At 41.8% G+C, this 230,686-nt stretch carries 207 protein-coding genes, 6 tRNA genes and 7 pseudogenes (1 of these 220 cut by a window edge); 43 read left to right on the top strand and 177 right to left on the bottom strand.

The window, feature by feature from the left end; genetic code table 11:
• A protein-coding gene (locus MFF31_RS14290) for an alpha/beta hydrolase (protein WP_238188790.1) crosses the window boundary here: on the top strand, nt 1-886 show its 3' portion. 53 nt of this gene lie to the left of the window's left edge; only the last 886 of its 939 coding nucleotides appear in the window; its start codon lies off the left edge, out of view; its stop codon occupies nt 884-886.
• A 22-nt stretch (nt 887-908) separates the two neighbouring features.
• Here MFF31_RS14290 and MFF31_RS14285 read toward each other — a convergent pair whose 3' ends face one another.
• The 8 genes from MFF31_RS14285 to MFF31_RS14250 form a co-directional block, all read right to left on the bottom strand.
• A complete protein-coding gene (locus MFF31_RS14285) occupies nt 909-1,499 on the bottom strand; it encodes an AAA family ATPase (RefSeq protein ID WP_238188789.1) in 591 nt (196 codons plus the stop codon).
• A 160-nt stretch (nt 1,500-1,659) separates the two neighbouring features.
• Complete coding sequence (locus MFF31_RS14280; RefSeq protein WP_238188788.1) at nt 1,660-2,634, bottom strand: S66 family peptidase; 975 nt, start codon at nt 2,632-2,634, stop codon at nt 1,660-1,662.
• 185 nt (nt 2,635-2,819) lie between these two features.
• The gene (locus tag MFF31_RS14275; protein WP_238188787.1) at nt 2,820-3,293 is read right to left on the bottom strand and encodes an SRPBCC family protein; all 474 of its coding nucleotides are present in this window, start codon (nt 3,291-3,293) and stop codon (nt 2,820-2,822) included.
• Nucleotides 3,294-3,328: 35 nt separating this feature from the next.
• Nucleotides 3,329-4,033, bottom strand: a complete 705-nt coding sequence (locus MFF31_RS14270; RefSeq protein WP_238188786.1) for a metallophosphoesterase family protein — start codon at nt 4,031-4,033, stop codon at nt 3,329-3,331.
• A gap of 31 nt (nt 4,034-4,064) precedes the next feature.
• Complete coding sequence (locus tag MFF31_RS14265; RefSeq protein ID WP_238188785.1) at nt 4,065-4,493, bottom strand: hypothetical protein; 429 nt, start codon at nt 4,491-4,493, stop codon at nt 4,065-4,067.
• Nucleotides 4,494-4,545: 52 nt separating this feature from the next.
• Nucleotides 4,546-5,091 carry an SDR family NAD(P)-dependent oxidoreductase gene (locus tag MFF31_RS14260; protein WP_238188784.1) on the bottom strand — a complete coding sequence of 182 codons (546 nt, stop codon included), beginning with the start codon at nt 5,089-5,091 and terminating at the stop codon, nt 4,546-4,548.
• Nucleotides 5,092-5,473: 382 nt separating this feature from the next.
• On the bottom strand, nt 5,474-7,555 hold the full coding sequence (locus MFF31_RS14255) for a TerD family protein (RefSeq protein ID WP_238188783.1): 2,082 nt from the start codon (nt 7,553-7,555) through the stop codon (nt 5,474-5,476).
• A 126-nt stretch (nt 7,556-7,681) separates the two neighbouring features.
• Entirely contained in the window at nt 7,682-7,939 is a 258-nt protein-coding gene (locus MFF31_RS14250; protein ID WP_238192036.1) for a phage holin family protein, read from the bottom strand.
• Nucleotides 7,940-8,420: 481 nt separating this feature from the next.
• On the opposite strand from MFF31_RS14250, the gene MFF31_RS14245 reads away from it, so the two are divergent.
• Nucleotides 8,421-9,374, top strand: coding sequence for an S-layer homology domain-containing protein (locus tag MFF31_RS14245; protein ID WP_238188782.1), 954 nt, complete (start codon nt 8,421-8,423; stop codon nt 9,372-9,374).
• Nucleotides 9,375-9,565: 191 nt separating this feature from the next.
• Nucleotides 9,566-10,519, top strand: coding sequence for an S-layer homology domain-containing protein (locus MFF31_RS14240; RefSeq protein ID WP_238188781.1), 954 nt, complete (start codon nt 9,566-9,568; stop codon nt 10,517-10,519).
• 57 nt (nt 10,520-10,576) lie between these two features.
• Here MFF31_RS14240 and MFF31_RS14235 read toward each other — a convergent pair whose 3' ends face one another.
• From MFF31_RS14235 to MFF31_RS14205, 7 genes are all read right to left on the bottom strand, one after another.
• Nucleotides 10,577-11,251 carry a uracil-DNA glycosylase gene (locus MFF31_RS14235; protein ID WP_238188780.1) on the bottom strand — a complete coding sequence of 225 codons (675 nt, stop codon included), beginning with the start codon at nt 11,249-11,251 and terminating at the stop codon, nt 10,577-10,579.
• Nucleotides 11,252-11,385: 134 nt separating this feature from the next.
• Complete coding sequence (locus tag MFF31_RS14230; protein ID WP_248565493.1) at nt 11,386-11,685, bottom strand: hypothetical protein; 300 nt, start codon at nt 11,683-11,685, stop codon at nt 11,386-11,388.
• A 62-nt stretch (nt 11,686-11,747) separates the two neighbouring features.
• Nucleotides 11,748-11,820 (bottom strand) — tRNA-Val (locus tag MFF31_RS14225).
• 344 nt (nt 11,821-12,164) lie between these two features.
• Nucleotides 12,165-12,250 (bottom strand) — tRNA-Leu (locus MFF31_RS14220).
• A gap of 23 nt (nt 12,251-12,273) precedes the next feature.
• Nucleotides 12,274-12,350: transfer RNA gene (locus MFF31_RS14215), tRNA-Ile, on the bottom strand.
• 36 nt (nt 12,351-12,386) lie between these two features.
• A tRNA-Met gene (locus MFF31_RS14210) sits at nt 12,387-12,463 on the bottom strand.
• Nucleotides 12,464-12,558: 95 nt separating this feature from the next.
• Nucleotides 12,559-12,723, bottom strand: a complete 165-nt coding sequence (locus MFF31_RS14205) for a hypothetical protein (RefSeq protein ID WP_238188778.1) — start codon at nt 12,721-12,723, stop codon at nt 12,559-12,561.
• A gap of 137 nt (nt 12,724-12,860) precedes the next feature.
• Between MFF31_RS14205 and MFF31_RS14200 the strand changes: the two genes are divergently transcribed.
• On the top strand, nt 12,861-13,373 hold the full coding sequence (locus MFF31_RS14200; RefSeq protein WP_238192034.1) for a 2'-5' RNA ligase family protein: 513 nt from the start codon (nt 12,861-12,863) through the stop codon (nt 13,371-13,373).
• 60 nt (nt 13,374-13,433) lie between these two features.
• Here MFF31_RS14200 and MFF31_RS14195 read toward each other — a convergent pair whose 3' ends face one another.
• From MFF31_RS14195 to lspA, 16 genes are all read right to left on the bottom strand, one after another.
• Nucleotides 13,434-14,927, bottom strand: coding sequence for an ABC transporter substrate-binding protein (locus tag MFF31_RS14195; protein ID WP_238188777.1), 1,494 nt, complete (start codon nt 14,925-14,927; stop codon nt 13,434-13,436).
• Nucleotides 14,920-15,816, bottom strand: a complete 897-nt coding sequence (locus MFF31_RS14190; protein WP_238188776.1) for an ABC transporter ATP-binding protein — start codon at nt 15,814-15,816, stop codon at nt 14,920-14,922. Before MFF31_RS14190 ends, MFF31_RS14195 begins: the two co-directional genes overlap by 8 nt.
• A gap of 6 nt (nt 15,817-15,822) precedes the next feature.
• Complete coding sequence (locus MFF31_RS14185) at nt 15,823-18,708, bottom strand: ABC transporter permease (RefSeq protein WP_238188775.1); 2,886 nt, start codon at nt 18,706-18,708, stop codon at nt 15,823-15,825.
• Nucleotides 18,709-18,711: 3 nt separating this feature from the next.
• Nucleotides 18,712-19,791, bottom strand: coding sequence for an efflux RND transporter periplasmic adaptor subunit (locus tag MFF31_RS14180; protein WP_238188774.1), 1,080 nt, complete (start codon nt 19,789-19,791; stop codon nt 18,712-18,714).
• Nucleotides 19,757-20,539, bottom strand: coding sequence for an ABC transporter ATP-binding protein (locus MFF31_RS14175; RefSeq protein ID WP_238188773.1), 783 nt, complete (start codon nt 20,537-20,539; stop codon nt 19,757-19,759). Before MFF31_RS14175 ends, MFF31_RS14180 begins: the two co-directional genes overlap by 35 nt.
• A 170-nt stretch (nt 20,540-20,709) precedes the next feature.
• Nucleotides 20,710-22,440, bottom strand: a complete 1,731-nt coding sequence (locus MFF31_RS14170) for a methyl-accepting chemotaxis protein (protein WP_238188772.1) — start codon at nt 22,438-22,440, stop codon at nt 20,710-20,712.
• 254 nt (nt 22,441-22,694) lie between these two features.
• Nucleotides 22,695-23,342: an orotate phosphoribosyltransferase gene (gene pyrE / locus MFF31_RS14165; RefSeq protein WP_238188771.1), complete on the bottom strand. Its 648-nt coding sequence runs from the start codon at nt 23,340-23,342 to the stop codon at nt 22,695-22,697.
• Nucleotides 23,339-24,070, bottom strand: coding sequence for an orotidine-5'-phosphate decarboxylase (gene pyrF, locus MFF31_RS14160; protein WP_238188770.1), 732 nt, complete (start codon nt 24,068-24,070; stop codon nt 23,339-23,341). Before pyrF ends, pyrE begins: the two co-directional genes overlap by 4 nt.
• 61 nt (nt 24,071-24,131) lie before the next feature.
• Nucleotides 24,132-27,350, bottom strand: a complete 3,219-nt coding sequence (gene carB, locus MFF31_RS14155; protein WP_238188769.1) for a carbamoyl-phosphate synthase large subunit — start codon at nt 27,348-27,350, stop codon at nt 24,132-24,134.
• On the bottom strand, nt 27,337-28,482 hold the full coding sequence (gene carA, locus MFF31_RS14150; RefSeq protein WP_238188768.1) for a glutamine-hydrolyzing carbamoyl-phosphate synthase small subunit: 1,146 nt from the start codon (nt 28,480-28,482) through the stop codon (nt 27,337-27,339). Before carA ends, carB begins: the two co-directional genes overlap by 14 nt.
• Before the next feature lie 30 nt (nt 28,483-28,512).
• Nucleotides 28,513-29,799, bottom strand: a complete 1,287-nt coding sequence (locus tag MFF31_RS14145) for a dihydroorotase (RefSeq protein ID WP_238188767.1) — start codon at nt 29,797-29,799, stop codon at nt 28,513-28,515.
• A 47-nt stretch (nt 29,800-29,846) separates the two neighbouring features.
• Nucleotides 29,847-30,746, bottom strand: coding sequence for an aspartate carbamoyltransferase catalytic subunit (locus tag MFF31_RS14140; protein ID WP_238188766.1), 900 nt, complete (start codon nt 30,744-30,746; stop codon nt 29,847-29,849).
• Nucleotides 30,743-31,318, bottom strand: a complete 576-nt coding sequence (pyrR, locus tag MFF31_RS14135; RefSeq protein WP_238188765.1) for a bifunctional pyr operon transcriptional regulator/uracil phosphoribosyltransferase PyrR — start codon at nt 31,316-31,318, stop codon at nt 30,743-30,745. The genes MFF31_RS14140 and pyrR overlap by 4 nt, the downstream gene beginning before the upstream one ends.
• 357 nt (nt 31,319-31,675) lie before the next feature.
• Nucleotides 31,676-32,911: an LL-diaminopimelate aminotransferase gene (locus MFF31_RS14130; protein ID WP_238192032.1), complete on the bottom strand. Its 1,236-nt coding sequence runs from the start codon at nt 32,909-32,911 to the stop codon at nt 31,676-31,678.
• Between the two features lie 155 nt (nt 32,912-33,066).
• Entirely contained in the window at nt 33,067-34,008 is a 942-nt protein-coding gene (locus MFF31_RS14125; RefSeq protein WP_238188764.1) for an RluA family pseudouridine synthase, read from the bottom strand.
• Nucleotides 33,986-34,510: a signal peptidase II gene (gene lspA / locus MFF31_RS14120; RefSeq protein WP_238188763.1), complete on the bottom strand. Its 525-nt coding sequence runs from the start codon at nt 34,508-34,510 to the stop codon at nt 33,986-33,988. Before lspA ends, MFF31_RS14125 begins: the two co-directional genes overlap by 23 nt.
• A gap of 294 nt (nt 34,511-34,804) precedes the next feature.
• Between lspA and MFF31_RS14115 the strand changes: the two genes are divergently transcribed.
• Entirely contained in the window at nt 34,805-35,521 is a 717-nt protein-coding gene (locus MFF31_RS14115) for a TraR/DksA C4-type zinc finger protein (protein WP_238192030.1), read from the top strand.
• Between the two features lies 1 nt (nt 35,522).
• Here the strand turns inward: MFF31_RS14115 and MFF31_RS14110 are convergent, their stop codons facing one another.
• The 36 genes and pseudogenes from MFF31_RS14110 to MFF31_RS13935 all read right to left on the bottom strand — a co-directional run bounded on the left by MFF31_RS14110 (nt 35,523) and on the right by MFF31_RS13935 (nt 74,760).
• Complete coding sequence (locus MFF31_RS14110) at nt 35,523-35,885, bottom strand: DUF5665 domain-containing protein (protein WP_248565572.1); 363 nt, start codon at nt 35,883-35,885, stop codon at nt 35,523-35,525.
• A gap of 79 nt (nt 35,886-35,964) precedes the next feature.
• A complete protein-coding gene (gene ileS, locus MFF31_RS14105; RefSeq protein ID WP_238188762.1) occupies nt 35,965-39,057 on the bottom strand; it encodes an isoleucine--tRNA ligase in 3,093 nt (1,030 codons plus the stop codon).
• A gap of 419 nt (nt 39,058-39,476) precedes the next feature.
• Nucleotides 39,477-39,974, bottom strand: coding sequence for a DivIVA domain-containing protein (locus MFF31_RS14100; protein ID WP_238188761.1), 498 nt, complete (start codon nt 39,972-39,974; stop codon nt 39,477-39,479).
• 120 nt (nt 39,975-40,094) lie between these two features.
• Nucleotides 40,095-40,877 (bottom strand): YlmH family RNA-binding protein, encoded by a 783-nt coding sequence (locus tag MFF31_RS14095; RefSeq protein ID WP_238188760.1) that lies wholly within the window; start codon nt 40,875-40,877, stop codon nt 40,095-40,097.
• Nucleotides 40,878-40,881: 4 nt separating this feature from the next.
• On the bottom strand, nt 40,882-41,166 hold the full coding sequence (locus tag MFF31_RS14090; RefSeq protein ID WP_238188759.1) for a YggT family protein: 285 nt from the start codon (nt 41,164-41,166) through the stop codon (nt 40,882-40,884).
• Between the two features lie 7 nt (nt 41,167-41,173).
• Nucleotides 41,174-41,644 carry a cell division protein SepF gene (locus MFF31_RS14085; RefSeq protein ID WP_238188758.1) on the bottom strand — a complete coding sequence of 157 codons (471 nt, stop codon included), beginning with the start codon at nt 41,642-41,644 and terminating at the stop codon, nt 41,174-41,176.
• Between the two features lie 3 nt (nt 41,645-41,647).
• Entirely contained in the window at nt 41,648-42,361 is a 714-nt protein-coding gene (locus MFF31_RS14080) for a YggS family pyridoxal phosphate-dependent enzyme (RefSeq protein ID WP_238188757.1), read from the bottom strand.
• An 8-nt stretch (nt 42,362-42,369) separates the two neighbouring features.
• Entirely contained in the window at nt 42,370-43,227 is an 858-nt protein-coding gene (gene pgeF / locus MFF31_RS14075) for a peptidoglycan editing factor PgeF (RefSeq protein ID WP_238188756.1), read from the bottom strand.
• Nucleotides 43,228-43,299: 72 nt separating this feature from the next.
• Nucleotides 43,300-43,581 (bottom strand): YlmC/YmxH family sporulation protein, encoded by a 282-nt coding sequence (locus tag MFF31_RS14070; RefSeq protein ID WP_238188755.1) that lies wholly within the window; start codon nt 43,579-43,581, stop codon nt 43,300-43,302.
• Nucleotides 43,582-43,772: 191 nt separating this feature from the next.
• Nucleotides 43,773-44,555, bottom strand: a complete 783-nt coding sequence (gene sigG, locus MFF31_RS14065) for an RNA polymerase sporulation sigma factor SigG (protein ID WP_238188754.1) — start codon at nt 44,553-44,555, stop codon at nt 43,773-43,775.
• 114 nt (nt 44,556-44,669) lie between these two features.
• Nucleotides 44,670-45,392: an RNA polymerase sporulation sigma factor SigE gene (gene sigE / locus MFF31_RS14060; protein WP_238188753.1), complete on the bottom strand. Its 723-nt coding sequence runs from the start codon at nt 45,390-45,392 to the stop codon at nt 44,670-44,672.
• 29 nt (nt 45,393-45,421) lie between these two features.
• The gene (spoIIGA, locus tag MFF31_RS14055) at nt 45,422-46,348 is read right to left on the bottom strand and encodes a sigma-E processing peptidase SpoIIGA (RefSeq protein WP_238188752.1); all 927 of its coding nucleotides are present in this window, start codon (nt 46,346-46,348) and stop codon (nt 45,422-45,424) included.
• 426 nt (nt 46,349-46,774) lie between these two features.
• Nucleotides 46,775-47,893, bottom strand: coding sequence for a cell division protein FtsZ (gene ftsZ, locus MFF31_RS14050; protein WP_238188751.1), 1,119 nt, complete (start codon nt 47,891-47,893; stop codon nt 46,775-46,777).
• 17 nt (nt 47,894-47,910) lie between these two features.
• Entirely contained in the window at nt 47,911-49,152 is a 1,242-nt protein-coding gene (gene ftsA, locus MFF31_RS14045) for a cell division protein FtsA (RefSeq protein ID WP_238188750.1), read from the bottom strand.
• A 293-nt stretch (nt 49,153-49,445) separates the two neighbouring features.
• On the bottom strand, nt 49,446-50,198 hold the full coding sequence (locus tag MFF31_RS14040) for a cell division protein FtsQ/DivIB (protein ID WP_238188749.1): 753 nt from the start codon (nt 50,196-50,198) through the stop codon (nt 49,446-49,448).
• 134 nt (nt 50,199-50,332) lie between these two features.
• A complete protein-coding gene (gene murA / locus MFF31_RS14035; protein ID WP_238188748.1) occupies nt 50,333-51,601 on the bottom strand; it encodes a UDP-N-acetylglucosamine 1-carboxyvinyltransferase in 1,269 nt (422 codons plus the stop codon).
• Nucleotides 51,602-51,616: 15 nt separating this feature from the next.
• The gene (gene murB, locus MFF31_RS14030; RefSeq protein ID WP_238188747.1) at nt 51,617-52,522 is read right to left on the bottom strand and encodes a UDP-N-acetylmuramate dehydrogenase; all 906 of its coding nucleotides are present in this window, start codon (nt 52,520-52,522) and stop codon (nt 51,617-51,619) included.
• 157 nt (nt 52,523-52,679) lie between these two features.
• Nucleotides 52,680-53,789 (bottom strand): undecaprenyldiphospho-muramoylpentapeptide beta-N-acetylglucosaminyltransferase, encoded by a 1,110-nt coding sequence (murG, locus tag MFF31_RS14025; protein ID WP_238188746.1) that lies wholly within the window; start codon nt 53,787-53,789, stop codon nt 52,680-52,682.
• A gap of 7 nt (nt 53,790-53,796) precedes the next feature.
• A complete protein-coding gene (spoVE, locus tag MFF31_RS14020; protein WP_238188745.1) occupies nt 53,797-54,894 on the bottom strand; it encodes a stage V sporulation protein E in 1,098 nt (365 codons plus the stop codon).
• A 46-nt stretch (nt 54,895-54,940) separates the two neighbouring features.
• Complete coding sequence (gene murD / locus MFF31_RS14015; RefSeq protein WP_238188744.1) at nt 54,941-56,386, bottom strand: UDP-N-acetylmuramoyl-L-alanine--D-glutamate ligase; 1,446 nt, start codon at nt 56,384-56,386, stop codon at nt 54,941-54,943.
• Nucleotides 56,387-56,456: 70 nt separating this feature from the next.
• Nucleotides 56,457-57,413 carry a phospho-N-acetylmuramoyl-pentapeptide-transferase gene (gene mraY / locus MFF31_RS14010; RefSeq protein WP_238188743.1) on the bottom strand — a complete coding sequence of 319 codons (957 nt, stop codon included), beginning with the start codon at nt 57,411-57,413 and terminating at the stop codon, nt 56,457-56,459.
• A 4-nt stretch (nt 57,414-57,417) separates the two neighbouring features.
• Complete coding sequence (locus MFF31_RS14005; RefSeq protein ID WP_238188742.1) at nt 57,418-58,833, bottom strand: UDP-N-acetylmuramoyl-tripeptide--D-alanyl-D-alanine ligase; 1,416 nt, start codon at nt 58,831-58,833, stop codon at nt 57,418-57,420.
• Complete coding sequence (locus MFF31_RS14000; protein WP_238188741.1) at nt 58,830-60,317, bottom strand: UDP-N-acetylmuramoyl-L-alanyl-D-glutamate--2,6-diaminopimelate ligase; 1,488 nt, start codon at nt 60,315-60,317, stop codon at nt 58,830-58,832. The genes MFF31_RS14005 and MFF31_RS14000 overlap by 4 nt, the downstream gene beginning before the upstream one ends.
• A gap of 76 nt (nt 60,318-60,393) precedes the next feature.
• On the bottom strand, nt 60,394-62,334 hold the full coding sequence (locus MFF31_RS13995) for a stage V sporulation protein D (RefSeq protein ID WP_238188740.1): 1,941 nt from the start codon (nt 62,332-62,334) through the stop codon (nt 60,394-60,396).
• 106 nt (nt 62,335-62,440) lie between these two features.
• Nucleotides 62,441-64,747, bottom strand: a complete 2,307-nt coding sequence (locus tag MFF31_RS13990) for a penicillin-binding protein (RefSeq protein WP_248565492.1) — start codon at nt 64,745-64,747, stop codon at nt 62,441-62,443.
• 56 nt (nt 64,748-64,803) lie between these two features.
• A complete protein-coding gene (ftsL, locus tag MFF31_RS13985; RefSeq protein ID WP_238188738.1) occupies nt 64,804-65,205 on the bottom strand; it encodes a cell division protein FtsL in 402 nt (133 codons plus the stop codon).
• Nucleotides 65,206-65,219: 14 nt separating this feature from the next.
• Nucleotides 65,220-66,170 (bottom strand): 16S rRNA (cytosine(1402)-N(4))-methyltransferase RsmH, encoded by a 951-nt coding sequence (rsmH, locus tag MFF31_RS13980; protein WP_238188737.1) that lies wholly within the window; start codon nt 66,168-66,170, stop codon nt 65,220-65,222.
• A gap of 30 nt (nt 66,171-66,200) precedes the next feature.
• Nucleotides 66,201-66,638: a division/cell wall cluster transcriptional repressor MraZ gene (gene mraZ, locus MFF31_RS13975; RefSeq protein WP_238188736.1), complete on the bottom strand. Its 438-nt coding sequence runs from the start codon at nt 66,636-66,638 to the stop codon at nt 66,201-66,203.
• Between the two features lie 128 nt (nt 66,639-66,766).
• Nucleotides 66,767-67,819 carry a DUF4349 domain-containing protein gene (locus tag MFF31_RS13970; RefSeq protein ID WP_238188735.1) on the bottom strand — a complete coding sequence of 351 codons (1,053 nt, stop codon included), beginning with the start codon at nt 67,817-67,819 and terminating at the stop codon, nt 66,767-66,769.
• A 212-nt stretch (nt 67,820-68,031) separates the two neighbouring features.
• Nucleotides 68,032-68,226, bottom strand: a pseudogene (locus MFF31_RS13965) (adenosylhomocysteinase); the annotation flags it as partial.
• A gap of 26 nt (nt 68,227-68,252) precedes the next feature.
• Nucleotides 68,253-69,305, bottom strand: a complete 1,053-nt coding sequence (locus MFF31_RS13960) for a serine hydrolase domain-containing protein (RefSeq protein WP_238188734.1) — start codon at nt 69,303-69,305, stop codon at nt 68,253-68,255.
• Between the two features lie 194 nt (nt 69,306-69,499).
• Nucleotides 69,500-70,765, bottom strand: a complete 1,266-nt coding sequence (locus tag MFF31_RS13955; RefSeq protein WP_238188733.1) for an adenosylhomocysteinase — start codon at nt 70,763-70,765, stop codon at nt 69,500-69,502.
• A 44-nt stretch (nt 70,766-70,809) separates the two neighbouring features.
• Entirely contained in the window at nt 70,810-72,450 is a 1,641-nt protein-coding gene (gene bshC, locus MFF31_RS13950; RefSeq protein ID WP_238188732.1) for a bacillithiol biosynthesis cysteine-adding enzyme BshC, read from the bottom strand.
• A 157-nt stretch (nt 72,451-72,607) separates the two neighbouring features.
• Nucleotides 72,608-73,006 (bottom strand): DUF3397 domain-containing protein, encoded by a 399-nt coding sequence (locus MFF31_RS13945; RefSeq protein WP_238188731.1) that lies wholly within the window; start codon nt 73,004-73,006, stop codon nt 72,608-72,610.
• Between the two features lie 6 nt (nt 73,007-73,012).
• Nucleotides 73,013-74,026, bottom strand: coding sequence for a ketopantoate reductase family protein (locus MFF31_RS13940; RefSeq protein WP_248565491.1), 1,014 nt, complete (start codon nt 74,024-74,026; stop codon nt 73,013-73,015).
• An 83-nt stretch (nt 74,027-74,109) separates the two neighbouring features.
• Nucleotides 74,110-74,760, bottom strand: coding sequence for an RsfA family transcriptional regulator (locus MFF31_RS13935; RefSeq protein WP_238188729.1), 651 nt, complete (start codon nt 74,758-74,760; stop codon nt 74,110-74,112).
• Nucleotides 74,761-75,026: 266 nt separating this feature from the next.
• Between MFF31_RS13935 and MFF31_RS13930 the strand changes: the two genes are divergently transcribed.
• Nucleotides 75,027-75,263, top strand: coding sequence for a DUF2626 family protein (locus tag MFF31_RS13930; RefSeq protein WP_238188728.1), 237 nt, complete (start codon nt 75,027-75,029; stop codon nt 75,261-75,263).
• A gap of 163 nt (nt 75,264-75,426) precedes the next feature.
• On the opposite strand, the gene MFF31_RS13925 is transcribed toward MFF31_RS13930, so the two are convergent.
• Nucleotides 75,427-76,608, bottom strand: a complete 1,182-nt coding sequence (locus MFF31_RS13925; RefSeq protein WP_248565490.1) for a class I SAM-dependent methyltransferase — start codon at nt 76,606-76,608, stop codon at nt 75,427-75,429.
• Nucleotides 76,609-76,668: 60 nt separating this feature from the next.
• Here MFF31_RS13925 and MFF31_RS13920 point away from each other — a divergent pair, with 60 nt between their 5' ends.
• Nucleotides 76,669-77,772 (top strand): coiled-coil domain-containing protein, encoded by a 1,104-nt coding sequence (locus MFF31_RS13920; RefSeq protein ID WP_238188726.1) that lies wholly within the window; start codon nt 76,669-76,671, stop codon nt 77,770-77,772.
• A gap of 75 nt (nt 77,773-77,847) precedes the next feature.
• Here the strand turns inward: MFF31_RS13920 and MFF31_RS13915 are convergent, their stop codons facing one another.
• On the bottom strand, nt 77,848-79,158 hold the full coding sequence (locus tag MFF31_RS13915) for an extracellular solute-binding protein (RefSeq protein WP_248565489.1): 1,311 nt from the start codon (nt 79,156-79,158) through the stop codon (nt 77,848-77,850).
• A 166-nt stretch (nt 79,159-79,324) separates the two neighbouring features.
• Nucleotides 79,325-80,656 (bottom strand): PhoH family protein, encoded by a 1,332-nt coding sequence (locus MFF31_RS13910; RefSeq protein WP_238188724.1) that lies wholly within the window; start codon nt 80,654-80,656, stop codon nt 79,325-79,327.
• A 68-nt stretch (nt 80,657-80,724) separates the two neighbouring features.
• Between MFF31_RS13910 and MFF31_RS13905 the strand changes: the two genes are divergently transcribed.
• Complete coding sequence (locus tag MFF31_RS13905) at nt 80,725-81,345, top strand: YhcN/YlaJ family sporulation lipoprotein (RefSeq protein WP_248565488.1); 621 nt, start codon at nt 80,725-80,727, stop codon at nt 81,343-81,345.
• 38 nt (nt 81,346-81,383) lie between these two features.
• Here MFF31_RS13905 and MFF31_RS13900 read toward each other — a convergent pair whose 3' ends face one another.
• From MFF31_RS13900 to MFF31_RS13870, 7 genes are all read right to left on the bottom strand, one after another.
• Complete coding sequence (locus tag MFF31_RS13900) at nt 81,384-81,527, bottom strand: hypothetical protein (RefSeq protein WP_238188722.1); 144 nt, start codon at nt 81,525-81,527, stop codon at nt 81,384-81,386.
• A gap of 81 nt (nt 81,528-81,608) precedes the next feature.
• On the bottom strand, nt 81,609-82,667 hold the full coding sequence (locus MFF31_RS13895) for an LCP family protein (RefSeq protein ID WP_238188721.1): 1,059 nt from the start codon (nt 82,665-82,667) through the stop codon (nt 81,609-81,611).
• A gap of 16 nt (nt 82,668-82,683) precedes the next feature.
• A complete protein-coding gene (locus MFF31_RS13890; protein WP_238188720.1) occupies nt 82,684-82,956 on the bottom strand; it encodes a hypothetical protein in 273 nt (90 codons plus the stop codon).
• The gene (locus MFF31_RS13885) at nt 82,953-83,264 is read right to left on the bottom strand and encodes a YlaH-like family protein (RefSeq protein ID WP_238188719.1); all 312 of its coding nucleotides are present in this window, start codon (nt 83,262-83,264) and stop codon (nt 82,953-82,955) included. The genes MFF31_RS13890 and MFF31_RS13885 overlap by 4 nt, the downstream gene beginning before the upstream one ends.
• 60 nt (nt 83,265-83,324) lie before the next feature.
• Entirely contained in the window at nt 83,325-85,169 is a 1,845-nt protein-coding gene (gene typA, locus MFF31_RS13880) for a translational GTPase TypA (RefSeq protein WP_238188718.1), read from the bottom strand.
• A 38-nt stretch (nt 85,170-85,207) separates the two neighbouring features.
• The gene (locus MFF31_RS13875) at nt 85,208-85,690 is read right to left on the bottom strand and encodes a hypothetical protein (protein ID WP_238188717.1); all 483 of its coding nucleotides are present in this window, start codon (nt 85,688-85,690) and stop codon (nt 85,208-85,210) included.
• A 168-nt stretch (nt 85,691-85,858) separates the two neighbouring features.
• Nucleotides 85,859-86,518, bottom strand: a complete 660-nt coding sequence (locus MFF31_RS13870; RefSeq protein WP_238188716.1) for a TerC family protein — start codon at nt 86,516-86,518, stop codon at nt 85,859-85,861.
• A 139-nt stretch (nt 86,519-86,657) separates the two neighbouring features.
• Between MFF31_RS13870 and MFF31_RS13865 the strand changes: the two genes are divergently transcribed.
• Nucleotides 86,658-87,368, top strand: a complete 711-nt coding sequence (locus MFF31_RS13865; RefSeq protein ID WP_238188715.1) for a TerC family protein — start codon at nt 86,658-86,660, stop codon at nt 87,366-87,368.
• A gap of 114 nt (nt 87,369-87,482) precedes the next feature.
• Here the strand turns inward: MFF31_RS13865 and thiI are convergent, their stop codons facing one another.
• The 10 genes from thiI to MFF31_RS13815 all read right to left on the bottom strand — a co-directional run bounded on the left by thiI (nt 87,483) and on the right by MFF31_RS13815 (nt 97,099).
• Nucleotides 87,483-88,703: a tRNA uracil 4-sulfurtransferase ThiI gene (gene thiI, locus MFF31_RS13860; protein WP_238188714.1), complete on the bottom strand. Its 1,221-nt coding sequence runs from the start codon at nt 88,701-88,703 to the stop codon at nt 87,483-87,485.
• On the bottom strand, nt 88,700-89,851 hold the full coding sequence (locus tag MFF31_RS13855) for a cysteine desulfurase family protein (protein WP_238188713.1): 1,152 nt from the start codon (nt 89,849-89,851) through the stop codon (nt 88,700-88,702). Before MFF31_RS13855 ends, thiI begins: the two co-directional genes overlap by 4 nt.
• A 96-nt stretch (nt 89,852-89,947) precedes the next feature.
• A complete protein-coding gene (locus MFF31_RS25235; RefSeq protein WP_282570482.1) occupies nt 89,948-90,652 on the bottom strand; it encodes a lytic transglycosylase domain-containing protein in 705 nt (234 codons plus the stop codon).
• A 223-nt stretch (nt 90,653-90,875) separates the two neighbouring features.
• A complete protein-coding gene (locus MFF31_RS13845; protein ID WP_238188712.1) occupies nt 90,876-91,649 on the bottom strand; it encodes a carbonic anhydrase family protein in 774 nt (257 codons plus the stop codon).
• Between the two features lie 125 nt (nt 91,650-91,774).
• Nucleotides 91,775-92,464 carry a YwaF family protein gene (locus tag MFF31_RS13840; protein ID WP_238188711.1) on the bottom strand — a complete coding sequence of 230 codons (690 nt, stop codon included), beginning with the start codon at nt 92,462-92,464 and terminating at the stop codon, nt 91,775-91,777.
• A 102-nt stretch (nt 92,465-92,566) separates the two neighbouring features.
• Nucleotides 92,567-93,247: a response regulator transcription factor gene (locus tag MFF31_RS13835; protein ID WP_238188710.1), complete on the bottom strand. Its 681-nt coding sequence runs from the start codon at nt 93,245-93,247 to the stop codon at nt 92,567-92,569.
• The gene (locus MFF31_RS13830) at nt 93,240-94,640 is read right to left on the bottom strand and encodes a sensor histidine kinase (protein WP_238188709.1); all 1,401 of its coding nucleotides are present in this window, start codon (nt 94,638-94,640) and stop codon (nt 93,240-93,242) included. Before MFF31_RS13830 ends, MFF31_RS13835 begins: the two co-directional genes overlap by 8 nt.
• Before the next feature lie 22 nt (nt 94,641-94,662).
• Nucleotides 94,663-95,394 carry a DUF6081 family protein gene (locus MFF31_RS13825; RefSeq protein WP_238188708.1) on the bottom strand — a complete coding sequence of 244 codons (732 nt, stop codon included), beginning with the start codon at nt 95,392-95,394 and terminating at the stop codon, nt 94,663-94,665.
• A 35-nt stretch (nt 95,395-95,429) separates the two neighbouring features.
• Nucleotides 95,430-96,341 (bottom strand): prenyltransferase, encoded by a 912-nt coding sequence (locus tag MFF31_RS13820; RefSeq protein WP_238188707.1) that lies wholly within the window; start codon nt 96,339-96,341, stop codon nt 95,430-95,432.
• Between the two features lie 56 nt (nt 96,342-96,397).
• Nucleotides 96,398-97,099: a DUF1836 domain-containing protein gene (locus tag MFF31_RS13815; protein WP_238188706.1), complete on the bottom strand. Its 702-nt coding sequence runs from the start codon at nt 97,097-97,099 to the stop codon at nt 96,398-96,400.
• 239 nt (nt 97,100-97,338) lie between these two features.
• On the opposite strand from MFF31_RS13815, the gene MFF31_RS13810 reads away from it, so the two are divergent.
• Nucleotides 97,339-98,652: a hemolysin family protein gene (locus MFF31_RS13810; protein ID WP_238188705.1), complete on the top strand. Its 1,314-nt coding sequence runs from the start codon at nt 97,339-97,341 to the stop codon at nt 98,650-98,652.
• A 93-nt stretch (nt 98,653-98,745) separates the two neighbouring features.
• Here the strand turns inward: MFF31_RS13810 and MFF31_RS13805 are convergent, their stop codons facing one another.
• Nucleotides 98,746-99,249, bottom strand: a complete 504-nt coding sequence (locus tag MFF31_RS13805; protein ID WP_309296680.1) for a pyridoxamine 5'-phosphate oxidase family protein — start codon at nt 99,247-99,249, stop codon at nt 98,746-98,748.
• Between the two features lie 102 nt (nt 99,250-99,351).
• On the opposite strand from MFF31_RS13805, the gene pdxR reads away from it, so the two are divergent.
• The 3 genes from pdxR to MFF31_RS13790 all read left to right on the top strand — a co-directional run bounded on the left by pdxR (nt 99,352) and on the right by MFF31_RS13790 (nt 101,021).
• Nucleotides 99,352-100,767 (top strand): MocR-like pyridoxine biosynthesis transcription factor PdxR, encoded by a 1,416-nt coding sequence (gene pdxR / locus MFF31_RS13800; protein ID WP_238188703.1) that lies wholly within the window; start codon nt 99,352-99,354, stop codon nt 100,765-100,767.
• Nucleotides 100,768-100,860: 93 nt separating this feature from the next.
• Nucleotides 100,861-100,936, top strand: a tRNA-Thr gene (locus MFF31_RS13795).
• An 8-nt stretch (nt 100,937-100,944) separates the two neighbouring features.
• A tRNA-Pro gene (locus tag MFF31_RS13790) sits at nt 100,945-101,021 on the top strand.
• A gap of 159 nt (nt 101,022-101,180) precedes the next feature.
• Here MFF31_RS13790 and MFF31_RS25230 read toward each other — a convergent pair.
• Complete coding sequence (locus MFF31_RS25230; protein ID WP_282570481.1) at nt 101,181-101,303, bottom strand: hypothetical protein; 123 nt, start codon at nt 101,301-101,303, stop codon at nt 101,181-101,183.
• 92 nt (nt 101,304-101,395) lie between these two features.
• The gene (locus MFF31_RS13785) at nt 101,396-101,575 is read right to left on the bottom strand and encodes a hypothetical protein (RefSeq protein ID WP_248565487.1); all 180 of its coding nucleotides are present in this window, start codon (nt 101,573-101,575) and stop codon (nt 101,396-101,398) included.
• Nucleotides 101,576-101,807: 232 nt separating this feature from the next.
• Here MFF31_RS13785 and MFF31_RS13780 point away from each other — a divergent pair, with 232 nt between their 5' ends.
• Nucleotides 101,808-102,017, top strand: a complete 210-nt coding sequence (locus tag MFF31_RS13780) for a DUF2536 family protein (protein ID WP_238188701.1) — start codon at nt 101,808-101,810, stop codon at nt 102,015-102,017.
• A gap of 97 nt (nt 102,018-102,114) precedes the next feature.
• On the opposite strand, the gene MFF31_RS13775 is transcribed toward MFF31_RS13780, so the two are convergent.
• The 3 genes from MFF31_RS13775 to MFF31_RS13765 form a co-directional block, all read right to left on the bottom strand.
• Nucleotides 102,115-104,661 carry a fibronectin type III domain-containing protein gene (locus MFF31_RS13775; RefSeq protein ID WP_238188700.1) on the bottom strand — a complete coding sequence of 849 codons (2,547 nt, stop codon included), beginning with the start codon at nt 104,659-104,661 and terminating at the stop codon, nt 102,115-102,117.
• Nucleotides 104,662-104,680: 19 nt separating this feature from the next.
• A complete protein-coding gene (locus MFF31_RS13770) occupies nt 104,681-107,212 on the bottom strand; it encodes a fibronectin type III domain-containing protein (RefSeq protein WP_238188699.1) in 2,532 nt (843 codons plus the stop codon).
• A gap of 508 nt (nt 107,213-107,720) precedes the next feature.
• Nucleotides 107,721-108,053, bottom strand: coding sequence for a hypothetical protein (locus MFF31_RS13765; protein ID WP_248565486.1), 333 nt, complete (start codon nt 108,051-108,053; stop codon nt 107,721-107,723).
• Between the two features lie 347 nt (nt 108,054-108,400).
• On the opposite strand from MFF31_RS13765, the gene MFF31_RS13760 reads away from it, so the two are divergent.
• On the top strand, nt 108,401-109,750 hold the full coding sequence (locus MFF31_RS13760) for a lytic polysaccharide monooxygenase (RefSeq protein WP_238188697.1): 1,350 nt from the start codon (nt 108,401-108,403) through the stop codon (nt 109,748-109,750).
• 148 nt (nt 109,751-109,898) lie between these two features.
• On the opposite strand, the gene MFF31_RS13755 is transcribed toward MFF31_RS13760, so the two are convergent.
• Entirely contained in the window at nt 109,899-110,207 is a 309-nt protein-coding gene (locus MFF31_RS13755; RefSeq protein ID WP_238188696.1) for a hypothetical protein, read from the bottom strand.
• A gap of 322 nt (nt 110,208-110,529) precedes the next feature.
• Here MFF31_RS13755 and MFF31_RS13750 point away from each other — a divergent pair.
• A pseudogene (locus MFF31_RS13750) lies at nt 110,530-110,646 on the top strand (VOC family protein); the annotation flags it as partial.
• A gap of 112 nt (nt 110,647-110,758) precedes the next feature.
• On the opposite strand, the gene ahpF reads toward MFF31_RS13750, so the two are convergent.
• From ahpF to MFF31_RS13735, 3 genes are all read right to left on the bottom strand, one after another.
• Nucleotides 110,759-112,288: an alkyl hydroperoxide reductase subunit F gene (gene ahpF / locus MFF31_RS13745; RefSeq protein ID WP_238188695.1), complete on the bottom strand. Its 1,530-nt coding sequence runs from the start codon at nt 112,286-112,288 to the stop codon at nt 110,759-110,761.
• Nucleotides 112,289-112,298: 10 nt separating this feature from the next.
• Nucleotides 112,299-112,862 (bottom strand): alkyl hydroperoxide reductase subunit C, encoded by a 564-nt coding sequence (gene ahpC / locus MFF31_RS13740; RefSeq protein ID WP_238188694.1) that lies wholly within the window; start codon nt 112,860-112,862, stop codon nt 112,299-112,301.
• A 266-nt stretch (nt 112,863-113,128) separates the two neighbouring features.
• Nucleotides 113,129-115,876, bottom strand: a complete 2,748-nt coding sequence (locus MFF31_RS13735) for an adenosylcobalamin-dependent ribonucleoside-diphosphate reductase (RefSeq protein ID WP_238188693.1) — start codon at nt 115,874-115,876, stop codon at nt 113,129-113,131.
• A 188-nt stretch (nt 115,877-116,064) separates the two neighbouring features.
• Between MFF31_RS13735 and MFF31_RS13730 the strand changes: the two genes are divergently transcribed.
• From MFF31_RS13730 to MFF31_RS13720, 3 genes are all read left to right on the top strand, one after another.
• On the top strand, nt 116,065-117,885 hold the full coding sequence (locus tag MFF31_RS13730) for a DEAD/DEAH box helicase (protein ID WP_238188692.1): 1,821 nt from the start codon (nt 116,065-116,067) through the stop codon (nt 117,883-117,885).
• Nucleotides 117,882-118,823, top strand: coding sequence for a YqhG family protein (locus MFF31_RS13725; RefSeq protein WP_238188691.1), 942 nt, complete (start codon nt 117,882-117,884; stop codon nt 118,821-118,823). The genes MFF31_RS13730 and MFF31_RS13725 overlap by 4 nt, the downstream gene beginning before the upstream one ends.
• Nucleotides 118,824-118,947: 124 nt before the next feature.
• Nucleotides 118,948-119,847, top strand: a complete 900-nt coding sequence (locus MFF31_RS13720; protein ID WP_238188690.1) for a hypothetical protein — start codon at nt 118,948-118,950, stop codon at nt 119,845-119,847.
• Here MFF31_RS13720 and MFF31_RS13715 read toward each other — a convergent pair.
• Complete coding sequence (locus MFF31_RS13715) at nt 119,838-120,032, bottom strand: YqzE family protein (protein WP_238188689.1); 195 nt, start codon at nt 120,030-120,032, stop codon at nt 119,838-119,840. The genes MFF31_RS13720 and MFF31_RS13715 overlap by 10 nt on opposite strands.
• Before the next feature lie 150 nt (nt 120,033-120,182).
• On the opposite strand from MFF31_RS13715, the gene MFF31_RS13710 reads away from it, so the two are divergent.
• Nucleotides 120,183-120,899, top strand: a complete 717-nt coding sequence (locus MFF31_RS13710; RefSeq protein WP_238188688.1) for an N-acetylmuramoyl-L-alanine amidase family protein — start codon at nt 120,183-120,185, stop codon at nt 120,897-120,899.
• Here the strand turns inward: MFF31_RS13710 and MFF31_RS13705 are convergent.
• Nucleotides 120,864-121,622, bottom strand: coding sequence for a divergent polysaccharide deacetylase family protein (locus MFF31_RS13705; RefSeq protein WP_238192026.1), 759 nt, complete (start codon nt 121,620-121,622; stop codon nt 120,864-120,866). The two genes, MFF31_RS13710 and MFF31_RS13705, sit on opposite strands and share 36 nt — an antisense overlap.
• A gap of 261 nt (nt 121,623-121,883) precedes the next feature.
• Here MFF31_RS13705 and MFF31_RS13700 point away from each other — a divergent pair.
• Nucleotides 121,884-121,976: pseudogene (locus tag MFF31_RS13700) on the top strand (IS3 family transposase); the annotation flags it as partial.
• Between the two features lie 488 nt (nt 121,977-122,464).
• On the opposite strand, the gene MFF31_RS13695 reads toward MFF31_RS13700, so the two are convergent.
• A complete protein-coding gene (locus MFF31_RS13695; RefSeq protein ID WP_238188687.1) occupies nt 122,465-123,067 on the bottom strand; it encodes a TetR/AcrR family transcriptional regulator in 603 nt (200 codons plus the stop codon).
• 43 nt (nt 123,068-123,110) lie between these two features.
• On the bottom strand, nt 123,111-124,568 hold the full coding sequence (locus tag MFF31_RS13690; protein ID WP_238188686.1) for an NAD(P)/FAD-dependent oxidoreductase: 1,458 nt from the start codon (nt 124,566-124,568) through the stop codon (nt 123,111-123,113).
• Nucleotides 124,569-124,811: 243 nt separating this feature from the next.
• On the opposite strand from MFF31_RS13690, the gene MFF31_RS13685 reads away from it, so the two are divergent.
• The gene (locus tag MFF31_RS13685) at nt 124,812-126,074 is read left to right on the top strand and encodes an outer membrane protein assembly factor BamB family protein (RefSeq protein ID WP_238188685.1); all 1,263 of its coding nucleotides are present in this window, start codon (nt 124,812-124,814) and stop codon (nt 126,072-126,074) included.
• A 222-nt stretch (nt 126,075-126,296) separates the two neighbouring features.
• On the opposite strand, the gene MFF31_RS13680 is transcribed toward MFF31_RS13685, so the two are convergent.
• The 10 genes from MFF31_RS13680 to MFF31_RS13635 all read right to left on the bottom strand — a co-directional run bounded on the left by MFF31_RS13680 (nt 126,297) and on the right by MFF31_RS13635 (nt 138,818).
• Nucleotides 126,297-127,454: an acyltransferase family protein gene (locus tag MFF31_RS13680; protein ID WP_238188684.1), complete on the bottom strand. Its 1,158-nt coding sequence runs from the start codon at nt 127,452-127,454 to the stop codon at nt 126,297-126,299.
• Nucleotides 127,444-128,295 (bottom strand): D-alanyl-D-alanine carboxypeptidase family protein, encoded by an 852-nt coding sequence (locus tag MFF31_RS13675; RefSeq protein ID WP_238188683.1) that lies wholly within the window; start codon nt 128,293-128,295, stop codon nt 127,444-127,446. The genes MFF31_RS13680 and MFF31_RS13675 overlap by 11 nt, the downstream gene beginning before the upstream one ends.
• Entirely contained in the window at nt 128,247-129,419 is a 1,173-nt protein-coding gene (gene alr, locus MFF31_RS13670) for an alanine racemase (RefSeq protein WP_238188682.1), read from the bottom strand. Before alr ends, MFF31_RS13675 begins: the two co-directional genes overlap by 49 nt.
• Nucleotides 129,420-129,424: 5 nt before the next feature.
• Nucleotides 129,425-130,501, bottom strand: a complete 1,077-nt coding sequence (locus tag MFF31_RS13665; protein ID WP_238188681.1) for a D-alanine--D-alanine ligase family protein — start codon at nt 130,499-130,501, stop codon at nt 129,425-129,427.
• A gap of 127 nt (nt 130,502-130,628) precedes the next feature.
• Entirely contained in the window at nt 130,629-131,837 is a 1,209-nt protein-coding gene (locus MFF31_RS13660) for a VWA domain-containing protein (RefSeq protein ID WP_238188680.1), read from the bottom strand.
• A gap of 1 nt (nt 131,838) precedes the next feature.
• Nucleotides 131,839-134,166 (bottom strand): DUF5682 family protein, encoded by a 2,328-nt coding sequence (locus MFF31_RS13655; RefSeq protein ID WP_238188679.1) that lies wholly within the window; start codon nt 134,164-134,166, stop codon nt 131,839-131,841.
• Nucleotides 134,163-135,254: an AAA family ATPase gene (locus MFF31_RS13650; protein WP_238188678.1), complete on the bottom strand. Its 1,092-nt coding sequence runs from the start codon at nt 135,252-135,254 to the stop codon at nt 134,163-134,165. The genes MFF31_RS13655 and MFF31_RS13650 overlap by 4 nt, the downstream gene beginning before the upstream one ends.
• On the bottom strand, nt 135,230-137,041 hold the full coding sequence (locus MFF31_RS13645) for a hypothetical protein (protein WP_238188677.1): 1,812 nt from the start codon (nt 137,039-137,041) through the stop codon (nt 135,230-135,232). The genes MFF31_RS13650 and MFF31_RS13645 overlap by 25 nt, the downstream gene beginning before the upstream one ends.
• 21 nt (nt 137,042-137,062) lie before the next feature.
• Nucleotides 137,063-138,496 (bottom strand): SWIM zinc finger family protein, encoded by a 1,434-nt coding sequence (locus MFF31_RS13640; protein WP_238188676.1) that lies wholly within the window; start codon nt 138,494-138,496, stop codon nt 137,063-137,065.
• A 169-nt stretch (nt 138,497-138,665) separates the two neighbouring features.
• Nucleotides 138,666-138,818 carry a hypothetical protein gene (locus MFF31_RS13635; RefSeq protein WP_238188675.1) on the bottom strand — a complete coding sequence of 51 codons (153 nt, stop codon included), beginning with the start codon at nt 138,816-138,818 and terminating at the stop codon, nt 138,666-138,668.
• A gap of 272 nt (nt 138,819-139,090) precedes the next feature.
• Between MFF31_RS13635 and MFF31_RS13630 the strand changes: the two genes are divergently transcribed.
• From MFF31_RS13630 to MFF31_RS13610, 5 genes are read left to right on the top strand one after another with little or no spacing between them, the layout of a single operon-like run.
• Complete coding sequence (locus tag MFF31_RS13630; protein WP_238188674.1) at nt 139,091-140,107, top strand: ABC transporter ATP-binding protein; 1,017 nt, start codon at nt 139,091-139,093, stop codon at nt 140,105-140,107.
• The gene (locus tag MFF31_RS13625) at nt 140,094-141,029 is read left to right on the top strand and encodes an ABC transporter ATP-binding protein (RefSeq protein ID WP_238188673.1); all 936 of its coding nucleotides are present in this window, start codon (nt 140,094-140,096) and stop codon (nt 141,027-141,029) included. The genes MFF31_RS13630 and MFF31_RS13625 overlap by 14 nt, the downstream gene beginning before the upstream one ends.
• Nucleotides 141,030-141,034: 5 nt before the next feature.
• Nucleotides 141,035-141,997, top strand: coding sequence for an oligopeptide ABC transporter permease (opp4B, locus tag MFF31_RS13620; protein WP_238188672.1), 963 nt, complete (start codon nt 141,035-141,037; stop codon nt 141,995-141,997).
• 27 nt (nt 141,998-142,024) lie between these two features.
• Nucleotides 142,025-142,915: an ABC transporter permease gene (locus MFF31_RS13615; RefSeq protein ID WP_238188671.1), complete on the top strand. Its 891-nt coding sequence runs from the start codon at nt 142,025-142,027 to the stop codon at nt 142,913-142,915.
• Between the two features lie 15 nt (nt 142,916-142,930).
• Nucleotides 142,931-144,772: an oligopeptide ABC transporter substrate-binding protein gene (locus MFF31_RS13610; protein WP_238188670.1), complete on the top strand. Its 1,842-nt coding sequence runs from the start codon at nt 142,931-142,933 to the stop codon at nt 144,770-144,772.
• Nucleotides 144,773-144,829: 57 nt separating this feature from the next.
• Here MFF31_RS13610 and MFF31_RS13605 read toward each other — a convergent pair whose 3' ends face one another.
• The 13 genes and pseudogenes from MFF31_RS13605 to MFF31_RS13545 all read right to left on the bottom strand — a co-directional run bounded on the left by MFF31_RS13605 (nt 144,830) and on the right by MFF31_RS13545 (nt 155,936).
• The gene (locus MFF31_RS13605; RefSeq protein ID WP_238188669.1) at nt 144,830-146,164 is read right to left on the bottom strand and encodes an opine metallophore biosynthesis dehydrogenase; all 1,335 of its coding nucleotides are present in this window, start codon (nt 146,162-146,164) and stop codon (nt 144,830-144,832) included.
• 26 nt (nt 146,165-146,190) lie between these two features.
• Nucleotides 146,191-146,979, bottom strand: coding sequence for an SAM-dependent methyltransferase (locus MFF31_RS13600; protein WP_238188668.1), 789 nt, complete (start codon nt 146,977-146,979; stop codon nt 146,191-146,193).
• Nucleotides 146,980-148,188 carry a staphylopine family metallophore export MFS transporter CntE gene (gene cntE, locus MFF31_RS13595; protein WP_238188667.1) on the bottom strand — a complete coding sequence of 403 codons (1,209 nt, stop codon included), beginning with the start codon at nt 148,186-148,188 and terminating at the stop codon, nt 146,980-146,982. It abuts the gene before it with no gap.
• A gap of 15 nt (nt 148,189-148,203) precedes the next feature.
• Nucleotides 148,204-148,983, bottom strand: a complete 780-nt coding sequence (locus tag MFF31_RS13590) for an ABC transporter ATP-binding protein (protein WP_238188666.1) — start codon at nt 148,981-148,983, stop codon at nt 148,204-148,206.
• A gap of 16 nt (nt 148,984-148,999) precedes the next feature.
• A complete protein-coding gene (locus tag MFF31_RS13585) occupies nt 149,000-149,881 on the bottom strand; it encodes an ABC transporter ATP-binding protein (RefSeq protein ID WP_238188665.1) in 882 nt (293 codons plus the stop codon).
• Nucleotides 149,881-150,711: a nickel transporter permease gene (gene nikC, locus MFF31_RS13580; RefSeq protein ID WP_238188664.1), complete on the bottom strand. Its 831-nt coding sequence runs from the start codon at nt 150,709-150,711 to the stop codon at nt 149,881-149,883. Before nikC ends, MFF31_RS13585 begins: the two co-directional genes overlap by 1 nt.
• A complete protein-coding gene (gene nikB, locus MFF31_RS13575; protein WP_282570479.1) occupies nt 150,711-151,655 on the bottom strand; it encodes a nickel ABC transporter permease in 945 nt (314 codons plus the stop codon). The genes nikC and nikB overlap by 1 nt, the downstream gene beginning before the upstream one ends.
• Before the next feature lie 3 nt (nt 151,656-151,658).
• Nucleotides 151,659-153,257: a nickel ABC transporter substrate-binding protein gene (gene nikA / locus MFF31_RS13570; protein WP_238188662.1), complete on the bottom strand. Its 1,599-nt coding sequence runs from the start codon at nt 153,255-153,257 to the stop codon at nt 151,659-151,661.
• A 216-nt stretch (nt 153,258-153,473) separates the two neighbouring features.
• Nucleotides 153,474-153,896, bottom strand: a complete 423-nt coding sequence (locus MFF31_RS13565) for a VOC family protein (protein WP_238188661.1) — start codon at nt 153,894-153,896, stop codon at nt 153,474-153,476.
• Nucleotides 153,897-154,405: 509 nt separating this feature from the next.
• Nucleotides 154,406-154,549 (bottom strand): annotated as a pseudogene (locus tag MFF31_RS13560) (TFIIB-type zinc ribbon-containing protein); the annotation flags it as partial.
• Nucleotides 154,550-154,605: 56 nt separating this feature from the next.
• Complete coding sequence (locus tag MFF31_RS13555) at nt 154,606-154,824, bottom strand: hypothetical protein (protein WP_238188660.1); 219 nt, start codon at nt 154,822-154,824, stop codon at nt 154,606-154,608.
• Between the two features lie 139 nt (nt 154,825-154,963).
• Nucleotides 154,964-155,284, bottom strand: a complete 321-nt coding sequence (locus tag MFF31_RS13550; RefSeq protein WP_375541357.1) for a hypothetical protein — start codon at nt 155,282-155,284, stop codon at nt 154,964-154,966.
• 82 nt (nt 155,285-155,366) lie between these two features.
• On the bottom strand, nt 155,367-155,936 hold the full coding sequence (locus tag MFF31_RS13545) for a xanthine phosphoribosyltransferase (RefSeq protein WP_238188658.1): 570 nt from the start codon (nt 155,934-155,936) through the stop codon (nt 155,367-155,369).
• Between the two features lie 203 nt (nt 155,937-156,139).
• On the opposite strand from MFF31_RS13545, the gene MFF31_RS13540 reads away from it, so the two are divergent.
• Nucleotides 156,140-156,847 (top strand): hypothetical protein, encoded by a 708-nt coding sequence (locus MFF31_RS13540; protein WP_238188657.1) that lies wholly within the window; start codon nt 156,140-156,142, stop codon nt 156,845-156,847.
• Nucleotides 156,848-157,016: 169 nt separating this feature from the next.
• Nucleotides 157,017-158,063 carry a YkvI family membrane protein gene (locus MFF31_RS13535; RefSeq protein ID WP_238188656.1) on the top strand — a complete coding sequence of 349 codons (1,047 nt, stop codon included), beginning with the start codon at nt 157,017-157,019 and terminating at the stop codon, nt 158,061-158,063.
• 13 nt (nt 158,064-158,076) lie between these two features.
• Here MFF31_RS13535 and MFF31_RS13530 read toward each other — a convergent pair whose 3' ends face one another.
• The 3 genes from MFF31_RS13530 to MFF31_RS13520 form a co-directional block, all read right to left on the bottom strand.
• Nucleotides 158,077-161,325, bottom strand: a complete 3,249-nt coding sequence (locus MFF31_RS13530; RefSeq protein WP_238188655.1) for an AAA family ATPase — start codon at nt 161,323-161,325, stop codon at nt 158,077-158,079.
• 61 nt (nt 161,326-161,386) lie between these two features.
• The gene (locus tag MFF31_RS13525; protein ID WP_238188654.1) at nt 161,387-162,670 is read right to left on the bottom strand and encodes a metallophosphoesterase family protein; all 1,284 of its coding nucleotides are present in this window, start codon (nt 162,668-162,670) and stop codon (nt 161,387-161,389) included.
• A gap of 21 nt (nt 162,671-162,691) precedes the next feature.
• A complete protein-coding gene (locus MFF31_RS13520; RefSeq protein WP_238188653.1) occupies nt 162,692-163,849 on the bottom strand; it encodes a glycosyltransferase family 4 protein in 1,158 nt (385 codons plus the stop codon).
• A 239-nt stretch (nt 163,850-164,088) separates the two neighbouring features.
• Between MFF31_RS13520 and MFF31_RS13515 the strand changes: the two genes are divergently transcribed.
• The gene (locus MFF31_RS13515; protein ID WP_238188652.1) at nt 164,089-165,264 is read left to right on the top strand and encodes a GGDEF domain-containing protein; all 1,176 of its coding nucleotides are present in this window, start codon (nt 164,089-164,091) and stop codon (nt 165,262-165,264) included.
• A 310-nt stretch (nt 165,265-165,574) separates the two neighbouring features.
• Nucleotides 165,575-166,744 carry an alpha/beta hydrolase gene (locus MFF31_RS13510; RefSeq protein WP_238188651.1) on the top strand — a complete coding sequence of 390 codons (1,170 nt, stop codon included), beginning with the start codon at nt 165,575-165,577 and terminating at the stop codon, nt 166,742-166,744.
• 61 nt (nt 166,745-166,805) lie between these two features.
• Here MFF31_RS13510 and MFF31_RS13505 read toward each other — a convergent pair whose 3' ends face one another.
• The 7 genes from MFF31_RS13505 to nrdI form a co-directional block, all read right to left on the bottom strand.
• A complete protein-coding gene (locus tag MFF31_RS13505; RefSeq protein ID WP_238188650.1) occupies nt 166,806-167,777 on the bottom strand; it encodes an ABC transporter substrate-binding protein in 972 nt (323 codons plus the stop codon).
• Between the two features lie 297 nt (nt 167,778-168,074).
• On the bottom strand, nt 168,075-168,893 hold the full coding sequence (locus MFF31_RS13500) for a PhzF family phenazine biosynthesis protein (protein WP_309296679.1): 819 nt from the start codon (nt 168,891-168,893) through the stop codon (nt 168,075-168,077).
• A 111-nt stretch (nt 168,894-169,004) separates the two neighbouring features.
• Nucleotides 169,005-169,457, bottom strand: coding sequence for a GyrI-like domain-containing protein (locus tag MFF31_RS13495; RefSeq protein ID WP_238188649.1), 453 nt, complete (start codon nt 169,455-169,457; stop codon nt 169,005-169,007).
• 143 nt (nt 169,458-169,600) lie between these two features.
• Nucleotides 169,601-170,509: an HPr(Ser) kinase/phosphatase gene (gene hprK / locus MFF31_RS13490; protein ID WP_238188648.1), complete on the bottom strand. Its 909-nt coding sequence runs from the start codon at nt 170,507-170,509 to the stop codon at nt 169,601-169,603.
• 220 nt (nt 170,510-170,729) lie between these two features.
• Nucleotides 170,730-171,686, bottom strand: a complete 957-nt coding sequence (gene nrdF, locus MFF31_RS13485; protein WP_238188647.1) for a class 1b ribonucleoside-diphosphate reductase subunit beta — start codon at nt 171,684-171,686, stop codon at nt 170,730-170,732.
• 51 nt (nt 171,687-171,737) lie between these two features.
• On the bottom strand, nt 171,738-173,822 hold the full coding sequence (gene nrdE / locus MFF31_RS13480; RefSeq protein ID WP_238188646.1) for a class 1b ribonucleoside-diphosphate reductase subunit alpha: 2,085 nt from the start codon (nt 173,820-173,822) through the stop codon (nt 171,738-171,740).
• Nucleotides 173,809-174,168: a class Ib ribonucleoside-diphosphate reductase assembly flavoprotein NrdI gene (gene nrdI, locus MFF31_RS13475; RefSeq protein ID WP_238188645.1), complete on the bottom strand. Its 360-nt coding sequence runs from the start codon at nt 174,166-174,168 to the stop codon at nt 173,809-173,811. Before nrdI ends, nrdE begins: the two co-directional genes overlap by 14 nt.
• A gap of 278 nt (nt 174,169-174,446) precedes the next feature.
• Here nrdI and MFF31_RS13470 point away from each other — a divergent pair, with 278 nt between their 5' ends.
• Complete coding sequence (locus tag MFF31_RS13470) at nt 174,447-174,668, top strand: hypothetical protein (protein WP_238188644.1); 222 nt, start codon at nt 174,447-174,449, stop codon at nt 174,666-174,668.
• 273 nt (nt 174,669-174,941) lie between these two features.
• On the opposite strand, the gene MFF31_RS13465 is transcribed toward MFF31_RS13470, so the two are convergent.
• From MFF31_RS13465 to MFF31_RS13385, 17 genes are all read right to left on the bottom strand, one after another.
• Entirely contained in the window at nt 174,942-175,664 is a 723-nt protein-coding gene (locus MFF31_RS13465) for a class I SAM-dependent DNA methyltransferase (protein WP_238192022.1), read from the bottom strand.
• A gap of 41 nt (nt 175,665-175,705) precedes the next feature.
• Nucleotides 175,706-176,626 carry a CvfB family protein gene (locus MFF31_RS13460; RefSeq protein WP_238188643.1) on the bottom strand — a complete coding sequence of 307 codons (921 nt, stop codon included), beginning with the start codon at nt 176,624-176,626 and terminating at the stop codon, nt 175,706-175,708.
• Entirely contained in the window at nt 176,623-176,970 is a 348-nt protein-coding gene (gene rsfS / locus MFF31_RS13455) for a ribosome silencing factor (protein ID WP_238188642.1), read from the bottom strand. The genes MFF31_RS13460 and rsfS overlap by 4 nt, the downstream gene beginning before the upstream one ends.
• A gap of 3 nt (nt 176,971-176,973) precedes the next feature.
• Nucleotides 176,974-177,543, bottom strand: coding sequence for a bis(5'-nucleosyl)-tetraphosphatase (symmetrical) YqeK (yqeK, locus tag MFF31_RS13450; protein WP_238188641.1), 570 nt, complete (start codon nt 177,541-177,543; stop codon nt 176,974-176,976).
• Nucleotides 177,530-178,123, bottom strand: coding sequence for a nicotinate-nucleotide adenylyltransferase (gene nadD, locus MFF31_RS13445; protein ID WP_238188640.1), 594 nt, complete (start codon nt 178,121-178,123; stop codon nt 177,530-177,532). The genes yqeK and nadD overlap by 14 nt, the downstream gene beginning before the upstream one ends.
• Before the next feature lie 14 nt (nt 178,124-178,137).
• Nucleotides 178,138-178,437 carry a ribosome assembly RNA-binding protein YhbY gene (gene yhbY / locus MFF31_RS13440; protein WP_238188639.1) on the bottom strand — a complete coding sequence of 100 codons (300 nt, stop codon included), beginning with the start codon at nt 178,435-178,437 and terminating at the stop codon, nt 178,138-178,140.
• Nucleotides 178,438-178,501: 64 nt separating this feature from the next.
• Nucleotides 178,502-179,362, bottom strand: coding sequence for a shikimate dehydrogenase (gene aroE / locus MFF31_RS13435; RefSeq protein WP_238192020.1), 861 nt, complete (start codon nt 179,360-179,362; stop codon nt 178,502-178,504).
• A 50-nt stretch (nt 179,363-179,412) separates the two neighbouring features.
• Nucleotides 179,413-180,540, bottom strand: a complete 1,128-nt coding sequence (gene yqeH, locus MFF31_RS13430; RefSeq protein ID WP_238188638.1) for a ribosome biogenesis GTPase YqeH — start codon at nt 180,538-180,540, stop codon at nt 179,413-179,415.
• Nucleotides 180,537-181,061 carry a YqeG family HAD IIIA-type phosphatase gene (locus MFF31_RS13425; RefSeq protein WP_238188637.1) on the bottom strand — a complete coding sequence of 175 codons (525 nt, stop codon included), beginning with the start codon at nt 181,059-181,061 and terminating at the stop codon, nt 180,537-180,539. The genes yqeH and MFF31_RS13425 overlap by 4 nt, the downstream gene beginning before the upstream one ends.
• Before the next feature lie 135 nt (nt 181,062-181,196).
• Entirely contained in the window at nt 181,197-183,434 is a 2,238-nt protein-coding gene (locus MFF31_RS13420; RefSeq protein WP_238188636.1) for a transglutaminase TgpA family protein, read from the bottom strand.
• Nucleotides 183,431-184,675 (bottom strand): DUF58 domain-containing protein, encoded by a 1,245-nt coding sequence (locus tag MFF31_RS13415; protein ID WP_238188635.1) that lies wholly within the window; start codon nt 184,673-184,675, stop codon nt 183,431-183,433. The genes MFF31_RS13420 and MFF31_RS13415 overlap by 4 nt, the downstream gene beginning before the upstream one ends.
• A 4-nt stretch (nt 184,676-184,679) precedes the next feature.
• Nucleotides 184,680-185,636 (bottom strand): AAA family ATPase, encoded by a 957-nt coding sequence (locus tag MFF31_RS13410; RefSeq protein ID WP_238188634.1) that lies wholly within the window; start codon nt 185,634-185,636, stop codon nt 184,680-184,682.
• A 136-nt stretch (nt 185,637-185,772) separates the two neighbouring features.
• On the bottom strand, nt 185,773-186,123 hold the full coding sequence (gene spoVAE, locus MFF31_RS13405) for a stage V sporulation protein AE (RefSeq protein WP_238188633.1): 351 nt from the start codon (nt 186,121-186,123) through the stop codon (nt 185,773-185,775).
• Nucleotides 186,124-186,125: 2 nt separating this feature from the next.
• Complete coding sequence (spoVAD, locus tag MFF31_RS13400; RefSeq protein ID WP_238188632.1) at nt 186,126-187,142, bottom strand: stage V sporulation protein AD; 1,017 nt, start codon at nt 187,140-187,142, stop codon at nt 186,126-186,128.
• A gap of 1 nt (nt 187,143) precedes the next feature.
• Nucleotides 187,144-187,635, bottom strand: a complete 492-nt coding sequence (spoVAC, locus tag MFF31_RS13395) for a stage V sporulation protein AC (RefSeq protein ID WP_238188631.1) — start codon at nt 187,633-187,635, stop codon at nt 187,144-187,146.
• Between the two features lie 161 nt (nt 187,636-187,796).
• Complete coding sequence (locus tag MFF31_RS13390; protein ID WP_238188630.1) at nt 187,797-188,633, bottom strand: sugar phosphate isomerase/epimerase family protein; 837 nt, start codon at nt 188,631-188,633, stop codon at nt 187,797-187,799.
• Between the two features lie 26 nt (nt 188,634-188,659).
• Nucleotides 188,660-189,742, bottom strand: a complete 1,083-nt coding sequence (locus MFF31_RS13385) for a Gfo/Idh/MocA family protein (protein WP_238188629.1) — start codon at nt 189,740-189,742, stop codon at nt 188,660-188,662.
• A gap of 140 nt (nt 189,743-189,882) precedes the next feature.
• Here MFF31_RS13385 and MFF31_RS13380 point away from each other — a divergent pair, with 140 nt between their 5' ends.
• Nucleotides 189,883-190,767 (top strand): helix-turn-helix domain-containing protein, encoded by an 885-nt coding sequence (locus MFF31_RS13380; RefSeq protein WP_238188628.1) that lies wholly within the window; start codon nt 189,883-189,885, stop codon nt 190,765-190,767.
• Between the two features lie 248 nt (nt 190,768-191,015).
• Here the strand turns inward: MFF31_RS13380 and MFF31_RS13375 are convergent, their stop codons facing one another.
• Genes MFF31_RS13375 through MFF31_RS13355 form a run of 5 tightly spaced genes read right to left on the bottom strand, consistent with a single transcriptional unit; the run spans nt 191,016 to nt 194,612 of the window.
• The gene (locus MFF31_RS13375; RefSeq protein WP_238188627.1) at nt 191,016-191,783 is read right to left on the bottom strand and encodes a hypothetical protein; all 768 of its coding nucleotides are present in this window, start codon (nt 191,781-191,783) and stop codon (nt 191,016-191,018) included.
• Nucleotides 191,780-192,478 (bottom strand): ABC transporter ATP-binding protein, encoded by a 699-nt coding sequence (locus MFF31_RS13370; RefSeq protein ID WP_238188626.1) that lies wholly within the window; start codon nt 192,476-192,478, stop codon nt 191,780-191,782. Before MFF31_RS13370 ends, MFF31_RS13375 begins: the two co-directional genes overlap by 4 nt.
• A gap of 1 nt (nt 192,479) precedes the next feature.
• Nucleotides 192,480-192,866, bottom strand: coding sequence for a GntR family transcriptional regulator (locus MFF31_RS13365; protein WP_238188625.1), 387 nt, complete (start codon nt 192,864-192,866; stop codon nt 192,480-192,482).
• A 41-nt stretch (nt 192,867-192,907) separates the two neighbouring features.
• Nucleotides 192,908-193,666 (bottom strand): ABC transporter permease, encoded by a 759-nt coding sequence (locus tag MFF31_RS13360; RefSeq protein ID WP_238188624.1) that lies wholly within the window; start codon nt 193,664-193,666, stop codon nt 192,908-192,910.
• On the bottom strand, nt 193,659-194,612 hold the full coding sequence (locus MFF31_RS13355) for an ABC transporter ATP-binding protein (protein WP_238188623.1): 954 nt from the start codon (nt 194,610-194,612) through the stop codon (nt 193,659-193,661). Before MFF31_RS13355 ends, MFF31_RS13360 begins: the two co-directional genes overlap by 8 nt.
• A 188-nt stretch (nt 194,613-194,800) precedes the next feature.
• Between MFF31_RS13355 and MFF31_RS13350 the strand changes: the two genes are divergently transcribed.
• The gene (locus tag MFF31_RS13350) at nt 194,801-194,962 is read left to right on the top strand and encodes a hypothetical protein (protein ID WP_238188622.1); all 162 of its coding nucleotides are present in this window, start codon (nt 194,801-194,803) and stop codon (nt 194,960-194,962) included.
• 178 nt (nt 194,963-195,140) lie between these two features.
• On the opposite strand, the gene MFF31_RS13345 is transcribed toward MFF31_RS13350, so the two are convergent.
• Nucleotides 195,141-195,359 carry a hypothetical protein gene (locus MFF31_RS13345; protein WP_238188621.1) on the bottom strand — a complete coding sequence of 73 codons (219 nt, stop codon included), beginning with the start codon at nt 195,357-195,359 and terminating at the stop codon, nt 195,141-195,143.
• A gap of 443 nt (nt 195,360-195,802) precedes the next feature.
• Between MFF31_RS13345 and MFF31_RS13340 the strand changes: the two genes are divergently transcribed.
• Nucleotides 195,803-197,095, top strand: a complete 1,293-nt coding sequence (locus MFF31_RS13340) for an ABC transporter substrate-binding protein (RefSeq protein WP_238188620.1) — start codon at nt 195,803-195,805, stop codon at nt 197,093-197,095.
• A gap of 98 nt (nt 197,096-197,193) precedes the next feature.
• The gene (locus MFF31_RS13335; RefSeq protein WP_238188619.1) at nt 197,194-198,495 is read left to right on the top strand and encodes an ABC transporter substrate-binding protein; all 1,302 of its coding nucleotides are present in this window, start codon (nt 197,194-197,196) and stop codon (nt 198,493-198,495) included.
• A gap of 107 nt (nt 198,496-198,602) precedes the next feature.
• Here MFF31_RS13335 and MFF31_RS13330 read toward each other — a convergent pair whose 3' ends face one another.
• The gene (locus tag MFF31_RS13330) at nt 198,603-199,505 is read right to left on the bottom strand and encodes a hypothetical protein (RefSeq protein ID WP_238188618.1); all 903 of its coding nucleotides are present in this window, start codon (nt 199,503-199,505) and stop codon (nt 198,603-198,605) included.
• A 112-nt stretch (nt 199,506-199,617) separates the two neighbouring features.
• Here MFF31_RS13330 and MFF31_RS13325 point away from each other — a divergent pair, with 112 nt between their 5' ends.
• A complete protein-coding gene (locus MFF31_RS13325) occupies nt 199,618-200,931 on the top strand; it encodes an ABC transporter substrate-binding protein (protein WP_238188617.1) in 1,314 nt (437 codons plus the stop codon).
• A gap of 18 nt (nt 200,932-200,949) precedes the next feature.
• On the opposite strand, the pseudogene MFF31_RS13320 reads toward MFF31_RS13325, so the two are convergent.
• The 3 genes and pseudogenes from MFF31_RS13320 to MFF31_RS13310 form a co-directional block, all read right to left on the bottom strand.
• Nucleotides 200,950-201,048: pseudogene (locus tag MFF31_RS13320) on the bottom strand (recombinase family protein); the annotation flags it as partial.
• A gap of 110 nt (nt 201,049-201,158) precedes the next feature.
• Nucleotides 201,159-201,422: a hypothetical protein gene (locus tag MFF31_RS13315; protein ID WP_238188616.1), complete on the bottom strand. Its 264-nt coding sequence runs from the start codon at nt 201,420-201,422 to the stop codon at nt 201,159-201,161.
• Between the two features lie 27 nt (nt 201,423-201,449).
• On the bottom strand, nt 201,450-201,785 hold the full coding sequence (locus MFF31_RS13310; protein ID WP_248565485.1) for a hypothetical protein: 336 nt from the start codon (nt 201,783-201,785) through the stop codon (nt 201,450-201,452).
• A gap of 304 nt (nt 201,786-202,089) precedes the next feature.
• On the opposite strand from MFF31_RS13310, the gene MFF31_RS13305 reads away from it, so the two are divergent.
• Nucleotides 202,090-203,292, top strand: a complete 1,203-nt coding sequence (locus tag MFF31_RS13305; protein WP_238188615.1) for an MFS transporter — start codon at nt 202,090-202,092, stop codon at nt 203,290-203,292.
• 89 nt (nt 203,293-203,381) lie between these two features.
• Here MFF31_RS13305 and MFF31_RS13300 read toward each other — a convergent pair whose 3' ends face one another.
• On the bottom strand, nt 203,382-203,975 hold the full coding sequence (locus MFF31_RS13300) for a TetR/AcrR family transcriptional regulator (protein ID WP_238188614.1): 594 nt from the start codon (nt 203,973-203,975) through the stop codon (nt 203,382-203,384).
• Between the two features lie 180 nt (nt 203,976-204,155).
• Here MFF31_RS13300 and MFF31_RS13295 point away from each other — a divergent pair, with 180 nt between their 5' ends.
• Nucleotides 204,156-205,376, top strand: a complete 1,221-nt coding sequence (locus tag MFF31_RS13295) for an MFS transporter (protein ID WP_238188613.1) — start codon at nt 204,156-204,158, stop codon at nt 205,374-205,376.
• Between the two features lie 153 nt (nt 205,377-205,529).
• A pseudogene (locus MFF31_RS25540) lies at nt 205,530-205,754 on the top strand (DDE-type integrase/transposase/recombinase); the annotation flags it as partial.
• 131 nt (nt 205,755-205,885) lie between these two features.
• Here the strand turns inward: MFF31_RS25540 and MFF31_RS13285 are convergent.
• Complete coding sequence (locus tag MFF31_RS13285) at nt 205,886-207,247, bottom strand: sodium-dependent transporter (protein ID WP_238188612.1); 1,362 nt, start codon at nt 207,245-207,247, stop codon at nt 205,886-205,888.
• 610 nt (nt 207,248-207,857) lie between these two features.
• Between MFF31_RS13285 and MFF31_RS13280 the strand changes: the two genes are divergently transcribed.
• Nucleotides 207,858-208,208 carry an AMP-dependent synthetase and ligase gene (locus MFF31_RS13280; protein ID WP_238188611.1) on the top strand — a complete coding sequence of 117 codons (351 nt, stop codon included), beginning with the start codon at nt 207,858-207,860 and terminating at the stop codon, nt 208,206-208,208.
• Nucleotides 208,209-208,400: 192 nt separating this feature from the next.
• Nucleotides 208,401-210,083, top strand: a complete 1,683-nt coding sequence (locus MFF31_RS13275) for a ribonuclease J (protein WP_238188610.1) — start codon at nt 208,401-208,403, stop codon at nt 210,081-210,083.
• Between the two features lie 133 nt (nt 210,084-210,216).
• On the opposite strand, the pseudogene MFF31_RS13270 reads toward MFF31_RS13275, so the two are convergent.
• From MFF31_RS13270 to MFF31_RS13235, 8 genes and pseudogenes are all read right to left on the bottom strand, one after another.
• A pseudogene (locus MFF31_RS13270) lies at nt 210,217-210,762 on the bottom strand (histidine phosphatase family protein).
• A gap of 156 nt (nt 210,763-210,918) precedes the next feature.
• Entirely contained in the window at nt 210,919-211,503 is a 585-nt protein-coding gene (locus MFF31_RS13265) for a hypothetical protein (RefSeq protein WP_238188609.1), read from the bottom strand.
• Nucleotides 211,504-211,851: 348 nt separating this feature from the next.
• A complete protein-coding gene (sigK, locus tag MFF31_RS13260) occupies nt 211,852-212,550 on the bottom strand; it encodes an RNA polymerase sporulation sigma factor SigK (protein ID WP_238188608.1) in 699 nt (232 codons plus the stop codon).
• A gap of 297 nt (nt 212,551-212,847) precedes the next feature.
• Complete coding sequence (locus tag MFF31_RS25225; RefSeq protein WP_282570478.1) at nt 212,848-214,086, bottom strand: YecA family protein; 1,239 nt, start codon at nt 214,084-214,086, stop codon at nt 212,848-212,850.
• Between the two features lie 268 nt (nt 214,087-214,354).
• Nucleotides 214,355-214,885: a phage tail protein gene (locus tag MFF31_RS13250; RefSeq protein WP_238188607.1), complete on the bottom strand. Its 531-nt coding sequence runs from the start codon at nt 214,883-214,885 to the stop codon at nt 214,355-214,357.
• 14 nt (nt 214,886-214,899) lie between these two features.
• Complete coding sequence (locus tag MFF31_RS13245) at nt 214,900-215,394, bottom strand: phage tail protein (RefSeq protein WP_238188606.1); 495 nt, start codon at nt 215,392-215,394, stop codon at nt 214,900-214,902.
• A 25-nt stretch (nt 215,395-215,419) separates the two neighbouring features.
• Nucleotides 215,420-215,920 carry a phage tail protein gene (locus MFF31_RS13240; protein ID WP_238188605.1) on the bottom strand — a complete coding sequence of 167 codons (501 nt, stop codon included), beginning with the start codon at nt 215,918-215,920 and terminating at the stop codon, nt 215,420-215,422.
• Nucleotides 215,921-215,929: 9 nt separating this feature from the next.
• Nucleotides 215,930-216,424 carry a GNAT family N-acetyltransferase gene (locus MFF31_RS13235; protein WP_238188604.1) on the bottom strand — a complete coding sequence of 165 codons (495 nt, stop codon included), beginning with the start codon at nt 216,422-216,424 and terminating at the stop codon, nt 215,930-215,932.
• A gap of 181 nt (nt 216,425-216,605) precedes the next feature.
• On the opposite strand from MFF31_RS13235, the gene MFF31_RS13230 reads away from it, so the two are divergent.
• Nucleotides 216,606-223,595, top strand: a complete 6,990-nt coding sequence (locus MFF31_RS13230) for an S-layer homology domain-containing protein (protein ID WP_248565484.1) — start codon at nt 216,606-216,608, stop codon at nt 223,593-223,595.
• A 74-nt stretch (nt 223,596-223,669) separates the two neighbouring features.
• Here the strand turns inward: MFF31_RS13230 and MFF31_RS13225 are convergent, their stop codons facing one another.
• The 6 genes from MFF31_RS13225 to MFF31_RS13200 all read right to left on the bottom strand — a co-directional run.
• Nucleotides 223,670-224,599, bottom strand: a complete 930-nt coding sequence (locus tag MFF31_RS13225; protein ID WP_238188602.1) for a VanW family protein — start codon at nt 224,597-224,599, stop codon at nt 223,670-223,672.
• A 78-nt stretch (nt 224,600-224,677) separates the two neighbouring features.
• The gene (locus tag MFF31_RS13220) at nt 224,678-225,025 is read right to left on the bottom strand and encodes a hypothetical protein (protein ID WP_238188601.1); all 348 of its coding nucleotides are present in this window, start codon (nt 225,023-225,025) and stop codon (nt 224,678-224,680) included.
• An 82-nt stretch (nt 225,026-225,107) separates the two neighbouring features.
• Complete coding sequence (locus MFF31_RS13215) at nt 225,108-227,342, bottom strand: right-handed parallel beta-helix repeat-containing protein (protein ID WP_238188600.1); 2,235 nt, start codon at nt 227,340-227,342, stop codon at nt 225,108-225,110.
• Nucleotides 227,343-227,517: 175 nt separating this feature from the next.
• Nucleotides 227,518-228,855, bottom strand: coding sequence for a DUF445 domain-containing protein (locus tag MFF31_RS13210; RefSeq protein WP_238188599.1), 1,338 nt, complete (start codon nt 228,853-228,855; stop codon nt 227,518-227,520).
• A 3-nt stretch (nt 228,856-228,858) separates the two neighbouring features.
• Entirely contained in the window at nt 228,859-230,109 is a 1,251-nt protein-coding gene (locus MFF31_RS13205) for a DUF445 domain-containing protein (RefSeq protein ID WP_238188598.1), read from the bottom strand.
• A gap of 146 nt (nt 230,110-230,255) precedes the next feature.
• On the bottom strand, nt 230,256-230,686 hold a 431-nt coding region (locus tag MFF31_RS13200), incomplete at its 5' end, for a hypothetical protein (protein WP_238188597.1).

Genomic DNA, 230,686 nt, shown 5'->3' with positions numbered 1-230,686 from the left:
CAAACAAGTTTCTCCAGAGGAAATGACAATTGCTCATCTTCGGCAGTATTTCACAATGACTTGGGCTACGGACCATATTGAGGAGGTTTATAAAGTTCAGGATCTTAAATGTCCTGGACCTGAAGGTCATATACCACTACGTATCTACATACCTGAAGGTGAGGCACCATTTCCTGCACTAATCTACTATCATGGTGGCGGATTTGTATTAGGGGGTCTTGAATCACATGATTCAATTTGTCGTTCAATTGCAAATAAAGCCTCCTGTATTGTCGTCGCTGTAGACTATCGACTAGCGCCAGAGCATAAATTTCCTGCGGCAGTAGAAGATGCATACGCAGCACTAACCTGGGTATTTCAACATACCGAAGAACTTAATATAAACCCTCAAAAAATTGCTGTAGGAGGCGATAGCGCTGGCGGGAATCTTGCAGCAGTAATGTCCATTAAAGCGGCTGAACGAGGGGGTACTCCTATCGTTTATCAATTGTTAATTTATCCTGCCGTAACAACAGATACGAGTTTTCAGTACCCCTCCATGATTGAAAATGCTACTGGATATTTATTAACGAGAGAGTCTATTCTATGGTTCTATAGTCAATACTTATCCAAACTTGAGGATATTTCAGATTCCTTTGCTTCCCCATTGTTACATGGAGATTTAAGCAATCTGCCTCCAGCTATGATCATTACAGCACAATTTGATCCACTAAGAGATGAAGGGGCGGCTTACGCAGAACGACTGCAATCAGCCGGGGTTCCTGTTAATTATAAATGTTATGAAGGCATGATCCATCAATTTTTTCATCTGGCGCATGAGATAGATACTGCTAATCAAGCACTTGAAGATGCCACTCTTGCATTAAAAGCTACATTCAACAGCTAATGATTAATCTAACTACCTTCTTTTAAAATCGTATATGCTTCATTTGGGTTATTATTCGATCATACGACTTTCGAAATTTGCTTCTCTTGTCTGGTAACAATTCTAACTCGGCTCTTGATGCTAAATAAGATATAACCTCTTGAGTAGTCATCGAATTAGTATCGATATGATGCTGGAAAACTTCTAACGATAATCCTGCAATACATCGATCAATCTGCTCCGCTGCCCATGATTTTTTTCCTTCGCCCCTGCTTTGGAGCCGTTTTAACAAAGTCTCTTTTGTCGCACATAAAGCAAAGTGTTTAACTTCAATCCCTTCATTCTCAAGTTTCCCAACAATTTCAGCAAATTTTATAGGATCTACAATAGTCATTGGGACGATGATCGTTCCATTGTATACATGAGCGATGTGACTTAGCACTGTATAATTAATTTCTCGCCATATCGGATAGTCTTGGAAATCACTCTTCTTTATTTCTTTCGGAATGTTTTTCTGAATAAAATATCCGATGTTCTCAGGATCATAAATAAATGATTGAGGTAATCTTCTATGCAGCTCATATGCTGTTTGTGTTTTTCCAGACCCGAATGCTCCATTTATCCAAATAATCATGTAATGGACCTCACAATCTTTAATATTTGACGAAGCTACTTAAATGCCTTATAGCATCTTCTCCAATACTTTTGTCATTTGTATCCATGACCTCAGTCGCAAGCTCCTTAGGGCCCTATTGTCGTAGGGCCTCTCCATAAACCATTTTTCTATGACGTTATTATTCTGATATATTCACTTCTATCGTATTATCAAAAGCATGCAACGAAACTTTTCCACCTACAGGGAAAGTAATTAACGGAGACGTATGACCAAAGTCCATATCTGCAATAACAGGGATATGATCTAGCTCCACTTTTGATTTTATAATTTTTTGTAGAAGTTCTTTCGTCATATTTGAAGATTTTTGGAATCTGCCTATTACAATTCCTTTAACTCCTTCGAATGATGGCTGATGAATGAGAGACTGCAAATCTCTATCGAATGCATGAGGTTGAACCTCGTAGTCATCTTCCAGAAACAAAATAGCATTTTTTAAATTTGGCATATATTCTGTACCTTGCAACAAATTAAACGTACATTGATTACCTCCAATAATCGTTCCTTCTGCTGCTCCTGCATTAATGACATATGGACCCTCATTGTTTGTAAATGAACGAATTTCTTGATCCATATACCAAGCATCATCACTCCATTGGCCAGAAGGACTAATCTTAATCTCCGCATCCTGCATCATTATTTTCTTGAAGTAATCCATCGTATACTCATTCCCGTGCAACATTGCTAGTGTAGAGAAGTGTGGTCCTGAATAAGTGATTAAGCCTGTTTTTGCAAATATAGCATTGCTTAATGCAGTGATATCAGAATAGCCACATAGACGCTTTGGATTAGCCTTAATTAATTCATAATCAATATGTCTTAGTAACTGGTTACTATTAAAACCTCCTATCGTTGTAAGAATCCCTTTTACGTTTGGATCTGCAAATGCAGCATGAAGATCCTCAATTCGTGAACGGACGGACGACGAAACAAATTGGTCGGATTCCAATGAATGTTCCGAGAAAGACACTTTAAAACCCATTTCCTCAAGTCTTGCCTTTGCTATGTTCCGATGATCAACTGCTATCATTGACATACTTCGTGATGGTGAAATTATCCGAATTTCATCGCCTGCTATTAACTTTGCTGCTTTCATATGTACACATCCTTATGTTGTAGTAGAAGAAGCATTAAGCTCATTGCAATCTTTTCAGAATTATATACCAATTCTCCCATTTCAGCATATAGACGAGAAATTCTTTCAAAAAGTTGTGAAATACAAAAAAAACGAGCCCTGGAAATGCATAATAGCTCGTTTTGTATGTATACCATTCCATTACTTTAATTTTGTTTGCCATCGACTCTGCCTTCTGCTAATTCCTTTAATTGTTGATTTCGATGCTCTAAAAACTTTCTCATATATCTCTTTAATATTAATCTTTCGGTTAACCATCCAATAATGCCAAAAGGTGCTTCAAAAACCAATTTGTCTTTCATTAATGTCTTTCCGTTAAACTCTTCAAACATATGCTCGTGTCTAAGGTTTTTAAATGCTCCCTTCATCATTTCATCTACAAAAAAGAAGGGTCTGTTGTACTCCGTAATTTTAGAAGTTAATTTCTGCCTAATTAGAAAGTGTGTCGCTTGAAAGGTAACCGTCTCCCCTTCACCAATCATACCCTTCGTTACACCTGCAATTGCTCTTTCATTCGTATGCTTCCATACCGTCTCTGTGTGTACCTCGATATTGCTAGCTAGGTCAAAACAAATGTCAATTGGTGCATTGATATATACTTCAACATTTACGACTACCACCCTGTACACCTCATCCAGTATTCCATCTTCAAGTATTAACGCTTTATTGACTCCGTCTTGTACTTTCCATCTTCATAGATCAGACAATTCAATTGCAACCCATATGCACAGCCACCATCAATGCCGATCTTCCCTTGACCAAACCAGATATTTGGCGAGTTATGCAGCTCTACCGTTCTTGTATGTCCGAATACAACCGTTTTCTCTAATTGTAAATTTGCTTGATAGAATGCACCCTTAATATACATAAAATCATAATCAGGCTGTTCCTTCCAATTTGGATATGCTGGGTTGATTCCTGCATGAACGTAAATATGTTTTTCATCTTCATAATGAAGAGGTAATTGTGAAAGAAATGAAATATGTTTTGAATATTGCCCTCGAATATGGCAAATAAGGCTCTCTAGCGACTCAGCTGCATTAGTCATAATATCACTGCAATAGCTCTTAATTGTCTCCCGGCCACCATGATCCATAAATTTATGCTGAATTTCAGAGCTGTTTTGCCTAACCAAATCTACAAATCTTTGATCATGATTACCTCTAAGTGCGATAACACGATGATTTTCAACTAAATCAATCACTCGATCTACAACTTCCCGGCTGTTAGGTCCACGATCAACATAATCACCAATCAAAATTAATTGATCTCTACTTGAATCGTATTCTATTTTTTTCAGCAGGTCATTAAATGGATCAATACAACCGTGAATATCACTTATCATTAAAGTTCTTTTCATTATGTTGCCCCTTTTATATATCTCGTTGTAATCATTCCTTTATTATTTTCAAAACTAATTTTTCTGTTATGCCATCATGTGTAATGCTCAAATTATATTCTTCTTGTTTGTTCTTTACCAAATTCAAATAATCACTATTAAATTCACTAGAAACTTGAAAACTTCTAACCCCTTGTAATTTCTGTGGATAGGTACTTGCTGATTTTATCCCTTCACCTTCAAGCACATACTCAAAAGGTTTTAATTCCGCTTGCCTATTACCTATATGCTGGATGTATAGGGATTCAAATATAGTTCCTCTATCTTCAAAAAACGTAAGTGTGGACGCCCAAGTCTGTCCTTTGCCATAATAAACGAGTATTTTATCATCTGTCTGCTCTTTAGATTCAGATTTAGATTCACAGCCAGTAATCATTATCAAAGTAAATAGAACAATTATTAATAGTCTTTGCATATACATTCACTCTCTCTTCATTATTACTCGAATCGTTACATGATGCTACTAAAATAAATTAAGGTCTCATTTCCCATGGTTCCAAAACACCGACAATAGAAACTGCTTCTTCATTATCTAATGCATGGAGAACTCCACCAGATATCTCTTTGTTCGTTAACCATCTTGCACTATTATTCTGAACGATGAAGCCAAGTTTTACTTGGTGATACTTACAATTGCTTGGGATGTCCAATCCCATTTTCACCTCTAGCAAATTACTTCTGCTCCCTAACACATGGTAAACGTCGAATGTTTCCTTTGTTGCCATTTCATCAATGATGATACTTAAAGCTTCGGATTCATTAGAATGAATCCAAGCAACAACACAATCAATATCGCCAACATTATTTTCTTTAGTCCGCATTGCATGTTGAAGTTTTTCAAAGTCCTCGTAATCTAATGACAATCCATTAAAAAGCTCTGGATAATGGCATTGATTCTGAAGCTGATCTAATCGAGACTGATTTCTAGCAATTACCGTTACTTTATTTCCTTCGTTAACAAGCTTACAAACTACTTCCGAAAGCATACCTGTACCACCAACTACTAAGTAATGTTTCATTTCCAAACTCCTCACTTATTATTTGTTACACACATAGTTTCAGTTCTTTGTAGATCAACAATGACTATCCCTCAATTATGAGGATAATTATACTACAAACACCTTATTTAAACATTTCAAACATGCTTATTTCCGTTGTTTGATATATTACCTACAATAAAAAAAGAACCGTAAAAAATTACGGTTCTTCATATCTTTAATTCCATTAACAAAAATTCCTTGATAAATAACAATTATAAAGGAGATTGCAGCACCTAAAATTCAGCTATTAGAGTAGAAGGAAGGTGCTGCATAGCCTTTTAAAGATACAGGAGAGCAGTTTATCTAAATAATTTTCTTCGACAGGTTTAGAAGGAAGATAAACTATAGCCTGATATTATGGTTACAAGTATTGAGAAGTTATAATTTCAATATCAAATGGCGTAATGCCCGCTTCTAATGAAAATACAACGTCCGCTTCTTCTATTATATCACATTTAATCCCTCTTGCCTGCTGATGTAATTCAAATAAGTCAAAAAGATTAGGTTTCGCGAGGCTTGTTATTGCCCTCCCCATTAATACCATACCTTTTCTATTGTTTTCAACATTGATACTATGATGTGGCATTTCGCGTAATCCAATATCGGTCCAAATAACCTTCATTTCATATAAATCCAAGATGATCGGTATACAAATACTCGTATTTGCAGCTACATCCGTTTTATTTTGGACCGTTCTAGGCTCAAAGATTTCACCAGAACTAGGATTTTTTCTAGCCATCCATCCCACAAAACATTCAGGCAAATCAACAAATCCTTGTGCTGTAAATAGATTAAGTGAAAGAACGATGTACCTTCCGCCATATCCCTTTATCGAATTGATATCAAGGTCAATAAACTCACTTGCACCGCTCGGAGCAGATACAATATCACCACTGTGACATGCATTATACGTGTTCGAGATGAGATTTGTGTATGAAATATGTTCTACATACTCCCAATTATCGTCGTACATTACAGCTGACAAGTCAATGTCCGTTCTGTCGCCTTGAGGTTCTTTCCAATATACAAATGACCTTATTGTATGCGTATCTTTTGGAATGTCAATCTTAGATCCTCTTGTCAGCGTTTTAAGAGATTTATTTGCCGATCTTTGAGAAAAGGGAACGATATAATCCTTAAGTTTCTCATCAATATAAACTTTCCCGAGAGGTTCTTTATTTTTGAACATAATTAACATGCTCTCGTTGCAAATTTTCACAACACTTTCGCAAATATCAGGTTGAATAGGCGGCAACATATTTACTATACCGTATACTTTTGCTATATTTCCCTTTGGGAAAAAAGCTCTTAATTGATTGCCGGCATTCCTGCTTTTAAAATGTTCTTTAACTTGTAATAATACGGGTACAGATACTTCATTTGCTACCTCTTTGAATTCATTCAGAACAACATTAGAGTTGGTTGAGATTCGCAAAAGATGATCGAGTTTTCTAGCAAATTCACCTGGGCGTGTCTTCAATAATGCCAAAGCCGTTTTGTAATCTTCTGAATGTATCGCTTTAGTTACTTTACTATTAAATGTTTCAATCTTTTCATTGTTACGGATCTTTTGAAATGCCTGCTGTGCATTCAAAAAAGCAGTTTTGTACTCGGAAGGATGTAATCTCTCTCCAAGTCTTATCCACCTGTTTTTATACTTCACCATATCCTCATCTAAGCTCGAACAGTTTGATAATAGAGACAATAACAACCGTCGTTCTTTCCTTTTAAAACTTCTGAACTTAGTAGGTGCCGCTAAACTTACATCGCCATCAGACATAGCGACAGCAAGCCTCAATACATCCGTAGCTGTTTTAAAATAAGTAAATACTATTTTTTCATCAGTAGTGTAGGTCAATATTAAATTAGCAATAATAGCTATATTTTCTTTTAAGGGAATTTCATTCGGAACTAGGCCCAGTGCTACGTCCCTATATTGCTCAAATAACCAGCTGAGATCAGACTTATCCATATCAGAAATCGATGTTTTAGACTTCATCAAATTGGTAAAAATAGTTTTCAATTCGTCCATTGTTCCAATGTTGATTACTTTATGATTTGCTACGTCAGTCAGCGGCTCTCTGTTTTGCTTCTCATAATGTGGCAACAAAGTACCTGATGACCAGTAATGTATAATAGCATTAAAATAGAGCTCACTATCTTGCGCATTCATCACCTGCTCAGGGAAGTTTGGATACATCGGTTTGTAATCTCGGTGAGCACCAACCATCACTTTAAGAGAAGTTATTAACTCAAAGTAAAACTCCGCTAATTGTGCTTTTGAGTATGTTGCTAAAATATCGAGCAAATCTTTTGAAAATGTATATCCTAAATCCTCTACGTTTTTCAAAATAGTAGATATGTATACAGTATGCGGACTCTCTTCATTTCCTCTTTCTAAAACTAGCTTATTTTTTCTTCTAAGAAATATCGTGTTTAGCATATATTAGCTCCAATTCAGGTAGAAAAATGTAATAGGTTCGTCGACAAATAAACATACCTCTTACCTAACACTTTAATCGAGTTGGCATGAAAGCACAAATCTCTCACATAAAAAGAGAGCGTTAATTTATTTTCTATCTACCGATTGTTTGACCAGCTGATGAGTCAACACTGTTGCTCCAGTAACAAGCACTCCCTGTACAACCCCTTGAAATATGTCACCAACAGTTACCATTCCCCCCACTATTCCGAGTGCTAAGAGCACCCACGGAATTGTCCAATTGGCCACCCTAGGTGTATTTTTGAGCAGTAATCCAATAATGTAAAGTACCGGTATGAGCACCAGAGCTTCTTCTTTGATGTACTGAATAATTTCGTTGTCCATCACTAGCTCATCTCCTCACCTTTCAAAATGAGACTTTCATTTTATTAGCCATAAAGATACATTTTAATTGCTTTATAAGTTGAGCCCTCAATGATGAGCAGAGTTTTTTCTCATGTATGTAACATCTTCTATAAGTGACTGTGTCTCAACCGTCTATGCTGTATACCTATGTCCCATTTAACGGCAGTATACCTTATATCTATTATCGCTTTGAGCAATCAAGAGCTACTCTTTTACAATTTTATTGCCATGGTTTCAACTTGAAGAAGAGAGTTATACTACATAGAATTAATAAACCCCTACCCTGTCAAGACAGTGCTCATTCAACAGGACTAACAGATCACGCATATTCATCAAAATATTTGTATCTAGTTGAATGATGACTAAATTTTTCATTATTCAATCGAAACTTTCTGCAACTTATTGGATATTACTTCCGTCAGAGTGATTGCAGCTGCAAAAAAACTATAGAGGTGAGTTTATGAAAAAGAAACCGTTCATTCTGGTAGCAATAATGGTATTTATGTTATTCACATTGGGGCAATCTGCCATGGCATACTCTGATGTAACTGAAGATCCGAATGCTGAGCATATTAAATCTTTACAAGAGAAAGGCGTTATTAGCGGACATGGAAAAGAGGATTTTAAGCCTAATGGAAAGCTTACTTATGCTTCTGCTGTGACCATGTTAGTCAACGGTTTTGATCTTAACATCGACAATATTCATTTCATTAAACAGCCAAAAGCGACAGACAACTTCCCTAATCTCAAAGACAATGCGTGGTACTCACAAGCGTTTGTAATTGCACATCTTAACGGTCTAGATATCCCTACAACTGTAAAAGCTAATGACTACATTACTAAAGAACAATTAGCACATCATCTCTTCCAAGCCATTGCCAAAAAAGGCGACTATGCGTTCATCAAGATCTACATGGCGATGAATGATGAAAGTAAAGTTAATCCTCACTATATGAATAACATTCAAAAACTGCTCATAAGCAAAATCGCAACATTAGATAAAAAAAATAATTTTAATCCTAAACATGCTATAAAACGCGGCGAAGCTGCAAGCTGGATTTACGGCGGTATCAAATTTGTAGAGGACAATGAGCCTATTAAGCCACAACCAGAATTCCCCGGTTCCAATTTCAAACTGGAGACGGTTGCATTAACATCCGAAGTAAACAAAGTAACGATTACTGCACAGCTGCCATCGCCTGGTTATGGACTTCACATTTCATCGATCACATTTGATGGTGATAAGGCTGTCCTTCACGTTGCCACAACAACTCCTGATCCGAACAAAATGTATCCACAAGTTATATCAGAGGTGAAAATTTCTACTTTTGTAGATTCTAAATACAAAGTTGTGCTTACTGGAACGACTCCATCGTCTGACTCGTCCATAAAAAATGAAGCACTACTAAAATAGTAATGAAGAGGATTGCATCATTCGTTCCTGAAAGAACGAGATGCAGTCCTCTTATTTTTAATCAGTAACTCTAATGGTTATAAATTAATTGTTTGATTATTCAATCTTTAAGCAACTTGCTCTGCAACATATTGGATAATGCTTCCGTTAATATAAGTGTAGCTGCAAAAAAATACTATCGAGGTGAATTTATGAAAAAGAAACCATTTATTCTTATAGCCATAATGGCTTTCATGTTATTTACACTAGGGCAACCCGTTATGGCAAGCTCCAACACAGCCACACAATCTAATACAGATCATATTAAGTCGTTACAAGAGAGAGGCATAGTTAGTGGGAAAGGCATAGGAGAGTTTAAACCTAATGGGAAGCTTACTTATGCTTCTGCCGTAACTATGTTAGTCAAAGGATTTGATCTTAACATTAACAACATCCGCTTTATTAAAGCACCAAAAGCAACAGACAATTTCCCTAATCTCAAAGACAATGCTTGGTATTCGCAGGCATTTGTTATCGCCTATCATAACGGCTTAGAGATACCATCAGATGTAAAAGCGAATGACTATATCACTAAAGAACAATTCGCACACCACCTCTTTCAAGCCATTGCAAAAAAAGGCGACTATGCGTTTATCGAAATCTTTATGATGATAAATGATGATGATGATATTAATGATGATTATATGAATAACATACAAAAACTTCTTATTACTAAAATTGCCACACTAGATAAAAACAACAACTTCCATCCTGAAAAAGCGATTACACGCGGTGAAGCAGCAAGCTGGCTATACGGCGGTATCAAATTTGTAGAAGAAAATGAACCTATCAAGCCACAACCAGAATTCCCTGGCTCAGATTTGAAACTTACAACAGTTGCATTAACATCCGAAGTAAACAAAGTAACAATAACTGCGCAAATGCCATCACCGGGTTATGGACTTCGCATCGGATCGATTACATTCGAAGGTGGTAAAGCAGTCATTCATTTAGACGCAACGCCACCTGATCCAAACAAAATGTATCCACAGGTTGTAACAGAAGTGAAAATTTCTACTTTTGTGGATTCTAAATTCAAAGCTGTTCTTGCTGATAAAGAATCTTCATCTGATTCTTCAGTAAAAAGTGAAGCAATCGCAAAGTAACAATAAAGAGGGCTGCATCAATCGTTCATGCATGAACGAAGTGCCGCCCTCTTATTTTCATTCCGGTATGTCCCACTGAATCGGTTCCATGTTGTTTTTTTCAAGAAACGTATTTGCTTGCGAAAATGGCTTACTACCAAAAAATCCTTTTCTCGCTGCAAAAGGGCTCGGATGCGCTGTTTGAATAACTAGATGCCTCTCCGCATTAATACCTTCTGCTTTAGCCCCTGCGTGCTTGCCCCAAAGTAAAAATACAATTGGTGCTTCCCTCTCATTTAACAACTCAACAATACGATTTGTAAACAACTCCCAGCCAATACCTTGATGAGACCCCGGATTGCTTTGTTCCACACTAAGCACCGTATTTAATAGTAATACTCCTTGCTTTGCCCACGACTCCAGATTGCCATGTGAAGGAATTGCACAACCCAAATCTGACTCCAGCTCTTTAAAAATATTTTTAAGAGAAGGCGGCTGCCGTATTCCCTTCTGAACTGAAAAACTTAAGCCATGTGCTTGTCCCGCTCCATGATAAGGGTCCTGTCCTAATATGACAACTTTTGTATCCTTATAAGCTGTAAACTCCAATGCATTGAATAATTGATCCTTAGCAGGATATACAATACCATCTTCATAATAGTTTTCCAATTTCCTCGCAAGTTCTTGCATGACCGGCAGTTCCAGTTGATCCTTGAGCAATTCGTGCCAATCATTATTAGGTATAGCCAGCATGTTATCTTCCTCCACTCCACTCAACTTAACCGTCTAATCAATCTATCAAAAAAATAAGTAATATTGCAAGTCAATTTAGCTCTGTAACGCATAACTAGGCAACTGCATACAATATTAAAATCTAAAGGAGGTGCTCATATAGAAATTAAAGCACTAAATGCGGAATCGATTGCCATTATCGGTGCTACCATCGTTGCCATTGGATCAGCGATTGCTTTACGTTCATTTCTAAAAGAAAAACAAGAAAAGACAGGTGCGCCACCTTTCATACCCCCCCCTTTATAATACACACTCAAACTCCTTGAATTTTTAAAATTACCTATCAAAATAAGCCTAACGTATCCGATAACGTTAAACTTTGCAAGGTAAATATCAGGTTCGAATGGAGGATTCCATCCTCCTACATAATAGTCATCAACCTCATTTGATAACATTCAGTTCTTTTACATGAGTTAAAAAAAGCAAAAAGCCCTGATTTCTCAGGACTTTTCTAGTATGATCTGTAGTGGGCTCGAACCACTGACCCCTACCCTGTCAAGATAGTGCTCTCCCAGCTGAGCTAACAGATCAAGTTTACGATAGTACATAATATATCAAACATCTATGCGGGAGTCAATAGTTAAATCTCGCAAACTGGATAAATTTCTTGAAATAGAACTGTGGGCAACTTATTAGCATAACATTCCGCCAATAGGTAATACAGTAAGCATAGAGTAAGACGTGCACATGAAGAAAAAGTCGAGCAGCAGTAATGACAACCTGCTTGGCGCAGCCGTGGAAACTCGCAGTCTCCCAAGCCAAACTACAAAAGAAATCCTTTTCAACACTTGTTTATCACAAGAGTTAAAAAGGATTTCTTTTGTAACTTATGTACTACTTCGTTAGGATTCAATATCCTGGTTTTTCTTAGGTATGCCGAGAGCGGGAATCGAACCCGCACGGTGGTCACCCACCGCAGGATTTTAAGTCCTGTGCGTCTGCCAGTTCCGCCATCCCGGCACATGTGTGATACTTAAGACAAATGGTGGGCCCTGAGGGACTCGAACCCCCGACCAATCGGTTATGAGCCGACCGCTCTAACCAACTGAGCTAAGGGCCCTCGAAAACGTATATTTCAACGTATTGATCGAAGTATTGGTTGCGGGGGCAGGATTTGAACCTGCGGCCTTCGGGTTATGAGCCCGACGAGCTACCGGGCTGCTCCACCCCGCGACGTTATCCATTTGAGCGAAAGTAACTTTAATGGCGACATCAATTAATATACTATATAACACTATCTAGAGTCAAGCATTTTATTAAAATTAATTTTATGGTAGATAACGAACCCCATAACGCCCCTTTAAAGAACGGAAAACTTCGACCTCTCTCGGTGACTCATAACCGTAGATCCACCAATCATTTTCTATACGTCTGACTAAACAACCTGCTTGAAATTTCGTTTCATATAAGCGAAGCCAGTATACCCATTTCATGAATAGTTCCTCCTGTTAATGCCCTGATGTTTCCATTAGAATACCCTAATAATGCAAAATACAAGCATGAGAGGTTCTTAATTGTCCAAATTTTTGGGTATACTATATGATATAATAGGAAAAAGGAGTTGAATGTGATGCTATATGGAATCGTTCTATATCCAGATAAAGAAGTGCAAGATGCTGCCAACAGTTGGCGTGTTCGTCATGATTCTCATTACAGTATTATTCCTGCTCATATCACTTTAAGAGAAGCGGAAGAATGGGATGAGTCGACACTTCAAAATGCGATCTCGCATCTTCAGCACGTTGCTACAACCCTAAAACCGTTCAGTATTCATTTCAACCGTGTTTCCACCTTCTTCCCTGTAAGTAATACACTTTATCTATCCCTAGTAGATCCTCAGGCTGTAACGGATCTTAAACAAGCCATTTGCAGCGGTCCACTTGTCCCAGCGGCTTCCGATGTCGTGTACACACCGCATCTCACCATTGGACGAGACATGGAGGCAGATGAGTTACATGATCTATATGGCAATCTCCGAATGAGCTCTATAGCATTTACTACTGTTATCGATCGGTTCCACTTACTCTATAAGACCGAACAAGGAGGATGGACAGCACTTCAGTCTTTCCCACTTAAAGGATAGAACGTAAAAAATCCGCCGCATATGAACTATGCGAGCGGATTTTTTAATAAGAACTAACAATTAGCGCGCCATCGGTCTTGGCATTGTAGGATCACCTGGAACAATAGGCTTCTCAAGAATTGCGTTACCTTTAGTTTCCCATTCAGCAAGTGCTTCTCTTGTTTCCTTCGTTCCTGCTATTACAGCTTGGAACATCTCATAGCCTACATTTTGTGCTTCATAGGCATTTGGATTATCACGGAATATTTTGTCTGTCTTATTCGAAGTTTCTGGCAGAGGTTTTAGTTTTGTAAATGCATCAATATTGTAAGTCAAGCCACTCACTGGTTTCAAAAACTCTTTGCGAGCAACAAGTTCATAATTGCTTCTTGACTTCAACTTCGCCCATTCTTTGCTATTGGAAAATTTAATAAATTCCCATGCATCTTTTGGATTTTGCGCTTTTGAATTAATACCCATCAACTGACTTAAACGAATGTTTGCAGCAGCTCCTGGAGTAGCTGGATCCGTTGGAACTGTTACAACGTCCCAATCGACCATTTCAAAGTTTTTGATTTTGTCAGCATTGTCGCTTGCTCTTTTCAGATCATTAATATAGTAGGATTCACCAACTACCATTGCTAATTGGCCTTTAAGGAACAAGTCACCGTAGAATGGATCTTGCCCACCATCTGAGCTCATTTTTTCATACATTTTATTCATAAATTCTTGATTCGGTACAATTTTTTCCTTATGCAAATCTCTGACCGCGTTCCATACTTGTTCCCATTGATCACTATTTACAAGCATCTTTTTGCCGGTGTCATCAAAGGTTTTTAACTGCAGTGCGGCTCCATAGGTTTGAGCATCGTTAAATGCATCTGAGTTCCAACGATTAAATGAGAACCCGAATTTTCGATCAGCACCTTCGCCACTAGCAACTTGACGAGCTTTAGTTAATACATCAGCCCATTGCATATTGTCTGTAGGCGGTTCAACTCCCAAATCAGCGAATATCTTTTTGTTATAATAGAGCGCAGCTGAAGTGAACGTAGGTGTTAAGGCAAAGATATTGTTATCTCCTACTGATTTGATACCGTCGATTACAGTTGGTACGTAATCCGCAAGATCGAATTTATCTTGCTTAATCATCGGATCAAGTGGTTGAAGCATGTTGTCTTGAATGAATTGACGCAACATATCGAAATCTAATACTACGACGTCAACAGGATTTTGCCCTGTCATCAATTCTTTCATTTTCTCGTAGGGATCTGGTTGTTCTTTAGGCTTATCTGGATTTGACGTCTCATATCTTTGATCATCGTAATTCAAAGCACTTACGATTTCAAAAGTAATATTGGGATTTTGCATCTCAAACATATCCGTATATTGCTGACGGAAATACGGCTCATTGTCTGATCCACCATATAATACACCTATACGAAGTACTCTGTTCTCTGCATCCCCTGGTTCTGAACCACCAGAACAAGCAGACAAAAGGCCTACCAAAAGTGTCAATGTTAAACTAACCATCGTCCATTTTTTAAAACGTGATCCAATGCCATTTCTATTCATGGCTATTACCTCCTAATGATTTTGGAGAAGAAATAATAATTTTCTCACCATCAAATTCCATAGATGCTTTGTCTTTAATACCCAATGATGCTAAATATTCTTTTGGAATTTGCAGTCTCCCCACACGGTCAACAACAACGTAAGCTTCGTGAACATTATTTAAACCTTTGCCCGTTGAATGCTCTAGCTCTGTACCGTCTGTAATATTAGGGTTTCGTTTAATAAACTCTGTGCTTGTTAATCCGTCACGTATAGCAACAACACGATCTACCTTGCTAGCAAGTGTCATGTCATGCGTAACAATAACAATTGTAATGCCAATTTCTCGGTTTAATCGTCTGAAAATACCCATAATGAGATCTGATGTTGCTGTATCCACCGAACCTGTCGGCTCATCCGCTAATAGTAACTTTGGACGATTAGATAAAGAGATCGCAATCGCAACACGCTGCTGCTCACCTCCGGAGAGCTGATGCAGTTTGTTGTGCATTCTTTCTTTCAGCCCAACCCAATCTAGTAGTTGTTTCGCATAGTCTCGATCTGTTTTTCCCGATAACATCATCGGCATTTCAACATTTTCAAGTGCAGTTAAATACGGGAGTAAATTTCTTGCATTATTTTGCCAAATGAATCCTACAGTTTCCCGTTTATATTGTACAAGTTCTTCTTCCGATATCTTAAGAAGATCCCACGGTCCGACCTTGACTTGACCGGCCGATGGCCGATCAAGTCCTCCTAGTGTATTCAGAAGCGTCGATTTACCACTGCCGCTATTACCGATGATGGCCATTAGTTCGCCATCTTCTACTTTAAGATTAAGACCTTGGAGCGCAACAACTTCCAAGTCGTCCGTTTTGTAGATTTTTACTAATCCTTCGCAATCTATCATTAGCTATTAACGCTCCTCTCCCATTTTGACCGCTTGATGTACTTTTAATCTGCGGATATGCAGGAAGAGTAGCAGTGCTCCGACCAGCATCATGAATCCAACAACATAGAACAATTGATTAGTGTCTTTGGATTCAAAGATAACTCGGAATGGAGGTACAGTCTCTGCTACGTTTTCAGTCGTTTGCAAGAACGGTAGGAAGAGCTTACTTACTACCTTGCCGATCAATACTCCGAGTCCAATCGCAAGACCAGCGGTGAATAGCTGCTCTAGCATTAGCATACCTGTCAATTGCTTGCGAGATAAGCCCATTGCCCGTAATACACCGAATTGCACAACGCGGCCTGATAGATTAAAGAACCAATAAAGCACATAACCTGCTAACGTAATGACTACTGAAACAAGGAATCCAAGACTGAGAATACCGAATATACCGCCTCTTGTTGGATGCTTTGATTGTATCAGCAATTCATTCCGCACATCCTCAACCTTTGCAAGTTCAAAATCTGCTTTCTGCAACTGTGCAATAGCTGGACCAATTAGTGCATCAGGCTTCATCTTGAGCCATACCTCGTAAGGTATTGCTGGAAGCTGGTCAAATAGATAGTCCAGATTTGTAATAATAAATGGGGCTTTATCTGGATATTGACTAGGCCAATATGGCAATATGCCTACGACAGAAAACTCAATCATTCCATCAGTAAAACCAACGGAAACGACATCGCCAACCTTTAATTGATACTTCTTAGCTACACTTGTAGGAATAAGTGCCGCATGCTCTGCGAGCCCTAAATCGTACAGATAATGATTCTGATGGCGTGGATTCAAGTCTTCACCAAACCAACCTACATTTGCAAAATCATAGTTATCAATACCTAGCACATTACCCTGACCGATCGACTTTCCGGATACGACAATATTACCTTTTGTAGTCAAGACTCGGGCAGCTGCTTCAACGCCTTCCAGCGTTTTGAAAACTTCGAATGGTGGTTCCGTAAATAGCATACGTGTCGGTACTCCGCCACCGTTCCCGCCGTTTCCACCACCTCCTCCGTTTCCTCCGTTGCCGCCTCCACCATTATTCCCACCATTGCCGTTCCCATTTTTCGGTGGTTTCTTCATTTCAGGAGTTCCGTCCCATACGGTCTGAATGGTGACATCCGCTCCGTATTTATATAAGGTACGTTCCGTGGAGTTCAAATCGATAGTACGAGCTGCTGAAGCATTATAAACACCAAGTCCAAGTGTTAATACCAACAAAATCATAAGTGGATAATACCCTTTAGAAGATCTTGAAAGCTGCGTTAACGTTAAATAAATCGGTACTGGCAAAAACTTGCGACCAAGCCAATTGAACAGCTTAAGCAGCCATGGGAACAATCGCAAGAAAAACAACCCTAATGCAAAAATTGCAAGTGCAGGAACAAAGAATAAGAAGGGCTGTACGTTAAGCTGATCTGTTGTCATTCCCGTTTGGAACGTAAGCATTTGTCTTTCATTGAACATGTACCAGCCATAACCCGCTGCTGCGATTAGCAATACATCAAAAAACCAGCGCTGCCATAAAGGCTTGCGATCAGAACGTGCAAGGTCCTGCTTGTAGCTTACGATTGATGAGCGGGCATAGATCACTGCCGGTATAACCGTAGCCAATATTGCAAGCAATACAGCTGCACCACCAGCCACCATTGCTTCTGTAGAGAATCCTACTGGTATCGACTTGCGATTAACGAAGGATAAGAAACCATTCGCTGATCCAATACTTTTAGCCATAAACCAGCCCAAGAACGGGCCGATAGCAAGGGCAATACCACCGAGTAATAAGCCCTCAAGTAAATAGATCCAAATAATCTGCCTTGTTCCAGCACCCCGACTTCGCAAAACTGCAATGTCACTGCGCTGTTTATCTAATGATTGGCGAGCATTCATCGCAATAAAGAAAAATACCATTGCAATCATCGGTGCTGCTAGAGTAAATAGCAATGTCTGAAGTTGGATACTTTGTTTTTTAAATTCTGTAAGTGTCTCTGCAAATGAAATCTCTACCCGCGTATCTTTAAGACGCTGATAAAGTTCAATGTCAAGTCGGTTCAACGTTTTTCCTAGCGGACTAAGCTGACTCGTCTTCACCTCAGATAGATCAAATGCATAATACCAACCTGCATTGTGAAGCGGTACTTTCAATTTCTCAAGCAATACTTTCTGGAATGAAGCTTCACTGATTTGCAAAGTTCCGAGCAGCGATTCAAGCCCTTGATACCAATATTCATCGGCTGTATCCTTAGGGTTGATTGCTCCAACGATCTTAACTTTAAGAGTAAGATTAAGACCGCCGAATATCGGATAATCAAATACATCACCGATATGTACATCGTTGCGGTACATCGCTTCTTCAAGCATAACAGCTTCGATTATTTTGCCGTCTCCTTCAGTTTTGGAGAACCATTGACCCTGTGCGATATCTGAATGAGCTTCCAGATCGGACATCGTCATAATCGTCAGTTGTCTGTTACGACCAGCATCAACTTTAGTTGGATCTTCAGGTACGACATCGGCGCTGCGGATAGAATAGTTTTTCAAGTATGTGTCATATGTAAATCCGATGTCTTTTGGTACTGTCGTTGTAATGTATTTCTCAAGCTCCGAGAGAGCAGTAATATCTGTTTTTTCTCCCGGGGTGGATTGAAACCTCATTAACAATGAGCCTGCCGGCAGGCCGGTGCTCTTCTCCTGTAACGATTCGGCAACAACCCGTTTTAATGCTCCATCGGCGTACATTGGTATGCTTGTCGCAAAGGCAACTGCTAAAGTCAAACCCGCCAATGTACTTAACGTCAGCCATCGTGTATTCCACATTTTGCGGAATAAGAATCGAAACAGCGGAATACCCATCGGCTATCGACCTACGACTTTCTGACCTGGCTCTAGACCTTGTAATACTTCAATAGCAGTAGCCGTTTGTTGGCCAATTTCAATGTCCACTTCGCGTTTATTACCTTTATCATCAATAACTTGAACATAAGTGCGTGATCCGATGTTACGCAATGTGGACGGTGGGATTACAATTGCATCTTTCGTACGTTTTGTTATTACACTAACAGAGATTGGTGTTCCTCGTTTAAGATCCTTCGGAAGTTCTGACACTTCAAGAAGCATAAAGTCCTCTGGACGATCTGGCTTATTTTCGTTGCCGCCAGGGAAACCATTGCCGCCATTATTATTTTCTTCCTCAGCTACCTTAATAGGCATCTGATTAATTTTCCCCTTAAACTTGCCGACGCTGCTCACGTTGACTTCAACTTCCATACCGACCGCTACCTTCTCCAGTTCGGTTTTAGTAAGCTTAGAAGCAGCTGTAATTTTCTTAGTATCTGCTACAATCGCAATTGGATCATATGCCTTAGCAAGATCACCTTTTACAACATTCAAAGTAACAACTGTTCCATCAAATGGTGCAACAATTGTCGCCTTCTTAATTTCGGTTTCTTTGTCAACAAGCTTCTGTCTACTCGTCTCGAAAGTGATTTGCTTTTCCGCAAAATCATTTGGTTCCATCTCTGCTTGATTCCTAAGAGCATCCTTCATCGTATCTTCTAGTTTTTTGAACGCTATGCGGTCAAATCTAAGTTCTTGTTCCAATGTTTCAACGTCGAGCTCAGCAATGACATCACCAGCTTTAACAGCAGTTCCTACCTTCACATGGACTGCCTTTACACGTTTATCTTGGGTGAAGAATAACGTTTCTTCCTCCAGTGAAATCATCTTCCCAATTAGCGGAACCGTTGTTACCAAATCTTGAGTTGTAACATCATATTCCGGTTTCTTTGATATTTGCGGTTTAACGATTTCAGGTAATACTTCTTCTTCTTTTTCTTTAGGCAGCAATGCGCAGCCGCTTGTAAATACTAATGACAGGCTCATCGTAACAATCAATGATTGTTTAAATAAATTTCCCGTCAACCATTTCATAGACATGGTCGGCAACCTCCAAAATTGTAGGATCATGTGTAGTCATGCAAATAGAAACTTGTTCAGTGCGAATTATATTTTGAAAGACTGCCATAATTTGAGCTGACATCCCAGTGTCCAGCTCCGCCGTTGGCTCATCCGCAAGCAACAGAATAGGCTTATGCGCAATTGATTTTGCAATTGCAACACGTTGCTGCTCTCCGCCAGATAGCTCAAACGGACGATGATGCATTCGTTTCTCTAGTCCAACGAGCTCTAGACATTCTTCCACCCTACTCTTCCATTCTGAGCGAGGAGTCCCCGCCATACGAAGAGATAATTCAACATTTTCCCAGGCTGATAGAAGCGGCATCAATGCAAATGCTTGGAAAATAAAACCCATGCTTTTGCGACGTACTAATGTTCTTTCGTCATCGCTCATCTTGCTAAAAGGCAAACCGTTAAACAATATTTCACCTTTACTTGGGGTATCCAGTCCGCCCAAACAATTGAGCAATGTTGTTTTACCTGAACCTGATCTACCCTTAAGCATGACGAGTTGACTTGGTTTCACTTCCATCTGTATTCCCTTAAGCACATGAAGGGACGTACTCCCCACTTGAAAGAACCGTTCAACCTGATTGACGGCTAATAATACACCTTGTTTCTCAGACTGCTCTGGAGTGATTGAAGTCCCCTCATCTTGGTCTTTTATAAATAGCTCTTGTTCCTCTAACGATTCAGCCCTTTGAGTGATGGTCATAATTTCCTCCACTACCCCCTTTCTCCTCTATATCCATCTTAATTTTTCTAATCTTACAACATAGACGGTGTTTTGTATCAAAAAGTTACGCTTAATAACAACTCTATTAAACATTTTTTACCGCAAAAGAAAAAAGCCGCCTCAGCATATGTTGTCTTTTGCCGAAAACAGCCGAAACCCCTCTACTTTTTGACTTTAAAATGTGCAACTGTCCCGTTCAACTGATGAACGATATCATTCAAATTTCTAGATGCAGAAGTGATGTTTTCCATTAGTGCAAGCTGTTCTTCTGTCGCTGCTGCAACAGTTTCTGTATTTTGCAAATTCGCTGCAGCAGTCGCTGCGGTTTGCTCCATTGAAGCACTGACCTCTTCTGAGCTTGCTGACATTTGTTCGGTAATTGCTGAGTTCTCTTGCAGTTGTTGCGTCATTTGAGCAATAGAAGAACTAATAATATTCAGTTTATGACTTAAATCTTTTACTCTTTCTGTCCCGCGTCCAACCTCTTCCATCGTTTGATTCATAAACGCAGAAGCTCCAGCAATCTCACTTTTCGTAACCGCAACAAGTTCATTAATACTTTCGGCTGAGCCGAGAGAATTAGCAGCTAACTTCCTGATCTCAGATGCAACTACAGCAAATCCCTTTCCTTGCTCCCCGGCTCTTGCCGCTTCTATTGCAGCATTTAATGACAAAATATTTGTTTGATTGGAAACTGCAGTAATATTTTCTGCGATCGAGCCGATTTGAAGTGACCGTTTCTCTAGTGCAACTATTGTGGCAGAAAGTTTGTTTATTACAATTCCCACTTCATTCATTTGACCTTCCAATTGCTCAAGAGCAATCTGCCCCTGCTCTGCTTGCGAAGAAGTTACAATAGAATGATCTGCGATATCCGCTGTATTTTCAGCTATACGGCCAATGCCAACTGCCATCTCTTCAATCGCTCGAGAAGATTCTTCTGCTCCTCGTGCTTGAATCTCGGAGCCATTCGCCACCTCTTGAATATGTAAAGCAACTTGCTGGGATGCTGCAACAGACTCCTTTGATACATTAGATAAGTTTTCTGAAGACTGACTCACTTGACCCGTACTACTTAAAACGCCTGCAATAAGACCGTTCATTCCTTCAATCATGTCATCCATAGAACGTGCAATTTGACCTAGCTCATCCTTGTCATAACGAATATCTTTCGAGACAGTTAAATCACCTTCACTGACACGATGCGATTTGATTACGACCGTTTTAATCGTCTTCATCAGACGACTAATCATAAATGAAGCGATTGCAATTAAAGCGATTGCAATAACAATTATGCCCACTAACATCGTTATTTGAGACTTTTGCAAATGCTTCTCGATTTCTACCATCGTAAGCTGAGCATGTTTATCAATACTTTCACCAATCTCATCTATTCCTTCGCGACTAATCTGAAAATCGATATCAATTTTTAAATTTACAGGTTCGAACTTACCATCATCTACTGCTTTTACAACTAAATCGTACCAATTATTGTAATTTTTATTGTATAAATCAAAGATTTGAAGTGCAGTAAGACCTGACTGACCATAAGCCATCTCTAGCAAGTTAGCTGAATCCATAATTCCCCTTGCTTTAGTAATCCGCTCAATTGCTTGTTCATGGTTGAGTTTCAATTCTTTTTTTGCAGATATCATTTGATCTTTATTAAGCACACCAGATTCCAATTGCAAATAAGCCGCATATGACTGATACATATCTCTGTCTGCGTTTAAAACTAACGTACTTACTTGATTAGCTGTGTCGTAAATGTCTGAAGACATTTCATTGAAGATAGCTTTTTCTTCGCCTAATAAATACAAACCGGTAGCAGCATAACAAAGAAGAGGAAACGCAACCAACAAAGAGAGCTTAATTCTTAACGAAAATTTCAATTCCCATTGCACCCTTCCTAGTTAAAAATAGCTTACTTCATATTATCGGGATTCTCGTACTAAATTGAGAGAGCTTCGACACTTTATTTAGATCTTTGCCAAGCGTAAACTACAAACCGATTTCTGGTCGCTTAGCTCTCGTTTCGCGAAGAAATATAAGCCTCTTACAACATAACAAACTTATACATTCATATAGTTTAAAAAAGAGCGGTTTGAGTCATCGAAATTGACTCAAACCACTCTATATGTCCCTCTTACTTACCGAATGACTGTGGATCTTGACGCCATGCTTGGAGAGTAGCAACATCTGACTCTGCAACTTTGCCCAATTTAACAGCTGCTTCTATTAATGCAGTATAGTTAGACAAAGTATCTAGCTCAATATTTTCATCAGCGAATGCTTGCTTTGCAGAATCGAATTGATAAGTGAAGATCGCTAGCACGCCAGCTACCTCAGCGCCGGCCTCCCTAACTGCAAGAGCTGCCTTTAAAGAGCTACCACCTGTAGAAATCAGATCTTCAATAACTACAACCTTTTGTCCCGGCAAAACGCGTCCCTCGATCTGATTTTGTTTGCCATGGCCTTTTGCCTTATCTCGGATATATGCCATAGGCAAGTTCAGCTTCTGAGCTACCCAAGCTGCGTGAGGAATGCCAGCTGTAGATGTTCCAGCGATAACCTCTGCATCGGGATAACGCTCACGGATTACTGCTGCAAAACCTTCAGCAACAAGATCACGTATTTCTGGATATGTCATCGTTAGACGATTATCACAATAGATTGGTGACTTAATACCAGACGTCCAAGTGAAAGGATCATTCGGCTGAAGTGCAACTGCTCCAATCTCTAGCAAACTATTAGCAATTTCGTTAGGTAAATCTGTTAATGATCGTTTACTCATGCTTGGGTCAGCTCCTCGATAATAGATTCCAATGCGGCACGCGGATTAGGAGAAGCCGTAATCGGACGTCCTATAACCATAAAGTCAGTACCCTGCCTAAGCGCATCACTAGGTGTCATAATGCGTGATTGGTCATTCAATGCTGCACCTACAGGTCTAATGCCCGGAGTTACAGTTTGGAATGCAACGCCACAAGCTTCCTTGATCGCAACAACTTCGGATGGTGAAGCAACAACACCATTTAGCCCAGCTGCTTTTGCAAGTTCCGCATACCGTAATACTGCACTCTCGACAGATCCAGTAATTCCGATCTGCTCGTTCAGCACCTCTTGGCTTGTGCTTGTCAGCTGTGTAACAGCAATAACCGATGGTTTAGTGCCCCCTGCTATCATTGCTTGCTCAACACCTTCAAGAGCCGCTTCCATCATTGCAGTCCCGCCAGCAGCGTGGACATTAAACATGTCCACACCTAGCCGAGTTACGCTGTTCGCACCACCTTTGACGGTGTTAGGAATATCATGCATTTTGACATCTAGAAACACATAGTAGCCGCGTTTCTTCAAACTCTCCACGAAGGAGGGACCGGCAGCGTAGAATAGCTGCATTCCGACCTTCATATAACAGGGAATGCCCTTTAGCTCTTCTATGAGCCGTTCGGCGGCCTTGGCATCTGGATAATCCAGTGCTACCATAACTCGTCCTGCCGCCTGTTCTCTTGACAGCTTCATTGCCATTCCCTCCAAACTAGTTTTGTAGAACTAAGCTAATATTACTTTTCAACTTCATCATTTATTTTAAAACAACCGGCATAGCATTCGATGAGAAGTTAATCGTCTCCATCATTCTGAGCAATGCACGAACCGTATCAAGGGAAGTCATACAAACGACTCCGTTCTCAACTGCTTCACGTCTAATACGGAAGCCATCACGCTCAGGAGCCTTGCCTTTAGTCAACGTGTTGACAACAAAATGTGCTTTGCCTTCACGAACGAGGTCAAGAATGTTAGGAGCTCCTTCACTTAACTTGTTCACACGAGTTACATGCAGACCCGCATCCTCTAGTGCAGTCGCTGTACCCCCTGTTGCAAAAATTTTGTAACCTATATTGTAGAAGCCACGAAGCAACTCGACTGCTTCTTCTTTATCTTTGTCTGCTACAGTCGCTACGATTGCACCAGAAGTAGGAATTTTCATACCAGCTCCGATAAGTCCTTTGTACAATGCTTTAGCATATTGTACATCGCGGCCCATAACTTCACCCGTTGATTTCATCTCTGGAGTAAGGGTTGGATCGACGCGGCGAAGCTTCGCAAAGGAGAATACTGGGACCTTTACGGAAACGAATTCATCTTCTGGCCATAGTCCATCTGTGTAGCCAAGATCCGCAAGCTTCGTGCCCATGATCGCTTTTGTCGCTAGATTAGCCATCGGAATGTTAGTAACCTTGCTTAAGAACGGTACCGTACGCGAGGAACGCGGGTTAACCTCGATCACATATACTTGTTCCTTATGGATAACAAATTGAATGTTTACTAGACCAAGCACTTTAAATTCTTTTGCGATCTTGATCGTAATATCAACAATTTGTTTCTTAATATCGTCTGATAGTGATTGCGGAGGGTATACCGCAATCGAGTCACCGGAATGGACGCCTGCACGTTCAACATGCTCCATAATGCCCGGAATAAGAACTGTTTCTCCGTCGCAAATTGCATCAACTTCAGCTTCTTTACCAAGCATGTAGCGGTCAATTAGTACCGGATGTTCAGGATTAATCTTAACAGCAACTTCCATATAACCAAGAAGCTCTTCATCGGAGTATACAATCTCCATTGCACGTCCGCCTAGTACATACGAAGGTCGAACTAACACCGGATAACCAAGCTTCTGCGCAGTAACAACTGCTTCGTCAACCGAAGTAACTGTGTTTCCTTCTGGTTGTGCAATATCCAGCTTACGTAGCAATGCTTCGAATTTTTTGCGGTCTTCAGCTGCATCAATGCTCTCTAGGCTGGAGCCGAGAATACGTACGCCAGCTTTTACAAGCGGAGCTGCTAGATTAATTGCCGTTTGACCACCGAATTGTACGATAACACCAATTGGCTTCTCTTGCTCGATAACATTCATAACATCTTCGAAGAATAGAGGCTCGAAGTAAAGACGATCCGATGTACTAAAGTCCGTCGATACAGTCTCTGGATTGTTGTTAATAATAACCGCTTCATATCCTGCGTTCTGGATCGCCCATACCGCATGTACTGTAGAGTAGTCGAATTCAATACCTTGTCCGATACGAATTGGACCTGAACCAAGTACCAGTACCTTCTGCTTAGTCGTTTCAATAACTTCGTTCTCTACTTCATAAGTGGAGTAGTAGTAAGGAGTTGTTGCTTCGAACTCAGCCGCACATGTATCAACCATTTTGTAAACTGGTTTCAAGTTATTTTCTAACCGGAACGCGCGTACATCCGCTTCTGTTGTATGACTTCCGTTCGGGAAACCTTCCTTACGAATTTCGGCGATAGAACGATCAGAGAAACCTTTCCGTTTCGCTTCATAAAGAGATTGCAGATTCAATGTTGATTCTTTACGCAGACGATCCTCGAATTGTACGATGGATTGAATTTTGTCTAGGAACCACCAGTCGATATTCGTAATCGTTTGAATCTCTTGCAGGGAGTAACCGCGGCGGAATGCTTCCGCAACAAGGAACATACGCTCATCATCCGGTTTTTCCAAACGGCTGCGAAGTACAGACTCTTCAAGGGAAGAAGCTTCTTTTAGATGAATACGATGTGCACCAATCTCAAGTGAACGAACCGCTTTATGAATAGACTCTTCAAATGTACGGCCAATAGCCATAACTTCGCCTGTTGCCTTCATTTGCGTACCTAGCTTACGGTTAGCATTTACGAATTTATCAAAAGGCCAGCGAGGGATTTTCGATACGATATAGTCGAGTGTAGGCTCGAAGCAAGCGTAAGTTTGTCCTGTTACTGGGTTAACCAGCTCATCAAGTGTATAACCGACCGCAATTTTTGCTGCCATCTTAGCAATTGGATATCCCGTTGCTTTGGAAGCTAGCGCAGACGAACGGCTTACACGCGGGTTAACTTCAATAACATAATATTGGTAGCTGTGTGGATCAAGCGCGAACTGTACGTTACATCCGCCTTCGATGTTCAGCGCTCTAATTATTTTCAATGATGCAGAACGAAGCATCTGATATTCACGATCTGACAATGTTTGAGAAGGCGCTACAACAATACTGTCGCCTGTGTGTACGCCAACCGGATCAAAGTTTTCCATGTTGCACACGACGATACAGTTGTCGTTCGCATCGCGCATTACTTCATATTCAACTTCCTTCATGCCAGCAATCGATTTCTCGATTAGACATTGGTTGATCGGGCTATACCGAATACCGGAAGCAACGATTTCAAGCAACTCTTCTTCATTCGCACAAATACCGCCACCTGTACCGCCTAGTGTGTAAGCAGGACGAACGATAATTGGATATCCGATTCGGTTAGCGAATGTCACAGCATCTTCAACAGTAGTAACGATGTCGCTATCTGGTACTGGTTGTTCAAGCTCACGCATAAGATCACGGAACAAATCACGATCTTCCGCTTTCTCAATAGCGATTAGTTGTGTACCTAGCAGCTTCACATTCTCACGCTCTAGAACGCCAGCACGAGCAAGTTCAACTGCCATATTAAGACCCGTTTGTCCGCCAAGCGTTGGAAGCAAACCATCTGGACGCTCTTGACGAATGATTTGAGATACAAATTCTAATGTGATCGGCTCGATGTAGACTTTATCTGCCATGTTCGTATCCGTCATGATCGTAGCTGGATTACTGTTGATTAGGACAACTTCGTAGCCTTCCTCCTTAAGCGCTTGACAAGCTTGAGTTCCAGCATAATCAAATTCCGCCGCTTGACCGATAACAATCGGGCCTGACCCGATTACAAGAATTTTTTTGAGTTCATTATTTTTGGGCATACTGAAGCTCTCCTCTCAACGTCTCGGACAGGATAGCCTGGCGAGGTTTTGTTGGGTTATTTCTTTTATGTGTACGGATCATCTCTAGAAATTCATCGAATAAATAGCTGGAATCAAACGGTCCTGGAGCAGCTTCTGGATGGTACTGCACAGAGAACGCTGGATAAGTATTATGTTTAAGGCCCTCAATCGTCTTATCGTTATTATTAATGTGTGTAACTACAAGTGGAGTACCTTCCACAGAAGAATCTACTACCGTGTAGCCATGGTTTTGTGAAGTAATGTAGCAACGATTAGTTTCAAGCTCTTTCACCGGGTGATTGCCGCCGCGGTGACCGAATTTAAGTTTGCCGGTGTCTGCTCCGCAAGCAAGTGCGAACAGTTGATGTCCAAGGCAGATCCCGAAAATCGGAATTTCACCAAGCAATTCAGAAATCATTTTCACTGCATGAGGAACATCTTTTGGATCCCCAGGACCGTTAGACAATTGAATGCCATCAGGTGCATAACGACGGATTTCATCTGCCGTTGTGTCATGAGGAACAACGATTACATCACAGCCGCGCTGTGTCAACTCGCGCAAAATACCGCTTTTTGCACCAAAGTCAACAAGAACGATCCGTTCACGATTGCCTGGGCTTGAGAATACATGCTTTGTAGATGTGCGAGCTACTTGATCAGTCATCAAGGTGGACAAGCTTAGACGTTCTGCAAGTTCTTCCACACGCTCATTGCCAGTTGTAATTAGACCTTTCATCGTACCGAAGTGGCGCAGTTTGCGTGTAAGCATACGCGTATCGATATCGCTGATGCCTGGAATATCGTATTCTTTTAACAATTGACCAAGAGAATATTGTGCACGCCAGTTGCTAGGTACCGGCTCATGACGACGTACGACGAAGCCATGAATGTATGGACGCATTGATTCAAAATCATCGCGAGTGATGCCGTAGTTACCAATTAGCGGGTACGTCATCGTAACGATTTGACCACAATATGACGGGTCAGAAAGCACCTCTTGATAACCTGTAATACCTGTATTGAAAACAACCTCGCCCATCATTTGCGCTTCAGCGCCGAAGGATAAGCCGGTGAATAATGTTCCATCTTCCAACAATAGTCTTGCTTGCATCCGAATCACTCCTCTGGTGTTAATAAAAGTCTATTCCGTCCAAACAATCTTTCCATCAACAATAGTTACAACTGGCCATCCTTTTAATTTCCATCCACCGAATGGTGTATTGTTGCTCTTCGACAGGAACGTTGCAGGATCAACCTCTCGTTCGTTATCCAAATCAACAATCGTAAGATCCGCTGGTGCGCCTTGCACTAGGTTCCCCGTTTCCAATCGGAACACTCGAGCCGGGTCTGAAGTCATACGTTGTAGAAGGAAGCCCAGCGTCCACTTGCCTGTTTCAACAAACTTTGTATACAGGAGCGGAAAAGCTGTTTCGAACCCAACAATGCCGAATGGCGCTAAATCAACACCGCGACCTTTTTCTTCTGCGCTATGGGGCGCATGATCAGTTACGATCATGTCGAGTGTGCCATCTTCTAGTCCTTCAATTACGGCTTGAACATCTCGTGGCGTGCGCAGCGGAGGGTTCATTTTCCAATTGGCATCGTCTAGACCCGGAATGTCCTCATCCGAAAGAATAAGATGATGCGGGCAAACTTCAGCAGTTACTTTAATGCCAACGCTTTTAGCTAGTCTGATCAGACGAACGGACTGCTCTGTGCTAACATGACAGACATGATAATGAACGCCTGTTGCTTCTGCAAGAAGAACATCACGGCCAACATGAATCGCTTCGGATTCATTTGGAATCCCTTTAAGACCATGCTTGCGGGAGAATGCCCCTTCGCTTGCCCATGCGCCCTCAACTAACGTGTCATCTTCACAATGTGCGATAACTGGTATATCCAGCGACTTGGCAAGTGCCATTGCATTTTTCATCATCTGAGCATTTTGAACGCCTACGCCGTCATCTGTAAATCCGATTGCGCCAGCTTCTTTAAGTGCTGCGAAGTCTGTTAACTCTCTACCAAGCTCGTTTTTTGTAATCGCGGCGTATGGAAGAACCTTTACGATACCCGCTTCAGCTGCTTTATCCAATACGTACTTTACAGTCTCTGGCTTATCGATAACTGGACGCGTGTTAGGCATACAAGCGATTGTTGTAAAGCCGCCCTTTGCTGCTGAACGTGAACCTGTTATAATATCTTCTTTATGTTCAAATCCCGGATCTCTCAAATGTACATGCATATCGATAAAGCCAGCTGATACGAGCTTACCATCTGCATTAATAACTTCCGCACTTCCAGTATCGATACTTGCACTGCCATCCACTAGCTCTGCAATTTTACCTTCATTAACACGTAAATGTTTTTTCTCTGTGCGACCCGTTTCTTCATTCCAGACGTTTCCGTTAATGATCCATAACGACATTGTTCATTCACCCTCCGGTTATATTCGGTTATAACGTATAAGTTCTGCTAGCCTAATGCTCTTTCGATAACCGCCATCCGAATCGGTACGCCATTTTGCATTTGCGGGAAAATTTTCGATTGCGGATGTTCTACCAACTCACTATCGATTTCCACATTTCTATTAACTGGTGCAGGATGCATAATAATGGCATGTTTTGCTATTTTTTCAGCTCTTGCTACTGTAAGTCCATAGTTCTCACGATAGGATTCCGCAGAGTTCAGCATCCCGCTTGCATGACGCTCAAGTTGTACACGCAGCATCATAACTACATCCGCTTTGATTGCTTCATCTATTGAAACATATGGCGCATCCAGATCGGCAGCTTGCATATTTGATGGAGCACAGAAGTTTACATTCGCTCCAAACTTACGAAGTGCATATAGATTGGATCTCGCAACTCGGCTATGTAGAATGTCACCTACTATAGAAACATTCAAGCCTTTCAGTGATCCAAACTGCTTGCGCATCGTATAAAGATCAAGTAACGCTTGTGTCGGATGTTCATTGTTTCCATCACCCGCATTAATAAGTGGAACTTTGATGCTTGTTGCAAGCTCTGCAAGCACGCCTGACGGCTTCAGCCGAATAATACCAACATCAATGCCCATTGATTCAAGAGTACGAACCGTATCATAGATAGACTCGCCCTTCTCTACACTAGAAGCTGCTGCGGAGAAATTGATTACTTCTGCACCAAGTCTTTTCTCAGCAACTTCGAACGAAAATCTTGTCCGTGTACTATTTTCAAAAAACATATTCGCTGCAAATTTGCCTTGCGATACTTGATGTACTTTTGAAGAATGATTTTCCCAATAAGCAGCACGATCAAGAATGGATTCAATTTCTTCCTTGTCCAATTCCTTTAATCCGAGCAAACTCCGTTGTTTTAGTTCTGTAAGTGTCATCCGGTTTGCCCCCTTTGATTAATAAGTGTCACCTGATCTGTCAGGTCGACTTCATTTAGAAAAACTTCGATTTGTTCTTGTTTCGATGTTGGAACATTTTTGCCGATATAATCTGGTCTGATTGGCAGTTCACGATGTCCTCGATCTACCAATACAGCGAGTTGAATGCTTCTAGGTCGCCCATAGTCCATAAGTGCATCCATCGCTGCACGAATAGTGCGGCCCGTGTAAAGGACGTCGTCGACCAAAATGATAATCTTGTCCTTCGTTGTGAATGGTATGCCTTCTACATCTCCAGGTGTAGCTGCTGCTTCTATAGATATCGTCGCTCCATCTAATCTATCATCTCTATATAGAGTAATATCCAGCTCATGAACCGGCACTGGCTTTCCTTCAATCTCACCGATCCGCTCAGCGACACGGTTAGCCAAATATATACCTCTTGTCCGGATGCCTACAATTATGCAATCATCAATTCCTTTATTTCTCTCTACGATCTCATGGGCAATCCGTGTTAAAGCTCTTCGAATTGCTGTTTCGTCCATGATAACTACATGTTCTTCATCAGCCATTGTCCCACTCCTTCCATTAATCGCCTTCAAATCCATGAAGGTAACAAAAAAACTCCTTGCGAAGTTCGCAAGGAGTTTGTGATCAGTCAGTTAAAGAAGAGGGTACCCAAAGTCCTCTGGTCAACAGACCTCAGACGTATGTTCGGATATCCAAATCTAATCAATATTAGACCTATATTCACGTTACCTTGCCAGTCTCACAGGACTGAGTTAAAGGTACTGCTCTGTATCATAGGAATTATCCCACGATCGACAAAAGAAGTCAAGAGCATATATGCCTTTTGCTCGTCATTAGTGTGGGCTATTTCCACCCGACTATGCAGAGATAACGTTAATAACGTCTACTTGAAAAATTGTTTAAAGGCTCAGCTTACGAATACGTTCAACCGCTTTTTCCGTATTTTCGCGGCTTCCGAAAGCTGTAAGACGGAAGTAGCCTTGACCGCTCTGCCCAAACCCAACACCTGGTGTACCTACGATGTTTGCTTCATTCAGCAACTTATCGAAGAAGCTCCATGAATCCATTCCCTTTGGCGTCTTCAGCCAAATGTAAGGAGCATTGACCCCGCCGAACACTTCTAGACCAAGAGATGCCAGACCATCACGGATAATAGCTGCATTTGTCATATAATATTCGACCAAGGAAGCAATTTCTTGTTTGCCCTCTTCGGAATAGATAGCTGCGGCCCCGCGTTGTGTCACATAAGAAACGCCATTGAACTTCGTCGTGTGACGACGATTCCAAAGGTCATTGATTAGAACGGAGTTGCCTTCGATATCGAAGCCTTTGAGATCGCGCGGTACAACAGTATACGCGCAGCGAATGCCTGTAAATCCAGCCGTTTTCGAGAAACTGCGGAATTCAATTGCAACTTCTCTAGCTCCTTCAATTTCATAAATGCTATGTGGAACATCCTCTTCTTGGATGAACGCTTCATACGCGGAGTCAAATAAGATTAAGCATTTATTTTCTCTAGCGTAGTCAACCCAAACTTGCAACTCGGCTTTTGTCAGCGTCATGCCCGTTGGATTGTTCGGATAGCAGAGATAAATCAAATCAACTTTGCGGTCGGGCAAACTTGGCTTGAAATTATTTTCCGCAGTACATTCCAAGTAAACGATGTTTTCATAACGCTTCGTCTCTTGATTGTACTTTCCTGAACGTCCTGCCATAACGTTTGTATCGACGTAAACAGGGTATACAGGATCTTGTACAGCAATGATGCTGTCTGTGCTGAAAATTTCTTGAATGTTGCCGACATCACATTTCGAGCCGTCACTAACAAACACTTCATTAACAGCAATATCGATACCCCGCGCTTTGTAATCATTTTCGATAATCGCTTGAATGAGGAAATCATAACCTTGCTCTGGCCCATATCCACGGAAAGTACCCGGCTCAGCCAGCTCGTCCACAGCACCGTGCATCGCTTTCAATACGGATTGCGGCAAGCCGCGAGTAACGTCACCAATGCCAAGGCTAATAATTTCCGCATTCGGGTTTTCTTGAATGAATTTAGTCCGTCTTTTCGCAATTTCAGAAAATAAATAGCTGCCTTGCAGCTCCAAGTAATTTTGATTAATAGCTGTCATGAATGTCACCTATCCCTATCCCCAATAAATTCACCTATGATATGAATAGAATAACGTACTTTCAGAAGCAACATAATGCAGGATCTGCCGAAAAGTTTGCACTTATTTCAGCACTTACTGGCATGCTAATTATTTGAGCTGCAATCAAACTGACATTAACGTAGACGCAAACTGTTTAATACATGTTCCATATCATCGGGAATCGGTACTTCAAAGTTTAAACGCTCACCTGTACGAGGATGTGTGAATCCAAGTAATGCAGCGTGCAACGCTTGTCCTTTGAGGGCAACCGTTTTATTTACACCATATACAGGGTCACCAGCAAGTGGATGGCCAATATATTTCATATGCACTCTAATTTGATGCGTTCTACCCGTCTCAAGCTGAAGCTCCATAAGTGTAAAATCACCAAGTCGCTCCAGTACAACAAAATGGGTAACAGCTACTTTACTATTATGGCCAGTCACTGTGAACAACTTCCGATCATTCGTATCACGTCCAATTGGAGCGTCAATTGTTCCATGGTCATGAGGCACATTTCCATGCACTAATGCAATATATTTGCGAGTAACGGAGTGCTCTTTCAACTGCTCAGCAAGCGACACATGTGCAAGATCATTTTTCGCTGCCATTAGTAGTCCTGTCGTGTCCTTATCGATTCGATGCACGATGCCAGGGCGCAACATTCCGTTAATCCCAGATAGATCTTTACAATGATGCATAAGTGCATTAACAACTGTACCCGATGAGTGTCCAGGAGCTGGATGCACGACCATTCCACGCGATTTATTAATAACAATGACGTCAGAATCCTCGTACATAACCGTAAGAGGGATATCTTCTGCGACGATGTCCATACTTTCAGCTTCAGGGATTGTCAGTACAACAACATCGTCTTCGACTGTTTTGTAGTTAGCTTTTACTATACTGCCATTCACTTGTACAGCACCGGCTTTAATCCATTCTTGCACCTGCGTCCGTGATATACCCGCTTCGTCGATTTGCTCGACAACAAATTTATCAATTCTCTCACCCGTTTGCTCGGGTTCGACTTTCCATTCATGTGTCACTTCTTCAAGCGTTGGATTGCTGTTCATGCTCTTTTTGCTCCTTATCTACTTGCGCAAGCTGTTTCTTTTCTTCTCTCATACTAATAATCGTATCAAGCAGGATTAGCCCTACTCCACATACAATTGCCGAATCCGCAATGTTAAAAATGGGGAACGTATAGCTGCCAAAGTTAAATTTGAAGAAATCGACAACCTCTCCAAATCGAACACGATCTACAAAATTACCAATAGCGCCGCCAAGTACGAGTGCTAAACCTAATAATAGAGGTGTTTTTCCAACTTTCCTCATCATATGCAAATACCAAATCAATGCCGTTACAATTACAACTGTAACAATAATAAAGAAGGTGCGCTGATTTTGCAAAATACCGAATGCTGCACCCGTATTGCGATGAGATGTGATAAGGAAAAAGTTACCTATTACGCTAATTTCCTCATACAATTCCATTCTTGTAGCAACAATCTTTTTCGTTACAAAATCAACAATAAGAACAATGATTGAAATGAGGTAATAGTACCAATAACGCATTTAACCACTCCCAAAAAGTTTTGTAATGCAGAACTTCACTCCACAAGCGTGATATTGAGCCCGTTAAGGAAAGCTATACATCGCAATTACAAGTTGTTGCCCATCCAATTAAAGCATCACTCTTTTTGACAATTTTTCTTGTAATTTAATTAGTGTAGCACATGGCTCTGAACAGAACCAGTAATTGCGTTTCCATACAAGATCAAGCTTCCATGCATGCCCATACTGAAATCAATCTGAACAGCAAAAGCTATAGAGGCAATTATGTTAGCGGTAAAGGACGGTGCAATCTACATGACATCAATAACAAGTCCAAAGCTTGCCTTGCTGCACAATCGGTTGGTGAATGAGCAGGAAGAAATTGAATCCAGGCTGTATCATAATCAGCATTACGGTAAAGCACAATCACTTCGCGATCAAACCGGTGAATTGTCACCCATCGACAACCATCCAGGCGATCTTGCAACCGAGCTTTATGAACGAGAAAAGGATATTGCACTCCTTGAGCAAGAGGAGCTTCACCTTAAGCGAATAGAAGCTGCTCTTACTGCTATGGAAAATGGAACATATGGCACTTGTATCTCTTGTGGTGAAAAAATACCATATGAACGACTCGATGCAGCCCCAGACACTCTCTATTGCATCGAACATGCGCCAAGAAATCAATTGTCACATGATCGTCCAATCGAAGAAGCTTATTTGCAACCGCCATTCGGACGGTCTAGCATGGACGAACGTATTGATTACAATGGATTTGATGGTGAAGATGCTTGGCAAATTGTCGAGCAATGGGGCAATGCAGATTCTCCAGCCATGTCCGAAAATCGGAATGCCACCGACTATTCCCACATCGGTATTGAAGCAGAGGAAAATGATGGATATGTAGAATCCATTGAAAGCTTCCTTGCTACAGACATTACTGGCCGTCACGTTTCCGTTGTTCGCAATCGTGAATATGATCATTATATTCACAGCGATGAAGGTGATCATGGACTAGAGGCTGACGATTAAATCAATATCCCTTACCTTCAAGCTGAATCTGTACGATCCGTACAATATCAGCAATATAATCGCCAATTATAGGGAGGTTCAATGCCCCTAGAAATTGTAAGACATACAGAATCGTAGCTGCAAAAAAAGTAAATCCAATCGCAATACCAACACCTCTTGCCGTACCCGACAGTAAATTGCGCCATATCATTGAAAAAGGTCGGTTCAACAAATCAACGTATTCTGCAATGTGCGTTCGTTCCATTTCAGTTGCAATATGCTGCAATCTTTTATCTACAAGGGATAAAGATTCCTGTAAGGCAGGCAAATCCTTTGGTTCATCGTTTGCCTGCTTCTGATTTCGTTTCCGTTTCACGATTTCCATCACCTCCGGGTAGCAACAGAGGAAGCCCGCCCCGCCAGCGTGGCGGGCAAGCGGGCTCCTTTATTCCATTACTATGTCCCTATTCCTTGATGAAAATGCCAACTTCCTTATCTCCAAGTGTAACCCGCTCCATACCATCTACAGCTTCGAATGAAACCGACTGTAACAATACATTATCACTTAACACATCGGAGAACGCTTCAAGTGCTGCCTTCAAAACATTATCTACATCTAGAACAAGGTTAACACGTTTCTCAATCGGAAGATCTTGCTTCTTCCTCGTGTCTTGAACAGCCCGAATAACTTCACGAACCCAACCCTCTTGTTCAAGCTCAGGTGTAATATCCGTATTCAGTGCTGCTGTCATACCATTTCCAGATGCGGAAGCGAAGCCAGACTTTGCTTGTTTCTCAACTAGCAATTCATCTAGTCCAATCTGAAGTACTTCATTATCCGATGTTGTGAAGCTGAAGCTTCCCCCAGAAACAATCTCTTTTGTAGCATCAGAATTCAGTTCTTTCAAAGCTCCTTGGATAGGACCAACTTGCTTACCGTATTTCTTACCAGCTACCTTTAAATTCAATTTAAGTGTGAAGTCAACGAATCCACTATCGGATGTTTGCACCGTAATGGATTTTACATTGATTTCATCCTTAATGATCTCTTCGTATTCTGCAATCGGGAAATCCCCGTCTAGTGATACGATAAGCTCCGATAGTGGCTGGCGAGTTTTAATTGACGTTTCATTGCGGACATTACGCGCAAGTTCCACGATTCCTTTTGTACTCTCCATATCACGTTCTAGTGTCAAATCAATAAGTGACTCATCTGCTACTGGGAAGTCTGCTAGATGAACGCTTCCTTCACCACCAAGATTGCCATACACATCTTCTGCTAAGAATGGTGTATATGGAGCCATTAGACGTGATAATGTTAGAAGTACACTTCTCAACGTTTGATAGGCTGCAACTTTATCTTCTGTCAGACCACTGCCCCAGAACCGGTCGCGTGAACGACGGATATACCAGTTGCTCAGCTCATCTACGAATTGTTCTATCGACTTGGCAGGATTCAAGAAGTCATTAACTTCTAGACCTTTCTTAACCACTAAGATCAAGCTATTCAATCTAGATGTAATCCAACGATCCAGCTTATTATTAGTATTCGCTTCTGCATGATCCGCGTAATTGAAACCGTCGATTGATGCATATAACGCGTAGAACGCATGTGTATTTACAATCGTGTCGATCACTTTGGACTTCGCTTCGCCTACGATGCCACGCGAGAAACGTTTGCTGTTCCACGGCGCACTGTCTGCAAGGAGTGCCCAGCGGAATGCGTCTGTTCCGTATTCATTAATAATTTCCCAAGGATCAATAACGTTACCTTTTGACTTGGACATCTTTTGTCCATTCTCATCAAGAATATGTCCTGTAGAAAGTACCGCTTTATATGGCGCTTTTCCGTTGTATAGTGTTGATACAGCAAGTAAGCTAAAGAACCAACCGCGCGTTTGATCAATGCCTTCGCAAATGATATCAGCAGGATATTGTTCTTCAAATGGTTTTGCATCCGCAAATGGATAATGATGCTGAGCAAACGGCATGGAGCCACTGTCGAACCAAACATCGATTACTTCTGACGTACGTTTCATTACTGCACCTTCAGCAAACGGCGATTTAAGCAAAATGCCATCTACGTAAGGCTTATGCAGCTCAATGTCAGCAGGCACTTCGTCCACTGCACGTGCACGAAGATCAGCGATGCTGTCAGGCGAATATTCTTTACCTGTCTCTTCACAAACCCAAACGTTTAGCGGAGTACCCCAATAACGGTTACGGCTAATGTTCCAGTCCACTAGATCCTCAAGGAACTTACCAAAACGCCCTTCACGGATATGTCCAGGATACCAATCCACTTTGCTGTTATTTGCGATCAATTGATCTTTAACTGCCGTTGTTTCGATAAACCAGCTCTCCGTTGCATAATAGAGAAGCGGTGATTTACAACGCCAGCAGAACGGATAGCTATGCTCGTAACGCTCTTTGGAATAAAGAAGTCCCTTTTCGCTAAGCATCTTCACGATGTCGACATCGCAATCTTTTACAAAGCGGCCAGCAAGATCAGTAACTTCATCGATATAACGACCTGCATTGTTCACAACACTTAACATGCTGATCCCATTTTGACGTGATACTTTATAATCATCTTCCCCGTGTGCAGGTGAGATATGAACGATTCCGGTACCGCTAGTGTCACTGACGAAATCGCCAGCAATGACAATATGGCCTTTCTCAATTGCTACATAGCGGAATGGAGGCTCATAAGAAAGCCCAACTAGATCAGCACCTTTTACCGTTGAAAGCACTTCGAACTCTTCTTTCAATACTTTCTCTGCCAAGTTCTTAGCAACGATATAGACTTCTCCGTCTTTGGAAGCACGTACATAATCTAGTTCAGGATTAACTGCTAATGCAGCATTCGCTGGCAATGTCCAAGGAGTCGTCGTCCAAGCAAGCACGAACTCGCCGGAATCGATCAGCTTGAACTTCGCTGTTGCACTCAAATCCTTTACATCTTCGTAGCCTTGTGCAACTTCATGTGAACTTAGCGTCGTTTGGCAGCAAGGGCAATACGGGCTTACACGATGTCCACGGTACAATAGTCCTTTTTTGTGGATCGTGGACAAAATATGCCATACACTTTCGATATATTCATTTTTTAGCGTGATGTATGGATTATCAAGATCTGTCCAGTAACCAATCGCTTCAGTCAGCTCTCTCCATTGCTTCTCGTATTCAAATACGCTGGCTTTACATTTTTTTACGAACTCTTCAACACCATAATTTTCGATTTCTTGCTTGCCAGAGATGCCAAGTTGCTTCTCCACACCAAGCTCAACAGGCAAACCATGTGTATCCCAGCCTGCTTTACGAACAACACGATAGCCAGACATCGTTCTGTAGCGGCAAATAAAATCTTTAATAACCCTGCCAAGTACATGGCCGATATGGGGTGCACCATTTGCTGTTGGAGGACCTTCATAAAATACGAAATTAGGTTTACCTTCTCGGTTCTGAATCGATTGTTTAAATGTGTCTTCTGCTTTCCATTGCTCCAAAACTCGCAACTCGCGGTTGCGCGCGCGTTCTTTTACGTCTACACGTTGCATCTTCGTTGCCCCCTCTAAGTATACAAAAAAATAAAGCCCCGTCCCGATAAAGGGACGAGGCTTGCTCGCGATACCACCCTTGTTCCGCATTGTTCCCTCAAAAGAAAGAGAGACCTAGCAATCGTCATATATGACGATGCCTCTTGCGGCACCTTAGCTGCGAATCCAATCTTGATTCGCGTTCCCTGTAACGGGGGAAATTCGTCGACGCTTAATACCACAATACAGTGGGCTCGGCGCCTCTTCTCAGAGAGGATATTCGGTAAAGGTTCAAGCACCGGACTTTCAGCAATCGCCGGCTCTCTGCAGCATGAACTCAAAACGTACTCGTTCTCATCAATGAAGTTGTTTGTTTCGTTATTGTATTAGTTATAGCTCACATAACAGGTTCTTGTCAAACGGGTAATGACCCATTTTCTTTAACCTCTAAGGAGTTCTCTTTCCGATTCTCTTGCACTTTGTTCTAACGTTTCCCAGCCATCTTGTGATAAAAGCTCAAGTTGCGCTTCTACTAGGGTACGGAATCGTGCTCTATAAATAGAGGCCTGCTTCTTAAGCTCCTCTACCTCAAGAGCCACTTTGCGCGATTTGCTAAGTGATTCGTTAACGATGCGGTCAGCGTTTTTCTCCGCTTCCTTCACAATTAACTGAGCTTCTTTTTTCGCATTGTTACGAACTTCATCAGCAGCTTCCTGTGCGACGATTATCGTTTTGCTAAGAGTCTCTTCGATATTGGTGAAATGGTTCAGTTTCTCTTGTAGCGTAAGGGCTTGGTTTTGAATTTCTTTGTTCTCACGAATGATGGATTCATAATCTTTAATTACTTGATCCAGAAACTCATTCACTTCATCTTCATCGTATCCACGAAAACTTCGTGAAAACTCTTTGTTATGTATGTCCAATGGCGTAAGCGGCATCGGAACACCTCCCTATGAACTGTTTTGGCACTGCGCAAACGGTGGCAATAAGTACACGAACACCAACGTTGCTGTCTGTCAACAAAGATTCGACAGTCCTGACCTATTTCCTGCAACCATCTAAATAAATTTACCAATTTTGACCCGAATTCTGCCCCTTTTTGTCACGCCGTCGACTTCAAGCACCTTGAATCGACCTAATCCTTTGAAAGAGATGACGTCATCTTCCTTAAGTTGTTTGGATGGGTCCTCTTCGGCTTTCCAATTTACTCTGCAGCGACCAGCTCGTATTGGATCCATAATTTTGGATCGACTAACTCGATATACATCACTAGCAATACCGTCAAGACGCATTGATGCAACTGTAAGGCTCATTTCCTCAAGTTTAACTTGAACGGGCTTTAATTCTGACAATGGTAATATATCCGTCAATACACTAAGTCGATGCACCTGACGGAGATGTATATTTAAATAATCGGCAATTTCGTCCGTAACGATAATATGTGCAAACGATTCATGGACATGAATGTCTCCTATTCGATCTCTTTTGATGCCAAGACCAAGCAGGGCCCCAAGAAAATCGGAATGATCTAACTCAAGATGACTTCCGGCCGGTGCAATTGCAGCAAGCACAGAAATAGCCACATGCTCATCCTCTAAGCTGCGGTAATCTGGTGCAATTAATGCTCTTCTTCGCTCTGCTTCCACGTAACCGCCATCCAGCCTAATGTGGACATCTTGATTACGGCTAGCGAGCATAGAGAGAATTTGGGCTTGTCTCGGATCCAAAAAATCGGTCCGCTTCAGCTCATGCTGCTGTGCGGACCGCCCTACCCATTCCATTGCCCTATCGACGAAAGATTTTTCCTCGGGGTGGAAATGCTCATATATAGCTGATTTCATAAGATTAGCTTTGACCTAAGCTAAACAAGAATACAAGTACTGAATTCAATCCGATTGCAATAAATCTAAGTGCAAAGATAGCTACGATTGGCGAAAGATCCAATACACCGCCAATTGGCGGTATAAATTTTCGGAATATACCGATGTAAGGTTCTACGATTCGTCCAAGAAACTGTCCAATAGAACTTTCACGAGCATTCGGGAACCATGACAATAGCACATAACCAATAATTAAATAGCTGTAAATTTCAAGCGCAGTATTCACAAATTTTAAAATTAATATTTCCAACCCAAGGTCACCTCATTTTGTTGTAATCGTTCTCCTCTGCCAGCATTTCCGTTATGGCACCTTGAATTTCTACTGAATCAGGCGTGCATAGAAAAATATTAGGACCAAGCTTAGAGATGCTGCCACTTAAAGCGTACACTGTGCCGCTTAAGAAATCAACAATCCTAAGCGCAAGATCAGTTCTCACTCGCTGTAAATTTACGATAACAGCTCTGCGTGAGCGCAAATGATCGGCAATCTCCTGTGCTTCGTCATATGAGCGAGGTTCGCTTAACACGACTCGAACGTTCTTCTGCGAATGTATGCTAACAACATTGCTATTGCCAGCTACCGTATTGCTTCTTATGTTTCTACGTGTTTCGAAAAGAGAGGTTTCATTCTCTTGCTCTTCAGTCTGTGTAGTCACACGTTCACGCTCTACCACTTCTTCTTCTTCCTGCAAGCCAAACCAATTCATAAATCGGTTCATCACGCTCATCGCTCATTCCTCCTCTTTTCCAACTAAAATGCTTCCTAAACGAATCCATGTAGCGCCTTCCTCAATAGCAACATCAAAATCATTCGACATTCCCATCGACAAATGTTTAATACCGCTGCCATATGCCGAGTCTCTCTGAATAACGTCTCTAAGTTCACGAAGTGCTCTAAAGACTAATCGTGTTTCCTCAGGCTTCGACTCATAAGGTGCCATCGTCATGAGCCCAATAGGCTGCAGAGACGGAAAAGCTTGCAGTGCATCAATAAAACCTGACAACTCTTCCGGTTCCATGCCATGCTTGGACATTTCGCCAGATACGTTAACTTGAATAAAGCAAGGGACAATAATGCTAAGTTGGGACGCTTTTTTGTGAATAGCTTCCGCAAGTGACAGCCTGTCCAATGAATGTATGTATGAGAACTTCCCAACGACGTCTTTAGCCTTATTCGTTTGCAACGAACCGATGAAATGCCAAGTCGGCACATCTTCAGGCACACTGCGATCTTTCCCGCTCAGAGCCACCCATTTCTCCTCTGCATCTTGCCAGCGGTTCTCGCCAAGATGCAACAAGCCGCTCTTATACGCTGATACGGTTGTCTCTAACGATACATATTTCGTAACCGCTATGACATTTATGTCTTCTCTAAGTCTTCCAGATCGCTGGCATGCTGCTGCGATTCGCTGTTCGACCTGCTGTATTCGATCTTGTAATGGCATACTATTATTCACCTTTCCCGAATGCCTATCCAACTGGCCATCCGTCCCGTTCTGCCGCCTTCCATTCGATGAGAATAGAATAATTCAGTCTGGCAACCAGTGCACCACTTGGTTAATTCGATATGGATCGGCAAAATTCCTGCTTTTATCATAATCTGTCGGTTTATTTCTTTCAAGTTCAGAAACCTCTTGCCATTTTCCGACTGGACCATACAAGCTTGAGCAATCTCCTCTTTCAATTGTAGCTCGGATAAAACCCGCTCTACTTCCTGAATAACAACTCCATCAACTTCATAGCAACAACTTCCAATAGATGGACCTATTGCTGCTTTAATATTTTCAGGTTTTGCACCATAAGCAGATTCCATTGCGAGTATTGTCTCTCTTGCAATAGATTGCACCGTCCCGCGCCAACCTGCATGAGCTAAGGCAACAGCACCAACATCTTGCGCGTAAAAATATAACGGAACACAATCCGCATAAAATGAAGCTAAAAGTATACCCGGCACATTCGTTATTATCGCATCACTGCCTGCTATTGTGTCAGACATCGAAGTTCTACCTTTACCACGTTCCATTTCCGTTACAATTGATACATGGCTACCATGTACCTGCTCCGCACACGTCCAAGACTCAAATGGCCAGTCAATTGCTGAAGTCAACGTTTTACGATTTTCAATAACGTCGCTTTCATTGTCCCCCACATGTAATCCAATATTTAAGGATGCCCAAGGAGTGTTACTTACTCCTCCTTCTCTTCCAGTAAATCCAACCGATAACGAATCGTTATTTTCCATCCATTGTGACAACAAAAAAAGCGAAGGTTCCTTCGCTGTGCCTCTTATTTTCTGTACAAATGGTTCCATCTCATCACCTCATACATACACATTATGCGGGATAACTCTTTTACTATGTCCGCCAATACTAAGTTTACCCCCTTAAGAACGGGCATGCAAATCTTCTTCCTCAGCACGAATTGCTTTTGTTTCATCCATTCGAACAAGTACAACATCTGCACCTATCTTAACAATATTTCGCCAAGGTATAACGATTTCAGTCCCATTATTACCGAAGAGACCAAACATTTTGGTAAATTGCGGTACAACAATCGAATCAATTCTTCCTTGACGCAGATCAAGCTCCAGGTCACTTACATGCCCTAGCTTTTTGCCATCCACAATATTAATTACGTCTTTTGATTGGAAGTCGGATATTTTCAAGTTGATTCACCACATTTCCTGTAGATTGTTTTCCACAATCCTTTGTTTAAGTATATGAGTGAATTGCCCAAAATGTCCTACTGTCCAAAAATCAAGTAAAAAACCTACATTGACGTTATTAATGTGGCAAAGAAAAGTGGTGAAGCGCTTATGCACTCCACCACTTTCATGCCATTTCTTCCTCTAAGCGTTCATGTTTTCACATGTTTCTGCATCTGTTGTATCGCTGATTTCTCAAGCCTAGACACTTGTGCTTGTGAGATGCCGATTTCGTCAGCTACCTCCATTTGTGTCTTTCCTTCAAAAAAGCGCATAGACAGGATCATTTTTTCCCGCTCATTGAGCTTACGCATCGCTTCCCTTAGAGCAATCTCTTCTATCCATGACACGTCTTTGTTTCGATCATCACTAATTTGATCCATCACATAGATTGGATCTCCACCGTCATGATAGATCGGCTCGAACAACGACACAGGATCTTGGATGGCATCAAGTGCAAACACAACATCCTCTTTGGGCACATTCAACGCTTCTGATATTTCAATTATCGTTGGTTCACGTGAATTTTTGTTCGTGAGGCTGTCACGGACTTGCAGCGCCTTATAAGCGATATCTCTTAAGCTACGCGATACTCGGATGGGATTGTTATCCCTTAAGTAGCGACGAATTTCACCGATAATCATCGGTACGGCATAGGTGGAAAACTTAACATTTTGACCAAGGTCGAAATTATCTATCGCCTTCATAAGTCCGATGCAGCCGACTTGGAATAAATCGTCTACAAACTCTCCCCTATTGTTAAATCGCTGAATGACACTGAGCACTAGCCGCAAGTTGCCATTAACCAATTTCTCTCTTGCTGACCACTCGCCCTTGCTCTGTAATGCCGTAAATAGCTCTCGCATTTCGACATTAGTCAGTACAGGTAGTTTAGCGGTATCCACTCCACAGATCTCGACTTTATTTCGGGTCAACGTGATTACCTCCCAAGGAGAAACATTAATGTATATTATCTCCCTGAGACCTCTTTTTATTCCTATTCCGACATCGTTCGACAATCAGATTTGGGTCAAAAGCTTGCTAAACGCTTACACCATCTTGTTAAATTCTTTTCTCAATCGTTTAATAATTCTTTTCTCCAGACGAGAAATATAGGATTGGGATATACCTAACATGTCGGCAACATCCTTTTGCGTCTTTTCTTCGCCATCAGCAAGTCCGAAGCGAAGTTCCATTATAATTCTTTCTCTTTCAGATAGCTTATCAAGCGCTTTGTGAAGGAGCTTACGATCCACCTGTTCCTCGATGTTACGGTAAATTGTATCATTTTCAGTTCCAAGTACATCAGATAGCAGAAGTTCGTTTCCATCCCAATCGATATTAAGCGGCTCATCAAAGGAAACTTCAGTACGCGTCTTGCTATTGCGGCGAAGATACATCAAAATTTCATTTTCGATACAACGAGATGCATAAGTAGCTAACTTAATTTTTTTCTCTGGGTCAAATGTGTTAACTGCCTTAATTAGTCCAATTGCACCTATCGATACGAGATCCTCAATATGAATACCCGTGTTTTCAAACTTTCTGGCAATGTAAACGACAAGTCTTAAGTTGCGTTCGATCAGTAAAGCTCTGATTGCCGTGTCACCAGATGGAAGTTTCTCAAGTAAATATTCCTCTTCTTCACGCGTCAAGGGAGGCGGTAACGCTTCACTGCCGCCTATATAATATAATTCTTCACTTTTTAGTCCGAATAAAAATAATATTCTGTAATAATATAACTGCAGTATAAGTTTGTATTTGACGAGCATGTGGCCCATCCCTCCCCGGTAAAATATGCTTACACTTGTTTCGCTTGTACCATTGACGGATGGATAATCGCTTGATATGCCCCATCTGCTGCAAGCTTGCCGCCATCTAAACCAATCAAAACTCTGTTCGTTTCATACAGTTGACCGTCCCTTGTAATCTCAACGGCATCCGGCTTCAAAGCAAGCATAAATTGTGAACCTCTGTTGACTCCTCTGAAGGGAATTAAACGAAGACGATCTTGCCACTTGAATGGCTCAGTATCTAATCCTGCTACAAGACGATCTACTTGCGACTCTCGAATGCTTTTCATCCATGACTCTGGAATTTCACCCTCCCAATTGGATGCTTCCATAACCATCACTGGAGTACGAGTCAAAGGATCATAGAGCTGATTACCTGTATCAATTAGTCCAATACACGTAAAGATTTGCTCATCGATCCTCACCTTCACTTCAGCAAGATGGGTTCGTACGAGTTCTCGTTCCCGCTTTTGTGTTAATACAGCTCTGTAAATAAAAAGACCAACACAAAACGCAGCAACAAAATAAAAAAGTCCCATCTTTAGCTCTGCATTCACACTGCCGCTAGCAAACGTTAACGTTTTCCAAACTTCACCTGATCCCTGCATAAACAAATAATAGAGTCCTAGTACAGCGCCCGCAGCTACAAAATTAACCGTATAGAAAGCTGCAATGTTACGAATAAAATGTTGCAGCGAATGAAATCCGAACGTTATCCAAACCATGAATAACGAAAACAAGACTTTTACGGCCAACGTGAACAGGAATGATAACTGAGGCACTAGCATAAGTACAACATAGCAGGCTCCGAATGTAGCAGCGAAAAGCAATCGCCATGGCTTGGGCTTATAGTTACGGACCCATGCGGTCGTCATCAGCACAGCTCCGTCTACAAGCAATTCACGTAGAAATAGGATATCGATATAAACCGCCATTATCGTCCCCTTCCTCCCTTTCCGGTGAATCCGCTCGAGTCCGTTAGCTCGGGAGAACGATTGAGACTAGTATATTGTAATCCTATTTCAAAGTCTGTCTATTCATGACGACATTAGCCATCTTTTTTTGTCGACAAATCAAAAAAGAAACGACTCTATTGGTGAAATGATAAATCTATCCCTATATTAATAAGAGGATTGCCCTAAGATCATAATTGATCTCATAGACAATCCTCTTTCACTCTACTTTTCGTACATTCTTTTGTGGAAAGCGTAAATGGCTAAACTGTCCTTTGGAGGCTTAGCTATCGCTTCGCTGAGAACTATATGTCATTTATAAAATAACAAACTTATAAATTGTTGTATTTATAAAAAGAAGCTCTTACTAAGGTTCAATAACCTTAGTAAGAGCTTCTATAAAAATTACTATCTGTCATTACGAGGTTGCTTGCGCAAAAATGCTGGAATTTCCAGTTGATCGCTGGAAGTACCTGAACCAAATGGCTTCACGCTTGATGCAGCATTCGTTGCTCTAGTATCTGTTTGCTCCGATCCAAGCGTTGTCGTACGACGAGGCGCCTGTTGATTCGGTTTAGCTTCGAAACCTGTTGCGATGACAGTTACTTTAATATCATCGTTCAAGTTTTCATCAATGATTGCACCGAAAATCATATTTACGTCTGGATCAGATGCAGAAATGACGATTTCTGCAGCTTCGTTAACTTCATATAGTGAAAGGTTGCTTCCACCAGTAATATTCATAATTACACCACGAGCTCCGTCAATTGATGTTTCTAGCAATGGACTCATAATCGCTTTGCGAGCTGCTTCTGCTGCACGATTCTCACCATTAGCGACACCAATACCCATAAGGGCTGAGCCGCGCTCCGTCATAATTGTCTTCACATCTGCAAAGTCAAGGTTGATCAAACCTGGAACAGCGATTAGATCAGATATACCTTGTACAGCTTGTCTAAGAACATTATCTGCTGCTCGGAAAGCTTCAAGCATTGGTGTTTTTTTATCAACGATCTCTAATAGACGATCATTTGGAATAACGATAAGTGTATCTACTTTTTCCTTAAGTGCTTCAATACCAAGCTCAGCTTGTCCAGAACGTTTACGACCTTCAAATGTAAAAGGACGTGTTACGATACCAACTGTAAGCGCTCCACATTCACGAGCAATTTCAGCGATAACTGGAGCAGCGCCTGTACCTGTTCCGCCACCCATTCCCGCAGTAACAAATACCATATCAGAACCCTTCAACTGATTTACAATCAGTTCGCGTGATTCTTCTGCAGCTTTATTACCAACATCGGGATTTGCACCAGCACCAAGACCACGTGTCAGCTTATCTCCGATTTGCAGCTTATGCTCAGACTTCGCAAGATGAAGTGCTTGAGCATCTGTGTTGACTGTAATAAAATCAACACCCTGTACGCCATTTTCTATCATACGGTTGACTGCATTGCTGCCGCCGCCGCCTACACCTATTACTTTTATTTGAGCGAGCGCTTCAAGCTCCATATCGAATTCCAACATCTCTCATAATCCCCCAGTCAAATAAATTCATTAAACATATTTTTAATTCTTTCAAACATACCGGGTTTAGATGTGGCTGCAGGACCGGCTTTGCGACTTGCCGTTTTCTTCACGGTGCCGCCGCCTCGGATCCCCATATATTTTGACACATATTGGATCATACCAACTCCGCTGCTATAGGAGGAATCTTTAACACCAATATAGTCAGGCAACGCAATTCGCACGGATGATTCCAGCTCCGATTGAGCAAGTGCTATTGTTCCAGGAAGCGCAGCAGCACCACCCGTAAGCACGTACCCGTTCACTTTCTCACCATAACCAAGACGACGAACTTCCTGACGTATCAATTGGAATATTTCCTGCATACGCGGCTCGATAATACTAGCCAAATCCTTTTGGGAAAATTCTTTTTCCAAATTACTGCCCATACGCGTCACTTTGAATTTAACATCCTCAGCTGCATCCATCGTATTGGCACATCCATACTTAAGTTTAAACTTCTCTGCTTGATCGGTTTGCGTACGCAAACCATAGGCGATATCGTTAGTTACGAACTCTCCGCCAATCGGCAAAGTAGAGATCGCAGCCAAACCACCCTGATCATAAACAGCAATAGTGCAGGAACCTGCTCCAATATCAACTAAAACTGTTCCTATCATCTTCTCGTCTTTTGTCAGAGACATAACACCTGACGCCAAGGACAACAAAATAACACCATTGATTCGTAGTCCAGCTTTCTCAACACAGCGCATTAAATTATGTATGGCCGTTTTCGTTCCAGTAACAATAGTTGCTTCGACTTCGAGTCGAACACCAATCATCCCTCTAGGATCGGAAATGCCCTCTAAACCGTCCACTAAATATTGCTTAGGCACTAAGTTAATAATTTCACGCTCTGGAGGGAGTGCGACTACTTTAGCTGCTTGCAATACACGTTCAATATCTTCTTCACCAATTTCTCGATCCTCATTGGATACTGCAACAACGCCATGATTGGTTTGCAATGCAATATGATTGCCTTGAATACCTACATATACATCAGATATTTGAATGCCAACCATGCGCTCCGCGTGCTCAACTGCATTACGAATGGATTGTACGGTTTGGTCAATATCGACGATTGCTCCCTTGCGAATACCCTCTGAGTCGGCAGATCCAACTCCAATAATATTAATGGTTCCATTGCTCAATTCACCAATAATAGCACGAACTTTGGATGTACCGATGTCCAAACTGACGATGATGTCATTGCTGCTCAACTTGCGGCACCTCCGTTTCCAAATAATAATAAGTACATCTTTATATGATAATTCTCACTAAGTCTATCTACTTATTCAACGCTCTTAATATTTTCCCTCTTTTTTCAACAAATTTTTCATAACTTTAATGAATGTTATGTCGAAAAATGACTAAGAGGTGAAAAATTAATCGAATGAGTTGTTAAGCTGAAGATCTCGACGTACAATCAGGCAAAAGTGCTTTACACAGCGCTATTCTTCTAGCGTCATAATTAAAATTCTACCATTCTTTCAAGCTATTGAGTAGTCTAATTTTAATTAGATTGTATATTTTCTCCATCTTCTACGCCGAAAGGAACATATGTGTCTGCTAGCAACATTGTAATTTTACCAGGCTCTTGTGTTTCGATTACAGCATTAAGCGCTTCGATCTTTTCAGGAAGAACAGATACCGCAGTAACGACTTCGAATTTCGTCCTCGTATATATTCGAATACGATCAGGATAGGCCTTGGACGGTATTGGAGTAATTTCAGATAAGTCTGAAAGTTGTTTAATAGGAATTAGCGCCAATTGCTTCGTCAATTTAAGCTTAATAGGATCATCAGCACTCCAACCAGACAAGATTGGTTTATCAAGCAGTTGGTTCCCCCCATGAACAGCTTCCACACTTGTCCCATTTGAAAGCAATGCTGTCAACTTTCCTTGCTCAGTAAGCTCAAATGCAACAACAGGGTATTCTCTAACTGTAATTTTTATAATTCCAGGGAACACCTTTATGACATCTACCGATTCCACTTGAGGCTTTTTTTTCACCATTTCCGCTATAGTAGTGGAGGAAGTTTGAAAAAAGGCATCTCCCATTTTTATCCCAGAAGCAAGTATAATTTCCTCATTTGTAGTAAAATGTGTGCCTGTAATTTGGATGTCAGAAATTTTACTAATGGATGAATTAAAAAACAGTACGGTCAGTATAGCTACAAACAATAGAAATAGAACGGCAAGTAGCTTTTTATTGCCTTTGCGTTTGCGAGCAGGCTCCTTTAGCACAGGCATTTGCATACTCATAACTTGTCCCTCTTTTCCTAGAAACGTCAGCCTCCTCACAAAATGCGTTGCAACCCGTCACGTTGTATCACGTTATAAGTTTGCTAGCGATGAGGAAGCCTATCGTTTCTATCTTACTACTACCGCGCATATAGTTAATTATTAGGCACTGGTGAATACCGTGAAATGCGAGCCCCTAATCTAGAAAGCATCGTCTCAATTCTGTCGTAGCCGCGATCAATATGATGCACTTGCTCAACAACCGTTCTACCCTGGGCGGCTAAGCCAGCTATAACAAGTGCTGCGCCAGCACGTAAGTCAGTTGCTTCTACAGTAGCTCCATATAGACGCGGGACCCCTCTTATGAAAGCTGCATTAAGATCGACGCGAATATCAGCGCCCATTCTTGATAACTCATCCACATGCTTGAGTCGACCTTCGAATATCGTTTCCTTCAAAATACTAACTCCATCTGCAAGTGCTAATAGAACCATCACCTGCGATTGTAAGTCCGTTGGGAAGGCAGGATATGGTGAAGTAACGATGCGCTCTACTGCCTTTGGTCTAGTTGCACTACCAACTTTTATTATATCACCGTCGACGATAATTTGAACACCTGCGCGGCGTAGAACATGTATAAGAGAGGATAAGTGAGTAGGCTGCGCTTGCTGGAGCGTGACTACACCGCGTGTAGCAGCTGCCGCAACCATTATCGTTCCTGTAACAATTCGATCTGGAATGACCTTATATCTGCAAGGTGTTAATTTAGCAACGCCTTCAATCGTAATGGTATCCGTACCTGCTCCCATAATTTTGGCGCCCATTGCGTTTAAGAAACGTTGTAAATCTTGAATTTCAGGCTCGCGTGCAGCATTGCTAAGCGTCGTTCGCCCTTCAGCAAGAACTGCAGCCATCATTATATTTTCCGTTGCACCTACACTTGGGAAGCTGAGATGGATATCTGCACCTTGCAGCTTATCGGCACGGCAAATAATGCGATTACCAATCTCTTCAATATCAGCTCCAAGTGCTTGCAAGCCCTCTAGATGCAGATCAATTTTCCGTTCACCGATCGCACATCCACCAGGCAGGTAAACCTGAGTTTCGCCAAATCGCGAGAGAAGCGGACCCATCAAGAAGATGGAAGAACGCATCTGTTTCATCAAAGTTTCCGGCACATGGGATGTGTGTAGAGTTGTTGTATCAAGCACCACAGTATCTCCCGTATGTTCGGCACGGCATCCTAGTTCGCGCAAAATGTTCAGCATGACGTCGATATCAAGCAAATGAGGTACGGAATCAATCGTTATCGTACCTTCAGCCAGCAAACTGGCAGCCAATATCGGTAAGGCGGCATTTTTCGCTCCTTGGATAACTATGGTTCCTGAGAGGGGTTTCCCGCCTTCAATAACCAATTTGTCCAATGTATCACCTCCGAATTACCGCTCGCCTACCACTAATACCTCTGGCACTAGACTAACGCCGAAGCGTTGCTCCACAGTGCTCTGGATATGGGACATTAAGGCGAGAACGTCTCTAGCTGTCGCATTCCCGGTGTTTACAATAAAATTGGCGTGTAGTTCAGATACTTGCGCTCCTCCAATTTGGAACCCTTTCAGTTCTGCCTCTTGGATGAGTCTAGCAGCGAAATCGCCGGACGGATTACGAAAGACGCTTCCAGCGCAAGGCAATTGCAAGGGCTGAGTTCTTAGTCTCCGCTCTTTGTGAGAGGCAAGTGCAGATGCGATCTCTATCCGATCACCTTCTTCAAGCTCAAAGGCTGCTTCTAATACGAAACCCTTTAATTCATGTAGAACGGTGTGTCGGTATGAAAAGCGCATATTTTCCCGAACATATCGAACCAATTCCCCTGTCTCCAGTACAATGTCAGCATACTTAAAAACACGTGACACATCCGATCCATGCGCTCCAGCGTTCATATAGACGGCTCCGCCAACTGTCCCCGGAATTCCCCCCGCGAATTCCAAACCTGACAGCCCTTGTTTACCCGTCAATACTGATAGCTTTATAAATGAGTAGGACGCACCCGCAATTGCGGTCGTTCCTTCGAAACGCAAGTAATCGAAACCATTGGCCGGTTTAATCACAACACCGCGAACGCCTTTGTCGCTGACCAGCATATTCGACCCACGGCCCAAATTCGTCCAACCGAGCCCATGTTTATGCAGCAGCTTCACAATCGTTATTAGCTCTTCTTTTCCCTTTGGAAGGATTAATAGATCGGCAGGTCCGCCAATTTTCCATGTTGTGTGTTTAGACAGCGGTTCATTGTAAAAAAGCTCGCCCACATTTGCTTGCTCCAATTCCGCTATAAATGTATTCATTGCGACTACCTCCTTCAATCTGCGGTAAGTGCCATTCGCTGAGGCTCAAAGCCTATAAATTGTGATATCCCGCTCCCGCAGGTGACGGTCACGAATATAAAGTATTCTATGCCTTGACAATTCGTTGTGTGACAATCGCCTACTTAGCGCTGCCACTTTACCTCAAGCTCTTCAATTGCTTCAACTGTTCTGCAATTAATGCGGCAGAGTCCGGGACAGCGAGTGTTCCAGAGGCTCGAGACATTACTTTCATTCTTTCCTCATCACTCAATAAGCTCTCTATTCTGTGCAGAAGCTTATCCCCGCTAAGCTCCCGTTCTAATACAATTTCCGCGGCTCCAGCTGCCTCTAGACTGCGTGCATTAGCCTCCTGATGATTATTTGTCACATTGGGTGATGGAATCAATATCGATGGGAGTCCTAATGCCGTAATTTCTGCCAATGAGGAAGCGCCTGAACGACCGATAACGAGTGTCGAATCCCTCAGAACATCCGCCATATTGTGTAAATAAGGAACTAATGTAAGATTGCTGTTATATGAAGATGTAACGACATGTAATCGTTCTACAGTTGACTTGTAATAAATATCGCCCGTAACAAAAACTACGTGTGCGCCGCTTAACGTATTTAAGCTAGGTGCCATCTCAATGACAGCTTCATTAAGCGCTCTTGCACCACGGCTTCCTCCAACAATTAACACAAGGCGAGTATCCAGTGGCAGCCCTAACGATTGCAGCCCCATGCCAGCGATCCCTCTAAGTACATTTGTTGCACAGGGGTTACCTGTGAATGACGTTTTTTTCGCCTTTGGGAAATGGGACTTCGATTCTTGAAAGCTTACTCCAATATGATCAGCGTAACGGGATAAAAATTGATTAGTTAATCCCGGAATTGCATTTTGTTCATGAATAAATGTAGGTATACCAAGTTTAGCCGCAGCGTAAACGACCGGTCCACATACATAGCCACCTGTACCAACAACGACATCTGGCTTGAATGAACGCAATATTTCTTTGGAACGTTGAACACCTTTAAGGAAACGCACCACCGTTTTTACATTTTCGAACGATAACTTTCTCCGGAAACCTGTAATCTCTATAGACTCAAAGTCAATTCCTTGTTCGGGAACAACTTTACTTTCTAGCCCTTTGGCTGTGCCAATATATAAAAGCTTCGTGTCCGGATCGTTCTGCAACATATGTTTGCCAACGGCGACAGCCGGATAAATATGGCCGCCCGTTCCTCCTCCAGTCAACACGATACGCATATAAATCTCACCTCGAATAACGGGATATATTAAGTAGAATGCCCAGTGCTGTAAGCAGGAGCGTTAGTGAAGAACCGCCGTAGCTGACCAGTGGCAGTGTAATACCTGTAACAGGCATCATACCGATCACAACACCGATATTAATCATTACTTGTACGCCAATAATACTAGTAATGCCAACTGCGAGCAGACTTCCAAACGTATCTGGGGCACCGATCGCTGCGCGTATTCCGCGCCATACGACGATCAGAAATAACAATATTAATGCGACACCCCCAATAAAGCCCAGTTCCTCTGCCAAAATAGAGAAAATAAAGTCCGTCTGCGGCTCCGGCAAATAACTATACTTTTGCCTGCTCATACCAAGACCAAGACCAACTAAACCTCCTGGCCCGATTGCGAACAAGGACTGAATAATTTGATAGCCTCCCCCTAGAGGGTCAGCCCACGGATCAAGAAAGGATGTAATTCTCGCTAATCGATACGGTGCGGCTAATATTAGTCCAACAAACCCGACAACGCCGACAAGTGCCAAGCCGCCAAGATGCGCTATTCTAGCACCAGCAGTAAAAATAAGAATAAGCGAAGCACCCATCATGACGGCACCAGTGCCTAAATCAGGCTGAAGCATAATGATGCCGAATGCAAGACCTACAAAACCTAATGGCGGCATGAGTCCTTTTCTAAACTGCGTTATTGTAGATTGCTTCTCGGACAACCATTTTGATAAAAAAATAATCATCGCCAGCTTCATAAACTCTGAAGGTTGGATGCCGAAAGAGCTAATACCCAACCAACTGCGCGCTCCACCGCGTACGACGCCAATCCCCGGAATAAGAACTATGACAAGCAAGCCAAAGCACACAATTAACGCTGCTGGCGCCCACTTTTTCCAAATCGAATAATGAGCGTTCATCGTAAATATTAACGCACCTATCCCTAGTCCGGCAAACAAAAGCTGTCGTTTCACAAAGTAGAAACGATCACCAAATTCATGAAAAGCAAGAACAGCACTCGCGCTGTATACCATTACGAGACCTATTGCAAGAATTAGCCCTATTGCAGTTATTAACCAAATGTCTGGGGCAGATCGCGCTTTTGCCATAGCAAACACACCTCTTAGTATGGGTAAGTAGGGACAGGCCCCCTACTTACAAGGTATGCGCCGATTGTTTAAAAATGCTCCCTCTTTGCTCGTAAGATGCAAACATATCCCAACTTGCACATGCAGGTGACAGCAATACGATGTCTCCAGGCTCTGCAATTGCGGCAGCTTGCTTGACTGCTTGCTGAAGGGTGCTCTCGGCGTCCTTCTCAGCGTTCACTACTTGCACCTTTGATAAACCTGCCAGCTCCGCAACATGTGCTAGCTTATCTTTCGTTTCGCCAAGAGTGACAAGCGCCTTAAGCTCACGGAACACAGGAAGCAGCTCCATATAATCAGAACCTCGATCTAATCCTCCTGCTACAAGCACAATTGGACCCTTCAATGATCGGATCGACATCGTAGATGCTGTAGCGTTCGTTGCTTTAGAATCGTTATAATAGTGAACGCCCTCTCGTTCGCACACATATTCAAGGCGATGTTCAACACCTTTAAACAGCTCCAGCGGCTTGACAAGGCCCTCAGGTGAAGCTCCCGCCGCTATACAAGCCGCTATAGCCGCAAGCGCGTTAGCTGCGTTATGACGTCCTGGTATGCCTAGATTATCAACTGCCATAATAGTGATCTCGTCTCCGCCATCATTATTCGCACTGCGATAAACGATAGAGCGACGAGCAACTACGTCAGAAGCCTTCTCATCTGCTTGTTCACGAATATATGGCGGCTCGATATAAACGCCTGCCTCAATTCTCTCATAAAGTGAAAATGGCAGCTGCTTCGCCTTTAGCTTCGGGGATAGTAAGCGGCATACTGGATCATCCCAATTGAGCACCGCAGTATCTTCACTTGTTTGATTAGCGAACAGCTTCACTTTTGACGCTACGTAATCTTCCATTCCGCCATGGTAATCAAGATGTGTTTCTGCAAGATTAAGCAATAGAGCAATATGCGGACGGAAAGCAGTAGTTCCTTTCAATTGAAAGCTGCTAAGTTCAGCAACGATCCATCCATCTTTATCAACATCATATACAGCGTCACTAAGCGGCAGACCAATATTGCCCGCAACGATCGGTTTCATACCGGATGCTTCGAGCAGCTTTCCAATAAGTGTAGTTGTTGTGGTCTTTCCATTCGAGCCAGTAATTCCAATGATAGGAGTAGGAGAAAGCCAGTATGCCGCTTCCACCTCTGTAACAATTTCTACTCCCTTGTCTAACGCCTGCTGAACAGGGGGTGCTGTATACGGAATACCCGGATTTTTGACTAATAAAACAGTTTCGTCATTAATCAGATCTTCCGGATGGTAACCGCATAGCACAGAAATGCCCAAAGCAGTCAATTCTTCCGCTTCGGGACATGATTCACGATCTTTTTTGTCATTAACGATAACATTAGCACCAAGCTTATGAAACAGCTTAGCTACACTTACGCCGCTTCTCGCAAGCCCAAGAACGACGACACGCTTATTTTTGTAGGTTGATGGATGATTCATAACGACATCCCTTTCTATGGATACATGAAGCGGCTCTCTTAGCGAGAACCGCCCTAATGTGAGTATATATTTATATGACAAATAATAAACCTAGCGCAGCAAGAAGAAGTCCAACTGACCAAAAGACAGTAACAACCTTCCACTCTGACCAACCAACTAGTTCAAAATGATGGTGAATCGGACTCATCTTGAAAATACGCTTACCTCTAAGCTTAAAGGACGCTACTTGCAAAATAACCGACAACATCTCGATAACAAATACGCCACCGATAATGATAAGCAATAGTTCTGTTTTCGTTAAAATCGCTACTGCCGCAATTCCTCCACCAATACCAAGCGATCCCATATCACCCATAAACACTTTGGCTGGATGAGCATTATAGATAAGAAAACCTAACACCGCACCAACCATTGCAGCCGAAAATATGGCTGATTCATGCGAAAATGTTTGTAGTGCAACGATCGTAAACGCACCGAATGCAATGGCACTTGTACCAGCAAGAAGACCATCCAATCCATCGGTGAAATTAACAGAATTGCTAGCTGCGAACATAATAATAACGACCAGTGGATAATAAAACCATCCAAGATCAAAGCCAAAGCTCGTACCTGGAACTACAATTTCTGTACTATGATTCATATTATATAATAATGCACACACGATAATAGAAAATAGAAGTTGACCGAATAGTTTTTGCTTAGCCGTTAACCCAAGCGATCTTTTAAATACAATTTTGATATAATCATCGAGAAAACCTACCAAACCAAAACCGAGCGATGCAGTAAGAAGCACCCAAAACTCTCCTGTTTTGTCGGAGAATCTTATAAAGGCTATCATCATGGCGATCATAATAATAATTCCGCCCATTGTCGGTGTACCACTTTTCTTCAAATGGCTTTGAGGCCCTTCAGTACGAATCTGCTGACCGAACTTCAGACGACGAAGTAAAGGAATGAATAATGGTCCGAGCAGCGCAGCTAACAGAAAAGAAGTACCAATTGAAAATAATATGACCATCATGTCCATTTCCTCACCCCTTCTCCAAAGCTTGGACAACCTGCTCCATGCGCATGCCACGGGAGCCCTTCACCAGTACAATATCTTCCGGTTGCAGTCGCTCTTTCAACCATTCTGCCAGCGAATCTTTATCGTCAAAATGGCGAATCAGCTCTTCATGACCTGCTTTTCCAAAACTCAATCTCGCACCATCCGCTGTATGATGTGACAATGGCCCAAAAGTAAGTACCGCTTCTGCCTTGTCTTTTGTAATATATTCGCCAATTCCACGATGAAGCTGCTCTTCTTCCGGACCAAGCTCAAGCATATCTCCAAGCACGATCCATCTGCGTCCAAATCCTTCAAGACCTGCAACCAGATCAATGGCTGCGCGCGTAGCTGTTGGGTTCGCATTGTATGCATCATTAAGTATAATAGCTTGGTTGAAAGCACGAGATGGTTCAATTCTCATGCCAGTCAATTTAAGTTCGCTAAATCCTCTTGCTATGTTGGAAGGCCCAACACCGAAGTATCTAGCTACAGCTATCGCTGCAAGCGCATTGCTTATATTATGACGACCTGGCGTTGGAATATGAACTTCACCAAGTCCGCTAGGAACTTCTTTATAAAGAGCTATGAACTTACTCCCAAATGGTTCAAGTGATATATTGTTTGCTGACCATTCATTTTCAAGTTGCAATCCAAATGTTCGCAGTGTCGTCGTATCTGGAATTTCCAATGACTGTAGACCTTCTGCGAGCAATGGCTCATCACCGTTATAAAGCAGTATTCCATTTTCCCCAAGTCCAGAAACTATTTCAAGCTTAGCCTTTGCTATGCCCGCTCTTGAACCTAGCTGCAACAGGTGGGCGTCTCCAACATTCGTAATGATTGCCGCATCAGGTTGAGCAATTTTTGTTAACTCTTCAATTTCTCCAAATCCGCTCATTCCCATTTCAATGACCGCTACTTCCGTCTCCTCATCCATCTTTAATAGAGTGAGGGGCAACCCAATATGATTATTTAAATTGCCTTCTGTCTTTAGTACACGATATTGCGTACTGAGCAATGCAGCAGCCATATCCTTTGTTGTCGTTTTTCCATTGCTTCCTGTTATGCCGACAACTCGAACCATCAGCTCACTCCGGTAGGTGGAGGCTAGTCGTTGAAGTGCAACAAGCGTATCTCTCACTAGCAGAAATGAGACATCAGTTAAGGTAGACGGAATTTCTTTATCCTTCTGCCATAACATCGCTTTGGCACCGCTAGCAGCTGCTTGCTCTGCAAAGTCGTGACCATCGAACCTTTCGCCAACGAGAGGTACGAACAAATCTCCACCACCAGAACTTCTCGAGTCGGTTGTAACACCGCACAATATTTGTTCTGGATGGCCTCCTTTTAATTTTGCGCCGCACATGGCTGCTATTTGACTTACTGAACGTTTAATCACTGTAATAATCCCCTTATCGCTTCTTTTGCTACTATTCGATCATCGAAAGGATAAACTTCTCCTCCGATTAGCTGGTAGGTTTCATGACCTTTCCCCGCAATCAATACTACATCGCCTTGGCTTGCCATTTCAACCGCTTTTTGAATAGCTGCCTTTCGATCGGGAATGAGTGCATATCGTTCGGGGTCAACTTTTGCCTCTTTTAACCCCGCCTCAATGTCCAAAATGATCCCTTCAGCATCCTCTGTTCTCGGGTTATCAGAGGTCACAATAATATAGTTCGCAGCTTCTGCTGCGATTCGTCCCATAATAGGCCGTTTTGTACGATCTCGATCACCGCCGCAACCAAAAACACAAATAATTCGCTTTTCTGTCATTTCCTTAACGGCTCTTAATACATTTTCCAACCCGTCAGGCGTATGAGCATAGTCTACAATTACTGCGTAATCTTGCCCTTCAGATACATTTTCCACTCGACCAGGCACTCCAGGGATCGATTCTAGCGATCTTCGTATATCGGATAGCTCAATGCCTTCGATAAGCGCCGCAGCAATAGCCGCTAGTGCATTATAAACATTAAATTTTCCTGCAAGCTTTAGGTTCATATTCGTATCTCCGCGGAAGGTGCTCACTTGAAAAGAGGTCCCTTGTGGAGAAATCCGAATTTGTGAAGCACGAACATCGGCCGCATTTTCTACTCCGAATGTAACCACTTCTGCTGAAGTAAGCATTCTGAATCGACTTGATACCGGATCATCTGCATTCAGAACGGCATATGAACGTTCATTGTTTGATTGCGAGTAAGCATTGCCAAGTCTGGAGAAAAATAACCCCTTAGCATCCGCATATTGTTCCATCGTACCGTGATAATCGAGATGATCCTGTGTTAAATTGGTGAAAATTGCCGTTCGAAAACGACAACCCTTTACTCTGCCCTGCTCTAGTGCATGGGACGATACTTCCATTGCGCAATATTGTATGCCCGAATCTCGCATCACACCGAGTTGTCGCTGCAACTCATTCGCATCTGGTGTCGTTCCTTTCATAGGGTAAGACTTATCGGCGTAGCGCCATTCAATCGTACCGATGACCCCAGTTGCCAAATGTTGATCATTCAATATTTTTTCGATTAAGTAGGTCGTCGTCGTCTTTCCATTCGTACCTGTTACACCGATAAGTCTTACCCTCTCACTAGGATAAGCATACACATAAGCTGCAATAACAGCTGTAGCTAATCTGCTGTCTGAGACAATTAGTTGCGGAACATTCAGTTCCAGCCTCTTCTCAGTAACGACAGCTACAGCACCTCTTCGAACTGCTTCTCCGGCATAAGCATGACCATCAACCGTCAATCCTGATACGCACAAAAATAATTGTCCTGACTTTACAAATCGAGAGTCATTCTCTATACCTGTAAAAACGGTTTTTCCATCCCCAACTAGACGCGCAGTAATAATTAATTCCGTAAGATCGTTTAGACGCATCCCACTCTAGCCTCCCTCGATAACTCTAACGGGATACTATATGCCGCCCAGAGCAATCGCGTTAATGCTAGTAAAGTTAGTGGGAGTGGGATACATCCTCTTCATCTCCGAGGTATATTCGGATTGTCGAGCCTCGATCAACTCGAGTACCTGCTGCAGGCGCCTGACGGATTACATATTGGCCAGAACCAGCTGAGGACAAATTAAAATTCATATTAAGATCCTCATAAAGTTCAGAAACACTCTTCCCAATAATATTGGGAACCTCAACAATCGGAGTATCTCCATATTTATAAACACGGTCAATCTGCTTCTCACGTGCAGGTACTTCTAGTACAGTTAAAGCATCTTCCATAATATTGCGTACAATTGGAGCGGCAACTACACCTCCAAATTGAATCCCTTGAGGATTGTCTACTGCAACATAAATAACAATTTGAGGATCATCAGCTGGTGCAAATCCGATAAACGAGACAATATGCTCATTCGGGGAATAACGACCGTTAATAACCTTCTGAGCAGTCCCTGTCTTGCCGCCGACTCGATAACCGTCTATGAAAGCATTGCGCCCTGTTCCTTTTGCAACAACACTTTCAAGTGCTTCACGCACTTCTTTAGATGTCTCTTCAGAAATAACAGTCCGTACAACTTCTGGCTCAATCGTTTGTACCGTTTCACCGGTTTCTCGGTTAATCAACGCTTTGGCAACATGAGGCTTATAAAGAGTACCCCCATTAATAGCTGCTGAAACGGCTGTTATTTGCTGAATAGGTGTAACTGAAACGCCTTGGCCGAATGCGGTCGTAGCTAATTCTACTGGACCTACTTGACTTAATTTGAATAGGATGCCGTTTTCTTCGCCTCCGATATCAATACCAGTCTTCCTACCGAAGCCAAAGTTTTTAATATACTTAAACAACGTTTCTTTACCTAGTCGACTGCCTAATGTAACGAAGCCTGGATTGCAAGAATTTTCAACAACTTCCAAAAAGGTTTGGCTGCCGTGGCCTCCTTTTTTCCAACAACGCAGTCGCGCTCCCGCTACTTCAATAGCTCCCGGATCAAAAAATCGCTCGTTCTTTAAATCAACCTTGTTCTCTTCAAGTGCTGCAGCCAGTGTAATGATCTTGAACGTTGATCCTGGCTCGTATGTCATCCAAATCGGTAAATTACGATTATAAACTTCAGAAGGTACTTCTCTATATTTGTCCGGCTCGTATGTTGGACGACTTGCCATACCTAGTATCGCACCGCTCCTAGGATCCATCGCAATAGCAATGATACTGTCTGCTTGCAAGGAAGTCATAGCCTGATCCAGCTCTCGCTCCATAATAGTCTGTACCCCTTGGTCCAACGTCAACTGGAGGGTCAAGCCTTCCTTCGGCGAAACGTAGGTGTCAGATGAGTTCGGCATTTGACGACCCGCAGCATCTGATAAAAAAGATACGTTGCCTTTAATACCGGTAAGCATCTCATTATATTTCGCCTCAACACCGGTTAACCCTTGATTATCTATACCAGTAAAACCAAGCAAATGTGCAGCTAAACTGCCATAAGGGTAATGCCTCTTATTGTCTTCCGCAATGACTATTCCGGGTAGATTAAGCCCTTGAATTTCTTCAGCTTTTTCTCGTGTAATCTTTCTACCGCCGGGACCAAGCTGAACGATCATTTTTTTCGTTTTGAGCTTACTTAGAATCGTTTCCTCTGACATATCGAGCAACTTTGCAAGTTTGGCAGCAGATCCTTCGCGATCTTTAATTTGAACCGGTATTGCCCATACGGTTGGTGAGCTCACATTGTACGCCAATTGAACTCCATTACGGTCCCATATCTCACCACGCTTAGCAACGTAAGGAATATCCCGCCTCCAAGAGTTTTCGGCCTTTTCTGCGAGCTCCGCACCCTTCCATAACTGAACATAACCCAGCCGAATACATAGCGCTATAAAAGCTACGCCTGCCAAAATCAATACGATGAATAGACGTCGCCTAACTGTTACATTCGAAACCTTCATCCCATGGCCCCCTCTGCCCTAGTGCTACGCAAGGAGCGTACGCTAACGCTCATTCCCAGCCTATTCGGGACAAGTGGGGGATAGAACAAGCTATATCAACACAAAGCTAATTCTCACCGCTATGGTTTATTCCAGGATCGATTTCTGTAGTACCTTGAGCACCATCAGTACCGTCTTGCTGCTGTTCTGCATTCCCATCACCAGCAGCAGTACTTTCTGTGCCACCATTTTCTTCGCCAGTACTTTCTCCGCCGCTGTCCTCTGCGCCAGCAGCTTCTTCTTCTGGTGGCGGCTCTACATATTCCTCAGATCCAAAAGGTGGTGAAAGCTTTACTCGAACGATTCGTTCGTTACCAACTTCCTCAACCTTTTGAGAAATAACATATCCGCTTCCCTCCGGAATAAGCTTAGCGCCAATCAATGAAGTCAGCTCTATCGCATCTCGAAGAGATACACCTGTTAAATCTGGTACAGCTAACTTATCTCTTTGCTCTGTTATGAGATATACCCGCTGGGTCGGGTGAATGATAGAGTCGGCAGCAGGAATTTGCTGCAGCACTTTACCTCCGTCGCCAACGATTTCAAAAGTCATCGCTTTGGCATTTAATTCTGCTTTTGCTTGCGCTACCTTTAGGTCCACTAACTTTGGAACGATAACTTTAGCTTCCTTCGTCTTAGGATCAACGTTTGGTCCAAGATTAGGAGACACGCCCATTTTACGCAAGCTCTTGAGTACAATTTCTCGGAAAGCCGGGGCTGCTACTTTACCGCCACCCGCATACTGGTCGTTTGGCTCATCGACAGCAATATACAATACAATTTTCGGATTTTCTACAGGAGCATAACCAATAAAAGATACCATAAACTTTGTTTTGGAATATTCACCGTTAATAACCTTTTGGGCTGTACCCGTTTTACCTGCTATACGATATCCTTCGATATATGCGTTTCTACCAGTACCATACTCTTGATTAGATACAACTTGCTCCAAATAATTGCCAACTAGACGAGATGTCTCTTCGGAAATAACTTGGCGAACAACCTTTGGCTCAGTAACTGTTGTTTCATTGCTTTGCGGGTCTGTATAGCTTTTTACAATATGAGGTTCTAGCAACTTCCCACCATTAGCTACCGCAGCTACTGCAGCTACCTGCTGAATCGCTGTAACGGCAACACCTTGACCAAATGAAGCTGTAGCAACTTCACTGTTATAGCGGAAGTTTATTGAACCTGTTGATTCGTTGCCCAGCTCAATGCCCGTTTTCTGCCCGAAGCCAAAGCGGGTAAAATAATCTCGAAGCTTGTCTGCCCCAAGACGTTCGAAGCCGAGCTTTACGAATGCAACGTTACTAGAACGTATCAAACCTTCCAAGAAATCGATTTGACCCCAACCAACCCTATTATGGTCGCGAATTGTTTTTGGATCGCCAGGAATTTTGTAGCTTCCTGATTGATACTTTTCATCAGGCTTAAAGAGCCCTTCCTCAACAGCCGCTGCCAATGTAGCGATTTTGAACGTTGAACCCGGCTCATACAACGAGGCTACTGCATGATTATAGAAATTGGCATAGTCATATTTCCCATACTCATTCGGGTTAAACTCCGGCATATTCGCCATCGCCAAAATTTCCATCGTATTAGGATCTGCTGCGATCGCAGTCGCACTTTTTGGATTATACTTCGTAACGATGTCTCTCAGCGCTTCTTCAACATAATGTTGAATATCGCTGTCGATAGTCAGCATAACGTCATTGCCATGCTCTTCTTTTTTGTATTCTACTTCGCCGTTAGATAACTGTACACGTTTGCCATCCTTCTGATAACGGATGTATCCATCCTCGCCATTCAGCTCTTCATGGAAGTAACCTTCGATACCACTCATATACTTCTTATCTTCGCTTATATAGCCAATGACTTGAGAAGCTAAGTAATTGTGAGGATAGTAGCGTTTAAGTGATGGTTGGAGATAGATTCCTGTATCCCCTGCTATTTTGTTTGCTATGAGTTTCTTTTTTAGCTCATCTTTAAAAGCAGTTATTTTGTCTGCTGTCACTTTTTCGATTTGCCAGCCGCCCTTGCGAATATCTCGATGCAGGTAAAACTTTCCTTTATCATTTTTGGCCGTTACAATATTGCGAAGCTGATCCTTTGGCACGTCCAAAATTTCATTTAATCCGTCAACTACCTCCTCTACTATCCCAGCACCATTGATGATTTGAGGGTTTACGGACACGTTGTAAGCAGTCGTATCCTTTGCAAGCACATTACCGTCCCGGTCGGTGATCGTCCCCCTTCTTCCTGCAATTGTCTCTACTGTCGACCATCTATCTGCCGCTAATTTATAATATTTATCTCCGTCTATTACTTGAACATAATAGATTCTTCCAATTAAAACGAGAAAAAGGAGGGTCATTACCCCTCCAAACAATAGCGTCCTTAATTTAATCCGCTTATTCATCATATCCCACCTTATTCACGCATGGCTGTTTTCGGATCGATCTCGCCTTTATTCACTGTAATGCCGCCTTCCAGGTTGCTTACCATCCCTTGCAGCTCAGCCATTTTTCGAATCCGTTCTGGATCACCCAACATCTCAACTTGCTTCTTAAGATCTTCTACTTCGATATTCATAGCATGGTATTCTGCGTTCATCTTTTTGATCTGGAGATTCATATCGTAGATTTGTGCATACCGAAAAATAATTATTCCGGCCACAACAACGCAGATCAATACTGTGAACAAATAAAGAAGCTTCTCCTGTACTGGCAAAGACTTGCGCTTGACCAAAGTCCGTTTTGTTTCCCGAATGACCTGCTTTTGCTGCGGTTTTCGCTTCGGTTGAAGCGCCAGATTACCATTTACGTACGCCACTAGATATCCCCCTCTTACAATTTTTCTGCTACTCTAAGCTTCGCTGATCTGGCGCGAGAATTGAGTTCAAGCTCTCTTTCACTTGGCAAAATCGGCTTGCGATTAATTAGCTTCACTATTCCTTTGTTTCCACACACACAAAGTGGAAAGTCGGATGGGCAAGTACATTTCTCCACATATTTCGCGAAGATCTGCTTGCAAATACGATCCTCTAAGGAGTGAAACGTGATGACCGACGCCCGCCCTTCGGGTGCCAGACATCTAACTGCTTGCTCCAATGCTTCCTCTTCAGCTCCCAGCTCATCGTTCACCGCTATACGCAGTGCTTGAAAAGAACGTTTCGCTGGATGACCGCCAGTACGCCGTGTTGCAGCAGGAATCGCATATTTAATAATTTCAGCGAGTTCACCTGTCTTCTCGACTGGTGCTGATTCTCTCGCTTTTATAATTTTCCGAGCAATAGATCTGGCAAATTTCTCTTCACCGTAACGATCTAAAATTCGGGCGATATCTCGTTCATCCCATGTATTAACAATCTCATGGGCTGTCAAATCTCCTTCTCGATCCATCCGCATGTCAAGCGGAGCATCATGGTTGTAGCTGAAGCCACGTTCTGCTTCGTCCAATTGAGGACTGGACACACCAAGATCGAACAATATTCCATCAACTTGCGGCACGCCGTCCTTCAACGGTACATCGCAGCCGCGAAGTTCTTGCTCAAGATATCTGAAGTTGCTTTTAACAAGAGTCACTTTATCCATATATGGTGCAAGTCTTTTGCGTGCGTTGTCGAGCGCCCAGTCGTCCTGGTCGAATGCGATCAAACGTCCCCCAGCGCCCAGACGGGATGCAATTAATTCACTATGCCCCGCTCCACCAAGCGTACAATCGACGTATATACCGTCTGGCTTAATTGCCAATCCGTCAACCGCTTCCTCCAATAAAACCGTGATATGCTGAAACACGCTAAAGTCCTCCCTATTCCTGTTGTCAATCTAGAAGTTAAAATCGAAATCCACGAGCTTCTCCGCAATGTCGTTAAATGCTTGCGCTGATTGCTCGTAGTAACCATCCCATGTTTGCTTACTCCATATTTCCACTCGTCCTGAAACACCGAGCACCATAACCTCTTTATCAAGCTTGGCGTATTCACGCAAATGGTTGGGTATATTTACCCTTCCCTGTTTATCCAGTTCGCATTCCGTTGCACCGGAGAAAAAAAACCGAGTGAACGCACGAGCGTCCGACTTCATTAGCGGCAATGTCTTAAGCTTCTGCTCCAAAACACGCCATTCGCTCATGGGATATACAAATAAACAGTTATCAAGGCCGCGGGTAGCAACAAATATCGTTCCGAGCGAGTCGCGAAATTTTGAAGGGATAATAATTCTACCCTTCTCATCAATGCTATGTTGATACTCACCCATAAACATATATTCGCTCCACCCCTTTACCCAATTGCTCCACTTTGCCCCACTTTTCCCCACCTAGATACACTAATTCGCCACCTAAAATAAAAATCCTGCTCTGGGAGCAGGATTTTTAAAAATATTTTATCCTATTAATCATCATTTTCTAACGGCTCTATTCGTTGCTCTGGGACCTTATTCCTAGCCGATTCCGGCCTTAATTTGCGTCGTTTTATTAGTAATTTAATCGGAATGAATACAATGGCCGCAACTGCTAAAACTGGTAATGCAGCTACGAGAACTACGATAAATAGCTTAATCGCCGCCAATACAGCTTTTGTGCTTCCTGATAACGTATCCGACAACTTACCTCCGAAGCTCTTCTCCTTTACTTCTTTGACAGACTGGAGCGTCTGGTCCGTCTGTACTACTCGAAGCTCAACAGTGGAGTAAGCTACATTATTGTCCAAATATCGAATTTTTCCTTTGATGCCCTCAATTTCTTCCTGTATCGCACCTAATTGGGTAGAAAATTTAAGTAGATCATCTACTTTAGTCGCCTTCTCCATCATGACAACTAGCCGCTCTTCCACTAGTTTTTTTGCATTTAATCTCGCTTCTAAATCTACGTATTCCTCAGTTACATCCCTTCCTGCAAGGCTTTGCTCAAAATGCTTATTCTGTATTTGGGAGATAGCATCTACGAATGACATAAAACCCTGGGCAGGCACCTTTATCGAATAACGCGCTCCAATTTCGCCCTCATTTCGGTTATCATTAAACTCTAATATGTAGCCCCCACTTAAATGAATCGCATCTCTAATTTTTTTCGATGCTTCTTTCAGTTCCTTAACTTCCATTACGATGTTAGCTGAATAAATAATTTTCCCTTGGGCTAACCCCAGATTAGAGGCTATTGCATCAGCTGCTCCACCACTTACTCCAGTGATCGGCGCTGAAGCTGTTTCCTCTGCGGATACACTCTGAGAACTATCCATTGCTGTGTATTCCGTTTCTATCGATCTTTCTTCAATCGGTGCATTAGAGATGGAACTCAATAATTCCACCTTACCTTCAGATGCTTGGTCGCCACTTAATGAACAACCAGTGAGAATGACAGTTATAAGTAAACACACGACGGATAGCATAATCCCTTTTCCTTTTTTTCTGTATGGCAGGATTGCACTGACTTCTGGCTTATTCATTGGACTACCCCCTTTTTTACTGCACATCAACCTCATAGACGAAATGATTGTTGTAAATGTTTCCATTTATGTTTTAGATGCTACAACATTAGTTGCGTTATGTTTTGCGATACTCCATTCATTTCATTATCATAATAAAACGCCCTTTATTTGCCTGATAGCGGCTAAATAAAGGGCGTTTTATATTTCTATACAAGTTATTAATTAATTGCTTATTCTTGATCTACCCAGCTGTATAAGTAGTCAACTTGCTCTTTTGTTAATTCATCTATGCCAAAGCCAAGTGACTCAAGTTTCAAACGTGCAACCTGCTCATCGAGCTCATATGGAACATTAACAACTTTGCTCCCAATTGCTTTATAATGATCGTTTACATATTTTAATGACAACGCTTGGAGGGCAAACGTCGTTAACACAAGAGAGAGGAATGGAATTATTGTAGTGATGTTGATTTTAAAATTGAAGGTAAAATAAATTGTTCCACCATCGATTTATTATCTTCGAAATGCCTTTCAAGACTAGACGTAATAACAGTTACTAGATTTAGTTCAGGGATAATATAAATAAATTGTCCACCATAACCCATCGCATAAAAGCTTTTATAATCACCTGCAGTAGATACCCACCATAAATACCCATATTCACTGCCTGACGGAGCTCCACCCTTTGCTTGAACTTCAATTGAACTATCTACCCAAGACGTCGGGATAAGCGACTTCCCTTGCCACTCTCCTCTATTTTCAAACAACTGCCCGAATTTCAGCATATCTTTAGCGGTTAATGTAAGCTCTGCCGCCCCAAAACTATTGCCTTGGGGATCCGTTGGCCAATCATATGTATCGATACTTAATTCATCAAACAAATGTTTTTTGGCAAAGTCACTTGCATTCATGCCCGTAGCTTTCGTAATAATGCCTGACAAGATATGACTTCCAGGATCATTGTAGGCGAATTGGGCTCCAGGTTCAGATATTAACTTCTTTTCTAATGCTTCTTTTATTGGATTCTCCGAATCCACCCACCCCATATACTGTGTATAGTTATATGGAATTCCAGATGTCATCGTTAGCAAATGTTTGATCGTTATTTCTTTAACTAAAGGATCTGTTTGATCACTGATGTAATCCGGGAAAAAGTCTACTACCTTTTGTTCAATATCTTTAATAAACCCTTCATGAATGGCAATGCCTACTAGCGCAGACAAAATGCTTTTGGTTACTGAACGTACTTGGTTTAATGATTGTTCTTTTCTATCGCCATAATAGTTCTCGAAGATGAGTTGGTCTTGATGGGATATGAGCACACTTCGGACTTGAGGTAGCTCATTTTGTATATGCTGATGTAGCTTATCAAACTCTGCACGATCTACAGTTCCTACACTTTCTACACTTTCTACACTTTCTACACTTTCTGTTGGTGTTTTACTGCACCCTCCAAGCAATAGAACAATAAGGATAATTGCAGAACGAAAATATATTAATTTCAAATCTTTCCCACTCCTTAAATTGTTTTTCTTTAACGCTAACATATTATTCATTTTATGTTAAATGTGTTATTGCATCGATTTATTGCACTTATTAACGAAATTGCTGGAAAGATAAAAAAATCGCCCTCTACTTGCCGGATATCGGCGCAGCAAAAGGCGATTTGTTATTTATACGTATGATGGCGTTGTAGTGCTTATTCGTGTTCAACCCAGCTATCCAAGTAATCAACTTGCTCTTTCGTTAGTGCATCGATTCCGAAGCCGAGTGACTCAAGTTTCAGACGTGCAACTTGCTCATCCAGCTCATATGGCACATTAACTACTTTACTGCCAATTGCTTTATACTGGTCATTTACATATTTCAAAGACATCGCTTGAAGAGCAAACGTCATATCCATTATTTCAACAGGGTGTCCATCGCCCGCAGCAAGATTTACAAGTCTTCCTTCTGCAAGTAAATAGATGCTGCGTCCATCTGCCAATTTGTACTCTTCGATGTTGCGTCGAACAGTACGTTTGCTTGTGGACATTGCCTCTAACTCTACTTTGTTTACTTCTACGTCAAAGTGACCCGCATTCGAAAGGATTGCTCCGTTTTTCATTACTTCGTAATGCTCGCCGCGGATAACATCACGATTTCCTGTTACCGTTACGAACATATCACCGAGCTTAGCGGCTTCAATCATGGGCATAACTGCAAATCCGTCCATATAAGCTTCAACCGCTTTGATGGCATCGATTTCCGTTACGATTACAGTAGCGCCAAGACCCTTCGCACGCATCGCAACCCCTTTGCCGCACCAGCCATAGCCGGCAACAACAACCGTTTTCCCTGCTACTACAAGGTTAGTTGTACGATTAATGCCATCAAATACAGATTGACCAGTTCCATACCGGTTGTCGAACAAATATTTGCAATAAGCATCATTAACTGCGATCATTGGGAAGTTCAATGTCCCGTCTTTTTCCATCGCCCGCAAACGAATTATGCCAGTTGTCGTTTCTTCAGCGCCGCCGCGAACGTTAACGGCCATTTCTTTGCTATCGGAATGAAGCAGCGAAACCAAGTCGCCGCCATCATCGATAAGAAGATCTGGCTTGCACTCTAGAGCTTTCATATTCAACGCTTTAAACTCAGCAGCAGAAGGGTTATATTTTGCAAAAACGGTAATTCCGTCTTCAACTAATGCCGCACAAACATCATCTTGTGTAGAAAGGGGGTTACTGCCTGTAATCGTAACTTCGGCTCCGCCAGCTTTAACGACTTTCGCCAAATAAGCTGTCTTTGCTTCCAAATGAAGTGAGATCGTTACTTTCAATCCTTGAAAAGGTTTCTCTTGCTCGAATTGCTCCTTAATTCGATTCAATACGGGCATATGTGCACTCGCCCAATCAATTTTCAAATGACCTTCTGGCGCAAGTGTTGGGTCGGCAATAATGCTTTTATCCAATGTACTCATATTTAAGTTCCCTCCACGATTTTGTTTGAAATAACTACTACCTTCTATAAATATACGATTTCATGGCCGCCCGTTCGACTATTAGGCGTCTCAAGCAGCCTTTGAAGCCATGTTTCGCCATAGCGATTCCAATATGCTACCATCGTTATGACCCGTTCCTGCGGCTTGCCGGCAGGATGAATCGACAATTGAATACGGTCCAGCTGCCTAATTGATGCTTCAAACTGTTTGTTATGAGCATCAATCGTTTTAGCCTCCATATATTCGATTTGCTCCAATATTTTTGCCATATTTGTGTCGCCGAGCTTCGCCAGTCCCTGCTGAATCGATGCAGCAAGACCAATAAGCGGTGAATACATCTCTTCAAAACTTGTCTTTACTGCGCCAAATTTGCTCGCAATTGCTAGATTGTCTTGCTTCTTCAGCCATTCCTCTTTACGTGAATCGAACTGCTCCATCACATCTGCAAAAGTAAGCTCGTATTTCGCCATATTTTTTGCAACAATTCCTTCAACAAGCGTAAAGGACATTCTAGGAACAAGGATAGGCATCTCCATACCTAGTGTTTTGAAAGCTCCACCTGTTAGAGCCCAATATGCAATTTCGCCTGGACCTAAAACAGTCGCTAATACAGGGAATAGATAGTCCTGCATGAGAGGACGCGTAAGTACATTGTTGCTAAATTGTTGCGGATTTTCACTTGCTAACTGAATGAGCTCCTCCTTCGTCCATGAAGAAATCCCTTTACGGTCCCCGTACTGACCGTCACGTTTATGAAGAAGCACCCGCTCTTCCCCTCTATCAGGATGAAAGAGGAATAGGTTAGCACTGCTAGGTGTAACTTCGGCTTGCAGTGAAAATCCAAGCTCCTTCACAACTTCACTTGCCAATACATAGGCAGCTTCAAGCTCATCATTCTGCTCAAGCATACGACGGAACATAGGGGCCTCTAACTCACGAAGCAGTGGATCATCAGCATCGAGCAGAACTAATCCTTCATGACCAAAAAGATGACTTAGAATATGTGCAAACATATCCGATAGTGAATGCGATCCCCTCGCCATCTGTGCAAGCTTCTCCAGTAACTGCGGCTTGAATTCGGAATGCGGCAATGCTTGCTCAAGCTCCCCAATTAATTGCTCCCATTTTTCTGGAGAAATAACCGTTCGACTCACAGAGGTGCGCGGTCCTTCGGGCCTAGCTGTCGATAACTTTTTAAGCTCCTGATCAGCTGTAATAATATACGTATGATTGGCTTCATCCCAATCATGATCCTCGCCAGCAATCCAGAATACGGGTACGACCTTTACTCCTAGCTGCTCGCTTGCTGATTTAGCTGCACCTATGATCGATACCGCCTTATGTATAACTAGAAGAGAACCGGTCCATAAACCTGCTTGTTGTCCTCCTACCACAACCGGAGCACCCTCAGCAAGTGCTGATATTGAGGACATCGTACATTCCGACGCATTCATCCGCTCATTATATTGACGTAGCACGTTTGCAACATCTACCGCAGATGCCCGATTACCACTGTTACTACGCAATGAATTGAAACGTTTTTCCCAATCCTTCTCATTACCAGAATGGAATCCAAACAGTTCATCAATACGAGAATCCGTCCGATGAATATATGCTTCTGTCAAAGGCTGAGCACTTGAGAATTGATACGATTCTGCAGTCATAACGTAGCCCGAAACCTCCTGTATAAATCTTATAGTATGTGTCATCTAAGTTGTTGTTACAGCAAAAGTATTACCACAGTCATTGTACACAATGATGAAGCTGCCCGTCAAAACAAAAACGCCTCCTACAATGTAGAGACGTTCCACTTTCTAATGATTAGGCTACAGAAAAAACAACTTTCCCCAGCAGTATTATCATAAACAACAGATAAAGTACACTCATTGCAAAAAAGCTAAGTCGCCAAATCGTTCTAAAGATCCGTTTGACGTCAACACTTCCACGTTTACGGAACTGCGCATTGCCTAGCAATCCGCCTCCTAGAAGCATAAACAATATAATACCATAAAGTCCAAACTCATTATCAAATACAAGGTTAAACAATGCACCTACGCATAATACAAAAAAAACATTAGAAACATCCATTGCCATCAAAAGAGCTTTTTTTCGATTTTGGATGTATGCCCCATAACCGAATAGTACGATAGCAAAAGGTAGAATGGGAATAATTGCGAGCGCAGCATAAACCGTTTCAAAACTATTCCATATTGCATTCATACTCGCTCACTCCCTCTCCTTTGGGTCCAGTTCATAGCTTTCAATTATAGCGATAACGGATTCATTCATCGGTGTTTTCAAATGATGTTGTTCCCCCATTCTTACTATGGCACCATTAATAGCATCGATTTCTGTTAGACGCCCTGCACGGACATCACTTAGCATCGATGATACGTTTACACTTGTCTTCTCACATACTTCGAGGAGTCGTAGCCAACTGTCTTCGGGCAAACTAATTCCCGCTGCTCTAAGAACAGTTATTGTTTCATTAAATAATGCAGTCATAACATTTAGCCGTTTTTTATGTTTGGGAAGTTCTCCGTTTGTACTATCAAATATAGCAGTCAACGGATTAATAATAGCGTTTATCAGCAATTTCTGGAAAATTCGATTATTGATTTCATTCGACAGAAAAACGTCAAATCCTGCCTTTTGCATGGAATCTACAAACAATTTTTGAGACATTACGTCCATATAGTCATAATTACTGCAATTTTCAGCCCGATTACTTACCCAAAGCTGCCCATCGCCCGTATACCGAACTGTTCGTTTATCTTCACGCTTAGCACCAGCTGTCGTAACTGCAGCATAAACTGGTATTCCAACAACCGAATCAGCCAACTTCTCCAAATGTCCAACCCCATTTTGTATACATACAATAGCTGAGCCTTCTTGAGCATGCGTCGTCAACTCCCGAATTAAATCGAGCAACTCATCATTTATATCCGTTTGTTTGACAGCTAATATAATCCAAGAGGAACTAGTATGATCAACACGTATTACTCGTTCCCCCGTTAACCATTCACTAGTGAGCGACATAACATTCTCGACCTCACCATTGGGCCCAATGAAATGAACACCTTTACGATTTATAAGATCAGACTGCTCGCGTGTGCGAGTCCAAATCGTTACTTCAGCCCCTGACAAACCCAGCTTCGCCCCGTATAGCAGCCCAATTGAGCCGGCTCCAATAATATTAATCCGCACGATAGTCTCCCATCCTCTACCAAATCCAGTCATTCATCGTATTATACACCTAGCTATTTTTAAATGAAAAGACCTGCCGATATAATATCGACAGGTCCTTTAAGCCAAACATTCATTTATTCAATTCGTTCCAAATTGCCGTTCGCATCCATTTTGAAGCGAGGCTTTACCTCTTCTTCACTTGATAAAACGGTTAAACGACGTGCACGATCCATAATCTGTATTAATGTTTTGTAGTCATCGTTAACCGTACGATAATCGGTTTGGGCACTATTGACTTCTCTGGTCAATCTCTCATTTTCGATACGAAGCCGATAAAGATCCTCGTTTTTGTCTTTTATTTCTTTCTCGAAAAATTTGATTTGACGAGACATATCCTGATAGGTTGTTTTCCACCCACGCAGGAATCGAATTACTGCGTCTACGGAGAGACCTTCATCCAAAGCAGAAACATCTTGTTTGTAAGAACGCTCCTCGGTCTCAAATGTCGCAAGCGATGATACTTGGGATGTCGTTGATACGGTTTGCTTCTTTAAATAATTGCGTTTCTGACGCTGCTGCTTCGAAATTTGGATAGCATCCTCATAACGTTTACGAACGCAGCTGTTCCAGCGAAATCCACAGGCCGCAGACGTGCGACCAATTCTTTCGCCTACTTCTTCAAATGCTGCTAGCTGGGTACTACCTTCTCGAATATTACGTAGTGTTACCTCGGCGAGAATAAGATCATCGTCTGGACTCCACGCATCTTGTCTAACTGCTGTCATGCAATCAAAACCTCCTAACGTAAAAGGCGCTTACTTATCTCTATGCTCTTGGTAGAGTTCATAGAATCTATTGGATACTAAATTGTATAACCATTTTTTCACTTCCTCATACATGATTAGCACGATTGTTGTGCAAACTAATGCTATCCATGACACTATGGAGTAAAAAAAATTGCGGTTTCGTGACGCTAAATGGTTTACACTGTTATTTGCAAACGTTATAATGATCATTAGAAAATCGGGTCAGCTGTAAAGGGGGATGTATCATGGCACGTATGTATCGAGTACTTGGCTTCTTTTGCTTAGTCATCGGATTAATGGCTTTTGCAGGCCACATGACAGAGTTTGCATTGCTGTTTTTTGCACAAGCTGTCGCATTCGTATTTCTAGGCTACTTAAATTTCTCAGAAAAAACGTACATATTAATGTTCTGGGGATATATGGCAGTTTCATTTATTGGATTCACATATTGGTCAGTGTTCAAGATGGACATGCCTTTTTAAACAATCGAGCAAGCGTCAACGGCTAAGCAGTATTTTTGAGGCTTAGCTATCGTTTTGCAGAGAAATGTAAGCCCTTTATAAGATAACAAACTTAAAAAGGCTTATATTTTCAAAAAAGATGTCAACCACAAGTGGTTGACATATTTTTTTGTACGGAATGAACTTATTTTTGCAAAATCATCACTTTAAAGGTTTCGCTCATCCCATCACTTAGAAGCAGTTGGCGCACCGCTCGATTCATCTTAACTTCGACACTAAATGGATCTCTACCATCGTGATTGCGAAGTAAATCGAGTGCACCATAATCAATGAGGAATTGCTTCTGAGTATCGTAATAAATGACTTGGAAGCCGGCTTCTTCCGCTGATCGACGAATAAAGCTGAATGACACATGGGCGGTTATATCCTGCTCTCCTGGCCGTTCAAATGGACTATCACTCGCTCTATGTTTCCAATATGTCATTACTGTGCCTTCCATTCGATGCTCCGCACTATATTCCGCAGCCTCATGGCCATAATCAATAAGCACTAGTCTACCTTCTCCAATTAGACTCCCCATTTGGAGAAGCCATTCATGAGCTTCCGGACATATTTCGGTTATTTGTCCTTCACTAAGACTAATGCCATCACGCGCTAACCAATTACATATGGACGGATTCGTGAGTTCCATTTCAGTATAGAAAAAGCCGCCCTCCACTGACCCAGCTACGCCAAGTTCCAGAAGCTTACCTCTCCTTTGAATAACACGATGAACCGGAAATGCATCTAATAGCTCATTAGCAATTAGTAAAATGGGACGCTCAAACCAATCCAGTGCATCCTCAAACATTCCATTGGATGAAAGAACTACAGGTTTATTTAATAGGCCTGCCCTCTGAAAAGATTGATAAACAGCATCGGCATGTCCGGGATGATTTTCTACGACTACTAGAGGAAAACGTTCTTCCCAATCATCAACTATACGTTGACCTGCGGATGCAATACTAGCAAATAACTTTCCAGTTCCAGCCCCCCATTCAGCCATAGTAATAACTTCCTTTTGATCCTGACTAAAAGTGAAGGCATATCGTGCAAGAACCTCTGCAAGAACCTCTCCGACGGCTGAACTCGTATAAAAGTCTCCTTCCTTCCCGACCCTTATCGATCCCGTAACATAATAACCGTACTCAGCATCATAAAGACATAACGCCATATACTCATGGAAAGTAATACATGGAACACGACTCGCGACGTTATTAGCATCCCTAAACAAACCATTATGTTTTGATCTGATAATCCGTTCAGCTATTTTTTTTGCAAGTGGACTAATCGGAATTGTGCCCATAGGTTGTTCATCCTTTTCCATTTGTAAGATATAATAGATTAGGCTTTTGCATAAACTAATCCCTAAGGAGGGAGATTTACGTTGACTGAAATCAACATCCGTGAACGAATCGCGGCTGCGTGCTTCTTGCTCTTGCTCGTCAGCGCTCTGTTCATACTTCGGCTCCCTGTACTTGCAGAGGGTATTACCCCGCCTGCCGAGGATTTGCATTCGCTGCTTGAGAAGAGCTTGTCTGTCGTGGAGATCGACAAAGAAATTAGTAGAATTCAATCCGAGAAGCAAGCGTTATTGCTAACAATGTCGGAAGCTGAACAAGAACTTGCAATTAAGGAACAAAATATAGTTGACAAAAGGGAGCAAGCAGGAGACGTTTTACGTGCGTATTATATGGGTGAGCGTGATCAACTCTACGCTGCTTTATTGACTACAAAATCATGGTCGAACTTTTTTAGTATTTTAGACTATATGGATATTATTATTTCACAAGACAAGCATACCTTGAACGACTACATAGGGCAATATCGAGAGTTAAAAGACAATTACATGAAGCTAGAAGGAAAACAAGCCGCTTTAGCCAGTGCTACGCAAAGATTGCAGGAACAAAGGAATCGTGTGATAGCTCTGGAGGCTGAGCTTGACGGCGAGATCGAGGGGCGATCGGACAGTGACAAAATCAAGCTTCTAATCGAGGAGCTCACATCATTTTGGGAGAAAAAGGGTCTCACTGAAGTTAGAGAATATTTCAAAGCATTGTCACTTGCAATGAATGAGTTGCCATCATGGATACAAGATAATAAGAATTTGCTTGAAATTAAAGGTTTCAATTACACAATACGTATTCCCGAAAATAAACTCAATGAGTTTTTAAGAGAACAAGACGACAGATTCAACTATTTCTCCTTCGAGTTTAAAGACGATAAAATAACGGCATATGGTAAGCGAGACGATATTGAGATTAGTATTTCTGGACAATATAGCGTCGAGAATGAGCCCGTAAACGGAATTTTGTTTCATGTAGATGAACTCATTTTTAACGGCTTTTCACTGCCAGATACAACGCGATCTGCCTTAGAGGAAGAATTTGATCTTGGCTTCTATCCTTCGCTAATCTTAAAAATGCTGAAAGCAGAATCAGTAGAGGTGAAAGATGGCGAACTCATCATTAAACTAAGTATTTCTTTTTAGTCGATACAACGTAATGCAACCTAAACAAACGGCTCCCGTCATGAAGCAGGAGCCGTTTATAATGACACCACATCATTAACGCGACGTCATTTCCTCTATAAAAGTATCCAGTCTCGGAATATCTCCAGTTGCTCTCTCCCATGCTTCTTCCCATGTTGACCATCGGCTCAGCCACTTCGGATCAGCAATAAACAACTCCTCCTGGGGTAATTTAGCATTCATGGACTGCCCCCACCAGCTGGGAGGCATCCTCGCACCATAAGCTAGCATCTTACCTTCCCTGTCATATACTGATGTTCTGACTGGAAGTTGATTAGAGGCCTCAAATTGTTCAAGTGAATGTGATGTATTTGTCATTTCCTGAATCCACAACATAGCTTCATCTTCAAATTTACTGCTTGAACTAATGACGTAGCTACTGCCATTCAGCCAAGGATAATATAGCGCATCTTGATCAACTAATACATTTTCCTGTGCAGACTCACTAAGTAAAGATAACTTCTCCCATGGCATAATAAGCATTAGCAATTGATTGTTAACGATGAGTTCGCTTAATTCATTCTTTTTGTCTAGAGGAATCGTTACTACTGCTCCTGGCATCGATTGGAGCCAAGATAGTTGACTTGCTTGTTTTGGTTTTAATTCAACGAGATTAATAAGATTGGAACGATCAACATTAAATTTAGTAACCATCAGTAATAATTGAGTCATGTCACCTGGACTAAAGTTAATTAAGTGCCTATTTCGTTGTGCATCTGAAATACCAAGCTTTCCTACTACTTGCTGTAGCATTGTCCAGTCTTTTGGTGCACTTGTAAGCCCCGCTTCTGTTAACATGTTCTTATTCCATGCAATGATATATGGATTAATATCGTTTGGAGTTCCCCACAGGTAGCCATTCCATTTGATAGGCTCTAACAGGCCAGCTAATTGATCGGAATACACATCTCCTGACATCAAGCTGTCTACTGGATTCAAATAGCCTTGAACAGCTAACGGAATAACTTGGCTATTATTCAATAACATAACATCTGGTGCATTCCCATTAGCGCTCTGCTTCGATAGCGCTGTGTAATTATTCCCTATCTTATTATCATTCGTCATGTGAACTCGAATTTGCGGATATTTGGTCATAAACTCATTGTTCTGGTGAAGAACTCGTCTATATTCGACCGATGGAAGCGAAACATTTACATAAATATGTTTGACTACTTCTGATATTTGCTGGCCTCCTGCAGGCTCAACAAGTGTAATTCCATTAGAATTGTCCGTTTGATTCCAGTTCATTGATCGTGAGAAAAAGATCAACATAAGCGCAGTTATAAGCAATGCACCCACAAGAAGCGGTACATATTTGCGTGGAGACACAGACTTCTTCCTTTCCAATTACATTATTATGGATATAGGATATCAATAATGGGAGCTTTCGCACAAGTGAGAATCTACTAATAGAGCATCAATTGACTCGATTCGCAAAAAAAAATGATGGTGCGAGGACAACCCCTCACACCATCATTTTGTGTTTTTATTGAATTGAATACTTGAGTTAACTCTACAGAAGGTCCGCGGCTTGTTGTGCAAGCTTGGAGCGTTCCCCTTTTTCTAATGTCATATGACCACTTATGCCTTCTTGCTTAAATCGTTCCACTATATTCGTCAATCCGTTGCTTATCGAATCAAGATATGGATGATCGATTTGACCTGGATCGCCCATAAGGACAATTTTGCTTCCTTCACCAACACGTGACACAATTGTTTTCACTTCATGTTTGGTCAAATTTTGTGCTTCGTCAATAATGATAAATTGACCAGGTATTGAACGGCCGCGAATATAAGTTAGCGCCTCTACTTGAATGCTGCCCATCCCCATCAATATTTTATCGATGTCTCCTGCTTTTTTTGTGTCGAACAAAAACTCCAAATTATCATAAATAGGCTGCATCCATGGTCTAAGCTTCTCCTCTTTCTCTCCTGGTAAGTAACCGATATCTTTCCCCATCGGAACGACCGGCCTTGCTATTAGCAGTTTTTTATATTTATGCTCATCCTCCACTTTCAGGAGACCGGCTGCCAATGCAAGCAGCGTCTTGCCAGTGCCGGCTTTCCCAGATAAAGTAACGAGGGGAATGTCATCGTTAAGCAGCAATTCAAGAGCCATACGTTGCTGTGCATTTCGAGCGGTAATACCCCAAACAGGATCATTGCTTAAATATAATGGCTCTAGTCTATTGCCATCCTGACTAACTTTTAATAATGCGGACTTGGAAGTACCCAGCTCATCACGTAATATAACAAATTCATTTGCGTTGATTTTTTGTTTAAGCTGAAGCTGCTTCACACTTAAAAACCTATAAGAATAAAACTCATCAATAATAGCAGGATGAACATGCAACGTTACATGCCCCGAATAAAACTCAGAGGAATCGACCACACGATCTGACAAATAATCTTGTGCTTGAAGACCAAGCACGTCCGCCTTAATTCTGACCAGGACATCTTTACTCACCAATACGATCTCTTGCTTTTCCGCTAAATTTTCTTGTTCCAAATGATAGTTAAGGGCTACCGCTAATATCCGATTATCATTCGATATTTCTCCAAACATCTCCTGAACACGAACGAAACTTTTATGATTCAACTCCACCTTAAGTAGCCCACCGCTTGGCAAAGTAATTCCTTCATGAAGATGTCCCTGTTCTCTCATCTTATCTAACAGCCTGGAAACAGTTCGTGCATTACGCCCCAGCTCATCAGCAAGTCTCTTCTTAGAGTCAATTTCCTCCAGCACTACTGCAGGAATAACAATGATATTATCGTCAAAAGAAAACACTGATTGCGGATCATGAAGCAATACATTTGTATCGAGCACGAATATTTTTTTCATGAAAACCCTCCCTGCGTCTGATATACAATTGCATACATAGCCTCAGTTGTCAGCGGGCAAACTACTACATGAGTAAGTCTGCGAGCTACAACAAACTAAATGAGGTGGAATACATGTATAAGTGGTTAACTGCAGCAATCGTCATCATTGTCATGGCTTCAGGCTGCGGCAATAGCGCACGTAACGAGACATCACCCTCTCCGCATAATAATGCCAATTTGGAAACAAAACAGAATGAGAGCGGCAAGAAGCTAATTACAGATCGAGCGCAAGTCGAAGCTCATCTAGAAGGCCTTGCAAAAGGCATAGATGGTGTTAAAAACGCACATTGCGTCGTTCTCGGAAATACAGCTATCGTCGGCATTGATGTGGAAGGGTCACTTGAACGCTCAAGAGTAGGTGTAATTAAATATTCAGTTGCAGAGGCATTCCAAAACGATCCCTACGGCGTGGACGCGCTTGTTACAGCAGATATTGATATCTCCAGCCGTCTAAATGAGATCGGGGCAGACATTAGAGCCGGTCGACCTATATCCGGCTTCGCCGAGGAGCTGGCGGATATAATGGGCCGAGTCATTCCACAAATGCCGCGAGATGTTATGCCAGCAAAAACACATGAAATGAACCGTGCACAAGGACATCATCCTTCTGGAATGAACCAAAGAACCCATATTGAGAAAATGCAGTGATGGTGTCCAGAAGACACAAAAAGCCTAGTGATTAATCACTAGGCTTTTTTGTACAGCACTATATGTTTGCAGGCATACTTGTCCGCGCAGATCGTTAAAACTCTCATACTAAGGCTATTCATGTTTACTTTGTCCCATGCTCCGCCAGGCTGCGGATCTACCGCTATTCCTCGTTTGCTCATCCGCATGACCACCTTCTGAATCAGAATTCAAAAGCAGTTACTTAGTTTAATTATAGCTATTAGATTGAGTACGGTCTACGGTCATTCAGCCAATTTCTCCTGGAGAGCTGCCTTTGCATTCGCAAGACTAGTTTCGTCTGCATAAACATTTGGGCTCTTCCACTTTCCTTCAAGCGAAATAAAGGTAATATCGTCGCTGCGAATGGAGAAATATGTTTCCATCATGCGGGTTATTTCTTTTTTTGGCATATCGATACTAATGTTTTTAGCTACTGCATCAATGACAGACCCGACTTTCGGAACGCCTCCAAGACTTAACAACTTATCAAGGATAGCACTTACCACCTCGCTCTGTCTGCGGTTGCGCTCAAAATCACTAGACTGCTCTCCCCCGCCGTTCGATTTACGGTAACGGACGAAATCAAGTGCTTTTTTGCCATTTAATACTTGTATGCCAGGCTCTAGATCGATATTCGTACCATCATGAGAATCGGTATATTTCATTCGCTTGTCAACGTTGACTTCTACTCCGTCAACAGCATCTACAACATCAGAAAATCCTTGGAAATTTATGATAGCTGCATACTTGATGTCAATACCGAAATATTTGCCTAACACTTCACGAACAACCCTTTTGGCTTCGAGCTGAGCGTCTTCCTTTTCCTTGCCTTCTTGCCGTGCAACGTTGAAAAATGAAGCATAATAGCTGTTAGCCTTACGTCCACGATAGTCTTCAACATCTATGTATGTATCACGAGGAATCGATACGACTGTCGCTTTTTTGGTTGTTGGATTAAATGCTGCGACCATCATAACATCCGTATTAATTGAGCCGCCATTTTTACGGGTATCTATACCCATAAATACCATAGCAACAGGTTTTGCTTTTACCGATTCACCTACTGGCACTTCAGTTACTTTATTGTCATTCACGCCGATGTCACCAATCGCATCACTCGTTTTGAACACCAAATAACCAAGGCCTGCTGCTACAATGAGCAGCAGACCTAATAGAAGATATATAAACGTAACAAAAACTTTACGTTTCTTCTTTGGTTTTTTGGGTCCTTTCGCCTTTTGAGGCGGAACGGAGCCGCGCGATCCCGAGCGTGGAGGCAAAGATGTCGATCCTTGGCTCATCAGTTCCACCCTCAAGTCAATTATATTTGGGATTTGCGATAATATCTTGAAGCAACTGTTCTCCTACCTCACGCGGATAAAGCTGCAGCTTCGTACGATCATCCTTCTCATATTTCACGTGAATCATCGTATCATCCGTCTTAGCAATGATAAATGAGGTAAGCCCATGATCTTCACGTAAAATTTGCTCAAAGAAAGCTAACGTATTGCCAGCAGCCTCATCATCAGGTCTTGCAGTTGCAACGATCTGAATTTGTAGCCAGTTAAACAGCGCATCCTCTAGTCTCATTTGCTGCTCTCCGCATTTTGAGATTCAATTTTTGCCGCTTTGTTGCCCTTCCACTTGTCGTAAAATTGGCGACCACGAAGCATTAGCATCATAGCAACTGCTACAGCCATACATTGAATGATCGGCAACTTATCAACTTGCAAAATCATCAAGATAAACGATCCAAAAGCCATCAAGAGATATACGAGCACTTCTTTCAGTATCGGCAATTTCTGCTGCGCTCGGAACACTTGATTAAAAATATAAATGGTGAATCCAAGTATGATCAAATACGAAACGAGCTTATGATCGCTCAGCCATGCTTGCATCCTTATACCTCCTAAGCCTGGACATAAGGTTTGCAGAGCAAACCTTATTCATAACGTAAATTATACGCCAGCTTGTTGTGCCGATTTACGATTCTTCTCAGCACGTTCACGCTCACTCTTCACAAGAAGCTTTTTACGAAGACGAATCGACTTCGGTGTAATTTCACAATACTCGTCATCGTTCAAATATTCTAGAGCTTGCTCTAGCGAGAAGATAACAGGTGTTTTTAGCTTAACAGTATCGTCTTTACCTGCGGAACGAACGTTGGAAAGCTGTTTTTCTTTACAGATATTAACGATAATGTCGTTGTCACGGTTATGCTCGCCAACGATCATACCTTCATAAATTTCTGTACCTGGCTCAAGGAACATGTAACCGCGATCCTCAACACCCAACATGCCGTAGAATGTCGAAGTACCATTTTCACTTGCTACAAGAACGCCTTGATGACGACCGCCTACGCCAGTACCTGCAAGTGGACCATAGCTATCGAACGCATGGTTCATAATGCCATATCCGCGTGTAAGCGTAAGGAACGAAGTACGGTAACCAATCAATCCACGAGCTGGGATGATGAACTCAAGACGTACTTGACCGTTTCCGTGATTGATCATGTTAACCATTTCAGCCTTACGAGTTCCAAGGCTTTCCATAACAGAGCCCATGCTCTCTTCAGGAAGGTCAATCAACATTCTCTCGTACGGCTCTTGTTTCATTCCGTCGATTTCTTTAACAATTACTTCAGGCTTGGAAACTTGAAGCTCATATCCTTCGCGACGCATATTTTCGATTAGGATACTAAGGTGAAGCTCACCGCGTCCAGAAACGATGAATGCATCAGGGCTTTCTGTCTCTTGAACACGAAGTGCTACATCTGTTTCTAGCTCTTTGAACAAACGCTCACGAATTTTACGGGAAGTAACCCATTTTCCTTCGCGACCTGCAAACGGACTGTTGTTTACAAGGAAAGTCATTTGCAAAGTTGGCTCATCAATTTTTAGAACTGGCAATGCTTCTGGATGTTGTGGATCAGCAATTGTTTCGCCAATGTTGATCTCACGAATACCAGCGATTGCAACGATATCACCAGCACCAGCTTCTAGAATTTCAACACGTTTCAAACCTGTGAAACCAAATAGCTTCTCGATACGAGCTTGCTTCGCCTTACCATCATGGTCAATAACTACAACTGATTGACCTTGCTTGATCGTTCCACGGTTAACGCGACCAATCGCAATACGACCCAAGTATTCATTATAGTCAAGTAGAGTTACCAAAAATTGCAATGGCTCCTCAACATTTTCAGTTGGTGAAGGGATATGTTCTACAACTGTTTCGTACAATGCCATCATATCGTCGTCCTGTTTCTCAGGATCAAGGCTTGACGTACCATTAAGTGCTGATGCATATACAACTGGGAATTCCAACTGCTCATCATTTGCACCAAGCTCAATAAAGAGATCAAGCACTTCATCAATAACTTCGGACGGTCTTGCGTTCGGACGGTCAATTTTGTTAACGACAACGATTGGTGTAACGTTAGCCTCTAGTGCTTTGCGCAATACAAATTTCGTTTGTGGCATACAGCCTTCGAAAGCATCTACTACAAGTAGAACGCCGTCAACCATTTTCATAATACGCTCAACTTCGCCGCCAAAGTCAGCATGTCCAGGCGTATCCATAATATTAATCGTGAAGCTTTTGTACGTGATTGCAGTGTTTTTCGCTAGGATGGTAATACCACGCTCGCGTTCCAAATCATTGGAATCCATCGCACGTTCTTGTACAGCTTCATGATCTCTAAATGTACCGGATTGCTGTAACAGTTTGTCAACCAAAGTTGTTTTGCCATGGTCAACGTGAGCTATAATAGCTATATTGCGTAAATTCTCTCTTGCTTGCATAAAATTTAATCCACTCCAATTGTTTATTTATAAACCTCTTACCAACGCTTACGTTTACCAAACATCATCCACGCTCCAGCTGCAATAAACAAAGCTGCAACAAGATAAATTCCCCAGCTCCACATCAGGATGGTCACGAGGAACAAAACAGATGCGGCTGCGAGCGCGATTGATGCTCTGAATACGACACGCGGTATTGATGAACCGAACATGTAATATTCATAAAGACCTGCAGCAATGCCGAATATAAACAAAGGCCACAGATACTTCAAGCTCTCCCAACCGAAAATGTTGCAAATGACAAAAAGCAATGCGTAAACAACGAGCATTCCGCCAGGCACTAACACAACTGCCGGAACTACTCTGCCGAAATAGAGCACATGCAGCAGCACTCCTGGAATCAAAACGAGCAAAGGCCAGAATATAGCTCCCAAGAAGCTGAATACTCCTATTTTGCCCAACAATATAACGACCCCGACTAACAGCAAAATAATCCCGGCGGAATATTTGTTTGTAGGCATACCCATTCCGCTCCTTACAACATCGATCGTATAGACAGACGAAAGACGCCAGTTTTTATCTTTATTAGTTTATAGGAAGTGAGGCAAAAATACCAGTATTCATGTTGCTAAGAACAAAAAAAAAGCGCCACAGCGGATAAACTGGGGCGAATTTCCTCTAAAAATGTATTATTTCGTCCTTTTCCGCAAAATAGCAAGAATGATAACAAACGGTACACATAGCAGTGGAATGAGCTCAGAAAGCGTATGAGAACCATGAAACAATACCCGATCTAGTCCGGGGTCATGCATCAGCATCTCTCCAGCTGCAAATGCTAGCAGTGCAGCTCCAACATAAGCAACAGCAGGAAATTTTTGAAGAAGTGTTCCTAATAATTGGCTTCCCCATATGATCATAGGTATGCTTAATGCAATACCGAGCAATATAAGAACTAGGTCGCCTTCTGCCACAGCTGCAATTGCCAGCACATTATCCAAGCTCATAATAAGATCAGCAGTAACTATCGTCCATATCGCTGCACCAATTGTAGCTGCTCTCTTCACATAATGAGTATCTTGATCCCCACCTGCTTCAGCCAGAAGCTTGACTGAAATGTATAATAGCAGAACTGCACCTACTGCTTGTAGATAAGGGATCTGAAGTAACTGTAAAGCGACAACTGTCATCAAGCATCTTAACCCTACTGCGGCGAAAGCTCCCCACCAAATTGCCCGCTTTCGCTGTTCAATTGGAAGCTGCTGGCTTGCCATCGCAATTACAATTGCATTATCTCCGCTAAGCAATACATTAATTAATACAATTTCGAGAAAAATAAGAGCGTTGTCCATTCCGTTTTCCCCCCTCTCATACAGAGGTATGTACAAGCTTTGGGGAATATGTCCATAAATATTATGAACACATCTTCCCGAATGAACGTATTTATTGTAGACTTCAATATGCATAGCTAATAGAAAGGAGGAAAAGTAAATGGATTTTTTCACGGTTGAGTTTTTTACAGCCTTAATGACTATCGTGTTCATCGACCTTATATTGGCTGGTGATAATGCCATTGTCATAGGGCTAGCTGCACGCAAGTTGCCTCCGCAACAACAAAAGCAAGCCGTTATTTGGGGAACAGTAGGTGCGGTAGGTATTCGTGTTATCGCAACACTGCTTGTTGTTCAATTGCTGGCGGTGCCTTGGTTAAATCTAGTTGGTGGTTTATTGCTCCTTTGGATCGCGTACAAGCTACTTATTCAAGATGGCGATCACGACAACATCACTGCTGGCAACACGCTGTGGCAGTCCATCCGCACAATTATTATTGCGGACGCAGCGATGGGCATCGACAACGTAATTGCTGTAGCAGGTGCGGCTCATGGATCACCTGAGCATGAGATGGTACTAATCGTTCTTGGTTTAATAATCAGTGTACCAGTTGTTGTTTGGGGTAGTACCCTATTCATTAAACTAATCAACAAATTCGAATGGATCGTCTATATTGGTTCCGCAGTACTTGCATACACTGCAGCTAAGATGATTACACATGAGAAGAAGTTTGCAGAGTTCTTCAAGGAAAATACGCTTATTTACTGGACTTTCATTGTTGTGATTGTCGTAGTAATAGTAGGCGGCGGTTACTTAGTGAACAAACGTAAACAAGCAGCAAGTGCACAAAAAAGCAGCCAAACTCATTAAGTAAGACATGCCAAAAAGGCGCTGACTCAAAAGTAGATTAATCTACTACTTTTGAACAGCGCCTTATTTTTTTCTATTGCGGATATCTCGTTTTTCTCGGGTTAATTCCCTTTGTTAGAACCAGCTGTCTTCGCCTGCTTTTTGTGCTGAAGTAGCACTGTCTGGCGTGAGCACCATCTGCTCAGTTCCGTCAACGGCTGTTTTAATCATTTCAGTCAATTTGGTAAGTCCAGCTTCTGCACGCTCCACCACTACCAAATTCGGGTTTATGCTCGGTGACTTAGGCAGGAACAATGTACAACAATCTTCGTATGGCAGTATCGATGTCTCAAACGTACCAATCTTCACGGCAATATCGATAATTTCATTTTTGTCCATCATAATAAGCGGCTTGAGCAGTGGCAGTACAGTTGCTCTTCCGATTACATTCATACTTTGCAACGTTTGACTTGCGACTTGTCCTAAACTTTCTCCGGTCACGATTCCGTTTGCGCCATTACGTTCTGCAAGCTGCTCCGTTATTCGCAGCATCGCTCTGCGCATCAATGTAATAATTAAATTATCATGTCTTGCCCCGGCAAGCATCGTCTGTATTTCTGTAAAAGGTACTAGATGGAGCTTAATTGGCACTCCACTGAAATAAGACAACCGTTTTGCCAGCTCGATTACTTTATCTTTCGCTTGCTCACTTGTAAAAGGATAGCTGTGGAAATGGACAGCTTCCAGCTCAAGACCCCTGCGCATCGCGCTCCAGCCCGCTACTGGACTATCGATTCCGCCAGATAGAAGCAGCATCGCCTTTCCATTGGAGCCGAACGGGAACCCGCCAACAGCAGGGATATTTTCACAGAATACATAAGTAGATTCCTCTTGAATATCAACTCGAAGCTCCACTTCAGGCTGCCGAACGTTAACTGACAGTTCTGGGAATGCCCGCAAAATATGAGCGCCTACTAAATGATTCATTTCATGAGAGCTATGAGGATATTTTTTCCAAGCACGCTTCGCACTAACTTTAAATGTTTTCGGAGGTGTCTTCAGCGACTGCATAACCTTCATTGCTGCCTCTCTAATTGCTTCAAGCTCCGTATCAGTTCTTAATACTGGACTTAACGACACTAATCCGAATAAATCTTTAAGTCGATCTGCTATCGGCTCGTAGGGATGACCATTAAGCTTTACATACAATCGCCCAAACGTTTTCCAATAGGTTATTCCTTCATAAGCAACAAGTGAGTTTTTTACTTGCTGCAACATTTTTTTCTCGAACAGATTGCGATTTTTGCCCTTCATCGTTAAATCGCCGTATCGCAATACGATTTGATCATAAATCAATATGTCGAACTCCTCTCAAGCGGCTTCAGTTGCTCTATAATGCGCGTAAGCGCAAGTGAAAGCTCATTCATATGTTTTTGCTCATGCTCGTCTCCTAGACTAATTCGTACGCCGCCAGAAGCATGTTTTTCACTTGCCCCTAATGCCAGCAGTACACGGCTTGGCTTATTGTCCTTGGATGAGCATGCCGACTTCGTAGATGCTATTATACCATTCTGCTCCAGCATATGAACGATAACCTCTGGCTTCATGCCAGGGTAGGAGAAATGAATAATATTCGGAGCGAGCGGCTCTGCTCCATTCAGCTTAAGTTCCTGCTTCGATTGAATAAAGCTACGTAACTGCTTGCTGAGCAATTCCATTCGGTTTTTTCTTTGAACGCTGCCCTCCACGGATAGACGCAATGCCTTTGCAGCAGCCACAATAGCAGGCACGTTTTCAGTTCCTGCACGGAATCCAAGCTCGTGAGTCCCTCCTGAAGATAAAGGGTATAGCTTAACGCCCTCCCTTACATACAAAAAGCCTATGCCTCGTGGGCCACGCAGCTTATGAGCTGAACCGCTAACTAAATCGATTCCCCATCCATCGGGGTCAAGCCGAAGCTTGCCCATACTTTGGACAGCGTCGACATGGAAAATCGTCTTCGGATACTCTTTCAACATTTCGCCGATTTCTTGAATAGGTTGAATCGTCCCAATCTCATTGTTAACATGCATAACAGTTACTAATATCGTATCTTTTGTTATGGCAGCTTGTATATGTTTAACCTGCACATGACCGGACGAACTAACGGGCACATAGGTGACGAGGTAACCCTCTGCTTCCAATTGCTTTAACGTTTCATGTACGGAAGCATGCTCAATACTCGTTGCAATAATATGATTGCCACGTGAACGATATTGTTTGGCGACACCCTTAATCGCCAAATTGTTTGACTCCGTACCTCCGGAGGTAAATAACCAGCTTCCTTTTGTCGTCTTCATTTGCTCCGCAATCAATGCTCTCGAACGTTGAATTAAACCTGCTGCCTCAACGCCTCCAGCATGTAACGAAGATGGATTGGCATAATGTTTTTTCATTACTTGCATCATTGTTTCGATCACTTCTTCGTATGGCGGGGTCGACGCACTATGGTCAAAATACAGCATGTTAGCCCCTCCTTTCCAATAGGTTCAAAAAAAGAAAAAGATCAACGATGATGTCCGCTACTCGATGCGGAGCGTCCAACGTGATCTCAAAACACATTATAGTTTCGCTTCTTGTACCTTTACGATATACCGCTGTGTCTCTCGCGGGAGCTCATGAAGTTTCGCTTGAAGCTCTTCATTCGTAGCGATGCCAATTCGATCAACTCTGCCAGGTCCAGCATTGTATGCTGCGAGCGCTACCAGCTCGTTACCATCGTACTTTCGCATGAGCAGCGACAAATACTTTGTCCCGCCCTCAATATTTTGAACAGGATCAAAAGAATCCGTTACTCCTAGTCCTCTTGCTGTCCCATCCATCAACTGCATAAGGCCTTTTGCCCCTGCATGTGATTCAGCTTGTGGGTTAAAGCCAGATTCTGTTGCTATAACAGCATGTATTAAAGATGGTGCTACTCCATACTTCGTTGCAGCATTCTGAATGATACCAGCAAAAGGTGCTGATCCTTCCGTATACACAGGCAAAGAATGATTCATTTCACTCACAATCGGTGACGCTTCCGTTACGCCAAATTGCGCAACCTGTGCCCAAAGCTCATTCGACCAGACAGGTTCGCTGCTTTCCGAGTTTCCATCTATTGGAGATTGTCCTGAAAGTTGTGCGGACAATAACTTATTGAATAATGAAATTTCCTCTTTGTCTGACTTTTGACTAGCCGACTTTTTGGAAAGTCCCCCGAAATCCAAGCTTGGTGCAAGTTGAGCCTGCAGCATCGCTTTCATCGTGCGTGGATCTATACTCATGAATGTTGCCCCCTAGTGAAATCATAAAGACGTACATGAGTGATATCGGTATTTATTGTACATGTTTTTAGACTTTACTGCTAGTCACATATAAAATTAATAGATTTATTTCATCTCTCTCACACATTTCATTATTATTTAATACGTTCAATCAAAAAGAACCTCCTAACTCGCATGAAAGCGGGCTAGGAAGTTCAACGTGTTGCTACTTTAAAAGTGGCTGTTATTTGTAGAAAATCGTACGGCCGTTAAGATCCTGAGGAAGTCTCTCGTAGCGTGGGAATTTCGCAATGTACTTATCTAAATCTGCTTTCAAAATTTTAATAGGAGTTTTGAAAACGTACCACTCGATACCTTCGGTATAAGGAGGGGTTGTCAATGATCCACTGTAATGGTAATAGTTCCGTGAGTCTACACTCGGAAGCAGTCGATTTAGATCAATTGATGAGGCAGGGGTAACAGATTCATTCGTTAAAGGAATAGTGTCAAATAAAGCCGTCAACGTTTCGTTAACATTTGTTGGTGACGTTACAGACTCCACAAATACTCCAATTACAACATTTTGTCCACTGCTGTTATTATGTTTGAAATGGATTTCCATTGGATATTCGGTACCGTTCACATGATGTTCGCTTTTTGTATGGAAATGAAATTCAGATAACTTATAGTCCACTCCGTTGATTGTTATTTTACTGCCTGATACAGGAAAACTAAGGTTGTCAGTGACGGAAATTTCATGTCCACCGTTGTTTTTAATTTCAGGAAGAAATGCCGGGTAATAAATGGATTGAATTTCTTTGTTCGTAGGTATTGTTGTAAGGGGATTAACAAAATCAATAGGAGATTGACTTGTACCGGAACTGCTAAATGATACCGAGCTAGCAGAAATTGCTTGCGGACTGCCTCTCTCGCCCACAGGCGCTCCCGTTACCGGCCAAACGACGGTCGCTGACAAAACGGATGTAAATAACAAAACTTTAAACCATTTCAATTTCATACTTTTTCCCTTCCTTCATTTTATTATGAAGAAGAAATTTAATAGTATGTAATTGCTTTTAATAGTTAAGGAAATTCCTTCCTCTTATAAGAAAGTATACTTCTATTTTCAATAGGCGTACATAGTTATATATTCCTAATCATCCTATTAATGAGTTGGACAATGCCCAGAAGGATGAAACACATTACAATCGCGAGCAATTCCATCTGTAAGATATACCATGGCCAAGGTGCAAGCGCATCTAACAACGAAGCTGAATTCGGCTTCCGAGCCAAAAACATGAAGTTTGTTGTGCCCGAAACGATGTTCGCAATAGCCGCGGGAATTGCCAATACATGTATCCACAATAAAGCTCCGAACATAGATCGCAGCGTAGGATGATACCTCTCAACAACAAGCAAAAAAAGTGCAGTAGCTATAATACCGATATGCCCGATAAAAAATTGAAAATATCTAAACTGAGGAAATGCTTCAGCTAGGCTAGGAGTAATTAATGCTTGCAGTGCTCCTAGGCTCCCTAAAAAAAATACAATCGCATACAATTGCTTAACCCGAAGGGCGAGTGAAACGGCCGATAGAAGCAGCGTTAGGCTACATAGCTCAAATGGGAGCGAGTCAACTCCCCAACTGCCGCCTATAATATACGATGATTGCAAGCCAATTTCACAACCTAGAAGCACCGCCACCATCACCCAACGAAACCTACGATTGAGTGTAGGATGTCTAAGTTCCTTGCGATAAACAACAATCGCGATAAATGTAATAGCAGCAACAACTAATGCAGCGTAATGTTCTAATGAAAACATTTCAAACATAAAACGCCTCCTCCATACTGCATATCTTAACGATTAGTATCTGACATTAAAGCCATTTTTACATGCGGGGCATAAAAAAAATAGTACCAACATCCTATGGTACTATTTCAGCTTTTTTTCTTTGTCCAGCAGTCCCATTTCCTTGAGCTTGCTTGCTGCTTCTTTTGAACCTTCCAAACCAAGCTTTTTCAATATATGATTGACATGATTTTTGACGGTACGCAATGTTATAAATAACTTGTCTGCAATTTGTGGTTGCGAATACCCTTGATCGATTAAACTAAGAAGCTGCAGTTCTGATGGAGTAATCAAATCCCCCATCTTCTTTGCTTCAAATTCTCGTTCCATAGCCCTTAGTCTACGAAACTCCTCGCGCAATTGTTCTGCCGCGGTTGCACTGATTGGAGATTGCTTGCTGTACGCCGCTCGCACAGCAGCTGGAATTTGCTCGAAGTTCGATTTCAGCTGATAATCAATGGCTCCGACTTGGAATGACTTAAGAATAAGTTCCTTCTCTTCCATAGATGTCAGCATAATAATGCGTGCTCCAATCGTTAATGCTGTCTCCTCAGCCAATGCAATTCCTTCTGGTTTTCCTTGAATCATAATATCCATCAGTACAACATCCACATGATTGTTCGTTTGATGCAATGCTTCTCTTAGCTCATCTCCAGTTGAGGCAGTCCAGACAAGTTGGAAGTCAGGTTCGCCGTTTAAATAGTCAGCAACACCTCTAAGCCAGTCGGGATCATCTTCAACAAGCCCTACTCGAATTTTATTCAACCTTTTCGCCTCCACTCCTAAGCTCACTTGAAATCCATTCAGCCTGTATCCCTTTTTTGGGAAATGCCATATAAAAAGTTGTCCCTTCTCCCTTCTTGCTGCGGAAGTGAAGTGAACCTTTATGTTTCCTCATGACATGATAAGCATATGGCAGACCTAAGCCAAAGTTGCTCCCACCTAATTTCGTCGTAAAAAAGGGCTCAAACACGCTCATTCGCTCCACACGATCCATGCCGGGTCCATCGTCTTTAATTTCAATAACCAGCTCACGTTTCATATCGGTCATTGCAACTTCCAATTTCCCCTTGCCCTCCATTGCTTCTACAGCATTTATAACAATGTTCGTTAACGCTTCTGATACTTGAGCATGATCAATCTTGCATTGCCAGTGAGCAACAAGTCTAGTCGTTAATTGTATATTGCCAATGATAGGTCGAAGTGTATGAAGCGTCCCTTCAACTACGCTTGCAAGATCGCCTCGTTCGAGTTGAAGCTGAATATCTTCTGTCCTCCGATGGACGCGCTGAACCATTTCTTCCATATGACGAGACGCTGACAATACTGAATTGATATCTTCGAGCAACTCCAATTGATTGGTATTAGTTGCATAACGTTTCATCTTTTCAGCGAAAAGCCTTAGCTTACCTGCATCATTTTTGATTGCGTGATTCAACATAGCCGTACCTGAAGTGACTGCTCTTAATGTGGAATCGTATCGCTTGCGATCAATAAGTACACGCATACCCATAAATCCATATGTAAAAAGACCACCAACAAATACAGCTGCCCCAAGTCCTACGCCCCATGTGTTGTACACCCACATGCGCATCATGCCTATACTTGGCAAAATATAATTCATAAACATAACAAATAGTACAGTTGGCAATACGGCAAAACATACAATCCAGTGTGTGCGCGCTAACATGGTTGGAGGAATTCGTTTGGACAATACAATAATCGTTCCTATAATAATGTACGGCGCAGCCCACCAAACAACTACATCATAAGAAATAGGATATTGTTTTGTATAAAATGGCGTGGAAACAATGGTGATTAGGATAGGTAATAAGAGCAGCAAAGGGAGCGTCCAAGATAAAGTCCGATCCATTCGGAAATTGCGATATGAAAGTGCAAACAGCAAAAAGAAATATGCGATACCATAATAAGAAAATAAGGAAGAGAATGCTTGCACTTGATAAAGTATAAATTGTACATTCTCATTAGCGCCGGCTGTAGTCGCTTTGGGCAGCCAGTGCATATCAAGTAATGCTGCCAGCGCTCCAGCTGCACCACTAAAGGCAAGTGCGCCGAGCCGCCGATTAACGGCGGAACTCGGTCCAGATAACCAAAGGATAGCTGTTATTGATAATAAGGCAATAAAGACAAAATGCATCTTTCAGCTCCTTCTGAGCGGCTTATTCCGTCACTTCAATCGTAATCGGCGACCATTCCGCAATGACAGTTTGTCCATGTACAGATACACTGCCCTCCGGTGTCAAATCCTTCTCTGTCATAATGCCTAATGCAACAGTGAACTCATTAAATTTAACCGGAACATTCCGTTCTCTGCGAACTTCTACACCATTTACGAAAAATACAACTTCGTCACTATTTCGGTTGTAACTAATTTTGTACGTATTGAATTCCCGTGGAACAAACCCTGTTTTGTCTTCCTTAAACACGCAGAAATATCGTGTTCCATCACTTTCAGGCACTTGAACGCCTGGGAAAGGCAACACAGCGTACACACTTGCAAACTGATCATTGCTTGCAAAAAAGTCCAATGCGCCGCCTGTCGTAAAGTCTAACAAGTTCAACGACACAAAACCATCATATAGATCGCCAGCCGTCGTATTTTGAGTTCTTGCACGGATTTTAAGTTCAAAACTAATTTCACCCGACTGCGGTACTTCAACTGGTTTTGCTGAATAATACATATGTTTTGCATTGTCTAAAATTTGCACATGATTATTTGAACGGCTTAATGTCGCACGAGTATATAAAATGCCGTTTCTTACAACGACAACTGCATCTGGTTCGCGATATTGCCAAAATGATCCATCCGGCAGCGGAAAACCGCCTATTTTCCAAACTTCTCCTTCGTTCAAAATCGTATGGAAATCTCCTAATGTCCTAATAGTACTCATTATATGCCTTCTTTCCACGTTGTCTATTGTTGTTATTACAAATTTGCTTGAATTATCAAGGTAATTATTAACACGACGCCGCATCGCATCGTTGCTTTCAATGAAGTTGCCATTAATGGTAAATAAGCGACAGACTTATTATGCTCACTTAATTGACCGTACACCAAATATAATGGAATAGCTGTTGGAAGAGCAAATAAAGCAAAGATCGGAAGCTCTCCAAAAACGATACATGCAAATAAAGAAATGTAAGCCATAATTAATATAAACTTAGAAAACTGCAGTGCTCTCTTCTCTCCCCAGACGACAACAAGTGTACGCTTACCAGCTTGCTTATCCGCTTCCCAATGAAGAAAATGATGATTAAATAATACGAGTGTTGTCAGCAAACCGATCGGAAGCGATAACAGCAGCGCCCGGTAATCTAGTTCGGAGGTTTGCACATAATAAGCCCCTGCAACTGGAAGCACGCCAAATGCTAGAAGAATTGCAATTTCACTATATCCCTTCCCACGATAACCAAATCGAATTGGCGGAGCAACATAGAAATATGCAATAAATGCGCCAGCTAGTCCAAAGATAAGTACTGTCCATCCACTATAAAGGCTTAGAATAACACCGCTCACTGCTGCAACTAGAAAAAGAACCCACGTAATTGTTCTAAATAAGCCAATACTCCATGTACCATTCGTTAAATAACCCGAATTAGTCGATATAGCACCTTCTGTCCCTTTTGCTGCTTCGTCCGTTCCACTATAATAATCCCATAGATCATTAATCATATTAGAAAATAAATGTGCAGCACCTGCACCAATTAACGTAATAGCAAATAGCAAAAAATTGAATTGGCCTTTCCAGACATAAGCACCTAATGCACCTAACGCCACCGGAATGAGCATGACCGGTATCACCTTGAATCTGGATGCCTTCATAAACTGCTTCAACATGATTGCGCACAACCTTTCAAACGAATGTAGAATGATAAATAGATGAGATTAGATCATCATTTCTTCATATATAGTATCTCTTGGCAATACCGTCTAGCGAGCGATTGAAAATAAGCTGATTGAATCGAAATAACCGCAACAAATAAAATGTTGCATAGCGCAGCTTGTTGTTCTGCCGTCAGAGACTTCATGTTATATGCTGCACCAACTGCATTCTCCAAAATAATGCCTTCCATAGTATCAACATTCATCGTTCGCCCTATTTTTAGGCCATCCAACTCTTCGTACATTGTGGAATAAGTTGAGAACAGAACAAGTGGTGACACTAAATTTCCAGTTGATTGTTCTTCCTTACGACTTGGTTCGAATAGAATAGAAAATAATCTTCTTATCGTTTCAAAATCCAAATTAGATTTTAGGTCATCGATCATTAATAACATGGCTGCTTGTTTAAGCGAATACTTTTTCCCTGCCATCGGGCAACTGAAATAAAGTTTGAAATCACGCTTGACCCAATTTTGCATTGATGTCGCAGACAATGTAGAAAACTCCAACAAATTGCCTAAGTCAGCTATTTCATGAAGAGAGAAACCTTTCCTCTCTGAACATCTCATTAACTTTTCTACTATAGATGGTAGAACGACTCGATTTTTATTCCAAGAATTCTGCAAAATTTCTGTTGCTTTGTGGGGGCAATTCTCTTCCAATGCCAGCAGGAGGAAAGCTAGCTCTTGGCGAGTCAGTGTATAGGATTCCATCCAATTAACCTCCATTTTTAAGCTTATCAGTTCATATGAACTCATCTTAAGCCTGCGAAATAGAGATGTAAAGACTCGAAAAACAATGAGAACGTTACTCCGTAGTCCCGTGAGTGCTTCTAATAGAGTCTCAAAGGCTCATAGCGTTCCTTTTGGCAGTTGTCAGTACCTGTAATCTTTCGCTATAGTAATCATAAGTAAATAAAAATTCAAAAAACAAAGGGTAGTGAGAATCGGAAATGGGTATAGGACTCAATTTAATCATGATTGCTCTTCTAATTTTATTAACTGCTTTTTTCGTCGCCACAGAGTTTGCCATCGTCAAGCTGCGGACGAGCCGAATTGATCAGTTAGTGCTGGAAGGCCGGAAGAACGCGTTAGCTGTTCAAAAGGTTTCAAGCAATCTGGATGCCTACTTGTCGGCATGCCAACTTGGTATAACGATTACAGCTCTTGGACTTGGTTTCTTGGGCGAACCGACAGTAGAAAAAATACTTTTACCCGTATTTAATGGATTAGAAATCAATGAGAGTGTCAGTCATATTCTTTCCATTGGTATTGCGTTCATCTTTATTACGTTTCTCCATGTTGTTATTGGAGAATTAGCACCGAAGTCAGTGGCAATTCAGAAGGCGGAAGCAATCTCCTTCTTAACTGCTAAGCCGATTATTTTCTTTCATAAATTAATGTACCCATTCATCTGGTTATTGAACGGTTCCGCGAACGCACTTGTGCGTATGTTTGGACTAAGACCAATGAAAGAGCATGAAGATGCTCATTCCGAAGAAGAAATTCAAATCATTTTGAACGAAAGTTACCAAAGCGGCAAAATCAACAATACCGAATACGGTTATGTGAGCCGAATCTTCGCCTTCGATGAGTTGCTGGCTAAAGAGATTATGGTACCTCGTACCGATATGATTTGCTTATATACGAACTATTCTCTGAAGGATAACTTAGATATTATTCGTCAGGAACAATATACTCGTTTTCCTGTAGCACTAGAAAGTAAAGACAATATCGTCGGCATGATTAATACGAAGCAGCTATTTCTTGAATATGAAGTAGACAAAGCATTCGAAATTAAAAAGCTGATCCATCCTGTACTGAGCGTATCAGAAGTAACACCAGTTAAATTACTATTAAAGAGAATGCAACTCGAACGTGTTCATATCGCCATTTTGGTTGACGAATACGGCGGTACATCTGGACTTATTACAATTGAAGATATACTTGAAGAAATTGTTGGCGAAATTAGAGACGAATTTGATGCCGATGAGCGAAAAGAAATTGAGCAGCTAGCTGATAATTGCTATCTACTTGACGGCAAAGTGCTTCTAGATGAACTTGGCGAACTTACAGGAATGAAATTCGAAGAAGAAGATGTAGATACGATTGGCGGCTGGCTGTATAGCAAGCTCGTTGATCCAAAGCCAGGCCGAGAGCATCATTACGAGCATTTAAAATTCATTATTCGTGAAACAAGCAAAAACCGAATCCGGAAAATCGAGTTGCAAATTGAGCAACCTGCTTTGGAAGGCGAATCTGCTTAATTACAACCCTCTATTATAAAGAAGCAGCCCACTATTTGCGGCTGCTTCTTTTGTATATTTAGCACACTCTTTTGCCCGATATTGGACTATACATCATACATTTTCCTTAGCCGTCTTTTCTCGTACAATTAACTTAAAAACGGCTGTCTTGCTTCCCAACGATGATCGATAACGCTCCATATGTGATTTCGCTAGTGGAGATGCATAATATCCCGGTACATACTTATTCAGCATAGCCTGCATTGCTTCAGTCGCCTCATCCATTCCTTCAACCGCTTCGATATAACCAAACGCCATTACGCTCATATAAGCTGTGTCTGTTTTGGCTGGAATAGGGTCAGGAATTGTGCCATATGCCTCACTTATTGTAAAACATGCTTCGTTATTGTTCCCAATGATGTCAATTTTCCGTCCCTCCTCAGCTCCATGGAAGTAAATACTATTATTCAACCAAACATAATTAAGCGGCACGACATATGGCTGTACACCATCCGCAAGTCCTAAGTATCCTGTTTGAGCCTCTGCAAGAAAAGTATCAATTTTAAACTGATCGGTGCACTCGCGTTTTTTCATCCTAATTGTAAACATCTGCTTCATCCCTTCTCACTCATCGTTTGTTGTGGTAATGTCACTATAAGGAAATTTTGTATCCATCAAAAGTGACAATATTCACATTCTCAAGGGGGTCAGCGATCGAGTATGTTGTCCATTACACCATTATTAATCAAATCAGGGGATGCACCTCTATATGTTCAGCTATATAAATATATTCGCGACCAAATTGAAAGAGGCAAGCTTGAGTCTGGGGGCAACTTACCCTCCATCAGACAACTTGCCAGCCATCTTGGATTAAGTAAAAATACGGTTGAATCGGCATATGCGCAGCTCCTTGCTGAAGGGTATGTAGAAAGTCGCGAACGAGGCGGATTTACGATTCTTCCCCTTGAAGAACCGTTGCGGGTAGAAGCATCTTTTTCTAAAAATAACGTTAATAACCTGCTTTTAGATACGAAGGAATCATCAAAAATACCTCAATATGACTTCCGTTACGGCGATATCGCATTTGATCGCTTTCCTAATGAGCAATGGAAATCATGTATGGTAGAAGCGCTCTCTGCTCCTCCTACTCAAGTATTAGGTTACGGAGATCCGTTTGGCTTCTCTGGCTTACGGCAAGAAATTGCCCAATATGCTTTCCAAACTCGTGGAGTTGTCTGTCACTCTGACCAAATCTTTATTAGTGCAGGTACACAACATGCAATAAGTATGGTGGTTCAACTACTTGGTCTGAACAATAAAGCAATTGCAATGGAGGAGCCGGGCTACTTTGGTGTCAAAACTGTGCTGGACAATATTGGATGTAAAGTCCATCCAATTGATGTTGAACAAGATGGTATTAGTATAGAAAAACTTCAATCATCTACTGTGAATATAGTCTATGTGACTCCTTCGCATCAATTTCCTTTAGGCATGGTCATGCCTATACAGAAGCGCCAGCGGTTATTACAATGGGCGGCAGATAGAAACGGTCTTATTATTGAAGATGATTATGACAGTGAGCTTAGATACAATAGTCAGCCCATCCCCTCTCTAAAAGCGCTGGACACGAACGGAAATGTCATTTATTTGGGCACCTTATCCAAGTCATTCCTTCCAGCTGCCAGATTAAGTTATGTCATAATGCCAACATCACAATTGGAGATCGTTCGAGAAAAATTATCTCATTACAGCCAATCTGTATCTCCAATTATTCAACATGCTCTTTGGCTGTTTATGAAGCATGGATACTTTACGAGACATGTACGTAGGATGAAACGTGTTTACGGAGCAAGACACAAAGCATTAACAGAAGCAATTAAGCTTGTAATGGGTAATCAGGTCGACATTATTGGCGATCATTCGGGGATGCATCTATTGCTAGATGTAAAAAATAAGAGAAGTAAAGATCTTTTGCGACTTGCTGAAGAAGTAGATTGCCGAGTTTATTCTCCAAGCAAACATTGGAATCATTCATCCCTTTGTCCAGATTCCTATGTCATGCTTGGTTTTGGAGGGTTGACTGAACTGCAGCTTCAAGAAGGTATAAACCGTCTTAACAAAGCATGGTTTCATTGAGTAATAGTTTGAAAATTTAAACTTTAGAAAAAGGCTTGCAATTATTATTGGTTCTATGTCATAATACATCTTGTGTTCAGGAAAAAAACATACGCCGTTGTAGCTCAACTGGTAGAGCAACTGACTTGTAATCAGTAGGTTGGGGGTTCAAGTCCTCTCGACGGCACCATTTTTTCCCGGGACGTAGCTCAGCTTGGTAGAGCACCTGGTTTGGGTCCAGGGGGTCGCATGTTCAAATCGTGTCGTCCCGACCATTACCACGAACTTATGAAATACATATACCTAAAGAGGGTCTCTACACTGATCAAATCAGATAGAGATCCTCTTTTTTATTGTAAAATAAAAAACGGAACATCATGTTAATGTGAACACTAGCACATCAAGTCCCGTTTCGATCACTATGTTAGATGAAATTACTTATCGGATTCATCCCATTTTTTCGAATATGCTTTTTTCGTAATCCATAACGTAATCCACGTTACTAATGCAATAATAATAATTGAGAATATCCAAACCGACGCTGGTACTCCACCCATGTCTGTCCCCCCTCTCGATACTCCCTATTTTACATTATTTTCACACACTTAATTCATGACATTCGTTAACAATTATCGAACATTTCTGTAAGCTAGCCTTTGCGTATCGTTCCTAGCCAAACTTCTGGTGTTAGCCATTTACGGAACAGTAAAAAAAGAACAACAGGCGGAATGCTTATAAATGCTGCATATTGGAGTGAAATCGGATCGAATATATCTATACCAGGCATACCACGTTCATTCATTAATCTTACGAAATGGACACTTGGCACCTTGTCTGAATTTACAAATGCGGCAATTGTAAATGAATTCCCCCTTCTCTTCTGTTTCAGCTTGAATCTTCAAATGTTCGTATTTACTGTTGAAAATTTCTTCATTTTTTGTAATAAAGACTTCGAACGTTCCTGATAAATCAATTCTGAAGTTGGCAGTACTGGAGTTGGTTTATTTCAATAAGTCCCGTATAATTAGAAACGATTGGAATGTTAAGGAGGATTTATTTGTATGGAATTCAGATTGGATTTATTAGAAACGAAAATTGAGTTTTTTGAAGCCATTAATTTAAAATCGCTAGAATCTCAAATTGAGAAATCTATTGATATTAACCGCGCACTAATGCTCGATGTGTATTCTATTTCACATCAGTCAACTTTTAACCATCGAACTGAAAAAATGCATTTTAGTGCTGTCGTTCATTTTAAGATTAAGAGATAATCAATTGATTTTCACTTTCTACAAAATAAGGCTCCACCTCATTTGCAGATTACGCTGTTTTGAGGTGGAGCCTTTTCACTTTACATTGGCTTCGTATCTAAACTAGACTCCAGAGTGCTGGAGCATTAATTGGCTCCCAGCCAAGAAGTGACGTATGAGGCTGACGACAACTATATGTTCTCCCGCTATATGTGACCTGATCTCCAACATTATAATTCACGCCCGCAGCCCAAGTTGCTGGACCACTTGTAGTATTAGTTGTCGCTTGAACCGATGAACCTGCAGAGATATTTCCTGCTGCATCCACTGCTTTTACAGTGAAAGTATATGCGGTACCAGCAGCCAGATTGTTAACTACGGTTGATGTACCAGTTACATTCAAAATCGTAGTCCCATAAGCAACCGTATAACCAGTTACCCCCGTATCATCGGTTGATGCACCCCAATTTAAAATAACGCTTGAACTCGTTATCCCGTTAACTTGAACATTTGATGGAGCCGTAGGTGCAGTAGTATCGGGAGATGAGGGTGTTGTTCGTTGATAAACATTGCTTGCTGCTGAAAGATTGCCGGCTGCATCTCTAGCCTTCACAGTAAAGCTATACGTTACATTTTGCATAAGTCCACTTATAACAGCTGTAGTCCCTGTAACATTTACACTTGAGGAACCATAATAAACGGTATAACCAGTTACTCCGACATTATCAGTTGATGCATTCCATGCAAGACTAATGGTAGTAGCCGTTGCTCCAATCGAATGAAGATTGGTTGGTGTAGTTGGCGCTACTAAATCAACAGGCACCGTGCTGCACGGACCAATCAATTTCCATACACTACTTATGTCTGGACGTTCACCTCTCGTCCACCATCTCGCTTCATATTCATTTCCATTGTACGACGCACGTTGACCACCTGTATAAACCGCAGTAGCATTCCATTCCTGCACCGTACACACGCTAGCTGGATTTGTTGTCACAACTAATGGTGTACTAGCTGCCGATATATTGCCTGCTGCATCATAAGCTTTCACCGTAAACGTATACGTTGTATTAGGTAATAATCCACTGATCGTCGTACTCGTACTAGGCAAATTAACGTTTACTCCACCGTAAGATATGGTATAACCTGTTACTCCAACGTTATCCGTTGAAGCATTCCAAGCTAAATTAATGGATGATGCTGTAGTACCTGTAGAACGTAAATTACCTGGTACTGTTGGTGGAATAATATCAACAATAGGGGCATCAGTCGTCACTGTGACTATATTGCTCGCACCCGAAATATTGTTTGCCGCATCTCTAGCCTTCACTGTAAACGTATACGCTGTACTTGGTGTAAGACCACTAATTGTTGTACTGGTACCAGTAACTGATGCCATTGTAGATCCATAAGTAACAATATATCCGGTGACAGCTCGGTCATCAATGGAAGCATCCCAAGAAAGGGAGACGCTAGTGGAAGTTTTGCCTGTTGACTGTAGATTTGCAGGTATAGTCGGGGCAAGAATGTCGCCTCCGCCCGTATCAAACTGATTCAGATACGTACGATGACTCGTAGAAAATTGGAAGTTGTTATACTTATCCCAGTTAATGGACCATGTCATTAGACCGCGCATTCCAGGTTGTGCTCCATTCCTCAGCACGTAACTTCCTCCAGAGGGCTCACCCTTCATCAAGTAGTTCAGCGCTTTATGAACCTCTGCAACCGACGTAAATCCGCCGCCCGCATTCTGATTCGCCGGTAGTCCTATGACAACTTGATCGGGACGAAGTCCAGGGAAAAATTGATTGTTATTGCCTGCAACAGGAAATCCAGTAAGCACCATATCCGCCATAGCTACATGGAAGTCGGCATTTCCCATTGCATAGAACTGGTTATCTAAAGCCGTAATTTGACCAGAATTGTAATGCTGGACTTGTACCCAATCCAAAATGTCTCGCAGAGCATGAATGACAGGTAAATAAGAACCCGCTCTATTATCACAGGATAAGCAGCTTCCCCCGTAAAACTTAAAACCGACTTGAACAAAAAACGTTTCAGGTGCCATAGTCAGCATAAAGCTGCTGCCATAAAAATCGTGAAGCTCCCTCACAGCCGAGATTAAGTTCGTTATAACTGGTGTCGTCGGGTTTCTAAAATCATTATCGCCACTATTAAAATAGAGCGAGTGACCTTCGAAGTCGATGTCTAAGCCATCAAATCCGTATTTTGTAATAATTGTTTTCATCGATGTCACAAACGCCTGTCTTGCGGCAGCAGTTGCAAGCTGTACCTGACCATTAGCACCACCTATAGAAATGATGACCTTCTTACCTTGGCTCTGTAAATATTGAACATCAGAAATAAATTGTGCATCCGTTGCATTAAAAGGAGTAAAACCTATCGTTCCTCCTTGCGATCCATTGGTAGGTTCTGCGAAGGAAACATTTATAACGTCAAAATTTGGTGAGACATCACGAAGTCGGATATATCCTGATCCGTTATCAAAGTTATGCCAATAACCTACAAGAACTTTGGTATTTGCGGGAATAGACGCATATGCACTAGGAACATTCCATGACAGTCCAGTCATACTAATAAGAAGAACAAGCGTAATTAGCAGTACTCGAACGAATCCACTTTCTTTGTGAGCCTTCGTCACCATAACTGATCGCCTCCTCTATTTAGATCGCATTCCAAAGCGCTTGAACATTTGTTGGCTCCCATCCAAGAAGTGAAGTATGCGGTTGGCGACAGCTATATGTTCGACCACCATATGTCACTTGGTCGCCTACCTTATAACTAACATTTGGTGCCCATGCGGCAGGACCGCTGGTTGTACTAGTCGTAGCTTGAACAGTTGAAGCTGTCGATGTGTTTCCAGCAGCATCAGAAGCTTTCACCGCAAATGTATATGATGTTCCTGGAGTCAAGTTACTAATTACAGTTGTTAATCCTGTAACATTGACGCTTGTTGTTCCATACGTAACGGTGTAACCTGTAACACCAGTATTATCAGTCGAAGCGCCCCATGACAAAGTAACGCTTGAGCTTGTTATTCCAGTAGCTTGAACATTTGTTGGAGCTGTTGGAGGCATCGTGTCAGTTGAGGAAAGTGTCGATGCTTGCCTTGCACTGCTAGCCGCAGACAAATTGCCTGCTGCATCTCTTGCTTTCACCGTAAAGCTATACGACGTATTCGGAGATAAACCGCTAATCGTAGTGGTCGTTCCAGTAACATTGACACTGGAGGAGCCGAAATAAACGATATATCCCGTAACGCCAACATTATCCGTTGAGGCTCCCCATGAAAGACTAATCGTAGATGCAGTGGCACCTGTCGATTGGAGATTGCTCGGCACTGTTGGAGGTATTAAATCACCAGTACCCGTACCGCATGGCCCAATTAATCTCCATACACTGCTAATATCGGGACGCTCACCTCTGGTCCACCATCTCGCTTCATATTCATTGCCGCTGTAGGAAGCTCGCTGACTGCCTGAATACGCTGTCGATGCACTCCATTCTTGCACCGTGCACACGCTTGCCGGATTAGTAGTAACAGTGAGCGCTGTGCTTGGGGATGAAACATTACCCGCTGCATCATTAGCTCTTACTGTAAACGTATATGTCGTATTGGGCGATAAACCGCTAATTGTAGTGCTTGTGCCCTGCGAAGTGATGTTAACTCCACTGTAGGATACGGTATAACCCGTTACAGCAACGTTATCGGTCGAGGCGTTCCAAGCTAAATTAACCGTTGATGCAGTTGTGCTTGTCGTACGCAAGTTAGCCGGTACAGTTGGCGGAACGACATCCACAATAGGGGCATCTGTCGTTACTGCAACTACATTGCTTGCCCCCGAAATATTTCCTGCCGCATCTCTCGCCTTAACCGTGAAGGAATAAGCAGTATTTGGAGTCAACCCGTTAATTGTAGTGCTTGTGCCAGTAACAGTCGTTGAGATTGACCCATACGTTACTGAATACCCCGATACTCCTCGGTCATCTGTAGAAGCGTTCCATGACAAGCTGACACTTGTTGAAGTTTTACTAGTGGATTGCAAATTTGCAGGTACGGTCGGTGCAGTAGTGTCACCTCCACCTGAGCCGAATTGATCTAAATAGGTGCGGTGACTCGTAGAAAACAGGAAGTTATTGACCTTATCCCAGTTAATAGACCAGGTCATCAATCCTTTGAAGTTTGGATAACCAGTAGTGTTACGAAGCACATAAGTCCCACCATACGGCACACCTTTTATGAGGTAGTCCAGCGCTTTCTGAACATTCGCTGGCGCTGTATAGCCACCGCCTGCAGCTTGTGGGGATGATGGCAAACCTATAACAATTTGATCTTGACGTAATGCGGGGAATAGGTTGTTGGGATTGTTGCCGACTGGAAATCCAACTAGAAGCATTTCAGCCATTGCTACCTGGAAGTCTGGCGTTCCTTGGGAATAAGCTCTTCCGTCAAGCCCTAACATTGGTCCAGAGTTGTAATGCTGAACATGCAAGTAGTCGAGCTCATTTCTCAAATCGTAAATGACTGGGAGATACGCACCCCACATACCAGAATATGTTCCTGCTCCACCTTGGACATAGGCTGTTTCTGGTGCCATCGTAAGGAGGAAATTTGCACTATAGCTGTTCAAAATTTCTCTTGTCGCAGAAATTAAATTAACAATCTTCGGTGTAGTAGGAGCCTTAAAGTCAACATCACCTCCATTTAAGGAAAGGGAGCTGCCTTCAAGGTCGATGTCGAGACCGTCAAAACCATAAGTATTAATTATATTTTTCATCGTATTTACAAATGTTGTTTTGGCGCTAGCTGTAGTCAATTCCACAGCACCGTTAGCGCCGCCGATCGATATAAGTACTTTTTGACCACGAGCTTTTAGAAAAGCAATATCGGATTGAAACTCACTTACCGTTGCATTGTATGGAGTAAACACCATATTTCCAGTGTGAGCTCCACCAGCTGGTTCAGCGAATGCAACCTGAATCACATCATAATCAGGGGAAATATCCCTTAAACGAATGTTGACGGAAAAGTTGTCGAAGTTATGCCAATATCCTACTATTATTTTGTTACGTGCGGTCGCTGCCTCTACTCTATTAGTACCAATCTGTACCCCGGAAAATATAACTAATGCAGCAAGCGCGGCCAAACAAACTCGCATAATCGGTGATTTCAACCGTAAATAGCTATTCATCATCTCTTGTCTCCCTTCTCATTTTACAAACTCTACATACTAGATTTGTAAGCGATTACAATATATTCACTAATGAACACATCACCTCCTTACAGTATGAATGGGCTGTACTTTGAGTTTCGTGCAGGATCGAGAGGTACAAATAGAGCTGACTCTTATTGCAAACAATTGAGGAGAGCTGGCACATGTAGAGGAGAGTTAATCTTATTGCGGAAGTAACTTCTATTCTGAGGGTGAACGCTGCTGAAAATAAAGGGGATTATTCTACAAAGTAAGGGGAAATATCTCTTGAAAAACGGTATCCTTTACACAAGAACAAATTCTCTCCATCGTAAGGAATGCCACTGACATATTTAGAGTCAACTAGACTTCAGCAAAATATAAGCTCAACATCAAAGTGTATTTATAATAATTAAAGATGAATAATTGTAGACAATAGCAACATCTTATCATCTACATTGATTGTATAAAATTCGCAAAAAAATATGCTCATCAAAAAAGAAATAGACGATTAAATTTTGAACCTTGATAAGTTATCTAATAAATCCTGTACTATGCCGTTAAAAGCAGATGCGGCTTTAGAGATTTGCTCCATAGATGCAAGTTGCTCTTCTGCTGTTCCTGCTACACATGATGATTCGATGGAGGCTGTATCCGCAAGATCGCGAACAGACGATTGAATCGTAATACTATTTACTTCTTGTAACCAAACAAACGTGAAAAAAAGTTTTACTTTGGGCTTTACATTAATGATTACACATGATACTCTATTCTCAAAATCTACGAATAATAGACTTCCTCTCAAATAATCAACAATCTCACCAATGAAATAATTAGCCCACACCTCAGTAGGTTTGTAAGCGCTGCCATTCAGTTGCTAACGCACATATTCATTCCACTACCCACTATTATCCCAAGCCCTCTTCCCATCCCACATCCGGTATAAATTTGTATACCGAACTGTTAATCTAGCAATAGCTCCCAATCACTATAATCCAATTGTTGCTCACACCCACACGGAAACGGATATTCATCAATAAACTGACCACGAGCTCGAATCTATCATTTCGGTTGTATATGAGCGTAGCTTCTTACGTTTATATAAATGTGATGGAAAGGAGATATTGGCTCCAACATGTGGCACCTTTTGTACGCCTTTGTACGAATTTAACCATTAAAGGAGGAAAGTTTATGACGAAGGAAATGGGTATTATCGGATCAAGCTTGTTCAAGTGGTTCACGACCTGTAGCTTATTGGTACTAGCTGTTATCTGTACGTTGTTATTTTCTGAAAAGGCTAGTGCTCACGGCTATGTAGAAGGCCCTTCTAGTAGAGCTTATCTTTGTAAGCTCGGGCAAAACACCAACTGTGGGGCAATTATTTATGAGCCGCAGAGTCTAGAAGCTGCCAAGGGATTCCCCGCTGCTGGTCCTGCTGATGGAAAAATAGCAAGTGCGAACGGCGCCTTCCCATTGCTGGATCAACAATCTTCTACAAGATGGACAAAAGTGAATATTTCTAGTGGTCAAGTTACTTTTAACTGGAAACTGACTGCGGCTCATGCAACGACAAGTTGGAAGTATTATATTACAAAGCAGAACTGGAATCCTGATTCTGCGCTAACTCGTGCTTCCTTTGAACTCACACCGTTCTGTTCAGTTAATCATGGAGGAACACGGCCGCCTTTCACCTATTCAGATACTTGTAACGTACCTTCTAGAACAGGATATCAAGTCATTTTGGCAGTATGGGAAATAGCTGACACAGCAAATGCCTTCTATAATGTAATCGATGTAAACTTCGGATCATCCAATGATACGACTGCACCGACAGCTCCATCTTCGCTTACAGTTACTGGAGTAACAAGTACTACAGCATCACTATCGTGGGGTGCTTCAAGTGATGCGTATGGTGTAAATCAATACAGAATATACAATGGGTCCACATTAGTTGCTTCTGTTTCTGGCTCTACACTGTCGTATACAGCTACAGGTCTCACCCCATCAACGTCTTATTCGTATCATGTTGTTGCTCTCGATGCTGCTGGCAATATTTCTAATACAAGCGCAACTGTGAACGCTACGACAACCCCTCCTATTATAGATATCAGCCCGCCAACCGCCCCAAGCGGCTTGCATGTTATGGGATCTCCAACCTCGAACTCCCTTCAGCTCATGTGGACAGCATCAGTGGACAATGTCGCAGTGACACAATACAAGGTCTATCAAGGTTCCACTCTAGTAGCCACTATTTCAGGATCACTAACTTCCTATACGGTCACTGGTTTAACACCTAGTACAACGTATTCATTCACAGTCTATGCTCTTGATGCTGCTGGCAATCAATCGCCTGCTAGCAATGCTATCTCAGGAACAACTACAGCACAGCCAACTGTACCAGCCTGGGCTCCAAACACGGCATATACAGTAGGAACATTAGTATCTTATAATGGTGCGGTTTATAGTTGCCGCCAAGCCCATACTTCTTTGGCGGGCTGGACCCCATCTGCGGTTGCTGCACTTTGGTTGTTACAGCCTTAATGGTAGCCGTCCTTCCTGTAGTATGGTGAAAAAAAGCAAGCCCATGTAGACAAGTTGTCACATGGGCTTGCTTTTATTAAATCTTTTAGAGATATGCAGCTCAAGTTTATCGGTACTCGAATGATTATTTCCACACAAATATTGCGAATTACTCTTGTATGACATCCGCTTCTAGTTCGCCCGCAATCTCAAGCATGATAGGAACTACTGCATCGTTAGTACCTGAAACGTATATGTCACCTTGATAATGTCTGAATGGGATTTTAACTTCACCATAACTCCACATAAAAAAATCTCCATCAATGGACATCGTAGTAGCACCTTTCACCGTAAATACCGATGAATAACAAAAATCAGGTTTGGACTCGAAATAAAGCTTGCACTCTTCTAACGAAATGGTACGCTCAGTATTGTCATTTTCCTGTAATGATCTAGTGATACGATAACGTTGACTCATTGTAATCCTCCAATATTAACTCTTCTAACTACCTGCCATTTTACACTACAGTTAACTAACTTCCAACCCTTCGGAGCTCAGAAATAAGTCTTAACAATAACGACTACTATTTTTCCGCAAATGGTTGTCCTTCTCCCTTCGTTCCGATAATTCGTACTGCCTCTCATTTTCGATACATTCCCGATTAATTAAGACTATAATTGTAGAGTAGAATAACTGCTATAAATATTTTCCTCATTTCGTAACCAATTACTCATGATCATTGAAACATGTCGATCGATTTTTTGGAATTTTTTAGATCTATAGAGAGCGAGGCATTGTTATGTCAATCAAAGGGCTTAATCATTTATTATTTTCGGTAACAGACTTAGATCAATCAATTGCTTTCTACAAGCATGTGTTTGATGCAAAACTATTGGTAAAGGGTAACAATAACAGCAATTGATCATTCATACACAATAACAAAAACCCCCACTTCGCTAGAAGTGAGGGCAACTGTTCGCTTATCTACCATGAGGTATTTAGCCATTTATATTAAAATACAATATACATTAATTGCGGATCAGATAATCGAAAGCACCTAGAGCTGCTGTAGCACCAGATCCCATTGAAATGATGATTTGTTTATACGGGCTATTTGTACAATCTCCGGCAGCAAATACTCCCGGAACGTTTGTAGCACCATGACTGTTTACAACGACCTCACCCATGCGAGTCCGTTCAACCGTCTCACCCAACCAGTCCGTATTTGGAACAAGACCGATTTGTACAAACACACCTTGCAATTCAACATGTTTAACTTCTTCTGTTTCACGATCAATGTAGGAAATCCCGTTCACTTTATCAGTACCCGTAATTTCTTTAGTTTGAACGTTTTTCAGAACAGTCACGTTAGGCAAGCTGTAAAGACGCTTTTGCAAAACTGCATCAGCTTTAAGTTCAGAAGCAAACTCAAGAACCGTTACATGCTTAACGATACCTGCAAGATCAATTGCAGCTTCGACACCGGAGTTACCGCCGCCAACAACCGCAACATCTTTTCCTATGAACAAAGGACCATCACAATGCGGGCAATAAGCTACCCCTTTGTTTTTGAACTCTGCTTCACCAGGTACGCCCATATTACGCCAGCGAGCACCTGCTGATACGATTACTGTTTTACTTTTCAGGACAGCACCGTTTTCGAGTTCAACTTCGATAAGATCCTTCTTCTCCAAACGAAGAGCACGTTGCATTTTCATAACATCAATGTCGTACTCTTTCACTTGTTGTTCAATATTAGCTACGAGCTGAGGACCTTCCGTGTACTTAACACTAATAAAGTTCTCAATTCCCACCGTATCATTGACTTGACCACCGAAGCGATCAGCAACAATACCTGTACGAATGCCTTTACGTGCAGCATAAATTGCTGCAGTTGCACCCGCTGGGCCGCCGCCAACGACAAGTACATCATAAGGATCCTTGTTATCAAACTCTGATGCGTCAGGACCGCTACCGATCTTAGCAAGAATTTCTTCAACAGTCATACGACCGCTGTCGAAAAATTCACCGTTGAGATAAACGCTTGGCACAGACATGATGTCCTTGCTCTCTACCTCTTCTTTGAACGCTGCGCCATCAATCATCGTATGAGAAATACCAGGATTGAAAATGCTCATTAGGTTCAAAGCTTGTACAACATCAGGACAATTGTGACAGCTTAAGCTAATATAAGTTTCAAACTTATACTCGCCACGGATACTCTTAATTTGATCGATTACACTTTGCTCAACTTTAGGAGCTCTTCCGCTAACCTGCAACAGGGCCAATACTAATGAAGTAAATTCATGACCAAGTGGAGTACCAGCAAAAGTTACACCGGTATCTTCACCTACACGATTAACGCTGAAACTTGGTGTTCTAGGCAACTGTGTCTTTTCCAACGTTATCCGTGAGGACATGCTGGAAATTTCATCAACTAGTGCAAGCATTTCTTGTGAAGCTTCATCAGCGCCTGCGCTAACTTTCAGCACAATATCGCCTTCCAGCAGCTCAAGATACTGAACTAATTGATTTTTAATGTCCTGGTCCAGTGTCATAATAGGCTCCTTAAATCTTGCCTACAAGATCAAGGCTTGGCTTAAGAGTTTGTCCACCCTCTGACCATTTCGCCGGGCAAACTTCACCTGGGTTCGTACGCACATATTGTGCTGCTTTGATCTTATTAACAAGAGCACTTGCATCACGGCCAATGCCGCCAGCAGTAATCTCAACTGTTTGAATAACACCGTCTGGATCGATGATGAACGTACCACGATCAGCAAGACCTTCGGATTCGATTAGTACATCGAAGTTACGGGAGATAACATGTGATGGATCCCCGATCATGATGTATGTTACTTTTCCGATTGCAGTGGAGCTTGCATGCCATGCTTTATGAGTGAAATGAGTGTCTGTCGATACGGAGTAAACTTCAACACCAAGTTGTTTCAACGTTTCGTATTGGTTTTGCAAATCTTCTAGTTCAGTCGGGCAAACGAATGTAAAGTCAGCTGGGTAGAAACAAACTACACTCCATTTACCTTTGAAGTTTTCTTCCGATACTTCGATGAATTGACCGTTGTGAAATGCTGATGCTTTAAATGGTAGTACTTCTGTTCCGATAAGTGACATAGTTTATATCTCCTCTTAGTTGAATTTTAGTTTTAGAGCAATTTCAGAACCTGCAATAGCTCGTCCTGAACACTCTTTATGATAATTATTATCAACGAATCCAAACAGAAAGTCAAGCTAAATTATAATTATTATAAAATAAGAACGAGTTCAAGCAGTGTGGCTCAATATTCATTATGCTGTTTACCGAAATAGAATATTCATTGTGTAAAAGAGAAAAAGCTTGTAGCAAATAAATATCACTACAAGCTCATTCACATAAGTAATTAAGTACACTTACTAAACCCACAACCGATGCATTGCTTGCAGCCCTCCATGTTAACAAGCGAGGCTGAGCCGCAGGCTGGACAAAGATCCCGTTCAGTCTCTAGCGAGGAAAAACCAGCAGCTTGCTCTTTGTCTGATTGAACTAATGAAACTTTAATTGATGCAGCTTGTTCTTCGCTTAGTTGATACGAATCCTTAGACATGAGTTGTAACTCTATTTGCTCAGGTTCTGATTCAGATTTGCGATGTGTTGCCCCTTCTGTCCCCAAGCCTTCTCCATTTTCCTTATGCAGCTCCAGCGCTTTCGCAACCGCATCTGCTATAGAGTCAACGCGGTTTGCACCAAATCCCGTCGCACCTGAACCTCCAATTCCTTTGAGATGCTTAATAAGTAGCTGAACTTTGTTACCATGTTCACCATAACGGAGAAATAGTGAGCATACACGCCCAAGCGCCTCTGCCATAGCAAATACATCTGAGCCCGCTTTTCCAACATTAAGAAAAACTTCGGCTGGCGTACCATTCAAATCATTGATCGTAATATACGCCATGCCAAAAGGTGTATTTAATCTATAGGTAGCCCCTCGAAGAACATTTGGTCTCCGTTTGTATTGTTTATCTAATGAGAATCCACTACTATCCGAGATTACTGATATCAGTGAGGGTACTGAAACTTCCTCCATTGACGCTTGCTCTATTGATGCCTGCTCTATTGATGCCTGCTCTATCGATGCTTCCTCTGCTGATCCATCTTCCAATAAGATGTCATTTCCTTGTTGATCAGAATCAGACTTCTTCTCCTCTGACCCCGTTGACAGTACCTGCACATCACGACTTCCGTCACGATAAATAGTTACCCCTTTGCAGCCCAACTCGTAAGCAAGTTCATACAATTGTCTTGTTTCTTCTATAGTAAAGTCTGCCGGACAATTAGCGGTTTTCGAGATTGAACTGTCGACCCAGCGCTGAATAGCGGCTTGTGTGCGAATATGATCTTCCGCCGATAGCCCCATAGCAGCTACGAAATAATCGGGGAGTTCTTCACCTGGATGTTCATCCTTCCACTTCTGAGCGATCGGAACGAGCTGTTTATCGAAGCCCAATCTGCTCTGACGGAAATATTCAAAAGCGAAATAGGGCTCAATGCCCGTTGACGTTCCAACCATCGTACCTGTACTTCCCGTAGGGGCTTGTGTAAGGACAGTTACATTACGTATCCCCTGCTTGTTAATCTGCTTACCAATTTCAGGATATGCGCTTAGCAAACTTTCCATGAATCCACTTTGCACATACTTCTCGTTGTCAAAAGCGGGAAATGAACCCTTTTCAGACGCAATTTGAGCCGAAGCCAGATAAGCCTCTTTAGCGATAAATCCATATAACTTATCCAGGAAGGATAATGACTCTTGGCTTCCATACCGAATCCCAAGCTTAATCATTAGCTCGGCAAGGCCCATCGTACCAAGTCCGATTCGGCGCTCATTCTTCTGATTAGCTTCATTTTCTGCGAAGTGGTATGGTGTCTTATCAATGACATTGTCAAGAAATCTAACTGACCAGCGTGTTACTTTGCCTAGCTCTTCCCAATCAACATCCTTCTTAGAAGCATCGTGAAATTTTGACAAATTAATTGCCGACAAGTTACATACTCCCCACCCTGGCAAGCCTTGCTCTCCACATGGATTAGTAGATACAATCGGATTGAAATACCAGCTATTTGACAACTTATTGTAACGTTCCATGAACACAACGCCCGGTTCGGCGGACTTCCATGCTGACTCGATGATGTTTTGCCATATGTCCCTTGCCCGAACCTTTCCGTACGTGATGACCCTTTTACCTAACCGTTTCCACGCTTCGAGATCTCCAGTCCAAATATCGTCATACCCCTGCTCTTTCGTATCAGGGAATACGAGCTCCCAATCCCCGTCCCGCTTCACTGCCTCCATAAAGGCATCACTTACACATACGGACAAATTTGCATTAGTCACTTCACCGTTCTTTTGCTTCACTGTAATAAAATCCATAATGTCGGGATGCCAATCGTTCATCATGAGCATTAACGCTCCGCGCCTGCTGCCACCTTGTTCAATAAGACCTGTCGTGTAGCTGAACAGTCCACCCCAAGATACTGCTCCGCTTGAAGATCCATTTACACCTACAACATTAGCTCTGCGAGGACGAAGTGACGAAATATTGATGCCAACTCCCCCGCCTCTTGCCATAATTTCCGTCATATCAGATAACGTCTTCATGATGCCGCCCCTGCTGTCTACTGGCGATGGTACGACGTAACAGTTAAATAAGGTCAGCTCTTCACTTGCACCCGCCCCTGCCATAATCCTTCCACCAGGTACAAGCTTCCAATCATCCAAAATATATCTAAACTTTCTCTCCCACTGCGCCGTCTTAGCCAAAGTAGGTTCTACCGAAGCTATAGCTGTCGCTAAACGATCCCACATCTCTTCGGGATGGCGCTCGATAGGGTGCATCAACTTCTGAATACTTGTAGAAATCGTTTCTCCATTATGAAGACGAACTTCAACCTCATCCTGCTTCCTCTCTACAACTACTCCAACCTCTTTGACGGGAAATTTAGCATCGTCCTTCATAAGTACAAGTACAGTATCCCCCGATTTCACCTTAGTTGCGTCCACATGTTTTCTAGCATATCGGTCCAAAAATATTTTTTCGCTTAATCCTTCCAGTCTCCGCAATCCGATCAACTCCTCCAAAAATAGGTCCATGAATTGAAGCTTTCCCGCTTTGTAACCATCTGATCAAACTTATTAATATCAATATATTGTTGCTCGAAATATTATAACATACCATATATTGATTTATGCTGTGATAAAAGCTACATCTTATTAATATTGCTCAACAAGGCAATACTAATGACAACTTATCCCTCGTTTTCAAAAAGGAGCGCTCTTTTATGACATTTGATGGTTCACCGCAATCTGCCTCTGCTGAGAGCAGTTCATCCATTACGAAGCGCAAATTGCATTCTCATGTGGATTTGCAATTAGATCGCTCATGGTTTGATGAATTACAGAGTCGATTAACTAGAAATGGTCCATGGGATGATTGGACTCTCTATCAGCTTGCTATAGAAGCAGAGCAGGCGAAGCGTGTAGATAGCTTTGAAGAACTGCAATGTCTTCGCACGTTACCATCAATTGTACCGATGCCACATCAGATTGGTACAGCAAGTAAAGTGCTGCATGAGATGGGCGGTCGCGCTATTCTTGCAGATGAAGTCGGACTTGGCAAAACAATTGAAGCAGGCTTAGTCCTTAAAGAATATATGGTGCGCGGGCTCGTCAAAAGGGCTCTTATTCTCGTTCCTGCTTCGCTTGTTCTACAATGGGTGCGAGAGCTTAATAGCAAATTCGGCATTTCTGCTGTCGCACAAAAGAAAGAACATACATGGGGTCATGACGTCGTTGTTGCTTCCATTGATACAGCAAAGCGGGAACCGCATCGGGAACGCGTACTTGGGACCGATTATGATCTCATCATTATTGATGAAGCCCATAAGCTAAAAAATAAAAAAACGACAAATTATCAGTTTGCTACCCTTCTGCGTAAAAAATATTGTCTACTTCTTACGGCAACACCTATTCAAAATGATCTCGATGAGCTTTATAACCTCATTACTTTGTTAAAGCCAGGTCAGCTTGGAGGGCAAAGTGACTTTGCAGCAAACTTCGTCGTTGATAAGCGACTACCGAAAAACGAGGATCAGCTGCAGGAAGCTCTATCTACAGTTATGATTCGAAATCGACGCGGCGATGGCGGCATTCATTTTACGAAACGATTTGTCAAAAATATTCCTTTGGCACTTTCCACCGATGAAAAAGCACTTTATGACGCAGTAACTAGCTTTGTGAAGGAACGATATAGTGAAAGCGGAGGAGACATGAGCAGCATGTTGTCCCTCGTTACGTTACAACGGGAAGTATGCAGCAGCAGAGATGCTGTGTTTCTAACACTCATCAATTTGTTTAAGAAGACAGAAGAAGACTCTCCGCTAAGACCAAAGATTTGGGGTCTGGTAGAGAAAATTAAAAGTATCAAAGCGAATACAAAAGCAGAAAAAGCAATGGAAATTGTAAAAGAAGTAAACGAAAAAGTCATCATATTTACAGAATACCGCGCGACGCAAGAATATTTGATGCAATTTTTTCGAGCACAAGACATCATTGCAGTTCCTTATCGAGGTGGCATGAATCGCGGTAAAAAAGATTGGATGATGGATCTGTTCCGCGGCCGTGCACAGGTGCTCATCGCAACAGAAGCAGGAGGTGAAGGCATCAATCTTCAGTTCTGCCACCATATGATCAACTTTGATTTGCCTTGGAACCCGATGCGAGTAGAACAGCGAATTGGCCGTGTACACAGGCTTGGTCAAACCGAGGATGTCCGTATCTACAATTTATGCACGCTGGGCACGATTGAAGAACATATTGTCAGTCTTTTGCATGAAAAAATCAATCTCTTTGAGCTCGTCATTGGAGAACTGGATCATATATTGGAACGGTTTGAAGGCGGCGATTCCATCGAAAAACGACTTGCACGCGCCCTTCTTGAATCTGGTAATGAACAAGATCTTGAGAGGCAGTTAAATCAATTAGGCAGTTCCTTAAGCCAAGTACGTGAAGAAGTGAAATCTACAATCAACCCATTAACTAATGGACCTGACCTACTCATTAAGACAGATCAACTTGGACATACCGTGGAGGTACAACTATGAACGAGAAGCAAGTGCATAAATTTGTAAACCGCTACCTAGAAGCAACAGAATGCTCCATCATTGAGAAGTCACCTGCTCACTTCACTGTTAAGCTGTCACCTAATGCAGACCGCGAATTAACAAATAGACCTTACTACTGGAGCTTCGTCGATCGTGTAGGAACTGAACCAGAGACGATGACCTTTCTATTCGTAACAGATAAGGAACGGTACGATACACAACAAACGTTGCAAGCAAGTGTACAGGAAGCAAAAGATCCTAACGCGAATGCGGTTGATGCTGCCCTATCAAGATCGTTCGGCTTTATTAACAGCAACATTATTGCGCCAGTTAGAATTCCTCGGGAAGATTTATACTTTGGTTCACGTAAACTAGATCAGCTATTCGGTGCAGCAAAATCTAAAGGCAGCTTTGTTTATTTATTTCAAGAACCTGATAAACGCGGAAGTAATCCATTCCAATCTACACCGTATACAGCATGGTTAGGGGTCAATATGCGTATCGAATTCGCTTGTGATCGGAAACGAGAAGAAATTCACAGCTTTGGCGTTTCACTTGTGACGGGTCACTGTGTTGACAATTTTCACGATCGATTAATGACTACGAAGCTGACACCTAGACTTCCAGCCAACATTCATGTAGCGAAAACGGGAATTTCCTTTAATAAGGCGATGCTAATTGTCGAGCAAACATTAGATCGGAAATTAAAAACGTATGATTACAATTGGGCTGTAGATGCGACCAAACGTCTACAGGAAGAAATGGATCGGATAGACACGTATTATGCTCCACTATTGGAACATGCTTTAGAAGAGAACAAACCACGTATTGCGGAGCAATACGAGCAACGCCAAGCCGAAATCCGCTGGCAATACGAGCCGCGAGTGACGGCTTCCGCCATTAACTGCGGCATTTTCCATCTGGAAGGCATTGATTGAATACCATTTGACGGGAATCGCATCTTTACGGCAAAAAAAGGTGCAATTACGACTCCGTTATGCCGACAGGTTGTAACAGTCTTCTTAGAACCTATCCACTACAATGTAAGTGAGGTGATACCATTTGCGAAAAAGATGGATAAAACGCACTACTATAGCGCTATTCGCTGCTATACTATTGGCTGCTAGTTCAAATGTCGTTTCAGTTTTTGCACTTTCAGAGCCAGAGAACAATGTATCTAATGAATCAAAAATTGAGCAGCAAGCCCAGACTTGGGTGAGCGAACTAGCGTCCAAGGTGCAATACTCCGATTGGAAATCGGCAGAACTTAACATCACACCCCTCGGACCTGGAACTCACAGCTGGCTAGTGTTGCTTACGAAAAATAAAAAGATTCTCGGTTATTTGGTCGTTAATGCGACGGAAGAAGGAGGTCTTGAACTAGGAGAATATGGAACTGGGGAATACCCTTTATTTAATGAACAATCGCTGCAGCTCTCTTTGTTGCAGCTTGAACTTATAAATAAACCAAGTCAAACCGAAATGGTTTACGTACATCCTCTACAAGCGGCATGGCGAATAACGTCCAAAAAAGCAACCCATTACACGGATGCTAACTCAGGGGAGTATTTCCCTTTTGATGAGGATAAATGGGACAAGTCTGCGACTACCCAAAAAAATTCGAATAGACATGGATTGAATTCAACCCATGCCAAATTAATTCAACATAGAACCATCTCCTCATTCGACCCTTATGGAAGAATGCCCTGGATTAGCAAGCAGCCGATTGCTATAAAAGACAATGATTTTACTTCTATTTTAACTGCCGTCAAAAAGAAGGAACAGCTGCGTTACACATATGAAGTAGATGAAAATAATTATCGTTCTGTTTGGTCTGTTGTTGGTTATGATCAGTGGGAAAACGGCGAACTATTCGTTGCTCTCGACACTGACGAGGATAGCGTAGATCGCCGTTATATTCCCATTGCACTATTAACAGAATTGGGCAGCTTCTATCGTTGACGCTGATCTCGACCTCTCCACCACAATATAAAGCTTACAGGCCCCCATCCAAACCAACGCGTCAGCCATGGCTCCCTTGCCGCTTTGGCTGACCTTTTTGCTTGCTTACGTTCGTCAGCAGGTGTCTCCATATATTGTACAAGTTGCTCCGTCATATATTTCACCAAATCATTTCCTCCAGCCATTTGAATCACCCTCCACCTTTTTCTCTTACCTAAAGCATGCCCCTTTCTTTTGGCACATAATCATGTATGAGTTTTCCTCAGAACAGCCACGCTAAAGAAAGATGAAGAACTCTGAAGCAAGTTGTAACAACAGGCGAAAGGGCTGAACATATGTTTCAAAAATGGATCTTATGCTGCATTTGTATGTGTGTACTTGGATTAACTGCGGCATCGTCTGTACAGGCAGATCGTATCGCTGGAACAGCGGAATCACCTAGGGATGATGATCAAAATTGGGCGCTTCCTCATACGACAGTCATTATCGATGTTGGTCATGGCGGTATTGATGGCGGGGCCTCTCATGGGGATTTACTCGAAAAAGATATTAACCTTGCCATTGCAGGTAAGTTGTATGTGCTGCTAAGTAGCCAAGGCATTCCAGCTATTATGAATCGAACGGACGACTATGCATTAAGTGATGATAACCGTTGGCATCTTTCAAAGTCTAGACATCGTAAAGATCTGTCACAGAGAAGGCAGCTCACCGAAGAAATTGAGAGCGAGCTGCTCGTTAGTCTTCATGTCAATGCAGCCAAAAACAAATCAAGAAGAGGTCCGCTTGTATTGCATCAAGAGTCTGGTGAAAGTGCATTGCTGGCATTTTGCATACAAGATGCTTTAAATCGCCAACAGTCTACAACTGCTCTTCCCAAACCTGGAAACCCGTTCTATTTGTTAAGACGTGTAGAGCAGCCTTCTGTCATCGTGGAAATGGGCTTTATTACTAATGTAGAAGATAGAACCATGTTATCCGATTCTCGTCGCCAATTAGACATTGCAAAAGCCATAGCATCAGGGATTCGGCAATATAAATGGATCAATCATTGAAGAACGAACTAAATCAGACAATTTAACGAAGTGGGCTACCGACCGCATTTCTGGAATGGATTGCAATAACACCGATGCTGTCTTTTTCCCTGGTGGCCCAACGTGACCAATAGTAACACAGCTATCATGAGTTTCTAAATGTTTTCTGACCAGATTAAATTGCTTCGAGATATGTTGTTCCGTATAAACATCATCCAAAAAAACATTGTTTCCAAGAGTAGGCACTCCTAGTTCTTGTGCAATTTTTGGAACGACTGTTTTTGGCGTTGTTTTGCTATCTAAATAAAACATGCCCCGCTCCTTGCACACAGTAAGTACGATTCGCATAATTCTTTCGTCTGCTGTAATTTTGGAGCCCATATGATTGTTCATTCCGATTGCATGAGGAACATCATCAATGGCGTCCTCTACCCTTTTTCTAATCTCTGCATTACTTAGATCCGCCGTAATTGCTCCTGGACCTAACCAAGATTTTAAACCTTTGTTGGGCTCCATGGGCATATGAACGATGACATCATGTCCAAGTTTATATGCCGCTTCAGCATCATGCTTTGTAGTTGGCATAAATGGCATGACAGCGACAGTAAATTTGATTGGCAGCTTCAGCATCTCTTCTGTACCTGTCATTCCATTGCCGAAATCGTCAATTACGATAGCGAGAGTACGCGAAGTGCCACTCCTTGCAGTGTCATCCACCTTTGCAGCAAATATCTGCTGGCTCATACTGAACGATGTCGTAATACAACTAACACAAAGGATTGCATAACATAGTGTTCTAACATTCCACTTGTTCATTTTTCTTTTACAAAACAGCTTCATCCAATCCGTGCTCCGTTCTCTGTTGAAATGTCCCTTCTGTCCGTGACCAAACGGGATTATGCTACTCACTATTCGTTAATATCCCCCATAATTAGCAGGATTATGACGGATGTGGATTGGATGAATTGTTAACCCAAATAAAGCATTATAAAGGGTATTCAGCAGGAATTAACAACATATATCGATTATTACAATCACAAGCGCATAAAGGCAAAATTAAAAGGAATGAATCCGGTACTGTACCGGACTCATTCCTAGAAAATATCCTAATAAAATAACCTGTCTAACTATTTGGGGTTACTTCACTTAAGCGGTGCTCAACCATTTTGATTTCTGGATTAAATACAATTATATAGAAATTCTAAACTTTTTTTCGCAATGTTTATGCAACGCTAGTGCTAGCAAATGCAAATATGGTTTTCTGTTAACGTCGAACAATCTGTGCCAGAGTAATAAAAAGAAACCGCATATTTCCCAGGATTTCCTGCATTGTAGCATGGAGTAGATGTACAATAAGAACCGTTACTACAAGGTCTATTTGCCAAAATAACACCTCCTTTTGTAATATTAATAAGCATGTAATGATATTTCGTAATTATAGAATATCTCCTAATATTGCATTAGTCTGTTGACTATAAGTAACATTTAAAAATATTTATTTTATGCAACAGAGCCATCCTTCAGAGTGTTAATCTGGAACTAGACTTTGCGCTTTTCAAATAGATATTTCTTAAGAAAATCATTAGTCAGAGATCAGTCCGACTTATTACTCGCATCAATATATCAACTTCCGATAAGCCATATACGTTATATTCATCAATATCAATCATCATTAACCCTTGGAGTACCAAAAGATAACTTGAGATTAACTTTCGAGGATCTTCTTCTATTAGTTGTCCTGCTTGTTGCCCTTCAACGAATACAGGCATTAGTGTGTCAACGAATGTGACCAGTGAATATTGATCTAATAATGTTTTCACATGATCAGGCACTTCATCGGACGTATAAGCATGTTGAATTAGCCTAAAGTAGTTTTTATCGCTCTCATTGAATATAGCGCTTGTCATTTCTCTAATTTTATCAAGGGGTGATCCAGATAATCTGGACAACCCCTCCATTACAATTATTGCACTCTCCATCGCTTCTTTGACAATACTAATGAAAAGCTCATCCTTCGATTTGAAATAAAGATAAAGCAATCCTTTGCTAATTCCCGCTTCTTCTGAAATCATGCTCATTTTCGTACCGACGATACCTTTTCTAGCAAAAACCTTTAGCCCCGCATTCATGATTTGCGCTCTGCGCTCATCACGTACTTGATGCAATTGCTCTTCATTAAACCTTGCCAACGTTGCTCCCCCTAATTTATGATCTCGATGTAAGTAACGCACTTTAAGTAAATGTTGGAATTATTTCATGCAAAAAGGACTCCGTTATTTCTCCATTGTCCCCAAGCCATTTAGCTTTAAATTGAATACCTTCTTGAGAAGTATCACCTACAATAATCGCAGCAATCATTTCCGGATTGATGATCTCTCTTGGTGAAGTAAGCAACCCTGTCATCATCATATATTTTTCAAACAACTCCATATTACTTTGCCCGATTGTTTGTTTTAAATATAAATCAAAATATTGTTGGGCAAACGCAATCCCTTTTGTTGAAAACGGACCCGTATACTCTACCCCACTGAAACGCAGATCAGAAACCGTTATTAACCACCAAGCTGGTTCCACTACTCTTTGCAACTCCACGAGTACTTGTCGCTCAAAGTTATCCTGAGGATGATTACGTTGCTCTTGTAAACAAACAGCTAATTGTTCAGCTTCCATAGCAGCCACTGTCATGCCTTGACCATAAACAGGATCAAAATTGCACAAGGCATCTCCCAAAACTAACAGACCTGATGGCCAATTTGTCATTTGTTCAAAGTGATTGCGAATACATTCAGACACACGGAAACCACGGGGTGCTCCACTTGGCTCTAGATCACGTAACACCTCTGCGATTGATGAGTCCCAAAGGTTGTCAACCTCTTGTTCATACTCTGAACTATTCGTTGTTGGATAGGAATCTCCTCCAATACGTAACAGTGCAACCTCGGCAACATTATTTTCAATCGGTGCAAATACACCCGATCCTTTTCCTTTGTTTTGTTCACCCTCAATAAGAATTGTACTCCATTTGCTTTCTATATTCTCCGGAATTTTATAATGGCGGGTACTGTATCCGAGTGATACCTTAAGTCGTTCTTGCTCTGGTAGCTCATAGCCAATATTTTGTAACCATTGACCCAGCTTGGAGGAACGTCCGCTAGTATCAATAACCATATCGGCGATAAGCGTAGTTTGCTGTTCACTCCCTAAATCTCCTCTATCCCGAATATGGATACCAGTAATGATTCTCTCATCAGCAGCAGCTGCCAAACCTATCACTTCATGGTTAGTAATAAATCGAACATTTGGAATCTGCTCAACACGGCTACGAATAACCCACTCCAGTAATGCTCGACTACATCCCGCATCCCTCTCATCAGGAACTTCTAAACTACCGTAAGGAAAATGCAACTTTATTCCTTTGTTCTCGCGCAAAAAAGCTCCCTGAGCAAGCAAATCATCCGTGTAACCAGGAAACAATTGTTCAAAAATTATTTTCCCACGCGGCAACACACGATGGGGGTGAAAAGCTTGTGGAACACCACTTCGATAATTGGGGCCACTCGGAAGTTTATCCTTTTCTATAATTAATACTTCTTCGAAATAGTCTGAAATTACCCTTGCAGTTAATAATCCTGCCATACTGCCTCCAATAATAACTGCCTTGCGCAAGCTCTGATTAGTAGAAATGTTCATCTCCCCCTTTTATTAATGACCGACCGGGTCAGTCATATTACTATTTGAATTTATACTAAATTCTACCACTTGTCAATGGCATATTTTATTGACCTTAAGGGTATTGTAGTTTGGTCTTTACTCAAGTAAACTGTGCATAGAAGAGTCTCCTTTGGTAAGTGTTTAGCATCTAACACTTGAACACTACCGTAGGAGACTCTTTTGTTGTTCCTTGTTCTATTAACCAAAGTCGGGGGTTATACCATGTATAGAAACTATACTCTCTTAACTATTATTGCCTGTTTAATTTTGCCCATATTAAGCGGCTGCACCAGCAATACACCTGCGACTATTCAACCTACAACAGTTCAGCCAACTTCATCTCCAATTCCATCCAATACACAATCAACAGTTCCTTTAGTGATCTCACCTGTTGAATCCCAAATTGTTCAAGCCAGCTCCGATATCAAAGCTTTGGATCTACAAGCTCAAACGGCAGCTCAAGAAATTTGGAAATTCCAAACGGACGGACGAATTACTTCCTCCCCTCTCTTCACAGACGGGAACATATACTTCGGCAGTGACGATCATAAACTATACGCCGTCGATCACCAATCAGGTAAAGAGCTTTGGAGCTTTACTGCGGACAGCCAAATCCGATCCAGCCCCAAATTAAGCGGGACATCGATTGTTTTTCAAAGCCACAAGGGGACCCTTTATAAATTAGATGCGAGCTCTGGTAAGAAGGAATGGAGTGTATCGTTTTCGGGACCTGTTACGAATGGCGAGCAAGATGAATGGGACTATTATGACTCTTCCCCCTCTATTGATGGCGATGTCTTTTACATCGGAAGAGCCGACTCCCATCTTTATGCATTAAGCACCCAAACAGGTAAAGAGCTTTGGAGCTTTAAAGCAGCTGGTCCGATCAAAAGCTCACCAATTCACGATGACACTTCTGTCTACTTCGGGGACTGGGCTGGTCATATCTATGCCCTTGATAAAAAGAGCGGAACTCTGCTCTGGTCCTACAAAACGGAGTCATTCAACGGTCATATCCCTATTCAATCTAACCCTGTTATCCATAATGATGTAATCTATTGGGGCTGTCGTAACTTCGACATGTATGCCTTTGATACAAAAAATGGGAAGATGCTCTGGAAACAATTCACCCCAGCATGGGTTGCTACTCCGATTTATGAAAATGACACTCTTTATGTAGGTAATTCGAACGGTGATTTCATGTCCGCTGTAGAACCAAAAACAGGAGAAGAAATATGGCGTTTTGACACAGGCAGTAACATACTCTCAGCCCCTGTTTTGAATGAAGGACTGCTCTTCTTCGCATCAGGATACGCTTACAATAACACCAAAATAGAGGATCATTTATTTGCTGTTAATGCTAAGAATGGCCAACTAGCATGGAAGCTCAAAACGGATAAAATCCAAACGACACCAGTCGTTGTAGAAGATGTCGTGTACTATACGGGATTTGATGGAGCATTGCATGCTGTAAAATATAAATGATTTTTGAAACAGTTCATTTACCCTATCCAATAACAATGACTGCTTAATAAGAAATCCCTTTTGATTATTTTCGTGATTCGAATCCTAACAAAAAAGGCAAGGCACACATCGAGTGCCTTGCCTTCATGGATTATGAATCCTTAGATCTGTTAGCCATATCGATGATCATTACGATAAGCACGAGTAGTTGAATGAGCACTTCGTTACTCATATCAATACCTCCTAGCTGCCAGTAATGTTCCTTCGATGCGGCCTCTCCTCTCGATTCACATCAACTTGCTTACGTCTCCCGCTACATAAATATGCTCTAATGTTAACAGTTATGACGGATAGTTGAACAGCTATAGCAGCCATTGCAATAGACAACAAACATACTGTAAAGAAATGAATGAGGCTATTTGAAATGAAAATAGCTTCCAAGCTTACAGCCTCGGCTGCACCTCGCACTAGTACAATAGCTATAGGATGCAATATATATATCCAAACGCGCCATTCTCTAAAAGCTTTGCCTGTTCTCCCTTTCCAAGATAAAGCCCACTGGAATAAAAAATAGGTGGCAGGTAATGCAAACACATACATGCTATCATGTCGAGTGAATTCGATTGCCTGCAAAATCATCCCCTCAGCAAACATAAGCACTAGAAAAAGAAAAAATAAATAGGCACTTGTTAAAGGTTTAATCCTTTGTTTGCTCTGCTTAATACGTTGTGATCGCTTAATGGGATATGACTGTGTACTTGATATTACCCGCTTAGCAGCCCATGCTCCCATGATGAGATAAATAGGAGCATAGAAAAGACCGTTTCGTGTGTAGTCAAACAAATAAAACATACTTTCATAAATGAAGTGGAGTAGACCTATCTCTTTAGTGATCCCATAATAACTATCTCCAAGGAGCCCTACAACATATATTAAAGTTCCAGCTACTAGTAGCGTTTTCATCGAAAGTTTCTTATGCAGATAATACACAATAATCAATCCTATCATCAAAGCAGGCAAATACCACAAATGATAAAATGTCCCATCAAACAGTATTGCTTTTATCAAAACATATACAGTTAGTCCTTCTGAAAAGTCACCCTTGTACACATTTAAAGGAATATATAATAAAATGGCTATTGCGTATAGCAGCCCAATCTTCCGAAGATATACGAGTAACCTCTTATTGTCTTCAACTCGCTCCCCAGTCAGTTTTCGAAAGAAAAAGAACCCTGAAGTCATAAAAAATATAGGAACTGCAAGTCTAGACAATAATCCGCTGATTAAAAAATTTGAATAGTCATTAAAGATAAGTAATGGACCCGTATGATTAGCAACTACGAATAGTGCTGCTACAAACTTTAGCCAATCAAGCCCACTATAATTTGATTTAGATACCATATATTTTTTGCCCTTTTCTTGTAAAAACAGTTACGATAAATCCATCTCGATTCGTACCAGATAAAGTGAAGTGATCTCCCGATATAATAGGAACTGTTGTATATGGTCCATCTTCCGCGGGAACATAATAAATCTCCACAATGTGAGTTACCGTTTCATATCGCAGATGCTTGCCTTCAAAATGAAATGTTTCGATAAAGTCGATATATTCCTCCAAGCACATGTCACGCTGCTCCATAATTTCTGCATGAGGCGCACCTAAATACCGAAAATGCCATGGCTCACAAGAGATACCCGTTATGGACTCTTTGTCTGCTTTGTAACGCTGGATAAAGCCATATTGAGCAGCGAACGATTTGAATACTTTAAAAACCCCGCTATCTGGAAAGGAAGGCGCAATAAAGTCTATCTCACTATCACGTTTTCCTACATCGATTGCAAGTCCCGTATGATGCTCGCTTTGGCCTGGTAATGCTACGTAACAAGCTGTATATTCTGCACCATTTTCAACTAGTGAGGATTCATATATGTGCTCCTGCTCTTCCTTCGTACGATATCCGCTAACAGCAATAATATCATCCATTCCTTCACAGTCTCCAATCAACTCTACCAATTGCTTTAAACAAGTATCTTCCAAAAGAATACCTTGATGCAGCTCTCTAATAGGTGCCGCTGAGCTAATTGCTGCTAACTTACTATACGAAACTTGTTTCTTTATCGGATTCTTTTGATTAATTAATACTAAATGTCCTTCATAGATCGCAGAACGGTTTACCTGAATGACATCATGCCTTATATCACTGCATTCTTGCTCTTGTACGACAACTTTTCTTTCTCCCAATGTATCCAAGCCTCCTCCATATTGATATAGGATCTCGTTATTCTCGCAGTTAACGAAGTGGATATTTCTTGAGCAACACTGCCTATATGAGAAGCCAGCTCTGCAAACGTTATTTGCTCATCACCCTGACTGCCGATTAAAGTCACCTTTGTTCCCACTTCACACGGACCGGGCAGTTTAACCATAAGCTGATCCATACATATTTTCCCGACAACATTTGCTCGCTGTCCATTAATCAACACCTCGGTATGTTGCATGTTTTGTGACCATCCATCCGCATAACCAATCGGTACAGTTCCAATCCATTGATCCTTATCTGCTTGATACATATTGTCATAACCCAAATAGTCACCTCGATAAAGCTTCTTCACCTGTATGAGCTTACTATGCAGGCTTAAAGCAGGTAACAGCTTCACAGCAGACACTAGCTTCCCCGGATAAAAGCCGTACATTGCTGCACCTATACGAACCATATCCATCGCTAGTTCAGGAAATCTGAGCGCCGCCACACTTCCCGCACAATGATAGTGACGAATGGCAATATCAGACTTTTTGCTCCATTCCATCATGTCTATAAACCTTTTTGTCTGAAGCTCAAGAAATGTCGTGTCCACTTTACCTGCAGTTGCAAAATGAGTATAAAATCCATCAACAACGATATCATTAGCTTTAAGCCAAGGCACTAGCTCATCCCAATCTTTCATCGATTGAAGACCAATTCTCCCAAGGCCAGTGTCTACCTTTACATGTACTTGAATCTTTTTTCCTGACGTGTAGGGTTTAAACACTCTCATTTCCCTGAACCATGAAGCACTAGCTACCGTAAGCATCAAATCATGGTCTAGTGCAAGCATCACATGCTTGGGTTGTATTGGCGTTAATATTAAAATCGGCAGAGTTATTCCAGATGCTCGAAGATGCAATGCTTCCTCTAAATAAGCAACTGCCAAAGTGTCTGCACCAACTTGCTCAGCCGTTCGGGCACATTCGGCCGCGCCATGACCATAACCATCCGCTTTAATAACAGCCATCAACTTAACTTTTCGAGGCAGCGACTCGCGAATATTTTTGAGATTGTTACGTATATGGTTTAAATTAATTTCAGCCCAAGTTTCCCTATACACACCACTCACCTCGTGTACTGAATCGATTGTTTTTCCGCATGTCGTGTAATTGCATAATCGATTAACTTCTCCACAAGCTCTGAATACTTCGTTCCATCCGTACGCTCCCACATGACGGGATACATGCTGTAATTCGTAAATCCAGGAAGTGCATTTATTTCGTTCAAATAAAGCTGATTCTCACCATCGAGAAAAAAGTCCACCCGCGCAAGACCTGAACAGCTATGCATTTGATACGCTTGGATGGCAAGTTCCCGAATGCGCAGCGTTATTTCTTCGGAAATCTGTGCAGGTATAGACATCGTCAGCGACTTGTCCATATATTTGGACTCAAAGTCGAAGAATACATGATTATGAATAAATTCCCCGGGCAATGAAGCAATAGGTTTCTCATTTCCTCTAACAGCGACTTGAATTTCTCTTCCAATTACTTCTCGTTCAATTACGACCTTGCTATCGTATTTAAAAGCTTCCGAGATACCAGTTATTAGTTCATCCTTATCTCGACATCTACTAATTCCGATACTTGATCCGAGTGAAGCCGGTTTTACATAACAAGGGTATCCGATCTTCGTCTCTACTTGATTCAGTAAACTCTCATGATCTTCACACCATTGATCGTATCGATAAACGGCATATTGGACTTGATGTATACCTCCCTGTGCCAGCAACTGCTTAGAAATAGCTTTGTCTAATGTAAGTGATGAAGATAATACGCCATTCCCAACATAAGGCACATTCAGCAATTCCAGCAGCCCTTGCACAGTACCATCCTCGCCGTAAGAACCGTGTAGTAGCGGGAGCACAACCTTTAGGCCAGGCAATGACAATTGATGGATTAGCACTTGACCAATAGAGGCTGCTTCGCTCTCATGACTTGGAAAGGCAATCAGATCATTAATTGCTATACCTTCGTGCTTCAACTTGTTAGGCGTACACCATATTCCATTACGTGTTATATAGATGGGGTACAGTTCGAACTTCGAATTGTCTATAGCGTTCATTACGGTACACGCTGTTTTCAACGAAACGTCATGCTCAACGGATTTACCTCCGTAAAGGACATATAAATTTGTTTTCACAAAAAAACCTCCTAAAATCGACTAGTTATCTATTACTAAAGATAACTATCAATCGTTAAGAGGCTTGTAAGTAAACATAATTTAATGATGATGAAAAGCTTAATTTTCCTTTAATTGTTCATTACAATTATTTACTAATTGTAGTAATAGCACTCGCTAGCTCAAGTAAATCTCGTCCCTGCAATGCACCTGCAATTAACTCGGGCAGACGATCAGGCGTGCAACCGAAGCACGGAATACCTAAGTTCGACAGCTTCTTTGCAAGATCCACATCATAAGAAGGAACGCCACCGTCCGACAGAGCCAGCAAGCAAATGACACTAACACCAGATTGACGCATATTTTCCATCCGTCTAATAAGTCCAGCTTGATTACCGCCTTCATAGAGATCAGAAATCAATATAAACAGCGATTTTTTTGGATCACTGATAAATTGCTCACAGTACTTTACAGATTTATTAATATCAGTGCCTCCGCCTAGTTGAATACCAAACAGCATATCAACTGGATCATTGGCGCATTGCTCGCTTAAATCTACAACTTCGGTATCAAAGGCTATAACATGTGTATCCAACGCTGGTAAGCTAGCAAAGATGGAGCCTATGATCGAGGCATAGATGACTGAATCTGCCATCGATCCGCTTTGGTCGATATCCAATATAACTGTCCATTCCTTACTTCGCCGTGCACGTTCATAGAAATAAAATCGTTCAGGAATAAGCTTTTTGTTCTCCCTATTATAATGCTTTAGATTTTTATGAATCGTTTTTTTCCAATCCATTCCTGTTAGTGAGGGGAGCGGCGAATGCTTTCTACGATTAAGTGATCCCGTTACTGAACGACGAATTTCATGAGCTAACTTAGCCATTATTTCATCTACAACTTCACGAACGAGTAATCTAGCTGTTTCCTTTGTTTGCTCAGGGATACGACCTTTTAACGCAATCAATGTCGCCACCATACGGATATCAGGCTTAATTTGTCTCAGCGTTTCAGGCTCAAACAGTAGCTGAGTTAGCCCCTTTCGCTCAATCGCATCTCCCTGTATAACGGACACAATATCAGAAGGAAAGAAGCTCCGAATATCTCCTAGCCAGTTCGCAAGCCTCGGAGACGATGCGCCTAGACTAGCAGATCTACCTCCCGAATGACTTCTTGAATCTGATATATCTCCGTTTGTATCATCATAGATGGCAGCAAGCGCTTGATCCATTAGGCTAAGCTCGGAGTCAAGAAGCTCTTGACCATTAGCCATGTCATTCAGCTTGTCATTGACTCCTTGACCGAGAATAAGCCGCCAACGCTTTAATTGTTCGATATTCACATTATCACTCATATTATAAGTCTCCAAAGTCGAACTCATTGAGCTCGTCTAATTTTTGCTGCTCTTCATCGCTAAGTGGACGCTGTAGAACATCGGCCGCCTCAATCTCGCCAAATCCCCATAATTCACCTAACAATTCGGCAATTGTATTTTTCTCTCTTGGTTCAAAAGTAGAGAAAGCTCTTCTGAGAAATACAAGCGATCTGCGAAACTGTTCTTCGTCAAGCGATTGTGTATAGATGTCTAGCTGTTCCCAAAGTTGCCTGCGCGATAACAACACATAACGATTACGAAGCGACATCCCTTCAAACCATCCCGCTCCGATATCAGCTGGTATGCCAGGAGATAATCGTCTGGAAACTTCTCTCGATAAACGATCGTTATCAACGAGGTTGCGCTCAAGCAGCAACGCAAATGCAAGTCCCGATAGCTTTGCATTACGATCATCACGATAGGCAAGCCCTTCAAGCTGTCCTATCCAACGCTCGTCGTCAACCATTTCAAAATGCTGTTGAGACACAGCGTGCATATCAATAATTGCAGAAGCCATTTTCGTAGCTGCGTCATCACTGCAAGCAGCTGAATCGATAAGAATCAGTGTTCCACGAAGGAATAACTGTTGAAGCAGCGGAACAAGAACAGCTGTATCTATTTTGCGGACATCCCCATATAACACTAGTGTGGAAAGCTCTCTGAGCGTCCCGGCAATTTGTGCGAAATCCCCTGATTCTACAGCGAGCTGCTGCAACGTCCGACGAGCATCTTCCATAGAAGTAGGCAGACCGCACTGCCAAGCAGCCTTCACAAGAGCAGCTGCTTCCAATATAGTAGTGCTATGTGACAATGATTCCTTTATGAAAAATGCTGCAGCAAGCTCTATCGTTTCACCTTTCATAATCGATTCCACGACTTCAATTTCAGCCTCAGGAGTCCAGCATAGTATCCAATTCTCACTCCAAGTAGCCCCGCTCTGCTGGACTACGCGCTTCTTAGCAAAGCTTATTTGCAACAACTGAAGGCGCTCAAGGAAAAAGGATCTTCTTAAATCGAGGAAAGCAGCCTCTTCCGATTTCACCCTTCTATTTTCCCTAAGGTCAAGCTCCAGATCAGTTGCGACTGTCATTTTGTATTTTTCCAGCTTCAACGATTTTAAATTTCGATTCAAATCCTCTTGAATCGGCGTTTGGCTAATCCCTTCGGGCAAAAAGCCGATGGCCGTTCCGACATCGGCTCTTGCAAGTGCATCAGCTACTATTGCAAGCTCACCATATCCAAAGCAAGTAATGACAGCATCGCGAAGATCACGCAAAGTTGGCAATCGTCCTCCCTGCATCGAGGCAAGCGCTTCAGCCAGCCTTACTGCTTCGATTACAGATGCCGCAGAACGATATGTTCCACTCTGACGCATATGACCTGCGATTGTAGCCAAATAAAGAGAGGGCAGCATGGCAAGGTCCCCCCTGACCAAACATTGCCAAGCAAGTTCGAAATAATATGGAGACACATTACCTGCTCCATACCCGGATTGACTAGAGAGCTTGTAATACGAATAAGGCATGAGCGTCAACTTTGTGGAGATTTTGGGAAGTGAAGCCACTTCTTCCTCTGTTATTCCCTCAAGATTTGCTTCCAGTCCAGATACATGATACGCACCAATAACAACTACAATTTTCTCTGCCGGTATACCCTCAGCAATGGCTTCAGCAATTTTTGCACGCATATAGGCTTCACGGATATCGTTATGAGCAGTTTCCAATGGTGTATACATTCGTTCTTCCGCCTCAGAAATAGTACGCATTTCACTTGAAAATGTATGTATCGAGCGACGGTATGTACTGGGCTCATTACAATGTTCGAAAGATCGCTCCCAATACGTTTCATAATCGGAGTCTCCAGCTCTTAATGCAACCTCCTCATAACGATTATTGACTTCCTTACGATGCAAGCGGACAGCTTCTGCTAGCTCTTCCTTTTCACTAGCAGCACTTAAGCTTGTATGCAGGCTAACAGATACTGCAGATGGTAAGTCAATAAATCGTGCTTCTGCTCCATGTCTTTCTGCCCATTGGAAAGCCTGATACTCCGGAGAATATTCTGCTAATGGAAAAACGAGTGTACGGATTGGTAACTGTTCCGTATACGCTAGTATTGCGATGGGCGGCTTTACTCCACTTAAAGTAATTTGACCAATTAGCTCTGTTGCATCCGATGGTCCTTCTACGAGTACAAGCTCCGGCTTCACCTCATTAAGGAATGTTTGTAAATGATAGGCGCCTGTTGGAGATAGATGACGAATTCCGAATAAATGGACGCCGTTATTGGAAACGGCAGCCGTACTCACGAACTTAGCTCACGGCAAGCACGATAGAGCTCTCTCCATTCTGCTCCCCGTTTTTTCATCACATTTTCTAAATATTCTTTCCATACCGCATCATCTTTCGCTTCATCTTTAACTACCGCTCCAAGTAATCCAGCAGCAAGATCCGCCTCGGCTACTTGACCATCTCCGAAGCTGCTTGCAAGCGCCATACTGTTAATGAGCAATGATATAGCTTCAGCTGTAGAAATTGCACCGCTTGGCTGCTTCAATTTCTCTTTGCCATCAACAGTCATTCCACTTCGAAGCTCTCGGAATATAGTTACAACTTTGCGGACTGCATCTTCTTCTGGCACAGCTTCACCTAATCGATAATTTGTCGCAATCTCGCTAACACGTTTACGTACAATCGCAACTTCCGTCTCCAAATCAGAAGGAGCAGGCAACACAACGATATTGAAACGTCGCTTAAGTGCTGCGGACATATCGTTGACGCCTCGATCACGTGTATTCGCTGTTGCAATAATCGAAAAACCTCTAGCAGCTGGAATGTCTCTTCCGAGCTCTGGTACAGAGATTGTCTTTTCTGACAGAATCGATATTAATGCATCTTGAACCTCTGAAGCACAACGTGATATTTCCTCAAACCTCGATATACCGCCAGTTTCCATTGCCCGGTATATCGGGCTTTTGACAAGCGCTTCCTCAGTAGGTCCATTAGCAATTAACATGGCATAATTCCATGTATATCGGACCTGCTCTTCGCTAGTACCCGCTGTCCCTTGAATTAATTTAGAGGAATCGCCATGAATTGCAGCCGTCAAATTTTCCGATAGCCAAGATTTTGCCGTTCCAGGCTCACCAATGAGCAATAAAGCACGGTCGGTCAATAAAGTTGCAATCGCAATTTCAACTAACCTCGAATGCCCAATATATTTAGGTGTAATGTCAACGTCGCCAGCCCGACCTCCTGTAATAAACGTAAGAACCGCTCGTGGCGAGAGCTGCCAACCTGCGGGTTTCTCACCCTTGTCGTGTGCTTTAAGCGCTTCTAGCTCATGTGCATATAACTGCTCAGCTGGTTGTCTTAGAATAGTTCGTTTTTGATCCATGCTATTAATCCCGCTCCTTCTGTTTTCATATCAAGCTCTGCCGGTTTGGCGGCTAAGCTGTCGGCTAATTGTATGATTTGGTCACGCGTAGAATTAGTTTTCATATTGCCGCTCAATTGACGAATTTTTTCTGAGTAGCTTGAGGGAAGCATTAAGATGATAATCTGCATATCTCTGTGCGTGTGATAATAGCGAAGTTTTAGAGCATCCTCTAAAACAGATATAAGAAGATTAGCGGTTTCGGTGTATCCGATCTGATATAATACAAAAAATTTACGGAACGATCGGTCATTCGTAAGTTTTGTATCAACTTTGATTTGATCAACCAAATAATCAATTACTTTCTGATCAGATTGCTTCACTAATCGACATACAAGGTCCCCCTCATTTAGCGCTATCAGACGCTCCACCCATCTTTTATCCCATTCCAAAACCTCAATCGGCTTACTATAGAAGAATAAGCTTGAAATTGGATCACTCGTGCAATATTCAAACACATTCAGTATGTCTTTCGTTGTTTTACTCTTTTTGTTTGTTAGATAACCTTCATAGAGATCGTATATTTCGACAGGGCGCTTAAACTGTATCGCTGCTTTGAATGAAAACCAAATTAAATCAGGTTGGCTATCACGAAGCTCGTGTAGAAAAACGAGAGCATCTTTTTCATTCGATTGTAATAAAATATTTGCTGAATACGAACTACATTGAGCCATTTCTTTAATATTCAGCCCTTTAAGATCAATAACTTTCATCAAAAATTGCCTTACTACTAATTCATCAGACCTTACTTCAAGACAAGAAATTACTGCACTTACCTTTTCTATCAATTTCTCCTTCTCGTCTGCAGCTATGAGATCGTTTATGACTGAGTTCCCGTATTTCAGTAACTGTTCGGTTAAAGAAGTTGAACGATAAGCTAGAATAGGTGCAACGGCTATGTCTGTATCCTTTTTCATCAATGCATCCATTAATCGACTTTCCACTATTTCCGAACGAGAGCTAGATAAGGCCATTAATGCAGCACTGCGAACTTCCTTCTTCTTGTCATGCGTTAAATCTAACAATTCTTCCTCAAATTGAGGTACTCCAGAAGTTAACGCAATAGCTGTCAATCGAATAGGAAGCGCACCTTCTTTCTGCGCCAATAACACCTTTGGCCAAACCTCCTCCATATTCGTTGTCAGCTTATAAATCGATGCCAGCATCCTAGCATCACCACTGCTACCTTTCATATCGTATTGCTCATTTAAAATCGAAAGAGCAGGTGCGCCAATAATCGGAATAATGACATCAGCAACATAATCAGCAATTTCAGAATAACTATCCCTCAAAGCATGCACAGCAGGTATATATGTTCTTATATCGATAAAGGAGCCATCCTCTACACCTTGTTTAATTAGTTCCAGCCGACCGGCACCCTTCTGTGTAAGCGAGTCAATAAGAGGTTTCAGCTTCCGATAAGGAATCACCGTTGTAACTTTCATTTCTGCACTTTTTACTCCCGCAGCTTGTAGCTCACCCGGTGCATCTGTCGAGCTCTGCGTATGTAAAACGGCTTGCAGCAGCACTGCCAAATCTAATAACTTATCCGCAACTAGATCAGACTGAGCAACCGTAACTGCCGCTACCTCTTCTGCAACTCTTTTAAAAATGGGTGCTTTTTCGCCTAATTGCTGCAACTGTGGCAGCACACGTTTTAATCGTACATCATCAGTCGCAATACTTGCGCCTGCTATTACTAGTCGACGAACGTCCTCATGCAGTTCACGCAATAATGGAATACTCATAATAAGCTCCTTCTCCAACTATTAATAAAATAAACGAATCATCTCTTGTTCAGTTATTAGTGCAAGTGGCTGAGCGACTAACTTCCCTGCAGACAGATCATTTTCAAACATAACGAGTACAGCTACATGAGAGAACAATTTTTCATTTAAATAGGAGAAAAGCTCCGTAGTAGGATGGCCAATTGTTGAAATAGACGCTAGCGGCATCCTTACTCCTTGATCATCAACGAGAACATATTCCTGCTCACTCTTTGCAATCTGTTCTGCAAGTAGTAAAATAATCGGATTTTTATCTGCTAATGGATTTTTTAATTGATTTTTCACATTTTTAATTGCTGTAGTAAAGGAACGTTCTGCAAAAGAACGCACAGTCATTCGATCTCTTTCATCGAGTTCTCGCATCATCATCTCTTCCCAGCGTACCCTCTTGTTCATATCACCAGGATAAGCGAATAATTCCTTCGTTTGAACAACCAAATAAATGCTGTCTTCTTCCTTCATATGCTTTGCTGCACGAAAAGGTCTGTAGTTGCGCGTCACTACTATTTCTCCATCATGAAGCTGCATCCAGTATCCTTCATCTACATATTCACCGCGGGCATCATCGGAATAGGAGTGAAACGATAATTGTACAAGTTCGACATCTTGACGTATTAGTCCATACTCTCGCAGTTCAGACAACTGCCAAGCATGACCGATTTTTTCTTCTAAAATGCTGGTAATATCCATTGAGGAACCTTCTATACGTGCTTTTAAATGTTCTCTGCTCCGCTTAAGTAGTACATGAAAAGCAGCTAAATGCTCTACTATTTGCGAATAAATTGCCTCATTATTTTCACTTGAGCCTATTAGAAACAATAGTTTACGCATGTCCGTTTGAATCCCGGGAACATAATAATTACCAAGTTGCTTTGCTTGATCTTCAAACATTCTAATCGATCGATTATCCAAAGAAGCTAGCCCGGACTGAACCATTTGCTGAACCAGCTTACGAGCCAGTTCAACCCCTTCTAACTGAGCAGCAAACTTCTTCGCAAGAGCATTTTTATTTACTTTACGCTTACTCTCTGTTCCCGCTGGAGTCTCAGCCGTTTCCCGCTTTTTCTCATCGCGCTTATCAGCTTTCTCACGCTTGTCTGCAATATCTGCTGGTATTTCTTCAACCGTAAAAGCCTTACCCGTGGCATAAGCGTACATTAAACCTAATGTATGCTTGCAAGGAAATTGACGGCTTGGGCAGGAGCAACGAAATACAGGCTGTTCTGCTTTTATGAAGTCAACAGAGCAGCTATAAGGTACTTTACCGCTTCCCTTACATTCTCCAAATAGAAGCGTATGATCTACAGTTCGACATAATAGCTGAAAGTTATTTTTACGAACCAAATCATTCCCGTTTTTTATTGCTCCCGCATTAGGGGCTAATGAATCAATATATTCTTCAGTAATTTGGGTCATAATATCCCTCACTTATGTAATGAATTCTTCGTTTTATTTCCACATATCAGTCATCGTTTCCTGCTTTTGGGGCTGATATAGTCTTTATTCATTTAATGGACAAAAAGAAGAAAACGTATATATCTATTATATACGATTGACACCTTTAGCCTAATATGATAATTTCTTTCTAAAGATTTCCAAGTTTATTTCCTTCTTTTTTATCATTTTCACTTGTAAGCGCTTCTCTTTCTATCACTTTTCGAAGAAAAATGTAATATTCGTCGAAAGGCACATCCTCTGCATTATAGCTGACGGGCATTACATCCAGAGCGTTATACACCCTACACTTATATCTCCTACACACCGCATCACATGTTAAAGTGACAATTTCGTTCCCTAGGAATGTCGCCGGTGCTACTTACATCGTGAGCTCAACTCCTGCATTTACCTTTAGCTAACCTACAATGTGATTTCAATTCCTTCATTCCTCCTTAGTTCAAACCTAAAATGTCTTCTAATGTCCTACATTCATTCTTTGTCTAGGCACACTTTCATTCAAGCAACTTAGAATACACTCCAAGCAGTCATCATTCTGTTTTGAGGGGGCTATTCATGCAAGATGCTTTGTTAACTATTAATGGATTATCAACCTCTTTCCGAATTGAGGACGATTATTACGCTGCAGTTGATGATGTATCTCTTTCCGTTCGTCCGAATGAAATTCTCGCAATTGTAGGAGAATCTGGATCAGGTAAAAGTGCTTTAGCCTATTCCATTATGGGTCTGCACACTAGAGCTAAAATTAATGGCAGCATTCAATTTAAAGAAGTAGAACTTGTAGGATTGTCACCAGTTAGGTTAAACGCGCTTCGAGGCAAAGAAATGGGAATGATTTTTCAAGATCCTCTGTCAGCTCTCAACCCGCTAATGATTGTCGGTGAGCAGATTGAAGAGGCTATTTTACTTCATGATAAGAAAATTTCTAAAAAAGATCGTGTAGCCAAGGTACTTGAGCTGCTTAATAAAGTAGGAATTACTAATCCTACGCTAATATTCAAGCAGTACCCTCACGAGCTGTCAGGGGGAATGCGTCAACGTGTCATTATCGCAATAGCAATGGCAAATGATCCAAAGCTGCTCATTGCTGATGAGCCAACAACTGCGCTCGACGTGACAATACAGCTCCAAATTCTTGAACTTATTAAAAAACTGAAAGTTGAGAGTAAAGCCGGCATTATTTTGATCACACATGATCTAGGTGTCGTCGCCGAAATAGCTGATCGGGTCGCGGTGATGTATGCAGGACAAATTGTTGAAATAACCGATGTTTATCGGTTATTCAGTGAAGCACGCCATCCCTACACTAGATCTCTATTGCAATCTATTCCTACCATCAACGATATGAAAGAAAACCTTCACGTCATTCAGGGAATGGTACCTTCTCTTATTAACTTGCCCCGTGAAGGCTGTAGGTTTCAATCTCGCATCCCTTGGATCGATGAGTCTATGCACGAAAAAGCCCCTTCTATGCATGAGATTGCACCAGGACACTTTGTTCGCTGCACCTGCCATAAGCAATTTTATTTCCCTGGCGGTATAGAGGAGGATCACAACCATGTCATTTCTTAGTGTAGAAGATTTAAAAGTTCATTTTGCTATACGAGGCGGAGTATTTGGAACAAAACAAGGATCAGTAAAAGCAGTAGACGGGGTTAGCTTTTCAATAGAAGAAGGACAAACATATGGTCTAGTTGGAGAATCAGGTTCAGGGAAAACAACAACCGGCCGCGCAATAATCGGCTTAAATGAAATTTCGTCAGGTAAAGTATTATTCGGCGGGCATGACCTTGCACAAAAAATCAACCGTAAACAACTGGACAGTCGCAGAGATATTCAGATGATATTTCAAGATCCCTATTCGTCTCTAAATCCAAAAAAAAGAATTATTGATATTGTGGCCGAACCGCTTCGCAACTTTGAACGATTATCCCCTGCTGATGAAAAGCGTCGTGTCAGAGCGCTACTCGATCAAGTCGGTTTAAGCCCAGAGACGATCTACAAATATCCTCATGAGTTTTCTGGAGGTCAACGTCAGCGGATTGGAATTGCTAGAGCAATTGCACTTAGGCCAAAACTTATTATTGCAGATGAGCCAGTCTCTGCACTCGACTTATCTGTACAAGCTCAAGTATTAAATTTCATGAGAGAGATTCAGCGGGAACTAAAGCTTACCTATCTTATCATCAGTCATGATCTTGGAATTATTAGGCATATGTGTGATCACATTGGAATTATGTATAAAGGACGCTATGTGGAGAAAGGGACGACTGAGGACATTTTCAATAATCCCCAACATATTTATACGAAACGACTCATTACTGCTATCCCAGATATTGATCCTTTGCAAAGAGAGCGGCAGACAAAAGCAAGAGCAGCGATCAAAGCAGAATACGACCAATCCTACAAAAGCTACTTCGATGAGGAGGGTCTCGCATTGTCACTGAAAGCGATATCCAGTACTCATTTAGCAGCTTTGCCTGAGAAAGGTTGAGAGCGATGTGGAATACGATTGCAAGACGGTTATTAATTATGATCCCGCAAATCTTCCTACTTAGCATACTAGTATTTTTATTAGCTAAAGCAATGCCTGGCGATGCGCTTACTGGATTATTAGATCCTAGCGTTGACCCTAAGGCGGTTGAAGCACAGCGGGAGCGGCTTGGGCTCAACAATCCTTGGTATATACAATATGGCGACTGGATCTCTAAAGCTGTACAGGGTGATTTCGGTCAATCTTTTCGATTCAAAATGCCCGTTATTGACTTAATTGGTGAACGGATGGCCAATACATTCTGGCTAGCGTTTGCCACCCTCATCCTTACTTATCTCATTGCTGTTCCACTAGGAGTATTGAGCGGCCGTTACAATGATACTTTGGGTGACAAATTGATTACTGGTTATACCTATATAGGTTTTGCTGCCCCTTTGTTTATATTTGCATTGTTAATGTTATGGATATTTGGCTTTCACCTTGGATGGTTCCCAACTGGTGGAAGTGTCGCACCCGGTTCAACCCCTGGTACTTTACAGTATATCTTAAGCAAGATATATCATCTGCTTCTGCCTGCAACTTCAATGGCGCTTATTACAACGGTATCTACCGTTCAACTGCTCCGCAATGAAATTATTGATACGAAGCAAAAGGATTTTGTACATACTGCAAGAGCTAAAGGAGCTTCAGAATCTAGAGTTTATAATCGTCATATTTTACGAAACGCACTTCTTCCGATAGCCGCCTTTTTTGGATTTGAACTAACTGGTCTTATTGGAGGAACTGTATTTGTCGAAAGTATATTCGGCTACCCAGGCATGGGTCAGTTATTTCTCAACTCGATCATGGTAAGAGATTTTAGCGTTGTAACAGCATTAGTAATGTTGTATGGAATTGCTTCTATAGTTGGCTCTTTGTTATCCGATATTATTCTCACTACGGTTGATCCACGCATTCGGATCAAATAACAACTAAGGTAGGTTGAGGTGAATGAAATGATGAACAACAATGTTGAGGTCATAGATGCTAGCCCTTCGAGCTGGCGAATTCTCTGGCGAGAGATTGTACGCGATAAGCTAGCGCTTGCTTCTCTTATATTTATTGGCCTTGTTATTGTTCTCGTATATGGCTTATCCCTATTTTTAAATCAAGAACAGATTGTAAGTGTCGATCTATTCGCACTCAATCAACCACCCTCAGCCGAATTTTGGCTAGGAACTGATTATGGTGGACGTGACATTTTCGGTCAGCTCATTATTGGTACTCGCAATTCCTTATCGATTGCACTATTGGTTACTCTTTTTACCGGTATTATTGGCATTTTTCTCGGACTCATGTCCGGTTTTTTTGGAGGGACGATAGACAATATCTTTATGCGCATTATCGATTTTTTCTCAATATTGCCAACCCTAATGATAGTAATCGCCTTTGTAACTGCTGTTCCCAAATACAATGTTATGTCCTTCGCTTTAATTATGACGGCATTTCTTTGGATGGGAATTGCGCGAATGATACGATCCAAAGCATTACAAGAAAAAGAGCAGGAATATGTTCACGCATCAAAGACAGTAGGATCTACTCCCTTCAATATAATGTTCAAACAAGTTCTGCCTAATTTAAGTTCTATTATTATCGTAACTATGACCTTGAATTTTGCTGCTAATATCGGATTAGAATCAGCCCTTTCCTTCCTTGGATTCGGATTTCCCGAGAGCACCCCCAGTTTAGGAACATTGGTTAGTTATGCCAGAAACCCGCAAACATTGGAGTTTCGCTGGTGGATTTGGTTACCTGCATCATTACTGATTTTAGTACTGATGTTGAGTATAAATAACGTCGGCCAAGCGCTCAAGCGTGCAGCTGATGCAAAACAAAGAAGAGGATAAAAAGGAGGCTACGCAATGAGAAAAATGAAACGTTCATTATTTTTTACTTTTATCTTATCATTACTCGTTATCCTGTCCGCTTGTACATCCAATGGAGGTGACAAAAAGGAAGGAGAGGCATCACCTTCACCATCCCCTTCCCCATCGGCAACAGATGCTGCTAAGGAACCGGAGCCCAAGGAAGATGGTCTCTTTTCCATCAAAGATTTCAGCAATGTAAAAACAAATGAAGGCACTGCACTTAAAGGAGGAACAATTACATACGGTCTTGTATCTGATACACCCTTTCCAGGTACGTTGAATCCTGTTTTTTATTCTTCAGCTCCGGATTCAGACGTAATGAGTTGGTTCGATGAAACGCTACTAACATGGGACAAAAGCTATGTTTATACAAATGATGGAGCTGCGACTTATGAAGTTTCAGAGGATGGACGTACATTTACACTAAAAATTCGCGACAACGTGAACTGGCATGATGGCAAACCGGTAACGGCTCAAGATTTGCAATTTGCACATGAAGTTATCGGACATAAAGATTATGATGGTCCACGGTATGATTCCAATTTTACTAACATTGTTGGTATGGTAGATTTTCACGAAGGTAAAGCAGATAAGATATCAGGTATTGAAATTGTAGATGACAAAACAATCAAGATTACTTATATTGAATCAACCCCATCCCTATTGACTGGCGGCGTGTGGATCAGTCCACTTGCGAAACACATTTTTGGCAACATGGAGGTTGCCAAAATGTCAGCTTCACCTGAAGTTAGAGTAAAGCCGATCGGCTTTGGACCCTTCAAAGTTGACAGCATCGTTCCAGGCGAATCCGTTATCTATTCAAAAAACACCGATTACTGGCGTGGTGAACCTGCACTTGATGGGGTCGTTCTAAAAGTTATTAGTCCATCAACCGTCGTGCAGCAAGTAAAAGGTGGAGAAGTTGATCTTGTAAATTCATTCCCAATTGACCAATTCAAAGATAATGCATCGTTATCTAATATCGAGTATCTTGGCGCAATTGATCGCGCATATACGTATATAGGTTTTAAACTTGGTACATGGGATAAAGAAAAGAAGCGTGTCGTTCCGAATGACAAAGCGAAGATGGCTAATGTCTCCCTTCGGAAAGCAATGTGGCATGCTGTCGATAATGACCAAGTCGGGAAAAAGTTCTATCATGGTTTAAGATGGAATGCAACAACACTTATCCCTCCGTCACATCCAGAATATCATGATGCGACTAACCTAGGTGTTACTTATGACCCTGAAGCAGCAAACAAACTACTGGATGAAGCTGGATACAAGCTAAATGGAAAATTCCGTACTAATCCAGACGGCAGCGAACTTGTTATAAACTTCATCTCTATGACTGGATCAGAAATAGCAGAGCCGTTAGCTCGTTATTATGTACAGTCATGGGAAGCGATTGGGCTTAAAGTTAATCTAGAAATGGTTGAATTTAATGCATTCTACGCTCGTGTGGGTGATACTGGTGAAGATGATCCTAACGTAGATATTTATCAAGGTGCGTGGACGGTAGGTATCGACGTTGACCCTTCAGCCTTGTATGGGCCTGACGCATTATACAACTTCCCTCGTTATGAGAGCGAAGAGCAAAGCCGCCTATTGAAAGCCGGTCTTTCTAAAGAAGCTTTTGATGTAAAGAAACGTCAAGAAATTTATAAGGAGTGGCAGGCGCTTATGGTAAATGAGATTCCGGTCTTCCCTACACTTTACCGTTCTATTATAGTACCAGTTAACAAACGTATTCTTCATTATGCGATTGGCGACGGAACTAATCTCTATCCACATCAGATTGCTATCTCGCAGGAAAAACCAGTTGTAGCTCAATAACAAAGCTGAGGCTGTCCCATTGGGCAGCCTCTTCCTTTTCACCGAATCATCAATACTCTATCGCCTTGAGGACTTTATACAAAACTGCTGCCAAATGATATCTACTTCTTCTATAGAGTTACCTATCAGTACAGCTGGATCAGATAATTCAAAACCATCAACGTGAACAAAGGAATACAACCTCTCTTCAAATAAAAGAATGAACTTCTCTGCTTGAGGCATCAATAGCCCCATTCGTTGACCTAAACCATATATTATCTTCAACTTCCTATAATCTTCATAAGGTATTCTCGGTATGATCCACTTTCCTAATCTATCGCTCCTCACTCCACGATAAGGGAAAGCGGAGAAATCCAAATATTTGCCCGCTTCATCTGGTTCGGAGAATGGATCAATTAATATCGATGCATACCTTATGTATAATAAGTACTGCTGCTTAATTGGATCTTGTTCTACGAACCCTTCAATATCCGCCCGAGATAACGTTAGTTCTCGCACAGGATAATTATCATCATTCAAAAACTTTAATAAATTTATAGGTCTAGCGCCCAAAAGTCTCAGCAACTCCGATATTTCATGCCATAATGAGATCATCGATGCAATTGTATGTTGAGTAATAGGACCTTCCGGATATAGCTTATACATAAATTTTGTCGAACGTTTGGGGCTAAAGATTTCATCTAATGAAACTTTGTTTATAAAAAAGGGAGGGTGAACATACGTCGTAATGCTGCGACTTTCCGCTTCAATGGGATTCATACCTTGCTCACACTTTATTCCATGAGATTCGATAAAATGTTGTACCTGATGGAGCATCGAACGTTCCACTTTATTGCTTCCAATAACAATTTTTCTTTTAAACCCTTTTACAATGACGTTTAGAAGGGATTCTCGATATGGAGCAGGAGGGAAAATTGATGCCCCATAATAAGTCGAGAAACTGATGACTTCAATCCGATCATGAGCATCACCGAGCAGATGCTCAACAAGCAAATTCGAACCTAATCCTGGGGATAACAAAATAATCGTTTTCAAGTTCGTAAGATGCGCTATATCTAGTGAACGGACGACGCTAGCATAGCTATTGCAAGGTGTACAGATGACAATGCTATCCCAACAATCTTCCACATTTTCGTACCCCTCATATAACTGCGCTACTGTCGCACTACCGGAACCAAGCTTATAGGATGCTGACTCGACTTTAGTGGAAATGACTTGTCCCGCGCTTGCTAGCTCTGAATTCAATTGCTCTGAACGCTCGCTTTTCCGATTCAACAGACCTAATTGATTGCACCAACCTCTTGATAGATCTACAGCCATATGAATACTGGCCGGACCAGTACCAATCATAAGAGTATTTCCGAATGGAGCGGCCTCGTTATTGACATTCATTTTGCTAACAACTCCTCTCGCACTAATTAGCTTTTAGCTTCTAATATCGCAAAATCATAGATGCTAAAGCTCCGACGAATGTCTGTCATTTTCCAATCCCTTCGAATATGTTCTTCTAGTGAATAATTAAAAAGAGATTTTAAGCCATTCCCATAACGCACAATAATCTTGGTATGATCCCTTAACATCGGCTTTAGCTGATCCAATACCTCGCTTTTATTCCGAACGAGTGATGCGATAATAACATGTGTTGCTCCTTCCGAAACGATCATCCTATTCATCTCAGATTTCTGAAAGGTTACCGTGTCTCCCATCCCAGTAGCTTCTGCAACCCGATTGCCGCAATCAACTGCTTCCTCATCAATATCAATACCCATAACATGAATCCCTGTTTCCTTAGCGATTGTAATAGCAGATAGCGGAAAAGCTCCTGAACCAACAAACAGCAGCCGTGAATGTGTATCCATACCGAAAAAACGCAGCTCTTCCCTAATAGACTCAGCGAGCAGCTCTAAATATTGACCCGCATCGAGCTCTTTGTTCACAACAAGTATTGATTGATGTTTCTCCAAATCACATAACAATCGTACGGCAGTTTCCCGCAATTGCGCTCCATATTGTCTTATTTCATCACAGCTCTTCCATTTGTTCCATAGCTCGTTGTTCTCCGCATCAAGAATAAATAAACAAAGTTTATCCAGCTTAGATTGGACTAGCTCATAGCAGTCGGGACATTCCTTGCAATAACAATGGAGAAGATTCAATTCATATTCAATCGATCTTAGTGCTGACATGAGTTTATATTTATCCTTCATCTAAACTTCCCCTGCCTTGCCTAAAGATTTGGCCTCAACCGTCCATCTCCCGCCAATTAACGCCAATAAAGCAGCACATCCTACTACGCATGCACATATCGCATACATGCCAGAATAAGACAATTGGTCAGCAAGCGGACCCATTAACATACTTCCTAACGAAAGACCCAGATCAGCAGAAGCTATAAACCAGCCCACCATTACATTTCTTGCCGCCGCTGGAGCAACAAAAGTTAAATACGTCATTAAGGTAGGATAAATAACAGCTTGCGCATAACCTAGCATTACTGCCGCCACATACATAAGAGGTGGAAACTTGATTGAAAGTGAAAGAAATAACCCCGCAGTGCTTGCCAACATAAATGCTATTGCTATGTAACGTGAATGCCAATTGCCGTCAGAAGGGATATGTTTCCTTACTATAATCCGAGTCAGTACAACGACCAAAGCTTGAAGGGACAAATAAACGCCCGCATTTCCACCTTGAATATGACCTGCATACAATGGTACAAAACCTATTGAACCAAACAATAAGGACGCACTCAGCATCGTGGCACTGCAAAGGACAAAATGTTTGTTCATAGCAAGCTTCCGAAATGTATGAACAGAATAAATATTAGATTTAAGCGGCAACTCCTCTTTAGAGACTGGTCCCTTCATTGGAATAGATAATCCAAACAGAGCAGTCACCGCTGCAATTCCAATCATCGTTACTGTAAACATGTTCATTCCGCCCCATTCCCAAATACCGAGCGCAATAAGGGGACCAATAATCGTTGGCAAATAGGTAAATAAGGAATACATCGATACGCCTTGAGAGCGTTCTTTATCTGGTAATTGATCAATAATGCCTAATTGAAGCGACATGGAGAAAAAGGCGGTACAAACCCCTTGAATAAGCCGGGCAACAAAAATACCTTCTAACCCGGAGATCGTATACAACAAAAGCCCAATACCATTAATGACTACAATAATTCGAAGAATCTTAATTGGACCATATCGTTGAACCAAATAACCCGCCCACGGACGAACTAACATACAGGTCAACATATAAGCACCCATAATAAATCCGATTATACTGTTGTTGAAGCCTTTTGTTTCACCGTAAAGAGGTATAAAAACGTTCAAAATCGAATTGGCGCTAAAAAATAAAAAAGCTAGAACATACATTTGTACAAACGGCCATGACATAGCCTTTGACCCATTCAATGTCTAAATACCTCCTTAACGTGCCGCCTTGATTAGCTTTGTTGTGTAAGGGTTACGATCATCATTCCATATTTCATCACGACGGAATTGATCAATAATTGCCCCATCCTTCATCACGATCATTCGATCACATATGCCATGAACAGCTGCGATATCATGAGATATAAACAAACAAGACATGCTGAGCTCTCGTTGCAATTGCTTCAGAAGCTGCAAGATCTGTGCTTGAATGGTAACGTCTAGACTTGCGGTAGGCTCATCACATACGAGCAGCTGTGGACAAACACTTATCCCTCTTGCAATAGCTACTCGTTGGCGTTGGCCTCCGCTTAACTCATGAGGATACCGATCCATATAGTAGGATTGCATCCCTACCATCTCAAGCAACCTCTCTGCTGTTGCTCTCCGCGAATGACGTACATCACTTAAAAAGGGCGGACATGCTTCACGAAAATTATCTAACGGCTCCATAATAGAACGCCAAATGGGAAGTCTATCATTTAGTGATGCATTGCAATTTTGAAAGACGATCTGAATATACTGACGCAAATTCCGTAAATGGGCGCCACGAATAGAAAATAAAGATTGCCCGTTTAGCCACACGTCTCCTTCATCGGGTACTTCTAGTGCAAGCAGCACTTTTGCGAGGGTGCTTTTCCCACTGCCGCTTTCCCCTACCAATCCTAGACATTCTCCTTCACCTATATGAAGCGACACATTGTTAACGGTCGTTAAACACTGTTTACCCTGTCCATAATGTTTAACAAGGTCCTTAGCAACAAGCACTTTCTTCATCCTACTCCCCCCTTGTTTAGAAGGTAATGCTTTCTTTCTTATACAATCTCTCAACTCGCCGCTCAACGCTATCATTTTGATTGCGTTCATGACTTTGTAATAGCCTAGGACACGCATTAATCAACGCTTTTGTATAGTCATGTTGTGCATGGTTCATCAGTACATCCGTTAATCCGGCTTCGACGATTTTCCCGCTTTTCATTACGATCATTTCATCTGAATGCTTCATTACTTGACGTAAGTCATGTGAAATCAACATGACAGCGCATCCTGTCTTCTTCTGCATCGTTCCAATCAAATCCAGTATCGCTTCACCTGTCAGCACATCCAGTGCTGTCGTTGGTTCATCAGCAATAAGCAGCGAAGGCTCCAGCATAAGAGCGGATGCTAGGGCAACACGTTGGCATTGTCCACCGCTTAGTTGAAACGGATAACATTGATAAATACGTTCAGCTGGCAATTTCATTAACTCCAGCCAATGTATAGTTAGCTCACGCGCTTGTGTTCTCGACTTCCCTTGACGAACAACAATCGTTTCCTCCAATTGCCTGCCGATCCGAATGAATGGGGTAAGACTTCCTTCATAATCTTGAAACATCCAGCCAATTCCAGTCCCTCTAAGCTTCTGTTTTTCTTTCGCAGACCAACGGACGATATCATCGCCATGCCAACGTATCTCCCCATGTTGTATTCGAAGGGGATGCGATAAGAGACCTGCAATTGCGCTTGCTGTTACACTTTTCCCGCTCCCGCTTTCACCAACAATGGCTACTGTCTGGCCTTCCATAATCTTGAAATGGATATTCTCTATAATCGGTTCTTGATCATGTTTCTGATCGTGATAGACAGACAGCCCCTCAACCTGAAGCACTGGAATATCCCCTCTGTTCTCACTCATTACCAGTGGCCTCCTCTCCTTCTTCGGACATCTAATTGATCCCTAAGCCCTTCTCCAATCAAGTTACACGCAATGACAACAACGAAGATCGCTATCCCCGGATACAGAATAAGCTGCGGATGTGATTGAAAAAAAGATCTGCCTTCATTCAGCATAGCGCCCCATTCCGGAGTTGGTGGCTGAGCACCGAGACCGACATAGGACATCATCGCTATGATCATAATGATTTTCCCGATATCCAGCGATCCGATTACGAGGATAGAAGGCAACACTTTTTTGATTAGATGAAGCATCAATATGTTCCAACTACTGCTTCCTGCCGCACGAGCGGCTAATATATACTCCTTCTTCCGTTCTGCTAACACAATTCCTCTTGCTACACGCGCATATCCAATCCACTTGACCCATAAAATAGCTAACATCAGATTGGAGAGGCTTGGACCCAGAAAACCTGCTATTGCAATGGCAACAACAAATTCAGGCATCGCACTAGCGCCATCCAAAAACCGCATCATGATAGCATCAAAGCGACCACCCAAATAACCAGATAACATACCAAGCGGAATACCAATAAGTGCTACCGTCGCTAGAGTAAGCATCGTAATTCCAATCGTAGTCCGAGCTCCCACGACTAGCCTTGAGAACAGGCATCTGCCCATATTATCCGTCCCAAGCGGGTAGGAGAGGCTAGGCGCTTCCAGCCTTCTGCTCATATCAATAGCGAGGGGATCATTCGCCACAAACCATGAGCCTGTCAACATCATTAAAAAAACAATGGCAAGGATGAGTAGACCGACAACAACCATCCCATTCGAGCGCAAACTTATCATTATAAAAGCTCCCCCTTTCCATAACGAATGCGAGGGTCCAACATACCATAGAGGAAATCAACAATTAATTGAATAACTACAATGAAGAGACCAATTAATAGCACATATCCTTGAATGAGCGGATAATCACGTTGGAGCACAGCATCGATTGCTAGACTTCCTAGCCCCGGCATAGCAAACATAATCTCAACGACGACAGTACCAGCTATGAGGCTACCCAAACTCATTCCGAGTACAGTAATCAAAGGCAACAGAGCAGGACGTAAAGCATGTATCATTAAAATACGCATCTCTGACAGCCCTCTTGCCCTGGCAGATCGCACATACTCTTGTGACATGCTGTCAAGAAGTCCGTTCCGTAGCAGTCTGGAATATATGGCGGACATCGAGAACCCAAGTGTAATGGAAGGAAGAATGAAATGAATGATAGAGTCTGTTCCCATCGTCGGCAACAAATTCAGCTTGTATGCTAAGAAATAAACGAGCAGTAATCCTAATAAAAAGTTAGGGATTGAAGCTCCGAGCAGCGCAAATAATTGACTAAATCGATCTGGCCAACGCTTCGGATAACGGGATGCAATAATACCAAGCGGAGCAGATATCGTAATCATTACGATCATACCACCTACCATAAGTTGAAGTGTCAACGGCATCCTCTCCATCAACATCTTTGTTACGTGCTGACTATTTCCATACGAATAGCCCAAATCCAGCTTGAATAATCGAGTCAACCAACTGAAATATTGTTCATAGATTGGTTTGTTAAACCCTAATTTCTCTCTCATTGCTTCTTCATCAGCTTGTGTGACTGCAACCTCATCGATGTTCAGAATCGTTAATACAGGATCACCAGGAGCAACTTTCATCAGTACAAAGGTCATTCCCGATAATAGAAATAAAACAATAACCATCGCTATACATCTTCTACCTATAAACGGGAGCATAGCCTATCTCACATCCAGCTTATTTGTCACAATATAATATTCTTCAGCGCCTGGTTCCCACGAGATAATACGATCGTTGACACCTACAATGAGATTCGGATATACCGCATAAGCATGAGGCAATTGTTCTTGAATGATTTCAGTTGCTTGCTTCGTAAGAGAAATGCGATCCTCTATATCGCTCGTCCGATTAAGCTTGGATAACACCTCGTTTAATCCTTTCACCTCAATATTTGCTGGATTAATGGAGCCCCCGGGCGTCAAGGCTGCATTCAAAAAATACCCTCCATCACCGCGCGGTGATGACAAAATCGCATATGTAGCAACTTCCCATTCTTTATTGTCTCGCAAGTGGGCATCGATATCTTCTGAAACCTGAATTCGAATAGTAATTCCAACTTTAGCCGCATCAGACTGCAATAATTGTGCAATTAGCGGAAGCTCTGGACGCCCTTTATAGGTTACGACATCAAGTGTCAGAGGCTTACCATCCTTGTACAATAAATCATCTTTTCCTTGTATGTAACCCGCTTCTTGCAGCAATGACTTTGCTTCTTCTACCCGCAATGATTGAGGTTCTACTTGGCTGCCAAAAGGTAAGCTTGCGTGGAAAGGGCCATTTGCCTTCGTTCCATTTCCGATCATAATACCGTTTACAATCCCCTCGCGATCAATCAACCTATCTATTGCCTTACGCACCCTAAGGTCACTCATCTCTTTTGTTTGTTGATTGAACATGAGCAAATATACACGAAGACCTGATATTGACTTAACACGTAATGAAGAATCTTTTTCTATCGTTGCAATATTTTCAGCTGGCAGTTGGTACACAATATCTGCCTCTTTGGATTGGAGTGCAAGCGACCTCATGTTGCTGTCTTCATTAAATTTGTACGAAACCTCATTTACCTTCGCGAGACCATCCCAATAGTGATCGTATCGCTCTAAAGTAATTTCGATGTTTGGCTTGAATGCTTTTACAGTAAATGGACCTGTTCCAATCGGTGCTGTATTAAATGCATCTGCTCCCATTCTTGCCTTTTCTCCCGCATCAATAATGGACATATACGGATTGACTAGCTCAGAAGGTAGAGCAGGATAGGGTTCCGCTGTCTTGATCGTTAACTTCTGTCCTTCTGCTGATAATGAAGCAATCTTCAAAGATAGAGCAATCGATTTATTCGTCCGTATCGCTTCTTCCAATGATGCCTTTACTCCATTTGCGTCTAGCTGAGTGCCATTGTGAAACGTGATATTGTCTCGAATTGTGAATACCCAAGTCAATTCGTCCACGTTTCTCCATTCAGAAGCAAGCCATGGCACTAGTTTCATATTCGCGTCTAAGCGTACCAATGTTTCCGTGATTCCCGCTCTGAGCGGTTCCCAGCTCTGCAATGGATCAAGTGAATCCGATTTTAGATTGCGAATAATCGTTACCTTTTTGCTTCCTTCGTTAGCCCTCTCAACTTCACGATTGACCTTCATCGATACGACTTCTTTATCACCTGTGCTGCATGCAACTAACAACATTCCTAAAGCGATAGTACATGTGACGAACAGCGCCCCTCTTTTTCTACTGTTCCTCCAATCAAACCTCTTCATTGGTATCCTCCTCGGTTACGTACTTCAAAATAAGCTTACCTTTTGCGGTATTGCTAGTTTCAAAGACGCTAATCGTAATAGATACGATTATAAAGCGTAATGATTACGATTACAATGCCCATTTAAAAATATTTTTCCTTTTCCACCTAAATCTGCACAAAAAAAGTCTCACTCTAGAAAGAGTGAGACACTTGATCAAACTATGTATTCGAGCAATTACTCCTTCTGCTCGCCTAAATTAAATTGCCAATGGACACCGAATTTATCAACCAGTGATCCATAACACTTAGTCCAGAACGTTTCCTGCAACTCAAGCTCCACATTGCCATCTACCTTCAACTTATCAAATACCGATTGCATCTTTTCCTGATCTTCCGTAACAATTGCTATCGATACATGGTTTCCGACTGTATAAGGCGAACCTGGGAACGTATCGGAGAACATAATATAATCATCAAAAGCATTCAATCTTGTATTCATAATTAATCCTTTAGCTTCCTCTGGCAAAGCGTAGTCTGGATTTTGTGGTGAGTCGCCAAAGGTAGCCATCTGTGGAACCTCAACACCAAACGCATCCGCATAATGCTCTACCGCTTCGCGGCAATTACCATTGAATACTAAATAAGCAACTATAGACATTTAATAACCTCCATGGATCGAATAACATTAGTATTTCAATCTTTTTTTAGATGTATCCACTTGTCAAAATGGTCCTCTACGCACGTCTGTTTGCGAGAAAGAGCATTTTCATTTAGAACTGTTTATTATTCAAATAAGTCTCCAAAAACATCCAGCATCGTCTTTTTCTTTTTTGGACGACCATACTTATCATATCCATATTGACTATGACCATAGCCTTGACCTTGACCTTGATTGTAGCCAGGAGGATAACCCGGATTAGAAGGTTGACCTTGACCGTATCCCGCAGGAGGCTGGTTATAACCTTGTCCGCTTGCCGGAGGTGCTCCAAATGATCCCGATTGTGGATTAGCATACGATTGACCAGTAGGTGCACTACCGTATCCCGGTTGACCATATCCAGGTGTTGATGGTTGTTGACCAAACCCTTGACCTGGCTGCTGTGGAATCGTATTATCGAACGGAGGTGCATCTTTATGCATCTGCTGCTCCATCCGCTCATAGTCCTGACGAACTTCGCGGATACCTTGCATTAGCTTCTCAAGTTCGCCGCGATCAAGCCAAACACCTTTGCATTCTGGACATACATCGATTAGTACTTCATCTTTTTCTACTTCTCTCATGCGCACATCATTACAAATTGGACATTTCATTTTATCACTCCTATTCATAATTACAATCCTATTTTGTTCATACATCATTAGTCTGCCTAATCTATCGAAGGAGGAATTCTATCCTCCGAGGCAGGCATATAGCTGTAAGTTCGACTGAGCTTGAGCACGCGTCGGCTTGGCTTGCGAATGACGACGATTGACTCATCCCATGCAACGACAATACCGAGCACATCGTTTACTTCCATCTCATCTCGAATGACCCGAACTGTCTGACCTGATTGACGAAACCCATCCAATTGCTCTTCTGTCACCATACTCTAGCCTGTCCCCCCTTCTTCATGCTTCCTTCAAGAAGAAGCTTCCAGTTACCATTATACTAAAAAAACCTCAATGATAACATTCACTTATCATTGAGGTTTCTTCTAATTATGCCTTTATCTTATGTTTATGCGATTAGCCTACATGTTCACGGGAATCGTTTGTTTCATACCATTCATCCAGCACACGTGAGGACATGACTCGTTTACTAATGTACTCCCCTTGTTTCTCAGTGAATTGATCATGCCATTCTACAGAAAGCTCTTCGCATAACTTTACAATTGTAAGCAGTTCGGACCAAGCGACGTAACGTTTGTACCAGAAAAACTGTGGATGCTCAATCATATAAGGATATAAATCATCAAACTCCGTATGTTTGCAATCCAATGCTCTCTCAAAATGAGTTTTGGCATCGGTTAGCTTCCCATTTAAATATTCTGCAGACATGTTTCCCATCATTGGTGCCTCCCCTCGATCACTTACTTACCATTATAAAGGAAATAGCTGCTGTGTAAAAGGGTATTCGTATTGGTAGATGTTACTCAAATCTAATCTCGCCATTATCAAGAGATGCAATTCGTACCAATGATTCCACTCGAATATTTTGTTCTCTAAGCGTTCTAGCACCTGCTTGGAATGATTTCTCTACCACAATGCCAATACCTGCTAACGATGCACCTGAGCGCTCAATAATTTTTAAAAGTCCACGTGCCGCATCACCATTCGCTATAATATCATCAATAAACAATACGTGATCATCACTAGTAAGAAATTGTTTAGACACCATAATATCTGTTACGATCCCTTTTGTAAAAGAAGGTACTCTCTCACAATAAACATCAGGATCAGCGATTAATGTTTTTTTCCTGCGGGCAAATACAAGCGGTACATCAAGAACTAGGGCGGTTGCAAATGCTGCCGGAATTCCGGATGATTCAACGGTAATTACTTTTGTTATAGGTTGTTCTGCGAATCTTTTAGCGAATTCTTGCCCCATCTCCATCGTCAGTGCCGGATCTACCTGATGATTAATGATAGCATCCATTCGAAGCACATCACTTGATAAGATTGATGACTCTTCTAGTATACGTTGCTTTAACTTTTCCATCTTACACGACCTCCGCCAAAAATCCCTTTTCGATAAAGTACCATAGGTCAGGTGAAGTGCGCAACCTAATATGCCGTAATTGGGCTCATTTGTTGTAATCAACACATTTTCGTAGACATGATAAAAAATTCTTTAACAATAAAAGCAACTTTAACCTGTACGATGGCGTTTTATATATTAGATAGAAGATCGGAGGAGTACATATGAATTATTCCACTAAACGACGAACCAATAGGACTATTCTATGGATAGCAGTATCCTCAATTTCCTTAATATTAGCTGGATGTCAAAGCTCTGATGATCCGGATCCGCAATCATTTGACAAAGCATTACATACTGATCAGAATGTTTCTGCGGAAGGTCCGCAAGGATCTTACATAAATAATAATGCTGCAAGCAACAATAATTTAGCATCCAAACAATCATCCATTCCCGATCATGAGTCAACGACAGAAACTTCAAACTTGCAAACCAAACAAGGAACTAAACCAAATAAAGAAGGAAAAAAAAGCGATGGATGGAGCTTAGTTAGCCCGAAGCTAAATGGAATAGCAATCGGGGATAGCGATTCAAAGATACTTGATCATTACGGAGCAGAAATCGATAGCTACCTACTAGAGAATAAAACTGAAACGATTAACGTACTAGAATATGATGGCTTTGCAGTTGGTATTAACACTGATGGTACTGTCCAATTTGTAGAAGTATATGGCGAGCATATTACTTCAGGTGTTAGCGGACTTAAGATCGGCGATCATACCGAAAAAGTTGTCAAAGAGCTTGGCAAACCAGACACACAGTCGGATTTTTTACTTCTGTACAAAGCAACAGGAGCTACACTTAAGCTAGATGTCGATCCGGATGAGGATGAAATTGTATCCATTAAACTTTTGGCTCATACTCATGGCTAACCACTACCAATTAAAGAGTTGTTTACTATACAAGAAGAGGGCGGAATCAATTCCGCCCTCTTCTTTATTTCCCCGCTTCGCACAACCTTTTTAACATTTATGTCATGCCTGTCCTCAATTGGACATACCTTCTTTATAGAGAAGAATGTTGGATCGGAGGACGATACACATGCAGAAACGCACAGGCAAAGTGCTGCAGATCGCATCAACCTATATGGGAACTATTGTTGGCGCAGGCTTCGCCACTGGACAGGAGATTCTGCAGTTTTTTACGAGATTCGGTTATTGGGGCACAATTACTATTGCGTTATCCACCGTATTGTTCATCTGGCTCGGCACGAAGATGATGCTAATATCAAGCGAGATTCGTGCCAAGTCGTACGAAGACTTGAACAAAGCATTATTTGGTGAACGTTATGGAAAGCTGATTAGTCATTTCATGTTGCTCATTCTTTTAGGCGTCACAGCCGTTATGTTAGCTGGTGCAGGAACGATCTTTTATGAAAATTGGAATATCTCCTATCAAGCAGGACTGCTTATTACGATGGTTGCTAGCTTCTTCCTACTCAGAAAAGGAATGAACGCTATTTTAACTGTCAATGCAGTGGTCGTTCCCGTTATGCTCCTGTTCACCGTATTAGTTATGATTGATACATTCCGAACACCTGGGACCTATAAATTTCTAACTTTAACAACGGATTATTCCCCTTGGGCTGCCTGGGCATCACCATTCCTCTACACTGCCTTTAACTTATCGCTGTCACAGGCTGTACTTGTACCTCTCGGTGCTGAGATTCGTGACAAAAAAACGATCATAATCGGCTCATGGGTCGGAGGACTTGGCATCGGGTTCATGCTGCTCGCCGGTCATATCGCCTTGTCCGTTCATATGCCGGGAATTCAACAATTCGCCATTCCGATGGGTGGTATCGCTAGACAGCTAGGTCAATATGTTCAGCTTATCTACGTTTTTCTTATTTTTGCAGAAATATTCACGACCCTTATCGCAGATATATACGGTTTGACATTACAGTTGCAGGAGCGGCTAAAATGGTCGAGAGAGCTGCTAACGCTAGCCGTATTAGTCATTTGCTATCTGGCGAGTCAAATCGGCTTTGGTCCGCTTCTCTCCACTCTTTATCCAATGTTCGGACTAATCAGCTTAGGCTGGCTTATCCTCATGATTCGCAAGCGTGTAGCCTATCGTCGATTATAGGCGTAACTGATGTTTAAATTGCCTCAGTTGAACTTAACTCAACAAGCAGCGCATCACTGCGAGCCGCCAATAGTTCGTCTCGTACTTTCTCATGACAAGTAAACAACAGCAGCTGGCGTTCATCCGCTAGCTGCGCAACTAACCTTGCTGCCGCTTGTAATCTTTCGGAATCGAAGTTGACGAACAAATCATCAAGCAACAATGGAAGCTTCTCACCTTGTGAGGATTGGACAGCAAGTGCCAATCTCATAGCTAGATAGAGTTGTTCTGCCGTTCCTCGACTAAGTACACTGCTGTCCAGCATCGTATGATCGTTATTCTCCACACGTATGCCTGATTCCTCAACATTCACGCTCACTCTAATGTAACGACCGCCGGTTAACGTTCGGAAATATTGCGAAGCTTTCTTGAGTACAGCTGGTTGGCGCTCTTCTTCATAAATCCGTTTCGTCCGATCGATAAGTGCTTTACTAATCGTGAGTACCGCATACCGCTCCATATTTATATCAAGACCAGCAGCCGTCATTTCCCTCTCAATTAGTAGACGTTGTCGTTCATCCTCTTGCAATAATTGCTCCTTTGCTTGACTCAATCTACCTTTTTGTTCTAATCGATCAAATTGCTGTTGAATGAGCTTCGCTTCCTCCCTTTGCGTTTTCTCAAACGCCTCGGACAATTGTTCTTCGTCAAATTGGGCAAAAAGTGCTTCAAGCTGCTCCAGTCGTTCCTCCGTTAATCCAGCAGTCAATTCAATTTGGAGTTTTGTAAGCTCCAGATCGATTTGAACAAGCAAGCTACGATCCGCTAATGCAGCACCATATTGTTCTTCATCCACAAGTTTTGCTTGCTCTATTAGCGCAATCAGCGATTGCTCTATACTTGCTTCCTTCGTTTCTAGCCCTTCCAGTACAAATATGAGCTGATCTAGGCGTGATGTGATTTCGTCCCGTTCTGCAGCTATTGCAGCATGTCGGCGAATTTCCCCTTGCAGTAATTGCAATGCGAGAGTCGGGTCCGTAGAAGGTTGAAGAGCGCTGTTAGAATAACTAGCGCATAACATAACAGAATGATCTCTATAAGCAGCTAGCTCCTTTTGAGCTGCAACTTGACGTGCGGAGAGACGATCATATTGTCTAAGCCGCTGCATTGCTGACTCAGCTAGCTCGAATGCTTCCAGCGCTGCTGCTGGAGACATATGCTTCGGGAGTGCTCGCTCAGAGAGCCAACTTGCCCATTCCTCCGCTTCTAGTTGACTGTTGTGCGCTGCGGTAGTTGCTGCCTCAGCACGTTCCTTAAGCTGTGTTCGTGCACGATTCAGTCGACTTCTATGCTCCGAACACTCATCCATCATTCGCACATATTCGTCAATCGCTTCCAGTCTTTCCTGTACCTCCATGCGCATAGAAGAACGGATAGATACAACAAAACTTGCAGCTTGATTCTGATTTGCTGTAGCAATATCTATGAAGGAACGATACATTTCCTCTGACTCCTCAATAAGTTCTAACAACGCTTCATACAGATGCTGCTCACTTATACTGCCTATAGTACGATTGCCTCTGCTGCTTATACGAGCTCTTTGAGAAGATCGCCCATTTCCTTTAGTCCACTTATTCCCAAACTTATTCATGCCAGCAATTAATGCGATCGAAACTCCACCTATAACTATCGCTGTAATTGCTGCAACACTGCTCATTCCTCCTAATAGACCACTTGCAGACGCAGCACCCAGTACAAGGGCAGTTCCTGCACCACATAGGCCCGCCCACATCATTCTGCTATTCGAGGAATTCGTTCGATTAACTGAGTGACCTGTTCCACTAGTTCCTGCACGTTCAAGTTCCCAATTGCGGAGAGCTTCATCAAGTTTATCCCAAGCAGTAGTAAGAGCCATTTTAGATTCTGGAATGAGCTTGAATCTTCCCTTTCCACTTGCATCTAAACGTGCTTTCGTCTTATGCAAACGTTCTTCCGAGGCATTCAGTTGCTGTAGCAGCTCCCTCTCATGAGCTTGTATTGTCTCCAGTTCTAAATCGAGTCGCTCCTCAGCACGACGCATAGCTTGCCCGCGATCTCTCCGCTCTCGAACATAATCACGATCCGCTACTGTTATGGTCAACTCTCTTAACTGCCGCTCGGTCCATTCAGGAGAAATACTGGTCACTAGTCCGCCAATCGACTCATCTAATCCTTGTAATTCGGTCTCCAGCTCAGCCAGCTGTAAAGTAAGTGATCGCATACGTTCCGCATCTTGCAAAATAGCAGCGGTCTCCGCACCTTTTGCAACTAATTCTGAGTCGAATTGAAGTACAGACCGTTGACGTTCAAGCAGCGCCCTCTCTGCAACTACCTCATTTAATTGCTCATTTATTTCAGCACGTTGCCGAAGCAATTCATGCCAGCTTTGTTCCGCTCCGGGAGATAGATGATCCGTATATACGAGCTTCTCCCTATTTACTTGCAGCTCGCACTTTCGAAGCCAATTAGGACGTGAGCCAACTGCCTTGCGCAATAAATGCAAGTGCTCTACTAGAGAAGGCAGTTGCTCTGAGATCTCAGCAAGTGCTTCCTCTGTAGATTCCAGTTCATCATTCAACTCATTGAACCGATCTATACCATCTGCAATCCGTCTTAGCTCGGCATCAAGCTTCTCTAATGTTTTCCATTCGCTGCTCATCCGCTGATTCGAACCTTTAGGCTTAAACAAAGAATCCAGCTCCTGCATAATTTCTTTCTCTGCAGCAACTATCGCTTTACCTCCATCCCAGCCTGCTTGATAGAGATGTTGGCCGAGCTCGCCCACAGCCAGAGCACTTACTTCATTTAGCTCCGTTAACGTAATTGCATAGACCTGACGGTACAGCCGCATATTCATGCCACCTAGAAACTGTGACTCCCACTTGGCCTGTTCCATTATTTTCTCGTCAGCATCTTCAAGATAAGAGCTGTCACTATTACCATCAATGATCCTTACCTTAGGTTTCCCGCCTGCATCATCCGCATGTCGATTAACAACATAGGTGGTTCCTGATGAATGTCGGAATAACAGCCGACCTCCATGACGGCCTCCTAGCAAAGACTCTTGTCGCTCCGCAATGTTGGAACGTTTTGCAAATCCGAATAACATCGTCCTAACAAAGCCGAACAACGTACTTTTACCTGCTTCGTTGGGTCCAAAAACGACAATAACCGGCGCATCAAGATCGAGACGCCGGTTATTCAATCGTCCATACCCGTCAATATGAGCTTCAACCAGCCTCATTCACATTGCCTCCCAGTATGAACTCATTATGCTCTATAAGTAATAATCATTCACTTTACAATTAGTCATCGCCTTTATTACTTGCTAGTAGTCCAAGTGTAAGCTCCTTCGCTTGTTCCAGCCAATGATTTGGGAGCTCGTCCCACTTCTTTCGTCCGATTCGCCCAAGCTTCGAATGTGCGCTAATAGGTTGCAGTGCATCCTCCGCAAAGCCCCGCCATTCCTCGTCGCTAGACTCTAGTCGACTGCAAAGCCTAAGGAGCTCTCCTGCAAAGCTGTCTTCATCAGAAAGTGCCTGCAAGTCAAGCTGGACACCCGTTTGGACAACTAGGTCATATATATATATCCAAGGTAAACCACTCGAAGGTTCATATTCCGAGCGCAATTGTTCTACTAAAGCAGCTGTAACATTAGGCGTCATTATACGATCATGCAGAGAACCACGACCCGTTAGCCGAATACGCAGCATGACCGAACATCCGTCACCTTCATCAAGCTTTAAGCCAATTTTGCCATTAAGAAGTTGCAGAAGCTCCTGCTCCGTCGATAACCCAGTAATGGAAACCTCTTCGTCTAGCCAGCGAATGGAATCTAGCGGTGTAAACCGCACTTCAGTGTTGCGTGAATCTATAACGTCTACGATGTAACAACCTTTTGCGCCCAATTCTCTAGGATTTCTCCCTTGCGTATTGCCTGCATAGATGACATGAGGATACTCGCTAAGCACTTGCCGTTTATGAATGTGACCAAGCGCCCAGTAGTGAAATCCGCCCCCGGTTAAATCCTCTAATGTGCATGGCGCATAGGGGTCATGTCCACTATCCCCGCCTACATTGGCATGCAGAAGCGCAATATGATAGGGACCTTCGGGTACAATCTGGTAGGTCGCTGCAATGTTGCTAGCAACTGCTCTTTCTCCGTACGACATGCCATAGATGTAAGCTGCAAGCTCACCTGTTCTTCGAAATGCTGGACGATACGACATTTCATCTGCCCCAAAAATATGAACATTAGGCGGCAAAACAAACTTCGCCCGTTTGCCTCCCAAATGATCATGATTTCCGTGAATGGCGTACACAGCTATTCCATTGATCGCCAATCGCTCCCATTCCTTCAAGAGCGCTAATTGAGCTCGAAGTGATCGATCCGCCTCATCGAACAAATCTCCTGCAATTACGATAAAATCCACTTTTTGTGCAATAGCCGTATCAGTTAAACGTCTCAATGAAACAAATGTTGCCTCCGTAAGCTCTTCTCTGACTACGTCTGGAGCTTTCGATAATCCTCGAAACGGACTGTCCAGATGCAAATCAGCGGCGTGGATGAACCGGAATGGCATATTCATCTGAGCACCTGCTCTCTAGGTTTATTCAGTAGTCGGTGCTAGCTTCGGCCTAGGCTCCGATTTAACTCCAATATAAGCTTTCTTAAGCTGCGAAATGACCCGTTGCAAGGAATACGTTTTTTTCGCTGTATCCCAAGCTGTACGTGCTAAATTGTAGCGATACGATGGGTCGCCTACTACTTTCTCCAATGCGTCGGCAAGTGCCATCGGATCTTCCGGCGGTACTAACAAACCGTTTACACCGTCTTCGATCTGCTCCGCAATACCGCCAACATTTGTTCCCACAAGTGCTAGCCAACATAGTGCAGCTTCGGCAAATACAGACCCAAATGCCTCTGCGCGTGACGGAAGGACAAAAACGTCGAAAAAAGGCATAAATTCTTCTGGATGAAGCATATAGCCATAAAATATAATGTCATCATATAAGCCTAGCTCTTGAGCTAGCAGCTCCAGCTCTTCCCTGATCGGCCCATCTCCGATAATATGCAATACAAATGGGCTGCCACGACGTTTAAGTTCCGCACATGCATGTAGTAGAATGTCTATCCCTTTTGCAGGAACAAGTCTGCATACTGTAATTAATTGCGTCACTTCGTTTTCATGGGCAATCGGCTTAAATCTTTTTTCATCAAAACCATTTGGAATGACCTTTATCCGTTCAGGTTCATCAATATACGGTGCTATATAGGAACGAAACGATTCTGATACAGTCATCAGTCGATCCGCTTGCGCTTCAAGTTCACCATAGATTAACGTAAGAAAACGATGTTCAATCCCACCTTCTTCAATCTTTCCATTCAAAATTAACTCTCGCTCATAACTTGAATGAATAGTCATAACAAGAGGTGTATTCGGGAATACATGCTTCATAGCTAATGCAGCGATAGGATGATGCGCATGAATAATATCGTACGACTTCTGGATTCTCAGCTTTGTCCACCATATATAATCCTTATAGGTTTGTATATATTTATCCACCAGCGGATTCCCGCTGAATTCGGTATAATCGAACGTTTGGAACATGACCTCTTCATGACCTTTATTCCTCACTCGCTTCGGAAGCGAGAACAACTCCATTTGCCAGCCTAACTTAAGAAAACGCTCTTGAACATAAGGGACCATCGATGATACGCCTCCGGGTTGCTCTGGAGGGAAAAATAATGCTTGCAAAATATTCATAAATGCCAGCTCCTGTAAGGTTTCTAAAGCGGTGTGCGCTTCGTAAAAATGGGATCACACGTTAACGGTGTCGATAGCTTCCACCTTCGCACTCGATAATGCCGATACAGCGTTCCGCTCTTCGACACTGTTCTATTCTTTGCGCGAAATTTAGACTTCCTTATCTACTAAAACATGATATAATAGAACATACGTTTCTGTAAAGATTTCATCTATTCCTATATATTGGTGGTCGGCTCATGACAATAATACAGTGGATCACTGGTCCTAACGGACAGCTTTTTTCATCTTCGTCCGTCATCGTTATCCTTATTTTGATGCTTTTTATGTCGATCAAACTTTACGTAAGTTATCGCAACAAACAAACCTATAGATTGCTTATTACTGCAATTGCGCTCATTATTGCACGACAATGTTTGCTGGTCGCTCTTGCGTTCCCTGGCTGGACGCTCGGCCCATGGATGTACTTACTGTCCAATATGCTACAAATAATCTCCTTTATCATTATAAACTTTGTGTTCATGAAATTATATACTTACCGGTCGGCTCAGCTCAGAATAGTACCATTCATATTGATGATGGTGCTCACAACAATTTTGACTGTTATTCAAATTGCACTTACACCATTATCGACGATTACTGCAACTTCATACGTCATTACGTTCCCATTACTTGATGTGTACTGCATAATCGTTACTCTTATTATATTGCTCGCTACAAGAAGTGCTGACATGAATACAAAATATTATGCCAGTCTTATTATCTTCTTTGTTATTGAGATTACTCGTATGGCAGATGCTTATGTATTTCAGGGTTCACAGCATTGGATTTTGCTGCTCAGTCTAGTACTGCCAATCATATATTTCTCCTTACTGTTTATGCTTCTGTTCGAATGGGTAATCGAGCGGTTAATCTCTACGTATCAGTCCTCCATCGTGGATGGATTAACTGGATTGTACAACCGCAGACATTTCAATCTAAAGGCAGAAGGGCTAATAATGCGCAGCAAGTCAGTAGCGATCATCTTCTGTGATATCGATAACTTCAAACGTTTAAACGACTCACAAGGCCATCAAGTTGCAGATGGTATTCTAAAAAAAGTTTCCGAAATCATTAAAGAGGAGTCAAGCGGAATCGGGAGTGCTGGTCGTTATGGCGGAGAAGAGCTTCTAGCCTGCATTAGTACCGACAGAGTGAAGCCCGAGCTTGTAGCAGAATCTATTCGGAGCAGAGTAGAAAACGAAACCGTCGTTACGATTAGTATCGGTTTTAGTACTACCAAAGAGAGCAAAGCCGTTGGTGAATTAATTAGGCTAGCAGATGAAGCGATGTATTTCTCCAAGACGACAGGGAAAAACAGAGTCACTGCATACAAAACAATGCCTTCTTCTTACAAAACGAAAAAAGATATATAAGTGATATTGCTACTTAAACGTTAGTGATTGGCTGTAGGCTTCTACTCAATAGACGTAGAGGCCCTTTTTTTAATGAATAGTGGATTCAAAATTTTTCTGTAAGGTGCAATAATGCTTCATTAGAAGTTTGACATAACTAGCATTGCTTGTACGATTACCTTCACTTTTTCTTCAATTGGCAATGTTTGCGCTATGTTCGTGAGTGGAGTAATCTTTTTAGATGAGGGTTTTTCTTTACACTTCAGATTTTATTTCCTGCTGCTAGTTATTCAACACGTCTACTTTACCATTTTGAAAAGGAGAATACTGCATGCTAAATATTACGAAAATCAAAGAAAGACACAAACTTAAAAAGCCTACTGGATCTCGTCTGGTCGGTTGTACAAGTTTGATGTTCGAATATTCGCAAGAGGAAGATAGCGGCAATAAGCGGATAATTCCTTGCTTATGCTTCTACCCCGCAAAACATGCAGGCGAAGGGGAACTTAAGAAGTATGCAAGCGAACAAATATTGCCCCGATCTGGCGGCATTGAGACGAATTCATATCTGAATGCTCCTATTTGTGAGGGCAAGCACCCGCTGCTTCTGTTCAATCATGGGTACTGTATGTTTCTTGAATCTAATACAGTGCAGTGCGAGGAACTAGCATCCCATGGGTATATTGTGCTCAGCATAGGCCATCAGGGCGAAGGGCTATACATACTGCCAGATGGTGAAGTGTCGACGATAGATGAAGAAATGCAAAAAGATTTTTTAGCACATCATTCAAAAAGCACAGAGATATTCCAAAAATATTCATCTTGGCTCATTAATGAGGGGGATCATGCAAGCTTAGAGGAACACACCTCGAGATATAAAGAAACGATGGATAGCCAACCTACCCTTTTGGCGCACATGGATGTTTGGCTAAGGGACAGTTTAATTGCACTGGAAATGTTTCTGGATAATGCCGAAAATCAAACAGAATGGCTTGGTAAACATATCGACAAAGATCGTATTGGCTCGTTCGGAATGTCCTTTGGCGGATCTGCTGCTTTAGGTTTGACACATCTATGTGACCGCATCAAAGCAAGTGCAAATCTTGATGGGTTCTACTATAACTCGACATGGTCAAAACCGTTTCAGAAACCCATCTTGCTAATGCAGCATGAGAGTGAAACTTTAGGCAGCCATCTTCTGTTTCCATTTCTAAATTCGGAAAGTGATTCTTATCTGGTAACGGTTAAACAGTGTACACATGCAAACTTTACAGATTACACCGAAGTGATGTCTGAAAACGAGATGACTAAAGTTGTTATAGACGATAAAGAAGTAGAGTTTGGCGTACTTGGCGACATACATCCCGACAAGATGATAACGATTATGAATACGCTGCTTCTGGACTTTTTTAATACATATTTGAAAAATAGTTCTGCTCCATTCCTCGACAAAGATGACCAGCTTGATGACGTATTTATACAGTGCAAAAAGACGATATGAAGCTTGGCTTCTTATCGTCTTTTAAGCTTTTACTACCATAATAACTACGCAATATCGCTATTTACTTCTTATTCTCTTCAGCTCTAACTATCAGCATATCCGTAAACAGGTCGATCTGCGCCATTACAGCTATTGGATCATAGGCATAAAACGTTTGGAAGTCATTGTAAAATAGCTTGTTGTTTTTGCTCGCTTGCAAACCATTCCAAACCACCGAATCTTTTAACTCCTTGAGTGCGTCGCCTTTGTTTTCGGGATCAAAACTCGTTAGGAACATATAGTCGGCAGCATACTCCGGCAATGTCTCGAGCGACAACTGCACTGCCTGCTCTTTGCTGTCCGCCAGCTTCTGCGGCATTTTCAACTTAAGTGCATTGTACAATGCCTGACCACCACGGCCCCCATTGTCGCCTAGCATCCAGATATCCCCTTTATGCCTTACTTCATAAAGTCCAAAGGTCGCATTTTCCTCAATGACTCCCTTCAGCTTAGCCCGCCCTTCGGCAGCTTTCTTGTCAAACTCGACGATAAATTGCTCCGCCTTCTCTTTTTCTCCTACGATGTCTCCAAAAAATCTTAGCGTTTCGTACACATCATTTACCGTTCCATACGGGATGTGCAATGTCGGCGCAATTTTAGACAACTTATCATAATCTTTATCGTTCATGACGACGATGAGATCAGGAGTAAGCTCAAGCGCTTTCTCCGTATTTATAGGATTGCCGATATCTTTAGCTGTCTTCAACTGTTCTTTTAAATAAGGATTGGCAAATGTTTCTGGATCTACACCAACAACATTTGCACCGACCGACAACAGCTCGCCTCCGTAATAGTCTGTCACAATGCGTTGTGGCTTGGCCGGAATGGTAATGGCGCCTTTGACGGTATCAAAAGTGCGGGTTGTAGTAACAACTTCATCCTTAGCAGCAGATCCATTCTCGCCACTATTGGCCGCTCCACCACATGCAGTAAGTAAAACTGAAAAAATGAAAACGATAGAAACTCCCATAGCCTGAACTCGATGCTTAAACATAACGTCCTCCTCGAATACTTGCGAATATCACAACATTAACCATTATATGATAATGATTATCATTATTGCAATACCCTATATCAAGTACTAGGAAAGTGGTTACTAGATGACTTTTTATCTACTCACAGCGTTCAAAAGCTGCCCCCCCCTAGCAATTTGTCTATATGGAATTCGAAATGGCTTACATGCAATGAGTTCAGGCGTACCTACTAAAGTGAAGGCCACCGTCGTGAAAATCGAGAGCTCTCATGAAATTGAAAAACCAGGCACTCCCAAAGCATGGCTATATTCACCTAGCTATATATTGTCGGTTTGGAGCTCTCCCCGCAGAACAGTCACAGCTCCTCCCGACAACAATACACGGTTTTCTACAAGCTGCATTCGAACGAACCCTCCTCTTGCGGACGCTTGGTATCCAATCAACTCATCTTTTCTGAGTCGTTTACTCCAATAAGGTGCAAGTGCGCAATGGGCTGAACCAGTGACGGGATCTTCATCTATACCAATGGCAGGGAAAAAGGCTCTTGAAACAACATCGTAGGAGCCGCCAACTTCTACTCTTTTATTCGCCTTGCTTGTAACGATTACTCCCCTTGCATCTAATCCCTTAATAAGATTAAAGTCTGGCTGCAATGTTCGCACCGTGTCTTCACTGTCGACTTCAATGATATAATCCATTCGATTGCGCCCAACATAACGTGGAATTAGCCCTAATGCTTCAATTAGCGCCTCTGGTGCTTGCGCAGCTTGGGGTGCCTCTGTAGGAAAATTTAGTTCAATCCATTCCCCTTCATTTCTTGCAGTTAGCACCCCACTTTTTGTTGAAAATGTCGCTTCCTCCGTTACGGGTAACGTTCCTGACTCCCATAACGCATGTGCAGTAGCAAGAGTGGCGTGACCACATAGTTCCACCTCTGCAACAGGTGTAAACCACCTTAATCCGAAACCTTCGTTTTCTTTTATAACAAATGCCGTTTCCGACAAGTTCATTTCTGCTGCAATATTTTGCATGTGCCTTTCTTCTATCGGTTCCGATAACAAACATACCGCAGCAGCGTTACCTTTAAATCTTTCCTTCGTAAATGCATCAATAATCCACATTTCCAATCCCATCATGACTACCTCATTCCTTCAATAATAAATACAAAAAAAGAGCCTGCTCCTGCGAGGCTCTTCCCTCTATTCGCTCTCTAATCGAACAAGTTATTCAAACAGCTCTTGTATGCATTAATCTTCAAGTGGTATTAGCAATTCAACGGGTTGTTCTTCCCAGTGCTGCTCGTCTATATAGAACAGCTCAATTGATACCGCATTGGTATGTTTCTTAAGTCCATTTTCAGTCATCCAAGCATTCAACTGTTCATATCCTTCACCAATTCGTTTGTTCGAGCTTGCGACCATTGCATATCGATGACCAGGGATAGTAAGTTGAACCATTCCAGGTGGCAGCTCCTCTAAATGCTGCACTTCATAACACGCCCAGTATGTAGCAAACGCCTCATTTCCAAAATAAGGGCTAAAGAGTATCGTCGATGATGATGCTCCGTTCAATTCATGCTTTCTAGCCAGAAACTCCGTTTGTAATCGAATCGCTTCATCTGGAAAAGATGAATATGGTCCGCAATAGCTGATTCCGACTAAATATAGAGCAGGTTTTGTAACGATTGAGCAGTTTTCCACGCTTTATTCCTCCTTTTGATAGGGCAGAACATTTGCTTTAGGATGAGCTTTCTCGTCTTAGTGTAGCATAAATTGCCATATATAGGATAGTGCTAATTGGATTGTCCCCAGCCAGTCATCGTTCAAGCTGGTCTAAAACCGCATTATTCACATTCCAATCGCTTCATAAACTCTTCCGCAGCACTGTAGCCTTGTGTCTTCAAGTACCAGTTGTTAGCTGCTGCTTCTATTAAACCTGCCACATCTCTTCCGGGTTGCAGTTGGATTTCGAAATGGGGTATTTGTACACCCATATAGTCCATGTACTTCGGCTCCAGCTCAAGGTCATTGTTTAATTCATTGTCCTTCCACTTTATGAGCTCAATGTCCATCACAATACGGGTTTCATCTTGAAATGCTTTCCGACCATATAGCCTAACGACATTAATAAGTCCAACACTACGGAGCGCCAGAAACTCCTTCGATACTTCGTTATGGCTGCCAAGGAGCGTCTGATCACTAAGTTTCTTCAAAACGACGATATCGTCGGCTACAAGGCGATGCCCGCGTCTAATAAGCGTATGTGCTGTCTCACTTTTGCCAACACCTGACTTGCCCCGTAGTAGGATGCCAATGCCAGATACGTTGAGACAAACGCCATGAACAGCAATTTCTGGTGCAAGTGCTTTCTGCAAATAAGCGTCAAGACTAGTCATAAATGCTGTCGTTGTGTTGTCCGTCCGAAGAAGCGGAATCCCTTCTTCTTCACAATATTTAGTCAAATATTTAAGCCCCTCCTGCCCAGATGTTACGATGAAACAAGGTGGATGATATTTGACAATATTACCGATATGATGATTCCGCTCCTCTTCTGTGAGCGCATGTAAATAAGTAATTTCCTTCACACCTAATATCTGAACATGCTGCTGTGGGAAAAAGTCGAAGTAACCGACAAACTCAAGACCAGGTCTGTATGTCTTTGCTTTTATTATTTTCCGATCAATATGGTCAAGCCCAACGAGCACCTCAAGCGAAAACTTCCCAATCAGTTCTTTCACTTCAATGCATTTCATTTACGGACACCCCTTCACCCATATTGTCAAGCGTAAACGACTAAAGCCATCCTTTGGAGGCTTAGCTATCGTTTCGCGGAGATATATAAGTCATTTATAAGATAACAAACTTATAAATTCTTATATTTAAACAAAAATCGCCCCCGGCCTTGCCCATAGGCATAGTCGAGAGCAATCTTGGAACGATCTTGAAGTGTTCTATAATAGTTGCTGCATTATTTTAAAAGTTGAATACAAAGTCATCGTCGTTAAGTGGCTCCACGTGGATCGTGCGCACATAGCCGTTGCCTTTTTTGGAGAAGAAATCATGTTGCTTTGTATGAGTACTAATGCCGTTGAATACAATTGGGTTAACTGGCTCTTCTGGGAAATGAGGTTCAAAACCTAGATTCATCAGTGCTTTGTTCGCATTGTAACGAACATACGTTTTAACTTCTTCCTCAAGCCCAAGCGGACTATACAAATCGTCGGTATAAATAACTTCGTTTGCATATAGCTCGTCCAGCAAAGCGTAAACTTCGGTTGTTATCTCAGCTTTCTCTTCTGCCGTGAAGCCTTCGAACAATTCCTGAGCGAGTACGCCCACATAAAGACCGTGAATACTCTCATCACGCAAAATTAGATCGATAATTTCGCCGCTGCTCGTCATTTTGCCTTGGCCTGCCAAGTAAAGCGGGTAGAAGAAGCCGCTATAGAATAGGTAGCTCTCTAGAAATACGGAAGCAGCCATTGCTTTGTACAGTTCCTTCTCATTCGAAATATTGCTGTACCAAGTAGATACCAATTCCGCTTTTCTTTGAAGCTGCGGATTGCCTTCTACCCAAGCGAATATTTCATCAATCTCTTCACCAGAAGCAAGTGTCGTGAAAATGCTGCTGTAGGATTTCGCATGAATTTGTTCCATCATGGACATGAAAGAAAGCACCGCTTTGCGTTGCAAACCTTCAACATGCTCCAAAATTTTCGGCATGCCAATGCCGCCCTGTATCGTATCAAGTAATGTTAGACCGCCGAGCACATTTTTGTACAATGTGCGTTCAGCATCCGACATTTCCATCCAATCCATTTTATCATCTGATAATGGAATTTCTTCGTCCGTCCAAAATTGCATAACATTCTGTTGCCAGAATGTAAGCGTGAAATCATCGTCCGGGCGATTCCAGTTTACTGCCTTCATAATAGGTATGCTCCTTCTTCACTACGTAATCGTTCGTCCAACTAGCTTAGCTTATACTGCGCAGCTTGTGCATTCCTCTACGGAAAGGCGCTTCGTTCTAGTGTAATAGAGCGATTTAAGCCCCTTCTGCGCGGCATAGACGTAGAAGCGTGCCAGCTCGCGAGTTGTTACGTTGCTGTTAACATGGAGCACTGTCGAAATACCTTGATCGACATGTTGTCCAATTTCGGCAATAAGATCAATCAATTTAAACTGATTAATGTTGTAAGCCGATTTGTAATAGAAGAAATTATCCTGTGACAGGTAAGGCATCGGATAATACGTAGTTGAATTTGCGTACGTACGTGTTTCGATGTGCTCAACAATCGGCATTACGCTTGACGTCGCATTTTGGATGTACGAAATGCTTTGCGTCGGTGCAATAGCAAGACGATATGCATGATATAGTCCATACTGTTGTACTTTTTCTTTAAGAGCAGCCCAATCTTGCGGGGACGGGATTTCCATTCCCTCAAATAGTTCCATTACTCGCTCTGTTTTTGGACGGAAATCCGTCTCGACATAACGTGCGAAATATGTGCCTTTTGCATACTCTGAACGTTCGAATCCGTTGAAAGTAACACCGCGTTCTTTCGCAATTTCCATGCTTTGCTCAAGCGAATAATAGTTCATCATCATAAAGAATACACCTGCGAAGTCCCGTGCTTCATCGCTTTCGTAAGCGATTTTGTTTTTCGCTAGGTAACCATTTAAGTTCATTGCGCCCAGACCAACAGAATGGAGCTCTTCGTTCGCTTTACGAACTCCCGGAGCGTTATCGATCTTCGACAGGTCGCTTACTGTTGTAAGAGCTTCGATGCCTACATGCACCGATTCCTTCAATTTTTTGCGCTCCATCACGTTTACGATATTAAGCGATGCTAAGTTACAGCTAATATCGCGGCGGATAATATCATCCTGACCATAATCTTTAATTTCCGATGTTTCTTGCAGTTGGAAAATCTCTGTGCACAAGTTGGACATTTTGATGGAACCGATATCCTTAAGTGCATGAGCCATGTTCGCATTTGATTTGTTCATAATATATGGGTAGCCTGATTCAAGCTGAATCGAAGCGATTTTTGTCAACATGTCACGAGCGTTCATTACGCTCTTTTTGGTAACTTGATCATTAGCAAGAAGCTCTTCATACATTGCGTCCATATCCATGTCGTCCAAGTGCTGGCCGTACGCTTTATGAACAGAATGTGGGCCAAACGCAAATAAAGGTTTATTTTGAGCAGCAAGCTCGTAAAATTTATTAGGAATAATGAGACCGATAGACAACGTTTTAATACGTGACTTTTCGTCCGCATTGATTTTTTTGCAATCCAAAAACTCAAGAATATCCCAACCAAAGATGTTGTAGTAACCAGCACCGGAACCTTTACGTTGTCCCATCTGATCCGCATAGGAGAAAGCATCCTCCATTAGCTTAAGCACAGGCATAATACCTTTTGCTGCGCCCTCTACCCCTTTAATTGCCTCACCGCGTCCACGTAGCTTGGACAAATTGACAGCAACGCCGCCACCAATTTTGGACAGCTGCATACATGTGCCAAGAACGTAGTTTATAGAGTTCAAAGAATCGTCCATCTCAAGTAGGAAACAAGATACCATCTCGCCGCGGCGGCTTTTTCCTGCATTAAGAAACGTTGGAGTAGCCGGCTGTAGACGTTGCTCGATCATTGCTTCTGCGATGCGAAGCGCCTTATCAGCGTCGCCTTCACCCAGGTTCAAAGCGACAATTGCAACACGGTCAGCATACTGTTCCAAATACTGAGCTTTGTTATTCGTTTTCAAAGCATAATCTTTATAAAACTTGGAAGCTGCCATGTAGGATTGGAACTGGAAATCGCTGTTTGTTGTTAAATTATATACAGCTTCGACTTGGTCGTAAGTATATTTATCGAAGACGTTATCGTAGTAGTCATTGTCGATGAGGTAATTCAATTTATCACGAAGTGAATCAAACTTCACACTTTTTTCTTCAACTTCCTCCATAAAAGCAACTACAGCTTCTTTATCTTTCTCCAATTGATAAAATCCGTCCGCCCCGCGCTGCATTAATTCATTGTTTAATTCAATATGCTTCAATAGCCTGCACCCTCTCGACAAAATGTTGCGTATCTAAATTTGTTCCTGACAATTCAAACTTCAAAATGACAGGCACATCGTACTTTTCAGAAATCGTATCGGCACTTTTGGCAAAGCCTTTGCCCCAGTTGCGATTACCACTGGCTGACACACCGCGGAGCAATTGGTGGTTCGATTCCAAGAAGGAATTGACCTTCTCTGGCACCTGACCAAAACCAGTTGTATATGTGACTAACACAAAGGGCTCGTCCATTTGTTCCCGCTCGTCAATCGGTACTGCTCTCATATTCAGTTTCTTGATGAAACGTTTCACATTGCCTGTTTTTGAATCATAGACAAGTAGCACTACACGTCCGCTCCTCTACTGAATTTTTGCAATTAAAAAGCGCTTCTAACCGCTGCTTACGGCAGATGCGCAGGTTCACGATATGCCCAATGGCAAATCATTGAAAGCACTATAACCATCAATATGTAGTTGATGTTCTTGATTTTACATCAAGATATAGGTCTCGTCAATGAAAATTATAGATCTGTTCGGAATCGTTTTTTTTGACGCACTCGACTATTTTAACAGATAAGGCTATGATAGGATAGTGACATTATATAGCTTTATTGGAGGTTCAAATGGAGTCAAAATCAACGTTATCACATGCCAAATCGCAGCTCGCTCAGCTATTCCAAGATGCAGGATATAAACTTCCTGGATTGGTCGCATATATAGACGAGCTTGAACAAAGGAAGACACAATTAGAACAAGAAAACAGTAAACTTAAGAGTGCCTCCGCACGTCGAACAACACCTTCTTCTATGATGAACAGCAAGTTGATGGACGCACTTCGGGAGTAGCCAAAGACTCATATTATACATTAAACGAACCTAGTTTGTCATATATCTATTTTGTCGAGGGCATGCAGACATGAGTCGTAAGTCGTCTTGACGAGATTGCTTCAATTCGAATCGTATCTACATATAGTATGCTTATTCGACAAAAGTGATTGTGCTCAATCATCTCCATGAGGCCCAAATGTTCTATGCTCCTGCTTCATTCACCCACAACATAAATAAGGTTGTCTGTACGCGACAGAATCGCGCATAGACAACCTCTGACAAAAAAACAATCTATTTAATTGCGGCAAAGAACAATCGCTCTGATGAAGCACTGGCAGCCTTTAACTCAAAGTCTGCAAACCGCTCAACCGTACTAAATCCCGCACGACGCAGCGCAGCTTCGATCCAATCGGGATCATAAGCTCTCTGTAAATGAGTTTCCTCAAAACGATCAAACTTCATTTTCCCATCACGAGCAAATATCGTAAGATTATGTTCGATCTGGCAAAGCGATTCCTCAAAATCACAAGTCCAAATATACGCAATATCTCGTTCATCCAGCACAAAAGGTTGTTCCTCAGCATAACGGATCAATTGTTTCGGTGGATGCATGTCGAACAGGAATGACCCGCCGCTACGTAAAGCAGCGAAAGTGGCCTGGAAGGCAGATTCTATATCATCCTTCTCCGTCAAATAGTTCAAGCAATCGCAGAACGATATAACGGTGTCGACAGGTTCTGCCAATTCCCAGCTACGCATGTCCTGCTGCAACCACCTAATTGTACCTGCTCTAGGCCTGACGGCTTGCTGCGGTGCTTCGTCCCACTTACTCCGGGCTATCGCAAGCATGTCAGCGGATAGATCAATCCCGTATACATGAAAGCCAGATCTAGCTAGAGGAATAGAGAGACTTCCCGTACCACAACCTAGATCAACAACCGACTCCGGCATACCATAACGCGACCAGCTTGCTCTAGCGAAGCCAAGCCATTCCGCGTAAGGCATATCCTCCATGAGCTGGTCATACACTTTTGCGAATTGTCCGTAGGACTGGGTCACTCGCCTTCAGCTCCTTCAGTAGGTTCTGCTTGGGAAGCTTCCACCACTAAGTAGGTCCAACTACCCTTCTGCGTTACAAGTCCATCTCTCATCAATTTCCCAATCGCACGTTTGAACGCAGATTTACTGATGCCAAAACGCGACTTGATTGTATCAGCGTCTGTTTCATCGGAATATGGCATCCCGCCGCCCGGACGCTCTTTAAGAAATGCCAAAATTCGATCAGCGTCCTCAATACGACCTACTTCTTTCCGCTCAGTCATCGACAGATTAACTCGTCCATCTTCACGAACGAATGTAACCCTTGCACGAACACGCTCGCCAAGGCGAATGGACTTCGTTCTTTCTGAACTAGGAATAAGCCCATACACGCCAAAACCAACAACTCCGCCATCTATAATGACGAAGGAACCAAGCTGCAACGTTTTTGTTACCCAACCTTCAACCCAGTTGTTTTTCCACGTTTCTGGCGCATGGAACACTAATGGGGAAAGCTCTTCTTCATATGCAATTTTGGCGATGAGTCTGCCCTCTTTGTCATGCTTCATAACAACGAATACTTCATCTCCTGGAAGCGGACGGTATTCGATGCTCTCAGGAAGCTCAGATAGCGGAAGCAACAGATTGCGACCCAGACCCATCTCAAGGAAACATCCAAGCTTAGGATGCACATCAACGACGCGTAGACGCTTAAGCTCGCCTAGTTGTAGAAGCGGTGTTTTCATCGTAGCAGCAATTCTGTCCTCGGAGTCAAAATAAATAAATACTTTCACTATACTATTTATATTAGGCTTACCGCCTACTAGCTCGGTATAGTGAAGCAATACTTCATTTTCTTCATCAGTCAAAAAATAACCATAAGGCGACACTTCACGCGCAACTTTTAACGTAAGTGTAGTCCCAGCAATCAAACTCATACGAATTCCACAACTTTCGCATCGGACCAAAGACGTTCGATGTTATAGTATTCGCGCTCTTCTCTATGGAAGACGTGAACGACTACATCACCTAGATCGATTAGTACCCATCTTGCGGAGTTAGTCCCTTCGATGCTACGGATACGTACCCCACTTTGTTCTGCTTGCTTACGGATTTCCGTCATAATGGCAAGTACTTGAGTATCCGAGTTACCACTACAGATAACAAAGTAATCCGCAACCAATGAAATTTCTTTTAAATCTAAAGCAACAACGTTCGCAGCTTTTTTATCTTCAGCGGCTTCCACCACAATTTTCATTAAAGCATCTGATTGTACTGACATACTTTAACCTCCTTTTATCTCTTCAATTAATCCATTCCGTGCATCTATTGTAAGTGGATAAATACGTTTACCTTTGGCAATTAAGAAGCTGATTGTACCGTCTAGTCCAGCTAATACGGCTTCTTCCAAGTTGATCTCGCTCAACGCTCGAATAGCATCTACACCCGAAAAATCACGACCTGGCTCAATGTAATCGGCAAGCCAAACGATCTTCTCAAGCTTAGTCATACCTTTGCGCCCAGAAGTATGATAGCGAATGGCATCCAGCACACCGCAGTCCATAACTCCAAACTCGTTCTCAGCTACCCATGCACCAACTGGTGCATGCCAAAGTTCCTTATCATAGGCCAGCACTTCAATTGGCAAGTGGTTGTCTCTTATGACATTTCCTTGACGAACTGTAGGCCAGTATTTAGCAACATCATGCAGGATCGATGCAAGCTCTGCACGTTCAGCATCCTCGCCATAACGGTTAGCCAACACGATTGCGGTAGCCATTACACCTTCAGTATGCTTCCATCTCTTCTCTGGCATTTCCGCCTTGACCCGCTCAATCATACTATTGCGATCCATATAAGCCATGCCCCCTAATATACTGATAGACCTCATCAGGTAAGGAATAACGTACTGTTCGACCTAGTGCCAGTTTCTGTCGCAATTGTGTAGATGAAATACCTATAGGCGGCATCTGGGTGATGTGTAGTCGATCTCGCAAAAATGCCGGCAAAGACTCCAAGTCCATCGGATCTGATGGTCTTTCCAATCCAATGAAATGAACAATACACGCTAACTGATCAATACGATTCCACTTGGGAAGATCATTAATCCGATCAGAACCGATAATATATGAAAATGCGCAATCAGGATAAAGCGCCTGCAATTGCGTGACGGTATCGTATGAATAACTTACACCGCCTCGCTTTAGCTCAATGTCCATAACGCGAAAACAGTCATTGCTTTTAATAGCTTCCGCGACCATCTCATATCTTTCCTTGGCACTTGCACCCTGTGCATTGTCCTTCAAAGGAGAACCTGCAGTTGGGATGAACCAAACTTCATCCAAGCCGCATTGATCTCGAGCAGTTTCGGCTGCAAGAAGATGACCTATATGAATGGGGTCGAAAGTTCCGCCCATAATGCCAATCTTCCTCACATCACCCAATCCTCCTACTTGCTTTTTGGAAGCACAATTGTTTTGTAGTCTTTGGATTCCTTATAAAGCACGATCGTTTTGCCGATTACTTGAACGAGCTCAGCACCAGCTTTAGATGCGATTTCAACACCAATTTCCTTCGGATCATCAAGGCAGTTATTAAGCACGGAAATTTTCATCAATTCTCTCGTCTCAATTGCTTCTTGAATATGACGTACTAGATGGTCGTTAGTCCCACCTTTGCCGACTTGGAAAATAGGTGATAAATGATGAGCCAGTGAACGTAAATGTCTTTTTTGTTTGCCTGTTAGCATAAGTGAACATCCTTCTTTCGTTTGCTTCATTCTTATATAATGGTGCTGCTCTGCTTCGTGCTTTCTACACTTGGAGCGATTCAAGCACCGTTTCTCTCATTGCTGCTACTGGGGCATTCTTACCTGTCCAATACTCAAAGGCATATGCACCTTGGTAGATGAACATGCCGAGGCCGCCATGGATGATGCATCCATGAGCTTCGGCTTCTTGTAGAAATGTTGTCTTGAGCGGATTATAAATCAAATCGCTAGCTACTGCTCCCCGCTTCATCCACTCGCCTCGAATCGGTGATTCCGACACATTCGGAAACATACCTACGGATGTCGTATTAATAACGATATCCGCCCCTTCACAAAGGGCTTCCAGTTTGTCGTTAGACGAAGCGACCAACTTCACAGAGCCGCCATCAAGAGAGGCTACTAGTTCCTCCGCCTTCGAAGACGTACGATTCGTTATCGTAATTTCTGATGGATTCTCTTGGAGAAGAGCGTACGTTATACCGCGGGCAGCACCGCCTGCACCAATAACAACAATTTGTTTGCCTGCTATATTGGGCGCTGCCTCTTCCTTAAGTGAACGAACATAACCAATGCCATCTGTATTGTAGCCGACTAAACGTCCATTATCATTAACAATGGTATTGACTGCACCTATTGCTTTTGCACCTGCATCAATATCGTCCAAAAGCTCCATTATTGGCAGCTTATGAGGAATCGTTACATTCACACCGCGAATACCCATCGCTCTTATTCCCCGCACGAAATCGCTAAGTGTATCCATTGTCACATGAAATGCCATATAAACGCCGTTTACTCCAGTCTCCTTAAAAGCACGATTCATCATTATTGGCGATTTTGAGTGCCGAATTGGATCACCGATTACCCCATACAGAACCGTATGACTATCGACACGCCCGTTAGTCATCTCCCACATAATAGCCGCTCCCCCTTCTGCCGTCGCAACAAGCGCAAGGATTAAATCATGGAATCACGCAACATTACTTTAACGCCTTTTGGCGCATAAACATCAATTAGCGCTCCGTACATGCCATTTACCTGTATCCATCCTAGCCCTGCAATGAACACATCCTGCTTCTGCCCTTGCTTTACTCGCAATGAATGTCTTGTCCACTCTGGAATTTCTGCAAGTTCTGCAACTGTTGGGGAGCCTAACAGCTCACCTTTATGATTTTCATAAAGCTCATCAGCACGTTCCATCTTCGTACGGTGGACATTAAGCGCATTAGAAATATAGAAGGTAAAGGATTGACGTTCTCCCTCTACAAAATCAAAGCGAACTAAACTTCCAATAAATAGAGACTGTTTTTCATTAAGCTGATAAACAAGCGGCTTAATTGGCTTGTCCGGAAGAAGCGTACCCAGGAAACTGCGCGGCACAACTTCTGTCATTCTGCTCGTATATACAATACCAGGCGTATCAATAATTGCCTTTCCATCTTCAAGCGGAATATAAACAGCATCAAGAGTCGTTCCCGGATATCTCGAAGTCGTAAGCTCACGTTCCATATCGCTATAGTCCCGGATGAGACGATTAATCAACGTTGACTTGCCGACATTAGTCGCTCCCACGACATAAACATCACGACCGTTGCGATGACGCTCAAGCGCATCGATAACATGTTCAAAGCCCATATTGCGCTTAGCACTGCAAAGAATAACATCAATCGTTCTTAGCCCTTGTGTCTTAGCTTGCTGCTGTACCCAATTGCGAATACGATTCGTATTCATTCCTTTTGGAAGCAAGTCAATTTTGTTTACGACAAGGAGAACTGGATTGTTACCAACGAAACGCTGCAATCCTGATATCAAGCTGCCTTCAAAGTCGTACAAATCGACGATATGGACAACCAAACTGTTTGTTGTACCAATGCTGCCAAGCAGCTTTAAGAAATCATCTTGGTCAATAGCCACTGATGACGCTTCATTATAATGTTTGATTCGGAAGCATCGTTGACAGATGATCGGCTCTCGCGAAATAGCGGACTCTGGAATGTAACCCGCATCTTCAGGTTTATTGGATTGTATCTGAGCCCCGCACCCTGCACATGATGCTTTCGATTCACCTAGTTGTTGTTCCTTCACTTCTTTTCCTCCTCATACCACAAACCGCGCTTACGAAGTATCGTTAGCACGAACCGTTCAATAAATCTATTTACGAGTGTCATCTTACCCTCATCTGCTGGAGCGACCGGAGCTACAAGTATCGTATATAACCCCATGCGATTTCCCCCAAGCACATCAGTCATCATCTGATCTCCCAGCATAACCGTTTGGTCAGCCGGCAAATCCATAATAGCAAGCGCTTTGCGGAAAGCCCTTTGAATCGGCTTTCTTGCTGCGTGGATAAATGGAATACCCAGCGGCGCTGCGAAGTTGCCCACTCGCGTCTTATTATTGTTGGATACAATAACCACTTTGAAACCGAGCGAGCTTACATGATCCAGCCACGAGACTAGCTCAGGTGTTGCTAGCGGTTCCTTCGCACCAACAAGTGTATTATCTAGATCGGTAATAATACCTCGCACTCCTCGTGAGGAGAGTTCATCCAAATCAATTTCGTAAACCGAATTAACACGTAAATTCGGTAACAATCTTTCGAACATAACAACTATCCCTCTGCTTTCTGCCTGCTATCTTACGAAACTATACCATATAAACTAAATTTGTTGCAAAGAAATACCGACCATCAGACAACCTGACGGTCGGTAATTAATTACAGTGCTTCCCTTCAAGGAGAACTACTTCAGCTCGTTCATCAAGTATCGTACTTTAGTAACGAAACGGTCTGTCTCTTCCTTAGAAGCGATCTCAGCCCCATATTTGGCCTTTTCGAAATCCTTTAATACGATTTGGAAGTCGTTTCTTAACCGATTATAACTTCCCGACCATCTTGTTACTGCTTCTCTAAGCGTCTCATGCTCATCTCGCCGGAGACCCCTTTTTTTGCAAATACGAAGTAAACGCGTCGTTTCTACCACAATTTGATCATTCGTACTATAAGAACCTGTCCTAAGTCTAATCCACACTCCTGCGAGATCACGACGACGAATTATAAGTAGCACCACAACGCCAAGTACGAACACTGACGCCGCAGCCCAAAGCAATGCCTTGCTGCCTGTAAAGTTTGCATCGGCAACCTTTGTTACTCCATCCGCTTCATTAACTGCAACATCAGGAACAATAACTTCCTCCCCTTCCGGCATTGAGTAAGGGAAATTAAAGCCAGCCGTTGCTTCGAATGGAATCCAGCCATAACCTTCGAAATAAATTTCGACCCATGAGTGAGCGTCGGAGTTGCGAACGGTGTACGTACCTGCTTGTTGTGAATCTAATTCTGCGCCAGTCATTACATCTTCTGGAGGAGCACCTCTGTCACGCGGCAATGAGCCAGGCGAGAAGCCCTTGACCCATCTTGTCGGCATATCCAATGTTCTTGCCATAACAGCCATTGCTGTTGAGAAATAATCACAGTAACCTTCCATTAATTCGAACAGGAATTGGTCTACAAAATCGAGACTCATTCCCGTTAACTTCGAACTATCAGGCTTATTTGTATACGTATACGTCGTTCTTAAGTAGTTTTCCAACAGCTTTGCTTTATCATAATCATTCGTGCCTGCTGCGGTAACTTCCAACGCAAGCTCCCGAACACGAGCAGGCAATCCATCTGGAACGGTTGTATATTTATGCTCTATATTCGCCGTACTAGGAATAGCCGCTTCAACCTTCCGCAAACCCTCTTCGTCTAAAACAGTAACGGTCGACGTTAAGGAATAGATCGTAGGGTAACTGATGTCCTTATTCCAAATTAGTTCCCAATTACTAGGCAGCCATGTTAGTCCTGCCGGAATTGCTTCGCCTTCGCTGCCAATCCAGTTCACTTTGGATATCGGTGCTGCACCGAATAAAACAGGGTATGGATCATTACGAACCATTGTAACAATTTGTTCCACTTCAATCGTCTCAGCAAGACTTCGCTCATTTCCTTCATTTAACGCTACGTCCTTCTGTACGAATTGTGCCGACAGCTCGGCAGGAAAAATACTAAACCATCCACTACCCGTGTAGGTTTCTTTTGTTTCACCGCGCCAATAACTTTTTTGTGATGTAGTAACGGTCATCATCGGTGAAAAATCAAAATCGAAGCCCCCGCCTAATATCGAATCATTACGACTATAACCGGAGCTTGCATTAGCGTCAGGGAATAGGGTATCTTCATCAATAATTGCTTTTTCTCCAAGAAAGACTTGTACCTCTTCACCTCTAGCATTTTTCCAAATGGTATAAGGATCTTGAAGAAGCGGTGCAATTGTAGGTACATTAAGAGAAAAAACCATAAGCAATGACAGAACGATCAAAGCAGGTGTCACCACTCTGATAGGATACTCCAGCAATCCTTTCCAGCTTTCAGGATGCGTTCGTTGAAGCTTATCAAGATGATTGAATAATAGCCAAACTAAGCCAGTGAACACGACAAGTGCAACATTATCCCACAACCAAATCGGAGTAAATGAATCTGCAATTGTTAGTAACAGCACTCCTGTTCCAATTACTCCGAACATCCTAACTCTTGTAACTGCCCAAGTACTTAATAGAATATAAATAACTAATAGGGCAAGGCTTATCCAAATGAAGGGATCCAATTGAGGAATCGTATGCTCAAACCACCAACGTAACTTCCCCATTTTTTCTGGAGCGATAGGCAGCGGCTCTATTCTTGCAAAATTGAATGTGACTGCTATTGCCGCAACAAGTTGAATACTCCATTTAAAAATACGCATACGCATTGGTAATAGAATATCAATAAGCAGAGCAATAATTAGAGTATAGTTTGCAATCTTGAAACTTTCTGGCCACCAATAATCTTCAAATATTTGTATGCTTCCGAGCATAATGATGGTGATAAAGAGGGCTACAAGTCGTGTATACCATCCCTTGCCAAAGTAAGCTAGAACTCCAATCATGGGCTTCTTCATGCAATACCGCTCCCTTCCATCACAGCAGGAAGCTCCTGCAACTGCCGAATGTTATAAACGACCCAGCCTCTACTTTGAATGATTTGACGCCACGCGACATCTCCGCTAATTTTGCTAGCCTCAGAGCCGATATGAAGCAGACATGGTGTAACGCCCTTACGTGACAACCACTCCATGCTTTGAATAATTTGGCTCCCCGTATCAGCGGAAATAATAATAGCGAAACTTCCACCCTCTACTACTGAGTCAGCTCTTTGGAGAGATGTGTAGATAGGATGGGGAGCATCAGCATCAACAAACGTTAAATGCTTCATCACAAGATTACGTTGATCTATACCCGACTTTGGCGGCAACATAGTCATCTTCTCACCTATCGAAAGCAGCCCCATCGCTGTATCGTCTCTCGATCCATGCTCAATAAAAGAAGCTGCAACCGAAACGGCAAGCTCAAATCGATCCTTCATTGATTTATCAAGGGCTGGTAGATGACGATCCAGAATTAGTAGTGTGCGGGGCAGTGATTCCCGCTCGAACGCCTTTGATTTCCACTGTCCCGTCTTTGCAGTTGCGTTCCAATGGACACGGGACAATCGGTCACCATACAAATATTCTCGAACCCCGTTTATTTGTGTCGTTTCCTTCGCAGCACGAGAAGCAGTAGCATGTGAATATGGTCCTCTAATGCCGCGTTGAAATCCACTCCATTGTCTCAGTGGAACTGTTTGTGGAAGAACACTGAATACCGATTCCGATCGGAAGTTGCCGGAATGTTCGAAAAGCCCGAACACATCATAAGAAAGACATTCTGTATTCTGAAACCGATACTCTCCACGTTGAAGTGGAGGTGTACGATACATAACAGAGCCAGACCGCTTCCAATTCGGTATAAACGACGTTTCAAAACTAAGCTCCTGACCATTATGCCTCAGCATCCCGTCACGCACGATAACGTATGGAAGCGGATAAAAGCCCGGTATTCTAACATTCAATTGTACATCAACAGAGGAACCTGCAGTAATTGACCCATGCGCTGCTGATCCCTGACTCGAATAGTTTCTCATTCCAGATACACCTGCAATACCGCTCCAGCGCCCTAACCCCAAATAAATTAGTAATAAATTGATAATAATAAATAACATTAACGCCGTCTTGCCGCCTTGGAATAATAAATAAAATAAGCTGCATGTATAGACGACAGCGATAAACTGCCAACGTATTTTCTTAGCCCTCGTGGCCTTCATTGGATCAGCGCTCTAGCCGAACAGGCACTTTCGTATTTTGAATAACTTGCGATATGATATCGTCAGTATGTAAGCCATTCATCCTTGCTTCTGTGCGAAGCAATATCCGATGTGATAGTACAAATGGAGCTAGCATCTTCACATCGTCTGGTGTTACATATTGGCGTTCACGCAAAAATGCGCTTGCCTTCGCAGCACGTGTAAGCGCTAGTGCTGCCCTTGGACTTGCACCAAGCATGACATGAGCGTGTTCGCGTGTACCTCTTACTAGTCCTACTATGTATTTCCCGATAGCATCGTCAATATGAATCTCTTCCACTTGCTTTTGAATTTGAATCATATCTTCAATATTTACTATAGGCTGAATACGATCTGATGGATGGTAGCTTTCTTTTGAAGTAACCATACGTTGCTCATCCGCTTCACTAGGATAACCAAGCGACAATTTCATCATGAAACGGTCAAGCTGAGCTTCAGGCAATGTGTAAGTCCCTTCAAATTCAATTGGATTTTGTGTAGCTAGCAAAACAAATGGCTGAGGCAACTCATATGAATCTCCATCAACCGTCACATGACCTTCTTCCATCGCTTCTAGTAGAGCAGATTGTGTCTTCGTAGTTGCGCGGTTAATTTCGTCAGCTAATAATATATTAGTCATCACAGGCCCAGGACGGAACATAAATGCTTCCTGCTTTGGATGATAAATGGAAACACCTGTAATATCGGTAGGTAACAAGTCGGGGTTACACTGTATACGTCGGAATTGACCGCCGATCGTCTTTGCTAACGCTTTCACAAGCTGCGTCTTGCCAGTGCCTGGCACATCCTCTAGCAACACGTGACCACCTGCCAATACTGCGATCAATAATCTTTCAATTTCGTCATGTTTCCCCAGAATACAAGTATCTAAGTTTCGTAGAATTGAAGCGCATAATTGCATGTTAGTCGTTCGGATGTCCATTACATAACCTCCCGGATTGTGTTCACAACAAGTGCCTTAATAGTACTATTTTACAGTAATTCAATCAACATGCACACATGCTATCATTCCAAAAAAAATTGGAGAATCCCACAGGATTCTCCAATACGTGCAACTTTTACCCCTTTGGTCTTACGACTAATGCTGCTAGAAACGAAAAGATAATCGCTGCTGATACTCCAGCACTAGTGACTTTGAAAATTCCTGAGATGACACCTATCCAGCCTTGGCTATGCAATTCAGTCAACGCACCATGCACAAGCGCATTACCGAAGCTTGTAATGGGGACAGTTGCGCCCGCACCAGCAAATTTAATCAACGGTTCATACAGTCCGAAACCGTCCGCAATCGCTCCAATAACAACAAGCGTTGCCATCGTATGCGCTGGTGTCAGCTTCACTACATCAAACATAAGCTGCCCTGCTACACAAATGGCTCCGCCAATAAGAAAGGCCCACAAAAAAATCATGGCTATTCCCCCCCTCCTGCAGCAATAGCAACCGCATGAGCAATACATGGAATGCTCTCGCCTTGCTGAAACGATAAAGGGGATAGCAGCGCACCCGTCGCTACAACAAGAACGCGCTTAAGCTCCCCTTTCTTAATCCGTTTCAACAAATGACCGTAAGTCACTACAGCGGAACATCCACAGCCGCTTCCTCCTGCCTGAACCTTCTGTTTCTTTAAGTCATAAATCAAAAGTCCGCAATCGTTAAAAACAGTATTGTCCATTGGCACTCCGTTCTGGAGCAGCAGTTCCTTCGCTATTGGATGTCCGACCCCTGCCAAGTCCCCAGTAACAATTAAATCGTAGTCCCCTGGTGAGCGGCCTGTATCGTTGAAATGCGCTTGAATCGTATCTACAGCTGCCGGAGCCATAGCTGCCCCCATATTAAATGGGTCCTTTATACCAAGATCAACGATCTTCCCTATGGTCGCGCATTCAATGACAGGTCCATCACCCGAAGCTGCTAAAACAGCAGCGCCTGCTCCGGTCACCGTATATTGAGCTGTTGGCGGCTTTTGGGAACCATATTCAGTCGGATAACGGAATTGCTTCTCCACCGTACAATTGTGACTGCATGTTCCTGCTAATACATAGTTGGCAGAACCGCTGTCCACCAGCTGCGCTGCCAGCGCCAACGTCTCCATCGACGTGGAGCAAGCACCAAATACTCCGATATACGGGACACCAAGCGCTCTAGCTGCAAAGGTATTACTAATAATTTGATTCATCAAGTCTCCGCCAATATAAAACTGAAGTTGGCTCTTATCAAGCCCTGCATTCTGAATCGCAAATTCAGAGGCCTGCTCCAAAATTAATCTCTCCGCTTTCTCCCAGCTCTTCTGCCCCATATCGAGTTCTGGATGCACAAGATCAAATTCCGCGGCGAGCGGTCCCTCTCCTTCATCGGGTCCAACAACTGTTGCTGCGCCAATAATGACCGGTTTGTTGTTGAACCACCACGACTGCTTGCCCATCAACATGTCATTGCCCTCCGGTACCTAAAATTAGATGAGCGATACCAACGAAGAATGCAGCTACCGTCCCGTATACAATAACCGCTCCAGCCAGCTTGAACATATTGCCGCCAACACCTAGAACCAATCCTTCACTACGATGCTCTATCGCAGCTGAACACATCGAGTTGGCAAAGCCAGTGACCGGAACAGCTGATCCAGCCCCAGCAAATTGAGCTAACTTGTCGTACACCCCTAGACTCGTCAAAATAACAGAAATTAATATTAATACAGCAACCGTAGGATTACTGGCTTGCTCTGGTGTCATTTTCATCAAATGAACGAATAGCTCCGTAATAACTTGTCCTACTACACAAATCGCCCCGCCTATAAGAAATGCCTTGAGACAGTTACCCAGAATTGAACGGGGAGGCTCCTTTTCTTTGGCAAACGCTTGATATTCTTTTGGTGACATCGACATTTTTTTGTAACGATTAGCTTTTGGGCCATTAGACGCCATTTGTACTTCCTCCTTCGCCGTTGCAGTGTTCAATTCAAATTGTGTTATGACACGACGTTTCTTTCGAATACATTATTTGTAGTTTGCTGTGACGTTATGCCAACAAAAAAAGAATCGTCCATTACCGACTGTCCGGCTGAACGATTCTTCACACGTAATTACTACAATCCCGCTGCGGTAAACACACGATTGAATGCTGTCTTAGATCTTTGAGCAAGTTGGAGGGGAGATTCTGAGGGAGCTTGTCCATTCAAAACTTCCTGAGACACCGCTCCGTTATAACCAATTGTCCGGAGTCCTCTCAAAAATCCGGTCAAATCAATAACGCCTTCCCCTGGATAGATACGTTCGTTATCAATAACCTCTTCTACTGGCACATTTGGTGCGTCATTAATATGCACATGTACGATCTGTTCCGCTCGCAGAGATTCAATGTCAGCAACATTCATGCCGGTCGTATACCAATGATACGTATCTAGAAGCAGGCCAACATTATTTTCTCCAATCGCTTGAATCAATGCCACTGTCTCCTCCATCGTCCAAATAAATGGATGTTGCCACCTCGTACGCAAGTGGTGCGGACCTACAAATTCAAGCCCGAGTCGAATACCATATATATTTAATAACTGGGCACAATATCGTAACCGACGTGTTGCAATGGCCATGAAGTGAGCTGATTTCTGATCTGTTGATGGCAGAATGTATGTGCAACAGCGGGTACATCCGACTGCTTTAGCTGCAGCAGCGTAGGCTGTAAGTTTCTGAAAGTCTTGTAAGAACTGCTCCTCTGACGCTCGCCATTCCACCGGCAAACCAAACGAACCAACGATAACTCCATTCGATTCCAAAAGTTGACGAGCACCTTCTACGCTGCAACGCTCCGTCAAGGACAATACATCCAAATCGACAGTCTGAAAGCCGAACTGACTAGCTAATTCAATTAACCGTCCTTCATGTTCAATTGCACCCAATCCTGCACTTGTTAGCCCTCTTAGCATAAAGCATCACTCCTCCCCCTCACATTCTATTTACTCATATCCCAGTTCAATATCACTTCATGCCCCGTGCGGGATGACTCATAAATTGCATCGAGAATTAAGTTGTTTGTATAGCCAGAAAGTACAGATGTAATGGGCTGCTTATCTTCTTGGATACATGTAAGAAAGTGACGGCTAAGTCGAATACGTTCACCCTCATCATTTTCAGGCTTACTAATCACTGTATCAATAGGTCGATCGAACTTCTCCGTAAGCAGCTTGCCCGTAGCTCCCTTGTAGCTCGCACCACCTTCTGTACCCATGAGATGAACGAATGGTGTATTATCCGTATCCATATGGATAGCCCAGCTCACTTCAAGTGATAGGGAACTGCCATCTTCCATTTTGATAAGCGCAGTTGCCAAATCTTCAACGTCATAAATACCATTCCAATCCGGCTTGCCCCAAGTACCGATTCCTTTTTTGTTTGGTCCAAACTCGGCATAAGTAGCACCAAAGACCGATACTGGCTTTGGATTCCCCATCAAATAAAGCGCTAAATCCAGCATATGCACACCAATATCGATTAATGGGCCACCCCCAGATTGATCCATACGGGTAAACCATGTACCCCATCCCGGAATCCCTTTACGTCTGAACCAACCTGCCTTCGCTGTATAAATTTTGCCTAGCTCGCCACGATCAATTTGCTCCTTTATTTGCATTGAGACTGACTCCCACCTCATTTGGTGAGCAACCATAACAACACGATCCGATGATTCGCTAGCTTTAACGATGCCGCGGGCCGCTTCACCGCTTATCCCCATTGGCTTCTCAAGGAGTACATGTTTGCCTGCCTCAATGGCTGCAATGGCTAATGGTGCATGAAATTGGTTCGGTACTCCGATAATGACCGCATCTATATCATCACGCTGAATCAATTGCTCAGGAGTTGACGTTACATTTGGAATACTATATTGTGCTGCTTTCTCCTTAGCCAATAGCTGATTGGCATCTGTAACAGCTATAATTTCACATTGATCCGATAGCTTGGAAAACTGTTCAATGTGAACACCTCCAATATTTCCTGCTCCGATAACACCAATTTTCACTTTATTCCCGTTAACCATAATGCGCCTCCTCGATTAGTTCTAGATAGCATAGCATTTTGAAGCATTCGCTTTATGGTCTTTATGTTAAAATAAATGGAATGAGAAATCGTGCTTGTTTTTCGGAAAACATCTCATTTCTTCGAAGGAGCCGTTTATATATGACCTATTTTCCAGATTACTTGAAAACGTATCCAAATATGAATACCGTTAGCCCGCTACATATCAGTCTGAATCGCCTGCCTCACGGATTTCGAGCGCATCGGCATGATTTTTTAGAGTTTTCGTATGTTATTGAAGGAACAGGCTCTGAATCCATTAACGAAACAAAACATCCCATGTCTCTTGGCACATTTACCTTTGTTCTTCCATATCAAATACATGAGCTATTTACCAAACCAGGTAGCTCACTTCACTTATACAATTGTATGTTCGGCATGGATCTATTAATGGAATCCGGGTCGAATGAGGGATTGTTAGCTTTAATCGAGCGACATGGGGCTCCATCATTTATTCAACTTCATGGAGCAGCAAATGATCATATGCGACTTTTGGTTGAGGATTTGTATAAGGAGTATAACGGCAATCTTCCATGGAGAAACATTATGTTGCAACAGAGGTTAAAAGAAATATTAGTTTTTTTTGATCGTGAGCGGAATAAATTAGCTCCTGAAATTGGGCAGATGACAACAGAAAGTAAACGCAGTGCTTCGGTATGGCCGATTATTCATTATATTCATCAGAATTACCAGGATGAGCTGACCTTGTCCACCTTGTCGATAAAATTTGCAATGAGTGTGTCTCGAATTAGTGAAGTTATTAAAGAAACGACGGGGCAAACTTTCCTGCACTTCTTGCGCGATTTGCGTATTCGCCATGCTTGCAGCTTGCTAGCCTCTACAGAAATGAGTGTATCGGAGATTGCGATGGAGGTTGGCTACGGATCATATACTACTTTTTCGCGTGTATTTCGGGAATGCAAAGGGATGGTACCGAAGGATTATCGTAGATTAAAGATGAAAGGACAGGAAGACCCTACCCTCTAAGCGCAAGCCGAAACTTTGGTAAATGAAGCTTCGGCTTGTGCCCTTTACGGGTCAACCACTCCAATGAATGATCGAACTAACTGTAAGCACGACCACAAAAACGCCATACAAAACGATTGAAATGATTCTGGCTGTACGCCTGCTCATAACCCCGCCCCTTCCTGCATTCACATAGATCTCTTTCATCTATCCTATGCAAACCGAGACGAATGCGGAGCTTGTTCATCATATTCCAACCAGTAAGAAAGTTACAGTTTTATTTTCCGATTCATCAAAAACACAGTGCCGTAAATGAGCGCGGTCATAACAGCCCCCTCAAACAACAGCACCAGCCATCTAACTCCGTCAAATGGGGTCACATCCCACGTCATTGTACCGTCAGCAGCTTCCGTCAGTTCCAATGTTAAAAAGCCAAGATATTGAGTTGAATTTACGGAATCCGGAAAAATAAGCCATGCCATGTACGGCATTGCTATAAACATCGCAAGACAGACGACAATACCAAGAAACGTTCCTCCTCTGCCTTCAACCGTCTTGCTGAGGGTGATGCTGAGGAAGATCATTAACGTAGTAATAAGCGTTCCCCAACCATAAGAGACAGCTATACTTGCGAGTTCCATAAAGGCAAAATAATTCAAATCAAATAGGTGCATCGTTTTTTCTTCGCCAAAGATCATCTCTATTATTGAAGCATGTGCAACAAATATAAGAGCAATCACTAATTGAATGAGGAACAGTAATATGATTGGTGCAATGATCGTATACAGGGTAGGTAATGGGAGCAATCTGCGACTGTATGCTTTAATATTGTAATTAAAGGTCTGACATGCCATCAAGAAAGCCAGAAAAGCACTCATAGCATACAAAAGAATCGAAATCACACTAATAAAGTCAACATCCCAATCCTTTAACCAGCCGGCAGTCGTGAATGCAACTTGAATAAGAAGCAATATAACTAACGCCGCCAATATGACGCTTGCATTCCGCTTCCAATCATATTTAAGCAGCTTGATCATTCCGCATACACCTCTTTAAACATATCGACTACGCTTTTGCCATACGTCATTCGAATTTGATCAACTTCCTCATGCATAGCCAGTTTACCATTTTTGATAAATGCTACCTCATCAAAGATTCGTTCAATATCACTAACCAAGTGGGTCGTAATAATTAAACAGCTCTCTTCATTATAGTATTGAACAATGGCATCCAATATTTTCTCCCGAGCTACCGGATCTACTCCGCCAATAGGCTCATCAAGCAAATAAAGCCTTGCATTTCGTGACAACGTTAACGTTAATTGCAGACGTTCATTCATGCCCTTTGACAATGAACTAATCTTGTCACGACCGTTAAGCTGCATAAATGATATCATTTCTTTCGCTTTGGCTGTATCGAAGTCTGCATAAAAATCGGTAAAGAAAGAGATGGCATCTTGCACACGCATCCATGGCTCTGTAAGTGGTTTATCAGGCATAAAGGCAGTCATCGCCTTCGATTGCATGCCGACAGGTTCCCCGCAAATACGTACAATACCAGAAGCAGGTTCAATCAGCCCAGAAGCAACTTTCATCAACGTCGTCTTACCGCTGCCGTTGCTGCCAAGCAGTCCGATAATGCGGCCTGGTCCGGCTTTGAAGGATACTTGATCCAGTGCTTGCTTCGCACCGTATCGTTTGGAGACGGACGACAACTCCAGAATGGGATGCATGTTACACTTCCTCCTTGTTTCTTGGATCTGAGTTGACTGAGTCAGTTACTAGTGTAATTATATCATGTTTACTAAACCCTAGCTCCTTCATCCCAACCACAAATCGATCCAACAGCTCGCCCGCCATTTCCTTCTTAATACGCATTATTGTTGACTCCTTATCAGTCACGTATCGACCTAGCCCCCGCTTCGTCTCCACTATTCCTTCCCGCTCCAACTCTTGAAAGGTACGTTGTATCGTATTCGGATTAATTTGCAGTTCAAGCGCCAGGTCCCGTACTGACTCTATCTTGTCTCCGGGACCCAGCTTACCAATAATAATTTGTTTTTTCATATAGTTCATAATTTGTAAATAGATTGGTAAATTATTATCGAACTCGATAGTCACAATGGGCTATGCTCCTTTTTGATGCCCCGCTGCTCCCAGCATTAGGAAACATCACGTTTTCTAAATGTGACAAAGCTTGCTGCCAAAGCAACTACCACATATACACAAATGACAACGATGGAGAAAGTAAGCGACATTCCTTCCAAGATATGTCCTCCATCTCTGTAATTGGACAAATCTACATGTGGCAATAACGTATACTTAAGAATTGGGTATTTTGTCATAAGCATTATGAGTAATCCAGGTAACATCGTGCTAAACATCGATATACCAATTGTTGCACCGCTAGATTTAGTTAACACACTAATCATAAAAGTAATTGTAACAAATATTAATGTATAAATGGTCAAATACATAATATTTTGTGCAATATCGCTCCAAGTCGATGTGCCGCCATCAAAGCCTAACACTATCGCACCGCATAGTAGAGCCAAAACAGTTGTTACTGCAATTAGTGAAAGTGAGAACAACACGGCAATAATATATTTAGAAGCTAATATTTTGTTCCGGCTCTGAGAACGAATAAGCAACAGCTTAATCGTACCAAATCGGTATTCTTGAGGGAAGATGCCTGACACAGCTATAATAGCTAATATTGGTAATAATATACCTACAGTACTCATCGATACAAAGAAACTCACAAAATCAAGTGCAGAACCATCATCAAGTAAAGAGGTGTTGTGGGTTACATAAGTTACGATAGCAACATACAGCGCTAAAATTCCAAAGTAAATAAAAAACGATTTTTTCTTAGACATTTTCAACCATTCATTCGTTAACAATCCGCCAAATTTAAGCAATGCGGTTCCCCTCCGTCCATTTCATAAACTCATCTTCCAGTGTTGATTTCAGTTCTTCTAGACGATATATATCAACGCCAGCATTTGTTAGAGCCTTTACAACTGAAGGGATTTCTTCATGCTGCAAAGTAATATGGATCCGTCCATTCCCAGCTCCGCTCTCTTTCTCTACCTTCACACCAGCTTGACCTTTAAGCAATTCCGTAGTCTTTTCTACGTTACTTACTTGCAATGACAAAGTAACTTGTGGTTCTGATTGTTTCTCTTCACCAATCGAACGAACCGTTACTAGCTTACCTTCCTGTATAACGACAACGCGGCTACACATTTGTTCCATCTCGGAGAGCAAGTGACTAGATACAAGAACAGCAATGCCTTCCTTCTCAGCTATTTCCTTCATATATCCACGCATCTCGCGAATACCTGCAGGATCAAGACCGTTTGTCGGCTCATCCAAAATGAGGACAGATGGATTATGCAGCAAAGCTTGTGCAATACCAAGACGTTGTCTCATTCCAAGTGAATATGCCTTAACCTTTTTGTCTAATGCCAGCTCTAGACCAACAAGTTTCGATACTTCCATGATTCTTGCTTCTGTAACGCCCTCTGACATACGCATATATTGCTTTAGATTATCCATACCAGTCATATAGGAGTAGAATTCAGGATTTTCGATAATTCCTCCAACATGACGAATCGCCTTCTCGAAATTGTCACGGATGCTATAGTCGCCAATTCGGATATCCCCTTCTGTCATACTGATCAATCCAACAATCATACGAATCGTCGTCGTTTTGCCGGCTCCATTTGGTCCAAGCAGTCCAACAATTTCACCCTTTGACATTGTAAAAGATAAATCATTGACTAACGTCTTTTTGCCAATTCGCTTCGTTACTCGATCTAACTGAAGAACAATTGAAGAAGCTGATTGTGTTGCTGTTTTCATCCCTCATAACCTCCGTATATTAATGTTTTGGTGTGTGTTAGTGTCTTAATGTGTTGGTGTCTTAGTTACATAGTACACTAGAACTTTGACATTGTAAAGCCCAACTTTTTTGTTTATTTTTTACAAACTGTTTCAGTAGAAGTTCAAAGGGGTAATTAGGTATATCATTAAATAAAGGGGTGATTGAAATGACAACACCAGGACGTAATGTTGACATTGAAGAACGCCAAATACAGAAAAAATCTGATTCCAGCAGAGTAATCTCTACATTTATTAAATACACTGCTTACTTGCTAATCTTTTTTGGAACGCTGTATTTCTTAGCCAACTACGTGTTTCCGATGTTCTAATGCCTTAAGTAAATGGGCAGTCTCAAAAGTAGATCATTCTACTTGAGACTGCCCATTTTTGTTGTCCCCCCTAATAATGTACACAGACAAAAATAGCTCCTTTATTGTGGATTCCAAAATGAGAATCTACATTAAAGGAGCTATTCTACTTGCATATTATACAAGTATACTTTATTGCTTATGGAGTTGATGTACTATCCTCTGGTGTTTCTGGTTCATTAGGCACTTCCGGTTCTTCTGTAATCATCGGTGCATTATTTGTTCCATCGTTTGCTCCGTTACTAGCATTATTCGGATCTCCACTATTACAAGCAACTACAGTAAACATTAGTAATGCACACATAGTAGCAGTAAGTAACAGCTTCGTCATCTTTTGTTTACGGTTATTATTTTTCATTGTTATTCTCCTCCTGAATATACATTGTTTTTTTGTTTTAAGGTTAATTGTTCTTATCCATACTTAACCAGAAGACAATGTACTGAATCAGTTGGTAACATGAGAGATTTCTCATAACCAGTCGCCTAAGAAAGCACACCTGCCGATCAATTCCGCGCAACTGGTTGACGAAAAAAATGTGTCGAAGTACTATATGGATATACAATATTTTCTACTTAAGGAGTTGGTAACCAATTTTATAAATATATTAATTTAGTTATAAAAGTGTATTATCGACATTCCTTCATTACTATCATTTTCCTAAAAATATTCTATTCTATCTTTAAAAAGTATCAACTTAACCGCTCTATTCTTTCTGAACAACATACAAGGGATCTACTTATATTTATGCATTCCACTCTTACTATTACTAATCGCACATAAAAAATTAGGGGGAATCATCCATGCGCAAGCTCATTTCGATTATTACCATCTTATTATTGGTATCCGTATTTTCTTCAAGCTGCTCTTCTATCGGTATCGGAAAAAAAGAAAAAAAAATGATAACAATAAAAATGTTAACTGAATCAAAAGCGAAATCAGCTGATTTAATGAAACATCTAAAGGAAAAATTTCCTCGTATTAACTTTCAGGTTACTGATTTTGAAACCGTCTGGTCAAAAGAATTTACCCCACATGAAGAAAGAATTGAACGAGCACGCGAAATCATTGCAGAGGAGAAACCCGATTTCTATTATGGCTTTGACCCGAAGTGGTACAAGGAAGACATACAACTTGTTGATCTCACTCTGCTAATTAATCAAGAGCAAACACAGTTTAATGAAATACAACAAAATATGATTGAATCAGCTACAAATGATGATGGCACTTTATACTTTATTTCGGCTACATTTGATCGAGAAGTTCTTTTTATTAATCGTGCATTATTTCAGAAAAATGGCGTTCCTGAGCCAGTAAATCCAATGACTTTTGATGAGTTACGTAAGAGTGCTAAACTAATTAATGAAAAAAATCCGGGTTTATTTGGATATGAACTCCAACAAAAGGAATGGTTATTTACACTGATGCAAGTCGGTCGAAAATTTCTAGGTTTCAAATTTATTAATGATAATGGTCAACTAATGATTGACCAACCTGAATGGCGTGATTTAGCTCAACAACTGCTGGATGACTACAAGAGTAAGATAATGAGAGATGAAGACACTAGACTGCAAAAAGCAGATCGAAAGCGTATTGCTTTGAACCCCGGCTATGCATCAGATCTCTATTCGTATCTCTCGGTTAAAGCAACAGCAGACACATTATCTATCGTAGATGTACCAACTGACCCTTCAAACCCAATCGCCAATCCTTTCATCTTAACTAGTCCATTCTCCATTGTTCCATCAAGTAATTACATCAAAGAAATTTGGGAAGTTATCTCCTATCTCATGACTGAAGAAGCTGCCCTGGAGATTTCAAACAAAAGGTTAATGTCTGGTTTCGTTACTTATCCTGGTATGGCACCAATCGGGGACTTTACAATACAATCTTTTGCTGGAAAAGTATCTGGCAATAAGATTAATGAATCCTTCTTCCTAACTCAAGAGGCTTATAAAAAGATGAACAATGCGATGGAAGAACAATTCCAAGCTTATATTCAGGAAACATCTGATTTTGATACAATCTGGGCTGCTATTGAAAAAGGTGTAAAAGAAATTAATTTGGATTCCAGTAATTTCAAATCCGCTCCGTAAGAGCGTTTTTAGATTACACGTAATATCGTTAAGTAACAACTTATATACTACTTCTCCAGTTAGTCAGCCTACCAGAGAAAATAGGGGGGGATTTAGCCATGCGCAAAATTATTTCAATCTTTACTGTATTCTTAATTGTATCTATTCTGTCTACAAGTTGCTCATCCATTGGTATCGGGAAAAAAGACAAAAAAAATATTACAGTAAAAATGTTAACTAACTCAGAAACGAGATCTGCCGATTTAATTAAACATCTAAAAGAAAAATTCCCTCATATCAATATTGAGGTCACTGCTTTTGAAACCATTTGGCAAGAAGAACAAACCCCCATTGAAAAAAGAATAGAGCGAGCAAGCGAAATCATTGCAGAAGAGAAGCCTGATTTCTATTATGACCTTAAACCATCATGGTACGATAAAGATGTCCTCCTCGTTGATCTAGCTCAACTTATTAACCGAGATCAAATACCGTTGAATGAAATACAACAACATATCATTGAATCGGAGACAAATATTGACGGTACATTAAATAGCATCACCCCTACATTTGATCGTAAAGTTCTTTTTGTTAATCGTGAACTATTTCAAAAAAACGGAATTCCTGTTCCAGTAACTCCAATGACTTTCGAGGATTTCCGTAACAGTGCTCAGCTGCTTAAAGAAAAAAACAGCAGCCTATTTGGATACGATATACAGCGACATTCGTGGTATTTCGCTTTAGAAGAAATAGGAAAGACGTTTCAAGGGCTACAAATTGTTAGTGATTCTGGTCAACTGATGCTCGATCAGCCTGATTGGCGTGATTTAACTCAACAGTTACTCGACGATTACAAAAATAAAATATTGAGAGCTGAACCATTAAGTCCTAACAAAACAGAGATAAAACATATAGGTATGAGTATCGGCAATGCTTCTGAACTCTATTCTTATCTTTCGGTCAATGCGACGACTGACACTTTATCTATCTTGGATTTGCCAACGAACCCTTCAAACCCAATAATTAATCCTTTTATTCCAACCAGTCCCTTCTCCATTACTCAATCAAGTAAATACGTAGATGAGATATGGGAAGTACTCACTTATCTTATGACCAAAGAAGCTGCTGTTGAGATAACAAACAAAAGGTTATTAGCTGGTTTTGTTGCCTATCCTGGCCTAGCACCAATTGGCGATTTCAAGATAGAATCTTTCGCAGGAAAAGAAACCGGAAGCAAGATTACACCCTCCTTCAACTTAGCCTCAAGCGCGTGGAGAAAAATGCATATTACTGTAGATGAATTATTTAATGCTTACATTAACAACAAAAAAGATATGGATGAAGTGCTAGACGCAATTGCAGTAGTTGTTCAAGAAATTAATAATGATTCCAGTAATTTCATTGCCGTTAAATCAGACCACTAGAGCGGCAACCTCAACTATTAGAATACTAACGTTATTGAACACATTAAAGGTCATCTCATATGTTCAATCGAACCGCTGTGAGATGACCTTTATTAAGCACCATTCAACTATGTTATAGATTCTATTCTTATCTGTAATCGCTCTGTTAATTGTTCAACATCATCCCAAAGGAGAGGCCTAATCCATTCACCTTGTGTATGAAGCTGCTCCGCTTCACTACTTCTCATCGTCCAAATAGTTGGTACAGAGGAGCATTTGGCATACCCAGCAGCATAATAAATTTCTGGTTCGGATTCTGTTAAATCAGCGATTACAAGGTTAGACTGAGATACTCGACTTAGTGTCGAATCCTCCATACGTCTAAGTACCGAAATCCCAATTAGCTCCACTTTGTATCCACACTGTTCAATACGAGGGAATACACTTGTTGTCCAATCTGTTAGTATAGCTGATTCATCACTGAGCAGGATGACGCAAGACTTACTCTTCTTCCCGCCAGACAATGACATTGCCTCACTCCAGCCTAACGTTGTTAGCTTTAAGACCGAACCTTCTCTTGTGATCATCTCACTTTCTTTCAATAACTCAATAATGTAAACAAATTCTTGGAGATTAGGCGAATATGTCAAATTGTAGTGCTGCGATAATGGATGAAGATTGATCGGTTCATCCGCACTTTCTGACTTTCCATACAAAAAGGTTAGCAACCGTTTTCCCTTTTCTTCTAATGTAGCCGGGATGAACGATGCTTGCTCAATCTCCTCCACTACATCAATCGTTAGATGAATGGAACCCGTGCGAGCAGACTCTTCTCGAATATAGGCAGATACAAACGGCAATAACTTCCTCTTTTTTGCATACGGGAATCCTTGAATGCGTGCATATGTATCTCCCTCCAAACTATAGTGTCCTTCCGGTGCGCACATACAGCCTGAGAAATGATCTATGTTACCGCTATTCTCTATCGTTACAAGTTCATTGCAAAATAAGCAATGTTTTTTGTTCATCATTGATTATCACCTCTTCTATTATTATTCGAAACATTGGTGTCTTTTGTGACTGTCGATGGAAAATCCGTTAGTGAGACTTATTACCACAATCAAATAAGAAGGGAACATAACTATGCGAAAATTACTGTCCTTACTTTCGATCATCTTAATAAGCTCTATTTTAAGCTCCAGCTGCTCGATCATTGGCATCGGAGATGAAACGAAAAAAAATATTACTGTTAAAGTATTAGCTTATAATGCAACTTATTTTACAGATTATAAATTACTTCTGGAAAAGAAATTCCCTCATATCACTTTCGAAGTATCCAGTGTAAATACCATTCTCGACAATGAAGGTGTTAAAGACAAAAAGTCGGAAGAGAGAATACCTGAAATAATTGAGGAACAGAAGGCAGATTTATATTTCGATATGTCCGTTGCGTTTCAGTACAAGAGTGACCATCCACTCGTTGATCTAGCCCCCCTTATTGAACGGGACCAAGTACCATTAAATGAAATACAACAAAACATGATAGATTCAACGACGAAGCAAGATGGTACACTTTTTAAAGTTTCACCAACCTTTGACCGAAGAGTGCTTTTTGTAAATCGCAATTTATTTACTAAATACGAATTTACCGAGCCTACGAGCCCTATGACTTGGGAACAATTCCGCATGACAGCGCAACAGTTTCAAGACACACAGTCTACTCTATACGGATACGATTATCCTTCTTACTCTTGGTACGAAAGGTATACCTCTTGGGGTAAAAGTATACAAGGACTTCAGCTCATTAGCGACACAGGGCATCTTCTGCTTGACCAGCCTGAATGGCGTAATCTTGCTCAGCAATTACTTGATGATTACAGGAATAAAATATTTAAAGCAGACGATTTTAATATCGACCTCAAGAAAAGAGAAGATACTGGCATGTTCTTAGGTCTTGCGTCCGAAATTCACACCTATCATGCAAACCAACAATCACCAGACACTTTAGCCATTATGGACTTGCCAAATAATCCTTCCTCTCCAGCTGCTAATCCTTACATCTTAAACGCTGAATTGTCTATTGATGCAAGTAGTAAACATGTTGATGTATCATGGAATATTATTACCTACTTATTAAGTAAAGAAGCAGCATCAGAAATAAAAAATAATATTTGGGATAGCGGATTCGTAACTTATCCAGATCTGGAGTCAATCGGAGAATTTAAGATGGAGTCTTTTGCAGGGAAGGATACTGGAAAGCGTATTAAAGAATCATATAAGCTAAGCGGCGATGCATTTCGTCTAATATTCGAAGCAGTAGAGCGAGAATTCAAACATTACATTCAAGAAAAAAAGAGCCTTCCAATAAACTGGGGAGCAATCGAGACAGTCGTTCAACAAATCAACGCAAATTCAAGTTATTTTGAACCCATTAATAATTTTGATTTTATGAAATAATATAGAAGAAGCGCATACACGTCCCAAGCGATCAAGCGCATCCAGATATAACAGATCGCCATCACGTAGCATTATTCTCATAGCCTGATATTTGGGACGGTTAGAGTCCTTGCCACTCATTATACTGAGGTTCTATACGATAAATATGTTAGGGATTACTCATCATCACAATGCCAAATCGTTTATAGATGCATCCATGCCTTCCACATTATTGAGCCACTACTGCGTTAGTTTTCGTGTTTCCGCTTCATCTTCTTTATTAACACGTCGATCAACAAACCTATTAAACACCAAAAAATTAAACACACAAGAATAATGATAAATATAGGAATATTAGAAGGATGTGTTACATTTTGTACAAACCAATGTCCTTCTGTTATCCAAGAAGGTGGGCTAATGATGAATAATAGAATATGCTTTTCATCTGTTAAACCGATTAGTGCTAGTACGAAATATGATATTGGCAACCAAACTCCCCATCTTTTCCACATCAACTTTCATCCCCTTTAATTCATTTTTTAACTATTTAAGTACAGTTCAACAAACCCATTCACAGTACCTGGGCTGTTAGTTGTAAGAGAAAAATTAATAGTATTTCCTGACATCCAATTGCTCCAGACATTATAGTAAGTAATGATATAGTAACCATATGACTGTGAGTTACCATACGGATGTGGGATGTCTATCGTTTTTGCCTCAGCGAAAGATGTGGTGCTAGGTGAAGTATCTTGTCTTAGTTTTGTCCAGTTGTATGGACTAGTTACTGTAGTGCCTCCACATTGAACTGTTTGGACTTGCTTTACCCCATATCCACTCACTGTTTCATTTATATGAGTACTTAAGAACTCCATCACATCGAATAACTTTGGGGTGTGTATTAGAGCATCGGCCTTAAGAAGTAAAAGCAAATTACATTTGCTTATAAATAATAAATTTGATAACATAACTAACGAACGTTCGTCAAGATAGAGGTGGTTGTATTGAAAAATAGAGGGATTAAAGAAAAAAATGATCCCCTACTCCAAGTTTTACAAGATGACAAAGACACAGAAAGCCCATCGAGACTTTTTGAGAAAAGTGGAAACACTAAACGCCACTAAGACCATATTTTCAAGATATATTTCACAGCTTTGATTTTACAGAGAGAGGTATTATTTTATGAAGAAGCCTTTAAAAGAACAAAAAACAGTTTTACTCATTCTGCTAAGTAATATATTTATTGTTTTTCTCGGGGTCGGACTCATCGTCCCAGTTATGCCATCTTTTATGAATAGTATGCAATTATCAGGCCAAACGATGGGCTATCTATTTGCAGCATTTTCGTTTGCTCAACTACTTATGTCTCCTCTGGCAGGACGATGGATTGATACGTTTGGCAGAAAAAAAATGATCGTAATAGGCCTATTTCTATTCAGTATATCCGAAGTTATTTTTGGATTAGGCACAGATATTTCTGTTCTTTTTTTATCTAGAATTTTAGGAGGTATTGCTGGTGCATTTATTATGCCTGGTGTAACTGCCTATATTGCTGATATTACAACAGTGGAAGACAGACCAAAAGCGATGGGGTATATATCTGCCGCTATTAGCCTCGGATTTATTATCGGCCCAGGTATCGGAGGTTTTATTGCTGAGCTAGGAATTCGTGCACCATTCTATTTCGCTGGAGGCTTTGCATTACTAACATGTATTTCTTCCCTATTTATATTAAAAGAGCCATTATCCAAACAAGAGCTTTTGGAAATTACTAAGCTTAAAAAGGATGTCAGCTTCTTAAGTGATCTTAAACGTTCCGTTCAACCGATTTATATCATTGCCTTTATTCTAGTGTTTGTACTGGCCTTCGGTTTATCCGCATATGAAACGGTATTTAGTCTGTATTCTGATGCTAAATTCGGGTTCACTCCACGAGATATTGCAATCGTCATTACGATAAGCTCAATCTTCGGGGTTGTTGTCCAGGTCTTTATGTTTGGTAAAATGGTAGATAAACTTGGTGAAAAGAAACTCATTCAACTATGCTTAATAGCTGGCGTTGTATTTGCAGTATTATCAACTATGATCTCTGGTTTTATAGCCGTTTTAGTAGTAACTAGCTTCATCTTTCTCGCATTTGATTTGCTGCGGCCAGCCTTAACGAGTTATTTATCAAAAACAGCTGAAAAAGAACAAGGATTTATCGCCGGAATGAACTCAACCTATACTAGCCTCGGCACTATCGTTGGGCCTGCATTAGGCGGTATATTATTTGATGTAGACATCAATTATCCGTATCTCTTTGCTGCTGTCATCATGTTTATTGGTTTAATCATTACGGTGTTGTGGAAAGAAAATCAATTAAGCAACAGCTTGGCAAAATAATAGGTGAACGCTGCTCAGGCTGTCGAGATATTTTCGACAGCCTTCTTTTAAACATTTGGAAATCCTTGTCCTTCCAATCAAAAGCTAAATCAAACCCTCATTAACAATCCATTCAATGTAAGTGAAAGGCTATCTAACGCCATAGTTAAGTCATCTTCTGCATCCTCGGAGTTTGCAATCCATATCGCACTATTCATTAGTCCTCCATTCAATAGTCGAGCTAATGCTTTGCTATCCGTCTTACCAATTATTCGTTCATCCATTAGTTGCTCCAGCATGTCAGCCATGGTCGCCAAGCAATGAGACTGTGATGACTGGGAATAAGTACTCCCTAGTACCGAAGGTGCATCTCTTAACACAATTCGCTGTATTTCCGGCTCTAGCGCCATCGCAAGATAAGCTTCGCAACGCCCTACAAAACCTTCCCAATTTCCTGCCGCAGCATTTGAAATTTCCGCTAATCTATTATCCATTTCAGCATCGATTTGTTGGACAACAGCTTCTAACAATCCCTTTTTATCTCCAAAATGATGATAAAGCGCTCCCCGTGTTAGACCAACGGATGCTGTAAGTTCATCCATGGAAGTATCTGCGTACCCTATTGTACCAAATGCTAATCTTGCCGCACTTACCAGCTTAGCCCGAGTTTCCGCAATCATTTCCGTACGTGCTTTACGAACCATAGTGCCTCCTGCTTTTATACGTATTCTCTTTAGATAAGTGTATACAAGAGATATCTAGAATGCAAATTGACATACGATGCGTATGTGTAATATAGTATTTGCATACGCTTCGTATGTCAATTCATTTGAACGATTATGATCACTTGAATGAATGGCTTCAACTTGAGGAGGTTAAATCGTTTGAACAATGTTTACCGTGAAATATTTAAAGCCCCTGGTTCACTGAAATTTTCCGCCGCAGGCTTAGTCGCTCGAATGCCTATTTCCATGACTAGCATAGGACTGGTTACGATGTTGTCCCAGATCCGTGGACAATATTGGCTTGCTGGAGCTGTTGCAGCTACCTTTGCATTGTCAACTGCTTTGCTTGCCCCGCAAATTTCTCGTTTGGTCGATAGATTGGGACAATCCCGAGTCCTTCTTCCCGCTACAATAATCAGTGTATTATCGATGATTGGCTTATTGTTATGTACAAGATATGAAGCGCCTGATTGGACGCTATTTTTATTCGCTTTATTCGCCGGTTGTATGCCAAGCATGTCTGCAATGGTACGTGCCCGTTGGACTGAGCTGTATCAAGGATCTCCCAAACTACATACCGCATTCGCTTTTGAATCTGTTGTTGATGAAATAAGCTTTATTATAGGCCCTATCATTTCAGTCAGTTTAAGTGTCATGTTATTTCCTGAAGCCGGTCCGTTGTTTGCATCCGTATTTTTATTAATTGGGGTATCTCTATTCGTTATTCAAAAAAATACAGAACCCGTCGTTCGCCCAATTAGCACTAACCGTAATAAAGCTGTACTCCAAATACGTTCAATGAGAGGACTCGTATTTACTTTAGCTGCTATAGGTACCATTTTCGGCACAGTGGAAGTAGTCAGTGTAGCTTTTTCAGAAAATCATGGGAGTACTGTAGCTGCAAGTGTCGTTCTTTCTGTCTACGCGGTCGGTTCTTGCTTAGCAGGGTTAGTTTTCGGCACTCTTAAACTCAGAACGCCGCTTCATCGTCAGTTTCTTTGGGGCATTGCCGTTACGACTGTGACCATGCTTCCTCTATTTTTTGTAGAAAGCATTATCGCGTTATCAGTAACTGTCTTTTTCGCCGGTATGTCTGTCGCTCCCACTATGATCATTACGATGGGTTTGGTAGAAAAAATCGTTCCTCACTCACAGGTTACAGAAGGAATGACTTGGGCGATTACCGGGTTAGGTATTGGGGTTGCTTTTGGCTCTGCCGCTGCAGGGTGGGTTGTGGATGAATTCGGCGCACGGATGGGCTTTGGCGTAGCTATTGGAGCGGGTTTTCTTGCTTTAGTTATCGTACTTCTCGGCAACAGCGCCCTTCGATCCGCATACAATGACGCTGTTATTAGCCAGAAGAACATATCTGTAAGCTAGGCTATTCTACTTGTATTATTGCGCTTAAATGATTCTAATAACTATGAAGCTAAAATAAAAAGTGGACACTCGTTAAGAGAATTTGAATTATGAACTTAACGAGTAGATGTTCAAATGGGTGAACAACGGCAACGATACAATGAAGAGTTTAAGCGTCAGGCAGTAAGTCTTGTTTTAGGAACCCTGGAGGATGCCTATGAAGCAAAATCACCAAGCAAAAGGCTTATTCATCACTCCGGTCGCGGAACCCAATACGCTTCTAAAGCGTATCGTAGCAAACTCGCTTCTTACGACATGAAAGCCAGTATGAGTCGCAGAGGCAATTGTTACGACATCGCCTGCATAGAATCCTTCCACAGCATTCTCAAGAAAGAGCTCGGCTATCTATCTCCCGTTCGATTCGCTCAACAATTGTCCACTTTTAAAAAGTGCCCTTCTATGGATCACAGTCCAGCTTATATCGAGCTAGCGTTTTCATGTTCTGTGTAAAGAAGGAGCTTCATTTTATATTAAAATACGGCAAGTATTCTATCCAATATTCCCGTAATATCAAGAAATACGACAATGATGACTAACGGAATAATGAACCTCATTATAAAAAACCAAATATGAAATGCAGTAGCTCCTAATCGTGAATGCTGCAATAATTCCTCTCGTAACGTACTTTTTTTAATTTTGTATGTTACGAAAATAGAGATTAGAAACACACCAAGCGGCATTAAAATATTGCTTACTAAATAGTCGGCTGAATCAAATATGCTTTTAGAGAAGATTAATAGATCATCGAGCACGCTATAAGACAATGCAGAAGGAACGCCTACAGCAAATATTAATCCACCAATAACGAAAGCTATTTTTGCTCTCTTCTCCTCTTTTCCTTTCAACGTAGATGCTACAATAATTTCTAACATCGAAAATGCTGAAGTTAATGTTGCAAATAAAAATAATGCCAAAAAGCCTAATAAAAAAGCTTCTCCAAATATAATTTGGTCAAAGACAGCGGGCAATACAACAAACAATAAACCCGGACCTTCAGCTGGTTCTAAACCTAATGCAAACACAGCTGGGAAAATTGCTAAACCTGCTAATAGTGCTATCACAACATTCATTGATACAATTGAAATGGCCGGTTGAATTAAACTTTCCTTTTTTGATAAATATGAACTATACGTAACCATGACCGATACGCCCACGCTTAAGGAGAAGAATGCTTGACCCATCGCGAACAATATACTTTGAGAAGTAATTTCCGAAAAGTTTGGTGCTAAAAAGAATATTACACCTTCAATTGCGTTATCGAGTGTAAGTGAGCGAATGATCAACACAATAAATAGTATAAATAAAATCGGCATCATTATTTTACTAGCTTTTTCAATACCATTTTGAATTCCTTTTGCAACAACTAAAACGGTAATTACCAAAAATATAAACTGTGCTGCAATAACTAAGAAAGGATTGGCAATCGTCTCGTTAAAGACAGCACCATAATCTGCTCCCTTGCTAATAATTCCGCCAAACATCCCTTTTACAAAATAGATAACAATCCAACCGCCAATTACACTGTAAAAAGACAATAGAAGAAAACAAGTGAATACTCCTAACTTACCAATCCAATGCCATTGAGTATTCGGGGCTAAGCTACGATAAGCGCTAATAGCTTCCTTCTGCGTGCTTCTGCCTATAATAAACTCCGCTAATAACAAAGGAAAACCCATAAACAACGTAAATAATATAAATAGGAGAAAAAATGCGCCTCCCCCGCTTATTCCCGTAACATAAGGGAGCTTCCATATTGCGCCTACCCCAATAGCAGATCCCGCTGCCGATAAAATGAATCCAATCTTCGATGACCATTGCTCAGTTTTTTTCATGTGATACCATCCAATCTGCTTTAGTTCTGGCTTCTCTAGATCGCAATTTAAAGCACAAAAAAAGCCACATCTCTATCTTTAACGATAGTGACGCGGCTATACACGATGTACCACCTTAGTTGGAAACGATACTTATTTCCATCAACCACTAATTCTCTATTACCAGGGAAACCGGTTAAATAAAGTTCTTCTCGTCGCACATTCGATAGTTGTTATGATAAACGGAATTATAGTACGGTACTACCTAAAGGTCAACCTTTAGTTCGGTATTCGATTTTCAAATGTATTTTAAGCCATTCTTTTAATTGTACAGAGAGCTAATTAAACTCTTGTTGATGTACATTGAACTCTCAATTGAAGATAGACAGAATGATGAAGCCCTATGGATTTTGCAATGGTTTTCAAACTGTCTGATCCCTTTTGACAACTTATTATAGATTGTATGCTTTCATCTGATTTGAATCTAGTCATAGAAAAAATGTACATAAAGTTTTTATGGTTGAGATGTCGCACTTAGATTATTCCGTCAAAAATAAATGTATATCTTAAACGAATTGAGACAATATAAACCAGTCGGAAACGTTAAAACAACAATCAGGAGGTATTTCAAATGAATCAATTTTCACCTAACAATCAGACTTCGCAACAGCTAGCCCACGCTGAACAAATCATCCAACAGTTGGTGAATCAAACGCAACAAGCATCAGGCCAATATCAACAGTTATTAAATCAGGAACTAAATAATGCCAAATTACTTGAGCAAATCGCTCAACGCGAGCATCAAGCAGCGCAAATTATTCAAACAGCCTTACAAGGTCATCAAACGGCACTTCAACAATTACAACAAATCTCCAGTATTTGCAATCAAGTTTCTCATTCGCAAACAACTAACTCACAGTTACATGCATATTCAAATACGAATAGTCAGCAACCACCGGGACCAAACTACTATTCACATTAATTTCTAGATGTAAAAACCATGCTGAACTCGTTCCATCGCTGAGTACTATACGTATATCATTACGGCTATGGTACAAGATAACCCATATCAAAATGTCTTCACAAAAGTAATACACCCTGTATATAAGCCATACAGGGTGTATTTTTAAATCATTTAAGCCATTTAGTACATGGTTAAACCGGAGGAAAACGGATGCAAACAAAACATACTGAAAACAATAGGCTTTCCATCTTCGCCCTTGGCGGTGTTTATGAAATCGGCAAAAATATGTATGTCATTCAATATGATAACGATATTGTCGTCATTGATTGCGGTTCCAAGTTTCCTGACGAGAGTTTGTTAGGGATTGATTTAATTCTGCCCGACATTTCCTATCTATTAGAAAATAAAGATAAGGTTCGCGCTTTAGTTATCACCCATGGCCACGAGGACCACATTGGCGGCATTCCTTATTTTTTGAGACAACTAAATATTCCTGTATATGGAACTCGTTTGACTCTGGGCTTAATTAAAGGAAAACTGAAAGAGCACCGTCTCAGAGAAACAGCTCTTCATGAAATTCAATCAGACTCCAACATCGCGTTAGGAAACCTGAAGCTTTCCTTTTTCCGAACAAACCATAGCATACCCGATTGTGTTGGTATTGTGTTTGATACGCCAGAAGGTACTGTAGTTCACACCGGAGATTTTAAATTTGACCTCTCGCCTTCTAACAAACAATTTCCTGATATACATAGAATGGCGAGCATTGGTGAAAAAGGTGTTCTTGCTTTATTATCCGAAAGTACGAATGCTGAGCGACCAGGATTCACCCCCTCGGAGAGGCTAGTCGGAGAACGAATTGAGGAAGCCTTTCAGAAAGCTCAAAATAAAATTTTCTTGTCGACCTTTGCATCCAATATTAATCGTTTACAGCAAGTTGTAGATGCTGCTATCCTCACAAACCGTAAGTTGCTATTACTCGGTAGAAGCATGGTCAACGTAGTTATGATCGCATTGGAGCTAGGCTATATAAATATACCTGATGGCATGTTAATCGAAGCGAAGGAAGCCAATGCACTTCCACGAGAGCAGGTAGCTATCTTATGTACAGGAAGCCAAGGAGAACCGATGGCTGCATTATCCCGCCTAGCAAGCTCGACCTATCCACATACCGAAATAATAGCTGGAGATACGGTCATTTTGGCATCCTCTCCGATTCCAGGTAATGAAAGAAATGTTGCGAATATGCTGGATCATCTCTATTTGCTTGGAGCAAACGTCGTTCATGGCTCAGGTGTTGCTTCAGGCATGCATGTATCTGGTCACGGCAGCCAAGAAGAACTTAAGCTTATGATTACGCTAATGAAACCAAAGTTCTTTATTCCTATCCACGGAGAATACCGAATGCTTTACCAACATCGGCAATTAGCCCAATCCGTAGGCGTCGAGAGTAACAATATCTACATTTTGAATAACGGTGATATTCTCGATATAGAGAATGGGTGTGTAGAGCAGAATCGTAAAGTAACAGCAGGAAATACACTTGTCGATGGACTTGGAATCGGTGATATCGGAACCGTCGTTTTGCGTGATCGAAAGCATCTTGCAGAGGATGGTATTCTTGTGGTCGTTATTACTCTTAGCCGGGTTGAAGGCACCATTCTTTCTGGCCCCGATATTATAAGCCGTGGTTTCGTTCACGTTAGGGAATCAGAAGCGCTCTTAAAGGAAGTCAGTCGATTAGTGGTCAAAACGATTGCAGAACTACAGGAGAATGGAAATGATGGGAAATGGTCTGCTCTAAAACATAAAACCAAAGAAACAGTAAGTAAATTTGTATATGCCAAAACAAAGCGAAGACCAATGATTCTTCCCATTATTATTGAAGTTTAAGTGACGGATTGTCAAGCTAAGTGCTGCTCAAAAAGAGCAGTCTGGCTATCGAGAAAGTGAACTGCACCTCGTCAAGTAGATAGTGACAACAAACATGTACGTATCCGGATAATATGTTTTCACTAATATAAATTCACTCTGCCCATATTCGATGAATGTTGGGCTTTTCTTCTGTTGAAAAGGTAAGATGAAATACATCGGGATTAGTTAAAGATTCCCACTCCTTAAACCCAATGCGGTCATCAAAATGCTTAAGTAGCAGTGATATCAGGTTTCCATGTGAAACTAATACAATGTTTTGTTTCTCACTATCCAGAACTTTCATGATTACACTAATGACACGGCTCATAGCTGTGTTACTGGACTCTTCACCTTCATATCATATGTCCAAGTCATCGTATGTCTGACGAAGCATATCACACCAGTCAGGTTGGTTCTTCGCTGACAGCACCCGTTCAGTCAATCTTTCCTCCAAGGCGATTTCAACAGCTATTTTATCGGATAGCGGTTTTATAGTACGGTAAGCCCTTTCATAAGGACTTGAGATAATATAATCTATATCTTTGTCTGCGAGAATTTCAGTAAGTTTTTCCGCTTGTTCAACACCAATCGCGGTTAGTTGAGCATCTGAAGCTTGTCCTTCTGCCATACAATGCCGAACAACATAAATATTTTTCATCCCTCGTTCCTCCTTATAAGCTATATTACTTTTTAGACCTTTGTAGCTTCCTGACTCAGAATATCCTTTATGAACAACTGACATAAAGTTCTCACGAACTGGTTCAATTTCTCTTACGATTGCATCTTCAATTGTCTCGTCCAGTTCAACTCTACCTCATTTTAATTCCTCCGGGAATTTCGTTTTAAGTTCTGTGAAAATCCTTTGCTTAATCGAAGTTATTCCAGAAGGGTCATCTGGATCAGTATTATCAATATTAAATTTACCTGCTTGCATATTAATGACACTATATTGACCAAAGGTATTTTTACTCAAAAAGATTAAGTATTTGCTACCTTTTTTCATAGCAGTATACCCTTCAATTGCGATTCTTTCTTTACCTTTTAAAGTCTGTCTTTCACCGATAGGTTCAATTACTTTAAGATTAATCACATCCCCTTCCGGCCCTTTCAATACCTTTTCAACCTTAATCTCTGTAGAAGTGACAATATATACAAGAACACCATTAGAATGCTCTTTCAAAAGTACCTCACGATCCTCAAAGTCTTTAATCGGACTTCCAATTACAACTAATTCAGCGTCTGAGAATAATGCTTGTGCCGTTGGATATCCTTTATAACTTGCTGCTACAGATACAGCATGAACAGAATTATAAATAGCAAAATAATAATAAGAAGCTGCTGCAAGGATTAAAGCAGCTAAGACCAGTGAAATAATTGTACTTTTCTTTTTTAATGACATTTGACAATCCCCCTATAATCTAATTTCCCCATTTACTTTTTAAATCGGATTTATCATAGTCAGAAGGAGAGGTTACATTGTGATTTACAAATGTATCAGGATTTTGAAAGCTATGTAGCAACAACTTAATAAGCTCTTAGACAAGACTTTTAATAGTCAAAGACACAGGACTGGATCTGTTAACCATATGATGAATGTATCACTTATCATAGTGAGAACGAGATGGAAATTCACATTTTACTCATAGATTAAATAAATTTTAACAGAGATATCAAAGGAATTGTGAACTATTTACCTTCTAAATAGAAAAATAGACTGCTCAAAAAGAGCAGTCCTGGTTCACAGCGTTTAACGCTTCACCTTATAAAACTCATGATAAAGCTTCATCAAAGCCCGCTTCTCTATCCGCGACACATAACTTCGGCTTATGCCAAGTTCCTTCGCAATTTCTCGCTGTGTTCGTTCGTCGCCACCATGCACAAGTCCAAATCGCCCAATAACAACTTCCTTTTCTCGGTCATCTAGTATGTCTAGGTTCTTATAAATCTTGCTCTTCTCGATCTTTAGCTGTACCTTATCCGCGACGTCATCCGATTCTGTTCCCAGTATATCGATCAAAGTAATTTCATTTCCTTCTTTGTCCGTACCAATCGGGTCATGCAGAGAAACGTCCTTGCGGGTTTTCTTTAAAGATCTAAGATGCATAAGTATTTCGTTTTCAATACACCGAGCAGCAAATGTCGCAAGTTTCGTTCCTTTGCCCGTTTGGAAGCTCTCGATCGCTTTAATCAGACCGATAGTGCCGATGCTGATAAGATCTTCCAAGTCTTCACCAGTGTTATCGAACTTCTTAACAATATGAGCGACCAACCGAAGGTTGTGCTCGATCAACAGATTTCGTGAATGCGCATTGCCATCGGCCATTAGAGCTAGATGCTTCGTTTCTTCCTCTTCCTTAAGCGGTTGAGGAAAGGCATTATTTTTCACATATGAAACGAGCAATGTCAACTGCTTAATAAACAAAGCGATAGCTGTAAAAAATCCCATGCCTCGTACACCCCCAAGCTGTATTGCCTAGACTCATACTGCAAGCCATAAGCCGTCAAGAACGTTAGTTATACAGTGTATGTAGGCATAGGCCTATGTGTGCATGTACGGTGTAATATGTCTATGAGCTAAATAATTGCAGCGCATACAAGCGTAAACGGCTAAAGCCGTCCTTTGGAGGATTAGCTTTCGTTTCGCGGAGAAATATAAGCCTCTTATAAGATGAACAACTTATAAGTTCTTATATAGAAAAAAGCCTGCTCTACTTTGCAGGCTTCTCGATTTAGCAACTAATTTCTACCCTTTGTTTAAACAACATTTTTTATATTTCTTACCGCTTCCGCATGGACATAAGTCATTACGGCCCACTTTTTCACCTGAAGGGAATTGAATGATGTTGGAACCAGTAGTTACTTGATTTGATGTCTTAGAACCAGACTCTCGTTTCGCAGTTTGACTAGCAAGCTCATAAGAACTGTATCCTTTAAGAAACCACTGCCTAGTACTATTCATTACTGGAACAACATTTTTCACAAGTTCCTCCATCGTACTATGATCAAGCTCCAATACATCGCCAAGTACACCAATAATTTCGGACAATGGTTGCCCTGCTCTGATCAGAAATTCACATTCAGCAACAATGTCATCCGCTTCATCAGATTCCATCGAATAATGATTAGTCAAATAACTAACAAGCGCTTTATAAGTTGGGTGACGCTCAACAAAATCCAATTCTCCCGCTTGAAGCAACTGTTCCTTAGTAAGAGGGTTGTAATCCAAGTCTGCCCTGCGAGCATGTTCATTCATAAGCTCTTGATAGTCCAGTACAGCAAAGTGATAGAAATGAACCCCATCAAACTCCAAATCATATATCGCAGTTGCATCTATTAATACTTCTAAACATTGCTCATGGGAAACTGCGTAGGAAACTAAGGATTCAATCTTCTTAATCATCTCATCCGCACTTATCATTCCGTAATGATGAATGATGCCTTGTGCAAGTTTGCACCATTCAGTGTTTCTGTTCACTATAGTCCGATAGGATAGTAGATTTACATTCTGGAAATATTGCTTTATTTCTTCAGGCATAACCACACACTTTTTCGAATCCATAACACCTGTAAAAAGAAACCCGCGTTCCTTCATGTAAGGCAAAGCATCGCTAAGTTGTGCAAACTCTTTCTTTCCCTCTAAAACGAAGCAGCCATTATGTTGAATGGCTTTTTGAAGAATATCGTACCGATTTTTGTCAAATTTATTAAACCAATTCTCGTACTTATCAGAAATTTGCAGATGCAGATCGTCTACTATCGCTTGTTTTTTCAACCCACTAGCCTTGTCCATATTCAAATTAACACGAATCTCAACCAATTCGTCTCTTGTTAATCGATTTAATCCGTCCATTAATGAGATTGGGAACGTAATAGGCTTCCAGCTTCTTTTTTCTAGTTTTTGGATCTCTTTTAAAAATAATTCTTCCCTATCATCCAGCATCATCACGTTGTTTGATTCATTTTTATCTTGTTCTTTTTTCAACTCAATTAACTCCTCTATTAAACGAACCTAGCTCTCACTAATCAATAAGCATAATTTAACTGCTCCTCGCCAGTAAAAACAAGTTCTTTTTCTTAACCTGCTTCGTTCTAAGTAACAATCTATATTCATATCGTACCATTTTTTTAATGAATTCTAAAGTATGAACTCTCTTTCTTCCAGTAATTATCATTGAAATTAATCTAAAACAGCAAAAAAAGCCTCCTGCTGTCATATAGACACACAAAAGGCTTCCACTTTAACTGATATTTTAAGGCCTTGGAGGGTACACACCTTCCAAAGCAATAATAAAAGATAAACCAAGAAGGGGCTGCATATTGTTGTGTGCTTGATTACCACCCGCCGAGGTCAACACATTAACATTCATTGTTGTATTAGGGGTTTGAGTTTCACTAGAATATACTTTAGGACCTACAAATCCAGGTGTGCCTGACCAAATCATATTTTCGGGTGACTCACTTGTACCACCAGTTGTTGTGCAATTAGGAAGATGGGTATGTTTTGGAATCTCATTGATAGTCAACGTCACCTTCGCATCTCCATCTGTTTCTCCAATCGTCCTTGGCGTTAAACCAGGGCCAGCACCTTGATGAATAGAAGCTCTGTCCTGCATATCAGGCAATTTGAAATTTGTTTTTCCATCTCCGCCATACTGATTTCCGATTACCGAATATAATGCTGTATATGTTCGAATTGGCAATGTTTGTCCCTGACAAATTGCCCAGCCCACAGGCGCATAATTTCCTGAAAAGATACGTATCTCTCCAACATATGGATCCATTTTCAATCCTCCTCCTATTGTCTGCTCGGGTATATACCTGTTAACGAAATACAATATGACACTACTATTGATGGTTGTATATTGTTATGTGGCTGAGAGGATCCACTGGTTGAAATGGATGACGTACTCATTGTCTTATCCATATTACTGCTATAACTCTGATCAGGTGAAGATGCCCATATCTTGTCTCCCGGCTTGTTGCTATTGGCAGTATTGTTCGTTGCATTAACGATATGGCTATGGTTTGGAATCTGAGTTTGAGTAAGTGTCGTATTAGCCTCTCCTATCGAAGCACCATATGCAACAGTATTACCAGGAGCCACTGGAGCTCTTCCTTGAAGATTCGGCAATGCAAAGGTATTCCTACCGTCGCCTCCAAAAGTAACACCTATAATTGAAAATAACACTTGATTATTATTTATCGGCAAAAGCTGTCCATTGCAAGGTGCCCAACCTCTCGGGATTATACCAAATGAAAACAATCTAATTTCTCCTACAAAAGGCTCCACTTTCATATTCCTCCTTTATAATCTTTTACTGTTGACTTGGGAAAATACCAGTGAGTGCAATAATGTAATTAACCGTAATAAATGGCATCATATTGTTATGCGGCAACCCACCACCTACAAATTGGATGGAATTAGCACTCATTTCGTCATTCACGGCAGCATTAGAAAATTGCTTAATCGAAGATTTTGCCCATGTACTGTTTTGAGGGCTTGCCGTATTTCCATCAGTTGAACTTGCTGCAACTAGATGTGAATGCGCAGCCAACTGATTAATCGTAAGAGTCACTTGCTCTGTTCCAATACTTTGTCCAAGTGGATATTGACTGGATGTGTGAATTGGAATTCGTCCTCTTAGATCAGGCAATCCAAAGGTTGTTACGCCATCGCCGCCATATGTTGTTCCTATTAATGTGTAAAGCACTTCATTTTCACTAATCGACATCAATTGCCCGTCGCACTTTGCCCACCCAACAGGCGCAAAATTTCCTGCAAATGCCCTTATTTCTCCTACACATTGATCACTCATAATCAAGATTCACTCCTCGTTAAAGTTGTGTTTAGCTACCCAAGACATTGAATAATAAAAGTCACTTTCACTAGTTATGTAAAATCCCAAACGTTGATAGAGGCGAAGGGCTGGATTAGTTTGCTCAACACTAAGCATCAAAGGAATAGCTAGCTTAGATGCCTCCATCTGAATACTTGTAATCAAAGCGCTTCCAAATCCCTGACTCTGAAATTGAGGTAAAATCATCAAATCTACTATCCGGACATATTCAGTAGTAGAAAAGATAATGCAAGAGCCAATCGGTTGATCGTCTGAAGTATAAATAATTGAAGTCTCATTATTAGGGAATTGCATGTCATACGATTGTTTTCGAATTTTCCATTGCATCTGCAAAAAGTGAGCAGCATCTTGTGATTGAAATCCCCAGCTTGCAACTTCATCTTTTCTCCTAGATGCATAAACATGATAGAGAAATTGTTCATCTGTCTTTTCTGCTACTTTCAGAACTACATCATTGTCCATAGATTTCTCCTAAGTGGATACAATAGTAGGATATCCCTATACGTCTCAACATATTTTTACATAATACGACATCAAAATGCAATAAAAATATCATTAATTGACGATATCTACCTATTGGTTTAATCTGTTAATGGATGTTATTCTATCTAGTTTTTATAACAATTATTTGGAGGTTTAAAAGATGAAGAAACTAGCATTAATGCTAGCCATTATTTTATTTTTCCCAATTATGGGGCCTGGGGTAGCAGAATCTCGTGCCGAAGCTGCACCAGATTTAACACCAACTAAAATTGCTAGTGCTGATTTAATCGAGCTTTTTACACCTGGAGATCCACATGGTATTAATGGTGTCCATACGAATAATGATGGAGAACCTCAACTTTTATTAGGTACCATAGTCCCAGATGTAGGATCACCTTCAATTAATATTCGTTCACGTTCATCGCTGCTATTTGAGCTGGACGCTACAAATCCTGGGGCCTTATCTTCAGCTAAGCTTGAACTTACTAATCAATTGATTGGCGATTATACGCCCGGACAACCTATATATATTGACGTCTTTGGCTCTAACTCAGACTCTATGAACAACTTAAACGGATCCGCCTTCCCTACTGCGGAAAGTGTAACAGTAAGACATGTTGTTCCTAGTTTACCTGCAAACAATTCAGTTATATCAATAGATGTAACGAATATTGTAAAAGCGTTTACTAATGAGGTAGATAGAAAAATCGTATTTGTGCTTCACGGCGCTGAGGCTACTCCCCAAAGCGGTCATTTTTTCATCTATTCACTAGAGCATGGTGATTTAACTAAGAGACCCAAACTGAATTTAACCTATGAAGCGAATAAACCTCCTGTTATTGATTCTGTCCTCATTGAAGATGGAAAACCATTTACAAACAACAACACGTTAAATTTAAAAATCTCCGCTACAGATCCTGAAACGGGCTCTAGCAATTCTATAACTAAGATGAGATTTACAGATAATTCAAACATTTGGCCTGTAACTTGGCAAAATTACTCTCCAACAGCTACGTTCCTCACTACGGGCGAAGGAACTAAAACAGTATATGTGCAAGTACAAGATTCCAATGGGGCCAATTCAATTGAAAAAAGCAGTTCTATCGTTGTGGATAAAACGGCACCTGTTGTTTCAGGAGTTACAGACGGTTCTTTTTATAATGCTATTGTGAACCCTACCTTTATTGAGGGTACAGCTACGCTTAATGGAGCTTCATACACGAGTGGAACAGCCATTAGCCCGGATGGAAATTATACCCTGATTGTTACAGATGATGCTGGTAATGCTACGACCATCAAATTCACGATTGATAAAACCGCACCTGTTGTTACAGGTGTAACAAATGGCTCCCTATATAATGCTGTTGTAAATCCTACCTTTAATGAGGGTACAGCTACGCTTAATGGAGCTTCATACACGAGTGGAACAGCCATTAGCTCGGATGGAAATTATACCCTGATTGTTACAGATGATGCTGGTAATGCTACGACCATCAAATTCACGATTGATAAAACCGCACCTGTTGTTACAGGTGTTATGGACGAAAAACACTATAACAAAGCCGTTAGCCCTGCTTTCACTGAAGGCACAGCTACACTAAACAGCAAAGCTTACACTAGCGGAACAGCAATTAGTGCAGAAGACGATTATGTACTTATCGTTAAGGACACTGCTGGCAATGCTACGACCATTAAATTCACGATTGATAAAACTGCACCTGTTGTTGCAGGAGTTACAGACGGCTCTTTGCATAAAGCTGCTGTCAAACCTACCTTTAATGAGGGTACAGCTACACTTAACGGTGATCCGTATACGAGTGGTACCGCAATCAGCGCAGATAAAGCTTATGAGCTTATCGTTACTGATCCAGCGGGCAATGTGACGACAATCAAATTCACGATTGATACTACAGCACCTGTTGTTACAGGTATTATGGACGGAAAACACTATAACAAAGCCGTTAGCCCTGATTTTGTAGAAGGCACTGCTACACTAAACGGTAAAGCTTATACGAGCGGAACAGCCATTAGTGCAGAAGACGATTATATTCTTATCGTTAAGGACACTGCTGGCAATGCTACGACAGTCAAGTTCACGATTGATAAAACTGCACCATTTGTTACAGGTGTAACAAATGGCTCCCTATATAATGCTGTTGTGAAACCTACCTTTAATGAGGGTACAGCAACTCTAGATGGTAAACCTTATACGAGTGGTACCGCAATCAGCGCAGATAAAGTTTATGAACTTGTCGTTACTGATCCAGCGGGCAATGTGACGACGATCAAGTTCTCGATCGATACGACAGCTCCTATCGTAACAGGCGTTGCAGATGGTACGCATTATAACAAAGCCGTTAGCCCTGATTTTGTAGAAGGCACTGCTACACTAAACGGTAAAGCTTATACGAGCGGAACAGCCATTAGTGCAGAAGACGATTATATTCTTATCGTTAAGGACACTGCTGGCAATACTACGACAGTCAAGTTCACTATCGATAAAACTGCTCCAGTCGTCACAGGTGTAACTAATGGCTCTTTGTACAACGCCACTGTGAAACCTACTTTCACAGAAGGAAAAGCCACACTAGACGGTGATCCATATACTAGTGGCACGGCAATCAGCGCAGATAAAGCTTACCAACTTGTCGTAACTGATACAGCGGGCAATGTGACGACGATCAAGTTCACGATTGATACGACAGCACCTGTCGTTACAGGCGTTGCAGATGGTACGCATTATAACAAAGCCGTTAGCCCTGATTTTGTAGAAGGCACTGCTACACTAAACGGTAAAGCTTATACGAGCGGAACAGCCATTAGTGCAGAAGACGATTATATTCTTATCGTTAAGGACACTGCTGGCAATGCTACGACAGTCAAGTTCACTATCGATAAAACTGCTCCAGTCGTCACAGGTGTAACTAATGGCTCTTTGTACAACGCCACTGTGAAACCTACCTTTAATGAGGGTACAGCTACTCTAGACGGTGATCCTTACACTAGTGGCACGGCAATCAGCGCAGATAAGACATACCGGCTTGTCGTTACAGATAAGGCGGGCAATGTGACGACGATCAAGTTCTCGATTGATACGACAGCACCTGTTGTTACAGGTGTTATGGACGGAAAACACTATAACAAAGCCGTTAGCCCTGATTTTGTAGAAGGCACTGCTACACTAAACGGTAAAGCTTATACGAGCGGAACAGCCATTAGTGCAGAAGACGATTATGTTCTTATCGTTAAGGACACTGCCGGTAATGCTACGACCATCAAGTTCACGATTGATAAAACTGCACCTATTGTTGTAGGTGTAACTGATGGTACTCTATACAATGCCACTGTGAAACCTACTTTCACAGAAGGAAAAGCCACACTAGACGGTGATCCTTACACTAGTGGCACGGCAATCAGCGCGGAGAAAACGTATCAACTGATCGTTACAGATCCAGCTGGCAATATTACTTCAATCAAATTTTCGATTGATAAAACTGCTCCTAGCGTGACGGGTGTTACAAATGGCGATTATTATAATAAAGGTGTGAGCCCTACTTTCACCGAAGGCACAGCTATACTAAACGGTAAAGCTTTTACTAGCGGAACAGCAATTGATGCAGAAGACGATTATGTTCTTATCGTTAAGGACGCTGCTAGTAATGCTACGACCGTCAAGTTCACTATCGATAAAACTGCACCGGTTGTTGCAGGAGTTACAGAAGGCACTCTATACAATGCCACTGTGAAACCTACTTTCACAGAAGGAAAAGCCACACTAGACGGTGATCCTTACACTAGTGGCACGGCAATCAGCGCGGAGAAAACGTATCAACTGATCGTTACAGATCCAGCTGGCAATATTACTTCAATCAAATTTTCGATTGATAAAACTGCTCCTAGCGTGACGGGTGTTACAAATGGCGATCATTATAATAAAGGTGTGAGCCCTGCTTTCACCGAAGGCACAGCTACACTAAACGGTAAAGCTTTTACTAGCGGAACAGCGATTAGTGCTGAGGGCGATTATGTTCTTATCGTTAAGGACGCTGCTGGCAATGCTACGACGGTCAAGTTCACGATTGATAAAACTGCACCTATTGTTGTAGGTGTTACAGAAGGCACTCTATACAATGCCACTGTGAAACCTACCTTTAATGAGGGTACAGCAACTCTAGATGGCAAACCTTATACGAGTGGTACCGCAATCAGCGCAGATAAAGCTTACCAACTTGTCGTAACTGATACAGCGGGCAATGTGACTTCAATCAAGTTCACGATCGATACGACAGCACCTGTTGTTACAGGCATTGCAGATGGTATGCATTATAACAAAGCCATTAGCCCTGATTTTGTAGAAGGCACTGCTACACTAAACGGTAAAGCTTATACGAGCGGAACATCAATTAATACAGAAGACGATTATGTTCTTATCGTTAAGGACGCTGCTGGTAATGCTACGACAGTCAAGTTCACTATCGATAAAACTGCACCGGTTGTTGCAGGAGTTACAGAAGGCACTCTATACAATGCCACTGTGAAACCTACTTTCACAGAAGGAAAAGCCACACTAGACGGTGATCCTTACACTAGTGGCACGGCAATCAGCGCAGATAAAGCTTACCAACTTGTCGTTACTGATAGAGCGGGCAATGTGACTTCGATCAAGTTCTCGATTGATACGACAGCACCTGTTGTTACAGGTGTTATGGACGGAAAACACTATAACAAAGCCGTTAGCCCTGATTTTGTAGAAGGCACAGCTACACTAAACGGTAAAGCTTTTACTAGCGGAACAGCGATTAGTGCTGAGGGCGATTATGTTCTTATCGTTAAGGACGCTGCTGGTAATGCTACGACAGTCAAGTTCACTATCGATAAAACTGCACCGGTTGTTGCAGGAGTTACAGAAGGCACTCTATACAATGCCACTGTGAAACCTACTTTCACAGAAGGAAAAGCCACACTAGACGGTGATCCTTACACTAGTGGCACGGCAATCAGCGCAGATAAAGCTTACCAACTTGTCGTTACTGATAGAGCGGGCAATGTGACTTCGATCAAGTTCTCGATTGATACGACAGCACCTGTTGTTACAGGTGTTATGGACGGAAAACACTATAACAAAGCCGTTAGCCCTGATTTTGTAGAAGGCACAGCTACACTAAACGGTAAAGCGTATACGAGCGGAACAGCCATTAGTGCAGAAAATGATTATGTTCTTATCGTTAAGGACGCTGCTGGTAATGCTACGACCGGCAAGTTCACTATCGATAAAACTGCACCAGTCGTCACAGGTGTAACTAATGGCTCTTTGTATAACGCCACTGTGAAACCTACCTTTACAGAGGGAACAGCAACTCTTGACGGTGATCTGTATACAAGTGGTACAGCGATAAGCGCAGATAAGACATACCAGCTTGTCGTTACAGATAAGGCGGGCAATGTGACGACGATCAAGTTCTCGATCGACAAAACTGCTCCTGTCATTATTGGTGTAACAGATGGTACGCATTATAACAAAACCGTTAGCCCTGCTTTCACCGAAGGCACTGCTACACTAAACGGTAAAGCTTTTACTAGCGGAACAGCGATTAGTGCTGAAGGCGATTATGTTCTTATCGTTAAGGACACTGCTGGCAATGCTACGACAGTCAAGTTCACTATCGATAAAACTGCACCAGTCGTCACAGGGATAACAAATGACGCTCGTTACTATTCGACTGTCAGCCCAACCTTTACGGAAGGTAAAGCAACGCTAAACGGAAAACCTTATTCTAGCGGAACAGCAATCACTTCCCAAGGAGAGTACACCTTGGTGGTAACGGATACGGCAGGTAATCGTACAAAGATTGCTTTTAAAATTGAAATCATGTACTACGGTGGCTCATATAACGTAACCACTGAACCTAATGGTTTATCAATCCAATCAGGCAGTTCGACCGAAATGCTAAAAAATGCAAAGGTTTCTAACAATAATGGCAAAAAGATTACTACCGTCGAAATCGATAAGACGCAATTACAGATGTTACTGCAACAATCATCCAATCAATCTGTCATTACGATTTCTATACTCAATCAATCTGATAACGTTGAAATCGAATTAGAAACTGAACTAATCGCAATGTTAAACAACCAAAATATCGTAATAGAAATTAAAACGGAAACGGCTGGGTATCGATTACCTCTTCATCAGAATCTGCTTAAAGAATGGGCAGCAACTGCAGGTGCGACCAACGGGGTTAATGGGGTAAGTATCAAACTAGAGATCACGCATCTCAATGACTCCTCTGTAGCTGCTTATTCATTAAACGATAAAGGAATATCGTTATCAGCTCCTCCTGTAAGCTTTACCGTTAAAGCTGAGTTTGCAGGCAAGGAAGTAGAACTTAAGCAATTAGGCACATTTGTAGAACGATACATTATTCTTCCAAGCAATGTGAATAGGAACAATCTCCAGACAGGCATCCTATTTAATAACGATTTAACAATTACTCCTGTACCAACTAAAGTTGTTAAAGTAGGAGAACATTATTATGCAATCATGAGCAGCATGTCAAATAGCATCTATGGAGTTGTTACTCATAAAAATACTTTCAAGGATACACAAGCTCATTGGGCGAAAGAAAACATCGAAGAGATGTCGGCTAGACTAATAGTTTCCGGTGTAGACGATGTTAATTATTTCCCAGAACAAAAAATTACTCGATCAGAATTCGCTGCAATTATCGTAAGAGCTTTGGGATTAAGTTCAGTAGAACAAACAAAACAATTCAAAGATGTTTCACGTTCAGACTGGTATTATAAAGCTGTACAAACAAGCTACTCTTACGGTCTGATTGACGGATATCGTGATGGACATTTCCGACCAAATGCGATGATCTCAAGAGAAGAAGCTATGGTCATACTGTCACGAGCGATTAATTTGCTTAAGTTGCAAACAGAAATAAGTCTTACTGATCAAATGAAGTTATTACAACCATTTATTGATGCCTACCATTTGTCATCGTGGGCGAAGCAAGCTGCAGCATTAAATATTCATTTTGGCATTATCAACGGCTCGAATGGTGAATTGCGACCAAAACAACTCATTTCTCGTGCGGAAGTGGCCGTTATCATTCAAAAGGTATTGCAAAAGGCTAATTTGATTTAACACTGATAATGTGGAATTACAAAGAAGAGCATGAGGACATTCTCATGCTCTTTCTTTGTATCCTATCTTCTTCACTATTCACTAATCGCATTACGCTCGTCCAACTTAACTTCTTCCGGCAATTCTTTAGAAGCTCCTGGCACTTCTCGAGGCTGCAACTCGAGCAGCTCTGAAGAGTGAATGCTTACGCTGACTTGACCGCCATTGGCATAGGTCCGAATGAGAATTGGTTGATCATACGGATTTTGAAATACAAGATCTGGCCCATACCAACTTACAGTAGCATCCCTGCCCGGAGGAACATAACGCACGCTTCTGCTATGCGAATATCGCTCTATGATGGTAAGTCCCGCCCGATCAACTGCGTTGTATAATGTGGAAGAGACCTGACAGATCCCTCCGCCAATATCTTCAAACAGCTCTCCCCTTACGATAACTGGAGCACGTAAATATCCCTTTTCTTTCGTACGTTCTCCAACTGCAAAGTTAAAGGAAAATCGTTCTCCGGGAAACACAACATAATTGTTAAGCGCATTGGAAGCAAGTACGATATTTGAAGATCGATTCCTGTTTCGATTATTGTAATAGGTTGAATATTGCCCAATTTGTCTTACTTTAATAGAAGATAGTACCTCACTGTCCACTCTTGGATATATACGTCTAAGAGGAGCTTCAATCGTAGTGGGCGCACCCTCCATAATATAGCCGTAAAATAATCGTTTAAAGGACAGACGGTCAAGTTTATTTCCCGGTTTCTCAGGTATAATCTTGCCCCAGCCATCTAAACTCGCATTAACAGGTTCTTGTTCAACTTTCCTTGCAATTGTAGCCATAAGTGTATTTAACTTATCTTCATTCACAAGTGGAATTCCAGGTACATTAAAAATATAATGCTCCCTAGATATCTGATTCGATATACGTTCACCCTGATGTTCAATAATTAAATCAGGATAAATAGATTGCTGAGCGATAATGATTATGGCAAGCAACCATTTCAATCCCATTTCATTTCACCCCCGATTACAAAGTAACCGGATTAGTATGCGATTAGTCATGAACTTCCATTCATTTATTAAAACAATTCATTTTTTATCGATTTGCAACAATGTAACTTGTTTGATTTCATATGTATCCTTAATTTGCTCTTCATTAATAACGTTGAGCTTAATTAAACTTGTGATCCGTGTTAAATCAGGTTTTGACAACAGTCGCCAAAGCTGTAGATCTTGTAACGACTCAAACAACTTTGTATCATCATATTCCTTCCGTATCTGCTTCACCAACTTCACATGATAACTACCTAGAGTAATTTCACTTATTCCTTGTTCTTCGCAGTACGTCAAAATTTCTTTCCGCAATTCAGCGAGCTCCTGCTCCATTTCCTTTTGTTTTGTCTTCAGTTGAAAATATCGGCTTACTTGACGATTCATAATAATCACGCTCCTCTTCGTACACATATATATGCAAGAGGAGCGCCAATTATTATTTGCTTTATCAGCTAATAGCAAATCACTATTTCTCTACATTATTCTTTTTTGTATCATTATCCTTTAATGCAAGTTTAGCATTCACCAACGTATTATCTTCAACAACATAGGAGGGAGCATTTTTCCCGGCATAAATCGTAGATATTCCAATCGCTTTTAGATTGGATGTAATCGTATTTCCTTTAATACTAACTTTAAAAATATCATGTGGTTCATTTCTTTTCCAATAATCATTAATTCTAACTAATTCTAATTTGTCATCAGTAATTTTGTTCGCAACAATCGTGTTATTCTCAAACACAAAGTTTGCAGCTGTAGCAACTGAAACCGCACGTGTATTCCCTAGAAGCTCGAAGGAAGAGTTTTTTATGGAAAGATTAAGCTTCGCATGCTGCGCTGTAATACTGTCTAATGCGGTTGAACTTGCTTTGAATTTACAATTATTGAACACATACGGCCCTTCTGTAGAACTTATAGCAATAGAGCCTGAATTACTGCCCTCCGCACCAGAAAACTCACAATTATTATAAGTAGCTGGCGGCAGCAGAACGCCCGTTTTGGAATTATAATTAATTACTTTCAAATTATTAATAATGCTGCCAGGAGCAACACGTCCACTAACCGAATGTAATGCAGCTTCACCTGAAATTGTAATGTTGTCTAGTTGTACTGGTTTTCCCCATAAAGTCAATCCAGATTGAATTTCCTTACTCGTATTCGTTATCGTTACATTTGAAGTGGACACCCCGAAAGGTTGTTTGGAAATAATCGACAAAATAGAATTCGTCATTGTTAGACCATCGATTTTAACATTCGGACCTTCAAACATTGTTGCAGCGTCGTTCATGCGATTGTTCAAAAACGTCGCATCATCATAAACAAAAATACGTGAGCCATCAAAATGATTATCTCTTACCAGAGCACCAGTAAATGGCTGTGAAATCGCAACCCCAATCTTACCCTTTGAAGCGAGATGATTACCCTCTACGATTGTATTGTTTCCATCATACAAAATGACATCATACAATGCATTATTATGAAATTTATTGTTTTTGATAACAATTTTAGTGTTTAAATAACCGTTTTCACCCATACCACCTTCGACATCAATTCCTGCCTGTGGATTCGTACCCTTCATATGATGTAACTCATTATTTTCTATTAATACTCCATTTGCTCCAGCAACTGTAATACCTTGCCTGCGGTTATAAGCAAATTCAGAATCTTTAACAACGATATTCGAACTTAAAATCCGGTTCCAAAACTCAATATAGGACCCTTTACTATCAGCTCTTTTAAACACTAGATGAAAATAATCCGCACCTTCTGGAATTTGCATTGTTTCACGTGTTTTTTTACCTATCATTTTACTAATTAGTTTTTTGGACTTGTCAAAGATGTAAATATCAAAGGTGCTTGGCAAATTTATCGGATTGGAGATTTCAAACTCTCTGTTCGTCTTAAAAATTTTATGATCAAAGCGAAGTTGCTTCGTAGTTCTTATTTTCTCTTTGTTTGCCACTGGCTTGCCGTTGGCATCGAATTCTCCAGAAACAAAATTATTGTGGTACAAGTCCGAAATCATTGTGCCATGCGCCCCAATAATCAAACCATCACCGATAAAATGAGTGCCTTTCACATTTTCAATAGTTACCCCATTTGATCCCTGCGTCATAATACCATATCCGCTTTCATGTGTTCCGGGAGTATACTGATTTTCCTTTTTTGAATAGTCATGTGTATCCTTATCGCCTATGTATACCCCACCACGTAATGTAACATTCGATATGTTAGCACCTACATGCAGCAGATGATAACCTTCCTTAGCGTTTGTTTCTTTCTGAAGGACAACATCAGATTTCAGCTCGAATAACATATTACTAACCATGTTAATACGACTGTTTTTGTCAATGAGATATGTACCAGCCGGTAACGTAGTCGCAGTTACTCCATTTTTACTAGCCCATTGTAGCGCATTGTTAATTCCTTTCGTTGTTTCTACCGGCTTCGTTCCATCATTATGAATGCCCCATTTTTTAAGATCGATCACATGTAATGGTTGATCCGTAACGTTATGTTTAGCGCCTGTCGGCAGTGCAAAAGGATACGACTGAGATTGTTCATTAGTTGAAGCAGTTACTGATACATCCGTTACTGTTACATCTTGATGGCCTGCTTCACTACCTTGCGCGCCAAGCATGCCCCCTGACAATAGAGATAGATGCATACTTACAAGCAAGCTCCATTTTAAAATTTTCACATTAACCCTCCCAAATCTCTGCAATAATATGCTAAAAAGTCCCACCTTCTTACTATAACATCAATATAGTTCTATATAAAGAACGAAAATAGTCCTATTTTCGCTATATAAAACAAGCCTGCACCTTATTGAGGTACAAGCTTGTTTATAATCGCTATTGGATTGTAACGCTACTTTAGAACAATTCAAGAAACGGAGCGTATACACCATGCAGAAACAGGTACAATATCGCTCCCACTGCTGCTCCAATAAATGCTCCGTTTACACGAATGCGTTGCAGATCAGTTTCTACTTTACTTTCGATAAAATGAACGAGTCGCTCCTCTGTGAAGCCATCCAACGTTTTACGGACTATTTTGCCGATAAGAGCATGCTCCTGCTCAATAATTTGAGCTATAAACATTTTGAGGTAACCCTCTAACTGAGTTTTTGTACTTTCATCCGACTTAAAACTTTCCCAAAAGGAGTTAATTAAACCTATCACCCAGTCTTTAATATCGTCCATTTGGAGTGAACGCTCTTCAATGACAACATATTTTAAATTGCCCTCTGGCAGTAACATATCCTTAATTGTGCCGAGCAATGCTTGGATCGATGGCTGAAGTGACATCTGCTCGAGTAGCTCCAGCTTCCATTTGTGAATGGCTGCTGACAAATCATCATTTTTTTCCAATTGATCCGCTAGCTCATGCAGCTTTTCCTCGATAAGTAATCGCAGTTCATGTTTGGGATCACGCAGATCATTAATAAAAGTTTGCATATCTCTAAAAAGCGTTTCGGTTGCTTCATCGATGTTAATCGCATTTGCAGACTCTGCAAGCTCTACAATTTTCTGTTTGAACCACCGTGCGATAGATCCGCCTTCATTTACAAACTTGTCCTTCTCCTTAGCAAGCATTGTACGAATTGCTGTTTTAGTTTCCTCACTTGAAGCGCGCTGTGAAGCATACTCTATCAAAAAACTAAGCCATTTCTGCAAATCACCATAATTCAGCAACCATCTCAACGCTTTACCTGTATAGGGAGAAAGGTTAAGCTCGCGAAGTCCAGCTCTTGCATGTTGATCTAATTGCTCAGAAAGTTTTGGAATATTCATGCCTCTTAGCCAATTTACTAACAGCTCCCAAGCTTTGCTTGCGATCATACGATCACCGGGTGCTTTATCCACCCATCCAATAATAGCTTCCACAATATTTATTTCGTTCAGCTTTTCTTTAAGCATCCCCTTGCCCAGTAATTGCTCCTCTACCATTTGAACAACACCTTCAACAAGCTTATCCCGGTTTCTTGGGATGATAGCTGTGTGTGGCACCCACTTTTGTCCAAAGGGATGTCGGAATAATACAGTTACTGCGAACAGATCTGCCAGTGCACCAACTAGTCCGGCTTCTGCCGTATAGAGCAGCATATGTGACCACCACTTACCGGGATAGAAGTATAATGCAACAGCAGCAACAACAAATAGGATTGCTAGTAAAAGCAGGCTTAAGTTGGCTTTCCTCTTCATAGTCATCGCTTATACACCCCCGATCCAGAACGTTAGAGCATAAAGCATAATGCCTACTGCCGCTCCTACGATCATCCCATTCAAACGTATGTACTGGAGATCCTTACCTGCTTTTTCCTTAACCAACTGAATGAGCTCATCTTCGGAAAACGTGTTCAATTTGTCTTTCACTGTTTGCCCGATGTAAGCATGTTTCTCTTCAACCCATGCCATAAGCACAGACTTGATACTTCGATCCAGTTGAAGACGGAGCTCGGGTTTCTCGCTTAATTGATTAATTCCACCTTCGACCCAGCTTCTTAGCCATTTCATGGTGTTTTCATCTCGATATGCATCTATTCTGTCACGGATGAAATTCTCCAAACCGACATTATTTTTAATCGTATGAAAAAGTGCATTTTTCCCATGTTCGATTCGGTTCCGCAAATTTTCATCATCTCTCAATCTTTGAGCAAAGCGGGACATCATTTCTTTAAGTTTCTGACGCTGGGGGTGATCTTTGGTGCCAACTCCCTCCAAAAATGCGATAAGCCAGTCCTGAACCCGACCACTAATAGAATGTGCATCAAGTCCAGCAGTAAAATCGACTAATCTGCGACGAAACTTATCGCCTTCATAGGAACGGATGGCCGATTGAACCAATTGTTCGATCAATATACGAAACTTAACCGATTTTATTACTTTAATAAATTGATTTATTATAAAGGTCACAATATGATCATCGTAGCCTTTCCGAAGCGTCCAGTCTGCGATGTCCGCAAGTATATCACTAACTTGAAGATGATCAGAATGATCGATAAGAAATCGATGAATACCAGTGGCCAGCTCCTCGGCATCTACTTTGCCTAGAAGTTCTGAAGTAAGCTTTTGCACAATAGTATGAATATCTTCTGCGCCACCTTGCTTTGTTATATAGTCCGTAATAACTGCTGCTAGATCATGATCTTTAAGAGTATCTCTGATCGAAGACACGGTAAGAAGCTCGCTTTCCACCATGTCGACCAGCTCTCCGATTAACCTTTCTCTATTTCTCGATATAATATGAGTTCCCATCCATCTGGGCCATTTCACTCGAAGAGGGTCTCCAAACAAGGCATTGATTGCAAAAGTATCAGCGAGTCCACCAATAGTTCCAGCACTGAATGCTGCAAATAGTAGCCCTCCAATGAATGTATGTTGGAACGGAAATGCCGCTAATATACCAATAGCGGATAACATTAAAAAACCGTTCGCTTTTTTCCTTATGCTCCATTTTCCCATAGTGTTACTCCATTTCTTATCTATTATGACGTAATGCTAGTGTAACCTTTTTTTGGGGAGCCATCCACTACGCAAAAAGGACCTGACGCTAACCGTCAGATCCTTTTTGAATGAGCATTAGAACAACAAGTTGAGACTAGACTTGTTTATTGCTGACTTCCAGACTTGCTGTCTACTTTACCTTTTGATCCGCCAGGACTCACATTGCCACCTGAATTACCACCTGTGTTGCCTCCAGTATTGCCACCAATGTTGCCACCTTTCCCTGCTCCACCGGTATTTCCACCAGAGTTACCACCGATGTTGCCGCCTTTGCCTGCTCCACCGCCTGTGCCACCACCAGTTCCACCGCCAATGTTGCCGCCTTTGCCTGCTCCACCGCCTGTGCCGCCACCAGTTCCACCGCCAATGTTGCCGCCTTTGCCTGCTCCACCGCCTTGACCTGCGCCGCCACCAGCTCCGCCGCCGATACCTTTACCAGCTCCGCCGCCTGCGCCACCACCAGCTCCGCCGCCTGCACCGCCACCAGCTCCGCCGCCTGCACCACCACCAGCTCCGCCGCCTGCACCGCCACCAG

It is taken from the genome of Paenibacillus sp. L3-i20 (assembly GCF_022180385.2).
Lineage (GTDB): Bacteria > Bacillota > Bacilli > Paenibacillales > Paenibacillaceae > Pristimantibacillus.
This window is presented reverse-complemented; position numbering and strand designations above follow the sequence as displayed.

Excerpts from the sequence above, each read along its gene's own strand:
- MFF31_RS14285 (WP_238188789.1), bottom strand. The coding sequence starts at position 1,499 with ATGATTATTTGGATAAATGGAGCATTCGGGTCTGGAAAAACACAAACA.
- MFF31_RS14280 (WP_238188788.1), bottom strand. The coding sequence starts at position 2,634 with ATGAAAGCAGCAAAGTTAATAGCAGGCGATGAAATTCGGATAATTTCA.
- MFF31_RS14270 (WP_238188786.1), bottom strand. The coding sequence starts at position 4,033 with ATGAAAAGAACTTTAATGATAAGTGATATTCACGGTTGTATTGATCCA.
- MFF31_RS14265 (WP_238188785.1), bottom strand. The coding sequence starts at position 4,493 with ATGTATATGCAAAGACTATTAATAATTGTTCTATTTACTTTGATAATG.
- MFF31_RS14260 (WP_238188784.1), bottom strand. The coding sequence starts at position 5,091 with ATGAAACATTACTTAGTAGTTGGTGGTACAGGTATGCTTTCGGAAGTA.
- MFF31_RS14255 (WP_238188783.1), bottom strand. The coding sequence starts at position 7,555 with ATGCTAAACACGATATTTCTTAGAAGAAAAAATAAGCTAGTTTTAGAA.
- MFF31_RS14250 (WP_238192036.1), bottom strand. The coding sequence starts at position 7,939 with ATGGACAACGAAATTATTCAGTACATCAAAGAAGAAGCTCTGGTGCTC.
- MFF31_RS14245 (WP_238188782.1), top strand. The coding sequence starts at position 8,421 with ATGAAAAAGAAACCGTTCATTCTGGTAGCAATAATGGTATTTATGTTA.
- MFF31_RS14240 (WP_238188781.1), top strand. The coding sequence starts at position 9,566 with ATGAAAAAGAAACCATTTATTCTTATAGCCATAATGGCTTTCATGTTA.
- MFF31_RS14235 (WP_238188780.1), bottom strand. The coding sequence starts at position 11,251 with ATGCTGGCTATACCTAATAATGATTGGCACGAATTGCTCAAGGATCAA.
- MFF31_RS14230 (WP_248565493.1), bottom strand. The coding sequence starts at position 11,685 with ATGTTATCAAATGAGGTTGATGACTATTATGTAGGAGGATGGAATCCT.
- MFF31_RS14205 (WP_238188778.1), bottom strand. The coding sequence starts at position 12,723 with ATGAAATGGGTATACTGGCTTCGCTTATATGAAACGAAATTTCAAGCA.
- MFF31_RS14200 (WP_238192034.1), top strand. The coding sequence starts at position 12,861 with ATGCTATATGGAATCGTTCTATATCCAGATAAAGAAGTGCAAGATGCT.
- MFF31_RS14195 (WP_238188777.1), bottom strand. The coding sequence starts at position 14,927 with ATGAATAGAAATGGCATTGGATCACGTTTTAAAAAATGGACGATGGTT.
- MFF31_RS14190 (WP_238188776.1), bottom strand. The coding sequence starts at position 15,816 with ATGATAGATTGCGAAGGATTAGTAAAAATCTACAAAACGGACGACTTG.
- MFF31_RS14185 (WP_238188775.1), bottom strand. The coding sequence starts at position 18,708 with ATGGGTATTCCGCTGTTTCGATTCTTATTCCGCAAAATGTGGAATACA.
- MFF31_RS14180 (WP_238188774.1), bottom strand. The coding sequence starts at position 19,791 with ATGTCTATGAAATGGTTGACGGGAAATTTATTTAAACAATCATTGATT.
- pyrE (WP_238188771.1), bottom strand. The coding sequence starts at position 23,342 with ATGAGTAAACGATCATTAACAGATTTACCTAACGAAATTGCTAATAGT.
- pyrF (WP_238188770.1), bottom strand. The coding sequence starts at position 24,070 with ATGAAGCTGTCAAGAGAACAGGCGGCAGGACGAGTTATGGTAGCACTG.
- carB (WP_238188769.1), bottom strand. The coding sequence starts at position 27,350 with ATGCCCAAAAATAATGAACTCAAAAAAATTCTTGTAATCGGGTCAGGC.
- carA (WP_238188768.1), bottom strand. The coding sequence starts at position 28,482 with ATGCAAGCAAGACTATTGTTGGAAGATGGAACATTATTCACCGGCTTA.
- MFF31_RS14145 (WP_238188767.1), bottom strand. The coding sequence starts at position 29,799 with ATGTCGTTATGGATCATTAACGGAAACGTCTGGAATGAAGAAACGGGT.
- MFF31_RS14140 (WP_238188766.1), bottom strand. The coding sequence starts at position 30,746 with ATGACACTTACAGAACTAAAACAACGGAGTTTGCTCGGATTAAAGGAA.
- pyrR (WP_238188765.1), bottom strand. The coding sequence starts at position 31,318 with ATGGCTGATGAAGAACATGTAGTTATCATGGACGAAACAGCAATTCGA.
- MFF31_RS14130 (WP_238192032.1), bottom strand. The coding sequence starts at position 32,911 with ATGACAGCTATTAATCAAAATTACTTGGAGCTGCAAGGCAGCTATTTA.
- MFF31_RS14125 (WP_238188764.1), bottom strand. The coding sequence starts at position 34,008 with ATGAACAGCAATCCAACGCTTGAAGAAGTGACACATGAATGGAAAGTC.
- lspA (WP_238188763.1), bottom strand. The coding sequence starts at position 34,510 with ATGCGTTATTGGTACTATTACCTCATTTCAATCATTGTTCTTATTGTT.
- MFF31_RS14115 (WP_238192030.1), top strand. The coding sequence starts at position 34,805 with ATGACATCAATAACAAGTCCAAAGCTTGCCTTGCTGCACAATCGGTTG.
- MFF31_RS14110 (WP_248565572.1), bottom strand. The coding sequence starts at position 35,885 with ATGGAAATCGTGAAACGGAAACGAAATCAGAAGCAGGCAAACGATGAA.
- ileS (WP_238188762.1), bottom strand. The coding sequence starts at position 39,057 with ATGCAACGTGTAGACGTAAAAGAACGCGCGCGCAACCGCGAGTTGCGA.
- MFF31_RS14100 (WP_238188761.1), bottom strand. The coding sequence starts at position 39,974 with ATGCCGCTTACGCCATTGGACATACATAACAAAGAGTTTTCACGAAGT.
- MFF31_RS14095 (WP_238188760.1), bottom strand. The coding sequence starts at position 40,877 with ATGAAATCAGCTATATATGAGCATTTCCACCCCGAGGAAAAATCTTTC.
- MFF31_RS14085 (WP_238188758.1), bottom strand. The coding sequence starts at position 41,644 with ATGAGCGTGATGAACCGATTTATGAATTGGTTTGGCTTGCAGGAAGAA.
- MFF31_RS14080 (WP_238188757.1), bottom strand. The coding sequence starts at position 42,361 with ATGCCATTACAAGATCGAATACAGCAGGTCGAACAGCGAATCGCAGCA.
- pgeF (WP_238188756.1), bottom strand. The coding sequence starts at position 43,227 with ATGGAACCATTTGTACAGAAAATAAGAGGCACAGCGAAGGAACCTTCG.
- sigE (WP_238188753.1), bottom strand. The coding sequence starts at position 45,392 with ATGCTCGTCAAATACAAACTTATACTGCAGTTATATTATTACAGAATA.
- spoIIGA (WP_238188752.1), bottom strand. The coding sequence starts at position 46,348 with ATGGCGGTTTATATCGATATCCTATTTCTACGTGAATTGCTTGTAGAC.
- ftsZ (WP_238188751.1), bottom strand. The coding sequence starts at position 47,893 with ATGTTGGAATTCGATATGGAGCTTGAAGCGCTCGCTCAAATAAAAGTA.
- MFF31_RS14040 (WP_238188749.1), bottom strand. The coding sequence starts at position 50,198 with ATGAGTATGCAAATGCCTGTGCTAAAGGAGCCTGCTCGCAAACGCAAA.
- murB (WP_238188747.1), bottom strand. The coding sequence starts at position 52,522 with ATGAATACATTTATAGCGGAATTGGAGCAAGCAAATGTGGGCGAGCTT.
- murG (WP_238188746.1), bottom strand. The coding sequence starts at position 53,789 with ATGCGTATCGTGTTGACTGGAGGAGGAACGGGCGGCCATATTTATCCG.
- spoVE (WP_238188745.1), bottom strand. The coding sequence starts at position 54,894 with ATGGCAAAAGCGCGATCTGCCCCAGACATTTGGTTAATAACTGCAATA.
- murD (WP_238188744.1), bottom strand. The coding sequence starts at position 56,386 with ATGAATCATCCATCAACCTACAAAAATAAGCGTGTCGTCGTTCTTGGG.
- mraY (WP_238188743.1), bottom strand. The coding sequence starts at position 57,413 with ATGGACATGATGGTCATATTATTTTCAATTGGTACTTCTTTTCTGTTA.
- MFF31_RS14000 (WP_238188741.1), bottom strand. The coding sequence starts at position 60,317 with ATGCGTCTAAACGATCTTACGGAATTAATTATTACTGCGCGTCTAGTT.
- MFF31_RS13995 (WP_238188740.1), bottom strand. The coding sequence starts at position 62,334 with ATGAAGGTTTCGAATGTAACAGTTAGGCGACGTCTATTCATCGTATTG.
- MFF31_RS13990 (WP_248565492.1), bottom strand. The coding sequence starts at position 64,747 with ATGACCCTCCTTTTTCTCGTTTTAATTGGAAGAATCTATTATGTTCAA.
- mraZ (WP_238188736.1), bottom strand. The coding sequence starts at position 66,638 with ATGTTTATGGGTGAGTATCAACATAGCATTGATGAGAAGGGTAGAATT.
- MFF31_RS13970 (WP_238188735.1), bottom strand. The coding sequence starts at position 67,819 with ATGAATAAGCCAGAAGTCAGTGCAATCCTGCCATACAGAAAAAAAGGA.
- MFF31_RS13955 (WP_238188733.1), bottom strand. The coding sequence starts at position 70,765 with ATGAGTACATTGGATAAAAGCATTATTGCCGACCCAACACTTGCGCCA.
- bshC (WP_238188732.1), bottom strand. The coding sequence starts at position 72,450 with ATGACTGCAGAATCGTATCAATTCTCAAGTGCTCAGCCTTTGACAGAA.
- MFF31_RS13945 (WP_238188731.1), bottom strand. The coding sequence starts at position 73,006 with ATGAATGCAATATGGAATAGTTTTGAAACGGTTTATGCTGCGCTCGCA.
- MFF31_RS13940 (WP_248565491.1), bottom strand. The coding sequence starts at position 74,026 with ATGACTGGATTTGGTAGAGGATGGGAGACTATCGTGCGGATTAATATT.
- MFF31_RS13935 (WP_238188729.1), bottom strand. The coding sequence starts at position 74,760 with ATGACAGCAGTTAGACAAGATGCGTGGAGTCCAGACGATGATCTTATT.
- MFF31_RS13930 (WP_238188728.1), top strand. The coding sequence starts at position 75,027 with ATGGCACGTATGTATCGAGTACTTGGCTTCTTTTGCTTAGTCATCGGA.
- MFF31_RS13925 (WP_248565490.1), bottom strand. The coding sequence starts at position 76,608 with ATGGAAAAGGATGAACAACCTATGGGCACAATTCCGATTAGTCCACTT.
- MFF31_RS13910 (WP_238188724.1), bottom strand. The coding sequence starts at position 80,656 with ATGAAAAAAATATTCGTGCTCGATACAAATGTATTGCTTCATGATCCG.
- MFF31_RS13905 (WP_248565488.1), top strand. The coding sequence starts at position 80,725 with ATGAGTAAGTCTGCGAGCTACAACAAACTAAATGAGGTGGAATACATG.
- MFF31_RS13900 (WP_238188722.1), bottom strand. The coding sequence starts at position 81,527 with ATGAGCAAACGAGGAATAGCGGTAGATCCGCAGCCTGGCGGAGCATGG.
- MFF31_RS13895 (WP_238188721.1), bottom strand. The coding sequence starts at position 82,667 with ATGAGCCAAGGATCGACATCTTTGCCTCCACGCTCGGGATCGCGCGGC.
- MFF31_RS13890 (WP_238188720.1), bottom strand. The coding sequence starts at position 82,956 with ATGAGACTAGAGGATGCGCTGTTTAACTGGCTACAAATTCAGATCGTT.
- MFF31_RS13885 (WP_238188719.1), bottom strand. The coding sequence starts at position 83,264 with ATGCAAGCATGGCTGAGCGATCATAAGCTCGTTTCGTATTTGATCATA.
- typA (WP_238188718.1), bottom strand. The coding sequence starts at position 85,169 with ATGCAAGCAAGAGAGAATTTACGCAATATAGCTATTATAGCTCACGTT.
- MFF31_RS13875 (WP_238188717.1), bottom strand. The coding sequence starts at position 85,690 with ATGCCTACAAACAAATATTCCGCCGGGATTATTTTGCTGTTAGTCGGG.
- MFF31_RS13870 (WP_238188716.1), bottom strand. The coding sequence starts at position 86,518 with ATGGACAACGCTCTTATTTTTCTCGAAATTGTATTAATTAATGTATTG.
- MFF31_RS13865 (WP_238188715.1), top strand. The coding sequence starts at position 86,658 with ATGGATTTTTTCACGGTTGAGTTTTTTACAGCCTTAATGACTATCGTG.
- MFF31_RS13855 (WP_238188713.1), bottom strand. The coding sequence starts at position 89,851 with ATGCTGTATTTTGACCATAGTGCGTCGACCCCGCCATACGAAGAAGTG.
- MFF31_RS25235 (WP_282570482.1), bottom strand. The coding sequence starts at position 90,652 with ATGAGTATAGATCCACGCACGATGAAAGCGATGCTGCAGGCTCAACTT.
- MFF31_RS13845 (WP_238188712.1), bottom strand. The coding sequence starts at position 91,649 with ATGAAATTGAAATGGTTTAAAGTTTTGTTATTTACATCCGTTTTGTCA.
- MFF31_RS13840 (WP_238188711.1), bottom strand. The coding sequence starts at position 92,464 with ATGTTTGAAATGTTTTCATTAGAACATTACGCTGCATTAGTTGTTGCT.
- MFF31_RS13830 (WP_238188709.1), bottom strand. The coding sequence starts at position 94,640 with ATGCATTTTGTCTTTATTGCCTTATTATCAATAACAGCTATCCTTTGG.
- MFF31_RS13825 (WP_238188708.1), bottom strand. The coding sequence starts at position 95,394 with ATGAGTACTATTAGGACATTAGGAGATTTCCATACGATTTTGAACGAA.
- MFF31_RS13820 (WP_238188707.1), bottom strand. The coding sequence starts at position 96,341 with ATGTTGAAGCAGTTTATGAAGGCATCCAGATTCAAGGTGATACCGGTC.
- MFF31_RS13815 (WP_238188706.1), bottom strand. The coding sequence starts at position 97,099 with ATGGAATCCTATACACTGACTCGCCAAGAGCTAGCTTTCCTCCTGCTG.
- MFF31_RS13810 (WP_238188705.1), top strand. The coding sequence starts at position 97,339 with ATGGGTATAGGACTCAATTTAATCATGATTGCTCTTCTAATTTTATTA.
- MFF31_RS13805 (WP_309296680.1), bottom strand. The coding sequence starts at position 99,249 with ATGAAGCAGATGTTTACAATTAGGATGAAAAAACGCGAGTGCACCGAT.
- pdxR (WP_238188703.1), top strand. The coding sequence starts at position 99,352 with ATGTTGTCCATTACACCATTATTAATCAAATCAGGGGATGCACCTCTA.
- MFF31_RS25230 (WP_282570481.1), bottom strand. The coding sequence starts at position 101,303 with ATGGGTGGAGTACCAGCGTCGGTTTGGATATTCTCAATTATTATTATT.
- MFF31_RS13780 (WP_238188701.1), top strand. The coding sequence starts at position 101,808 with ATGGAATTCAGATTGGATTTATTAGAAACGAAAATTGAGTTTTTTGAA.
- MFF31_RS13775 (WP_238188700.1), bottom strand. The coding sequence starts at position 104,661 with ATGGTGACGAAGGCTCACAAAGAAAGTGGATTCGTTCGAGTACTGCTA.
- MFF31_RS13770 (WP_238188699.1), bottom strand. The coding sequence starts at position 107,212 with ATGATGAATAGCTATTTACGGTTGAAATCACCGATTATGCGAGTTTGT.
- MFF31_RS13760 (WP_238188697.1), top strand. The coding sequence starts at position 108,401 with ATGACGAAGGAAATGGGTATTATCGGATCAAGCTTGTTCAAGTGGTTC.
- MFF31_RS13755 (WP_238188696.1), bottom strand. The coding sequence starts at position 110,207 with ATGAGTCAACGTTATCGTATCACTAGATCATTACAGGAAAATGACAAT.
- ahpF (WP_238188695.1), bottom strand. The coding sequence starts at position 112,288 with ATGACACTGGACCAGGACATTAAAAATCAATTAGTTCAGTATCTTGAG.
- ahpC (WP_238188694.1), bottom strand. The coding sequence starts at position 112,862 with ATGTCACTTATCGGAACAGAAGTACTACCATTTAAAGCATCAGCATTT.
- MFF31_RS13735 (WP_238188693.1), bottom strand. The coding sequence starts at position 115,876 with ATGGACCTATTTTTGGAGGAGTTGATCGGATTGCGGAGACTGGAAGGA.
- MFF31_RS13730 (WP_238188692.1), top strand. The coding sequence starts at position 116,065 with ATGACATTTGATGGTTCACCGCAATCTGCCTCTGCTGAGAGCAGTTCA.
- MFF31_RS13725 (WP_238188691.1), top strand. The coding sequence starts at position 117,882 with ATGAACGAGAAGCAAGTGCATAAATTTGTAAACCGCTACCTAGAAGCA.
- MFF31_RS13715 (WP_238188689.1), bottom strand. The coding sequence starts at position 120,032 with ATGGCTGGAGGAAATGATTTGGTGAAATATATGACGGAGCAACTTGTA.
- MFF31_RS13710 (WP_238188688.1), top strand. The coding sequence starts at position 120,183 with ATGTTTCAAAAATGGATCTTATGCTGCATTTGTATGTGTGTACTTGGA.
- MFF31_RS13705 (WP_238192026.1), bottom strand. The coding sequence starts at position 121,622 with ATGAGCCAGCAGATATTTGCTGCAAAGGTGGATGACACTGCAAGGAGT.
- MFF31_RS13690 (WP_238188686.1), bottom strand. The coding sequence starts at position 124,568 with ATGAACATTTCTACTAATCAGAGCTTGCGCAAGGCAGTTATTATTGGA.
- MFF31_RS13685 (WP_238188685.1), top strand. The coding sequence starts at position 124,812 with ATGTATAGAAACTATACTCTCTTAACTATTATTGCCTGTTTAATTTTG.
- MFF31_RS13680 (WP_238188684.1), bottom strand. The coding sequence starts at position 127,454 with ATGGTATCTAAATCAAATTATAGTGGGCTTGATTGGCTAAAGTTTGTA.
- MFF31_RS13660 (WP_238188680.1), bottom strand. The coding sequence starts at position 131,837 with ATGAGTGATAATGTGAATATCGAACAATTAAAGCGTTGGCGGCTTATT.
- MFF31_RS13650 (WP_238188678.1), bottom strand. The coding sequence starts at position 135,254 with ATGGATCAAAAACGAACTATTCTAAGACAACCAGCTGAGCAGTTATAT.
- MFF31_RS13645 (WP_238188677.1), bottom strand. The coding sequence starts at position 137,041 with ATGAGTATTCCATTATTGCGTGAACTGCATGAGGACGTTCGTCGACTA.
- MFF31_RS13640 (WP_238188676.1), bottom strand. The coding sequence starts at position 138,496 with ATGACCCAAATTACTGAAGAATATATTGATTCATTAGCCCCTAATGCG.
- MFF31_RS13630 (WP_238188674.1), top strand. The coding sequence starts at position 139,091 with ATGCAAGATGCTTTGTTAACTATTAATGGATTATCAACCTCTTTCCGA.
- MFF31_RS13625 (WP_238188673.1), top strand. The coding sequence starts at position 140,094 with ATGTCATTTCTTAGTGTAGAAGATTTAAAAGTTCATTTTGCTATACGA.
- opp4B (WP_238188672.1), top strand. The coding sequence starts at position 141,035 with ATGTGGAATACGATTGCAAGACGGTTATTAATTATGATCCCGCAAATC.
- MFF31_RS13615 (WP_238188671.1), top strand. The coding sequence starts at position 142,025 with ATGATGAACAACAATGTTGAGGTCATAGATGCTAGCCCTTCGAGCTGG.
- MFF31_RS13610 (WP_238188670.1), top strand. The coding sequence starts at position 142,931 with ATGAGAAAAATGAAACGTTCATTATTTTTTACTTTTATCTTATCATTA.
- MFF31_RS13605 (WP_238188669.1), bottom strand. The coding sequence starts at position 146,164 with ATGAATGTCAATAACGAGGCCGCTCCATTCGGAAATACTCTTATGATT.
- MFF31_RS13600 (WP_238188668.1), bottom strand. The coding sequence starts at position 146,979 with ATGAAGGATAAATATAAACTCATGTCAGCACTAAGATCGATTGAATAT.
- MFF31_RS13590 (WP_238188666.1), bottom strand. The coding sequence starts at position 148,983 with ATGAAGAAAGTGCTTGTTGCTAAGGACCTTGTTAAACATTATGGACAG.
- MFF31_RS13585 (WP_238188665.1), bottom strand. The coding sequence starts at position 149,881 with ATGAGTGAGAACAGAGGGGATATTCCAGTGCTTCAGGTTGAGGGGCTG.
- nikC (WP_238188664.1), bottom strand. The coding sequence starts at position 150,711 with ATGATAAGTTTGCGCTCGAATGGGATGGTTGTTGTCGGTCTACTCATC.
- nikB (WP_282570479.1), bottom strand. The coding sequence starts at position 151,655 with ATGCTCCCGTTTATAGGTAGAAGATGTATAGCGATGGTTATTGTTTTA.
- nikA (WP_238188662.1), bottom strand. The coding sequence starts at position 153,257 with ATGAAGAGGTTTGATTGGAGGAACAGTAGAAAAAGAGGGGCGCTGTTC.
- MFF31_RS13565 (WP_238188661.1), bottom strand. The coding sequence starts at position 153,896 with ATGTCTATAGTTGCTTATTTAGTATTCAATGGTAATTGCCGCGAAGCG.
- MFF31_RS13555 (WP_238188660.1), bottom strand. The coding sequence starts at position 154,824 with ATGGTGACAGAAGAGCAATTGGATGGGTTTCGTCAATCAGGTCAGACA.
- MFF31_RS13550 (WP_375541357.1), bottom strand. The coding sequence starts at position 155,284 with ATGGGAAACATGTCTGCAGAATATTTAAATGGGAAGCTAACCGATGCC.
- MFF31_RS13545 (WP_238188658.1), bottom strand. The coding sequence starts at position 155,936 with ATGGAAAAGTTAAAGCAACGTATACTAGAAGAGTCATCAATCTTATCA.
- MFF31_RS13540 (WP_238188657.1), top strand. The coding sequence starts at position 156,140 with ATGAATTATTCCACTAAACGACGAACCAATAGGACTATTCTATGGATA.
- MFF31_RS13535 (WP_238188656.1), top strand. The coding sequence starts at position 157,017 with ATGCAGAAACGCACAGGCAAAGTGCTGCAGATCGCATCAACCTATATG.
- MFF31_RS13530 (WP_238188655.1), bottom strand. The coding sequence starts at position 161,325 with ATGAGGCTGGTTGAAGCTCATATTGACGGGTATGGACGATTGAATAAC.
- MFF31_RS13525 (WP_238188654.1), bottom strand. The coding sequence starts at position 162,670 with ATGAATATGCCATTCCGGTTCATCCACGCCGCTGATTTGCATCTGGAC.
- MFF31_RS13520 (WP_238188653.1), bottom strand. The coding sequence starts at position 163,849 with ATGAATATTTTGCAAGCATTATTTTTCCCTCCAGAGCAACCCGGAGGC.
- MFF31_RS13515 (WP_238188652.1), top strand. The coding sequence starts at position 164,089 with ATGACAATAATACAGTGGATCACTGGTCCTAACGGACAGCTTTTTTCA.
- MFF31_RS13510 (WP_238188651.1), top strand. The coding sequence starts at position 165,575 with ATGCTAAATATTACGAAAATCAAAGAAAGACACAAACTTAAAAAGCCT.
- MFF31_RS13505 (WP_238188650.1), bottom strand. The coding sequence starts at position 167,777 with ATGTTTAAGCATCGAGTTCAGGCTATGGGAGTTTCTATCGTTTTCATT.
- MFF31_RS13500 (WP_309296679.1), bottom strand. The coding sequence starts at position 168,893 with ATGATGGGATTGGAAATGTGGATTATTGATGCATTTACGAAGGAAAGA.
- hprK (WP_238188648.1), bottom strand. The coding sequence starts at position 170,509 with ATGAAATGCATTGAAGTGAAAGAACTGATTGGGAAGTTTTCGCTTGAG.
- nrdF (WP_238188647.1), bottom strand. The coding sequence starts at position 171,686 with ATGAAGGCAGTAAACTGGAATCGCCCGGACGATGATTTCACGCTTACA.
- MFF31_RS13470 (WP_238188644.1), top strand. The coding sequence starts at position 174,447 with ATGGAGTCAAAATCAACGTTATCACATGCCAAATCGCAGCTCGCTCAG.
- MFF31_RS13465 (WP_238192022.1), bottom strand. The coding sequence starts at position 175,664 with ATGGAGGATATGCCTTACGCGGAATGGCTTGGCTTCGCTAGAGCAAGC.
- MFF31_RS13460 (WP_238188643.1), bottom strand. The coding sequence starts at position 176,626 with ATGAGTTTGATTGCTGGGACTACACTTACGTTAAAAGTTGCGCGTGAA.
- rsfS (WP_238188642.1), bottom strand. The coding sequence starts at position 176,970 with ATGTCAGTACAATCAGATGCTTTAATGAAAATTGTGGTGGAAGCCGCT.
- yqeK (WP_238188641.1), bottom strand. The coding sequence starts at position 177,543 with ATGGATCGCAATAGTATGATTGAGCGGGTCAAGGCGGAAATGCCAGAG.
- yhbY (WP_238188639.1), bottom strand. The coding sequence starts at position 178,437 with ATGCTAACAGGCAAACAAAAAAGACATTTACGTTCACTGGCTCATCAT.
- aroE (WP_238192020.1), bottom strand. The coding sequence starts at position 179,362 with ATGACTAACGGGCGTGTCGATAGTCATACGGTTCTGTATGGGGTAATC.
- MFF31_RS13425 (WP_238188637.1), bottom strand. The coding sequence starts at position 181,061 with ATGTTCGAAAGATTGTTACCGAATTTACGTGTTAATTCGGTTTACGAA.
- MFF31_RS13420 (WP_238188636.1), bottom strand. The coding sequence starts at position 183,434 with ATGAAGAAGCCCATGATTGGAGTTCTAGCTTACTTTGGCAAGGGATGG.
- MFF31_RS13415 (WP_238188635.1), bottom strand. The coding sequence starts at position 184,675 with ATGAAGGCCACGAGGGCTAAGAAAATACGTTGGCAGTTTATCGCTGTC.
- MFF31_RS13410 (WP_238188634.1), bottom strand. The coding sequence starts at position 185,636 with ATGGACATCCGAACGACTAACATGCAATTATGCGCTTCAATTCTACGA.
- spoVAE (WP_238188633.1), bottom strand. The coding sequence starts at position 186,123 with ATGATTTTTTTGTGGGCCTTTCTTATTGGCGGAGCCATTTGTGTAGCA.
- spoVAD (WP_238188632.1), bottom strand. The coding sequence starts at position 187,142 with ATGTTGATGGGCAAGCAGTCGTGGTGGTTCAACAACAAACCGGTCATT.
- spoVAC (WP_238188631.1), bottom strand. The coding sequence starts at position 187,635 with ATGGCGTCTAATGGCCCAAAAGCTAATCGTTACAAAAAAATGTCGATG.
- MFF31_RS13390 (WP_238188630.1), bottom strand. The coding sequence starts at position 188,633 with ATGCTAAGAGGGCTAACAAGTGCAGGATTGGGTGCAATTGAACATGAA.
- MFF31_RS13385 (WP_238188629.1), bottom strand. The coding sequence starts at position 189,742 with ATGGTTAACGGGAATAAAGTGAAAATTGGTGTTATCGGAGCAGGAAAT.
- MFF31_RS13380 (WP_238188628.1), top strand. The coding sequence starts at position 189,883 with ATGACCTATTTTCCAGATTACTTGAAAACGTATCCAAATATGAATACC.
- MFF31_RS13375 (WP_238188627.1), bottom strand. The coding sequence starts at position 191,783 with ATGATCAAGCTGCTTAAATATGATTGGAAGCGGAATGCAAGCGTCATA.
- MFF31_RS13370 (WP_238188626.1), bottom strand. The coding sequence starts at position 192,478 with ATGCATCCCATTCTGGAGTTGTCGTCCGTCTCCAAACGATACGGTGCG.
- MFF31_RS13355 (WP_238188623.1), bottom strand. The coding sequence starts at position 194,612 with ATGAAAACAGCAACACAATCAGCTTCTTCAATTGTTCTTCAGTTAGAT.
- MFF31_RS13350 (WP_238188622.1), top strand. The coding sequence starts at position 194,801 with ATGACAACACCAGGACGTAATGTTGACATTGAAGAACGCCAAATACAG.
- MFF31_RS13345 (WP_238188621.1), bottom strand. The coding sequence starts at position 195,359 with ATGAAAAATAATAACCGTAAACAAAAGATGACGAAGCTGTTACTTACT.
- MFF31_RS13340 (WP_238188620.1), top strand. The coding sequence starts at position 195,803 with ATGCGCAAGCTCATTTCGATTATTACCATCTTATTATTGGTATCCGTA.
- MFF31_RS13335 (WP_238188619.1), top strand. The coding sequence starts at position 197,194 with ATGCGCAAAATTATTTCAATCTTTACTGTATTCTTAATTGTATCTATT.
- MFF31_RS13330 (WP_238188618.1), bottom strand. The coding sequence starts at position 199,505 with ATGATGAACAAAAAACATTGCTTATTTTGCAATGAACTTGTAACGATA.
- MFF31_RS13325 (WP_238188617.1), top strand. The coding sequence starts at position 199,618 with ATGCGAAAATTACTGTCCTTACTTTCGATCATCTTAATAAGCTCTATT.
- MFF31_RS13315 (WP_238188616.1), bottom strand. The coding sequence starts at position 201,422 with ATGTGGAAAAGATGGGGAGTTTGGTTGCCAATATCATATTTCGTACTA.
- MFF31_RS13305 (WP_238188615.1), top strand. The coding sequence starts at position 202,090 with ATGAAGAAGCCTTTAAAAGAACAAAAAACAGTTTTACTCATTCTGCTA.
- MFF31_RS13300 (WP_238188614.1), bottom strand. The coding sequence starts at position 203,975 with ATGGTTCGTAAAGCACGTACGGAAATGATTGCGGAAACTCGGGCTAAG.
- MFF31_RS13285 (WP_238188612.1), bottom strand. The coding sequence starts at position 207,247 with ATGAAAAAAACTGAGCAATGGTCATCGAAGATTGGATTCATTTTATCG.
- MFF31_RS13280 (WP_238188611.1), top strand. The coding sequence starts at position 207,858 with ATGAATCAATTTTCACCTAACAATCAGACTTCGCAACAGCTAGCCCAC.
- MFF31_RS13275 (WP_238188610.1), top strand. The coding sequence starts at position 208,401 with ATGCAAACAAAACATACTGAAAACAATAGGCTTTCCATCTTCGCCCTT.
- MFF31_RS13265 (WP_238188609.1), bottom strand. The coding sequence starts at position 211,503 with ATGTCATTAAAAAAGAAAAGTACAATTATTTCACTGGTCTTAGCTGCT.
- sigK (WP_238188608.1), bottom strand. The coding sequence starts at position 212,550 with ATGGGATTTTTTACAGCTATCGCTTTGTTTATTAAGCAGTTGACATTG.
- MFF31_RS13250 (WP_238188607.1), bottom strand. The coding sequence starts at position 214,885 with ATGGATCCATATGTTGGAGAGATACGTATCTTTTCAGGAAATTATGCG.
- MFF31_RS13240 (WP_238188605.1), bottom strand. The coding sequence starts at position 215,920 with ATGAGTGATCAATGTGTAGGAGAAATAAGGGCATTTGCAGGAAATTTT.
- MFF31_RS13235 (WP_238188604.1), bottom strand. The coding sequence starts at position 216,424 with ATGGACAATGATGTAGTTCTGAAAGTAGCAGAAAAGACAGATGAACAA.
- MFF31_RS13230 (WP_248565484.1), top strand. The coding sequence starts at position 216,606 with ATGAAGAAACTAGCATTAATGCTAGCCATTATTTTATTTTTCCCAATT.
- MFF31_RS13225 (WP_238188602.1), bottom strand. The coding sequence starts at position 224,599 with ATGGGATTGAAATGGTTGCTTGCCATAATCATTATCGCTCAGCAATCT.
- MFF31_RS13220 (WP_238188601.1), bottom strand. The coding sequence starts at position 225,025 with ATGAATCGTCAAGTAAGCCGATATTTTCAACTGAAGACAAAACAAAAG.
- MFF31_RS13210 (WP_238188599.1), bottom strand. The coding sequence starts at position 228,855 with ATGACTATGAAGAGGAAAGCCAACTTAAGCCTGCTTTTACTAGCAATC.
- MFF31_RS13205 (WP_238188598.1), bottom strand. The coding sequence starts at position 230,109 with ATGGGAAAATGGAGCATAAGGAAAAAAGCGAACGGTTTTTTAATGTTA.